Origin of the sequence: Pseudomonas sp. B6002, from assembly GCF_013385985.1 — a bacterium.
Taxonomy (GTDB): domain Bacteria; phylum Pseudomonadota; class Gammaproteobacteria; order Pseudomonadales; family Pseudomonadaceae; genus Aquipseudomonas.
In genome coordinates this window covers 1-172,208 of sequence record NZ_JACAOY010000023.1, presented here as the reverse complement: position 1 = coordinate 172,208, position 172,208 = coordinate 1, and the positions used below count along the sequence as shown (strand labels likewise).

Annotated in this window: 142 protein-coding genes, 2 tRNA genes and 1 other RNA gene; 89 read left to right on the top strand and 56 right to left on the bottom strand. The window is 60.3% G+C overall.

What is annotated here, in order from left to right:
* Positions 1-113 precede the first annotated feature (113 nt).
* Complete coding sequence (hrpB, locus tag HX792_RS24550) at positions 114-2,621, top strand: ATP-dependent helicase HrpB (RefSeq protein ID WP_176998506.1); 2,508 nt, start codon at positions 114-116, stop codon at positions 2,619-2,621.
* 123 nt (positions 2,622-2,744) lie between these two features.
* Here hrpB and HX792_RS24545 read toward each other — a convergent pair whose 3' ends face one another.
* Both HX792_RS24545 and HX792_RS24540 read right to left on the bottom strand, forming a co-directional pair.
* Entirely contained in the window at positions 2,745-3,833 is a 1,089-nt protein-coding gene (locus tag HX792_RS24545) for an endonuclease/exonuclease/phosphatase family protein (RefSeq protein WP_176998505.1), read from the bottom strand.
* A 40-nt stretch (positions 3,834-3,873) separates the two neighbouring features.
* Entirely contained in the window at positions 3,874-4,533 is a 660-nt protein-coding gene (locus HX792_RS24540; RefSeq protein WP_176998504.1) for a YciC family protein, read from the bottom strand.
* Positions 4,534-4,714: 181 nt separating this feature from the next.
* Here HX792_RS24540 and HX792_RS24535 point away from each other — a divergent pair, with 181 nt between their 5' ends.
* The 3 genes from HX792_RS24535 to HX792_RS24525 all read left to right on the top strand — a co-directional run bounded on the left by HX792_RS24535 (position 4,715) and on the right by HX792_RS24525 (position 6,724).
* On the top strand, positions 4,715-5,482 hold the full coding sequence (locus HX792_RS24535) for a DUF2076 domain-containing protein (protein ID WP_176998503.1): 768 nt from the start codon (positions 4,715-4,717) through the stop codon (positions 5,480-5,482).
* 128 nt (positions 5,483-5,610) lie between these two features.
* Positions 5,611-6,087, top strand: a complete 477-nt coding sequence (locus HX792_RS24530) for an NYN domain-containing protein (RefSeq protein ID WP_176998502.1) — start codon at positions 5,611-5,613, stop codon at positions 6,085-6,087.
* A 25-nt stretch (positions 6,088-6,112) separates the two neighbouring features.
* Entirely contained in the window at positions 6,113-6,724 is a 612-nt protein-coding gene (locus tag HX792_RS24525; protein WP_176998501.1) for a PolC-type DNA polymerase III, read from the top strand.
* Positions 6,725-6,839: 115 nt separating this feature from the next.
* Here HX792_RS24525 and HX792_RS24520 read toward each other — a convergent pair whose 3' ends face one another.
* Positions 6,840-7,532: a cyclase family protein gene (locus HX792_RS24520; RefSeq protein ID WP_176998500.1), complete on the bottom strand. Its 693-nt coding sequence runs from the start codon at positions 7,530-7,532 to the stop codon at positions 6,840-6,842.
* Positions 7,522-7,977 carry an Lrp/AsnC family transcriptional regulator gene (locus HX792_RS24515; RefSeq protein ID WP_176998499.1) on the bottom strand — a complete coding sequence of 152 codons (456 nt, stop codon included), beginning with the start codon at positions 7,975-7,977 and terminating at the stop codon, positions 7,522-7,524. Before HX792_RS24515 ends, HX792_RS24520 begins: the two co-directional genes overlap by 11 nt.
* Before the next feature lie 159 nt (positions 7,978-8,136).
* Here HX792_RS24515 and yedA point away from each other — a divergent pair, with 159 nt between their 5' ends.
* Together yedA and HX792_RS24505 are read left to right on the top strand one after the other, a co-directional pair.
* Positions 8,137-9,033 (top strand): drug/metabolite exporter YedA, encoded by an 897-nt coding sequence (gene yedA / locus HX792_RS24510; RefSeq protein ID WP_176998498.1) that lies wholly within the window; start codon positions 8,137-8,139, stop codon positions 9,031-9,033.
* Between the two features lie 47 nt (positions 9,034-9,080).
* A complete protein-coding gene (locus HX792_RS24505; protein WP_176998497.1) occupies positions 9,081-10,415 on the top strand; it encodes a DEAD/DEAH box helicase in 1,335 nt (444 codons plus the stop codon).
* Between the two features lie 136 nt (positions 10,416-10,551).
* Here the strand turns inward: HX792_RS24505 and HX792_RS24500 are convergent, their stop codons facing one another.
* The 3 genes from HX792_RS24500 to HX792_RS24490 form a co-directional block, all read right to left on the bottom strand.
* Positions 10,552-11,775: a TIGR03862 family flavoprotein gene (locus HX792_RS24500; RefSeq protein ID WP_176998496.1), complete on the bottom strand. Its 1,224-nt coding sequence runs from the start codon at positions 11,773-11,775 to the stop codon at positions 10,552-10,554.
* Positions 11,776-11,940: 165 nt separating this feature from the next.
* A complete protein-coding gene (locus HX792_RS24495; protein WP_176998495.1) occupies positions 11,941-15,270 on the bottom strand; it encodes a type III effector HrpK domain-containing protein in 3,330 nt (1,109 codons plus the stop codon).
* A gap of 228 nt (positions 15,271-15,498) precedes the next feature.
* Positions 15,499-16,419, bottom strand: a complete 921-nt coding sequence (locus tag HX792_RS24490; protein WP_176998494.1) for a histone deacetylase — start codon at positions 16,417-16,419, stop codon at positions 15,499-15,501.
* Between the two features lie 75 nt (positions 16,420-16,494).
* Between HX792_RS24490 and HX792_RS24485 the strand changes: the two genes are divergently transcribed.
* From HX792_RS24485 to HX792_RS24475, 3 genes are all read left to right on the top strand, one after another.
* Positions 16,495-17,064: a GNAT family N-acetyltransferase gene (locus HX792_RS24485; RefSeq protein ID WP_176998493.1), complete on the top strand. Its 570-nt coding sequence runs from the start codon at positions 16,495-16,497 to the stop codon at positions 17,062-17,064.
* 112 nt (positions 17,065-17,176) lie between these two features.
* Positions 17,177-18,046 (top strand): acyl-CoA thioesterase II, encoded by an 870-nt coding sequence (gene tesB / locus HX792_RS24480; RefSeq protein ID WP_176998492.1) that lies wholly within the window; start codon positions 17,177-17,179, stop codon positions 18,044-18,046.
* The gene (locus HX792_RS24475; protein ID WP_176998491.1) at positions 18,043-18,636 is read left to right on the top strand and encodes an HAD family hydrolase; all 594 of its coding nucleotides are present in this window, start codon (positions 18,043-18,045) and stop codon (positions 18,634-18,636) included. Before tesB ends, HX792_RS24475 begins: the two co-directional genes overlap by 4 nt.
* Before the next feature lie 127 nt (positions 18,637-18,763).
* On the opposite strand, the gene HX792_RS24470 is transcribed toward HX792_RS24475, so the two are convergent.
* The 3 genes from HX792_RS24470 to HX792_RS24460 form a co-directional block, all read right to left on the bottom strand.
* Positions 18,764-19,750 carry an alpha/beta hydrolase gene (locus tag HX792_RS24470; protein WP_176998490.1) on the bottom strand — a complete coding sequence of 329 codons (987 nt, stop codon included), beginning with the start codon at positions 19,748-19,750 and terminating at the stop codon, positions 18,764-18,766.
* The gene (locus HX792_RS24465) at positions 19,751-20,638 is read right to left on the bottom strand and encodes a neutral zinc metallopeptidase (RefSeq protein ID WP_176998489.1); all 888 of its coding nucleotides are present in this window, start codon (positions 20,636-20,638) and stop codon (positions 19,751-19,753) included. It lies immediately after the preceding gene.
* Positions 20,639-20,797: 159 nt separating this feature from the next.
* Positions 20,798-21,214 (bottom strand): membrane lipoprotein lipid attachment site-containing protein, encoded by a 417-nt coding sequence (locus HX792_RS24460; protein ID WP_176998488.1) that lies wholly within the window; start codon positions 21,212-21,214, stop codon positions 20,798-20,800.
* Between the two features lie 199 nt (positions 21,215-21,413).
* On the opposite strand from HX792_RS24460, the gene HX792_RS24455 reads away from it, so the two are divergent.
* A complete protein-coding gene (locus HX792_RS24455) occupies positions 21,414-22,292 on the top strand; it encodes a DMT family transporter (RefSeq protein WP_176998487.1) in 879 nt (292 codons plus the stop codon).
* Positions 22,293-22,305: 13 nt separating this feature from the next.
* On the opposite strand, the gene HX792_RS24450 is transcribed toward HX792_RS24455, so the two are convergent.
* Positions 22,306-23,640 (bottom strand): MFS transporter, encoded by a 1,335-nt coding sequence (locus HX792_RS24450; protein WP_176998486.1) that lies wholly within the window; start codon positions 23,638-23,640, stop codon positions 22,306-22,308.
* Between the two features lie 212 nt (positions 23,641-23,852).
* Here HX792_RS24450 and quiC point away from each other — a divergent pair, with 212 nt between their 5' ends.
* The gene (gene quiC / locus HX792_RS24445; RefSeq protein WP_176998485.1) at positions 23,853-25,754 is read left to right on the top strand and encodes a 3-dehydroshikimate dehydratase QuiC; all 1,902 of its coding nucleotides are present in this window, start codon (positions 23,853-23,855) and stop codon (positions 25,752-25,754) included.
* A 77-nt stretch (positions 25,755-25,831) separates the two neighbouring features.
* Positions 25,832-26,497: a TetR/AcrR family transcriptional regulator gene (locus HX792_RS24440; protein ID WP_176998484.1), complete on the top strand. Its 666-nt coding sequence runs from the start codon at positions 25,832-25,834 to the stop codon at positions 26,495-26,497.
* A 151-nt stretch (positions 26,498-26,648) separates the two neighbouring features.
* Here the strand turns inward: HX792_RS24440 and HX792_RS24435 are convergent, their stop codons facing one another.
* Both HX792_RS24435 and aroQ read right to left on the bottom strand, forming a co-directional pair.
* Positions 26,649-27,497 (bottom strand): shikimate dehydrogenase, encoded by an 849-nt coding sequence (locus HX792_RS24435; protein WP_176998483.1) that lies wholly within the window; start codon positions 27,495-27,497, stop codon positions 26,649-26,651.
* Positions 27,498-27,502: 5 nt separating this feature from the next.
* Complete coding sequence (gene aroQ / locus HX792_RS24430; RefSeq protein WP_145162258.1) at positions 27,503-27,943, bottom strand: type II 3-dehydroquinate dehydratase; 441 nt, start codon at positions 27,941-27,943, stop codon at positions 27,503-27,505.
* A 205-nt stretch (positions 27,944-28,148) separates the two neighbouring features.
* Here aroQ and HX792_RS24425 point away from each other — a divergent pair, with 205 nt between their 5' ends.
* From HX792_RS24425 to HX792_RS24395, 7 genes are all read left to right on the top strand, one after another.
* Entirely contained in the window at positions 28,149-28,670 is a 522-nt protein-coding gene (locus tag HX792_RS24425) for an RNA polymerase sigma factor (RefSeq protein WP_176998482.1), read from the top strand.
* 63 nt (positions 28,671-28,733) lie between these two features.
* A complete protein-coding gene (locus HX792_RS24420) occupies positions 28,734-29,732 on the top strand; it encodes a FecR family protein (RefSeq protein WP_176998481.1) in 999 nt (332 codons plus the stop codon).
* A gap of 194 nt (positions 29,733-29,926) precedes the next feature.
* Entirely contained in the window at positions 29,927-32,680 is a 2,754-nt protein-coding gene (locus HX792_RS24415) for a TonB-dependent receptor (RefSeq protein WP_176998480.1), read from the top strand.
* Between the two features lie 81 nt (positions 32,681-32,761).
* On the top strand, positions 32,762-33,391 hold the full coding sequence (locus HX792_RS24410) for a heme acquisition protein HasA (protein ID WP_176998479.1): 630 nt from the start codon (positions 32,762-32,764) through the stop codon (positions 33,389-33,391).
* Between the two features lie 173 nt (positions 33,392-33,564).
* Positions 33,565-35,307, top strand: coding sequence for a type I secretion system permease/ATPase (locus HX792_RS24405; protein WP_176998478.1), 1,743 nt, complete (start codon positions 33,565-33,567; stop codon positions 35,305-35,307).
* Entirely contained in the window at positions 35,304-36,629 is a 1,326-nt protein-coding gene (locus tag HX792_RS24400; protein ID WP_176998477.1) for an HlyD family type I secretion periplasmic adaptor subunit, read from the top strand. The genes HX792_RS24405 and HX792_RS24400 overlap by 4 nt, the downstream gene beginning before the upstream one ends.
* Positions 36,626-37,942: a TolC family outer membrane protein gene (locus HX792_RS24395; RefSeq protein WP_176998476.1), complete on the top strand. Its 1,317-nt coding sequence runs from the start codon at positions 36,626-36,628 to the stop codon at positions 37,940-37,942. The genes HX792_RS24400 and HX792_RS24395 overlap by 4 nt, the downstream gene beginning before the upstream one ends.
* A 116-nt stretch (positions 37,943-38,058) precedes the next feature.
* On the opposite strand, the gene trmA is transcribed toward HX792_RS24395, so the two are convergent.
* Together trmA and HX792_RS24385 are read right to left on the bottom strand one after the other, a co-directional pair.
* The gene (gene trmA / locus HX792_RS24390) at positions 38,059-39,138 is read right to left on the bottom strand and encodes a tRNA (uridine(54)-C5)-methyltransferase TrmA (RefSeq protein ID WP_176998475.1); all 1,080 of its coding nucleotides are present in this window, start codon (positions 39,136-39,138) and stop codon (positions 38,059-38,061) included.
* Positions 39,135-40,430: an NCS2 family permease gene (locus HX792_RS24385; protein ID WP_071485498.1), complete on the bottom strand. Its 1,296-nt coding sequence runs from the start codon at positions 40,428-40,430 to the stop codon at positions 39,135-39,137. Before HX792_RS24385 ends, trmA begins: the two co-directional genes overlap by 4 nt.
* Before the next feature lie 222 nt (positions 40,431-40,652).
* Here HX792_RS24385 and HX792_RS24380 point away from each other — a divergent pair, with 222 nt between their 5' ends.
* The 4 genes from HX792_RS24380 to HX792_RS24365 all read left to right on the top strand — a co-directional run bounded on the left by HX792_RS24380 (position 40,653) and on the right by HX792_RS24365 (position 44,871).
* Positions 40,653-41,099 (top strand): DUF4879 domain-containing protein, encoded by a 447-nt coding sequence (locus tag HX792_RS24380; RefSeq protein ID WP_176998474.1) that lies wholly within the window; start codon positions 40,653-40,655, stop codon positions 41,097-41,099.
* Positions 41,100-41,195: 96 nt separating this feature from the next.
* Positions 41,196-41,705, top strand: coding sequence for a (2Fe-2S)-binding protein (locus HX792_RS24375; RefSeq protein ID WP_176998473.1), 510 nt, complete (start codon positions 41,196-41,198; stop codon positions 41,703-41,705).
* Positions 41,702-42,691, top strand: coding sequence for a xanthine dehydrogenase family protein subunit M (locus HX792_RS24370; protein WP_176998472.1), 990 nt, complete (start codon positions 41,702-41,704; stop codon positions 42,689-42,691). Before HX792_RS24375 ends, HX792_RS24370 begins: the two co-directional genes overlap by 4 nt.
* Entirely contained in the window at positions 42,688-44,871 is a 2,184-nt protein-coding gene (locus HX792_RS24365; protein ID WP_176998471.1) for a xanthine dehydrogenase family protein molybdopterin-binding subunit, read from the top strand. Before HX792_RS24370 ends, HX792_RS24365 begins: the two co-directional genes overlap by 4 nt.
* 124 nt (positions 44,872-44,995) lie before the next feature.
* Here HX792_RS24365 and HX792_RS24360 read toward each other — a convergent pair whose 3' ends face one another.
* On the bottom strand, positions 44,996-46,234 hold the full coding sequence (locus HX792_RS24360) for an MFS transporter (RefSeq protein WP_176998470.1): 1,239 nt from the start codon (positions 46,232-46,234) through the stop codon (positions 44,996-44,998).
* A 318-nt stretch (positions 46,235-46,552) separates the two neighbouring features.
* Between HX792_RS24360 and HX792_RS24355 the strand changes: the two genes are divergently transcribed.
* The 3 genes from HX792_RS24355 to HX792_RS24345 are packed head-to-tail and all read left to right on the top strand — an operon-like array spanning position 46,553 to position 49,181.
* Positions 46,553-47,992: a cytochrome ubiquinol oxidase subunit I gene (locus HX792_RS24355; RefSeq protein ID WP_058427712.1), complete on the top strand. Its 1,440-nt coding sequence runs from the start codon at positions 46,553-46,555 to the stop codon at positions 47,990-47,992.
* A gap of 1 nt (position 47,993) precedes the next feature.
* A complete protein-coding gene (gene cydB, locus HX792_RS24350; protein ID WP_176998469.1) occupies positions 47,994-49,001 on the top strand; it encodes a cytochrome d ubiquinol oxidase subunit II in 1,008 nt (335 codons plus the stop codon).
* 12 nt (positions 49,002-49,013) lie between these two features.
* Positions 49,014-49,181 (top strand): DUF2474 domain-containing protein, encoded by a 168-nt coding sequence (locus tag HX792_RS24345; RefSeq protein WP_176998468.1) that lies wholly within the window; start codon positions 49,014-49,016, stop codon positions 49,179-49,181.
* Positions 49,182-49,247: 66 nt separating this feature from the next.
* Here the strand turns inward: HX792_RS24345 and HX792_RS24340 are convergent, their stop codons facing one another.
* Positions 49,248-50,372, bottom strand: coding sequence for a methyltransferase (locus HX792_RS24340; protein ID WP_176998467.1), 1,125 nt, complete (start codon positions 50,370-50,372; stop codon positions 49,248-49,250).
* Between the two features lie 171 nt (positions 50,373-50,543).
* Positions 50,544-51,254 carry a LuxR family transcriptional regulator gene (locus tag HX792_RS24335; protein ID WP_176998466.1) on the bottom strand — a complete coding sequence of 237 codons (711 nt, stop codon included), beginning with the start codon at positions 51,252-51,254 and terminating at the stop codon, positions 50,544-50,546.
* Between the two features lie 446 nt (positions 51,255-51,700).
* Between HX792_RS24335 and HX792_RS24330 the strand changes: the two genes are divergently transcribed.
* A complete protein-coding gene (locus tag HX792_RS24330; RefSeq protein WP_176998465.1) occupies positions 51,701-52,477 on the top strand; it encodes a ferredoxin--NADP reductase in 777 nt (258 codons plus the stop codon).
* Between the two features lie 37 nt (positions 52,478-52,514).
* On the opposite strand, the gene mscL is transcribed toward HX792_RS24330, so the two are convergent.
* On the bottom strand, positions 52,515-52,931 hold the full coding sequence (mscL, locus tag HX792_RS24325; RefSeq protein ID WP_176998464.1) for a large-conductance mechanosensitive channel protein MscL: 417 nt from the start codon (positions 52,929-52,931) through the stop codon (positions 52,515-52,517).
* 287 nt (positions 52,932-53,218) lie between these two features.
* On the opposite strand from mscL, the gene katB reads away from it, so the two are divergent.
* The 4 genes from katB (at position 53,219) to HX792_RS24305 (ending at position 57,565) form a co-directional block, all read left to right on the top strand.
* Positions 53,219-54,760, top strand: a complete 1,542-nt coding sequence (gene katB, locus HX792_RS24320) for a catalase KatB (RefSeq protein WP_176998463.1) — start codon at positions 53,219-53,221, stop codon at positions 54,758-54,760.
* 120 nt (positions 54,761-54,880) lie between these two features.
* Complete coding sequence (locus HX792_RS24315; protein WP_176998462.1) at positions 54,881-55,420, top strand: ankyrin repeat domain-containing protein; 540 nt, start codon at positions 54,881-54,883, stop codon at positions 55,418-55,420.
* A 35-nt stretch (positions 55,421-55,455) separates the two neighbouring features.
* The gene (gene radA, locus HX792_RS24310; protein WP_176998461.1) at positions 55,456-56,823 is read left to right on the top strand and encodes a DNA repair protein RadA; all 1,368 of its coding nucleotides are present in this window, start codon (positions 55,456-55,458) and stop codon (positions 56,821-56,823) included.
* 16 nt (positions 56,824-56,839) lie between these two features.
* Positions 56,840-57,565 carry a hypothetical protein gene (locus tag HX792_RS24305; protein ID WP_176998460.1) on the top strand — a complete coding sequence of 242 codons (726 nt, stop codon included), beginning with the start codon at positions 56,840-56,842 and terminating at the stop codon, positions 57,563-57,565.
* A gap of 3 nt (positions 57,566-57,568) precedes the next feature.
* Here the strand turns inward: HX792_RS24305 and HX792_RS24300 are convergent, their stop codons facing one another.
* Positions 57,569-57,937 (bottom strand): PilZ domain-containing protein, encoded by a 369-nt coding sequence (locus HX792_RS24300; RefSeq protein WP_176998459.1) that lies wholly within the window; start codon positions 57,935-57,937, stop codon positions 57,569-57,571.
* Between the two features lie 174 nt (positions 57,938-58,111).
* Between HX792_RS24300 and HX792_RS24295 the strand changes: the two genes are divergently transcribed.
* The 5 genes from HX792_RS24295 to HX792_RS24275 all read left to right on the top strand — a co-directional run bounded on the left by HX792_RS24295 (position 58,112) and on the right by HX792_RS24275 (position 63,087).
* Positions 58,112-60,178, top strand: coding sequence for a carbon starvation CstA family protein (locus HX792_RS24295; RefSeq protein ID WP_016973844.1), 2,067 nt, complete (start codon positions 58,112-58,114; stop codon positions 60,176-60,178).
* 15 nt (positions 60,179-60,193) lie between these two features.
* Positions 60,194-60,391, top strand: a complete 198-nt coding sequence (locus HX792_RS24290) for a YbdD/YjiX family protein (RefSeq protein WP_003194308.1) — start codon at positions 60,194-60,196, stop codon at positions 60,389-60,391.
* A 124-nt stretch (positions 60,392-60,515) separates the two neighbouring features.
* Positions 60,516-61,478 carry a GTPase gene (gene yjiA, locus HX792_RS24285; RefSeq protein WP_256349896.1) on the top strand — a complete coding sequence of 321 codons (963 nt, stop codon included), beginning with the start codon at positions 60,516-60,518 and terminating at the stop codon, positions 61,476-61,478.
* 101 nt (positions 61,479-61,579) lie between these two features.
* Complete coding sequence (locus HX792_RS24280) at positions 61,580-62,236, top strand: YopT-type cysteine protease domain-containing protein (RefSeq protein ID WP_256349895.1); 657 nt, start codon at positions 61,580-61,582, stop codon at positions 62,234-62,236.
* Between the two features lie 92 nt (positions 62,237-62,328).
* Complete coding sequence (locus tag HX792_RS24275; protein ID WP_256349894.1) at positions 62,329-63,087, top strand: hypothetical protein; 759 nt, start codon at positions 62,329-62,331, stop codon at positions 63,085-63,087.
* Between the two features lie 56 nt (positions 63,088-63,143).
* Here the strand turns inward: HX792_RS24275 and glyA are convergent, their stop codons facing one another.
* Both glyA and HX792_RS24265 read right to left on the bottom strand, forming a co-directional pair.
* A complete protein-coding gene (gene glyA, locus HX792_RS24270) occupies positions 63,144-64,397 on the bottom strand; it encodes a serine hydroxymethyltransferase (protein ID WP_010206677.1) in 1,254 nt (417 codons plus the stop codon).
* A 223-nt stretch (positions 64,398-64,620) separates the two neighbouring features.
* Complete coding sequence (locus HX792_RS24265; RefSeq protein WP_176998457.1) at positions 64,621-68,472, bottom strand: bifunctional diguanylate cyclase/phosphodiesterase; 3,852 nt, start codon at positions 68,470-68,472, stop codon at positions 64,621-64,623.
* A gap of 284 nt (positions 68,473-68,756) precedes the next feature.
* Here HX792_RS24265 and ettA point away from each other — a divergent pair, with 284 nt between their 5' ends.
* Both ettA and gdhA read left to right on the top strand, forming a co-directional pair.
* On the top strand, positions 68,757-70,421 hold the full coding sequence (gene ettA, locus HX792_RS24260) for an energy-dependent translational throttle protein EttA (RefSeq protein WP_176998456.1): 1,665 nt from the start codon (positions 68,757-68,759) through the stop codon (positions 70,419-70,421).
* A gap of 360 nt (positions 70,422-70,781) precedes the next feature.
* Entirely contained in the window at positions 70,782-72,119 is a 1,338-nt protein-coding gene (gene gdhA, locus HX792_RS24255; RefSeq protein ID WP_176998455.1) for an NADP-specific glutamate dehydrogenase, read from the top strand.
* On the opposite strand, the gene HX792_RS24250 is transcribed toward gdhA, so the two are convergent.
* The 4 genes from HX792_RS24250 to HX792_RS24235 all read right to left on the bottom strand — a co-directional run bounded on the left by HX792_RS24250 (position 72,116) and on the right by HX792_RS24235 (position 75,788).
* The gene (locus HX792_RS24250) at positions 72,116-72,604 is read right to left on the bottom strand and encodes a GreA/GreB family elongation factor (protein WP_176998454.1); all 489 of its coding nucleotides are present in this window, start codon (positions 72,602-72,604) and stop codon (positions 72,116-72,118) included. The genes gdhA and HX792_RS24250 overlap by 4 nt on opposite strands.
* A 70-nt stretch (positions 72,605-72,674) precedes the next feature.
* The gene (locus HX792_RS24245) at positions 72,675-73,031 is read right to left on the bottom strand and encodes a hypothetical protein (RefSeq protein ID WP_176998453.1); all 357 of its coding nucleotides are present in this window, start codon (positions 73,029-73,031) and stop codon (positions 72,675-72,677) included.
* A gap of 323 nt (positions 73,032-73,354) precedes the next feature.
* The gene (locus HX792_RS24240; RefSeq protein WP_176998452.1) at positions 73,355-75,208 is read right to left on the bottom strand and encodes a DUF4105 domain-containing protein; all 1,854 of its coding nucleotides are present in this window, start codon (positions 75,206-75,208) and stop codon (positions 73,355-73,357) included.
* 91 nt (positions 75,209-75,299) lie between these two features.
* Entirely contained in the window at positions 75,300-75,788 is a 489-nt protein-coding gene (locus tag HX792_RS24235; protein WP_176998451.1) for a DUF3015 domain-containing protein, read from the bottom strand.
* A 267-nt stretch (positions 75,789-76,055) separates the two neighbouring features.
* On the opposite strand from HX792_RS24235, the gene HX792_RS24230 reads away from it, so the two are divergent.
* Both HX792_RS24230 and HX792_RS24225 read left to right on the top strand, forming a co-directional pair.
* Positions 76,056-78,494 carry a Lon protease family protein gene (locus HX792_RS24230; RefSeq protein ID WP_176998450.1) on the top strand — a complete coding sequence of 813 codons (2,439 nt, stop codon included), beginning with the start codon at positions 76,056-76,058 and terminating at the stop codon, positions 78,492-78,494.
* A gap of 275 nt (positions 78,495-78,769) precedes the next feature.
* The gene (locus HX792_RS24225) at positions 78,770-79,099 is read left to right on the top strand and encodes a hypothetical protein (RefSeq protein ID WP_176998449.1); all 330 of its coding nucleotides are present in this window, start codon (positions 78,770-78,772) and stop codon (positions 79,097-79,099) included.
* Positions 79,100-79,102: 3 nt separating this feature from the next.
* Here the strand turns inward: HX792_RS24225 and HX792_RS24220 are convergent, their stop codons facing one another.
* The gene (locus tag HX792_RS24220; protein ID WP_176998448.1) at positions 79,103-80,926 is read right to left on the bottom strand and encodes a hypothetical protein; all 1,824 of its coding nucleotides are present in this window, start codon (positions 80,924-80,926) and stop codon (positions 79,103-79,105) included.
* Positions 80,927-81,088: 162 nt separating this feature from the next.
* Here HX792_RS24220 and HX792_RS24215 point away from each other — a divergent pair, with 162 nt between their 5' ends.
* On the top strand, positions 81,089-81,577 hold the full coding sequence (locus tag HX792_RS24215; RefSeq protein ID WP_016976786.1) for a TIGR00645 family protein: 489 nt from the start codon (positions 81,089-81,091) through the stop codon (positions 81,575-81,577).
* Between the two features lie 15 nt (positions 81,578-81,592).
* Here HX792_RS24215 and HX792_RS24210 read toward each other — a convergent pair whose 3' ends face one another.
* The 3 genes from HX792_RS24210 to HX792_RS24200 form a co-directional block, all read right to left on the bottom strand.
* Positions 81,593-83,026, bottom strand: a complete 1,434-nt coding sequence (locus HX792_RS24210) for a glycosyltransferase family 39 protein (RefSeq protein WP_176998447.1) — start codon at positions 83,024-83,026, stop codon at positions 81,593-81,595.
* Positions 83,027-83,162: 136 nt separating this feature from the next.
* The gene (locus HX792_RS24205; RefSeq protein WP_176998446.1) at positions 83,163-84,188 is read right to left on the bottom strand and encodes a hypothetical protein; all 1,026 of its coding nucleotides are present in this window, start codon (positions 84,186-84,188) and stop codon (positions 83,163-83,165) included.
* 465 nt (positions 84,189-84,653) lie between these two features.
* On the bottom strand, positions 84,654-85,115 hold the full coding sequence (locus HX792_RS24200) for a very short patch repair endonuclease (RefSeq protein WP_176998445.1): 462 nt from the start codon (positions 85,113-85,115) through the stop codon (positions 84,654-84,656).
* Between the two features lie 432 nt (positions 85,116-85,547).
* On the opposite strand from HX792_RS24200, the gene HX792_RS24195 reads away from it, so the two are divergent.
* From HX792_RS24195 to HX792_RS24170, 6 genes are all read left to right on the top strand, one after another.
* Positions 85,548-87,212, top strand: a complete 1,665-nt coding sequence (locus HX792_RS24195; RefSeq protein ID WP_176998444.1) for a DNA cytosine methyltransferase — start codon at positions 85,548-85,550, stop codon at positions 87,210-87,212.
* On the top strand, positions 87,209-89,227 hold the full coding sequence (locus tag HX792_RS24190; protein WP_371319379.1) for an ATP-binding protein: 2,019 nt from the start codon (positions 87,209-87,211) through the stop codon (positions 89,225-89,227). The genes HX792_RS24195 and HX792_RS24190 overlap by 4 nt, the downstream gene beginning before the upstream one ends.
* Complete coding sequence (locus HX792_RS24185; protein ID WP_176998443.1) at positions 89,227-91,545, top strand: Z1 domain-containing protein; 2,319 nt, start codon at positions 89,227-89,229, stop codon at positions 91,543-91,545. Before HX792_RS24190 ends, HX792_RS24185 begins: the two co-directional genes overlap by 1 nt.
* Positions 91,538-92,491 carry a PD-(D/E)XK motif protein gene (locus HX792_RS24180; RefSeq protein ID WP_176998442.1) on the top strand — a complete coding sequence of 318 codons (954 nt, stop codon included), beginning with the start codon at positions 91,538-91,540 and terminating at the stop codon, positions 92,489-92,491. The genes HX792_RS24185 and HX792_RS24180 overlap by 8 nt, the downstream gene beginning before the upstream one ends.
* Before the next feature lie 829 nt (positions 92,492-93,320).
* Positions 93,321-94,784, top strand: coding sequence for an AAA family ATPase (locus HX792_RS30700; RefSeq protein WP_176998441.1), 1,464 nt, complete (start codon positions 93,321-93,323; stop codon positions 94,782-94,784).
* The gene (locus tag HX792_RS24170; protein ID WP_176998440.1) at positions 94,777-95,619 is read left to right on the top strand and encodes an HNH endonuclease; all 843 of its coding nucleotides are present in this window, start codon (positions 94,777-94,779) and stop codon (positions 95,617-95,619) included. The genes HX792_RS30700 and HX792_RS24170 overlap by 8 nt, the downstream gene beginning before the upstream one ends.
* A gap of 336 nt (positions 95,620-95,955) precedes the next feature.
* Here the strand turns inward: HX792_RS24170 and ssrA are convergent.
* From ssrA to HX792_RS24150, 4 genes are all read right to left on the bottom strand, one after another.
* Positions 95,956-96,352, bottom strand: a transfer-messenger RNA (tmRNA) gene (gene ssrA / locus HX792_RS24165).
* Between the two features lie 101 nt (positions 96,353-96,453).
* The gene (locus HX792_RS24160) at positions 96,454-96,735 is read right to left on the bottom strand and encodes a hypothetical protein (protein WP_176998439.1); all 282 of its coding nucleotides are present in this window, start codon (positions 96,733-96,735) and stop codon (positions 96,454-96,456) included.
* A 136-nt stretch (positions 96,736-96,871) separates the two neighbouring features.
* Positions 96,872-99,682: an FAD-binding and (Fe-S)-binding domain-containing protein gene (locus HX792_RS24155; protein WP_176998438.1), complete on the bottom strand. Its 2,811-nt coding sequence runs from the start codon at positions 99,680-99,682 to the stop codon at positions 96,872-96,874.
* Positions 99,683-99,752: 70 nt separating this feature from the next.
* On the bottom strand, positions 99,753-101,447 hold the full coding sequence (locus tag HX792_RS24150; protein WP_176998437.1) for a lactate permease LctP family transporter: 1,695 nt from the start codon (positions 101,445-101,447) through the stop codon (positions 99,753-99,755).
* 250 nt (positions 101,448-101,697) lie between these two features.
* Here HX792_RS24150 and HX792_RS24145 point away from each other — a divergent pair, with 250 nt between their 5' ends.
* Positions 101,698-102,465 (top strand): GntR family transcriptional regulator, encoded by a 768-nt coding sequence (locus tag HX792_RS24145; protein WP_176998436.1) that lies wholly within the window; start codon positions 101,698-101,700, stop codon positions 102,463-102,465.
* Positions 102,466-102,502: 37 nt separating this feature from the next.
* Here HX792_RS24145 and smpB read toward each other — a convergent pair whose 3' ends face one another.
* Complete coding sequence (smpB, locus tag HX792_RS24140) at positions 102,503-102,985, bottom strand: SsrA-binding protein SmpB (protein ID WP_176998554.1); 483 nt, start codon at positions 102,983-102,985, stop codon at positions 102,503-102,505.
* Between the two features lie 166 nt (positions 102,986-103,151).
* Between smpB and HX792_RS24135 the strand changes: the two genes are divergently transcribed.
* Positions 103,152-103,586: a type II toxin-antitoxin system RatA family toxin gene (locus HX792_RS24135; protein ID WP_016973780.1), complete on the top strand. Its 435-nt coding sequence runs from the start codon at positions 103,152-103,154 to the stop codon at positions 103,584-103,586.
* The gene (locus HX792_RS24130; RefSeq protein WP_176998435.1) at positions 103,579-103,881 is read left to right on the top strand and encodes an RnfH family protein; all 303 of its coding nucleotides are present in this window, start codon (positions 103,579-103,581) and stop codon (positions 103,879-103,881) included. Before HX792_RS24135 ends, HX792_RS24130 begins: the two co-directional genes overlap by 8 nt.
* A 63-nt stretch (positions 103,882-103,944) precedes the next feature.
* On the opposite strand, the gene HX792_RS24125 is transcribed toward HX792_RS24130, so the two are convergent.
* Positions 103,945-104,472: an outer membrane protein assembly factor BamE gene (locus HX792_RS24125; RefSeq protein WP_176998434.1), complete on the bottom strand. Its 528-nt coding sequence runs from the start codon at positions 104,470-104,472 to the stop codon at positions 103,945-103,947.
* A gap of 98 nt (positions 104,473-104,570) precedes the next feature.
* Between HX792_RS24125 and fur the strand changes: the two genes are divergently transcribed.
* Complete coding sequence (gene fur / locus HX792_RS24120) at positions 104,571-104,975, top strand: ferric iron uptake transcriptional regulator (RefSeq protein WP_083360362.1); 405 nt, start codon at positions 104,571-104,573, stop codon at positions 104,973-104,975.
* Positions 104,976-105,062: 87 nt separating this feature from the next.
* Here the strand turns inward: fur and recN are convergent, their stop codons facing one another.
* Positions 105,063-106,736, bottom strand: a complete 1,674-nt coding sequence (gene recN, locus HX792_RS24115) for a DNA repair protein RecN (RefSeq protein ID WP_176998433.1) — start codon at positions 106,734-106,736, stop codon at positions 105,063-105,065.
* 254 nt (positions 106,737-106,990) lie between these two features.
* Here recN and grpE point away from each other — a divergent pair, with 254 nt between their 5' ends.
* The 8 genes from grpE (at position 106,991) to HX792_RS24075 (ending at position 117,459) form a co-directional block, all read left to right on the top strand.
* On the top strand, positions 106,991-107,551 hold the full coding sequence (gene grpE, locus HX792_RS24110) for a nucleotide exchange factor GrpE (protein WP_016976812.1): 561 nt from the start codon (positions 106,991-106,993) through the stop codon (positions 107,549-107,551).
* A gap of 102 nt (positions 107,552-107,653) precedes the next feature.
* Positions 107,654-109,570 carry a molecular chaperone DnaK gene (dnaK, locus tag HX792_RS24105; protein WP_176998432.1) on the top strand — a complete coding sequence of 639 codons (1,917 nt, stop codon included), beginning with the start codon at positions 107,654-107,656 and terminating at the stop codon, positions 109,568-109,570.
* A gap of 318 nt (positions 109,571-109,888) precedes the next feature.
* The gene (gene dnaJ, locus HX792_RS24100) at positions 109,889-111,013 is read left to right on the top strand and encodes a molecular chaperone DnaJ (protein WP_176998431.1); all 1,125 of its coding nucleotides are present in this window, start codon (positions 109,889-109,891) and stop codon (positions 111,011-111,013) included.
* Positions 111,014-111,023: 10 nt separating this feature from the next.
* Complete coding sequence (gene dapB / locus HX792_RS24095) at positions 111,024-111,830, top strand: 4-hydroxy-tetrahydrodipicolinate reductase (RefSeq protein WP_176998430.1); 807 nt, start codon at positions 111,024-111,026, stop codon at positions 111,828-111,830.
* Between the two features lie 259 nt (positions 111,831-112,089).
* Positions 112,090-113,226: a glutamine-hydrolyzing carbamoyl-phosphate synthase small subunit gene (carA, locus tag HX792_RS24090; protein WP_038843802.1), complete on the top strand. Its 1,137-nt coding sequence runs from the start codon at positions 112,090-112,092 to the stop codon at positions 113,224-113,226.
* 105 nt (positions 113,227-113,331) lie between these two features.
* A complete protein-coding gene (carB, locus tag HX792_RS24085; RefSeq protein ID WP_176998429.1) occupies positions 113,332-116,553 on the top strand; it encodes a carbamoyl-phosphate synthase large subunit in 3,222 nt (1,073 codons plus the stop codon).
* Positions 116,550-117,026 carry a transcription elongation factor GreA gene (greA, locus tag HX792_RS24080; protein WP_017139258.1) on the top strand — a complete coding sequence of 159 codons (477 nt, stop codon included), beginning with the start codon at positions 116,550-116,552 and terminating at the stop codon, positions 117,024-117,026. The genes carB and greA overlap by 4 nt, the downstream gene beginning before the upstream one ends.
* Positions 117,027-117,054: 28 nt before the next feature.
* On the top strand, positions 117,055-117,459 hold the full coding sequence (locus HX792_RS24075; RefSeq protein WP_176998428.1) for an MFS transporter: 405 nt from the start codon (positions 117,055-117,057) through the stop codon (positions 117,457-117,459).
* Between the two features lie 9 nt (positions 117,460-117,468).
* On the opposite strand, the gene HX792_RS24070 is transcribed toward HX792_RS24075, so the two are convergent.
* Positions 117,469-117,777: a YhbY family RNA-binding protein gene (locus HX792_RS24070; protein ID WP_010206607.1), complete on the bottom strand. Its 309-nt coding sequence runs from the start codon at positions 117,775-117,777 to the stop codon at positions 117,469-117,471.
* 105 nt (positions 117,778-117,882) lie between these two features.
* Here HX792_RS24070 and rlmE point away from each other — a divergent pair, with 105 nt between their 5' ends.
* From rlmE to HX792_RS23990, 16 genes are all read left to right on the top strand, one after another.
* Positions 117,883-118,533 carry a 23S rRNA (uridine(2552)-2'-O)-methyltransferase RlmE gene (gene rlmE, locus HX792_RS24065; protein ID WP_010206606.1) on the top strand — a complete coding sequence of 217 codons (651 nt, stop codon included), beginning with the start codon at positions 117,883-117,885 and terminating at the stop codon, positions 118,531-118,533.
* 200 nt (positions 118,534-118,733) lie between these two features.
* Entirely contained in the window at positions 118,734-120,644 is a 1,911-nt protein-coding gene (gene ftsH, locus HX792_RS24060; protein WP_176998427.1) for an ATP-dependent zinc metalloprotease FtsH, read from the top strand.
* An 8-nt stretch (positions 120,645-120,652) separates the two neighbouring features.
* Entirely contained in the window at positions 120,653-121,504 is an 852-nt protein-coding gene (folP, locus tag HX792_RS24055; RefSeq protein ID WP_176998426.1) for a dihydropteroate synthase, read from the top strand.
* 16 nt (positions 121,505-121,520) lie between these two features.
* Complete coding sequence (gene glmM / locus HX792_RS24050; RefSeq protein ID WP_176998425.1) at positions 121,521-122,858, top strand: phosphoglucosamine mutase; 1,338 nt, start codon at positions 121,521-121,523, stop codon at positions 122,856-122,858.
* A gap of 66 nt (positions 122,859-122,924) precedes the next feature.
* The gene (tpiA, locus tag HX792_RS24045) at positions 122,925-123,680 is read left to right on the top strand and encodes a triose-phosphate isomerase (RefSeq protein ID WP_016973764.1); all 756 of its coding nucleotides are present in this window, start codon (positions 122,925-122,927) and stop codon (positions 123,678-123,680) included.
* 4 nt (positions 123,681-123,684) lie between these two features.
* Complete coding sequence (secG, locus tag HX792_RS24040) at positions 123,685-124,068, top strand: preprotein translocase subunit SecG (protein WP_010206600.1); 384 nt, start codon at positions 123,685-123,687, stop codon at positions 124,066-124,068.
* A 22-nt stretch (positions 124,069-124,090) separates the two neighbouring features.
* Positions 124,091-124,176 (top strand) — tRNA-Leu (locus HX792_RS24035).
* Positions 124,177-124,272: 96 nt separating this feature from the next.
* Positions 124,273-124,349, top strand: a tRNA-Met gene (locus HX792_RS24030).
* A 140-nt stretch (positions 124,350-124,489) separates the two neighbouring features.
* Positions 124,490-124,948: a ribosome maturation factor RimP gene (rimP, locus tag HX792_RS24025; protein ID WP_176998424.1), complete on the top strand. Its 459-nt coding sequence runs from the start codon at positions 124,490-124,492 to the stop codon at positions 124,946-124,948.
* A 47-nt stretch (positions 124,949-124,995) separates the two neighbouring features.
* A complete protein-coding gene (gene nusA, locus HX792_RS24020) occupies positions 124,996-126,477 on the top strand; it encodes a transcription termination factor NusA (RefSeq protein WP_176998423.1) in 1,482 nt (493 codons plus the stop codon).
* Positions 126,478-126,504: 27 nt separating this feature from the next.
* The gene (gene infB, locus HX792_RS24015) at positions 126,505-129,030 is read left to right on the top strand and encodes a translation initiation factor IF-2 (RefSeq protein ID WP_176998422.1); all 2,526 of its coding nucleotides are present in this window, start codon (positions 126,505-126,507) and stop codon (positions 129,028-129,030) included.
* A 159-nt stretch (positions 129,031-129,189) separates the two neighbouring features.
* Entirely contained in the window at positions 129,190-129,585 is a 396-nt protein-coding gene (gene rbfA / locus HX792_RS24010) for a 30S ribosome-binding factor RbfA (RefSeq protein WP_016973761.1), read from the top strand.
* A gap of 3 nt (positions 129,586-129,588) precedes the next feature.
* The gene (gene truB / locus HX792_RS24005; RefSeq protein WP_176998421.1) at positions 129,589-130,506 is read left to right on the top strand and encodes a tRNA pseudouridine(55) synthase TruB; all 918 of its coding nucleotides are present in this window, start codon (positions 129,589-129,591) and stop codon (positions 130,504-130,506) included.
* A gap of 114 nt (positions 130,507-130,620) precedes the next feature.
* Complete coding sequence (gene rpsO / locus HX792_RS24000; RefSeq protein ID WP_003177875.1) at positions 130,621-130,890, top strand: 30S ribosomal protein S15; 270 nt, start codon at positions 130,621-130,623, stop codon at positions 130,888-130,890.
* A 196-nt stretch (positions 130,891-131,086) separates the two neighbouring features.
* The gene (pnp, locus tag HX792_RS23995; protein WP_016973759.1) at positions 131,087-133,192 is read left to right on the top strand and encodes a polyribonucleotide nucleotidyltransferase; all 2,106 of its coding nucleotides are present in this window, start codon (positions 131,087-131,089) and stop codon (positions 133,190-133,192) included.
* Positions 133,193-133,487: 295 nt separating this feature from the next.
* On the top strand, positions 133,488-134,108 hold the full coding sequence (locus HX792_RS23990; RefSeq protein WP_176998420.1) for a BON domain-containing protein: 621 nt from the start codon (positions 133,488-133,490) through the stop codon (positions 134,106-134,108).
* A gap of 294 nt (positions 134,109-134,402) precedes the next feature.
* On the opposite strand, the gene HX792_RS23985 is transcribed toward HX792_RS23990, so the two are convergent.
* From HX792_RS23985 to dksA, 14 genes are all read right to left on the bottom strand, one after another.
* The gene (locus HX792_RS23985; RefSeq protein WP_176998419.1) at positions 134,403-137,318 is read right to left on the bottom strand and encodes a DUF748 domain-containing protein; all 2,916 of its coding nucleotides are present in this window, start codon (positions 137,316-137,318) and stop codon (positions 134,403-134,405) included.
* 87 nt (positions 137,319-137,405) lie between these two features.
* Positions 137,406-138,422 (bottom strand): class I SAM-dependent rRNA methyltransferase, encoded by a 1,017-nt coding sequence (locus HX792_RS23980; RefSeq protein ID WP_176998418.1) that lies wholly within the window; start codon positions 138,420-138,422, stop codon positions 137,406-137,408.
* A gap of 56 nt (positions 138,423-138,478) precedes the next feature.
* Positions 138,479-139,348, bottom strand: coding sequence for an oxygenase MpaB family protein (locus tag HX792_RS23975; RefSeq protein WP_176998417.1), 870 nt, complete (start codon positions 139,346-139,348; stop codon positions 138,479-138,481).
* A 16-nt stretch (positions 139,349-139,364) separates the two neighbouring features.
* Positions 139,365-141,302, bottom strand: a complete 1,938-nt coding sequence (gene acs, locus HX792_RS23970; RefSeq protein ID WP_176998416.1) for an acetate--CoA ligase — start codon at positions 141,300-141,302, stop codon at positions 139,365-139,367.
* 178 nt (positions 141,303-141,480) lie between these two features.
* Positions 141,481-143,145, bottom strand: a complete 1,665-nt coding sequence (gene pgi, locus HX792_RS23965; protein ID WP_176998415.1) for a glucose-6-phosphate isomerase — start codon at positions 143,143-143,145, stop codon at positions 141,481-141,483.
* 241 nt (positions 143,146-143,386) lie between these two features.
* Positions 143,387-144,238 (bottom strand): pantoate--beta-alanine ligase, encoded by an 852-nt coding sequence (gene panC / locus HX792_RS23960; RefSeq protein WP_176998414.1) that lies wholly within the window; start codon positions 144,236-144,238, stop codon positions 143,387-143,389.
* Positions 144,235-145,035: a 3-methyl-2-oxobutanoate hydroxymethyltransferase gene (panB, locus tag HX792_RS23955; RefSeq protein WP_176998413.1), complete on the bottom strand. Its 801-nt coding sequence runs from the start codon at positions 145,033-145,035 to the stop codon at positions 144,235-144,237. The genes panC and panB overlap by 4 nt, the downstream gene beginning before the upstream one ends.
* Positions 145,036-145,400: 365 nt before the next feature.
* Positions 145,401-145,886: a 2-amino-4-hydroxy-6-hydroxymethyldihydropteridine diphosphokinase gene (folK, locus tag HX792_RS23950; RefSeq protein WP_176998412.1), complete on the bottom strand. Its 486-nt coding sequence runs from the start codon at positions 145,884-145,886 to the stop codon at positions 145,401-145,403.
* Positions 145,887-145,888: 2 nt separating this feature from the next.
* Positions 145,889-147,283: a polynucleotide adenylyltransferase PcnB gene (locus tag HX792_RS23945; protein WP_176998411.1), complete on the bottom strand. Its 1,395-nt coding sequence runs from the start codon at positions 147,281-147,283 to the stop codon at positions 145,889-145,891.
* Between the two features lie 697 nt (positions 147,284-147,980).
* Positions 147,981-149,411, bottom strand: a complete 1,431-nt coding sequence (locus HX792_RS23940; RefSeq protein WP_176998410.1) for a sigma-54 dependent transcriptional regulator — start codon at positions 149,409-149,411, stop codon at positions 147,981-147,983.
* A gap of 22 nt (positions 149,412-149,433) precedes the next feature.
* Positions 149,434-152,388 carry a sensor histidine kinase gene (locus HX792_RS23935; protein ID WP_176998409.1) on the bottom strand — a complete coding sequence of 985 codons (2,955 nt, stop codon included), beginning with the start codon at positions 152,386-152,388 and terminating at the stop codon, positions 149,434-149,436.
* Positions 152,372-152,548, bottom strand: coding sequence for a hypothetical protein (locus tag HX792_RS23930; protein WP_003176118.1), 177 nt, complete (start codon positions 152,546-152,548; stop codon positions 152,372-152,374). The genes HX792_RS23935 and HX792_RS23930 overlap by 17 nt, the downstream gene beginning before the upstream one ends.
* Positions 152,549-152,610: 62 nt before the next feature.
* Entirely contained in the window at positions 152,611-153,498 is an 888-nt protein-coding gene (gluQRS, locus tag HX792_RS23925) for a tRNA glutamyl-Q(34) synthetase GluQRS (protein WP_176998408.1), read from the bottom strand.
* Between the two features lie 84 nt (positions 153,499-153,582).
* The gene (dksA, locus tag HX792_RS23920; RefSeq protein WP_065910298.1) at positions 153,583-154,026 is read right to left on the bottom strand and encodes an RNA polymerase-binding protein DksA; all 444 of its coding nucleotides are present in this window, start codon (positions 154,024-154,026) and stop codon (positions 153,583-153,585) included.
* A gap of 321 nt (positions 154,027-154,347) precedes the next feature.
* Here dksA and HX792_RS23915 point away from each other — a divergent pair, with 321 nt between their 5' ends.
* Together HX792_RS23915 and sfsA are read left to right on the top strand one after the other, a co-directional pair.
* Positions 154,348-155,520 carry a pyridoxal phosphate-dependent aminotransferase gene (locus HX792_RS23915; RefSeq protein ID WP_176998407.1) on the top strand — a complete coding sequence of 391 codons (1,173 nt, stop codon included), beginning with the start codon at positions 154,348-154,350 and terminating at the stop codon, positions 155,518-155,520.
* Positions 155,520-156,233, top strand: a complete 714-nt coding sequence (gene sfsA / locus HX792_RS23910; RefSeq protein WP_176998406.1) for a DNA/RNA nuclease SfsA — start codon at positions 155,520-155,522, stop codon at positions 156,231-156,233. The genes HX792_RS23915 and sfsA overlap by 1 nt, the downstream gene beginning before the upstream one ends.
* Here the strand turns inward: sfsA and HX792_RS23905 are convergent.
* Positions 156,230-156,547 carry a Rieske 2Fe-2S domain-containing protein gene (locus tag HX792_RS23905; RefSeq protein WP_176998405.1) on the bottom strand — a complete coding sequence of 106 codons (318 nt, stop codon included), beginning with the start codon at positions 156,545-156,547 and terminating at the stop codon, positions 156,230-156,232. The two genes, sfsA and HX792_RS23905, sit on opposite strands and share 4 nt — an antisense overlap.
* Positions 156,548-156,703: 156 nt before the next feature.
* On the opposite strand from HX792_RS23905, the gene HX792_RS23900 reads away from it, so the two are divergent.
* Genes HX792_RS23900 through HX792_RS23890 form a run of 3 tightly spaced genes read left to right on the top strand, consistent with a single transcriptional unit; the run spans position 156,704 to position 159,383 of the window.
* Positions 156,704-157,582 carry a hemin ABC transporter substrate-binding protein gene (locus tag HX792_RS23900; protein WP_176998404.1) on the top strand — a complete coding sequence of 293 codons (879 nt, stop codon included), beginning with the start codon at positions 156,704-156,706 and terminating at the stop codon, positions 157,580-157,582.
* A gap of 50 nt (positions 157,583-157,632) precedes the next feature.
* On the top strand, positions 157,633-158,616 hold the full coding sequence (locus HX792_RS23895) for an iron ABC transporter permease (RefSeq protein WP_176998553.1): 984 nt from the start codon (positions 157,633-157,635) through the stop codon (positions 158,614-158,616).
* Positions 158,616-159,383 (top strand): heme ABC transporter ATP-binding protein, encoded by a 768-nt coding sequence (locus tag HX792_RS23890; protein WP_176998403.1) that lies wholly within the window; start codon positions 158,616-158,618, stop codon positions 159,381-159,383. Before HX792_RS23895 ends, HX792_RS23890 begins: the two co-directional genes overlap by 1 nt.
* Positions 159,384-159,625: 242 nt before the next feature.
* Here the strand turns inward: HX792_RS23890 and HX792_RS23885 are convergent, their stop codons facing one another.
* From HX792_RS23885 to HX792_RS23875, 3 genes are all read right to left on the bottom strand, one after another.
* Positions 159,626-159,898 carry a TfoX/Sxy family protein gene (locus HX792_RS23885; RefSeq protein ID WP_176998402.1) on the bottom strand — a complete coding sequence of 91 codons (273 nt, stop codon included), beginning with the start codon at positions 159,896-159,898 and terminating at the stop codon, positions 159,626-159,628.
* A gap of 203 nt (positions 159,899-160,101) precedes the next feature.
* Positions 160,102-160,446, bottom strand: coding sequence for a pentapeptide repeat-containing protein (locus tag HX792_RS23880; RefSeq protein ID WP_135310628.1), 345 nt, complete (start codon positions 160,444-160,446; stop codon positions 160,102-160,104).
* A 93-nt stretch (positions 160,447-160,539) separates the two neighbouring features.
* Positions 160,540-162,096 (bottom strand): bifunctional aminoglycoside phosphotransferase/ATP-binding protein, encoded by a 1,557-nt coding sequence (locus HX792_RS23875; protein WP_176998401.1) that lies wholly within the window; start codon positions 162,094-162,096, stop codon positions 160,540-160,542.
* A 118-nt stretch (positions 162,097-162,214) separates the two neighbouring features.
* Here HX792_RS23875 and mrcB point away from each other — a divergent pair, with 118 nt between their 5' ends.
* From mrcB to msrQ, 9 genes are all read left to right on the top strand, one after another.
* Complete coding sequence (mrcB, locus tag HX792_RS23870) at positions 162,215-164,539, top strand: penicillin-binding protein 1B (RefSeq protein WP_176998400.1); 2,325 nt, start codon at positions 162,215-162,217, stop codon at positions 164,537-164,539.
* A gap of 16 nt (positions 164,540-164,555) precedes the next feature.
* Complete coding sequence (locus tag HX792_RS23865; protein WP_176998399.1) at positions 164,556-165,290, top strand: tetratricopeptide repeat protein; 735 nt, start codon at positions 164,556-164,558, stop codon at positions 165,288-165,290.
* Positions 165,290-165,619, top strand: coding sequence for a YqcC family protein (locus HX792_RS23860; protein WP_176998398.1), 330 nt, complete (start codon positions 165,290-165,292; stop codon positions 165,617-165,619). The genes HX792_RS23865 and HX792_RS23860 overlap by 1 nt, the downstream gene beginning before the upstream one ends.
* A 431-nt stretch (positions 165,620-166,050) precedes the next feature.
* Positions 166,051-167,775 (top strand): acetolactate synthase 3 large subunit, encoded by a 1,725-nt coding sequence (locus tag HX792_RS23855; RefSeq protein WP_176998397.1) that lies wholly within the window; start codon positions 166,051-166,053, stop codon positions 167,773-167,775.
* Positions 167,776-167,777: 2 nt separating this feature from the next.
* Complete coding sequence (gene ilvN / locus HX792_RS23850; protein ID WP_003176102.1) at positions 167,778-168,269, top strand: acetolactate synthase small subunit; 492 nt, start codon at positions 167,778-167,780, stop codon at positions 168,267-168,269.
* A 47-nt stretch (positions 168,270-168,316) separates the two neighbouring features.
* Entirely contained in the window at positions 168,317-169,333 is a 1,017-nt protein-coding gene (gene ilvC, locus HX792_RS23845) for a ketol-acid reductoisomerase (RefSeq protein WP_003194132.1), read from the top strand.
* 144 nt (positions 169,334-169,477) lie between these two features.
* Positions 169,478-170,335, top strand: a complete 858-nt coding sequence (pssA, locus tag HX792_RS23840; protein WP_176998396.1) for a CDP-diacylglycerol--serine O-phosphatidyltransferase — start codon at positions 169,478-169,480, stop codon at positions 170,333-170,335.
* Between the two features lie 63 nt (positions 170,336-170,398).
* Positions 170,399-171,412, top strand: coding sequence for a protein-methionine-sulfoxide reductase catalytic subunit MsrP (gene msrP, locus HX792_RS23835; protein ID WP_176998395.1), 1,014 nt, complete (start codon positions 170,399-170,401; stop codon positions 171,410-171,412).
* The gene (gene msrQ / locus HX792_RS23830) at positions 171,412-172,032 is read left to right on the top strand and encodes a protein-methionine-sulfoxide reductase heme-binding subunit MsrQ (RefSeq protein ID WP_176998394.1); all 621 of its coding nucleotides are present in this window, start codon (positions 171,412-171,414) and stop codon (positions 172,030-172,032) included. Before msrP ends, msrQ begins: the two co-directional genes overlap by 1 nt.
* Positions 172,033-172,208 lie beyond the last annotated feature (176 nt).

Sequence of the window (172,208 nt, the reverse complement as noted above, 5' to 3'; positions counted from 1 at the left end):
AAGCCAGCTCCCACATTTAACCGTGTTGCCAAGCCAATCGGGCGGTGTTTTTGAGACCGCCACCGACCTCAGGCAGTTCGCCGTTATACTCGCCGCTCTGCTTTGGAGCCAGTATGAATTCGTTGCCGATCGATGATGTTTTACCCGCCCTGCGTGACGCCTTGGCGATTCGCCATGAGGCCGTGCTGGAAGCGCCCCCCGGCGCCGGTAAAACCACCCGTGTGCCCTTGGCGTTGTTGAATGAGCCCTGGCTGGCCGGGCAGACCATCCTGATGCTCGAACCCCGCCGTCTCGCTGCGCGCGCCGCTGCCGAACGCCTGGCCAGCGAACTGGGCGAAAAGGTCGGTGAAACCGTCGGCTATCGCATTCGCCTGGACAGCAAAGTCGGCCCCAACACCCGCATCGAAGTGGTCACCGAAGGCATCCTCACCCGCCGCCTGCAGGATGACCCGGCGCTGGAGGGCGTGGGGTTGCTGATCTTCGACGAATTCCACGAGCGCAGCCTCGACGCCGACCTGGCGCTGGCGTTGAGCCTCAACGGCCGCGACCTGTTTCGCGATGAGCAGCCGCTGAAAATCCTGTTGATGTCCGCCACCCTCGAAGGCGAGCGCCTGGCCGGGCTGCTGGACAACGCACCGATTCTGCGCAGCGAAGGGCGCATGTTCCCGGTGCAGATGCGCTGGGGGCGGCCGTACCAGGCCGGTGAATTTATCGAGCCGCGTGTGGTGCAGACCATTCTTGAAGCTGTGCACGACGAGACCGGCAGCGTTCTGGTGTTCCTGCCGGGCCAGGCCGAGATTCGCCGGGTCAATCAGCAACTGGCCGACGCCTTGGGTGATCGCCCGGATGTGCTCCTGTGCCCACTGCACGGTGAACTGGACCTCAACGCGCAGCGCGCCGCCATCGACCCGGCGCCTGCGGGCAAGCGCAAAGTGGTGCTGGCCACCAACATTGCCGAGACCAGCCTCACCATCAACGGCGTGCGCGTGGTGATCGATGCCGGGCTGGCGCGGGTGCCGCGCTTCGACCCGGGCAGCGGCATGACCCGCCTCGACACCCAGCGCATCTCCCGCGCCAGCGCCACCCAACGGGCCGGTCGGGCAGGGCGTTTGGAGCCGGGGGTGTGTTACCGGTTGTGGTCCGAGGACCAGCACGAAGGCCTGGCCGCCTACAGCAGCGCGGAAATCCTCGCCGCCGACCTGGCCGGCTTGGCCTTGCAGTTGGCGCGCTGGGGCGTCACGCCCACTCAACTGGTGTGGCTGGATGTGCCCCCGGCCGCTGCCTATGCCCAGGCCCAGGATCTGCTGGTGCGTCTCGGCGCATTGAATGAAGACAAGCTGACCGCCCACGGCCAGAAAATGGCCGAGCTGCCGGCCCATCCGCGCATCGCCCATCTGCTGCTGCGCGGGCAGGACCTGGGGCTGGCGGCGACGGCCTGTGATGTCGCGGCCTTGTTGGGTGAGCGCGATATCTTGCGCGGTGGCGGCGCGGACCTGCACAGCCGCCTGGCACTGTTATCTGGCGAGGAACGAGCGCGGGGCACAGGCGGTGGCGTGCAGCGGGCCAAGCAACTGGCGCGGCAATATCGCGGTTACCTGCGAGACCAGGCCACGCAGCCGGTGACCGACCCCGACCACCCACGTTGGCTCGGCGCCTTGCTGGCGCTGGCTTATCCGGACCGCGTCGCGCAGCAACGCCGCCCGGGTGGTGCCGAATACCGCCTGGCCAATGGCCGTGCGGCGCTGTTCGCCGAGGCCGACAGCTTGATGAAACAAGCCTGGCTGGTGATCGCCGACCTCGGCAGCCGTCAGGGCCAGCGCGAAGAACGCATCTACCTGGCGGCGGATTTTGATCCCGCGCTGTTCGACACCGTGCTCGCCGAGCAGGTGCGTAACGTCGACCAACTCGACTGGGACGAGCGCGAAGGCGTGCTACGTGCCGAGCGCCAGCGCAAAGTCGGCGAACTGGTGCTTAGCCGCGAGCCGCTCACAGGGCTCGATGAAGCCGCGCGCAGCCAGGCGCTGGTCAACCTGGTGCGCCGCAAAGGCCTGGAGCTGCTGCCGTGGACGCCCGAGCTGCGCCAATGGCAGGCCCGCGTCATGCTCCTGCGCCAACTGGACGCCGGAAAAACCAGCGAATGGCCCGACCTCAGCGACAACGCCTTGCTCGCCAGCCTGGAGCATTGGCTGATGCCCTACCTGGGCAAGGTCTCGCGCCTGAGCCATTTCGCCAACCTGGATATCTCCAGTTTCCTGCACAACCTGCTGCCCTGGCCGCTGCCTCAACGCCTGGATGAACTGGCGCCACAGCATGTGAAGGTGCCATCGGGGTCTTCGGTGCGCCTGGACTACAGCGAGCAGCCGCCGATTCTGGCGGTGCGCTTGCAAGAGTTGTTCGGGCTGGCCGACACCCCGCGCATTGCCGGTGGGCGCCAGGCGGTGAAGCTGCACCTGTTGTCACCGGCACGTCGGCCGGTGCAGGTGACCCAGGACCTGGCGAACTTCTGGCGCAGTACTTACGCCGAGGTGAAGAAGGACCTGAAGGGGCGGTACCCGAAGCACTACTGGCCGGATGACCCGTTGATTGCCGAGCCGACTGCGCGGATCAAACCCCGCAAGTAGGTCATGTGGAGATCAAATGTGGGAGCTGGCTCGCCTGCGATAGCGTTGGGCCAGTGAAATATTCTTCAACTGACCCACCGCTATCGCAGGCAAGCCAGCTCCCACAGGTTTTTGTGGGGGCTTTTACTGCGCAGCCGGCAGCAGGAAGCGGGCGATCACCGGCAGGTGGTTGGAGATGCGCAACGTATCGTCCTGGCGAACCTTCGCCTCCACCCGCTTGATGCGCGGGCTGTAGAACAGGTAGTCCAGCGTGCGATCCGGGCCTGTGGCGCGAGGGTCGTTGGGGAAGTACGTCAGCCATTTCTCACGGTCGATGCCGCTTGATTGGCTGTTGCTCGGGATCATCGGGTACTTTTCCCACAATAGATGCAGCTCGCTGTCTGGCGAATACTGCCCACGCTTGCCCGCGTCCAGGCGCAGGAACTGCCCCAGCGGCAGCAAGTTGAAATCCCCGCCAATCAGCCAGGGCGTGCCCCGGCCTTCGAATTTATCCAACAGTTTGACGGTGCTTTTCACCTGCTCTTGCACGGCGCTGCGGCCAGGGGCGTCACCGTCGAAGCGGGTATTGAGCACCGCCAGTTGGCCGCCGTCGCTCAACGGTAGATAGGTCAGCAGCAGCGCGGGTTTGGGGTGGAACTGACGGGCGATGAAGTTAGCCTCGGGCACTGGCAATTGCAGGCGTTCGGCGTGTTCGATCTGGTAGCGGCTCAAGGTCACGAGCTTGCGGCCGACGCTGCCAAAGATATGCAGGTCGGGCACAAAGTCGGCTTTCCAGTCAAAGGCCTGGGCGCTGCAAGGGTACAGATCGGCCACGCGCTCCTGGAGCAGTGTGACCTGATCCTGATAGTGGGAAGGCTTGGCGTTTTCGTCGAGCTCCTGCAACAGCAGGATGTCGGGTTGTTCTTCGCGGATCACCCGCGCCACTTCGTCTAGGCTGGCAGCCATGTCCTCGACGGTGGGACGTTCGTCCGGGCCGCTGCCATCGGCGGTGTCGTACCAGAACACGTAGTTCTTGCCGGCCAGGTATTGCACGTTCCAGGTCATGACCTTGAGCGCCTGCCCGGGCAGCAGGGTGGGCGCACGGGGCGCGACACAACTGACGGGCAAGGTTTGCTTGGGCTCGGGGCGCCAGGTCAGGCTGTAGACCATGGCGGCGAGCAGGCCGGCGATGATCACCAGGCTCAGCAAGGTTATGCGCAATAAACGGGTCATCGGCTCGGCTTATAGCGTTTGGGAAGTGCCACGGAGCATATCACCGCGCGTCGGCATCGCCAGCGATCAGCATGAATAAACGGAACAGCACCACGCTGGTAAACAGTTGCAGGAAGCTGTGGGCGCTGTCGATCAAAACTCCCAGCAGCGGAGATGGATCGGGATAGGCCGCCACGCTCGCGCCCTTGAGCAGCCACAGCGGCGTCATCACGCACAGCAGGCACACCAGGATTCGCCAGAAATGCCCACGGGTCAGCTGGAAGCTTTCCTTCATCGCCGCCAGCGCCGGCATGCCGCGCAGCACCAGCAGGTATTCGGCAAACGCCAGCACCACCATCAGCCACAGTCCCGGCAGGAAATACAACGACAGGCCCAGCAAGATCAGCAGGGTGCTCATGGCCGTGAGCAGGGCGAAACGCGGCCACAGCGTCAGGGCCATGGCCCATACGTCCTTTGTGCGCGGCGACTCGCCACGGGTGCGGGCGTCGAGAAACAGGATCAAGGCGCCGGTGTACAACGGGTAGACGAGCAACCCCACCACCACGCTGTAGCCGGGGAAGGCGTCCGGGCCCAGCGTGTGGTCGAGCACCTGTTGCAGCAGGGCTTCGAGGATCACCAGTGGCAGGCACAGCTGGACGATGGCGCCCAAATTGCCTCGGGTAAAACGAAGGGAGTCGCGCAATACGTCTAACGGATTCATCGGGTTCATCACAGGCCTGAAAGCAAGGCCCACACTTTAACCGATCAGGGCTGGCGGTAAGCAAACGTAAACCTTGCGTAAAGACCATTGAAACGCCTGGTAACAGCCCCATAACTAGAGGCGTAGCTTGCCTGATCACAGGCAGGCCCATGATTTCTACCGGCAATCTAACGAGGTCGCCATGAACAGCGAAGAGCAAACCCTGATCGATGGACTGTTTTCACGGTTGCAGCAAGCCGAAACGGACTCAGCCCCCCGCGACGCCCTGGCCGAAGCGCGGATCAAGGAGCACATGACTCGCCAACCGGCGGCCGGGTACTACATGACCCAGTCGATCCTGGTGCAAGAACACGCGATCAAGAGCCTCGACGCGCAGAACAAGCAGCAGGCGCAGCAGATCCAGCAATTGCAGGATGAGTTGCAACAGGCCCGTTCCCAGGCCGCACAGCCTGCGCCGAGCAGCGGTGGTTTCCTGTCGAGCATCTTTGGTGGCGGTTCCCGCGACCCGCAACCGGCCCAGAGTGCCCCGGCGTCTTCGGGTGGCGGCTGGCGCGAACCGGCACGGCCTTCGTTTGGCCAGCCCGCGCCGCAACAGAATTACGGTTCGCCGCAACAGAACTACCAACAGCCACAACAAGCCCCGGCCGCCCCGATCGGCAGCGGCTTCCTGGGTGGCGCATTGAAAACCGCCGCAGGCGTGGCCGGTGGTGTGATGTTGGCCGAAGGCATCAGCAGCCTGTTCAATCACAACTCGCAACAGCCACAAGTGGTGGAAGAAATCATCCGCGAAGAACCCGCGCCGGCCAGCGATCAGGGCGGCTGGGGTAACGATGACCAGCGCTTTGCCGGTGGCAATGACAGCTGGGGCGGCAACAACAGCGACAGCTTCGCCGACAACGATTACGCCGACGACTCTTCCTCCTTCGGCGACGACGACTCCTTCGTCTGACCCTCCCAGGCCCGGTGCGCTTCGTCGCCCCGGGCTGATTTTTCGCTGAAACTTTCCTGTGGCTGGCATACTGGCGCCTTTGCGGACCTTCGTCTTCGAGGTCCACGCGGCAGCCATGGGGAAGTGCGGTGAAGAAAATTGCAGTGTTCGCCGATGTACAAAACCTCTATTACACCGTGCGCCAAGCGTATGGCTGCCACTTCAACTATGCGGCGCTGTGGGCTGACATCAGCGCGCGCGGGCAGATCGTCGAGGCGTACGCGTATGCCATCGACCGTGGCGACAGCAAGCAGCAGCAATTCCAGCAGATCCTGCGCAACCTGGGCTTCACGGTAAAACTCAAGCCGTACATCCAGCGCAGCGACGGCTCGGCCAAGGGCGACTGGGACGTGGGCATCACCATCGACATCATGGACGCCACCGACCATGTCGACGAAATCGTGCTGGCCTCCGGTGATGGCGATTTCGACATGCTGCTCGACCGCATCATCCACAAGCATGGCGTCGAAGCCGTGGCCTATGGCGTGCCCGGGCTGACCGCCAATTCATTGATACGCGCCGCCAGCCGCTACGTGCCGATCGAAGGCGCGTTGTTGCTCAAATAAACAGTTAGACGGAGTTGGAACAGGTTTGGAACGTATAGCGGTCATCGACTTTGAAACCACCGGCATCACCCCCAGCAGCCACTGCCGGGCCACGGAAATCGCGGTGGTCATCCTCGAGCGTGGCCAGATCGTGGACCGCTACCAGAGCCTGATGAATGCCGGCGTGCGCGTGCCGGGTTTTATCGAGCAACTCACCGGCATCAGCAACGCCATGCTGCGCAGCGCGCCACCGGCCGAGCGGGTGATGAACGAGGTCAATGAATTCGTCGGCACCACGCCGCTGCTGGCCCACAACGCTGCGTTCGACCAGAAGTTCTGGGACTTTGAGCTGGGCCTGATCCGCCGCACCCGCCTGCAAAAGTTTGCCTGCTCCTTGCTGCTGGCCCGCCGCCTGATGCCGTCGGCGCCCAACCACAAACTCGGCACCCTGACCTCATTCGCCCAACTGCCCCACACCGGCAAGGCTCACCGGGCGATGGCGGATGCGGAGATGGCCGCCAACCTCACGGCGCACCTGGCCCAGGAACTGCGCGGGACGCACGGTTTGCGCGAACTGTCCCACGACCTGCTGTGCAGCTTGCAGAAAGTACCGGCCGCCAAGATCACCGAACACCTGAAGAAACATCGCGGGGTCTGAACCCGCCATCGCCGGCAAGCCGGGCTCCTACAGGAGATTGCATCCAGCCCTGGCGACTCGGTCAACTGTGGGAGCTGGCTTGCCTGCGATGGCGTCGGTCCGAGCGACGAAGTACTCAGGGAATCAACGCCATGACCGAAACCGGCGACCCCGACCCGCCTTCCAGCGCCAAAACGCCGATCACCACCGTCGTGCCCTTGGCCGGCAACCGATCAAGGTTTGTCAGGCACTCCAACACAATCCCGTTCCCCGCCAGCACCGCATGGTTTGTCGCGAAGGTGGTGCTTTGCCCCGGATCGACCCCATGGGTGTCGATGCCCACCCCGGCGACCTGTCGTTTTGAAAGCAGAAACACAATCGCGGCCTCGCCAATCCCGGGAAAATGAGAGCCTTCGGCGTCGTGCCCGAAGAACGCAGTGGGGTCATTCCACAGGTGCTGCCAGCCGGTGTACATCAGCACCACGCTGCCCGGTTCGATGGGGCCGTGCTGGCGCTCCCAGTCTTGAATGTCTTGCACGCTGATTTCGTAGTCCGCCGTGCAACGGGCGCGCACATCAATCACCACCGCAGGCCGCACCAGGTCTTGCGGGGCGTAGCCATCAATTCCCATTCCATCGGCATAGAAACTGTTCGGCGCATTCATGTGGGTGGCGCTGTGCTCCCCCATGCTGAAGCGCCGCAGGAAATAGCCGTCCTGTTCCAGCGAGGCAATGTCTGTGAATTGCACCGGTGGGTCCCCTGGCCACAGCGGGATACGCGGCGTGATCGGGTGGCTGAGGCTCACGACCTTGCTGTATTCAACCACCATTTTTGGCCTCCAGTTGCCCCAGCGGCACCCGCCGTTCTATCGCACTCGATAAGATGATCGAGGTCTTGCTGAACCCAAACTTCGCCACGCGGTTGATCAAGTTTTCCAGCTCGGGCATCGAGCCTACCGCCGCCTGCATGATCACGCACGGGTCGCCCGTCACTCGGTGGCATTCGGTCAGTTCGGGGATCTCTGCCAGGGCGTCGTACACCTTCTGGTTGCCGTGGTTGGTCAAGCGCAGTTCCATCACGCATTGAATCGGCAGGCCGACCTTGGACAGGTCTACCTTGGCCTGGTAGCCGGTGATCACGCCGCTGGCTTCCAGCTTGGCCACGCGTTCGGCGACGGCGGGGGCGGAGAGGTTCACCGTGCGGGCCAGTTGCGCGTAGGACGCGCGGCCGTCTTCAAGCAGGGCGCTGAGGAGCATGCGGTCGTATTTGTCCATGAGAAGGCTCCTGTTGCGCGTGGCTTTCGAAAGCGTGGTTTATAGCCCTCACAACCTTGTTTTGAAAAGTGTATGGCCGCTTTAAACAGGTTTTGTAACTTATGTTTATTGGCCGACCTTTCTAGAATAAGCCTCCCGTCCCTGCCGCAGAGCCGCCCAATGCCTGGCCCACGTCGCTTTCCGTTACCGTTGATCGCTGCCTTTTTTGCGTTGTATGTGATTTGGGGTTCCACCTACCTGGTGATCCGCATTGGCGTGGAGTACTGGCCGCCGCTGATGCTGGGCGGGATTCGCTTCCTGGTGGCCGGGATCGCGATGTATGGCTTTTTGCGCTGGCGCGGGGCGCCGGCGCCGACTTGGGTGCAATGGAAGGCTGCGGCCAAGATCGGCGTGTTGCTGCTGACCTTCGGCAATGGCGCGGTGACGGTGGCCGAGCACACGGGCGTTGCTTCCGGCGTGGCCGCGTTGGCGGTGGCGACGGTGCCGTTGTTCACCTTGTTGTGCGGCTATTTCTGGGGCGCACGCAACACACGCCTGGAATGGGCCGGTGTGGTGCTGGGGATTATCGGCATTGCCATGCTCAACATGGGCTCCAACCTGCAATCGAGCCCGACCGGCGCCCTGTTGCTGCTGTTTGCCGCCGCCTCCTGGGCCTTTGGTTCGGTGTGGAGCAAGCACCTGCCGTTGCCGGCGGGCGCCATGGCCAGCGCGGCCGAGATGATCATCGCCGGTGCCTTGCTGCTGGTGGGCAGTGCGCTGACCGGTGAGCGACTGCACGCCGTGCCACCGCTGGAAGGCTGGTTGGCCCTGGCTTACCTCGCGGTGTTCGGCTCGATCATCGCCTTCAATGCCTACATGTACCTGCTCAAACACGTGCGCCCTGCGGCGGCGACCAGTTATGCCTACGTGAACCCTGCGGTGGCGGTATTGCTCGGGATTGTGTTTGTCGGTGAAACCATCGGCAAGGAAGAAGCCCTGGCGATGTTGGTGATCATCAGCGCCGTGGTGCTGATCGGCTTGCCCCAGTGGCGCAAGCCGAAGCCGGAAATAAGGTAAACTCCGCGCCATTGCGACTTGCGCTGAATTTTTCCTACGGTAAACACATGACTTTCGCCACCCTTGGCCTGATCGAACCCTTGCTGCGCGCCCTTGAGACGCTTGGCTACCAGACCCCGACGCCGGTGCAGGCGCAAGCCATTCCGGCCGTGCTGGCCGGTCGCGACCTGATGGCTGCGGCCCAGACCGGCACCGGCAAGACCGCCGGTTTCGCCGTGCCGCTGCTGCAATTGCTGACCCTGGAAGGGCCGAAAGTCGCCGCCAACTCGGTGCGTGCGCTGATACTGTGCCCGACCCGCGAATTGGCCGAGCAGGTTCACGCCAGCGTCGCCGAGTACGCCCAGAACCTGCCGCTGACCACCTACGCGGTGTACGGCGGCGTGAGCATCAACCCGCAGATGATGAAGCTGCGCAAAGGTGTTGATGTGCTGGTGGCCACCCCCGGCCGCCTGATCGACCTGTTCCGCCAGAACGCGCTGAAACTCAACCAGCTGCAAACCCTGGTGCTGGATGAGGCCGACCGCATGCTCGACCTGGGCTTCTCCGAGGAGCTGGCGAACATCTACCGCATGCTGCCGAAAAAGCGCCAGACCCTGCTGTTCTCCGCGACCTTCTCCGATGACATTCGCCTGCTCGCCGGGCAGATGCTCAACGACCCGCTGAGCATCGAAGTCAGCCCGCGCAACGTTGCCGCCAACACGGTCAAGCAGTGGATCGTGCCGGTGGACAAGAAGCGCAAGCCGGAGCTGTTTGTGCACCTGATGCGCAAAGGCCGCTGGAAGCAGGTGCTGGTGTTCGCCAAGACCCGTAACGGCGTGGATGCGCTGGTGGACAAGTTGCAAGGCCTGGGCATCAATGCCGACGGCATCCATGGTGACAAACCGCAGGCCACTCGCCAGCGTGCGCTGGACCGATTCAAGACCAGTGATGTACAGATCCTGGTCGCCACTGACGTGGCGGCCCGTGGCCTCGATATCGAAGACCTGCCGCTGGTGGTCAACTTTGACCTGCCGATTGTGGCCGAGGACTACATTCACCGTATCGGCCGTACCGGCCGTGCGGGCAACACCGGTGAGGCGATCTCCCTGGTGTGTGCCGATGAAGTGAACATGCTGTCGGCCATCGAGATGCTGACCCGTCAGACCCTGACCCGCAAGATGGAGCCGGAGTTCGAGCCGGAGCACCGCGTGCCCGAGACCGATGCCAGTGGCCAGGTGGTGAAGAAGCCGAAGAAGCCGAAAAAGCCAAAGGCGTCCGGTGGTGGCGGCAAGCGTAACCTGGGCAAGTGGGTGGACAGCGGGGAAGTGGCGCCGGCTGAGCCGTCGATCAAGCCGGTGCGCAAGGTGCCGGTGTTTAATACTGGGCCGCGCAAGAAGAAGTGATTTTTGGGTGAGGCTGATGGCCTCATCGCAGGCAAGCCAGCTCCCACATTTTGAATGTATTCACAGATCAGAATGTGGGAGCTGGCTTGCCTGCGATGGCGATCTCGAGGCCGCCATCGCAGGCAAGATCGGTGTTTTAGCGGTTAAGCCATTCCAACACGCCGCGCCCCGCCGCTCGGCCGCTGGCAAAACACCCCGTCAGCAAATACCCGCCGGTTGGCGCTTCCCAATCCAGCATCTCCCCCGCACAAAACACCCCCGGCAGTTGCTTGAGCATCAACCGCTCATCCAGCGCCTCAAACGGCACGCCGCCGGCGGTGCTGATCGCCTCGTCCATCGGCCGGGTTTTCACCAGGGTCAGGGGCAGGGCCTTGATATCCACAGCCAGCTGCGCCGGGTCATTGAAGTGTTCAGCGGGTGCCAGCTCGCGCAGCAACGCGGCTTTCACCCCATCCAACCCCAACTGGCTGTGCAAATGCTTGCTCATCGAGCGTGAACCACGGGGCTTGGCCAGTGCGGCCTGTACCTTATCCAGCGGTTTGCTCGGCAACAGGTCGATGTGCACGGTCGCTGCGCCGTCACGGTTGATCGCTTCGCGAACCGGTGCCGACAGCGCGTAGATCAGGCTGCCTTCGATGCCGGTGGCGGTGACCACACACTCGCCAAGGCGCGGCTTGTCATCGCCCAACCCGATGGCGACGTTTTTCAACGGCGCCCCAGCGAATTTGCTGACCATCAACTCGCTCCAGCCCGACACCTCAAACCCGCAATTGCTCGGCTGCAGCGCGGCGTAAGGCACGCCTTTGTCTTCCAGCAGCTTGAGCCAGGCGCCGTCAGAGCCCAGCCGCGACCAGCTGCCACCGCCCAACGCCAGCAATACCGCATCGCTGTGGATAGCTTTTTCACCGTCCGGGCTGTGGATAAGTAAGTCGCCGCTGGCATTCCAGCCGACCCAGCGATGGCGGGTGTGGATAACCACGCCTTGTTCGCGCAGGCGTTTAAGCCACGCACGCAGCAGGGGAGCGGCTTTCATATCCGTAGGAAACACCCGGCCGGAGGTGCCGACAAAGGTCTCGATGCCCAAGCCATGAATCCACTCGCACAACGCCTCGGCGCCAAACGCGCGCAGCAGCGGTGCCATGTGCGGTGCACGCTCGGCGTAGCGCGACAGGAACGCCGGGTAGGCCTCGGAATGGGTGATGTTCATGCCGCCCACGCCCGCCAGCAGGAACTTGCGCCCCACCGACGGCATGCCGTCGTACAGGTCCACCCGCACACCCGCCTGGCTCAAGACTTCAGCGGCCATCAGCCCGGCAGGGCCGCCGCCGATAATGGCGACGTGGGAGGAGGAAGTGGACATCAGCAGGCCTGGGCAAAAGAAAAGGGCGCCCATTGTAAGCAATTGTGGTGCTTATGTAGTGAGCGGGCTTGCCCCGCGCCGCGGTGTACCAGGCTAACGTGAAGCGCCTGGTCAATCGCGACGCGGAGCAAGCCCGCCCACCACAGGAAACGGCGTGCCCGGGGATCACGCAAACCCGGTGTTGGTGTTTGGCGGGTACTCGTCCGAGCGGTCGGCATCGGTGATCGGGCCACCGGTGAGGCCATATTTGTCCAGCACGGGCACCAGCGCGCCGAAGAACGCGTCCTGTTGTTTCTCGCGCTTGACCACCTCGATGATCGGGAACACGAACGAGGTGATGATGCCCACGCCCGCCGCCGCCCAGCCCAGTACACCGGCGAAGGTGCCGGCGATGGCGGCCGCATCGGCCACGCCAAACAGGCCGGCGCCGCCTTCGATGATCGACGCCACCGCCGCGCCGGTGCCGAGGGCGCCGCTGGTGAGGGAGAAGCCGGCGTTGAGCTTGTCACCGGAGAACGCGCTGTTGACCCCGCTGATCAGGCCGAATACGCCGCCGATAAAGCTGCCGGCGCCGCCGACGATTTTGCCCAGGTTCCCCAGTTTGTTGAGCCCGTCGGTGTTCTGCACCATTTTTCCGGTGGGGAAGTCGCCGATGCCCTGGGGCTTGCTCGGGTCAACCGGCGTGGGTTTCCAGGCCATGCCGTAGCCGGCTTCCTTGGCGTATTTGGTGCCGCCTTCGGTGATCAGGCCGGCGAACTGCATGCCCGCCGCCACGCGCCCGGCGTTGTCGGCCGGGCTGTTGCCACCGGTGGCCGAGCGCGCCGCCAGTACGCCGCCCGCCAGCAGGGCGCTGCCGATGTGCAGCAGACCCTGTTTGTAGGCGTCGCTGGCGTTGAGGTTCAGGCCGTCCACGGCCTTGGGCAGCACGTCGCTGATCTTCTGGGTCTGGCGGTTGACGTCCCACATCGAGCGGATCAGCGAGATCACATCCTGCGGCTTGATCTGCGCACCCGTGGCGTCCTTGAACATGTCCGGGTTGTCGGCCATGGCCTGGTTGAGGATGGCAGTGGTCTTGGCTTCGTCGAAATTGCCGTTGGCGTCGCCGAAGGTGCTTTTGAGCACATCGTCGTTGGCGCCGTTGACCAGGCTGTCGGACACCGCCTGGTTGACGTATTGCTGCACGGTGGAGGAGTCCTGCGCCGAGACCTTGTCGCCGAGGAATTCCTTGAGCAACGAGGCGTTGGCCGCGTACTGGCCGATGACCGTCATCGGGTCGGCATTCGGCGCGGCCAGGCCGTTCTGCAGGTCTTGCCCGCTGACGATGTGGTCCTGGAAGTACTGCTGAATCTCGGCCGATTTACCGGACTTGTCGGCCATGGCCTCCAGGTCCACCGTGCCATTACCGCCCAGGGCCATGTCGGTGAGGGTGGCGTCGGTGCCGGCCAGGCTGAGCCCGTCGATCAGCGACACCGGGTTGCCATTACTGTCCTTGGTCGCCAGCGCGGTGTTGATCACGTTGCCGCTGTTGATCTGGCTGTCCTGGTAGTGCTGCATCTCGGTCTTGATCGCCGGGTCGCTGTTGACGATGTCGCGCATGCCGTCGGCCTGGTTCTGGGCCATGAAGGTCTTCACGTCCGGGTCGCCGGCCAACTGGTTGACGGCCGCGTCCAACTGGTCGGCGACCTTGGATTTGGTCGGGTTGAGGTGATATTCGCTGTCGGCGGTGATCCCGGCATACAGGTCACCGTCGCCGACCTTGTCGCTGGAAGCCAGGCGCGCACGGGCGTCGCTGAGTTCCAACATCACGGCGGCCTTGGTCTTGCCGTCGTAGTTCTGCGGGTTTTGCAGCACGTCCTGGGTCAGCTTCGAGGTGTCGACACCGGCCACCGAGCTGCGGATCGAGGCGTTGCTGAGCATCATCAACACGCCGTGATCGTCGGTGGGCGCCTGGTTTTCCAGCCAGGCACCGAGGTTTTTCTGCTGGGTGATGCCGTCGGCGGTGGCGGTGGCGGGCAGGTCGCCGGCCATGTCGAGGGTGCGCATCATGCCCGGGGTCGACCAGTAGCCGGCAGCGCCGGTCAGTTCAGGGCTCAGGCCGCTGTCGTTCTTGATGGCGTTGAGGTTGTCGGTGGTCAGGCTGCCGTTGTTGGCGCGTTGGTTGGGGCCTTCCATCGCGGGGCCGGCGCTGCTGACCAGCGAGATATTGGCCATGACCAGCGCGGCCGACTTGGCGTTCGCCTTGGCCAGGTCGCTGGCTCCCGGGTTTTTGCTGAGAAAGGTGCTGTAGGACTTGGAGGCGGCCGACAGATCCTTGTTCGACTGACTGACGAAACTGTCGACGTTGCTGTGGGTAATCACGCCGTCGCTGCCGCCCAGGCCGCCGCTGTCCAGGGCGTTCATCAGGCTCGGGCTGCCGGCCAGGTATTTGAGGCACGCCTGGGCTTCGGGCGGCAGGTCGGTCGGTGGGTTGGAGAAGTCGATGGGGCGGTCGTGCATGCCCCATTTGTCCCAGTTGTCGCTGAGCATTTTGGCCGCGGCGCGTGGGCGGTCCAGGTCGCGTTCTTCCTGGGTCGGCGTGCCGCTGGTGTTGCCGACGATCTTGTCCCAGTCCTTGGGGTTGGCGTATTGGGAGTTGTCGATCCAGTTGGTGTCGACGGCGCCGCCCACATTGAAGATGCCGTTGGATTCCTTGACCACCGAGGCATACAGGTCGGGGCTGATGGCCTGGGACACGATCACCTTGTCGCCGGACGCCGTTTCATAACGGATCAGGCCGTGGCCGAGTTCTTCCGGAGTACCTACCAGGCTGACACTCCCGGTTTCGCTGGCGTCGGCGAGGGTGTAACCGGCGTTCTTGCTGTCGTTGATCAGGCCCCAGGTTTGGCCGTCGCCCGCCACCTGGTTGTACAGGTCGGGGTTCACTTCGCGGCTGACCACCACCTTGTCGCCCGAGACGGTCTCGTAGCGGATAAAGCCCGGGCCGATTTCATCCACAGGGCCGATGCCCTTGTAGTCAGCCAACCCCGGCGCGGTATCGCCGGCCTGGGCGATGCGGTAGCCGTCGGCCTTGCTGGCATTGAGCGCGTTGACGGCGTCGACCTTGCCGGCCATGCCGTCGAACAGGTAGGGCGTCATCTGCTTGATGATGACAATGTCCTGGCCGTCGCGGGTCTTGAGGTCCAGCACGTTGTCGGAAATCTTGGTGATGCTGGCGATGTCCGCCAGGGGCACGCCGGTGTTGCTGATGTCGGCGAGGTTAGGATCGTTGAGGCGTTTGATCGCCTCTTGATCGCCGGTGGCCATGACGGCGGCGATTTTCTGGTCTTTGGTGTTGTCGGTCACGCCGCTGGCCAGCACCTTGAAATTGCCGGGCTTGGCCGTGTCCTTGAAACCCGCAACGGCGCGGGCCATGGCGGTTTCGAAGGTGGCGGCGACCTTTTTCAAGGCGTCGTCATTGCCGGGGTTTGTCACGGTGCCGATCTTGTAGGTAGCCATCGCCGGGTACTCTGAAAACGGGAAGGTGTTCAGGGTGACGGTGGCGTGCGGCAGTTTTGTTTCAAATCTGGAACAGGTCGAATGTTCCACAACGTTTCACGGCTGTGGAAAAGTGTGTGGTCAAAAAACGTACAGTTTCCTGCAGGCCATGCGTTGTCTTGCTCTCAGGTGCTTACGCTCAAGTTATCCACAGGTGGTTCCACAGGCATTGTGGGTAACGCCCACAGTTCAGTGACAGCCTGATGACGTCCACACCCGTTGTGCGCTGTGGTGCAGGATGCCATGGCGGCGGGCCAGGGCCGGGCGGTCCTTGCTGTAGCCGCCGCCGATCACGCCCATCACCGGGATGTCGCGGCCCAGGCAGTGGCGCATCACGCTTTCGTCGCGGGCGGCGACGCCTGCGTCGGTCAGCTTGAGGTAACCGAGGGCGTCATCCTTGTGCACGTCCACGCCCGCGTCATACAGCACCAGGTCGGGCTGGTAGAGCGGCAACAGGTAGTTGAGAGCGTCGTCGACCACCTTGAGGTAGTCGGCATCGCCCATGCCCATGGGCAGGGGAATGTCCCAATCGCTCTGGGCCTTGCGCGCCGGGAAGTTCTTTTCGCAGTGCAGCGACACGGTGATGGCGTCCGGCGTGTCGTGGAGGATGCGTGCGGTGCCGTCGCCCTGGTGCACGTCGCAATCGAAGATCAGCACGCGGTTGACCCGGCCGCTGGCCAGCAGGTAATGGCTGATCACCGCCAGGTCATTGAAGATGCAAAAGCCGGCCGGGTAGTCGTAGTGGGCATGGTGGGTGCCGCCCGCCAAGTGGCAGGCCAGGCCGTGTTCCAGGGCCTTTTCGGCTGCCAGGATGGAGCCGCCCACGGCGCGCACCGTGCGTCGGGCCAGCGCTTCGTTCCAGGGCAGGCCGAGGCGCCGTTGGTCTTCGCGGGACAACTCGCCGCCCATGTAGCGTTCGATATACCCAGGGTCATGAGCCAGGGCCAGAATCTCTGCTGGGCACAGCTGCGGGCGCAGCAATTGGCTGTCTTCGGTCAGGCCGCTGTCCACCAGGTGATCGCGCAGCAGGCGAAACTTGTCCATGGGGAACCGGTGGTCTGCCGGGAACTCGGGGCTGTAGTCGTCGTGGTAGATCAGGGGCAGGGGCATGGGATTTTCTGACAGGAACCTGCGACGCATCTTACCCGCGTTGTACACTCACGCACATGGCAAGGGAGGGGACCCATGGAGCCGATACTGGAATTGGAAAGTGCACGTCTGGTGCTGCGCCAATGGCGCGACAGCGACCTGCCGGAATTTGCGCGCATGTGCGCCGACCCGCAGGTGATGCGCTATTTCCCGGCCAAGCTGAGCCACCTCGAAAGCGCCGCATTGATCGGGCGCATACGTGGGCACTTCGCGGAATATGGCTTTGGTTTCTGGGCCTTGCAGCGCAAGGACACGGGCGAGTTTATCGGCCTGACCGGGCTGCAGAATGTCAGCTTCGAAGCGGGCTTCACCCCGGCAGTGGAGATCGGCTGGCGCCTGGCCCGTGAACACTGGGGCCTGGGGTACGCCAGCGAAGCGGCGTGGACGGCTTTGCGCTGTGGTTTCGACCGGTTGCAACTGGATGAAATCCTCGCGTTTACCACCGAGTCCAATCTGCCATCACAAAAAGTCATGCAGGCCATCGGTATGCATTACGATCCCCAGGCAGATTTTGAACACCCCAAGGTCGCAGCCGATGACCCGCTGCGCCATCATGTGTTGTACCGCATCACCCGCGCCCAATGGTTGGACACGCTGCACGGGTAGGAGCCGGCTTGCCGGCGATGTCAGTTTTGGAAGGTGTGTTGAGCTTGAGGGCGCTATCGCCAGCAAGCCGGCTCCTACACGGTAGAAAAGAATTGCTCTGAGGAGAGTGTGAATGAGCCAAGTATTGGAAGACCTAGTGGACTTGCTGACCCTGGAGCCGATCGAGGAAAACCTCTTTCGCGGCCGCAGCCAGGACCTGGGTTTTCGCCAACTGTTCGGCGGCCAGGTGCTTGGCCAGTCGCTGTCGGCTGCCAGCCAGACCGTAGAAGAGGCGCGGCACGTGCATTCCCTGCACGGCTATTTCCTGCGCCCCGGCGATGCCGCCTTGCCGGTGGTGTATTCGGTGGACCGTGTGCGTGATGGCGGCAGTTTCAGCACGCGGCGGGTCACGGCGATCCAGAAGGGCCACCCGATTTTCACCTGCACCACCTCGTTCCAATATGACGAAGAAGGCTTCGAGCACCAGACCACCATGCCCGTGGTGGTCGGCCCGGAGAACCTGCCGTCGGAGCTGGAGTTGACCCAGCAACGTGCGCACCTGATCCCCGAGCACATGCGCGACAAGCTGCTGTGCCCCAAGCCGATCGAAGTGCGCCCGGTGACCGAGAAAGACCCGTTCAACCCGCAGCCGTCCGACCCGGTGAAGTACGTGTGGTTTCGGGCCGATGGCGCGCTGGCCGATTCGCCGGCGCTGCACAAATACCTGCTGGCCTACGCCTCGGATTTCGGTCTGCTGACCACCTCGTTGCTGCCCCACGGCAAGACGGTGTGGCAGAAAGACATGCAGGTCGCCAGCCTCGACCATGCGCTGTGGTTCCACGCTGACCTGCGTGCCGATGATTGGTTGCTATACGCCATGGACAGCCCATGGGCCGGCAACTCCCGTGGGTTCTCCCGGGGCAGCGTGTACAACCGCGCCGGGCAGCTGGTGGCGTCGGTGACCCAGGAAGGCTTGATCCGCCATCGCAAGGATTGGGCATGAGCCTGGCGGACGTTAAGCACTGGGTTTTCGACATGGACGGCACCCTCACGGTGGCCGTGCATGATTTTGCGGCCATTCGCGTGGCGCTGGAGATTCCGCCCGAAGACGACATCCTCACCCATCTGGCGGCATTGCCTGCCGATGTGGCGGCGGCCAAGCATGCCTGGTTGCTGGAGCACGAACGTGAGCTGGCGCTGGGTTCCGTCGCCGCCGAAGGCGCGGTGGAGTTGGTGCGCGAGCTGGCGGGGCGCGGTTATCGCCTGGGCATCCTGACGCGCAATGCGCGGGAATTGGCCCACATCACCCTGCAAGCGATTGGCCTGGCGGACTGTTTTGCTGTCGAGGACGTGTTGGGGCGTGATGATGCGCAACCCAAGCCCGATCCGGATGGCTTGCTGAAACTGGCCGCGGCCTGGGACGTGGCGCCGAGCGAGATGGTGATGGTGGGTGACTACCGCTTTGACCTGGACTGCGGCCGGGCAGCGGGGACGCACACGGTGCTGGTCAACCTGCCGGAGAACCCGTGGCCGGAGCTGGTGGATTGGCATGCAGAAGACTGCTTGGCCTTGCGCCGAATGATCGAACACTGACCCTGTAGGAGCTGGCTTGTGTGGGAGCTGGCTTGCCTGCGATGCAGACACCTCGGTCTATCAGCCATACCGAGGTGATGCCATCGCAGGCAAGCCAGCTCCCACATTTTTGATCCGGTTGTGTCAGTTATTTCCCGAAGAGGACCTTCTGCCCTTCAGGCGAAGTAAACATCCCATCCCCGTTGTGCCCAACGCCTGGCACTTCCACCAGTTTGTGTGTCAGTTGCGGGTGGCGTTGCTTGAGGTAGTCGAAGTAGTTGTGCCCGCGAATCAGGCGGTACGCGCCCTGGGTTTCGGCCGCACAGCTCTTGTCCAGTGCCGGGTGGTTCGGGTCGGTGTCTTGCTGGCCCAGCAGGTAGGTGATGTTGCGTGACACGTAAGCCTGTTCCAGCTGCTCGGCGCTTTGGCCCTTGGCGTAGGCCGGCAGGTTTTGCAGGCCGTATTTCCAATCGTTGAAGCCTGGGCAACTGGCGACGTCAAACTTCACTGGGCGCTGCGGCGTGAAGTAGGCGTAGGACGACGGGTTGGCCACCACGTACCGCAGGCTGATGCCTTCGGTTTGCAGCATCGGGTGGTCGTGGCCGGTGAGGGCGAAACGCTGCACCACCTGGCCGCCGCCGGAGTGGCCTGCCACCACGATTTCTTTCAGGGCCGGGAACAGCTTGCGGTTGCCCAGGTGCTTGATGATCTGGTCGAGGGCGCCGTAGGAGCTGATCTGGCCCGGGCCGGTGGACGGCTCGCCAGCCATCCAGTCGTTGCCATTCCAGCGCAGTACCCCGTTGTCCAGGTGGTTGCGCTTGATATCCAGCTCATTCAGGAACTGCGGCGCGATCACCAGGGTATTGGCGGCCTGGCCTGCGTGTTCGGCTGCGTCTTCGCCGCTTTGCAGGTAGGTCTGTGCGTTGCGCAGGCGCCCGTGCACGATGATCAGGGCGCGGGTGACCTGCGGCAGCGGTTGGTTCCAGTCCTGGCTCAAGCCCAGGCTGAGGTCGCCGGCATCCAGGTGAAAACGATCGGGGCTGACCACCTTGACCCCATGCTCTTTCTCGGCGGCCCAGGTGGCGGTGGAGCAGGACAACATCAAACCCAGCAGCAATCCCAATCGTTTATTCATTTAAAGACTCTTCGCCGTAAAGGTGTCGCATTGAGTGATCTGGCCACCCGCAAAGCCGGTCTTGAACCAACGAACCCGCTGTGCCGAGGTGCCGTGGGTAAACGAGTCGGGCACCACGCGCCCTTGACCCTGTTGCTGCAGACGGTCATCGCCGATGGCGTTGGCCGCATTCAGTGCTTCTTCAATGTCGCCGGGCTCCAGCCAGTTCAGGCGTTTCTGCGCACGGTTGGCCCACACCCCGGCAAAACAGTCGGCTTGCAGCTCCTGGCGTACCAGCAGGCCGCCGTCGCCTTGCATCTGCCGACCCTGTTGGCGTGCGGCCTGGATCTTGGCCGAAATGCCCAGCAGCGTTTGCACGTGATGCCCCACTTCATGGGCGATCACATAAGCCTGGGCGAAGTCGCCCGCAGCCTTGAAGCGTTGTGACATCTCCCGGAAGAAATCCAGGTCCAGGTACACCTGTTGATCCGCCGGGCAATAAAACGGGCCGCTGGCCGAGGTGGCGCCACCGCAGGCGGAATTGACCCGGCCCCGGAACAGAATCAGTTTCGGGTTCTTGTAGGTCAGGCCGTTCTCCTTGAACACCTGGCCCCAGGTGTCTTCGGTGTCGCCCAGCACCGCGCGTACAAAGTCAGCCTGTTCATCGTTGGCCGGTGGCGCCTGGCGGGTCTGCGTGCTCACCGAGGGCGCCTGCTCCATCTGGCCGGTCAACTGGCCGAGGATCTGCAGCGGGTCCTGGCCGGTCAGCCAGCCAATGCCGACGATCAGTACGATGGCCGTAAGGCTCAGGCCCTTGCCGCCGCCAAAGCGCATGCCACCACCACCGCCGCCACTGTCGTCACGGGCATCCACCACGTTGTCGCTGCGTCGGCCTTTTTTCCATAGCATGGGGCAATCCTCTCGATGAACCTGAAAAACATTGTTGTTGGTGCGTGGGCATGGCGCCAGCCCGGCTGTCCGACAGGTACGAGAGCTGCGTAGTATCGCTGCTGTCAGTCCGTGCCGGCAGAGGGGCCAGATGAAAGTTGTGTCAGCTTTGCAGCCGGATCAGTCGCGGCAGTAACCTTCGCCGGTGTCGACCACCAGGCAATCCTTTTTATCCGCCAGCCATTTCAAACCGGTGGCTTCGCCGTCGCCAGCGGTCAATTGTTGCGGGCCGTCCGGGCGGGTGAAGGCGATGCCATCTTCATTGGCTTCGCCTTTGAAGGTGCCGGAGTCGTCGGCGTCGAGGCCGTACTGCATGGTCAGGATGTAATGACCCCGGCCGATGCTGTCGTCTTTGGCGATGGTCAGGTTCAGGCCTTCCACGCCCACCCATTTGCCCACCCATTTGTCGGTGGGCGGGTTGGCCGGCACCAGGGTGGCTTGCACTGACGCAGGGGCCGGTTTGGGGGCGGGTGCTTCCTCCTTGTTACAGGCGGTAAGCAGGGCAAGGGCTGAAAGAACGAAGAGTGTTTTTTTCATAGCGGCAAGGCCTTGGTTAAAAAGTGCACAATGCGGGGGCAAACGTGCAGCGTTGGACTCGAATCCCGTGATTTAGTGCGCTGTTCGCCCGGTGTTTGGTTATGCTCTTGGGGCGCACCCAGGCGCGGCTGCTAGATTACCGGGTTGAGTGCTGCCACGTTCAGTGCTCAGCATTCAGCCTGCCATGCAAGAGAATTCAATGACTGTCAGCACACCGCTTTCCGGCGTCAACCATCCGTTCAAAGGCATCTTGCTGATTGTGCTGGCGACGTTTCTGTTTTCCAGCCACGACGCCTTGTCCAAATACCTGGCCGGGTTCTACCCGATCGTGATGGTGGTGTGGGCGCGCTACCTGGTGCACACGCTGTTGATGGCCGGGATCTTCCTGCCGCAATCGGGCCTGCGTGTGTTGCGCAGCAAGCGGCCGGGGATGCAGGTGGTGCGGGCCTTGTGCCTGCTGGGCACCAGCCTGTTCTTCACGGCGGCGCTGCATTACATCCCGCTGGCAGAAGCCACGGCGGTGAACTTCCTGGCGCCGATCCTGGTGACGGCGCTTTCGGTGCCACTGCTCGGTGAGCACGTGACACGCGGCCAATGGCTGGCGGTGATCTGCGGCTTTGTCGGCGTGCTGATCATCATCCACCCCGGTGGCGAGCTGTTCACCCCGGCGGTGCTGCTGCCGCTGTGTTCGGCGCTGTTCTTCTGCTTCTACCAGTTGCTCACACGCATCCTCAGCCAATACGACACGCCCACCACCAGCAACTTCTTCGCCGGCCTGTGCAACACCTTGGTAATGAGTGCGATGGTGCCGTTCTTCTGGCAAATCCCGACCCTGTGGCACGCTGCATTGATGCTGGCGTTGGGCACCTGCGGGATGACCGCCCACTTGATGTTGACCCAGGCGTTCCGCTTCGCGGCGCCGGCCTTGCTGGCGCCGTTCGGCTATTGCCAGATCGTGTTTGCGGGGCTGTTGGGCTGGCTGGTGTTCAACCATACCCCCGACTTGACCACGGTGGTCGGCATCGGGGTGATCTGCATGAGCGGGTTGGCCGCTGCCTGGCAGCAGCGGCGCAAATAGCTCAGGGGGTAGCTCAGACGTCTACGGTAGGGATCTTGCGCGGCGCCATGAAGTACATCCAGGTCAGCGCAATGAAGTACATCGCCGGGATCAGGGTGAACAACACGGTGTAGTTGTTGTTCGTCACGGTGAGGATGTGGCCGACGATCTGGGTCATGAACATGCCGCCGATAGCCGCGCACATCCCGCCAAAGCCGAACACCGTGCTCATCATGTGCTTGGGCGTGTAGTCCATCACCAGGCTCCAGATGTTGGCGGTCCAGGCCTGGTGCGCACCGATGGCCAGGGAGATGGCGAACACCGCGACCCACAACTGGCTGGAACCGGCCGCCATGATCACGCCGACGATGCAGCAGGCGAACAGCAGCATCGACAACAGGCGCGCCTTGATCGAGTTCATGCCACGGCCGATCAGGAACGACGACAGAATCCCACCACCCACGCTGCCGAAGTCGGCCGTCAGGTAAATGATGATCAGCGGGATGCCCATCTGCGTCACGTTGATGCCCAGGTTGTATTGCTGGTTCAGGAACGGCGGCAGCCAGTACAGGTAGAACCAGAACACCGGCGCGGTCATCGAATAGGCGAGGGCGAAGGCCCAGGTGCCGCGCATGCGCAGGATGCGGCTGAACGGGACGCGGGGTTGTTCCGGTTCGACTTCCTGTTGCACGTAGTCCAGTTCGGATTGTTTAACGGTGGGGTGGTCTTCGGGGTTGTAGTACTTCAGGCCCCAGCACACCAGCCAGATCCCGCCCAGTGCCGACATGCACAGGAACGCCGCTTGCCAGCCCCACACGTGCAGGATCAACGGCAGCAACATGGGCGTCATCATGGCGCCGACGTTGGTGCCGGCGTTGAAGATGCCAGTAGCGACTGCACGCTCACCGGCCGGGAACCACAACCGCGTGGTCTTGACGCAGGCCGGGTAGTTGGCCGCCTCGGTGATCCCGAGGATAAAGCGGCAGACCATGAAGCCGACTGCCGAGGTGGCCAGGCCGTGGGCGCCGGTGGCCAGGCTCCACAGCAGCACCGCGCAGAAGAACACGCGTTTCACGCCGACCCGGTCGATCAACCGGCCTTGCAGCACAAAACCAATCGCGTAGCCCACCTGGAACCAGAAGTTGATGTTGGCGTAGTCCATCGCCGTCCAGCTCATTTCCTTGGCGAGGATCGGTTGCATCACGCCCAGGGCGGCGCGGTCGATGTAGTTCAGGGTGGTGGCGAAGAACACCAGGGCCAGCATGCCCCAGCGAGTTTTACCCACGGCCAGGGCGCCGCGGATCTTGTCGCCGATGCCGGCGTGCGGGTTGCCCGGGCGCGCGGCCAGGACGGAGTTTTGCGAAGGCATGAGGTCGTACCCGTTTTTTGAAATTTTTATGGTGTGTTCTGGGTCTTGTTGCTGAATCGATGGTGCGCAGCGGTTAAAAAATCGTCAATTCGCCAAAGGGGCATAGTGTTCGATAATCGCACCAAAAACTAACCGGTTCGTACATTTTAATTGCTGTGTGTAAAGCTGGGGCCAATAATTTGCCGCAAATAACAATTGCCGGGAGTCGCCCCATGCAACGTTCCATTGCCACCGTTTCCTTGAGCGGCACCCTGCCGGAAAAGCTCGAAGCCATTGCCGCCGCCGGGTTTGACGGCGTCGAGATCTTCGAAAATGACTTGTTGTATTACGACGGCAGCCCTCGGGAAGTTAGGCAGATGTGCGCTGACCTGGGCATTGCCATCACCCTGTTCCAACCCTTCCGTGACTTCGAAGGGTGCCGCCGCGACCGCCTGGCGCGCAACCTCGAGCGCGCTGAACGCAAGTTCGACCTGATGCAGGAACTGGGCACCGACCTGGTGCTGGTGTGCAGCAATGCCTCGGCGGATTCGCTGGGCGACGAACGCATTTTACTCGATGACCTCAGCCTGCTGGCCGAGCAAGCCGGGCGCCGAGGCTTGCGCATCGGCTATGAGGCGCTGGCCTGGGGCAAGCATGTGAACACCTGGCAGCAGGTGTGGAACCTGGTGCGCCAGGTCGATCACCCGAGCCTGGGCGTGTTGCTCGACAGCTTCCACACCTTGTCGCTTAAGGGCGACCCGAGTGGCATCGCCCAGATCCCCGGCGACAAGATCTTCTTTGTGCAAATGGCCGATGCGCCGATCCTGGCCATGGACGTGCTGGAGTGGAGCCGGCATTTCCGCTGCTTCCCCGGGCAGGGCGAATTCGACCTGGCGGGCTTCCTCGCGCCGATCATCCAGAGTGGCTACACCGGGCCGCTGTCTCTGGAAATTTTCAACGACGGCTTCCGCGCAGCACCGACGCGGGCGAATGCGGCGGATGGGTTGCGCTCGCTGCTGTACCTGGAAGAAAAGACCCGCGAATGCCTGGCCCAGGAGCAACCGGCCACGCCGGCGGACATCCTGTTTGAAACCCCAGCCGCCAGCGACTACGACGGCATCGAATTCCTTGAGTTCGCCGTGGATGAAAGCCTGGGCGCCAAGCTGACCCAATGGCTGGAGCGCCTGGGTTTCGTCAAGGCTGGGCAGCACCGTTCCAAGAGTGTGAGTTTGTTGCGCCAGGGCGATATCAACCTGATCCTCAACTGCGAGCCGTATTCCTTCGCCCACAATTTTTTCGAGGCTCACGGGCCGTCGTTGTGCGCCACGGCGATTCGGGTCAAGGACAGCGCCAAGGCGTTGGAGCGCGCGGTGGCCTACAAAGGCCAGCCGTATCGCGGGCTGGTCGGGCCCAACGAATTGGAACTGGCAGCGGTGCGTGCGCCGGATGGCAGCCTGATTTATCTGGTGGATTCGTCCGAAGGTTCGCTGTACGACACCGACTTCAACCTGCAACCGGCGACGGCCTCCAGTGGCGGCCTGCTGCGCATCGACCACATGGCCATGGCCCTGCCGGCCGACAGCCTCGACAGCTGGGTGCTGTTCTACAAGAGCCTGCTGGATTTCGAGGCCGATGATGAAGTGGTGCTGCCCGACCCGTACGGCCTGGTGAAAAGCCGTGCCCTGCGCAGCCGTTGCAGCTCGATCCGCCTGCCGCTGAATATTTCCGAGAACCGCAACACGGCGATTTCCCACGCGCTGTCGAGCTATCGCGGCTCGGGCGTGCACCACATTGCCTTCGATTGCGCGGACATTTTCGCCGAGGTGCGCCGGGCCAAAGAGGCGGGCGTGCCGCTGCTGGATATCCCGCTCAATTACTACGACGACCTCGCGGCGCGCTTTGATTTTGACGACGAGTTCCTCAGCGAGCTGGCGTACTACAACGTGTTGTACGACCGCGACGCCCAGGGCGGTGAGTTGTTTCATGTGTACACCGAGCCGTTCGAAGGGCGGTTTTTCTTCGAGATCATCCAGCGCAAGGGCGGCTATGCCGGCTATGGCGCGGCCAACGTGGCCGTGCGCCTGGCGGCCATGGCCAAGTCCCGCAGCGGCGCGGTGCGCCAGGCGCGTTTATAAGGGCTGGCCAGGTGCTTCCTTCTGGAAGCATCGCGGCCCATAATCAGCGCCTGCATAACAATGGCCGTGAGCGCACCATGACCTCGAGTCCCGAACTCCCCGCAGTGTCAGACGCACCGCGCAAGAGTCGTAAGAACAACCCGGAAAAGACCCGCGAAAACATTCTCCAGGAAGCCATTGTCGAGTTTGTCCAGCAGGGTTTGTCTGGCGCTCGCGTGGACGCGATCGCCGAGCGTATCCACACCTCCAAGCGCATGATCTATTACTACTTCGGCAGCAAGGAGCAGTTGTACGTCGAGGTGCTGGAGAAGCTTTACGGCGACATTCGCAACACCGAAACCCGCATGAACCTCACGGCGCTTGAGCCCCGCGAGGCGATTCGCCGGTTGGTGGAGTTCACCTTTGATCACCATGACCAGAATGTGGATTTCGTGCGCATCGTGAGCATCGAAAACATCCACAATGCCGAGTACGTGAAGCGCTCGGACGCGATCAAGGCGATGAACAGCAACATCCTTGAAGCGTTGGGCGCGACTTTGCAGCGTGGCGCCGAGATGGGGTTGTTTCGGGAGGGGCTGGAGCCGCTGGACGTGCACCTGCTGATCAACTCATTCAGCTTTTACCGGGTGTCCAACCGCCATACGTTCAGTGAGATCTTTCAGATTGAATTGTCGGACGAGGCGGTCAAGCAGCGGCATCGGGACATGATTTGTGAGTCGGTGATGCGGTACTTGCAGGCGTGAAGGTCTCGGCTTGAAATCCACTCAATGTGGGAGCTGGCTTGCCTGCGATAGCGGTGTGTCAGCTATCCATCAGCTGTCTGAAACACCGCCATCGCAGCGATGCGGCGACCCGACAAGCCAGCTCCCACAGTTTTTGAACCGGTTTCGTCAGTCAGGTGTTCAGGCTTTGAAAGTGCGCCAGCATCCTGTCGGCATCCGGCACTTCACCACTGAACAACTCAAACGCCTTCACCGCCTGAAACACCGCCATGTTGCCGCCGTCCAGTGTGCGACAACCCAGGGCGCGGGCATCACGCAGCAGCTCGGTTTCCAGCGGGAAATACACAATCTCCGCCACCCACACCTCGGCGCGTAGCAGATTCGACGGCACCGGCGTGCCCGGCAGCTTGGCCATGCCCATCGGCGTGGTGTTCACCAAACCATCGGCCTCGGCCATGGCGTTTTCCAGATGGCTACCCACCTGGGCACGCCCGGCACCGAAGCGCCGGGCGAGGTTATCCACAAGGTCGCGGGCACGGGTGGGGTCCACGTCGAAAATACTCAACTGTTCCACCCCCTCGGCCAGCAGCGCATGGGCCACCGCTGCGCCTGCACCGCCAGCGCCCATCTGCACCACGCGTTGGCGTGCCACATCGCTCAGGTTCCTGCGAAAACCCTCGGCGAACCCTAGGCAGTCGGTGTTGTGGCCGATGCGTTTGCCATCCCTGAACACCACCGTATTAACTGCGCCAATGCCGCGCGCCTCGTCAGACAGTTCATCCAGCAGCGGCAGGATGGCCTGCTTGCACGGGTAGGTAATGTTCAGCCCGGTGAAGTGCATCAGTTCAGCCGCGTCGAGCAGGTCGGGCAGGGCGTTGATGTTCAGGTGCAGGGGTTCCAGGTCGATCAGGCGATACAGGTAGCGCATGCCCTGGGCGTCACCTTCCTGTTCATGCAGCGCGGGTGTGCGGGACGCCTGGATGCCGGCGCCGATCAAGCCGGCGAGGATGCGCGGTTTCATCGGGCTCACCCTTTCAAGGTGTGGCTGAAATGTTCCAGGGCCAGGTGATAACCATGGCTGCCGAACCCGGCCAGTACGGCCTTGGCGATTGGCGAAACAAAGGAGTGGTGCCGGAACGCCTCACGCGCATGCACGTTGGATAAATGCACTTCGATCACCGGAACTTCACTGGCCACCAGCGCGTCGCGGATGGCCACTGAGGTGTGGGTCCAGGCGGCCGGGTTGATCACGATACCGGCGCAGCGGGCGCGGGCGCCGTGGATCCAGTCGAGCAATTCACCTTCGTGGTTGGTCTGGCGGAATTCGATTTTCAGCCCGAGTTTTTCCGCACTGCGCCCACACAAGGCGGCGATGTCGGCCAGGGTTTCATGGCCGTAGGTGGCGGGCTCGCGGGTGCCGAGCAGGTTGAGGTTGGGGCCGTTGAGCACCAGCACGATGGGCGGCATAAGGGGGTCTCCACATTCTTGTTAGTTGTGGAGATAAAATGTACTGGTTGGTTAATTTGGTCAATTGATCACGGCGGATGTGTTCGATTACCGAACCGATATTCAGACGGTTCCCACGGCAGGATCAGATTAGATATCAATTGAAAATCATTCTCGACAACGCTTACTATGCCGGCCTGTTTCCTTAACATTCCAGGGAGTCGGTTTGTCGGACGTGGATCTCAAAGGCCTGTTTCTCAAGCATGCCGATACCCTGCGCGGGTATCTGGCGCGCAAGGTACGGGACCCGCAGTTGGCCGCAGACCTGGTGCAGGAGAGCTTCCTGCGCCTGGCGGAAAAACCGGCCGGCGAGCGCATCGACAATTCCCAGGGCTATCTCTATCGAACGGCGAGCAATCTGCTGATCGACCATATTCGCCAGGAAGCGCGGCGCAAGACAGACTCCGTGCCCCATGAGGCGCTGGCCGAGATTGAAGATGAAGTGGCCGGGTTGGAGGCTCAGGCAATGGCGCAGCAACAGCGACAGGCATTGAAGCAGGCACTGGCAGAATTGCCGGAACGCACCCAGCAGATCTTCCGCCTGAACCGCATTGAAGGCATGACCCACGCCCAGGTGGCCCGGCACCTGGATATCTCCGACAGCTCCGTGCAGAAGCATCTGGCCAAGGCACTGGCCTATGTGATGCAGCGCTTGCAGGAAGGCGAGGGGGCGCCATCCGACGAATGAGTTACCGAAATGCACTGGGTCAGACGTCACAGCGTTACATAACGAAAAATTCGAGATGCACACGTGAATAGCCAGGGTCCGCAACAGCACAGCATTACCGAGGCGGCGGCCGAATGGGCGGTGCGCCTGCACGCCGGTGCCCTGACCGAACAGGAGCAGGCCGAGCTGCAACATTGGATCGCCTGCGACAGCCGCCATGAAGCGGCGTTGCGCTTTGCCGAACAGACCTGGGCGGCATTGGGCGACGTTTACAAGGACGAGCTCGTACACCGTCAGCGCCCGCAGGCTGCGTCCCAGCCTGTGCGCCGCTCAAAGCGACGACGACCCTGGCAGCGTGCGGCCGCGGTGGCGCTGGTCGTGGTGGTGGCGGGCATGGGCTGGGTGCGCGGGCCGGATGCGCTGCTGCGCCTGCAGGCAGACTACGTGACGCAAAAAGGTGAAGTGCGCACCGTGCACCTGGCCGATGGCAGCACGGTGGAGCTGGACTCCAACAGCGCCATCCGCCTGGATTACGACGGTGTGCAGCGGCGCGTGAGCCTGATCCAGGGCTCGGCGATTTTTGACGTGGCGCCGAGGGTGGGCCCGGAAACGCGGCCCTTCGTGGTGCAAAGCGCCGGCGCGCAAACCCGGGCGCTGGGCACGCGGTTTGTGGTGACGCGTGAGGATGACCGGCAAGCCTGGGTCGGGGTGTTGCAGCACAGCGTCGAAGTCTCGATGCAGGCGCCACCTCGCCAAGGCCCGGCCGAGCGCGTGCTCAAGGAGGGCCAGGCGGCGCGCTACAGCCCACAGGACGGTGTGGTGCCGTTGGATCAGTTCGACGTGGAACGTGCCACCAGTTGGCGGCGGGGTGTGCTGATTTTCGACCGGCTGCCGTTGGCCAAAGTGGTCGAGCAGCTCAATCGCTATCGTCCCGGGCGGGTGGTGTTGACCGACGCTGCGTTGGGTGAGCGGGAAGTCAGCGGAGTGTTCCGTCTCGACATGCTCGATACCGCCCTCGGTACCTTGACCCAGGAGCTTCAAGTGCAACGCTTGGACCTGGCGGGTTATAGCCTGATTTATTGATTTGTCTGCGGGCGGTGGTGATCTCTCGGACGCCATCGCCGGCAAGCCGGCTCCTACAGGGGGCTGCGTTCCTTGAAATTTCCCTCGATTAAAAAACTTTCAAAAAAACCTTACTGAGTTCCTGCGCCTCACACGTCTTGCTAGGTGAGAAGCATTCGCATAAACAAAAACGCTCAGTGCAGGGAAAACCAGAAATGTCAGCATTCACCAAGGGGCGCATTACCGGTAGCCGGTTGGCCCTGGCCATTCACTTGGGGTTGTTCGCCACAGCGGCCCCGGTGTATGCCGCGCAACCTCCGGCCGGTGCTGCACAGCCCGCCGTGCTGATGTTCGATATCCCTGCGCAATCCCTGGGCAGTGCCGTGCTGGCGTTCGCCGACCAGGCCGGCCTGCAAGTGTTGTTCGACAGCCAGCGCCTGCAAGGCCTGAGCAGCACCGCGCTCAAAGGCAGCTTCAGCGTGCAGGAAGGCCTTGGTCGCCTGCTCGGTGGCGCGCCCGTGGAGTACCGTTTCACCGGCGAACGCCAGGTCACGCTCAACCGCGTTGCCGCCGACCACGACAGTGCCGTCACCGTGGGCACCACCACCATCACCGGCAACACCAACGGCCAGGCCAGTGATTGGGTGTACCAGAGCCCAAAGTCCGTGGCGGTGATCAGCCGTGACATGATCGATAAACGCCCGCCTCGTCACGCCGCCGACATGCTCGAAGAAACCGCCGGCGTGTACACCGCCGTCGACCAACGCGACCCTGGCCTGTCGGTGAACATCCGTGGCATACAGGACTACGGCCGCGTGAACATGAACATCGACGGCATGCGCCAGAACTTCAACGTCAACGGCCACCAGCAACGCAACGGCACCATGCTGATCGACCCGGAGTTCATCTCCAGCATCGAGATCGACAAGGGCAGCCAGTCGGGCATGGGCGGCGCCGGAGTACTGGGCGGGATCGCCACGTTCAAGACCCTGGAGGCCAGCGAGTTCCTCAAGGACGGCAAGGAATACGGCGGACGTATCCGTGCCGGGCATGGCATCGGGGAGCTGGGCAACGGCACCTATTTCAACGGCAGTGGCGTGTTTGCCTTCGGCAACGAAGTGGGCGACGTGCTGCTGGGGTTCAGCGAGCGCCACTATGGCAACTACCGCGCCGGCACCGACAACGCTTCCAACCTGGGGTCACAGATCCGCGCCAAGGAAGACCGTCGCGAAGCCTGGAAGGGCTGGCTCAACGGCGAAGTGGGCGACAGCGGCAGCGTCACCCGCTCGCAGTTGATCAAGTTCGGGCTCAACCTGCCTGAAGACCAGCGTGTGCAACTGAGCTACATGCAAAGCGACGCCGACAGCAACGACGCCTGGACCTACAACAGCCCCGACCAGCAGAGCTATTACTACCGGCGTAACAGCAAGAACAACCTGAATGCGCAAAACATCGCGCTCGACTACAGCTACACGCCAGACAACACCCTGATCGATTTCAAGACCAAGCTGTATTACGTCTCCACGGTGCTGGACCGCGACAACGCCGAGAACACCGCCTCGGCCAGTTCAGGCAACAAGTTTGGCGGCTACCGCGATACGTTTCGCACCGACACCTACGGCGCGCAGGTCGAGAACACTTCGCGCTTTGATCTGGGCGCCGGTGGGCACCTGGCGTGGAACTATGGCCTGGAGCTGTATCAGGATCAGTTCAAGCCCAGCACCAACAAGGTGGAAGCCACCAACCAGTTGGGCCTGCTGCCCTACGCCGAAGGCTCGACCCCGGCGGGCAAGCGCACCGTCGCCAGCCTGTTCAACACCCTCAGTTATGAATATGACGACTGGCTGAGCGTGGACGGCGGCCTGCGTTATGACCGTTATCGGCTGGAGGGCAAGACCGGCATCACCCTGTACAAACGCAAGCCGATCAGCGCCAGCAGCAGCGGCGTGCGCACCTCGGAAGTATTTGATATTGACGAACAGCAGGGCCACTTTTCGCCGACCTTCGGGCTGGGCGTAAAGCCCGGGCTGGACTGGCTGCAGCTCTATACCCGTTGGGGCAAGGGCTGGCGCCCGCCGGCAGTGACCGAAGTGTTTATGACCGGCCGCCCCCACGGTGGCGACGCGTCTGAGCGGGTGTTCCCCAACCCGTTCCTCAAGCCTGAAGAATCTCGCGACTGGGAGTTTGGGGTGAACGTGTTCAAGGAATCGTTGTTCACCGGCAACGATCGCCTGGGCATCAAGGTGGCGTACTTCGATACCAAGATCGCCAACTTCTCCTTCCTTAACCACAGCGTGGCCTTGCCCGAACAAACCACCAACGGTGGGCAGTTGGGCACCATGGCGTACGTCAACAACCTCAACGACACGCGCTTTCGCGGCGTTGAATACCAGCTCAACTACGACATGGGGCGGGTGTACACCAACCTCAGCTACACCCACATGATCGGCAGCAACGAGTTCTGCTCCAAAAGCTTTTATATGGGCGGCGCAAAGAGACAGGGCCGACGCGTGGGCAGCGAAATGGTGACGATCAAGTTACCCAACGGCAACACGCTGACTCGCCCTGTGGCCACCTACGAATGGCTGGACAACGACGCGGCCAACAACCTGGAAAGTTGCCAGGCCATGTTCGGCAACGCCAGCTTTATGCCTGCCGACCGGGGCTCGCTCACCTTGGGCGCGCGCTTCCTGGAGCGTCGCCTGGATACCGGTGTGCGCGTGCGTTACAGCGAAGGCAATGGCGGCGATCTGGAGGAGCGGAACTACTCATTCCTCGATCAGGCCACCTGGCCCAAGTACACGGTCTATGACCTCTACGCCAGCTACTGGGCCACAGATAATTTCAACATTGCCCTGTCCCTGGAGAACGCGACCAACGAGGCGTACTTCGTGGCCATGGGCGACGCGAACAACTTGAGCCTGGCGCGTGGGCGCACGCTGAGCGGCATGCTCGAGTACCGGTTCTAATCAGAATTTGCTCAATGGTGAGCAAAAAGTGCGCAGTGTCTGCGCGCTGTCATTCAACGTTCCATAGGGACAGGTGTAGTTATGACTATTTCGGTTAATTACGATTCCGCAGCAGGTTCGACCACTATCGCCAACTACCTGAGCGGCTGGTCGCTGGGCTTCAACACGGCCGGTCACGGCACTGGCAACACCGGCGGTTTCAACACCGGTGCGCGGAACATGAGCGGTGAGCAGTACGCCACCCACGGCGCCAACGGCTCCGAGTACGCGTTCATCGCTGAGAGCGATGCCACCAACGGCCTGCACTACGTGTATGACCGCACCCTGCCGGCCAGCGACAACATGAACCACTACCTGTGGGGCCAACTGGACAACGTCCAACTGGGTGAAGTCCTGACAGGCGGCGCCGGCAGCGAATTCGCCCTGAGCGACTACAAAGTGTCCTTCAACGGCCTGGACCTGGAGTCCCTGGTGGGCGCGGGCCGTGCTGGCAACGCTGTTCAGGACGTGATCTACGGCCTGATGCAGGGCAACACCACCGCACTGGAAGCCGTGCTCAATAACCTGCTGGATGACTACGGCCTGTCCACCGCCGACACCTTCGACCACGTTGCTTCCACCTTGGCCAGCCACGCTGCCTCGGTGGCCACTACCGACGTCGCGCTGGTCGGCGTGCAGGACATCCCTCAGGACTTCGCCCTGGCGGCCTGACCCTCTGCTGCATGAAAAAAGCGAATGGAGGATCGCTCCCCCATTCGCCGCATGACACACCGCTGTCGCCAAGCCTTCTAATTCTTCGGCGGCGGCGGTGCCGAATTCTGCGCAGCGTCGTATCGCCTGTCAACGCGGCGACGCTGCCCGCTCAACCCTTCGAGACTCCCCAGATGCGCCACGCCGGCAACGAAACCCTGGCTGCCCTCACGGCCTATAAAAGTGGCTTCTTCAACATCGGCCTGTTCTCGGCGGTGATCAACCTGCTGATGCTCGCCCCGGCGCTGTACATGCTGCAGGTGTACGACCGGGTGCTGGCGTCGGGCAATCAGATGACCCTGTTGATGCTGACGCTGATGATCCTCGGCCTGTTCGGCCTGATGGGCGCGTTGGAATGGGTGCGCAGCCAGGTGGTGATCCGCCTGGGCACGCAAATGGACATGCGCTTGAACCAGCGGGTCTACGACGCCGCGTTCGAAGCGCAACTCAAGGGCAGCCCACAGGCGGCAGGCCAGGCGCTGAATGACCTGACCACGTTGCGCCAGTTTGCCACGGGCCAGGCGCTGTTCGCGTTTTTCGATGCGCCGTGGTTTCCCGTGTACCTGCTGGTGATTTTCCTGTTCCACCCCTGGCTGGGCGTGCTGGCCCTGGGCGGCGCGGTGATCCTGATCGCACTCGCCTGGATCAACCATCGCGTCAGCCAGGCGCCGATGGCCCTGGCCAGTCAGCTGTCCATCAGCGCCAGCCAGCAGGCCACAGCCAACCTGCGCAATGCCGACACCATCGAAGCCATGGGTATGCTCGCCACGTTGCGCGGTCGTTGGTTCGGCGAGCACCAGGCGTTCCTGGCCCAGCAGAACCTGGCCAGTGAAAAGACCGCCGCCGTCACCGCCTGGTCCAAGGGCGTGCGCCTGGCGTTGCAGTCGCTGGTGTTGGGGGTGGGCGCGCTGCTGGCGGTACAGGGCGATATCACCCCGGGGATGATGATTGCCGGGTCGATCCTGATGGGGCGGGTGCTCAGCCCGATCGACCAATTGATCGGCGTGTGGAAGCAATGGGGCTCGGCGCGTCTGGCCTATGAGCGCTTGTCGCAGATGCTCGCGGCTAACCCTGCACGCCCGGCGCGCATGCACTTGCCGGTGCCCAAGGGCCAACTGGCGGTGGAGCAGCTCAGTGCATCCGCCCCCGGCAGCCGCCGCCCCGCCTTGAACAACCTGGGGTTCAACCTGCCGGCGGGCGAAGTGCTCGGGGTGATCGGCCCATCGGGGTGTGGCAAGTCCACCCTGGCGCGGGTGCTGGTGGGCGCCTGGGCACCGCTGGCGGGCAAAGTGCGGCTGGACGGCGCCGACCTGACCTTGTGGGACAAACAGCAACTCGGGACGCACATCGGCTACCTGCCCCAGGACATCCAGTTGTTCGCTGGCAGCATCGCGCAGAACATCGCGCGGTTTACCGAGGTGGAAGCGGACAAAGTCCTCGCCGCCGCGCAGATGGCCGGGGTACACGAGCTGATCCTGCAACTGCCCCAAGGCTACGACACCGTGCTGGGGGAGGGCGGTGCCGGTTTGTCCGGTGGCCAGAAACAACGCGTGGCCCTGGCGCGTGCGCTGTACGGCCTGCCCGCGCTGATCGTGTTGGACGAGCCCAACGCCAACCTGGATGAAGTCGGCGAACAGGCGCTGCTCCAGGCCATCGCCCAGCTCAAGCAGCGGCGACGCACGTTGGTGCTGATCACGCACAAAGCCAACGTGCTGACCCTCACCGACCAACTGCTGATTCTTAAGGAGGGCCAGCTGCAAGCCTTCGGCCCGACAGCACGGGTACTGGAAGCACGTCAGAAACCCACTGCGCCGGTGACCAAACCGGTGTCGACCATGAGCATGAGTTACCGACTCGGTGAAGGAAAACAGGCATGAGCCAGGGCAAACCGATGCTGGTGAGCGACCAGCCCCACAACGTGCTGGCGCTGGATGACAAAAAGTACTCGCGCCTGGGCTGGTGGCTGGTGCTGGGCGGGTTCGTCGGGTTTCTCGGCTGGGCCGCGCTGGCGCCGTTGGACAAGGGCGTGGCGGTGTCCGGCAAGGTCATGGTCTCAGGCCATCGCAAGACCGTGCAGCACCCGGCCGGTGGGATCGTCGAGCGTATCGAGGTGCGCGACGGTGACGTCGTCAGCGCCGGCCAAGTGCTGTTGCGCTTGAAGGAAACACCGCTGCGCGGGCAGATGCAGTCGCTGCGTAGCCAATACCTGGCGTCCCTGGCCAGCGAGGCGCGATTGAGCGCCGAAAGCGAGGGGCTGCCAGCCATCGACTTCGGCCCGGAACTGCTTAACGACCCGGACGCCGCGGGCACGCTGAACCTGCAACGGCAGCTGTTCAACAGCCGCGCCCAGGCGTTGGCCACCGAGCAACAAGGCCTGCGCGAAACCATCGCCGGCGCCGAAGCACAGTTGCGCGGCACACGGGATTCCCAAGCCAGCAAAGTCCAGCAACGCGCCGCGCTGAACGAGCAACTGCAAGGCCTGCGCGAACTGGCCCGCGATGGCTATATCCCGCGCAATCGCCTGCTCGACAGCGAGCGCCTGTACGCGCAGATCGACGGCACCATCGCCGAGGACTATGGCCGCATCGGCCAATTGCAGCGCCAGGTGCTCGAACTGCGCCTGCGCATCCGCCAGCTCGGCGAAGACTTCCAGAAAGACCTGCGCAGCCAGTTGGCCGACACCCGCACCCGCAGCGATGACCTGCGCAATCGCCTGGCGTCGGCCGAGTTCGAGCTGGCCAACAGTTTGGTGCGGGCGCCTGCGTCCGGCGTGGTGGTGGGGCTGGACGTGTACACCGAGGGTGGCGTGATCAAGCCCGGCCAGGCGCTGATGGACATCGTGCCCCAAGGCGAGCCGTTGCTGGTGGAGGCGCGCGTGCCGGTGCAGATGATCGACAAGGTGCACCCGGGCTTGCCTGTGGAGCTACTGTTCTCGGCCTTCAACCAGGCCACCACGCCGCGAATCGCGGGCGAAGTGACGCTGGTGTCGGCTGACCGCCAAGTCGATGAACGCACCGATGAGCCTTACTACACGCTGCGCGCCCAGGTGAGCGCCGCCGGTATGCAACAGCTGGATGGCGTGCAGATCCGCCCCGGCATGCCGGTGGAAACCTTCGTCAAGACCGGTGAGCGCTCGATGCTCAACTACCTGTTCAAACCCCTGCTCGATCGCACCCATATGGCCCTGGTGGAAGAATGAAGGCGCTGTTGTTTACCTTGTGTTTCGGTTGCACCTCGGCGGCAAACGCCTTGGGTTTGTTGGACGCCTACGACTTGGCGCTGCGCAATGACCCGACCTTTCAGGCGGCCATTCAGGAGCGTGAAGCCGGTGAAGAGAACCGCGTGATCGGCCGTTCGGCGTTGCTGCCGAACCTGTCCTGGAGCTACAACAATTCGCGCAACGAATCTGAAGTGACGGCGGGCAACACTACCAGCGACCGCGATTACCGCAGCTATGCCTCGACCCTGACCTTGCAGCAACCACTGCTCGACTACGAAGCCTATGCGCGCTTTCGCCAGGGCACGGCCCAGGCACTGATGGCCGATGAGCGTTTTCGCGGCAAGAGCCAGGAACTGGCGGTGCGCGTGCTCAATGCCTACAGCCAGGCATTGCTGGCCCAGGAGCGCATCGAGTTGAGCCGTGCGCAGAAGCGCGCGTTTGCCGAGCGCCTGCAACTCAATGACCGTTTGCTCAAGGGCGGTGAAGGCACGCGCACCGACGTGCTGGAAACTCAGGCACGCTTGAGCCTGGCCCAGGCCGAAGAAATCGAATCGCTGGATGCCCAGGACAGCGCCTTGCGCGAACTGGAAGCCATCGTCGGCCAGCCGTTGCAGATCGAAGAGCTGGCGCCTTTGACTCGCCAGTTTGATATCCCGCCACTTGAGCCCAACCGCTTCGAAACCTGGCGTGAAATGGCCATGGCCAACAACCCGGAACTCAAATCCCAGCACCATGCGCTGGACGTGGCCGCCTATGAAGTGGAGCGCAAGCGCGCCGGTCATTTGCCCAAGGTCAGCCTGTACGCCAGCAGCCGCCAGACCCGCTCTGATTCAGAAAGCAGCTACAACCAGAAATACGACACCAACAGCGTGGGTATTCAGGTGAGTCTTCCGCTGTTTGCCGGTGGCTCGGTGTCAGCCTCTACGCGCCAGGCGGCGAACCAGTTGTCCCAGGCCCAATACGAGCTCGATGCGCACACCTCGGCCACGCTGGTGGAGTTGCGCAAGCAGTTCAACCTCAACACCAGCGGCGCGGCGAAAGTGCGGGCCTATGAGATGGCGGTAAGTTCGGCCACGGCGCTGGTCGCGGCGACCCAGAAAAGTGTTAGCGGGGGAGAGCGGGTCAACCTTGATGTGCTCGACGCCGAGCAACAACTATTCACTGCCCGCCGCGACCTGGCAGATGCGCGGCATGCGTACCTGCTGGCAAGGATTCAATTGAAGTATTACGCGGGGTTGCTCAGCGAGCAGGATTTGCGGGCGTTGGCGGGGTATTTCCAACCCTCTGCCTGACCTGAACACACATCCCCTGTAGGAGCTGGCTTGCCAGCGATTGCGGTGGATCAGTCAGCCTATGTGTTAACTGACATACCGTGATCGCCGGCAAGCCGGCTCCTACAAGGGGCGGTTTATCGGCGGGTCAGCAGCACGCCGGATTCCATGTGGTGCGTCCACGGGAACTGGTCAAACATCGCGCACTGGGTGATTTTGTGCGTGTCATGCAGTTGCGCAATGTTCGCCGCCAACGTCTCCGGGTTGCAGGAGATGTACAGGATGTTGTCGAAACGGCGGGTCAGTTCGCAGGTGTCCGGGTCCATGCCGGCGCGCGGCGGGTCGACGAAGACGCTGCCGAACTCGTAGCTCTTGAGGTCGATGCCGTGCAGGCGACGGAACGGACGCACTTCATTGAGCGCCTCGGTGAGTTCTTCGGCAGACAAACGCACCAGAGTGACGTTATCCACCGCGTTTTCATCAAGGTTGCTCAAGGCTGCGTTGACCGAGGTCTTGCTGATCTCGGTGGCCAGCACCTTGCGCACGCGGGTGGCCAGCGGCAGGGTGAAGTTACCGTTGCCGCAATACAGCTCGAGCAAGTCATCCGGGCGATCGCCCAGTGCTTCATACGCCCAGTTGAGCATCTTCTGGTTCACCGTGCCGTTGGGCTGGGTGAAGGCGCCTTCGGGTTGGCGATAGCTGAAGGTGCGACCGCCCACGTCGAGTTTTTCCACCACGTAGTCGTGGCCGATCACATCGCGCTTGCCCTTGGAGCGGCCGATGATGCTCACGTTCAAGTCAGCCGCCAGCTGGTTCGCGGCGGTGTGCCAATGCTCGTCCAGCGGGCGGTGATAGCACAGGGTGATCATCGCGTCACCCGCCAGGGTGGTGAGGAACTCCACCTGGAACAGCTTGTGGCTCAGGGCGGCACTGGCTTGCCAGGCGGCCTTGAGTTGCGGCATCAACTGGTTGATGCGCAGGCTGGCAATCGGGAATTCTTCGATCAGGATCGGCGTGCGCTTGTCGTCTTGCGAAAACATCGCGTAGTGGCGATCACCGCCTTCGCGCCACAGGCGGAACTCCGCACGCAGGCGAAAGTGCTGCACTGGCGAGTCGAAGACCTGCGGCTCGGGGGCGTCGAACGGTGCCAGCAGGTCACGCAAGCGCGTGACCTTGTCTTGCAGTTGAGCGGTGTAGCTTGCGGCGTCAAAAGTCATGCGTTGAACCAGCCCAGCTTGATCACGAACAGGATCGACAGGATCACCAGTGCCGGGTTCAGCTCACGGTAGCGGCCCGAAAGCAGCTTGATGGCGGTCCAGGCGATGAAACCGAAGGCGATGCCGTTGGCGATGGAGTAAGTGAATGGCATTGCCAGGGCGGTGATCACCACCGGCGCTGCAACGGTGATGTCGTCCCAGTCGATTTCCGCCAGGCCCGAGGTCATCAGCACGGCCACAAACAGCAGTGCCGGGGCAGTGGCGAAGGCCGGCACACTGGCGGCCAGTGGCGAGAAGAACAGCGCCAGCAGGAACAGAATCGCGACCACGATGGCAGTCAGACCGGTACGGCCACCGGCGCTCACGCCCGCAGCCGATTCGATGTAGCTGGTGGTGGTCGAGGTGCCCAGCAGGGAACCGGCCATGGCGGCGGTACTGTCGGCGATCAGCGCACGGCCCATTTTCGGCATGTGGCCATCTTTACCCATCAGGCCAGCGCGCTTGGCAACGCCGATCAGGGTGCCGGAGTTATCGAACAGGTCGACGAACAGGAAGGCGAAGATCACGCTGACCAGGCCGATATCCAGCGCGCCTTTGATATCCAGCTGCAGGAAGGTCGGGGCCAGGGACGGTGGCATCGAGGTCACGCCGCCGAACGGGGTGAAGCCCATGGCGATGGAGACGATGGTCACCGCCAGAATGCCGATCAACACCGCACCGCGCACGGCCAGGGCTTCCAGCGCAACGATCAGCGCGAAACCGAGGGTGGCCAGGATCGGCGCCGGTTGTTTCAGGTCGCCCAGGCCGACCATGGTGGCCGGGTTGCTCACCACGATGCCGGCGTTGTGCAGGGCGATCAGCGCCAGGAACAGGCCGATACCGGCGGCAATCGCTGAGCGCAGGGGCAGGGGGATGCTGTTGATGATCCACTCACGGATGCGGAAGATCGACAGCAGGAAGAACAGCACCGCCGAAATGAATACCGCGCCCAGCGCCACTTGCCAGGTATGGCCCATGTGCAGGACCACGGTGTAGGTAAAGAAGGCGTTGAGGCCCATGCCCGGCGCCAGGGCGATCGGGTAGTTGGCGATCAGGCCCATCACGGTCGAACCGATGGCGGCTGCCAGGCAGGTCGCGACGAACACGGCGCCTTTGTCCATGCCGGTTTCGCCGAGGATGCTCGGGTTCACGAACAGGATGTAGGCCATGGCCAGGAATGTCGTGATCCCCGCGAGAATCTCGGTGCGCACGTTGGTGTTGTGTGCTTTGAGTTGAAACAGCTTTTCCAGCATGCCGGCTCCCTGTGACGCTATTGTGCGTCGTTATTTGTTGACCTCTAAGTCAAAGCACAAACTGCGCCAAGCGCCTGTGGTTTCAGAGAGGATCGGAAAAAGCGGCGCATCATACCAGCAGCCGAGGCCATATGGTGTATGGGCTGGGCCTCTTGAACAATCGCTCCGGATCATGGCCTTGAGGCATACTGCGCCGACGTTTAATTCAAGGTCATTGCCAGCATGAAAAAAGCCAACGCGTGGAGTCTAGCTCTGATCGCCAGTATCAGCCTGTGGCTGGGCGCGGCACCGGCGTGGGGCGCGACTGCACCGGCCTTGAGCGAAGTGCGCGTGTTCAAGGTCGAGTCGGCGGCTTGCACTGAAACCATTCCGGAACGGGCGCAAAGCACCCAGATGTGCACGCACCGCGGGCCTACCCGGGTCTCGGTGATGGAAGTCGGCCTGGGCAAGAACCCCATGGGCCGTTTCGACGGTGCGGAGCTGGACGGCACCCGTACCCCCGTGTGCCAGGTGGGCAACATCAGCCAGGCGTGCAACGGCGCGGGCACCCTGATGGGCTACATCTATGTGTTCAGCCTGAATGTCGAAGCGCCAGGCTGGTTCGAGTACAGCAACTCGTCGATCAATGGTCCGCAGAACACCTTGAAGACGCTGCTCAATATCCGCTGATCAATCCCCTTGAACGCTCATTACCCCGGGAAGTCGTACCCCTGAGACGGCGACTTTCCTGAACGCCGCGGATGTACACCAACCCGTGAGGTGTTTATGAGCGCAACTCCCAAAGGCGCGGCGGCTCGACCGTTCGTCAGCCACCCGATACGCCTGACCCTCAACGGGCAGGATCGCCAACTGGACGTGTTGCCCTGGACCACTCTGCTGGACCTGCTACGCGAACAACTGGACCTGATCGGCAGTAAAAAGGGCTGTGACCACGGCCAATGCGGCGCCTGCACCGTGTTGCGCGATGGCAAGCGGGTGAATGCCTGCCTGACCCTGGCGGTGATGTGCGACGGCGCCGAGCTGACGACGGTCGAGGGTTTGGCCAGCGGCGACGTGCTGCATCCGATTCAGCAGGCTTTTATCAAGCACGACGCCTTTCAGTGTGGCTATTGCACCCCCGGGCAACTGTGTTCCGCCGTCGGCCTGGCCAATGAAGGCCGCGCTCACAGCCCCTTGCAGATCCAGGAAATGATGAGTGGCAACCTGTGCCGCTGCGGCGCCTACAGCAATATTCGCGATGCCATCGAAGAGGTTGTATTGGGAGGTGAGCAATGAACCCCTTTCATTACAGCAAGCCGGTGGACATACAGGAGGCCGTTCACCTGAGCAGCGCCGCCTCGCGCTTCATTGCCGGCGGCACTAACTTGTTGGACCTGATGAAAGAAAACATCAGCCGCCCCGAACACTTGATTGATATCACCGGCCTGCCGCTTCAAGGCGTGGAGGCGACCGCCGACGGTGGGGTGATGATCGGTGCATTGGTCAGCAACGCCGACCTGGCCTGGCACCCGCTGATCGAACAGCGTTACCCACTGTTGTCTCAAGCCATCCTCGCCGGGGCTTCGCCGCAATTGCGCAACATGGCCAGTACCGGTGGCAACCTGTTGCAGCGCACGCGTTGCTATTACTTCTATGACGCCGCTGTGCCGTGCAACAAGCGCGAGCCCGGCAGCGGTTGCCCGGCGCGCACCGGCTTGAATCGCATCCATGCCATCCTCGGCGCCAGCGCCCAGTGCGTGGCCACTCACCCTTCAGACATGTGCGTCGCCTTGGCGGCGCTGGAGGCGCGGGTGCATGTTGAAGGGCGTGGCGGCGCGCGGGTCATCGAGTTTGCTGACTTTCACCGCTTGCCCGGTGACGCGCCGCAACGCGATAACCAGTTGGCCGACGACGAACTGATCACGGCCATCGAACTGCCCGCTGATCAACTGGCCCACCATAGCCATTACTTGAAGATTCGCGACCGTGCCTCTTATGCATTTGCGTTGGTGTCGGTGGCCGCCGCCCTTGAGCTGGACGGCGAGACCATCGTTGATGCCCGCCTGGCGCTGGGCGGTGTGGCGCATAAACCCTGGCGTGACCGCGCGGTGGAGTCGGCGTTGATCGGCCAGGTTGTCAGCCGTGAGACCTTCAGCGCGGCCGCCGACGCCCTGCTGCAAGATGCTGAACCGTTGGCGCACAACGCGTTCAAGATCAAGCTGGCACGCCGCGGGATTATTCGCGCCCTGAGTGATGCCACTCTCGCTGGAGCACAACCATGACCGCTATCGGCAAACCGTTGGACCGGGTGGACGGTCTGCTCAAGGTCACTGGCCAGGCGCGTTATGCCGGTGAGTTCCCGGAACAAGGCTTGTTGTATGGCAGCGTAGTGTCCAGCACCGTCGCCAAAGGGCGAGTGACCCGCATCGATGCCGCCAAAGCCCTGGCTTTGCCGGGCGTGGTCATGGTGCTTGATCACCTCAACCGGCCGAAACTCGCGAGCTATGACGACGCTTTTGCTGACGCCGATGCGGCCGACGGTTCTGCGTTTCGTCCGTTGTACAACGACCGCGTGTTGTACAGCGGCCAGCCCTTGGCCCTGGTGATCGCTGACAACCTGGAACTGGCACGGCATGCAGGCTCCCTGGTGGAGATCGAATACGCCACCGAACCCTTCGAGACTGACTTGCTGGCCTTACAGGAACAGGCGCACCCGTCACCCCAAACGCCGCCTGCACCACGCGGAAACTTCCAGGCCGAATGGAGCACCGCTGCCGTCCACCTGGATCTGCACTACAGCACGCCCATCGAACACCACAACCCCATGGAGCCCCATGCCAGTACCGTGCTGTACCAGCCCGATGGCACCTTGCATATCCACGACAAAACCCAAGGCCCGCAAAACTGTCAGGCCTATGTGCAAAAAGTCTTCGGCCTGGATAACACCCAGGTGAGGGTTTTTGCCGCGTTTGTCGGCGGGGCATTTGGTTCAGGCTTGCGCCCGCAATATCAGTTGCCGTTGGCCGTGATGGCGGCCCTGGCGCTCAAGCGTTCGGTGCGCGTGACGCTAACCCGCCAACAGATGTTCACCTTCGGTTATCGCCCGCGCACCTTGCAGCGTTTGCAGATGGGCGCGGCGGCCAACGGTCGGTTGATGGCACTGGGGCACACCGCGATTGGCCAAACCTCACGTTTCGAGGATTTCAGCGAACACGTGGTGGAGTGGAGCGGCATGCTCTACCACTGCGACAACGTGCAGTTGACCTACAAGCTGGTGCCACTGGACGTGTACACCCCGCTGGACATGCGCGCGCCCGGCGCCGCCCTCGGTGTGATCGGCCTGGAGTGCGCGATGGATGAGCTGGCCTGCGCGCTGGGCATCGACCCCGTGCAACTGCGGCTGATCAACTATGCCGAACGCAATCAGAACGAAGACAAACCTTGGTCCAGTAAAGCCCTGCGCGAGTGTTACCGCGAAGGCGCCGAACGTTTCGGCTGGAGCCAGCGCAACCCGGAGCCACGCAGCATGCGCGACGGCCGCCAGTTGATCGGCTGGGGCATGGCCGGCGGCGTGTGGGAAGCGATGCAGATGAAGGCCAGTGCCAAGGCAAGGCTCGACGCTAACGGCAAACTGACGGTCAGCAGCGCCACCACTGATATCGGCACCGGCACCTACACCGTGATGACCCAAATCGCGGCGCAAACCAGCGGCGTGGCAATGGGCGATATCAGCTTTTTGCTCGGTGATTCATCGCTTCCCACAGCGCCTTTGCAGGGCGGCTCGTTTACCGTTTCGTCGGTGGGGACCGCCGTGCAGCAGGCGTGTGAAGCGCTTAACGTCAAGTTGCTGGAAATCGCCCGGCAGACTTATCCGGTGTTCAAGGAGGCCGAGACCGTCCGTTTTGAAGGCGGCCAGCTCCATACCCGCGACGTGAGTGTGTCGTTGGCACAGTTGGTCAAGGACGGGGGCAAAGGCGCTCTGGAAGTGCAGGTCGACAGTGAACCTGACAAGAAGCGCGAAGGTTATTCAACCGCCACTCACTCGGCGGTGTTTGTCGAAGTGCGTGTGGATGAAGACCTGGGCACCCTCAAGGTGAGCCGTGTGGTCAGCGCGATTGCGGCGGGGCGCGTGGTCAATCCGAAGATGGCGCGCAGCCAGATCCTCGGCGGGGTGGTGTGGGGCATCGGCATGGCGCTGCACGAAGAAACCCAGATCGACCATCAGCTGGGGCGCTATATGAACCACAGCCTGGCGGAGTACCACATCCCGGTGAATGCCGATATCGGCGACATTGATGTGGTGTTTGTCGAAGAACATGACGAAATCGTAAATGCCCTTGGGTCCAAGGGCGTAGGCGAAATTGGCATTGTCGGGGTGGCGGCGGCGGTGGCGAATGCGGTGTATCACGCCACTGGCAAGCGGGTGCGGGACTTTCCGATCACCCTGGATAAGGTGCTCTGATACATCTCACTGACTCCAATTGTAGGAGCTGGCTTGCCGGCGATAGCGGTGGGCCAGCGATCGATCAGGTGCTGACACTCCGCTATCGCCGGCAAGCCAGCTCCTACAGGGATTGTTGCTTGGTTCAGGCCTTGGTCTCTTCCACCGGCACATGCATGCGGTCCCGATTGGCCAGGGTCGGGAACAGCTTGATCCACACGCCCGTCACCAGCAGCGTGCCAATCCCGCCCATCACCACCGCCGGCACGGTGCCGAACCAGTGGGCGGTGATGCCCGACTCAAACTCGCCCAATTGGTTGGACGCGCCGATAAACAGGCCGTTGACCGCGCTGACGCGTCCGCGCATTTCATCCGGTGTTTCCAATTGCACGAACGATGCACGGATCACCATGCTGATCATGTCCGCCGCGCCCAGTACCACCAGCACGGCCAGGGAAAACCAGAACGAGGTCGACAGGCCGAAGGCGATGGTCGCCACGCCGAACACGCCCACTGCGGTGAACATCACCCGGCCGACATGGCGGTCGACTGAGAACCGTGCCAGCCACAGCGACATCAACAACGCTCCCACCGCAGGCGCCGAGCGCAACAGGCCCAGGCCCCAGGCGCCGGTCAGCAGGATGTCCTTGGCGAACACTGGCAGCAGCGCGGTGGCGCCGCCCAGCAGTACGGCGAACAGGTCCAGGGAGATGGCGCCGAGGATGTCCGGGCGGCTGCGGATAAAGCGAATCCCGGCGAGCAGCGAGTCCATGGTGGCCTTGGCTTTGTTCAACGGGGTCTGGCGCGCAGGCAGGTTCAGGGTCAGCACGCAGGCAATCAGGTACAGCGCCACGGTGGGGCCGTAGACCCACACGCTGCCGAACGCGTAGAGCAGACCGCCGAGGGCGGGTGCGACGATGGTCGCCAGTTGCTGGGCCGATTGCGACGACGCCACCGCACGCGGAAACAATGCGGTCGGCACGATGCTCGGCAGCAGCGCCTGGGTGGTGGGCATTTCAAAGGAGCGTGCGGCGCCCAGCAGGAAGGCGAGGATGAAGATCATCTCGCGGGTCACATTGCCGGTCAGGCCGCCGATGGCCAGGGACAGGGCAATCAACGCCTGCACGGTCTGGCAGATGGCTGCCACCTTGCGCCGTTCGTAGCGGTCGGCCACGTGCCCGGTGTGCAACATGAATAGCACGCGTGGCACGAATTCCACCAGGCCGACCAAGCCCAGGTCCAGCACGTTGCCGGTCAGTTGGTAGAGGTTCCAGCCGATGGCCACGGTGAGCATCTGGAACCCGCTGGCGGTGAAGATACGCGCCAGCCAGAACGCGATGAAAGGGCGGTGGTGACGCAACAGCAACGCGGGTTCACTAGGCATCGGGAGTTCAGGTCAGGGCCGGAGGGAGCGCCGAGATTATCATCAACTTGTAACAGATAGTTGCAACAACTGAGCTGAGGCAGTCTGTCACGCGGCAAAAGACCACGCCGTCCTACGTCAAAATTAGGACTACTCTTTCAGCAATGCTTGATCCAGATCAAAACCCGCCCCGGGATTGCTCTGGCGGCCGCGAGGCCAGATTCCCTACGTGGTTGGTTAAAAAAGAAACGAATTTGAATTCGCCACACTCCATATCCGTGGGGGCAGTGGGTGCAGGCTCCCAGCCAGCAGCCGGTATTACCTGACAGAGGAAGACTTATGTTCGGTTTGGAGGCGCTAGATCTCGCCCGAATTCAATTCGCGTTCACCATCTCTTTCCACATCCTGTTCCCGGCGATCACCATCGGCCTGGCCAGTTACCTCGCGGTACTGGAAGGCTTGTGGCTCAAGACCCACAACGACACCTACCGTGACCTCTACCATTTCTGGTCGAAGATCTTTGCCGTCAACTTCGGCATGGGCGTGGTCTCCGGTTTGGTCATGGCCTACCAGTTCGGCACCAACTGGAGCCGCTTCTCGGACTTCGCCGGCGCCGTCACCGGGCCGCTGCTGACGTACGAAGTGCTCACGGCCTTCTTCCTCGAGGCCGGTTTCCTGGGGGTGATGCTCTTCGGCTGGAACAAGGTGGGGCGCAACCTGCACTTCTTCTCCACCGTGATGGTGGCGGTCGGTACGCTTATTTCGACGTTCTGGATCCTGTCGTCCAACAGCTGGATGCAGACACCCCAGGGCTTCGAGATCATTGATGGCCGCGTGATCCCAACCGATTGGTTTGCGGTGGTCTTTAACCCGTCATTCCCTTATCGCCTGGCGCACATGGCCACGGCGGCCTTCGTGGCCACGGCGTTCTTTGTCGGCTCCTCGGCGGCCTGGCACTTGCTGCGCGGCAAGGACAACCCGGCGATTCGCAAGATGCTGTCGATGGCGATGTGGATGGCCCTGATCGTCGCGCCGATCCAGGCGGTGATCGGTGACTTCCACGGCCTCAACACCCTCAAGCATCAACCGGCGAAAATCGCTGCAATTGAAGGCCACTGGGAAAACATCGGTAACGAACCCACGCCGCTGATCCTGTTTGGCTGGCCTGACATGAAGGCCGAAAAAACCAAATACGCGGTGGAGATTCCCTACCTGGGCAGCCTGATCCTGACCCACTCCCTGGATAAACAGGTGCCGGCGCTCAAGGAGTTCCCGCCTGAGGATCGGCCTAATTCCACCATCGTGTTCTGGTCGTTCCGGGTCATGGTCGGCCTGGGCTTCCTGATGATCTTCACCGGTTTGTTCAGCCTGTGGCTGCGTCGGGGCGACAAGATGTACACGTCCAAGCCGTTCCTGTACCTGGCGTTGTGGATGGGCCCGTCCGGCTTGATCGCGATTCTCGCCGGCTGGTTCACCACCGAAATCGGCCGTCAGCCGTGGGTGGTCTACGGGCTGATGCGCACGGCGGATGCTTCATCGGGGCATAGCCTGGCGCAAATGACGATTACGTTGGTGTTGTTCGTGGTGGTGTATTTCGCGCTGTTTGGTGCGGGCCTTGGCTACATGATGCGCCTGGTGCGCAAAGGTCCGCAGACCCATGAGGGCAGTGAGCCAACCCACGGTGGTCCTGGCCAGAAACGCACGCCGGCCCGTCCGTTGTCGGCCGCCGATGATGGCAGCGATGACGACCACACCCACATCCAGCACAAGGGGCATTGAGATGGGCATTGATCTTCCGCTGATCTGGGCCGTGATCATCATCTTCGGCATCATGATGTACGTGGTCATGGACGGCTTCGACCTGGGCATCGGCATTCTCTTTCCGTTTATCCCGGGCAAGACTGACCGTGACGTGATGATGAACACGGTCGCCCCGGTATGGGACGGTAACGAAACCTGGCTGGTACTCGGTGGCGCCGCGCTGTTTGGTGCGTTCCCGTTGGCCTATTCGGTGGTGTTGTCGGCGCTGTACCTGCCGCTGATTTTGATGCTGATCGGGCTGATCTTTCGCGGTGTGGCCTTCGAGTTCCGCTTCAAGGCCAAGGACCACAAGCGTCACCTGTGGGACAAGGCGTTCATCGGCGGCTCGCTCGCGGCCACGTTCTTCCAGGGCGTGGCGCTGGGCGCCTTTATCGATGGCATACCGGTGGTTGACCGCCAGTTTGCCGGCGGCTCCCTGGACTGGCTCACGCCGTTCACGATGTTCTGCGGTGTGGCGTTGGTGGTTGCCTACGCCTTGCTCGGCTGCACCTGGCTGATCATGAAAACCGAAGGCAAGTTGCAGGAACAGATGCACAACCTGGCGCGGCCGCTGGCATTCGTGGTGTTGGCCGTGATCGGTATCGTCAGCCTGTGGACACCGCTGGCACACCCGGAAATCGCCTCGCGCTGGTTCACCCTGCCAAACCTGTTCTGGTTCCTGCCGGTGCCGATCCTGGTGCTGGTGACCATGTACGGGCTGATCCGCGCCGTGGCACGTAACGCTCACTACACGCCGTTCCTGCTGACACTGGTGCTGATCTTCCTCGGCTACAGCGGCCTGGGGATCAGCCTGTGGCCGAACATCATCCCGCCGTCGGTGTCGATCTGGGACGCCGCCGCGCCGCCGCAAAGCCAGGGCTTCATGCTGGTGGGCACGTTATTCATCATCCCGTTCATCCTGGGCTACACCTTCTGGAGCTACTACGTATTCCGCGGCAAGGTCACCCACGAAGACGGCTACCACTAGGAGGGTCGCGACATGGCGGGCAAACCTTCGTTGCACGAGATTGAACAGGCCGAGAAACAGCCGTTGTGGCGGCGCCTGGGGTGGTTGGCGATGATCTGGACCGGCAGCGTGCTGGCCCTGTTTGTCGTGGCCAGCCTGATGCGCATGTTCATGAATGCGGCCGGCCTGACCACCCACTGACATCCCGATCCGGGCCTCGCGGCCCGGCTTTTCAACCCTGCCCTTTGCGATAACGGCAGGGTTTTTTTATTTGCGCGCTTTGATGATCACGAACTTCGGCGTGGTGGCGACTTGCTCGACCCCACGGAACAACCGCGCCAGTTTGGTGTGATAACCCAAGTGACGGTTACCGACGATGTACAGGGCGCCACCGACCACCAAACTTTCCCGGGCTTGCTGGAACATGCGCCAGGCGAGGAAGTCGCCCACCACCTGTTGCTGGTGGAACGGCGGATTGCACAGCACCACGTCCAGCGAACCGGGCTCCTGGCCGGCCAGGCCATCACCGGCCCGCACGCTCACTTCACGCTCGCCCAGCGCGGCGCGCCAGTTCTCGGCAGCCGATTGCACGGCCATATAAGACTCGTCCACCAGGGTGTACTGCGCGTCGGGGTTGTGCAGGGCGCTGGCAATCGCCAATACGCCGTTGCCGCAACCCAGGTCGGCCACGCGGGCGCTGCCCAGGTTCTTTGGCAGGTGGGGCAGGAAGGCACGGGTGCCGATGTCCAGGCCTTCGCGGCAGAACACGTTGGCATGGTTGAGCAGCTCGATGGCCGGTGCTTCCAGGGTGTAACGCGTCGGGTAGGGCGATACGGCCGTAGGGCGATCCGCTTGGGTCGCGATCAGCAGGCGTGCCTTTTTCACGGCCAGGGAGGCGTGCATCGGGCCGATGTAGCGTTCCAGCAATTCGCCTGCTGCCCGTGGCAGGTGCTTGACCATGGCGGCGGCAATCACTTCGGCGCCAGGCGCCAATTGGCCTTGCAGGCGGATCAGTTGTTCCTCCAGCAGCGCCAGGGTCTTGGGCACGCGGATCAGCACGCGATCGAACGGCCCGCTCGGCACCTGGCTGGCTGGGACGAACGTGACCGCGTCAAAGGCCTTGCCGTTGCGCACCAGGTTCTTTTCCAGGCCCAGGGCGGCGAGGAATGAGTCGCCGCTGGAGGTGACCTGCACGTGCCCCTCAAGGCTGGCGGCCAGGGCGCCAAAACTGTCGTTGAGCACCAGCACGCGGGTTGTGGCTTCCGGCTGCTGTTCGGCCAGGTAGCTGAGCAAATACTCGTCGGCCGCATCGAAGGCCTGCAATGGATCGTTGTGTTGCTCTGGCTGGCGAATCAGATCGAGCTGGGCGAAGGGGCTGTCGAGCAGGGGCATGGCGGGGGAGGCTCTGGGTCATCGATGGGTGTTCGGCCGGCTGCGCAGGTGCTGGCGGAACCGTCTGAGTGAACTACGAAGCGGTGCTTGAAGCACTGCATCAACACTCAGAATTGGCTGCAAATGTTACTTTTTTTTCGATGTAATTACATGCGGCGATTGATACGTCACTCAAAACAAGCCTGCTTTCGAGGCCGTGAGCACCGCTGCTATTTTGTTATTGACCCCTAACTTGATGAAGGAATTTTTCAAATGAAAGCCTACCGTGCGTTCCGAGAGGCAAAGAATCGTCGCAATATCCCCGGCGGTCTTGCCCATGGCCGACCATTTGAGAATCTCTGTTTCTCTGGGGGATAGTTTGTTGGGCGGTTGAGGCGCGGGCTTGTCTGCGTATTTTTTGGCGACCACCGCGTGCATCGCGTGACACATCCACAACACCTGGCCGGCTTTTTCGTAAAGCTCTTGCGGGCTGACATCACCTTCGCCGCGCACCAGGGTCAACATACTGAAGACACCCTGGAAGTCGTGGACCGATTGGCTCCAGCCCAAGTGCACACCGAACGATTGCGCCAGGTCCCACAAGTTGGGCGTGGCATGGAAGGCTTTCTCCTCCCAGACAATCGGAAGCACGCAACGTTTACAGTGGCCAACAACGGGGTCTACATCATAGAAGTGCGCTTGCTTGTAAAGGGTGTTCCATTCATTGGGGTAATTGTTTATCTGGATCGGTTCAGTTTGATTTTTAGGTAATTGGGAACTCATCGTAAATGAGCAGAATTGGAAGCCGAGCTCGTAGGTGTGGTTGACAACCATTTCAAACACACTGGTGATCTCGTTCTCGCCTTCCAGTTTGGGGAGCCGTGTGTTCCGCCAGTTAAGCATGGGTAAATCTCCATAGGTTTCTCCGTGACTTGGGTACGTCCTAATCCCCCAAAGCAGCACGAAAATGAGTGTAGGACATAGCCTACTGACGCTGGTGAAAAAAAAGTTATGGATAACTTGGCTTTAGGTATTTATGCCTTGTACAACGCACTGCTTTTGGTAAGGATTATTCAGTCTGCGAGAAAAACCTTTTGGTTTTAATGGTTTATCACTAGTGCCAAAGTGATAGCTAATAAGCGTGCAGCGACATCTAGCGAATTATTCCGAGCTTCCTAATAGCGAAATGATTAGTTCGCACTATTTGCCTATTACTGTTTCAAAAACGTAACGCAATTCCACTCAAAGGGCCGGAGAAACCCTGAACGCAACAATGCCAGTACCAATCGTCGGTGTTTGCACGGGTTGTTTTGAGCGACACTAGGGGCCTGTGCAAAACGGAGTTCCCCATGACGGCCAGTGCTGAAAAATTCACCCGCCAGACCTTGCTCGATGTGCAATCGCTGACCCCTAGTCTGTTCACCTTGCGCACCACCCGCGACCCCGGCTTTCGGTTCACGGCGGGCCAGTTCGTACGCCTGGGCGTTACCAAAGCCGATGGCAGTACCGTGTGGCGCGCTTATTCCCTGGTGTCTTCACCGTTTGATGAGCATCTGGACTTCTTCTCCATCGTCGTTCCGGGCGGCGAATTCACCAGCGAGCTGAGTCGCTTGCAGGTGGGCGATACCTTGATGGTGGAGCGCCAGGCCACGGGTTTCCTGACTCTGAACCGCTTTGTCGATGGGCGTGATTTGTGGCTGCTGGGCACCGGCACCGGGGTGGCGCCCTTTCTGTCGATCCTGCAGGACTTTGAAGTGTGGGAAAAATTCGAACGCATCGTACTGGTTTACAGCGCCCGGGAAGCCAAGGAATTGGCGTACCAGTCACTGATCAAGGAACTGGGCGAGCGTGAGTACCTGGCCGAGTACGCGCACAAACTCACGTACATTCCGATTGTCACCCGTGAGCAGCATCCGGGCGCGTTGAATGGGCGCATTACCACGCTGATCGAGAATGGTGAGTTGGAGCGTGCCGCAGGTGTCGAGCTGACCCCCGAGCACTCCCGCGTATTGATTTGTGGCAACCCGCAGATGGTCGACGACACCCGCCAACTGCTCAAGCAGCGCGACATGCAACTGAGCCTGAGCCGACGCCCCGGCCAGGTGGCGGTGGAAAACTACTGGTAAAAAAAAGGCGCCTAGAAAGGCGCCTTTTTTCCGCCGATTAAAGCGGTTTATTGTTCTGGGCCTTGAGCAGGTCCCGAATCTCGGTCAGCAGCTCTTCCTCTTTGGTCGGAGTCGGCGGCAGGGTCGGTGCCACGGCTTCTTCGCGCTTGAGGCGGTTGATGGCTTTCACGCCCATGAAGATCGCAAACGCGATGATCACGAAATCGATGATGCTCTGGATGAACTTGCCGTAAGCCAGCACCACGGCAGGAGCCCCGCCTTGTGCCGCCTTGAGCTGGATGGCCAGATCGCCGAAGTCCACGCCGCCGATCAGCAGGCCGATAGGTGGCATCACCACGTCCCCTACAAACGAGGAAACAATTTTGCCGAAGGCGGCGCCGATGATAATACCGACGGCCATATCGACCACATTACCTTTGACCGCGAAGGCCTTGAACTCACTGATCACGCCCATAGGTTATTCCTTGTTACAGATGAGAAGGGTGGAAGTCAGTGTAATTCAGTCGTAGAGGGCTTGCGCGACACAACTGTTAACACTGTTAGTTTTTATCGACACATTAAATCGCAAATAGTTTGCAAAGTGCCACCAATCGCGCGCGAAATACCCGTGATTTCAGTGGGTTACCACCTTATTTTATTAATCGGGTTGGTACGGCTTTTCTATTTATCTTCCGGCGCTCGGATCACTAGCCTCTGGCAAGCACAACTGAATGTGCATTAAAAAAACCAGAGGAAACCTCGATGAAAACCCCTATGAGTCGCAGGCTTGTTTCAGCGCGAGTCGCGCTGGCATTGGCCACCGCCAGCCTGCTGTCCCTCTCCGTGCAGGCCGCCAACCTGACCCGCGATAACGGCGCGGCGGTCGGTGACAACCAGAACTCGCAGACGGCCGGCGCCAATGGCCCGGTGCTGCTGCAAGATGTGCAACTGATCCAGAAACTGCAGCGTTTTGACCGCGAGCGCATCCCGGAGCGTGTGGTGCATGCCCGTGGCACCGGCGCCCACGGCACCTTCACTGTCACCGACTCGCTCAGCGACCTGACCAAGGCCAAGGTGTTCGCCGCTGGCGAAGCCACCCCGGTGTTCGTGCGCTTCTCGGCGGTGGTCCACGGCAACCATTCGCCGGAAACCTTGCGTGACCCACGCGGCTTTGCCACCAAGTTCTATACCGCCGAAGGCAATTGGGACTTGGTAGGCAATAACTTCCCGACCTTCTTTATCCGCGACGCCATCAAGTTCCCGGACATGGTCCACGCCTTCAAGCCCGACCCGCGCACTAACCTGGATGACGACTCTCGCCGTTTTGACTTCTTCTCCCATGTTCCGGAAGCCACGCGCACCCTCACCGAGTTGTATTCCGACTCTGGCACGCCAGCGAGTTATCGGGAAATGGATGGCAATGGCGTACATGCCTACAAGTTGATCAACGCCAAGGGGGAAGTGCACTACGTCAAATTCCACTGGAAGAGCCTGCAAGGCATAAAGAACCTCGACCCCAAACAAGTTATCGACGTGCAGGGGCGTGACTACAGCCATATGACCCATGACTTGGTCACCCATATCAACAAGGGCGACTTCCCCAAGTGGGACTTGTATGTGCAAGTCCTCAAGCCTGAAGACCTGGCCAAGTTCGACTTCGACCCCTTGGACGCCACCAAGATCTGGCCGAATGTGCCCGAGCGTAAAGTGGGGCAAATGGTCCTGAACCGTAACCCGGCGAACGTCTTCCAGGAAACCGAGCAAGTCGCCATGGCCCCGGCGAACCTGGTGCCGGGTATCGAGCCGTCGGAAGACCGCCTGCTGCAAGGTCGGGTCTTTTCCTACGCCGACACCCAGATGTACCGCCTGGGCCCGAACGCCCTGCAACTGCCGATCAACGCTCCCCGGGTGACCGTCAACAACGGTAACCAGGATGGCGCGATGAACATTGGCAAGACCACCAGCGGCGTGAACTACCAGCCAAGTCGCCTGGAACCGCGGGAAGAACCGCAAACCGCACGCTACAGCCAGCTGGCACTGTCGGGCAGCACCCAGCAGGCGAAGATCCAGCGTGAGCAGAACTTCAAGCAGGCCGGTGATCTGTATCGCAGCTACAGCAAGAAAGAGCGTCAGGACTTGATCGACAACTTCGGCGGCTCGTTGGCCACCACCGATGACGAGAGCAAGCACATCATCCTGTCGTTCCTCTACAAGGCGGACCCGGAGTACGGCACCGGCGTGACCAAAGTGGCCAAGGGCGACCTGGCACGCGTGAAAGCGCTGGCCGAAAAACTCACCGACTAACCCCACACCCCTGTAGGAGCCGGCTTGCCGGCGATTAGGCCCTTGAAGTTTGCGTCGGCTCAAGGACGCCATCGCCGGCAAGCCGGCTCCTACAAAGGGCGCGTTTACGGAGGAAGTGTTATGCGAATTTTGATGGGCGCCGTGCTGGTTTGCCTGACGTTCGGCGCATGGGCCGAGCCCGCCGACCCTGCGAAGCTCAAGGCACAACTGCAGGATTATTACTTCGACGCCGCCCGCCGTGGCGACCTCGACATGCTCAACACCTTTATCGAGTCCGGCTACAGCCTAAATACCCAGGACGACAAGGGCTACACCGCGCTGATCCTCGCCGCCTACCACGGCCAGGGTCCGTTCGTGGAGCGCTTGCTCAGCGCCGGCGCCGACGCTTGTGTGCAGGACAAACGCGGCAACACTGCGCTGATGGGCGCGATCTTCAAGGGTGAGCTGAAAATCGCCCAGCGCCTGCTGGCCACCGACTGCAACCCCGACCAGCGTAATGGTGCCGGGCAGACCGCCGCCATGTACGCCGGGCTGTTCAAGCGGGTCGAGCTGCTCGATGCCCTCAAGGCCAAGGGCGCCGACCTGAATGCCGAAGACCCGATCGGTAACAGCGCTTCACGCTTGGCCAGTGGTGAAATCCGGACCTCGGCGCCGCGCTGAGCTATCATCGCGGTTTTTCGGTTGGAGGTTCTCAAATGGCAAAGGCCAAGCGCATGTACGGCTGCACGGAGTGCGGCGCGACCTTTCCCAAGTGGGCCGGCCAGTGCACCGAGTGCGGTGCGTGGAACACCCTGACTGAAACCATGATCGAAAGCGGCGGCGCCGCAGCTCCCACTGGCCGTGCCGGCTGGACCGGGCAGCAGGCGCAGATCAAGACCCTGGCCGAAGTCAGCGTCGAAGAAATCCCGCGTTTCTCCACCGCTTCCGGTGAGCTGGACCGGGTGCTCGGCGGCGGTCTGGTGGACGGCTCGGTGGTGCTGATCGGCGGCGACCCGGGCATCGGCAAGTCGACCATCCTGCTGCAAACCCTGTGCAGCATTGCCAGCCGTATGCCGGCGCTGTACGTCACCGGTGAAGAATCCCAGCAACAAGTGGCTATGCGTGCGCGGCGCCTGGGGCTGCCCCAGGATCAGTTGCGGGTCATGACCGAAACCTGCATCGAAAGCATCATCGCCACGGCGCGTATCGAAAAGCCCAAGGTGATGGTGATCGACTCGATCCAGACCATTTTTACCGAACAACTGCAATCGGCACCTGGCGGCGTGTCCCAGGTGCGCGAAAGTGCGGCGCTGCTGGTGCGCTATGCCAAGCAGAGCGGCACGGCGATCTTCCTGGTGGGCCATGTGACCAAAGAGGGCGCGCTGGCCGGGCCACGGGTGTTGGAGCATATGGTCGACACCGTTCTGTATTTCGAAGGCGAGTCCGATGGCCGCCTGCGTCTGTTGCGCGCGGTGAAGAACCGCTTTGGTGCCGTGAACGAGTTGGGCGTGTTTGCCATGACCGACCGGGGCTTGAAAGAAGTCTCCAATCCGTCCGCGATTTTTCTGACCCGTGCCCAGGAAGAAGTCCCAGGCAGCGTGGTGATGGCGACGTGGGAAGGCACCCGGCCGATGCTGGTCGAAGTGCAGGCCCTGGTGGATGACAGCCACCTCGCCAACCCGCGCCGAGTGACGCTTGGCCTGGATCAGAACCGCCTGGCCATGTTGCTCGCGGTGCTACACCGCCACGGCGGCATTCCGACCCACGATCAGGACGTGTTCCTCAACGTGGTCGGCGGGGTCAAGGTGCTGGAAACGGCATCCGACCTGGCGTTGATGGCAGCGGTGATGTCGAGCTTGCGCAATAAACCGCTGCCTCACGACCTGCTGGTGTTCGGCGAGGTCGGCCTGTCGGGTGAAGTGCGTCCCGTGCCGAGCGGTCAGGAACGGTTGAAAGAAGCGGCCAAGCACGGCTTTAAACGCGCAATCGTGCCCAAGGGTAATGCGCCGAAAGAGTCGCCGCCGGGCTTGCAGATCATTGCTGTCACACGCCTTGAGCAGGCGTTGGATGCACTTTTTGAATAAACCAGGGATGGATGCCATGCAACGTTCGAAATGCTGGGGCGCAGTCGCCCTGTTTGTCGCCTTGGCCGGGCTGCCTGCTTTGGCGTGGGCCGAGTTGCCGGCGGGTTACCGTCTGGCGCAAAAGCTGGCAACGGATGACGGCAGTGTCCTGCAGGTGCTCGAAGACCAGCGCATCAGCGCTCAGTTGCACAAGGACAGTTGGGGCAATGGCCTGGACGAGGACTCGTTTGACGAGCCTGGCGACCTGGTGGAAAACCCGCTGCTGGAAGCCCAGGTGCGGTTAGTGTCAGCCTCCGGTGACGTGATCGCCCACGAAGACCTCGGCTACCCGCTGGCCGAGGTTAAAAAGGCGCCGCTCAAAGGCCTGCCGGAGACGGTGTATTTCCTGGTCATCGACCAGACCGCACCGATGGGCAGCTACAGTGGCCCGGCCACCCAACTGTTGATGCCCGCCAAACACCACCTCAAGCCGATGGACTGCAAAGGCACCGATGGCAAGATCAAACCATTGACCCTGGCCCAGACCGGCAAGGCCGCCTGGCAGGCTGCCACGCCAGCCGTTGGCGGGGCGGATGAATTGCTGCAAGTGTCGTCCTTCATGGACGGTGACGGCGACGAAGACTTCGTCACCCGTTACACCACCTACCGTTTTGCCGACGGCCTGTGGCAGGCCGCGTCGACTCAGAAAGCCGGCTTCTGGGAGTCGGAAGGCGACTTCCCCGCACGTACGGCGTTTCCCTGACGGCTAAATTTCGAGCAATGCACCCAGTTCGCGGTGCAGCTCATCCTCATCGCCCAGGTTCAGCTCGATCAGCCGCTTCAGGTGGCTGATCGAATCCAGGTCAATGTGCTCGCACACAAAACCCAGTTGCCCGTGATCGTCATGGGCCAGCTTCACCTGCATCCTGATATGCGCCTGTGGGTCCAGGCGGATATCCACGTCAAACAGGCGCTTGCCATTGCCCCGCCAGTCGTCAGGGCGCTCCACCAGCAACCCGCGCAACGACAAATCCACCAATTTCACCGGCCAATTCCAGCTGTCCTGGGCAATGGTTGTCCTGGCATCAAAGGCGATTCGTCGAAAACGGCGGCGGTCAGACGGTTGCTCGGTCATGGTTAAACCCTCTGTGAATAGAAGGATTGTAGCCTTGCGCCATCACCCGGCTTTTATTTCTGCTTTTTTTGCCATGGCAAGGCTCTAGACCAACGTAGGGGGGTGGTCTTTGAAGCCAACAGCGCTAAACTCGGGATGGCTGTCCTTTCTGTCCACCCTGGCTGGAATATAAAAATGAAAAATAATAATAGCCTGCTACGCCACCTACCCTGGCTGGTGCTGGCAATCGTAGGAGCGTGCGCCCTGGGCGTAGTGGCCTTGCGCCGCGGCGAGGCGATCAACGCCTTGTGGATTGTGGTCGCAGCTGTGGCCATCTACCTGGTTGCATACCGCTACTACAGCCTGTTCATCGCGAATAACGTGATGCAACTCGATCCACGGCGGGCCACCCCCGCAGTGCTCAACAATGACGGTCTGGACTATGTGCCGACCAACAAACACATCCTTTTCGGTCACCACTTTGCGGCGATTGCCGGTGCAGGCCCGTTGGTCGGCCCGGTGCTGGCGGCGCAAATGGGCTACCTGCCCGGCACGCTCTGGCTGATTGCCGGCGTGGTGCTGGCCGGTGCGGTGCAGGACTTCATGGTCCTGTTCCTGTCCACCCGTCGCAACGGCCGTTCCCTGGGGGACATGGTCCGCGAAGAAATGGGGCGTATCCCGGGGACCATCGCGCTGTTCGGCTGCTTCCTGATCATGATCATCATCCTCGCGGTGCTGGCGCTGATCGTGGTCAAGGCCCTGGCGGAGAGCCCATGGGGCATCTTCACCGTGATGGCGACCATCCCGATCGCGATGTTCATGGGCGTGTACATGCGCTACATCCGCCCGGGCCGCATCGGCGAGATCTCGATCATCGGCGTGTTGTTGCTGCTGGGTTCGATCTGGCTGGGCGGGCAGATTGCAGCCGACCCGGTGTGGGCCAAGGCCTTCACCTTCAGCGGGATCCAGATCACCTGGATGTTGATCGGCTACGGTTTCGTCGCTGCGGTACTGCCGGTGTGGCTGATCCTGGCACCGCGTGACTACCTCTCCACCTTCCTCAAAATCGGCACCATCATCGCCCTGGCGATCGGCATCCTGGTCACCATGCCAGAGCTGAAAATGCCGGCCCTGACCCAATTCATCGATGGCACCGGCCCGGTGTGGAAAGGCGGCCTGTTCCCGTTCCTGTTCATCACCATCGCCTGTGGCGCGGTCTCGGGTTTCCACGCGCTGATCTCCTCGGGCACCACGCCCAAGCTGTTGGATAACGAAACCAACGCACGCTACATCGGTTACGGCGCGATGCTGATGGAATCGTTCGTGGCCATCATGGCCATGGTCGCTGCCTCGGTGATCGAGCCGGGCGTGTACTTCGCCATGAACAGCCCGGCCGCCGTGGTCGGTGGTGACGTGGTGGCCGTGGCGCAAACCGTCAGCAGCTGGGGCTTTGCGATTACGCCTGAGGCGCTGACCGCTGTGGCCCATGACATCGGCGAAACCACCATCCTGGCCCGTGCCGGTGGTGCACCGACGTTGGCGGTGGGGATCGCGCAGATCCTGCACAGTGTGCTGCCGGGTGAAAACACCATGGCGTTCTGGTACCACTTTGCGATCCTGTTCGAAGCGCTGTTCATCCTGACCGCGGTTGACGCCGGCACCCGTGCCGGGCGCTTCATGCTGCAGGACCTGCTCGGCTCCTTCGTGCCGTCGCTCAAGCGTACCGAGTCGTGGACGGCCAACCTGATCGCGACCGCAGGTTGCGTGGCGATGTGGGGTTACCTGCTGTACCAAGGCGTGATCGACCCACTGGGCGGTATCAACACCTTGTGGCCGCTGTTCGGTATCTCCAACCAGATGCTCGCCGGTATCGCGCTGATGCTCGCCACGGTTGTGCTGATCAAAATGAAACGCCAGCGCTACATCTGGGTGACCATGCTGCCGGCCGTGTGGCTGCTGATCTGCACCACCACCGCAGGCTTCATCAAGCTGTTCGACGCCAACCCGGCGATCGGCTTCCTGTCGCTGGCCAAGAAATACAGTGATGCCCTGGCCAACGGCCAGATCCTGGCCCCGGCCAAAAGTGTCGACCAGATGCAGCACGTGATCTGGAACGCCTACACCAACGCAACGCTGACGGCGCTGTTCCTGTTCGTGGTATTCAGCATCCTGTTCTATGCGCTCAAGGTCGGCGTCGCCGCCTGGGGCAACAAGGAACGCACGGATAAAGAAGCCCCGTTCCAGGCCGTACCGGACGCATGATCGAGGATTGCAACCATGTTCAATGACATCAGTCGCCTCGGTAAATACCTCGGTCAGGCCGCGCGCCTGATGGTCGGCATGCCCGACTACGACACGTACGTCGAGCATATGCAAACCAAACACCCGGACAAACCGGTGATGGACTACAAGGCGTTCTTTAGGGAACGCCAGGAAGCCCGTTACGGTGGCAAGGGTGGGCCCAAGTGCTGTTGAAACACCGCACTTGACCACAACACCTCACTGTAGGAGCCCGGCTTGCCGGCGATAGCGATCTTGAGACCGCCATCGCCGGCAAGCCGGGCTCCTACAGTTTTTTAGCGCATGGGAGATGTGTGTTTTGTTAACCCCCATTCCGGTAACAGTCCTCAGCGGCTTCCTCGGCGCCGGCAAGACCACCTTGCTGCGCCACCTGCTCAAGGCCGAGCACGGTTTGAAAATCGCCGTGATCGAAAACGAATTCAGTGACGCCGGTATCGACACCCAACTGTTGGGCGCCGAGCCGGTGCAAGTCATGACCCTGTCCAACGGCTGCGTGTGCTGCACCATCCACACCGACCTGACCAAAGCCCTGTACCTGCTGCTCGAACGCCTGGACAGCGGCGAGATCGCCTTCGACCGCCTGGTGATCGAATGCACCGGCCTGGCCGACCCGGCGCCCGTGGCCCAGACCTTTTTCATCGATGAAGAACTGCGCGAGCGCTACATCCTCGACGGCATCATCACCCTGGTGGACGCGGCCCACGCCGAGCACCACCTGACCCAGACCATTGCCCAGGCGCAGATCGGCTTTGCCGACCGCCTGCTGGTGAGCAAGCGCGACCTGGTGGACGCGGCGACCTTCGACGCCCTCAGCCAGCGCCTCACGCGCATCAACCGGCGTGCGCCGATCCGTGTGGTCGACCACGGCAACATCGACCTGGCCGAGCTGCTCGATGTGCGCGGCTTCAACCTCAACGCCGGCATGAGCCTGCGCCCGGTGAGTGCTGCGCCGTCCATCGATCGCATCTCCAGCCTGGTGCTGCGCACTGACCAGCCGCTGGATATCGACCGCCTCAGCGAGTTCATGAATGCGTTGCTGGAAGACCATGGCAAGCAGCTGCTGCGTTACAAAGGCGTGCTGAACATCGCCGGGGAAGACCGGCGACTGGTGTTTCAGGGCGTGCTCAAGCTCTACGGGTTCGATTGGGACACCGAGTGGGCCGAGGACGAAGCGCGTGAAAGCGTGATCGTGTTCATTGCCGATGAACTGCCCGAAGACAAGATCCGCCAAGGTTTCCAGCAGCTGTACCAGCCGGAATAAACTGCCCATGCGAGCTGTTATCTCATCAGGCAGGTGAGATCGCAGAGGCAGACCCATGGTGAAAGTGGCACGGACCAACGCCGGCATTGGGGGCAGCGCCAATGCCGGCTAATTATGTTTCCTGGAAAACCCCGATCGGCATGAAAGTGCATCGGGTCGCCAAGTTCAAACAGCGCTCGGCGTTGAGCAATAACGCTGCCATCAAAGAGATGCCCGGCGTGCAGAACGGCGCCTGCATCGGGCTGGCGTTTGCGTGGTTGCGGCGCAGGCTGCAGCAACCGTCGGAGACGCCGCAGCGGCGCATACAGTACCTGGGGCAGGAAGACACGCTGTACAAGGTCGATGTGGATTGCAGCTCCTTCAATCGCTGCTACTACAGGTCCGCCCGTGGCATCGAACGAATTGTCGCGGCAGCGCCCAATATCTGCGGCATGTCGAGCCGTTCGGCCATCGAAGCGAGCGGGCTGACGGGCTTGGAGGTATTGGCCAGTCATCTCGACGAGACCCAGCCGGGCTATTACCTGTGGGAATGCACCTTTACCGAGGGCGTCACGTCCCACGCTTTTGCCTTGTACGCCGACGGCAGCGGGATGAGTTTTTTCGACCCCAACTCGGGCGAGTACCGTATCGGGTCGAAGGGCAAGCTGGCCTACTTCAAGCAGCTGTACAACCACTACCGGCATTACGTTTCGATGAAAGGCGTCAAGGCCGACCTTCAATTCGACAAGCTGTACCTGATTCAGCTGGGACGCCTGTAGCCGGGCACCCTGTTGGCCTGGTCATCAAGCCGAAGCCCAGGCCCTCGGAATAAACCGCGATCACCGACTGTTATTTCAACAGGCACGTTCAGATGTCGGAGATCGACCCCATGGCCACGGCAGCACAGATCCAAGCGGGCAGAAAGAGTGACGGCAAGCTAGCCCAGACTTACCGGGCCAAGACCGGCATGATGACCTTCACCTACCAGGCCTATACCGGGCCTGGCGCGGCGATGATGAGCATCGGCAGCGAAAACGGTGACCCGCTCGCCCAGTTGAAACGCACCGCCATCGACAAGGCCCTGCAAGTGCTGGCGGCAAAGGGCTTCAGCCTGCCGCCGATCACCTTTCTCTGCTCGGCCACCGAGGGCGTGCCGTGCATTGCCTGCATGGGCAACCTGCGCGGCGGCGCCGAATACACCGTCTTCATGGGGCCCAAGACCGGGCAGCACAACCCGCAGATCCAGCTCAATGGCATTGAAGGCGGCTTGGGCAAGGACCCGGGAAGGGGCGTCGCCGACCAGGTGTACGACGGTACCCAGCGCTGGTTCGGCGACCCTAAGATGCATGGGCATGCCGCGACCGTGGTGATCCACGAAATCGGCCATATCCTTCATGAGATGAATCAGCCCGAGACGTTCTGGACCTTCAAGCTCGGCGCGCAAGACCCGTCGATCACGCTCAAGGCGGCCAACAACGGTACGGCGGTGAGCATGTACGCCATGACCAACCCCCTGGAGTTCGTGGCGGAAACCTTTGCCGCCCACCTGTCGGGCAAGTCTTTTGATACCGGTGTGAGCAACTTCTACCGTGAGATAGGCGGTGCGTTACCACCCTCGGGCAGCTTTTAGCAGGCAAAAAAAAGCGCCGACGTTGCCGTCAGCGCTTTTGGTTCAAGCTACTGCTATCAAGCGCCGTAAACCGGCAGCTTTTTGCAGATGGCCTTGACCTTCTCACGGACCGCGTCGATCACGGCTTCGTTGTTCAGGTCTGCCAGGATGTCGCAGATCCAGCCGGCCAGTTCCTTGCACTCTGCTTCCTTGAAGCCACGAGTGGTCACAGCCGGGGTGCCGAAGCGCAGGCCGGAGGTGACGAACGGGGAGCGTGGGTCGTTTGGCACGGAGTTTTTGTTCACGGTGATGAAGGCTTTGCCCAGGGCAGCGTCAGCATCTTTACCGGAAATGTCCTGCTTGATCAGCGACAGCAGGAACAGGTGGTTTTCAGTACCGCCAGACACCACGTCAAAGCCGCGCTCGATGAACACGCTGGCCATGGTCTGGGCGTTCTTGACCACTTGTTGCTGGTAGGTCTTGAACTCAGGCTGCAGCGCTTCCTTGAAGCAGATCGCTTTAGCGGCGATCACGTGCTCCAGCGGGCCGCCTTGGGCGCCTGGGAATACGGCGGAGTTCAGCTTCTTCTCGATGTCGGCGTTGGCGCGAGCCAGGATCAGGCCGCCACGTGGACCGCGCAGGGTCTTGTGGGTGGTGGTGGTCACGACGTCAGCGAAAGGCACCGGGTTCGGGTAGACGCCCGCAGCAACCAGGCCGGCTACGTGAGCCATGTCGACGAACAGGTAGGCACCGACTTTGTCAGCGATAGCGCGAAAGCGTGGGAAGTCCAGGATCTGCGAGTAGGCAGAGAAACCGGCCACGATCATTTTTGGCTTGTGTTCAACCGCCAGGCGCTCGACTTCGTCGTAGTCGATCAGGCCGTTGGCATCGATACCGTACTGGACGGCGTTGTACAGCTTGCCGGAGGAGGAAACGCTGGCGCCGTGGGTCAGGTGACCGCCGTGGGCCAGGCTCATGCCCAGGATGGTGTCGCCGCCTTGCAGCAGGGCCAGGTACACGGCGCTGTTGGCTTGGGAACCGGCGTGTGGCTGGACGTTGGCGTAATCGGCGCCGAACAGCTCCTTGGCGCGATCGATGGCCAGTTGCTCAACCACGTCGACGTACTCGCAACCGCCGTAGTAGCGCTTGCCTGGGTAACCTTCGGCGTACTTGTTGGTCAAGACCGAACCTTGAGCCTCCATCACCGCTGGGCTGGTGTAGTTTTCCGAAGCGATCAGCTCAATGTGCTCTTCCTGGCGCACGGCTTCTTGCTCCATGGCGGCAAAGAGATCGGCGTCGTACTTGGCAATAGTCAAATCACGGCTGAACATGGCGGTCCTCAAGGATCGGGGGCAGAAAAGGAGGGCATTCTAACCCAATGGGTTTTAGATGGCATATGAAAGGACATCATGTCGCGGACAAGTGGCGTTCATCTGGGAACAGGCGGTGATTGTAAGGCCGCCATCGCCGGCAAGCCGGCTCCTACAATTGGAATGCGGTCCCCTGTAGGAGCCGGCTTGCCGGCGATGGCGTCATCAGGCGCGCCGCACAACGTCAATCGAACATGAACAGCGCATCATTGCTGAACTGCGCCTCAAACCGATTCGCCGGCATCGGCCGCCCGAACAGGTAGCCCTGAACCTCATCGCACCCATGCTCACGCAGGAAGTCGAGCTGTTCATGGGTTTCCACACCCTCGGCGATCACCGCCAGGTTGAGGCTGTGGGCCATGGCGATAATGGCGCGGGCGATCTGCGCGTCCTGCTCGCCGGACGGCAGGCCGTCGACGAAGGTGCGGTCGATCTTCAGCACGTCGATGGGGAATTGCTTGAGGTAGTTGAGCGACGAATAACCGGTGCCGAAGTCGTCGACCGCGATGCTCAGGCCCAGGTTTTTCAGGCTGTCGAGGATCTGCATCGCCTCGTTGACCTCACGCATCAGGATACTTTCGGTCAGCTCCAGCTCCAGGCACGCCGGTGGCAGGCCGGTGTCCTTGAGGATGGTGGCAATGCGCTCACCCAACTGGCCGTCCGAAAACTGCCGCGCGGAGATGTTCACCGACACCTTCGGCACGCGCACCTTGTTCTGGTGCCAGGTCTTGAGCTGGCGACAGGCTTCGCTGAGCACCCAGTCGCCCACGTCTACTACCAGCCCCAACTCTTCCAGCACCGGGATGAAATCCCCCGGTGGCACCAGACCGCGGCGAGGATGACGCCAGCGCAGCAAGGCTTCGGCGCCGGTCAGGCGTTTGCCGTCGCCGCTGAACTGCGGCTGGTAATAGAGCACGAATTCGTTCTGGTCCAGGGCGTGGCGCAGGTCGCTTTCCAGCTCCAGGCGTTCCAGGGCACTGGCGTTCATGTCGGCCTGGTAGAACTGGAAGTTGTTCTTGCCGCGCTCCTTGGCGTGATACATCGCCGTGTCGGCGTTTTTCATCAACTGGCTAAGCTCGTTGCCGTCCTGGGGGCTCAGCGCGATGCCGATACTGGCCGTCACAAAGAACTCGCGGCCTTCGAGCACGAAGGGCTTCACCAGGCTGGCGAGGATCTGCTCGGCCACGTGGATCGCCCGGTTCAGCGCCATTTCGCGGCTGACCCGCGGTTGCAGAAGCAGGGTGAACTCATCGCCGCCCATGCGCGCCACGGTGTCGTCTTCGGCCACGCAGCCCAGCAGGCGGGTGGCCATTTCCTTGAGCATGCGGTCGCCGGCGGCGTGGCCCAGGGAGTCGTTGATCGGCTTGAAGCGGTCGAGGTCGAGGAACATCAGCACCACCCACGACTTCTGCCGCTCGGCCGATTGCAGCGCGGTGTGCAGGCGGTCCTGAAACAGCGTGCGGTTGGGCAGGTGAGTCAGGGCGTCGTAGTAGGCCAGGCGGTGGATGCGCTGTTCGCTGGCCTTGCGCTCGCTGATATCGCTGAAGAAGCACACGTAGCTGGCCAGGTCGCCTTCATCGTCGAACACGGCGGTAATGCCGACCCAGGCCGGGTAGTGCTCGCCGTTGCGGCGCTTGAGCCACACTTCGCCTTCCCAGGTGCTGTGCTGGTGCAACTGCTTGAGCACATAGCGCAGGTGGGCTTCCTGTTGTTCGTCGACGGTGAGCATGTTGGGCAATTGATCGAGTACATCGCTCACCGCATACCCGCTGACCCGGCTGAACGCTTCGTTGGCCTGCACGATGTAGCCGGCCGGGTCGGTGATCAGGATCGCCGACGTGGAGTGCTCGAATACCGTGGCCGCCATGCGCAGGTCTTTCTCGGCGCGGCGCTGCTGGCTGATGTCCCGGCCAACGCCCAGGATGCCTTCAAACGCACCGTGCTCGTCCCACACCAACACCAGGCGCAGTTCGATCGGCACCTTGCGGCCATCGGCGCGCAGGCAGTCGAACAGGAACAGCTGGGTTTGCACTTCGTCGCGCAGCTGGTTCAGCGCTGCGGTATCGCCCAAAGCGCGGCTGACCCGCTCCACCAGGCTATAGATGCCGCTCAATTGCTGCGGGTTGGCGATGATCGACTGCCAACCGTTCTTGAACACCCAGTCCACGTCATAACCCAGTACGGCACTGACCGACGGGCTGATGTAGTTAAGGGCCAACTGGCTGTCGGTGGAACAGATCACGTCGCTGATGCTTTCGGCCAGCATGCGGTAGCGCTGCTCGCTGTCACGCAGGGATTCGCTGGCTTCGATCTGGTCTGTCACGTCCTTGGCCACGCCGATGATCCGCGTGACCACGGCGGTCTTGTCCCGGGCCAGGGCCTGTTCGCGGATCTCGAAGCGACGCCACTGGTTGTTGCGGTGGCGAAAGCGCAATTGGCACTGCAACTGGGTGCTATAGCCGGCCTGGCGCTGTTGCTGGCGCAGGTCGTGGTAATGCTCGGCGTCTTCGGGGTGCAGCAGGATTTCCCAGAAGTACTCGCCCATTTGCTGCAGTTCGGCCTTGTTGTAGCCGAGGGTGTGGCCCAGGTGATGGTTGCTGAAGATCATGCGCTGGCTGATCACGTCCTGCACATACAGGTGGTCGGGCACGGTGCGCACCACGTCCGACCAGAAGCTTTCGCGCTCCACCAGCGACAGTTCGATGAGCTTGCGGCTGGTGATGTCGCTGATGCTGAGGATCACCGCCTTGAAATCGTCCTGCTGCTCCGGCAGGCGCATCACCAGCCACAGGTACTGCTCGTTGCCGGCGACATCGTTGAGCTGGATTTCCAGTTCCAGCTGCTTTTGCTGGGTCAGCACCGCCTCAAGCACCTGATAGCCGATGGCCGTGGCGTTGCGTGGGCAATCGTCGATCAGGCGCTCCCACGCCTCTTCGCACGAGGCCACATTGAGCAGACGCACCGCCACCTGGTTGACCTCGGTGATGCGCAGTTCCTTGAGCAGTTGCTGGCGTTCTGCGGGGTTGTCCTGCAGCCAGTCGTGCAATTGCTCGCGGCTGTGCAGTTGCGCCTTGTCGAAGAATGCATTGAGCCCGGACAGGTCGAGCACGCACAGGGCCACGCCGGTGCCCTCGAAAATATCCTGGTAGCGCCGCCGACCTTCATGCACCTGGCGCTGGCGACGGCGCATGTTCAGCAGCACGATCACCGGGATCAGCGAGAACGCCAGGCCCAGCAGGCATTTGCCGATAAATGCGGGCAGCAGTTGCTCCAGTACCGCCGTGCGGTCGAACAGCCCGCGCAGTTGCCAGTCGCTCTTGCTCAGGGGGGTGACCAGTACGCTTCTGTTCAATTCATCCGGGGTGAGGGCGGTGGCCCATTGCGCCGGCATGCCGCTGTCACGGCTGACCACGCGGTGGTTCAGGCGGTTCTCGATGGCCCACATCGGGCGCTGGCCCTGGCCGTCCTGGCGGGTGAGGTTGGTCAGGTAGCTGGGCGCCAGGCGCAGTGCCCAGTACATCCGCGAGCCGCCGCTGGGCTGGTGCAGCAGCAGGTAGATGATGGTGCCGTCGTTACTGTTGCTCAGGTAATAAGGCTGGGAGTGGCTGCGCTGCACCAGTTCTTCAAGCCAGGCGCTGTCCTGGCTGTCTTTGGCGCTGTCACTGATCATCGCGCCACTGGGGGCCAGCAGGGCGATACTGCGCAACTCCGGCAACGAGCGTTGCAGGGTGCGCATCAGGGCTTGCTGCTGTTCGTCGTTGCGCGGCGGCTCGACCATCGGGAGCAGGTTCAGCGCGATTTTTGCGCTCAGGGCCATGTTCAGGCTGATCTGTTCAGCCAGGTCGGCGCTGTAGTCGATGGTGTATTGCTGCTGGTTTTTCTGGTTTTGCTGCAGCTGGTCCAGCAGTTGCCAGAACAATAGTGCGAGCAGCATGAGGACAAGCGTCGCCAATGCGCCTTTAAGGGTGCCGTGCAGGGGCGCTCCCGGCGCTATATGAGCGGCGCGCAGGGGAGTTGGCGGCGTGACTTTGGACAAGCTGTGATCCTGCGGTTTGGCTGGACTGGCGCGCGACGTGCACTATAAGCCGGACGCCCGGAGGGCGGCTAGCATGCCTTGAGTTGTGGCAAAGTGCCAGTCCTTGCCTGGCTGGACTGACCAAGCGCATTCAGGTAGCTTTGCCGGTTACGCGGGGCGTTCCAGCCCCAGACATTCAGGCTTTTCCCGCACGCAGGCATTGATCACCGTCAACGGCCCGCGCGGCGCATGGCCTGCACGGGCTCCGCCCGCTCAATTCATCAGTCACTGACGCTAGGTTCACCATGGCTCAATACGTCTTCACCATGCATCGGCTGGGAAAAGTTGTTCCGCCGAAGCGGGAAATCCTGAAAAACATTTCGCTGTCCTTCTTCCCTGGCGCCAAGATCGGCGTGCTCGGCCTCAACGGTTCGGGGAAGTCCACGCTGCTGAAAATCATGGCCGGCGTCGACACCGAGTTCGAAGGTGAAGCCCGCCCGATGCCGGAACTGAACATCGGTTACCTGCCACAGGAACCGATCCTGGACCCGACCAAGACCGTTCGTGAAGTGGTTGAAGAAGCCGTCAGCGCGATCAAGAACGCCCAGGCGCGCCTGGACGAGGTCTACGCCGCCTACGCCGAGCCGGATGCCGACTTCGACAAGCTGGCCGCCGAACAGGCCAAGCTGGAAGCGATCCTGCAGGCCGGCGACGGCCACAACCTGGAGCGCCAGCTGGAAGTTGCCGCCGACGCACTGCGCCTGCCGGCGTGGGATGCCAAGGTCGAACACCTGTCCGGTGGTGAGAAGCGCCGTGTGGCCCTGTGCCGCCTGCTGCTGTCGGCCCCCGACATGCTGCTGCTCGATGAGCCGACCAACCACCTGGACGCCGATTCCGTCGCCTGGCTGGAACACTTCCTCCACGATTTCCCGGGCACCGTGGTTGCGATCACGCACGACCGTTACTTCCTGGACAACGTCGCTGGCTGGATCCTCGAGCTCGACCGCGGCGCCGGTATCCCTTACGAGGGCAACTACTCCGGTTGGCTGGAAGCCAAGTCCGACCGTCTGGCTGCCGAATCCAAGCAGCAGTCGGCCCACGAAAAAGCCATGAAGGAAGAACTGGAGTGGGTGCGCAAAGGCGCCAAGGCCCGCCAGTCCAAATCCAAGGCGCGTCTGCAGCGCTTTGAAGAAATGCAGTCCCAGGAATTCCAGAAGCGTTCGGAAACCAACGAGATCTACATCCCGGCCGGTCCGCGCCTGGGTGACAAGGTCATCGAATTCAAGAACGTCACCAAGGGTTATGGCGACCGCGTGCTGATCGACAACCTGTCGTTCTCCATGCCAAAAGGCGCGATCGTCGGCGTTATCGGTGGTAACGGTGCGGGTAAATCCACACTGTTCCGCATGCTGATGGGCAAGGAAACCCCGGACTCCGGCACCATCGAAGTGGGCGAAACCGTGCAGCTTGCTTGCGTTGATCAGAGCCGTGAGGACCTGGACGGCAGCAAGACGGTGTTCCAGCAGATTTCCGATGGCTCCGACCAGATCCGCATCGGCAACTATGAAATCCCGTCGCGCACCTACGTGGGTCGCTTCAACTTCAAGGGCGGCGACCAACAGAAGTTCGTCAAGGACCTGTCCGGTGGTGAGCGCGGCCGCTTGCACCTGGCCCTGACCCTGAAAGAAGGCGGCAACGTGTTGCTGCTCGACGAACCGTCCAACGACCTCGACGTTGAAACCCTGCGTTCCCTGGAAGAAGCCCTGTTGGACTTCCCGGGCGCCGCCATTGTGATCTCTCACGATCGGTGGTTCCTTGACCGCGTCGCGACTCACATCCTGGCGTACGAAGACGACTCGCAAGCGGTGTTCTTCGAGGGCAACTACACCGAGTACGAAGCCGATCGCAAGAAGCGCCTGGGTGAAGCCGCTGCCCAGCCGCACCGCGTGCGTCACAAGAAACTGGCCTGATTCGGGTCAGTGGTTTGAAAAAACGGAGCCTTCGGGCTCCGTTTTTTTTTGCGTCTTTTCAGGTGGACCGAGGTGGGTTCATCGCAGGCAAGCCAGCTCCCACATTCGGCCGCATTCCAACAGTAGAAACCGATCAAATGTGGGAGCTGGCTTGCCTGCGAAGACCATTTACAGGCTGGTGCATGCCTGGGGTTGATAATCCCTTTTCAGGTGCACAAAAGTCCTGTTTTTCTGATTTATTTATATCTAATGCACCATTTAAATTCACAAAGGCGACATTTTGCACTTTTCAGGTGCGGCATGAGTTGCTAAGGTCCGGCTCAATCTCATTTAAAAACAATCAATTTGCCGAGACTTCCCATGATCGAATCTGTCGAATCTTTCCTTTCCCGCCTCAAGAAACGCGACCCCGACCAGCCAGAATTCCACCAGGCCGTAGAAGAAGTCCTACGCAGCCTCTGGCCTTTTCTTGAAGCCAACCCCCACTACCTGACGTCGGGCATCCTGGAGCGCATCTGCGAGCCGGAACGTGCGATTACCTTCCGGGTGTCGTGGGTGGATGATCACGGCAAGGTTCAGGTCAATCGTGGGTTCCGCATCCAGATGAACAGCGCCATCGGCCCGTACAAGGGCGGCCTGCGGTTCCACCCGTCGGTGAACCTGGGCGTGCTGAAATTCCTCGCTTTCGAACAGACCTTCAAGAACTCCCTGACCTCGTTGCCCATGGGCGGCGGCAAGGGCGGCTCGGACTTCGACCCCAAGGGCAAGAGCGACGCCGAAGTGATGCGCTTCTGCCAGGCCTTCATGAGCGAGCTGTACCGGCATATCGGCGCAGACGTGGATGTGCCGGCCGGTGATATCGGCGTGGGCGCCCGTGAGATCGGCTTCCTGTTCGGCCAGTACAAGCGTCTGAGCAACCAGTTCACCTCCGTGCTGACCGGCAAGGGCATGACCTATGGCGGCAGCCTGATCCGCCCGGAAGCCACTGGTTTCGGCTGTGTGTACTTCGCTGAAGAAATGCTCAAGCGCAACAGCCAGCGGGTGGAAGGCAAGCGCGTGGCCGTGTCGGGTTCGGGCAACGTGGCGCAATACGCGGCGCGCAAGGTCATGGACCTGGGCGGCAAGGTGATTTCCCTGTCCGACTCCGAAGGCACCCTCTACGCCGAGAGCGGTTTGACCGAGGAGCAATGGTCGGCGCTGCTGGAATTGAAAAACGTACAGCGCGGGCGCATCAGCGAACTGGCCGAGCGCTTCGGCCTGGAGTTCCGTAAAGGCCAGACCCCATGGCAGTTGGCCTGCGACATCGCGCTGCCCTGCGCCACCCAGAACGAACTCGACGCCGAGGCGGCGCGCACCCTTCTGCGCAACGGCTGCATCTGCGTGGCCGAAGGTGCCAACATGCCGACCACGCTGGAGGCGGTGGATATCTTTATCGACGCGGGCATTCTGTTTGCCCCGGGCAAAGCCTCCAACGCCGGCGGCGTGGCCGTAAGCGGGCTGGAAATGTCGCAGAACGCCATGCGCCTGCTGTGGACGGCTGGCGAAGTGGACAGCAAGCTGCACAACATCATGCAGTCGATCCACCATGCGTGTGTGCACTACGGCGAAGAAAACGGTCGGGTCAACTACGTGAAAGGCGCGAACATCGCCGGCTTCGTGAAAGTTGCCGACGCGATGCTGGCCCAGGGCATCGTCTAAGCCTCGGGCTCGATCCGCAGCACTTCGATCAACTGATCGCCGACGGGGCGTTTCCACAGCACTTCGTCGCCGAGCTGGGCCCCCAGTAAGGCGCGGCCCAGGGGCGAGCCCCAGTTGATCAAGTGTGCAGTGGCGTCGGCCTGGTCTTCGCCGACCAGCTGGATGCGCTGCTGTTCGTCCTGTTCATTGGCGAAGGTGACCCAGCTGCCGATCTGCACTTTGTCGGTGGAAGTCGCCGGCGCGACGACTTGAGCACTTTGCACCCGTTGATTGAAGTAGCGCAGGTCGCGCTCAAGGTCAGCCAGGCGCTGTTTGTCGTCTTTGGCAGATTCGACGCTATATGCCTGCTGTAACTGCGCCACCTTGGCCTGCAACTGCGCCAACCCTTGGGCCGTCACTCGGTTGGGCTGCTCGCTGACCTGGCGCTCCACCGGCTGGTCGGCCTGGGCGGCGGCGTTGTCTTCATTCACAAAAGCTCGGCTCATGACGTTCTCCCTCAATGGAGTTTGGGCCATAGTCGCCGCGCTTTAGTTTCGATGGATGTCTGAAAGCGACCTATTGCGAGCGATAGGCCCTGGCGGCGTCGCGGTCTTTCTCTTGCTGCCAGGCACGCTCGCGGTCATCCCAGTGATTGTCCTTGTAGTCGCGCAGCTCTTCGTTTTCACGCATGGCCTTGCATTGGCGGAAGCCATCTTCCCAGCCTTCGGCGTATTCGCGGTCCTTGAGATAGCGCGGCACGTTCTTGCGAAACTCCCCGCTGATCACCCCGGCCGCCTGGCGACCGCTGCTGCAACCGTCGTCAAAACCATCGGCAAAGGCCGGTGGGTAACCCTTGGCCAACAGGTCTTGATGAGTGGACTGACAACCGGCCAACCACACCATCGCACACAGCATTACCGCATACCGCCACATTGCCTGCTCCCTCGCCGTTTCACGGCTGATAGGGGAAGTCTAGAAGGGGATTCGTCGGAGAGATGTGAAAGGAAGGTGAGAACGGTGTGGTCCGTAGGCGCTGGCTTGCCGGCGATGCAGACACCTCGGTGGTCAGGTAACCAGCGGTGATGCGATCGCCGGCAAGCCGGCTCCTACAGGTTGCGTGGATCAAATGTGGGAGCGGGCTTGCCCGCGAAGGCGGTGGTTCAGCTTAAATATCTTTGACTGACACACCGCATTCGCGAGCAAGCCCGCTCCCACACAAGCCCGCTCCCACATTTTTGATCGTTGTGTGCCTTTGGTCAGTAGTGATACCACTTCACTTCCAGCAGCACTTCGTTCACCGGGGTGGACAGGTGGCTGTATTCGCGTTGGGCGCTCAGGCGCAGGCCCAGGTTGCGGGACAATTCCCACTGCTGGTTCAGGCTCAGGCTGCGGCGCACTTCGCCGTTGGTGAAGAAGTCGCCCTTGGCTTCCAGGCTCAGGTTGCCCAGCGGGTTTTTCCACAGCACGCCGGTGTTGAAGCCGGCTGCGGGGGAGATGGCTTCGCTGAAGTCGTTGTTGTGTTCCACGCGCACGGTGCCGAGGGCGAAGCCGAGCATGTCGTCGCTCAGTTGCCAGGTACCACCGGCGCCGCCGTTGACGTGGGCCACCAGGGTTTCGTCGTCGTGTTTGCCGGGCACCCGCTCCAGGCCGCCGGTGACTTGCCAGGACCACGGCTGCAACAGCGCGTTGCGCGGGGTCAGGGAGCGGATGGTGGCCAGGTCCAGTTGCTGCAGTTGCCAGTGGTTGCCTTCGTACTGGCGCAGTTTCATCTGCAGGATTTCGATCTGCGCGCCGAGGGGGAAGCCTTCGGCGTTGTCGTTGAGGTCGTGGTAGGCCATGCGCAGGCCGTACTCACCGAAGGCTTTGTCGCCACGGGTGCCGATACCGGCTTGCCACGTGCGCGACTCATGGCCGTCTTCCGGCAGGCCGGGGCGTTCGACGTTCAGGTCGGGCGCCGGGTTCTGGTTGATTGCGCGCAGCAGTTCAAAGCTGCGTTGGGAACGTTCGGTGTCACGCTCCAAACCGTTGGCGCGGTAGCGGCCCAGGCGGTAGGCGGCGTCGATGATCAGGGCCTGGCGCTCGCGGGGCAGGGCCTTGAAGGCCGGCTCTTGCAGTTGCTTCTGGTCGTCGCTGACCTTGAGTACCCACTGTTGTTCTTCACTGCTCAGCGGCTTGGCACGCTCCAGTAGCTCGCGCTCGCGGGAAGGGCGGTAGTCGATCTTCTCCACCAGCCCTGCATCCTTCACCGCCTTGACGGTGTCGGTAGGGATGGCGGTCAGCGGGAATTGCTCGGTCAGGCGCAGCCCGGGACGTGCGACTTGCAGCAGTTCCAGCAGGCGATAGGAGCAGTTTTCGTCAAAGAAGAAATAGTCGAACTGGATCTGCTTGAGCTCCCACACGTGCTCGACCATGCGCTCGGTCTCGACCTGGGTCAGGTTCAGGCGGTATTCCCACAGGTCGCGGTTTTCGAGGCTACGGTACTCGGAAAGTTTTTCCTGGTAGGGCACCAGGGCGAACAGGCCGGGGTAGCCGCCCATCAGGCCTTTCCAGGCGTAGAGGATGCTGTTGTCCGAGCCTTCGATGTAGGCGCCAAAGTTGATCGCGTAGCTGAGCAAGGCGGTCTTGTCGCGCTGCACATCGGCCTGGTCGATACGCAGCAGGGTGTGGCCGAACATGGACGACGGGCTGTTGAGGTAGGCCGCCGGGAAGATCATCACCGCGCTGTGCGGGGCGACGTCCTTGAACCATTGCTTGAATTCTTTGCAGTCCACGGCGGGCAGATCGGTCAGTTGTAACTGATCCTTGAGCCAGCGGGTGCGTGCGGGGTAAACGCATTGAACATGTTTTTCGCCCAGGCTGGCCGGCGCATAGAGTGCGTCAACGGTGGCCTTGAGTTCGGCGTCCGGGTGGTGGGCGCCGTCGGGGGCGAGGAAGAATTTCTTGTCGCTGACATAGCTGCGCCAGCCCTTGAGCTTGCCGGCTTCGTAATGGCCCAGGGACAACCAGAACGGATCATTGGCCAATTGCTGCAAACGTTGATCATCAATATGCGGGGCCGCGTACAGCGGGGCGCAGGCGAAGAGTGCCAGCCAGGCAAAGCGTTTGAGCATAGGGGCAACTTAAGTCGGATAAAGAGAGACCCAAAGGGGAGGCGGGTCCAAAAATAAAGCCCGTGCCTCGAAAGGCACGGGCGGGTCGAGCTTAAGCCTGGGTAGCGTATTTCGCCAGGCGGGCGTCGCCCTTGAGGACGGCGAGGGTGTTGGTGTGCACATCGTCAGCCGTCACGTCGGCTTTGCTGAAGATCTGTTGGAAGTGCTCGTGGGTCACGGCAGCGAAGTGCTCGCGATCTTCTGGAGCAACGCCCAGTACCACCGCGTAGGTGGTCAGTGCTTCGCCATTGCCTTTGGCCATGTCTTCGGACAGCTCGTTCATCATGCCATTCATGGCAATCCAGGACTTGCCGCCGTAGGTCAGGGCGCTGTTGGTGCTGCAACCGTTGGTGCCTGAGGTCATGCCGAAGGTGGCGTTACCCGAGGTGCCGTTGGTGGTGGACGCCAGGAAGTGAGCTGGAGTACCGCGTTGGCCTTCAAACAACATGTTGCCCCAACCGCAGTTCGGGCCGCCTGGTGCTTCTGCCATTGCATTGAGGGAGACGACGGTGAAGAGAGTACCAAGAAGGATCCGTTTCATAGCTTTGTTCTCTTTGTGTGCAAACCAATGGACAAGGGTTCAGGCGCGTTGCAGCGCCCTAGGGATCGGTTATTAGTCCAACCCGCGCAGTTTGGAGTTTAGGCACGTTCCCGGGGTTCCGTGTTTTTTTATAAAACAATCAGCGATGTCGCGAATTATTTGTAGGACGCCTCCCGTGTCTATGCTTTCCCACAGGCTCGCCTTGCCAGAGCGCGCAAGCGGGAGCCAGAATGCCGTTATCTGCCCCGCCTGATGTAAGGAAGCCCGATGCCTGATCCTGTTGCTGCCAGCTTGCGTCTAGCGCCCGAAGCGCTGACTCGTCCTTTTTCCGCTGAACAGTTCAGCTTCTCGACCACCAATGATTTGGAGCCCTTTCGCGGTGTGCTTGGCCAGGAACGTGCGGTTGAAGCCTTGCAGTTCGGTGTGGCCATGCCACGCCCCGGTTACAACGTGTTTGTCATGGGCGAGCCCGGTACCGGCCGCTTTTCGTTCGTCAAACGCTACCTGAAGGCAGAAGGTAAACGCCTGCAGACCCCATCGGACTGGGTCTATGTGAACAATTTCGATGAGCCTCGCGAACCCCGTGCGCTGGAACTGCCAGCGGGCGGCGCGGCGGCGTTCATCAGTGACATCAGCGGGTTGATCGACAACCTGGTGGCCACCTTCCCGGCCGTGTTCGAACACCCGACCTACCAACAGCGCAAAAGCGCCATCGACCGCGCTTTCAACCAGCGCTACGACAAGGCGCTGGACGTGATTGAGCGTCTGGCATTGGAAAAGGACGTGGCGCTTTACCGCGACAGCTCCAACATCGCCTTTACCCCGATGCTCGACGGCAAGGCCCTGGACGAAGCCGAGTTTTCGCAGCTGCCGGAAGCCGACCGCGAGCGTTTCCACACGGATATTTCCGAGCTGGAAGAACGCCTCAACGAAGAGTTGGCCAGCCTTCCACAGTGGAAGCGCGAGTCGAACAACCAGCTGCGCCAGTTCAACGAAGAAACCATCACCCTGGCCCTGCAGCCATTGCTCTCGCCGCTGTCGGAAAAGTACGCGGAAAACGCGGCAGTCTGCGGCTACCTGCAAGCCATGCAGGTGTACCTGCTGAAAACCGTGGTCGAGCAATTGGTCGACGACGCCAAGACCGACGCCCAGGCGCGCAAGCTGCTCGAAGAGCAGTACTGCCCGAGCCTGGTGGTGGGCCACCCGATCAACGGCGGCGCGCCGGTGGTGTTTGAACCGCACCCGACCTACGACAACCTGTTCGGCCGTATCGAATACAGCACCGACCAGGGCGCGCTCTACACCACCTACCGGCAATTGCGCCCGGGTGCTTTGCACCGCGCCAATGGCGGCTTTTTGATCCTCGAAGCCGAGAAAATGCTCGGCGAGCCGTTTGTGTGGGACGCGCTCAAGCGTTCCCTGCAGTCGCGCAAGCTGAAGATGGAATCGCCGTTGGGCGAGCTGGGGCGCTTGGCCACCGTCACCCTGAACCCGCAGATGATTCCGTTGCAGGTCAAGGTGATCATCATCGGTTCGCGCCAGCTGTATTACGCGTTGCAAGACGCCGACCCGGACTTCCAGGAGATGTTCCGGGTGCTGGTGGACTTCGACGAAGACATCCCGATGGTGGACGAGAGCCTGGAGCAGTTCGCCCAGTTGCTCAAAACCCGCACCTCGGAAGAAGGCATGGCGCCGCTGACGTCGGACGCCGTGGCGCGCCTGGCCACCTACAGCGCACGCTTGGCCGAGCACCAGGGCCGTTTGTCGGCGCGCATTGGTGACCTGTTCCAGCTGGTCAGCGAGGCGGATTTCATTCGTCACCTGGCGGGCGACGAGATGACCGATTCCGGGCATATCGAGCGGGCGCTCAAGGCCAAGGCCACGCGCACCGGGCGCGTGTCGGCGCGGATTCTCGACGACATGCTCGCCGGGGTGATCCTGATCGACACCGCAGGTGCGGCCGTGGGCAAGTGCAACGGGCTGACGGTGTTGGAAGTCGGCGATTCGGCCTTCGGTGTGCCGGCGCGGATTTCCGCTACGGTTTACCCGGGCGGCAGCGGCATTGTCGACATTGAGCGTGAGGTTAACCTCGGCCAGCCGATTCACTCCAAGGGCGTGATGATCCTCACCGGTTACCTGGGCAGTCGTTATGCCCAGGAATTCCCGCTGGCCATCTCGGCGAGCATCGCGCTGGAGCAGTCCTACGGTTATGTGGACGGCGACAGTGCGTCCCTCGGCGAGGCATGCACCTTGATTTCGGCCCTGTCGAAGACGCCGCTCAAGCAGTGCTTTGCCATCACCGGCTCGATCAACCAGTTCGGCGAAGTGCAGGCCGTGGGCGGGGTCAACGAGAAGATCGAAGGCTTCTTCCGCCTGTGCGAAGCGCGCGGCCTGACCGGTGAGCAGGGGGCGATCATTCCCCAGGCCAACGTGGCCACGCTGATGCTCGATGAGAAGGTGCTGCAGGCCGTGCGTGCCGGGCAGTTCCATATCTATGCGGTGCGCCAGGCGGACGAGGCGTTGAGCCTGTTGGTGGGCGAGGATGCCGGTGAGCCGGATGCCGAGGGGCAATTCCCGGAGGGCACCGTCAATGCCCGCGTAGTCGAACGCTTGCGTGCGATTGCCGAGATGATCAGCGAGGAAGACCTGAAAGAGGCGGAAAAGGAGCTGGCGCAGCAAGCGCTGGCCGAAGCCAAGCCCACCTGACACACCTTTGTAGGAGCCGGCTTGCCGGCGATGGCGGCCTGTCAGGCACAAGTGATTACCCTGACACGCCGCGATCGCCGGTAAGCCGGCTCCTACAGGGTGAGGTGTCAGTAAATTGGCTGTTTTTGTGGGGCCAACGCCCGTTGGTCCCTACAACCTTGGTTTGTCGTGGTTTTCTTCTATTCTCTGCTCAAGGGATATCCACAGGAGTCGCTGGATAGAGACAGCCTCGCCGTGCGCTGAGGTTGAACACCGATCTACCGAGGGTCGCCGCCATGCCGCGCAACCTTTGCCTTACCCGTCAATGCCTGGGCCTGGTCACCCGTATCGAATGCTCCATTCGCCCGCTCGCCGGGGATAACGGGATGTGGACCTTGCTGTTTGCGGCCGGGATGACCGGCGAACAGCCGTCCACCATCAAGTCCCAAGGCCCGTTTCATGGGCCCTTCGTGGCAGAAACCATACTGGAATCGATTGTCGACAGCCTCACGCTGCACGGCTACGAGCAAGCGGGCGACCCGCAGATCTGGAGCCTGCACATGCAGGCCCATTTGCGACAGCTCAACGGCGGGCGCTCACAGACGGTCAGTGATACCCATCACTGATCGCTATTGCGCCTGCGGCTTGTCCAGCTTGACCTCGAAGCCGTATTGCACGGTGTTCAGGTCGGTGCGCTGGTAGCTTTCCAGCACGGTCGGCTGGCCGTAGAAGTAATGCACGTCAAACATCGCCGTGCCGTATTCCTCGGCGCGGTGGCTGACGCCGAGGATCTCCTTGAGGTAATTGCCGCTGGCGTCCTTGGCGTAGAAGCGCCAGCTGTCGGACGGGAATGCCTTCTGGTCGACGATCAGCGCGTTGTCCTTGAGCGTCAGACCTTTGGGCAGCTTGGCGACGTCAATCGTGGCCTTTTCGATGTTGGCCAGGAACAGCGGGATCGAACCCACCACAAACGCCGGGTTTTCCGGGAACAGGTTGAGGTCGTAGGTCAGCGTGCCACGGGCTGCATCCAGCTCAAACGCCTCGGCCGGCAGCTCGATGGGTTCGCCGCGCTCGCCCTTGTCGTCGGCCGTGAAGAAGGTGATGGGCGCCTCGCTGCTGTTGCGTTCGCTGCCGACCAGGTCGTCGTTGAAGGTGAACGGGTGGTCGAACACGATGTGCGCGGCGCTGGCGTCTTCGGTCGACTGGGTGATGGTGACGCTTTTTTTCAACTGCTCTTCGGTCAGCGTCGCGTCTTTGAGCCAGCTGGCGGCGCTGTCGTCATACACCGTGACGGGCATCGGCAAGGCTTGCACGGTTTTTTGCAGGCTGTTCTTGTCGAAGCGCATCACCGGCAGGTCGAGGTCCTTGTGTGTGACCGTCGCCTTGGAGAAGTCCAGCACGTTGACCTGCAGGCTATCGATCACGCCGTTGAAGTACACCTTGGCGTAGTGGCTGCTCTGTTTGTGCTCGAACGCCTTTTGTTCGTCGCTCAGTTGCTTTTCAAATGCGTCGGACCAGGCCTTCTGCTTTTGCATCTCGGCCAGTTGTTTCTCGTAGAACGCCACCTGGGCGCTGCTCTCGTTGATCGAGCCCGCGCGGGTGAGGAATTGCCCGGTGGTGTCGCGTGCCTGCACCAGCAACGGGTTAGGCGATTCGTCGCCCACTTCCGGGGCGAGGGGCGCGCTGGTGGTCAGTTCGATCTCGGCGTAGTTCTTTTCAAGCAGCAGCAGGTTGAGGGTGATATCGCCCTCGGTGCGCTTGCGGCCCACGTCTTTTTTCGACAGGTCGAAGGTCAGCACCTTGCCGGGGGCAACCACTTCCACCGCACCTTTGAGGCTGACCGGTTGCGGCTGGCTCTTGTTCTCGGTCTCTACGCCATCGATGAACGGGTAGGTCACCGTCAGGTCATCGGGGTTGGTCAGGTTGGAACTGCTGGGGCTTAGTTGGATACCCGGGTCGGTTTCCGACCATTCAGGCTGGAAGGGGATGACCTTGTTGTTGCTCAGGGTCACCGACTGCCATTCCAGGCCATGGGGAAAGGGAAACTGGTCGGGGCTGTTGAAGTTGAACGGGAAGACCGGCTGCAGATCGGTCAGGTAGTCGGAGTGCGAGGCTTTGCGCAGCACAAACAGGCCGTTTATGTAGGTGTCCACCAAGGCTTGGGGCGTGGGGTAGTGTTTGATCAGGGCCAGGGTGTCTTCGCCGTATTCGGCCTCGATAGGCTTTTCGGCGAGCTTTACGCGCGCCCGCTCCAGCAAGAGCAGCGAGCCGCCGAGATCAGCGATGGCGTCGCGCAGCTTGGGGTCCTGGATGCTGTCCAGGGACTGCTCGAACTTGGCGGTTCTCTCTTCGAGGGTGGCTTGCTTCTGCTCTTCTTTGGGGGAGCAGCCGCCGCTCATCAACAGCATCGCACCCAGGCCGATAGTGGCCAAATGGGATCGCACATCCATCATCTGAGTTTTTCCTATTCGACGTCAGTGAGCCGATTTATTGGCTCGACACTAGCAGAAAAATTCTCTTACAGATGCCGCTCAGGTCAGTTTTCTCGCGGTTACAGGTGTTCTGTAGCGGCTGGTATACTCGCGGCCATTTTTAGCCAAGCTGTGTGAGATCCAATGGAACGCTTTATCGAAAATGCTATGTACGCCTCGCGCTGGCTGCTGGCGCCAATCTATTTCGGCTTGTCCCTGGGGTTGCTGGCGCTGGCGCTGAAATTCTTCCAGGAAGTGATTCACCTGCTGCCGAGCGTGTTCTCGATGGCCGAGTCCGAGCTGATCCTGGTGCTGCTGTCGTTGATCGACATGGCCCTGGTCGGCGGCTTGCTGGTGATGGTGATGATCTCCGGCTACGAGAACTTCGTCTCGCAGCTGGATATCGATGAGAGCAAGGAAAAGCTCAACTGGCTGGGCACCATGGACTCTTCGTCGCTGAAGATGAAGGTGGCGGCGTCCATCGTGGCGATTTCCTCCATCCACCTGCTGCGTATCTTCATGGACGCCAAGAACGTCGATCCGCAGCATCTGATGTGGTACGTCATCATCCACATGACCTTCGTGATCTCGGCGTTTGCCATGGGTTACCTGGACAAGGTCACCAAACACTGATGCCCTGCGCCGGCCTTACTGCTCGACGAAGTAGTAAGGCTGGCGATTGATCGCCATCTCCTTGATGACGGTGACCTTCTCGGTCAGTTGTTCGGTACGGTCCATCAGCGCCACGTTGCCCGGCTTGGCCGTGAGGAACGTGCGCAGCTCAGCCTCGGTCTGCAGGATCGGCAAGTAAGCCTGCAGATAGAACACGCTGGCCCCGGCAATCCGCTCGTTGGGCTGGAATAACACCACTTCCTTACCTTGCGCTTGCAGCGCCTGCACCTGGCTGATCACTGGGATGAACGACTGACGCACGTCCGCTTTGGGCGCAAACCAGAAGGCAGCAATCAGGTAGCAAGCGACCGCGAGGGTGAACACGCTGCCGATCACGGCCTTGTGGTGTTTGTACAGCGACGGCTTGTGCTGCTTGGCCCACTCCAACAATACGCGCGCGTATTCGGCAGCCAGCACGGCGGCGGCTGGCGTCAGCGCCATGAGGTACACCGTGCGCTTGCTGGAAGCCAGGGTCAGCAGGGTGAATTGCGCCACCAGCCAGATGCTGAAAAACAGGTAGTAGCGGTTGCGCACCAGGCTCTTACGGAAGTGCCACAGCCCCAGGTACACCAGGATGTTCCATGGCAGGAACGCTTCGGGCAGTTTGGCGATGTAGTAGTAGAACGGTTCGTAGTGTCCGGCTTCGACGAATGAACCGCTGAACCGGCCGACGCTGTTGGTCCACAACACTTCGCCCACGGCCTGCATCCCGCCGCGCTGGAACAGGAAGCCCAGCCAGATCATCAGCGGCACCAGCGCCAGCAAGGTGAACAGCCCCGGCTTGAGCCAGTCACCGATACGCAGGCGCTTGTCCAGCACTGTGGTCGCGACCAGGTACACGAAGATCACAATGCCCGGCATTGCCAGGCCCAATACGCCTTTACTCAGCGTGGCGATCACCATCCCGGCAGTAAACAACGCCCACGCCCAGGCAGCGGCGCCTTGGCGGTCGGGTCGTACCGCCTGGTAGAACCCAAGCAATGCAGTGGTCACGCCCAGGCTGAGCAAGGAGTCCTCGCCAACACCCCGCACGTTGCCCCAGTAACTGGCCATGGTCGCAAGGATCAGGGCGGCGCAGAACGCCAATGTTTTCGGGCGGCCAAAGGTGCGCAGCATCCCGTAGAACAGCATCACGCTGAACAGCCCGGCGAACGCCGAGGCCAGGCGCACCGCGCCGGTGCTGGCGCCAAACAGGCGAATGGCGCCGGCGTCCAGCCACAGGCTCAGAGGCGGTTTTTCAAGGAAGGGTTCACGAAACAGCTGGGGCACCACCCAGTTGTTATCCAGGTGCATGGCCATGGCGATCCCGGCGACGCGGGCTTCGGTGGAGCCCTGCAGTTCATGATTACCCAGGGCAAAGAAGAACAACAAACCAGCGAGCAGGAGCAGCAGAGGAGCAGGACGCGTCATAGTACTGGCAACCGAGGCAAGGGACCGTTCGGGGGGAACGGCCGTGGCAATCGGCTAGTATCTGTCAGCATTTCTGAATATTTCGTGAATGAGTGTCAGTTTTTTGTAAGGCGCCCTTGTGTGCCTGCTCTGGCAGTCAGGGCGCCTTCAAGCTGGGCAGTGCGGCTTTGCCTTCTGCTGTCAGCACCGGCTCCAACTGTTCCCAGGTAAAACTCAATTCGTTGTCACAGCCATCGCCCTGGGCGGGCGTCGAAAGCTGCACCCCTTCGGTATTGAAGCTCAAGTCGAAGGTGGAGTAACTGGTCACCGCCGGGCAGCCTTCGTCAGTGGTGGTCTGTTTGGCGAGCCATGCGCTGAAGGGCGCAGGCAACTTGATCTGGCCGGAGTAGGGGTTGTCCCACGCTTCACGGCCACCCAGCCAGGTCCACGGGTCGACGCTGTCGCCGGTTTGCAGGTTCCAGGTGTGCAGGCCCCAACTGATGCCACCGCGACCGTAGCCGGCCATCCATCGGTAGAACCGCACGGTGATCCAGTGCGAGGACCAGTAGCGGGGCTCTACGCTGATCTCGCTGGTCGACGTGCCGCCGCCCTGGTCCAGCGAATTGCGCCGCTCCCGGTAGAAATCGGCCTGGCCATCCGGGCTGATGGCCATGCGCGCCAGGTCCCGGTTGATCTTGTCGATGGCCGCGCCGTCACCTTCGAGCTTGAGGATGACCTGGCCGCCTTGGGTCTTCACCTGATAGGCGTGTTCATGAAAGGTGTTTTTCTCCACCTTCACCGGCGGCGGCAGCGCTTCGATCGCGTTGTTGTAGGCGTCGCTGGCACAGCTGTCGACGTCTATGCGTTTCAGCGACAACGCCAAGCCCTTGCCGCCCGGGGTCTTGCTCCAGGTGCCGGTCAGCGTATCGCCTTGGGGTTCGTCCAGTTGCCAGAAACCGCTGTTGCCTTCTTCGGCCCACGGCTCACTTGCATTGGCTTGGGTCAGCTGGATCGGCGTGAGGATACGTTGGTAGTAATAACTGCCATTGGCGCCATGTGCGCCGTTAAAGCACGCGGTGATGGCGGATTTGCCCAAGGTGCCTTGCCACACACCGGCGAGGTCGGCAGCGGTGGTGATTAGCGGGGTGCAGGCGAGTGCGAGGACGGCGAGGGGCTTGAGCACGGGTATCGGACTTCCGATTGTCTGATAGAGGGGGTCAGGGTAAAGGGAAGTGGGGGGGGATTCCAGAGGGGGAGGGTGGTGGTTTCTAAACGTCAGAAACAACAAAACCCGCACTTGGCGGGTTTTGTTGATGCTTTGAATTGGTGGGCCGGGGTAATCTGAAACTAGCCGGCATCTATCTGTTTTGGTTGGTAAATAATTGTTTGGGCAACTCGTTTGGAATACCAGTTGAAAGGCTGCGTGATCTGGATTTCGATGGACGGTGCAATTTGAGCTCTGCTCCCTTAAGCCGTCGAGATTGAATCCATCAGGCAATGGTTGTGAAAACGTTAGCCATGGCTGGTGAATAGTTGCTTTTGATCGTTGCGCGCCACGCGCCACGCGCCCCAGACTGAATTGAAGAATCTTTTGGAGTGCTTGGAAGTCGAGTGCGGGAAGCCGATAGGCTCAGATTACTGTGAGCTGTTAGCTGGCGACGAGCAAGTCGGAGAAATTGGGCCAAGAGACGTATTTGTGGGTACAGTCCGGGATCGTTTCCAGAAGCCAGTTCATCCCCGCTTCCGGTCCGCGTATTCCGCACTCCCAGAGCTCGATCACTCGCCAGCCTGATCTGAGCAGTTCATCTCGGTTTCTGGTGTCACGCTTCACGTTTTGATCGAATTTCGTCTGCCAAAAGTCCTCACGGGTCTTTGGGATCGTGGCGTACCTGCAGCCCGGATGCCTGTGCCAGAAACAACCATGAACTAAGATGCAGACACGATAACGAGGGAGCACGACATCGGGTTTGCCGGGAAGATTTCGCTGATGTAAGCGATACCTGAAGCCTTGCCGATGAAGCAGCTTCCTGACCTTCATCTCTGGCAATGTATCGCTGCCGCGGATGCCCGCCATCATTCGAGACCTGACCTCTCTGCTGACTATGTCCATGAACAACCCCCCAGATGAGCTTGCCTCTGTCGCAGGATACCTCCCTGGAAAAAACTTTTCCGCTTCGTGAGCCAATTTAAATCGTGGATTTCTTCGCCGGTCCCGGGGGGCTGGGCGAAGGCTTTGCCTCATCAGGCAATGGTAAGCATTAGATATCGTCGTTTAGGTCGAGACGGACCCCTTTGCCCGTAAGCCTTGAGGCTCAGGGCATTCTTTCGCCGGTTGAGGCTGGCTAACTGTGAATGTTCATGCAACCTGCGCAGGCGACACCTCGCGGCATTTTCAGTACACTCTGACACGATGTAGCATTTGGCGTCCGGTTGACGATTCGTCAATCCGGGCTGCGCCGTGTGGTATGAGCAGGCCTGATCTGCCGTCCTACTGCGCTCCGTGCAGCTGGTCTTGGCGCATGTTCCCTATGAGAGATACCGGATGTCCATCCAAACCGAGCTGCACAAATCGCAGCCCAGCAACACCTACGAAAAGCCCATTACCCTGGCTGCAGACCTGCCCACCTCGACTGGCAAGAATTCCCGCGAATCTACCCCAGACGACGAACTGATCCGCAGCAAGCTGCAGCGTATTCAGGAAGGCGGCGAAATCCGCTACATGGACATGTTCGCAGGCTGTGGCGGCATCTCCCTTGGTTTCCTGACCGCCGGATTTACACCGGTCGCATCGATCGAAATGGACCCGTGGGCTGCGAAGTCGCACGGAGCCAACTTCGGCTCGCGCTCGGTCGGGGGGGATAAGGAAGCGCACCACGCCCCGCGCGATGCGGTAGCCGAAACCGCAGAAACCGTCTTCGACGATCTCGGACTGCAGGGCGCCACGGACCATCAGATCGATGTCCTCGTCGGCGGGCCACCCTGTCAGGCGTTCGCCCGTGTAGGCCGGGCTAAGCTCCGCGAGCAGGCCCGCCTGCGCGAAGAGGTGACCGCAGACGAAGCCTTCCTGGTGGATGGACGGGTCAGCCTGTGGGAGCGCTACGTCGCATTCATCCGGGCGACAAAGCCTGTTGCGCTTCTGATGGAGAACGTGCCAGACATCCTCAACCATGGCGGCACCAATGTTGCCGAGCTAGTTTCCAAAAGCCTTGCCGAAGAAGGCTACGACGTAGCCTACACACTGCTGAATTCCGTCTGGTATGGCGTTCCGCAGATGCGGGAACGCATGATTCTGGTCGGCTTCCATCGTTCGACCGGCATCAAGCCAAAATTTCCGGTTCCAACGCACCACTTGGTTCTGCCATCCGGCTACACCAGTTCCAAGAATGCTGCGAGGCGAGTTATCAAAGCCGAAGGCTCAGCGCACCACCGCTGGATTCCCGATCCAGCACCCGAGTCTCCCGCGGCCACATCGGCCTCTGATGCGCTGGCAGATCTGCCGCACCTGTACGCCGAAGAAATGCTTCGCTCGGGTGCCATTCGTCGCGGGGCGAAAGACCCGTCAGAACCTGTCGAGTACACAACAAAAAAGCCGTCGACTGCCTATTCGCGCCTGATGCGGGAGTGGCACGGATTTACGACCAAGTCTACGACGGGCCATGTTTTTCGGTATCTGCCGCGCGACTACAAGATCTTCGCCGAGATTCAGCCCGGCTGGGAGTACCCGCAGGTGCATGCCTATGTAGAGCAGAAAATTGCGAACTGGCTTGCCGATCGCAGCAGACTCGGTTTGCCCACCGACCCGAGAAACGCAGACGTCAGCACATACATTACGTCCTGGCGCATTCCGTATGACCCGGGAAAGTTTCCGAACAAGTGGTGGAAGCTCCGCCCCGATGCGCCGGTACGTACGCTGATGGCGCACCTCGGCAAGGACTCTTATTCCCACATCCACTTCGACTCGAAACAGGCACGCACCATTACCGTCCGTGAGGCTGCGCGGCTCCAGTCATTCCCTGACGGTTTCGTTTTCAAAGGATCGATGAACCCGGCATTCAAGCAGATCGGCAACGCCGTACCACCGCTCTTTGCATATGCCATCGCTCGTGGAATGCGGGAGTGCTTGGGAGCACCGGAGACACTGGACATGCGTGTAGCACTGTTCGATTTAGAGCAATCACAAATCAAGACTACTGAGGGCAGTAAGTGAAGTTCACCATTCTCCGACTGCTGACTCATTCCGAACTCGGCATGTTTCATGAGTACCGCCGTCAGGGGAAGGAACGCGCCAAGCAGCGTTCCATCAACTTCGATTTGGACGTCGTCAACAGGGTTTTTCCTTCAGCAGAGAGCTCTGACACCATCGCAATCACCTGCCGGCGTCTCGAAGACGAAGTTACCGTGGTTGAGATTGCTTCATGGCTCAAGCGGCAGCACAAAAATTGGAGATTCGAAGGCGATTGTCCGAAAAGCTCCTTCTACAGTTTCGTTGACCCAGGCGTTCTGTTCGCAATGGTGGTTGACGCCTCAACCACTCCGGCCAATGCATCCTGGGTTGTCATCCCAGCAGACCACCCAGCCCACTCTTCGATCCTCGGCCATGGAGAGAGCACCCGTCTCGGCAAATCCGCAATGATCGCGTTGTACGGTGATGAAGGCCAGCACTGCCAGGTAGTGCTCTCGGATCACTTCCCGCAGCTATTCCAGGAGGCAGAAACCGTGTCCATGACGTCACAAAAAGAAAACGACAACAACCGCGACGACGATGACGCAGCACCTGACCCGCTCGGTCTCTTCAAGATCCTGGCACGTGCGGGGCACAGCCTGCCCAGCGCCGTGGCCGATCTGGTGGACAACAGCCTATCGCATGGCGCTCGGGAGATCGACATCACCTTCCCGAATCCCAATGCGGGCGGCCGGTGGATGTGTATTCGCGACGACGGCACGGGCATGACTCCATCGGGTCTGCGCGACGCCATGAAGATCGGGCACCAGCGTGAATATGACGACGGCGACCTGGGCAAGTTCGGCTATGGGCTGAAGGGGGCGGCCTGGTCCCAGGCCGATCGACTGACGGTCGTATCGAAAGCTGCCGGAAACGAGAGCACGACACTCACCTGGGACAAGTACCATCTTGCCAAGACGCGCCGCTGGGCGCTTCTGAGCGACCCGGTAGCTCCCGAGCATGCCTCGGCAGTGGATATCGGCGACTCGGGCACGGCCGTGCTGCTCACACAGATGCGCCCCTCGATGGAGCCTGCGAGAGGCAGGGCAGATTCTCCCTACGCGCAGGAACTCGCTGCCATCAAGTCGCACCTTGAACTGGTCTTCCACCGATACCTTGAAGGCAAGGCGCGCGGGTGCGAGAAGGTAGTCATCCGGGTGAACGATGACGTTCTGCGAGCCAATAACCCTATGGGGCACCCGCTGACGAAAGAGTACGATCAGCATCGCATCGAGCTCCCCGGCGCTTCTCCGGACAAGACGCCTGCCCTCTATGTTCGTGCGTACGTCACGCCAAACGAGGCAGAGTTCGACGAATACATCAAGGTTCTGTCACCGCTGGAACAACGCGTCGAACGTGACCGCCACTCCCTGAATGGCCGCGCAAACGATGCTCAGGGCCTGTACTTCTATCGACTTGACCGCCTCATCAAATGGGGCGGCTGGGAAGATCTCTTCGCCAAGGATGAGCACACCAAGCTGATTCGTGTCGCAGTCGACTTCGACAGGCTGGCAGATGAGCAGTTGCAGGTAGATATCAGCAAGCAGCTCATTCGTCTGCCCTTTGCGATCACCAAGCCCCTCGGAGACCTGATCAAGGCCCCTCGCGCAGCAGCCCGCCTCCGTTACAACAAGAAGGAAAAACCTGCGCCGGCTCAGAAAGGAGGCGGCAAGACTGTGTCGCCGGCCGGCACGCCAGAGCCAGGCGGCTTCTTGCCTCCAACGACAGCAGCGGGAGGTACTCCCGTGGCGGCACCTGCTCCAGCCCCGGCTGCAAAGAAGGACAAAACTTCAATTCGCCTTGTCAGCAGCGGCGACAAGCCATGGCAACGCAAAACTGGGTTTAAGGGGGAGGAAGTCGAGGTCACCCCGCTGATGCCGACGCTGGTGACGCTCGTGCAGCTCATCGACAAGGATGCCGAGGCCAAGACGGCTCTGTCTGAGTTCCTTCGCGCTCTGGAGACGGCCGGTGTCCCGGACCAGTTGACGGACAACGCCTGATGCAGGTCCGGCTTCCGCTTCCCCTTACACTGAAGCCAGGGCTGACCCTGTGGACGGATGCAACCGCCTGGACCAACTGGTCCCTGCATGAAGCCTATCTGCGGGGCCAGCCCAAATGGAAGCCGCACCAGATTGCGTCGGTCGCGGAAGAGTCCCTGCGGATCATCTCGAAGACCACACCGGTAGGTCGCCCGGAATTCCAGTGCCGCGGTCTGGTCGTCGGCTACGTTCAGTCCGGCAAGACCGCCAACTTCACGGCTGTGGCAGCGCGCGCAGCCGATGTCGGCTATCGCCTGATCATCGTTCTTTCAGGCATTCACGATTCACTGCGGAACCAGACGCAGAGGCGCCTGGATCTAGAGTTGGCCGGGACCGGCGTCGACTGGATCAAGCTGACCGATGAGGCTTCAGACTTTCGTGAGCCGGAGGTGGCCGACGGGTTCGCTTCGACCGGTACCGTTCTGATCGTCGCGAAGAAGATCACGCCGATCCTGAAACGGCTCAACCAGTGGTTTGGCAAGCTCGAAGGCCGGCTCGCTGATGTACCGGTCCTTCTCATCGATGACGAAGCCGATCAGGCCTCCATCAATACACGCGGAAATAGGCGCGACCCCAGTATCGACACCGACACCGAACCGGATGACGACACGGCCCCATCACTGACCAATGCCCTGATTCGCGACATTCTCAGAAAGATTCCTCGGGCCACATACATCGCCTACACGGCTACGCCATTCGCCAACATCCTCATCGACCCTGACGCCAATGACAGCCGGGTGGGCGAAGACCTATTCCCCAAGGACTTCGTCGTGCAGCTTCCGCGGCCGGACGGCTACACAGGAACCGAAGAGCTTTTCGGCGTCAGCTCGCAGGGCCGCGATGTACTGCGCCCTGTAGACGCGGCGGATGTGAAGGCTATGAAGCCGAAGCAGCGCAAAAGGAGCGAGGTGATAGTTGCCCGAGGACCGCTGGATCTTCCCCAGTCGCTCGCCGATGCCCTCCTGACTTTTGCACTTGCTGGCGCCATCAGACTGCAGCGCGGCCAGATGGATAAGCCGAACACGATGCTGGTGCACGTATCCAGGCTCCAGCAGGACCAGTTGCGCATTGGAGAGGCGATCAAGGAACAGATCCGCAGCTGGTTCCATCATGAGAACGCCGAACCCGGCGTGCTCAAACAGATGTTCCGGTCAACGCTCGCAGGGCTGGGACCGGTGCATCTACCTTGCAGCGAAGAGGTTCTACTGGAAGAGGCAGTGACAAATCTAGCCCGTCTAGTGGTTGTTGTGCTCAATAGCACGACGGGCGACGAGCTGGAATACGACACCAAGCCTGGACGGCAGCTTGTTGCAGTGGGTGGCAATCGGCTGTCGCGCGGATTGACGCTTGAGGGGCTGACGATTGCCTACTTCCTACGCACCACAACGCTGGCGGACGCTCTGCTGCAGATGGCCCGCTGGTATGGTTTCAGGACAGGCTATGAAGACCTGATCCGCATCTGGACAACCGAAGGCATTGCTCAGTGGTTCGTGGAGTTGGCGCTGGTTGAAGAATCCCTGCGTGACTCCATCACGGCACTAAACAAGGCCGGCCGCAGGCCTGACCAGATGGCCATTCGGATGCGTGCCCATTCAAAGCTTCTGCTCACCAGCAAGAACAAGAGCAGGATGCAGACGGATGATTCACGATCATGGTCTGGCGAAAACCCGCAGACGATTCTGTTTCCCATGCACGACCGGGAACTGCTGGAACGGAACTTGGACTTGGCGTCCGCCCTGCTCCGACAGCACCCCCCGACACAGGATGCACACGGGGGCGCCATAGCACACGATGTGCCGGCCGAGGACATCGCATTGTTCCTGAGGCGTTATGAAGGGCACTCGAATAGCATTGCATTTCAGGGGGCGGAGATTGCCGACTGGATCCTGGAGCGAGCCGAAGCGGGAGAGATGACGAACTGGACCGTGTTCGTAGCTAACCCGCAGCGGGAACGGCAGGTGCTCTTAGGGGGAAGGCCTTTCGGCCTCGTTCGACGTTCGTTGCAGGCCAGCGAGTCGATCGGCATACTGATCGATCCACGCCATGAAGGTGTCGATCTGTATGGCGGACCGGAGAACTACCGCACTGGCTCCGGCTTCAATGCACGGGCAATGCGTGAGGACCGGCCCGCGCAGCAGGGCCTGCTCCTGCTCTACCCCCTGGATCCCGAACCGCTTCGCGCGCCAACACAGGCAGTGCTGGGCCTCGCGCTTTCGCTGCCCCGCACTGCGGACGGCGAACAACGGCTTGTCGTGAACCGTGGGGTACGCAATGGTTGATATCACGCAAGACCGCTGGGCAAGTCTGCGTGAGCAGCGACTTTCGCACGAGGATATCTACGAGCAAGTGGCCGAAGACATGGACGCAGCGCTGATCGGAGTGTCAAACGACGGACGCCTGCACCTGCTACTGGCTATCGAGGTCGCCCCGCAAAACCTGCCGCCGGACCTGCAGAGCCTTCAGGTCCGCATCTTGGAAGGCGGAAAGATTTGGCTGGACGTTTCCGCGCGCAGCCACCACGAAGAACTGCTTACACTGATAGTCAACAAGGTCCTCCACGCTATCCACATTGAAGGCCGCGATCCTGCTATCTCGGTTGAGCGCATCATTAACGACATGCGTGCGGCATTGCGCCCGCTCTCGGCTGACCTGAGCGCTGCCGAGCAGATTGGTCTTTTCGGCGAGCTCTGGGTGCTGTCCAACGTACTGCTCCCGACTATCGGCCCGCGCGTCAGCCACCTTTGGAGCGGTCCTGAAAGTGAACGTCATGATTTCGTCGGACAGGGGGTCCACATCGAAGTGAAGACCACCACGCGATTGGAACCGAAGCACGAAATATCCCGTTTCGATCAGCTGAAGGCGCCTGCTAGCAAGCGCCTCCTGTTTGTCAGCGTCATGCTGGAGCGTAGTCTGGGCGGCGACGAAACGCTGGCAGACCGCGTCGATGAAATTCGGGAGAAACTGGTGTCCGATGGGCGCGCGCTAGATGTTTTCGATTCACGCTTAGCACAACTCGGCTGGCACGAGGGCCTACGGCAGACAGGCGCCCTTCTCCGGTTCACATTCCGCAATGTCCATGTTTTTGAAGTTGTCGGCAACTTCCCCAGGCTCCCCGATAACTACGTGCCACCACTCGGTGTGACGGGCATTAGGTACAGCATCAATGTAGGCAGCCTGCCGTCGCTTGACGTATCGGAAGTTGAGGAGGTTCTTTTAACCGTCTAGCGCGTTGCCCACAATCTACGCTTCCCAACGCCGCGTTAGATTGCGCAGGGTTGTTTGGAGGTCTTCCCTAGCTCTCCCATAGTCGCCGGTAGGCAATCTCATCATCGGCATGTTTGCGGTTGGGTGTTCTGGTCAAGTTTCTTCGGACACCGATTACGGTGATCAAGCCGCCTGCTGCTCCATGGCTATTGGCGACAAGTAATTGTTATTGCTGTGGAGTCTGATTCGGTTGTATCGCATGAAGAAGCTGGTCACATCCTTCCTGGCTTCTTCAATAGTCATATAGCCCTTGATGGGCACCTACTCTGATTTGAATGTCCCGAAGAAACGCTCTGTTGGCGCGTTGTCCCAGCATTGCCCCTGCGGCTCATGCTTTGTTATCCCATGCTCCAGCAGCGCGGACTGAAAGAGCTGACTGGTGTATTGGGCGGATTCAACCGGTCGTCGCCATCAAAGGCTATTTTCAGCAAGTCAGTGCCTCGGTGGCTTCGGGTTCGAATCTTAATGTTTTTCAACGGCTCCGGTGACACTCTGCTCGATTACATTGTGGATAGCCTATCTGGGGAACTCATTCTATTTAGCGGAGGCTGCATACAACAACGCTGACTTTCAGCTAGACCAAGTAAACCGGGAAATCGCCACGATCAATCAGATTTTTGGGGTTATGGATGGTGCCGCGTTGTTGAGCAGATTTGAAATTGAGGCCAAAGTCATTCTGGATAGCGCTCAACCTAGATGACCACTTCTGGATATCAACAGCATTAGCAGCCTGACGTCCCGACGGGCACAACTGACCAGCTCCAGCAGCACCTGCATAAAAGGATTTGTCGTGAATTTTTATCAAAGCACCAAAAAATCATCACCCCAGCCCCCATCTGGGGCCGAGTACCCCTGCATCGTTTTTGTAAAAATTGATTGGGATGACTTCAACTATAAGACTCAGTTCCGTCTTTTCTTTTTTGAGGATCCCGCCTGCGATCCCACGAGGTGGGGCGATACCAAGATTCTTCATCAAGGTAACCCGGTGACAAAGGTGCCCGCCCATTTTACTGAACTGGACGAAACCTACGTTTCCTTGGGCCAAAATCTGGATTTCTACGAGAACGCCCGCAGAAACATTGGAGCAAAGCTTGGACGAGCGGCACTTGAAGCTATCAACGACGTGGTCCTGACGCCGAAGCTTCAGGATGCTGTAGAAACTACTACTGGGTTCAGGAATTCTCTCGTCCGCTACAACGAAGCCAAGATGGCGTTGCGTTATGGTTTGGGCTCATTTCAAGGGACGGCACGCTCTAAGAAGTATGAATATGCCTTTAAGTATGACGCGCGAATTCCAGGGGCCGATGTTCCCGTCACCGTATCCTTTCCACTAGACAGTAAAGATCCGATACCCGGAAGACTGGTTGCTATTATTGGCCGTAACGGAGTCGGCAAGACCCAGTTTCTTGCTCGTTTAGCCATTGATCTTGCAACGCCTGTAAGGCTCTCGCGCGCGAGTGCTCGCCAGATTGAAGATGCCTTTCGGCCTCAGAGGCCTCTGTTTTCACGAGTGATCGCGTTATCGTTTTCGGCCTTCGATAAATTCATCAGACCCCAGAAAAAGAACATCAGCTACATCTATTGTGGCGTTCTTGATGATGGTGGAAAGCTCTCGCGCACCGCTTTGGAAGCCAGACATATTGAATTCTTGAAGCGCATCCAAGAACTGGACAGGGAAGATATGTGGGAAAAACAGATCGCGCTCATTTCTAATGTCAGCAAAAGAGAGGTTTCCATCGGACGCTATATCAAATCAATCGACGACGGGTCGATCCCTGCGATGAGTTCGGGACAATCGATACTGATCTACTTCGTATCAGCAGCGCTCGCGTATATGAAAGAGGATTCGCTGATTCTATTCGATGAGCCTGAGATCCATCTTCATCCCGCAGCAGTATCAATGCTGATGCGTATTCTTCATTTTCTACTTGAAGAATATGATTCATATGCCATCGTCGCGACCCATTCACCGGTTGTGATTCAAGAGGTCCCGGGGAGTCGCGTCGTGCGATTCGAACGATCCGAATATGTCACCTCTGCCTATCCTCTGGAACAGGAGTCGTTTGGAGAAAATCTGTCTGAGCTCACCAAAATGGTGTTCGAGACTGTTGAAACCCCAAGCTTTTACAAACAGACATTTCGAGAACTCATTGACGAATTTACCGTGGGTGAAATCGCCGAAATGTTCGACGGGCAATTGAGCCTGCACGCTAGTGCGTATCTGGCGTCCTTGGCAGGGCGTGGCGATGCATAATCTTGAATTCCCGGCTTGCCAGCCTGAAGAGCAATTGCGAAGCATCATCGATCGTAAGCGAGGTAATACCAAGATTGCCTTGGATGAGGCGTTGACGAGAGTTCTGCAACGGTATGACCTTCTTCAGGAACATTTCGACAATCAGACGCTGACGACGTTGGGGGCTGAGGCTTGGGAGGACGAACACACTGCAGCGCTTCTGCACTGCTATGCAGTTGAGGTGGATGCTCTATCTGAACTCAAGCGGCTTATACGTGGGAATCAGCCACTACCGCTTAGGAAAATATGCCCATATTGTGGTATTGGATCTCCTGGCCAGTTTGATCACTATCTGCCCAAGGCTCGTTTTCCGGAGTTTTCAGTTCACGCTTACAACCTCGTCCCGTGTTGCGGACAATGCAACGCGATTAAAGGCGAGACGTGGCTGGTCAACGGTGCACGGGCATTTATAAACTTCTACGCCGATGCTTTGCCAACCTCAGCCATCGTATGTCCTGAGGTTGACTGGCTAGATGTTGCGGGAACTGCAGTTCCAAATATGACCTTTAGCTTGGTGTGCCCTGACGACTTTGACGCACATCGTTTTGCGCTCATTGAGCAACATTTCGATCGTCTCAACCTTCTTGAACGCTATCGCGAAGAAGCACCCTCCGAGTTTTACGACCTCAGGATCAGTGCGAGAGCCCGCAAGGCAACGACGACATACGACCTCAGGGTTTTTTTGCAGGGCTGGATCGACCAGCATACCGAGGGCAGGGGCCCGGTGAACTGGAAGCTTGCTTTGTACCAGGAGCTCGTCAATCAAGATCGATTTCTACATGATTGCCTGACGTGAGGCCGAATCGAAATCCCGTTGCATCACCAAGTCAGTGATGAAACTGCTCAGCATCTTCCTCGATACGATAGAGCGAGCTTCTGAGGTGAGCCTGATTCGGACTATTGCCTACAAGGCAAATGATCGCCTCTGGCCGAGAGCTGCCCCTTGGTCGATCGCTGTCTGCCGCTAACGGGCCAACGCGAGTACCTTTTCGGTCAGCGGGATACCAGCTGGAATACCAGTGCGCCGGGAACTCAGAAAAACTATTGTGAACCTCACAATTGCAGGAATCCCCTGATTCCGCCGGATTTCAGGCACAAAAAAGACGTCCGTGGACGTCTTTAGATGATGAAGTGGTGGAGCCGGGGGGATTTGAACCCCCGTCCGCCAGTACTCCGCTGTCGGTACTACATGCGTAGCCGTTTCTATTAAGTTAACCCTCAGCGACCCGAAGGGCAGGGTGCTTTGGGCGAGTTGTGTAAGTTTTAGCCGCTTCGTCCACAACGTACTGCACGGCGATTCTGTTCTATATGACAATCACTTTGGGTTTACAGACATCCCCTGGTGATTGCTGGACCCGAAGGTACCAGAAGCTCAGGGCTAAGGCTGCTTACGCAGCGAGAGCGAATTCCTGGCCGTAGTTTTCGTCATTGGCAACTATAAGAAGTTGCAACAGTGGATTTACGAGTTCTGTTACCAACTCGGCATGCACCTAAAGTTTCGCAACCGGCGTCGAATCCTAAACGGCCCCGTGCTTGTAACTCGTTGTTTCTTAGTGAGTGACAAGCTCGTGCAGTGTACGCCAAACGGTCACAGAAGGCCAACCCGAAGGTTGGCCTTGAGTATCCGTGGTTACTGATTGCCGCCTTTGTCGCTGTTTTGCAGGTCTTGCAGGGCCTTGGAGGTGATCTCGATGCACTTCTTGTCATCGCCGGCCGCGTGGGCCGCCTTGGCCTGGGAGACGGCGGTGTCGATTTCTCCCTTTTTGCCGCTGGTATCGGTGGCGAGCAGCGCTTGGCCGTTATTGATTTTGTCCAGGTTGATTTTGCACAGGTCGGGTTCACCGGCCGCGAAAACAGGGGAGGCCAGCATCGCAGCGGTAATGAACAAGCCAGCAAGAGCGGAACGCTTCATAGGGTATCTCCTTGCGCAAAAGGGCTCGACGCTGCTGGCGTTCAACGGCTGCCAGCGACATCACGGATGGGCCTCGTTCGTCGAGGCCTATGCAGATGACTGCGCCGGCGCGCAAGGGTTCTGTTTTTTTGCAGGATCAGTGGGCGCGGGCCTGGGTGACCCGGTCCACGAGGTACACCAGCCCGTGGTAATCGATGCCGCCGTGCTGGCTCAGGCCGATCTCGCAGGTGCGGCTGGTGGAGATGCCTTCAGTGCAATATTGCACGGCGTCCTTGAGCGAGCGCAGCGAGTGGGCGTTGAGCTCCGGCGTGGTAAAGCCTTTGTCGCCGGCGAAGCCGCAGCAGTGGATACCTTCCGGAACCACCACGGTTTTGGCGCAGCGCCGCGCCAGGTCAATCAAGGCCTGGCTCTCGCCCAGGTGCTGGGTGCTGCAGGTGACGTGTACGGCGATGGGGGCTTCCTGTGGGGTGAAGTCCAGGCGATTCATCAAATGGGTGCGGATGAAACGCACCGGGTCGTACAGGTCCAGGCGCGTTTCGCCGAGGTCCTGCACCAGCCGCAGGGTGCAGGGGCTGGTGTCGCAGTAGATCGGGTCAAGACCGCCACGGCTGGCATGGAGCAGGGCGGCGATCAGTTCCTGGCGTTTGTGCTCGGCCTGTTCGGCGTAGCCTTTGGATGCAAAGGGCTGACCGCAGCAGAGGCTGTCCTGATTGTCAGGAAATACGACTTGGTAACCGGCTTTTTCCAGCAGGCCTCGGGTTTTGTCGTACAGCGACGTCTGTTCCTTGTCGTCGGCTGAAGGGCCCATCGCCCGTGAGACGCAGGCCGCCAGGTACACCACGCGCGGTCGTTCGTCGACGACGGCCGGGCTGAAGCGGATGGCTTTTTCCGGTTGCGGCATGGCATTGGTCCACTGCGGGATCTGCCCTTTGAACAACTGGGTGATTTTTGCCGACAGCTTCGCCAGGCGCGGGGCCCCCAGCAGCATGCGGGCGCCATTGGCGACGTGCAGGGTAAAGCGCGCGCCTTGCAGGGCCGTCGAGAAATGGCTGGCGAGCCATTCGGCGGTTTTCGGACGATCAGCCTCTTGGGCGCGCAGCTTTTTCACCAGGTCGCCGGTATTGATGCCCACAGGGCAGCGCTGGGCGCACAGGCCGGTGGCGGCGCAAGTGTCGATGCCTTGATAGTGGTAGGCCGCTTCCAGCTCGGTGGTGTCGATGCCCGCACGTTTTTTAGCTTGGATGTCGCGCCAGATCACGATGCGTTGGCGTGGGCTCAGCGTCAGACCCTTGGACGGGCACACCGGCTCGCAAAAACCACACTCGATGCACTTATCCACAAGCTCATCAGCGGCAGGCAAGGGTTTGAGGTGCTTGAGGTGGATCTGCGGGTCTTCGCTGAGCACCACGTCGGGGTTGAGGATGCCGTTGGGATCGAGCAGGCGTTTGAGTTGCCACATCAGTTGATAGGCTTCGCTGCCCCATTCCAGTTCGACAAAGGGCGCCATGTTGCGGCCGGTGCCGTGCTCGGCTTTCAGCGAGCCGCCAAACTCCACGGCTACCAACTGTGCAACGTCGTCCATGAACGCTTGATAGCGTGCGACTTCTTCGCTGCTGTTGAAGCCTTGGGTGAACACAAAGTGCAGATTGCCTTCCAGGGCGTGTCCGAAAAGGATGGCTTCGTCGTAGTGGTGTTTGTCGAATAGCTCGATCAAACGGTTTACGCCAATGGCCAGTTGTTCGACCGGAAAGGTCACGTCCTCGATGATCACCGTTGTGCCGGTTTTGCGCACGGCGCCGACGGCGGGGAAGGTGTCTTTGCGGATGGCCCACAAGCGGGCGTTTTCCACGGGGTCTTCGGTGAAGTCGACCTGTTTTTCCACAGGGAAAGCGGCCAGGGACGCCATGATCAGGCCGAGTTGTTCCTGCAGTAATGAAGACGATGCGGCGCGGGATTCAATCAATAGCGCGCAGGCATGTTCCGACAGGTGCTGTACGAAGTCGGGCATGCCCGGTTTGTTCTGCACCGAGCGCAGGCTGCGTCGGTCCAGCAGTTCGACGGCCGAGACCGGCTGGGTCTTCAGCGCGGTCACAGCGTTGCAGCACGTTTCGACATCCGGGAACACAATCAGCGCCGAGGCTTTATTCGGGTGGTCGATCACGGTGTCGTAGGTCACCGCGCTGATAAAGCCCAGGGTGCCCTCGGAACCCACCAGCAGGTGGCTCAGGATATCCAGCGGTTCATCGAAATCCACCAGGGCGTTGAGTGACAAGCCGGTGGTGTTTTTCAGACGGTATTTGTGGCGGATTCTTGCCGCCAGCTCAGTGTTGGCCCGCGTCTCACGACCGAGTGCAGCCAGGCGTTCCAGCAATGGGCCGTGTTGCTTTCTAAACGCGGTAACGCTGGCGGCATCTTCGGTATCCAGGCGGCTGCCGTCGGCCAATACCAGGCGAATACCTGCGAGTGTGTGGTAGGTATTCTGTGCGGTACCGCAACACATGCCGCTGGCATTGTTGGCAACGATGCCGCCGATCTTACAGGCGTTAATCGAGGCAGGATCGGGCCCGATCTTGCGGCCGAACGGCGCCAGCCAGGCGTTGGCCTGGGCGCCGATCACACCGGGTTGCAGGCGGATCTGCGTGCCTTGCCCGCGAATCTCGCGGCCGTTCCAGTTGTCGCCGAGCACCAGCAGGACCGAGTCGCTGATGGCCTGCCCGGACAAGCTGGTGCCGGCGGCACGGAAGGTCACGGGTACACGATCGCGCTGGGCCAGTTGCAACAGCGCTACCACTTCGTCTTCCGACTCCACGCGGATAACCAGCTGTGGGATCAGTCGGTAAAAGCTCGCGTCGGTGCCGAAGGCGAGGGTGGAAAGGGGATCGTCGAAGCGTCGATCTTTCGGGATCAGTTGTGCGACGTCGCTCAGAAAAGCAGCAGGCAGGCTCATCGGTCCTCCAGAAATAGCAGACGCCGGACGCAGTGTCCGGCGTCGATTCTTACCCTGTGACGTGCAGGTCTCAGTGCACCAGCATACCGGTGAACCAGTAGGCCTGGGCCAGGGTGATCAGCCCGACGATGGTGGCGAAAAACAGACTGTGCTTGAGGGTGAAGCGGAACAGGTCGGATTCCTTGCCCACCAGCCCGGTTGCCGCACAGGCCACGGCGATCGATTGCGGCGAGATCATCTTGCCGGTCACGCCACCGCTGGTGTTCGCCGCGACCAGCAAGGTGTCGTTGACACCGATCTGATGTGCGGTGGTGGCTTGCAGCGAACTGAACAGGGCGTTGGATGATGTATCAGAGCCTGTCAGGAATACCCCCAACCAACCGAGGAACGGCGAGAAGAACGGGAAGGCTGCGCCGGTAGCGGCCAAGACCAATGCCATGGTCGACGACATGCCGGAGTAGTTGGTGACGAACGCGAACGCCAGCACCATACCGATGGACAGGATTGGCCAGCGCAGTTCGTAGAAGGTTTCTTTTAAAGTGGTAAGACCAGTTTTGATGTCGATCTTGAGCACTAGCATCGAGACCAGAGCGGAGAAGAAAATCGCAGTGCCGGTCGCAGAAATCGGGTCCAGCTTGAACACTGCAGGAATGGCGGTCGGGTTGGTCACGATGGGCGCGACTTTGATCACCAGCTGATCAAGGTGCGGGATTGCGAAGTTGAACACCCAGCTGTACATCGAGCCGCCAGCAGCGAACATCGCCTTGAAGGGCTTGAGGGTCCAGATAGTGACGAGCACCGTGAGGATCAGGAACGGCGACCAGGCCTTGAAAATCTGCCCCAGGCTGTAGGGCGATGCGATTGTGCTGCGCGGCTGGCCGAAGCCTCCGACGCTGGCGGTAATCGCGGCGCTGGAGGTGGCGCCTGCGATCTGCGCGCCGGCCGTGCGCTTGGGTTGCCAGACTTTCAGGAACAGGGTCAGGGCGATCAGGCTGGCGAGGGCGGATGTGATGTCCGGCAGTTCCGGGCCGATGAAATTGGACGTGAAGTATTGGGTGACGGCAAAGCTCAAGCCCGCAACCAGTGCGGCCGGCCAGGTTTCGCGAACGCCGCGCAAGCCGTCCATCATGAACACCAGCCAGAACGGCACGAACAGGGACAGCAGGGGCAGTTGGCGGCCGGTCATGGCGCCGATCTTGAACGCGTCAATGCCAGTGACTTGGCCGGCCACGATAATTGGAATGCCCAGGGCGCCGAAGGCTACCGGCGCGGTGTTGGCGATCAGGCACAGGCCTGCGGCGTACAGCGGGTTGAAACCCAGGCCCACCAATAATGCGGCAGTGATCGCCACCGGCGCGCCGAAACCGGCAGCCCCTTCCAGAAAGGCGCCGAAGCAGAAACCGATCAGCAGAACCTGCAGGCGTTGGTCGTCGGTGATCGACAGGACCGAGCTGCGGATGATCTCAAACTGGCCGCTCTTGACGGTGAGTTTGTACAAGAAGACTGCTGCGACGATGATCCACGCAATCGGCCAAAGGCCGTAGGCAAAGCCGTAGCCCGCGGCGGCCAGCGCCATGTCCACGGGCATCTGGAAGGCGAAGATCGCCACCAGGATCGATAACGCCAACGTGATGCTGCCAGCCACATGGCCTTTGAGGCGAAATACGGCCAGCGCCAGGAAGAAGAACACGATCGGAATAACGGCGGCCAATGCGGACAGGCCGAGGCTGCCGAGTGGGCTGTAGAGCTGTTGCCAGGTTTGCATAGGGGATGGCCCTGATTGTTGTTGTTTGGTCAGCTTGGATAATTGGTAATACCAGTTTACAGTCGCTGTTGGCTAGAGTAAAAGCCTTGCCAGGGGTGTGTCAATTTGCCGCCCGCGAAACTTTGGTCGTAGGCGCGTGGAGATAGGGTTCTGATCGGGTCAATCGAAGGCGTTCTGATAGGTGCTGCGAGCGCGGCGATAGGCCAGAATAGAGGCCCTGGCGAGTGGTCGGGGTTGTGGAGAGTGAGTTATGGGGTTTGATCAGGTGCGTTCGCGCCGTTTGTCTGACGATATTGTCGAGCAGCTTGAGGGCATGATCCTTGAGGGCACGCTGAAGTCGGGCGAGCGCTTGCCGGCTGAACGCGCGTTGGCGGAGCAGTTTGGCGTGTCGCGCCCATCGCTGCGGGAGGCGATTCAGAAACTGGCGGCCAAGGGGTTGTTGGTGAGTCGGCAGGGTGGCGGCAACTATGTGGCTGAGTCCTTGGGCTCAACCTTCAGCGACCCGCTGTTGCACCTGCTGGAAAACAACCCCGAGGCGCAGCGTGATCTGCTGGAATTTCGTCAGACGCTTGAGGCGTCCTGTGCCTACTACGCCGCGCTGCGTGCCACTGAAGTTGACCGTGAGCGGCTGACCACTGCATTCGAAGCCTTGCAGGATTGCTACACGCGCGCCGATGAGGTGAGTCGGGCGGAAGAGGGCGCGGCCGACGCAAGGTTCCACCTGGCGATTGCCGAGGCCAGCCACAACGCGGTGTTGTTGCACACCATTCGCGGCTTGTTCGATCTGCTCAAGCGAAACGTGGTGACCAACATCGGCGGCATGTACCAGCAGCGTACGGAAACCCGCGATATGCTGATCAATCAGCATCGGGATTTGTACCTGGCGATTATCGAAGGACGGGCCGAGCAGGCGCGGGAGGTCTCAACACGTCACCTGCTGTATGTGCAGGAAGTGTTGGAAGAAGTGCGTCAGGAAGTGCAGCGAGTAGCACGAGCGGAGCGTCGCAAGGGCCTGTAGCCTGGGACGCTTCCCCAAGGCTACAGCGTTGCAGGAATTACTCTTCCTTGCCCTTGTTGCGCACGGCGCGATGCAATTCACGGTTGGAATCGCGTTCGCGCTCGGTGTCGCGCTTGTCGTACTCTTTCTTGCCCTTGCCCAGAGCGATCTCGCATTTGACGAGATGCTTGCTCCAGTACCAGGACAGGCAGACGCACGCGTAGCCTTTTTGCTGCACTGACGCTGCGAGCTTTTCCAGTTCGCGGGCGTTGAGCAGCAGCTTGCGTGTGCGCACCGGGTCGGCAATCACGTGAGTGCTCGCGGTGGTCAGCGGGGTGATATGACTGCCGAGCAGCCATGCCTCGCCATCCTTGAGCAGCACATAGCTGTCGACCAGCTGCAGCTTGTTGGCACGCAGACTCTTTACTTCCCAGCCGGCCAGGACCAGACCAGCCTCGAAACGATGTTCGATGAAGTAATCGTGTCGCGCTTTTTTATTTTGCGCGATGGTCCCTGTGGGGTGTTTCTTTTGTTTAGCCATAGGGGCGGCATTATAGGGAGTTGCGAGCGTGTCGGCTACGGTCAACCTGCGTGCTTGAGCGTGTTGGACGAATCCCGGACAATGCGGGCAATTCTTTGGTTTTTTTCTCTCGCGGATCGGGCTGTTTTTTCGCGATGTTTGCCTCAGCAGTGGAAATAACGCTCACATGACGACGCACATTCAACGCTCGGCCTTGCTGCCTTATCCGGCACAAGCGCTCTATGACCTGGTCAACGACGTGGCGCGTTACCCGGAATTCTTGCCGTGGTGCTCTGCCGCCGAGGTGCTGGAAAGCAGCGATGAGCATATGGTTGCCAGTGTCGGGGTGGCGAAGGGCGGCCTTAGCCAGCATTTTGTTACGCGCAATGTGCTGGTGCCGGGCAAGTCCATCGAAATGAACCTGCAGGAAGGGCCATTCACCCAGCTGCATGGGGTGTGGGTGTTCAAGGCATTGACGGACAAGGCCTGCAAGATCAGTCTGGACCTGTCCTTTGATTACGCGGGCCCCATTGTGCGTGCGACGTTGGGGCCATTGTTCAATCAAGCGGCCAATACGTTGGTGGATGCATTCTGCCAGCGGGCCAAGCAACTGCATGGTTGAGATTGAAGTGGTGTATGCCGCCGAAGACCGTCAGGTGCTGGTCGCGGTTGCGGTTGCATCGGGTACCAGCTTGAGAGCGGCAGTATTGGCGTCGGGTATCGCCCGGGAGTTTCCTGGCGTGGAACTGGCGGATTGTCCGCTTGGGATTTTCGGCAAGGTGGTAGCCGACCCGGATGCGCAAACGGTGATGGCGGGCGACCGCATCGAGATTTATCGGCCTTTGCTGGCTGATCCTAAAGAAGTGCGACGGCTGCGCGCGGCCAAGGCGGCATTGGCCAAGCGGCAGAATACTTAGTTGAACCAAACGACAGACAACAAAAAGCCCGGCATGCCGGGCTTTTTGTTGAGCGCCGCTTTATTACTGCGGGCTGGCGTCCAGAGGTTCTGGCGTCGGGACTGGAACGGTTTTCACGCCGTCGACGTCCTTTTGGATCTGGTCGAGCAAGGAGCCCGGCTTGGCCGGCACTTCGGATTTCGGTTTTTCCGCTTCCTGTGCAGGGGCGGTCACGTTCGTACCGTTGTCCTTGCCAAGCAAGGCTTCATCGCGGCTCACGCCGGGCATGAAGTCGCCGGACAGGCTGACAAGCTGGTCATTGCCATTAAAAATGACACTGACACGCTCCTGTTGGCGTTCACCGCCACCTGGTTGAATGCTGTAGAGATAATCCCAGCGATCGGCATGGAAAGTGTCGGTCAGCAGGGGGTTACCCATGATAAACCGTACTTGCCGTCGGGTCATTCCCGGGCGTAACTGGTCTATCATATCCTGCGTGACGACATTGCCCTGCTGGATGTCGATTTTGTAAACCCCGGGGAATGAACAACCGGCGAGTGCGAGCAGTCCCACAAAGGTGAAACTGGTTAGCAAGAGCTTGGTGTTTTGCATCGGTGGGCGACTTCCACTATCTTGGCTGGGACAACGTAAACGCCGATCATACCCGTATTAAGAGAAGCTGCGAAGCAGCATCCGCGAGAAAGCTAACCATGGTTGAAAATAGCGAACTACGCAAAGCCGGTCTCAAAGTGACTCTGCCGCGAGTCAAGATTCTACAAATGCTCGATTCTGCTGAGCAGCGCCACATGAGTGCCGAAGATGTTTACAAGGCACTGATGGAGTCTAACGAGGACGTTGGCCTGGCCACGGTTTACCGTGTGCTGACCCAGTTTGAAGCCGCAGGACTGGTGGTTCGTCATAATTTCGACGGCGGTCATGCAGTGTTCGAACTGGCTGACGGTGGTCATCACGACCACATGGTTGACCTGGATACCAACGAGGTTATCGAGTTCACCAGCCCGGAAATCGAGAAGCTCCAGCACCAAATTGCTGAGGAGCATGGATTCGATTTGGTGGACCACAACCTGGTGCTGTACATCCGTAAGAAAAAGTAAAAAAGATGCAGATTTGCTCTGCGCAATGATCGAAGGCGACCCAGAGGTCGCCTTCGTGCTTTCTATAGAAGAGAGGAAAATGCCAGTTTAAGCCTTGGCGGCCACGACCATTTTCTTCGCGTGGGCCAGGGACTCCTTGGTCAGGTCGATACCCCCAAGCATTCGTGCCACTTCTTCCACGCGTTCCGACTTGTTCAGCTTCGACACGGCGGTGTGCGTCGCGTCGCTTCCCCGTAATTTATGCACAAACAGATGTTGATGCCCTTGGGCGGCCACTTGCGGCAAGTGCGTTACCGTGAGCACCTGGCCGCGATCACCCAGGCGACGCAACAACTGGCCAACAATCTCTGCCGTCGGCCCACCGATACCCACGTCCACTTCATCGAACACCAGTGTGGGGACGCGTGAGGTCTGGGCGGTAATCACCTGAATCGCCAGGCTGATACGCGACAGCTCACCGCCAGAGGCGACTTTTGCCAATGCCTTGAGCGGTTGCCCAGGGTTGGCGCTGACCAGCAGCTCAACTTGCTCCAGGCCATGAGGTTGCAGTTCGCTGCTGGCGTTGGCGCGCAGTTCAATGGTGAACCGCCCGCCCGGCATGCCCAGTCGCTGGATCTCCGCTTCCACTGCGCTGGCCAGGCTGTTAGCCGCCTGCTGGCGCAGGTCGCTCAGTTCGCGGGCTTTTTCTTGATAGTGGCGTGCAAAGGAGGCGAGCTCTTCGCCCAGTCGTTCGATGGACTCATCGTTAGCGTTGAGGGTCTCGATTTCATCCAGCAGTTTCTGCTGCATGGCTGCGACTTCGGTGGGCTGGATTCGATGTTTGCGCGCCAGGGTATAGATGGTGTCCAGGCGCTCTTCGATTTCCTGCAATCGCGCAGGGTCAGCGTCGAAGTGGTCCAGGAAGCGGTTGAGTTCGCCCACGGCTTCCTCGACCTGGATCTGTGCGCTGGTCAGCAACGTGGTGGCTTCGCTCAGGGAGCCGGACGCGCTGTTGACGCTGGACAGGCGGTTGAGGCTGGCGGTCAGCGCATTGAGCACGTTGCCGGAATCACTCTCGCTGCACTGTTCCACGACCTGGCGGCAAATACCTAGCAGGGTTTCAGCGTTGGTCAGGTTTTTGTGTTCCTGTTCCAGCTGTTCAAGTTCGGTCTCGCCAAGCCCCAGGCTTTCGAGCTCTTCAAGCTGATAACTCAGTAGTTGGTGCCGGGCGCGTTGCTCGTCTCCGGAATTGGAAAGGCGCTCCAGTTCCTGGCGAGTCTGGCGCCAACGTTGTGCAGCAAGTTGCACTTGCCGGGCAAGGTCGGTGGCGCCCGCGTACTCGTCGAGTAGTCGGCGATGCGTATCGGTCTTTAGTAGGGATTGGTGTTCGTGCTGGCTGTGAATATCGATCAGCAGCTCACCCAGGGATTTCAAGTCGCCCAGGGGGCAGGGCGTGCCATTGATGTAGCCGCGAGAGCGCCCTTCAGCGGTGATGACCCGGCGCAGGATGCAAGGGCCTTCGATATTCAGGTCGCGTTCTGCCAGCCAGGCTTCTGCCTCGGGAATGTCCGCCAGGTCAAACGTGGCCAGGATATCGGCTTTGTCGGCGCCAGGGCGCACAACGCCGCTGTCGGCGCGGTCGCCGAGGGTAAGGCCCAGGGCATCGAGCATGATCGACTTGCCGGCGCCGGTCTCGCCTGTGATTACGCTCATCCCGCGATCCAGTTCGAGATCCAGGTGTTCAACGATGGCGTAGTTATGTACAGACAGGTGCACGAGCATGAAGACCGCTCCCAGGTGTTAGGTCTGGTTATTTATACAGTGTTTTGTTCGGGGCTGACAATCCTGATGCTTAGCTCGATTTGCTTGAGTGGCCTGGTTTTTTAGTGCGACGAGGAATGACAGCGCGGGAATTGATCCAGAGCACCTGAAAGACTTTTGGTAACGCCTGCACCCTTGAACCTGGAAATTGTGGCCCCATATACCGGAACAGAAGCGCGAGTCGAGTTCGCGCATGATTTTGAAAGGAGAAAACTATGGCTGACGAACAGACGCAGGATACGCAAACTCCAGACGCCAATTCGGCTGTCGGCGATGAGCTGGCAACCCGCGTGCAAGTGCTTGAAGAGCAATTGGCCGCTGCGCAGGATCAGTCTTTGCGTGTTGCCGCTGATCTGCAGAACGTCCGCCGCCGTGCCGAGCAGGATGTAGAAAAGGCTCACAAGTTCGCGCTGGAAAAATTCGCCAATGACTTGCTGCCGATCATCGACAGCCTGGAGCGTGGCCTTGAATTGTCCAACCCTGACGACGAAAACATCCGTCCGATGCGCGAAGGGATCGAACTGACCCTGAAAATGTTCCAGGACACCCTGAAGCGTTATCAGCTGGAAGCGATCGATCCACAAGGCGGCGAGCCGTTCAACGCTGAGCATCACCAGGCCATGGCCATGCAGGAAAGCCATGACCTGGAGCCGAACAGCGTGCTCAAAACGTTCCAGAAGGGTTACCTGCTCAATGGTCGCTTGCTGCGCCCGGCGATGGTTGTAGTGAGCAAGGCTCCTGCACCGGTTTCGCCTTCTATTGATGAGCAGGCTTGAAATACGCCGCAAGGCCCCCATCTATAAGTCAAGCGTTTAAGTGCTACCGCAGTTAGCCACCACTGCTGCGGCAACCAAATTCAAGTTTCGGGAGAGTAAATAATGGGCAAAATTATCGGTATCGACCTGGGGACCACCAACTCCTGCGTCTCCGTCATGGAAAACGGCAAAGCCAAAGTTATCGAAAACGCCGAAGGCGCGCGTACTACGCCGTCGATCATTGCTTACGCAAATGACGGCGAGATCCTGGTTGGTCAGTCGGCCAAGCGCCAGGCTGTGACCAACCCGCACAACACCCTGTACGCGGTAAAACGTCTGATCGGCCGTAAGTTCGACGAAGAAGTCGTACAGAAAGACATCAAGATGGTGCCTTACAAAATCGCCAAGGCTGACAACGGTGACGCTTGGGTTGAAGTCAATGGCAACAAGATGTCTGCTCCGCAGATCTCGGCTGAAGTCTTGAAAAAGATGAAGAAGACGGCTGAAGACTACCTCGGTGAAACAGTGACCGAAGCGGTGATCACCGTTCCGGCCTACTTCAACGACAGCCAGCGCCAGGCGACCAAAGACGCCGGCCGCATCGCGGGCCTGGACGTAAAACGTATCATCAACGAACCCACCGCAGCTGCTCTGGCTTACGGTATGGACAAGGCCAAAGGCGACCACACTGTGATCGTTTATGACCTGGGTGGCGGTACGTTCGACGTGTCGGTCATCGAGATCGCTGAAGTTGACGGCGAGCACCAGTTCGAAGTGTTGGCCACCAACGGTGACACCTTCCTGGGTGGTGAAGACTTTGACATTCGTCTGATCGACTACCTCGTTGACGAATTCAAGAAAGAAAGCGGCATGAACCTCAAGGGTGATCCGCTGGCCATGCAGCGTCTGAAAGAAGCTGCCGAGAAGGCCAAGATCGAGCTGTCCTCGAGCATGTCGACCGACGTGAACCTGCCGTACATCACTGCAGATGCCACCGGTCCTAAGCACTTGAACGTGAAGATCTCTCGCGCCAAGTTGGAAGCACTGGTTGAAGACCTGGTTCAGCGCACCATCGAACCTTGCCGCATCGCGCTGAAAGACGCCGGTATCGACGTTGGTTCCATCAACGACGTGATTCTGGTGGGCGGTCAGACCCGTATGCCACTGGTACAGCAGAAAGTGACCGAGTTCTTCGGCAAGGAAGCACGTAAAGACGTGAACCCGGACGAAGCGGTTGCCATGGGTGCTGCCATCCAGGGCGCGGTATTGGCCGGTGACGTAAAAGACGTGCTGCTGCTGGACGTGAGCCCGCTGACCCTGGGTATCGAAACCATGGGTGGCGTAATGACTGCGCTGATCGAGAAAAACACCACGATTCCTACCAAGAAATCGCAAGTGTTCTCGACTGCCGACGACAACCAGGGCGCTGTGACCATTCACGTGCTGCAAGGTGAGCGTAAGCAGGCTGCTCAGAACAAGTCCCTGGGCAAGTTCGACCTGGCCGAGATTCCACCAGCGCCACGTGGTGTGCCACAGATCGAAGTGACCTTCGACATCGACGCCAACGGCATCCTGCACGTAGGTGCCAAGGACAAGGCCACTGGCAAAGAGCAGAAGATCACCATCAAGGCCAACTCCGGTCTGTCTGATGAAGAAATTCAACAGATGATTCGTGATGCTGAAGCCAACGCCGATGCAGACGCCAAGTTCGCAGAGCTGGCCGGTGCACGTAACCAAGGTGATGCCCTGGTTCACTCGACGCGCAAAATGGTCGCTGATGCTGGCGACAAAGTGACTGCCGAAGAGAAGACCGCGATCGAAGCTGCCGTGGTTGCCCTGGAAGCCGCTATCAAAGGCGACGACAAGGCTGCCATCGAAGCCAAGGTTGAGGAACTGTCGAAAGTCTCCGCGCCAGTCGCTCAGAAGATGTACGCCGAGCAAGGCCAGCCGGCAGAAGGCGCTGCACAGCACGCAGAACCTGAAGCCAAGCACGACGACGTTGTCGATGCCGAGTTCGAAGAAGTCAAAGACCAGAAGTAAGTTGGTCGCCCGGTTGACCGCTATCAAGCGGTGACTGGTAGGATGTCGCCGCGCGGGAGCTTGCTCCCGCGTTGGCGTGTCTGGGGTATGCGAATTTTTACAGCATGCGACAACGTGCGGATGCTGGCGGTGTGATCGGGAATGCTCCTGCTTTCCGAGCAGTAAATACCGCACTTTTGGCCGGGTCCCTGGCTAAAAAGTAGTAATGACCAGGATCGTTGAATTGACGTGAGTTGGGTCCGGGCCTGTATTGGGGCTCAACGAGTTTGGCAAGGCTCAGGAGGGTCTGGCTGAACGTCCTTAAGAGTGCAAAGACTTATGGCAAAGCGTGACTATTACGAAGTGTTGGGTGTGGAGCGCGGCTCCAGCGAGGCGGACCTGAAGAAGGCTTACCGTCGCCTGGCGATGAAGCACCACCCGGACCGTAATCCGGACAGCAAAGAATCCGAAGAAATGTTCAAAGAGGCCAATGAGGCCTACGAATGCCTGTCTGATCCCAACAAGCGTGCGGCCTACGATCAGTATGGCCACGCCGGTGTCGACCCGAGCATGGGTGGCGGCGGTGCCGGTTTTGGTGGTCAGAACTTCTCCGATATTTTCGGCGACGTATTCAGCGACTTTTTCGGTGGTGGCCGGGGTGGTCAGCGTGGCGGTGCCCAGCGTGGCAGCGACTTGCGCTACACTCTGGAACTCAACCTGGAAGAAGCCGTGCGCGGCACCAGCGTCAATATCCGTGTGCCGACACTGATCAACTGCAAGCCGTGTGATGGCTCGGGTGCCAAGAAGGGCTCGTCGCCGATCACCTGCCCTACGTGTGGCGGTATCGGCCAGGTGCGCATGCAGCAGGGCTTCTTCTCGGTGCAGCAGACCTGCCCGCGTTGCCATGGCCAAGGCAAGATCATTTCCGATCCGTGCGATTCCTGCCACGGCGAAGGCCGCGTAGAAGAGTACAAGACGCTGTCGGTGAAAGTGCCTGCGGGCGTGGATACCGGTGACCGCATTCGCCTGTCGGGTGAAGGCGAGGCGGGCACCCAGGGTGGCCCGACGGGCGACCTGTATGTGGTGATCAATGTGCGCGAGCACTCGATCTTCCAGCGCGATGGCAAGCACCTGTTCTGCGAAGTGCCGATCAGCTTTGTCGATGCGGCCCTGGGTGGCGAGCTGGAGATTCCGACGCTGGATGGTCGGGTCAAGCTCAAGATTCCGGAAGGCACCCAGACCGGCAAGCAGTTCCGCATTCGTGGTAAAGGCGTTGCGCCGGTGCGGGGTGGCGGTGCTGGTGACCTGATGTGCCGCGTGGCGGTAGAAACGCCGGTCAACCTGAATCGTCGTCAGCGCGAACTGCTTGAAGAGTTCCGTGGTTCGATGGAGGGTGATGACTCCCACTCGCCGAAAACCGCGGGCTTTTTCGATGGCGTGAAGCGCTTCTTCGGCGACCTGTAAGGAATTGAGTATGCGACGTATAGCCGTGATGGGCGCTGCAGGGCGCATGGGCAAGACGCTGGTCGAGGCAGTGCAGCAGCGCTCGCCGGCCTCCGGGCTGACGGCGGCGATCGTTCGCCCTGGCAGCACGTTGATCGGCGCGGACGCGGGTGAGCTGGCTTCGCTGGGGCGCATCGGTGTTTCGCTGTCGGGCAACCTGGAGCAGGTGGCTGATGAGTTCGACGTGCTGATCGACTTCACTTTGCCGGAGGTGATGCTGAAAAACCTGGCGTTCTGCCGCAAGGCGGGCAAGGCCATGGTGATCGGTACTACCGGATTGACGGTTGAGCAGAAGCAGTTGCTGGTGGAGGCGGGCAAGGATATTCCTGTCGTCTTTGCGGCCAACTTCAGCGTGGGTGTGAACCTGTCGCTCAAGTTGCTGGATCTGGCAGCTCGCGTGCTGGGTGATGAGGCGGATATCGAGATCATCGAGACTCATCACCGTCACAAGATCGATGCGCCGTCGGGCACTGCGCTGCGCATGGGTGAGGCGATTGCCGATGCGTTGGGTCGCGACCTGTCAAAGGTGGCGGTGTATGGTCGTGAAGGTCATACCGGTGCGCGTGCGCGTGACACTATTGGCTTTGCGACCGTGCGCGGTGGCGATGTGGTGGGTGATCACACCGTGTTGTTCGCCACAGAAGGTGAGCGACTGGAGATCACGCACAAGGCTTCCAGTCGTATGACCTTTGCCAAGGGGGCGGTCCGTGCCGCGCTTTGGCTGGAGGGTCGCGAGCCTGGCCTGTACGACATGCGCGATGTGCTGGATCTGCACTAATCAGTAGCTAAAACGGGGCCTCAAGCTTATGCTTAGGCCCCGTTTTTACCCGCTAAGCGACGTCCTGTCGCATTCCCCTGCCTTTAAGGCTCATTAGCGGTGGACCAAAAAAGCCTTTTTCTGTAAGCTACAGCTTTAGTGTGTCCACTAAAAGCGCGCAGAATAATTCAGTGAACAAGCGGGGTGACGTGTCCATACGTCACTCCGCTTTTTTACAACCTGCGATCGCCCTTTCAGGCTTTATTTACGGGAGGTCTTCTTGACTAAGCCAGCCATACTCGCCCTTGCTGATGGCAGCATTTTTCGCGGCGAAGCCATTGGAGCCGACGGTCAAACCGTTGGAGAGGTAGTGTTTAACACTGCCATGACCGGCTATCAGGAAATCCTTACCGATCCTTCCTACGCCCAGCAGATCGTTACCCTGACCTATCCGCACATCGGCAACACCGGTACTACACCGGAAGACGTCGAGTCTGATCGTGTCTGGTCGGCCGGTCTGGTGATTCGTGACCTGCCACTGGTTGCGAGCAACTGGCGTAACACGATGTCGCTGTCCGATTACCTGAAAGCCAACAACGTTGTGGCGATCGCTGGTATCGATACGCGCCGCCTCACGCGCATCCTGCGTGAAAAAGGTTCGCAGAACGGCTGCATCATGGTCGGTGACAATATCTCCGAAGAGGCGGCGATCGCCGCAGCGCAAGGTTTCCCTGGCCTGAAAGGCATGGACCTGGCGAAAGTTGTCAGCGTTAAAGAGAAGTATGAGTGGCGCTCCACTGTCTGGGACTTGAAAACCGACAGCCACGCGACCATCGAAGCCGCAGACCTGCCTTACCACGTGGTGGCCTACGACTACGGCGTCAAGTACAACATCCTGCGCATGCTGGTCGAGCGCGGTTGCCGCGTGACCGTAGTGCCAGCGCAGACCCCAGCCAGCGACGTACTCGCTCTGCAGCCAGACGGCGTGTTCCTGTCTAACGGCCCAGGCGATCCTGAGCCATGCGACTACGCCATCCAGGCCATCAAGGACGTACTGGAAACCGAGATTCCGGTATTCGGCATCTGCCTTGGTCACCAACTGCTGGCCCTGGCTTCCGGCGCCAAGACCCTGAAAATGGGCCACGGCCACCACGGTGCCAACCACCCTGTGCAGGACCTGGATACCGGCGTTGTGATGATCACCAGCCAGAACCACGGTTTTGCGGTAGATGAAGCGACCTTGCCGAGCAACGTTCGTGCGATTCACAAGTCGCTGTTCGACGGCTCCCTGCAAGGCATCGAGCGCACCGACAAGAGCGCGTTCAGCTTCCAGGGCCACCCTGAAGCAAGCCCGGGCCCGAACGACGTAGCGCCGCTGTTCGACCGTTTCATCAATGAGATGGCCAAGCGACGCTGAGTAAGTGGTCTGCGGGCGGCCCCGAGCATCGGTGGCCCCCGCAGGCTCTTCAAAGATTGTTCAAGACGGCTTGCCGACTGACCTGCGGATTTGAGTGACAAACCCATGCCAAAACGTACAGACATAAAAAGCATCCTGATTCTCGGCGCTGGCCCGATCGTGATCGGCCAGGCCTGCGAATTCGACTACTCCGGCGCCCAGGCCTGTAAAGCCCTGCGCGAAGAGGGCTACCGCGTCATCCTGGTGAACTCCAACCCGGCCACCATCATGACCGACCCGGCCATGGCCGACGCCACCTACATCGAGCCGATCAAGTGGCAGACCGTTGCCAAGATCATCGAGAAAGAGCGTCCGGACGCATTGCTGCCAACCATGGGCGGCCAGACTGCTCTGAACTGCGCCCTGGACCTGGAGCGCGAAGGCGTCCTGGAAAAGTTCGGCGTAGAGATGATCGGTGCCAACGCCGACACCATCGACAAGGCTGAAGACCGTTCGCGTTTCGACAAGGCCATGAAGTCCATCGGCCTGGCGTGCCCGCGTTCCGGTATCGCCCACAGCATGGAAGAAGCCAACGCGGTCCTCGAGACCCTGGGCTTCCCGTGCATTATCCGTCCGTCCTTCACCATGGGCGGCACCGGTGGCGGTATCGCTTACAACCGTGAAGAGTTCGAAGAAATCTGCGCCCGTGGCCTGGACCTGTCGCCGACCAAAGAGCTGCTGATCGACGAATCCCTGATCGGCTGGAAAGAGTACGAGATGGAGGTTGTCCGCGATAAGAAGGACAACTGCATCATCGTCTGCTCCATCGAAAACTTCGACCCGATGGGTGTGCACACTGGTGACTCCATCACCGTGGCTCCAGCGCAGACCCTGACTGACAAGGAATACCAGATCCTGCGTAACGCCTCCCTGGCGGTGCTGCGCGAGATCGGCGTGGAAACCGGCGGTTCCAACGTCCAGTTCGGTATTTGCCCGAACACCGGCCGTATGGTCGTGATCGAGATGAACCCACGGGTTTCCCGTTCGTCGGCCCTGGCTTCGAAAGCCACTGGCTTCCCGATCGCCAAGGTCGCAGCCAAGCTGGCGGTGGGTTACACCCTGGACGAGCTGTCGAACGACATCACCGGTGGCAAGACCCCGGCGTCCTTCGAGCCGTCCATCGACTACGTCGTCACCAAGCTGCCACGTTTTGCCTTCGAGAAATTCGCCAAGGCTGACGCCCGCCTGACCACTCAAATGAAGTCGGTGGGTGAAGTCATGGCCATCGGCCGTACCTTCCAGGAATCCCTGCAGAAAGCCCTGCGTGGCCTGGAAGTGGGCGTTTGCGGCCTGGACGAGAAACTCGACCTGGCCAACCCGGAAAGCATGAGCGTGCTCAAGCGCGAGCTGACCGTGCCGGGCGCCGAGCGTATCTGGTATGTCGCTGACGCCTTCCGTGCGGGCATGACCGTCGAAGACATCTTCGGCATGAACATGATCGATCCGTGGTTCCTGGTGCAGATCGAAGATCTGATCAAGGAAGAAGAGAAGGTCAAGACCCTGGGTCTGGCCAGCATCGACCGCGACATGATGTTCCGCCTCAAGCGCAAAGGCTTCTCCGACCAGCGTCTGGCCAAGTTGCTGGGTGTGACCGAGAAGAACCTGCGTACCCATCGCCACAAGCTGGAGATCTTCCCGGTCTACAAGCGCGTTGACACTTGCGCCGCCGAGTTCTCCACCGACACCGCCTACCTGTACTCCACCTACGAGGAAGAGTGCGAAGCAGCGCCGTCGGGTCGCGACAAGATCATGATCCTGGGTGGCGGTCCTAACCGTATCGGCCAAGGTATCGAGTTTGACTACTGCTGCGTACACGCCGCCCTCGCACTGCGCGAAGACGGGTACGAGACCATCATGGTCAACTGCAACCCGGAAACCGTTTCCACCGACTACGACACCTCCGATCGCCTGTACTTCGAGCCAGTGACCCTGGAAGACGTACTGGAAATCGTGCGCGTCGAGAAGCCAAAAGGCGTAATCGTCCAGTACGGCGGCCAAACTCCGCTGAAATTGGCTCGCGCCCTGGAAGCCGCTGGCGTGCCGATCATCGGCACCAGCCCTGACGCCATCGACCGTGCCGAAGACCGTGAGCGCTTCCAGCAGATGGTTGAGCGCCTGAACCTGCGTCAGCCGCCAAACGCCACCGTGCGCAGCGAAGACGAAGCCATCCGTGCAGCCAGCAAGATCGGCTACCCGCTGGTGGTGCGTCCGTCCTACGTACTGGGCGGTCGTGCGATGGAAATCGTCTACGAAGAAGAAGAGCTCAAGCGTTACCTGCGCGACGCGGTGAAAGTGTCCAACGACAGCCCGGTGCTGCTGGACCACTTCCTCAACTGCGCCATCGAGATGGACGTGGACGCAGTTTGTGACGGCACCGACGTGGTGATCGGCGCGATCATGCAGCATATCGAACAGGCGGGTGTTCACTCCGGTGACTCCGCGTGCTCGCTGCCACCGTACTCGCTGCCGGCGCACATCCAGGACGTGATGCGCGACCAGGTCAAGAAAATGGCCCTGGAATTGGGCGTGGTCGGCCTGATGAATGTACAGTTGGCGCTGCAAGGCGAAGACATCTACGTCATCGAAGTCAACCCACGTGCTTCGCGTACCGTGCCGTTTGTTTCCAAGTGCATCGGTGTGTCCCTGGCCATGATCGCTGCTCGCGTGATGGCCGGTAAGACCCTGAAGGAAATCGGCTTCACCAAGGAAATCATTCCTAACTTCTACAGCGTGAAAGAGGCGGTATTCCCATTCGCCAAATTCCCGGGTGTGGACCCGATCCTGGGCCCAGAGATGAAGTCCACCGGTGAAGTGATGGGGGTGGGTGATACCTTCGGTGAAGCGTTCGCCAAGGCCCAGATGGGCGCCAGCGAAGTGCTGCCGACTGGCGGCACGGCCTTCATCAGCGTGCGTGACGATGACAAGCCGCTGGTTGCAGGTGTGGCCCGTGATCTGATCAACTTGGGCTTCGAAGTCGTGGCCACCGCCGGGACCGCCAAGCTGATCGAAGCTGCCGGCCTGAAAGTGCGTCGCGTGAACAAGGTGACGGAAGGCCGTCCGCACGTGGTCGACATGATCAAGAATGACGAAGTCACTCTGATCATCAACACCACCGAAGGTCGCCAGTCGATCGCGGACTCGTACTCCATCCGTCGTAACGCCTTGCAGCACAAGATCTACTGCACCACCACCATTGCTGCTGGCGAAGCCATCTGCGAAGCGCTCAAGTTCGGTCCGGAAAAGACCGTGCGTCGCTTGCAGGATCTACACGCAGGATTGAAGGCATGACCAAATACCCAATGACCGTCCAGGGCTTCAAGGCCCTGGAAGAGGAGCACGCCCATCTGACCAAGGTCGTACGTCCAAAGCTGAGCCAGGACATCGGTACGGCCCGCGAGCTGGGTGACCTCAAGGAAAACGCCGAATACCACGCTGCTCGCGAGCAGCAAGGTATGGTCGAAGCGCGTATCCGTGACATCGAAGGCCGTCTGCAGAACTCGGTGGTCATCGACGTGACGACGATTCCGAAGACCGGTAAGGTGATTTTCGGTACGACCGTGGAAATCGCCAACGTTGAAACTGACGAAAGCGTGGTTTACCACATCGTGGGCGAAGACGAAGCTGACTTTAAACTCGGCAAAATCTCCGTCGGTTCGCCACTGGCCCGCGCCTTGATTGCCAAGGAAGAGGGTGATGTGGTGACCGTCAAGACGCCTGGCGGCGTGACCGAGTACGAGATTGTTGAAGTTCGTCACGTCTGAAAGGCGGCGCCCGCTTCGTGCGGGCGCCATGCTGTGGCAACTCACCCAGATGCTTTGGGTGGGTGGCCTATGGCTGCTGCATATTGGTGTTTTACCAGCGTTGGGCCTGATTGGCCTGGCGCCATTGCTGATCGATGAGATCGACGGACTACTGAGTGCGCTGCTGGTGGGTTTTGCGGCGGCGTGCGTGATTCTCCAGGCGCTGGTGCTGATCAAGGCTGAAGGCCTGGGGAGTTTGTGGCGGGATATTCGCGGCCAACTGCTGTTGATGGCGCTGTATGCATGTGCAATGTTTTGCGCGGTGCATGTATGGTTGCCGGAAGCGTTGCGCTGGCAGCTATTCAGCTATCTTGTGCTAGGGTTTTCCGGCCTGGTGCTGGTTATACAGCCGGCGCCCGGGTGGAGTGGCGGGGCACGCGAAGCGCGCCCGTGACCCTTTGAATCATTTGAAGCGATGAACGTTCGACAGTTGCTTGTTGACGCTGAAGTTCTTGCGATACAGCAGCGCCATCTTGCCGATGACCTGGACCAGGTCCGCTTTGCCAACCTTGCACAGTTCTGCAATGGCAGCCAGGCGCGCCTCGCGGTCGAGGATGTTGACCTTGATCTTGATCAGTTCGTGATCGTTCAGCGCGCGTTCGAATTCGGCTAACACACCTTCAGTCAAACCGTTGTCTGCCACAATCAGAACTGGTTTCAGATGGTGGCCAATGGATTTGTACTGTTTCTTCTGCTCTTGAGTGAGCGGCATAATCTGACCCCTGCGTCTGATCTTGTAAAAAGCGGCGGCCAGTTTACCCGAGGGAGTCCGGGACCGCCCAGTTAATCACGACCCGTTTTATTTTCGAGGTGGCCCGTGGCCCGTTCCAAAACTAGCCTTAAGTGGCTGCAAGAGCATTTCAACGATCCTTACGTCAAAAAGGCGCAGAAGGACGGTTACCGTTCCCGGGCCAGCTACAAGCTGCTGGAGCTCCAGGACAAGGACAAATTGTTTCGCCCCGGCATGAGCGTGATCGACCTGGGCGCCGCCCCGGGTGGCTGGTCCCAGGTGGCCAGTCGTCTGATTGGTGGGCAAGGCCGGTTGATTGCGTCCGACATCCTTGAGATGGACAGCATCCCTGACGTGACCTTCGTGCATGGCGACTTTACCCAGGACGCCGTATTGGCCGAGATCCTGGAAGCTGTGGGAAATTCGCAGGTAGACCTTGTGATTTCCGACATGGCCCCCAATATGAGTGGATTACCGGCTGTTGATATGCCGCGAGCCATGTTCCTGTGCGAGTTGGCACTGGATCTGGCCGGGCGGGTATTGCGCCCGGGTGGTGATTTTCTGGTCAAGGTCTTCCAGGGTGAAGGCTTCGACGAGTACCACAAGAACATCCGCAAGCTGTTTGACAAGGTACAGATGCGCAAGCCGGACTCTTCCCGGGACCGGTCTCGCGAGCAATACCTATTGGCGCGGGGGTTCCGTGGCATTGAAGGCGCCGCCAGCGATGAGCGTCTTTAAAGGTTTGAAGGGAGTCGATAGGTTTTTTTATATCGCTTTCGTCACGAAGCTTTACGAATATTGTGTAGTCAAAGTTTCACAAAGGGTTACAGACGGCGCCTGCCAGAGTTGTAGGTAATGTAGTAAGTTAGGCCGGTGAATATCATGCGAAGCGCGCGCCAGTAGCGGAGCTTGCTTCAGAGGGTAGTTAATTGAACGATATGGCAAAGAATCTGATCCTGTGGTTGATCATCGCGGCTGTCCTGGTGACGGTGATGAACAACTTCTCCAGCCCTAACGAGCCGCAGACCCTCAACTATTCCGACTTCATCCAGCAAGTTAAGGATGGCAAGGTCGAGCGCGTAGCGGTTGATGGCTACGTGATCACCGGCAAGCGCAACGATGGCGACAGCTTCAAGACCATTCGTCCGGCCATTCAGGACAACGGTCTGATCGGCGACCTGGTGGATAACCACGTGGTTGTCGAAGGCAAGCAGCCTGAGCAGCAAAGCATCTGGACCCAATTGCTGGTAGCCAGCTTCCCGATCCTGGTGATCATCGCCGTGTTCATGTTCTTCATGCGCCAGATGCAAGGTGGCGCGGGGGGCAAGGGCGGGCCGATGAGCTTCGGCAAGAGCAAGGCGCGCCTGCTGTCCGAAGACCAGGTGAAGACCACTCTGGCTGACGTCGCAGGTTGCGATGAAGCCAAGGAAGAAGTCGGCGAACTGGTTGAGTTCCTGCGTGATCCGGGCAAATTCCAGCGTCTGGGCGGCCGCATTCCTCGCGGTGTGCTGATGGTGGGCCCGCCAGGTACCGGTAAGACCCTGCTGGCCAAGGCCATTGCGGGCGAGGCCAAGGTGCCTTTCTTCACCATTTCCGGTTCTGACTTCGTCGAGATGTTCGTGGGTGTCGGTGCAAGCCGCGTTCGCGACATGTTCGAGCAGGCCAAGAAACACGCGCCGTGCATCATCTTCATCGATGAAATCGACGCCGTTGGTCGCCATCGTGGCGCCGGCATGGGCGGCGGTCATGACGAGCGTGAGCAAACCCTTAACCAGTTGCTGGTTGAGATGGACGGCTTTGAAATGAATGACGGCATCATCGTCATCGCTGCAACCAACCGTCCGGACGTATTGGACCCTGCGTTGCTGCGTCCAGGCCGCTTCGACCGTCAGGTTGTGGTGGGCTTGCCGGACATCCGTGGTCGTGAGCAGATCCTGAAAGTACACATGCGCAAAGTGCCGATGGGTGATGACGTGGCTCCGGCCGTGATCGCACGGGGTACTCCGGGCTTCTCCGGTGCCGACCTGGCCAACCTGGTCAACGAGGCTTCGTTGTTCGCTGCCCGTACCGGCAAGCGTATCGTCGAGATGAAAGAGTTCGAACTGGCGAAAGACAAGATCATGATGGGCGCCGAGCGCAAGTCCATGGTCATGTCCGAGAAAGAAAAGCAGAACACGGCTTACCACGAAGCCGGTCACGCCATTGTCGGTCGCGTCGTGCCTGAGCATGACCCGGTCTACAAAGTGTCGATCATTCCTCGTGGTCGGGCACTGGGTGTCACCATGTTCCTGCCGGAAGAGGATCGCTACAGCCTCTCCAAGCGGGCGCTGATCAGCCAGATCTGCTCGCTGTACGGTGGTCGTATTGCAGAAGAGATGACCTTGGGCTTCGACGGTGTCACTACCGGCGCTTCCAACGACATCATGCGTGCCAGCCAGATTGCCCGGAACATGGTCACCAAGTGGGGCCTGTCGGAAAAACTAGGCCCATTGATGTACGCCGAAGAAGAAGGCGAAGTGTTCCTGGGCCGTGGTGGTGGCGGTCAAAACGCCAGTTTCTCCGGCGAGACAGCCAAGCTGATTGACTCCGAAGTACGCAGCATCATTGACCAGTGCTACGGCACGGCCAAGCAGATCCTGACTGACAACCGCGACAAGCTGGATGCCATGGCGGATGCGCTGATGAAGTACGAGACCATTGATGCCGATCAGATCGACGACATCATGGCGGGGCGCGCACCTCGTGAGCCTCGCGATTGGGAAGGCGGTTCGGGCACTTCTGGCACCCCGCCAGTGGTTCAGAACGAACGCCCTGAAAACCCGATCGGCGGCCCGGCAGCTGACCACTAAGGCTTGAAATGACTTCTGTGTTGTCCTCCACCCGGTTGCCTTGCGGCAATCGGGTTCTTGATTTGGCCCATACGCATGTCATGGGCATTCTTAATGTAACCCCCGATTCCTTTTCCGATGGCGGCCGTTTCAGCCAGCTTGATGCAGCGTTGCGTCATGCCGAGGCGATGGTGGCGGCTGGCGCGACATTGATCGATGTCGGTGGTGAGTCGACTCGTCCCGGCGCCCGCGTGGTCTCTCCTTTGGAGGAGCTGGAGCGGGTGGCGCCTATCGTCGAGCGCATTGCTCGCGAGCTGGACGTGATCATTTCGGTTGATACTTCAACACCAGCCGTAATGCGCGAGGCTGCGCGCCTGGGTGCCGGGTTGATCAATGATGTGCGTTCCCTCCAGCGCGAGGGTGCCTTGGATGCAGCTGCGGCGACCGGGTTGCCGGTATGCCTGATGCACATGCTGGGCGAGCCCGGAAATATGCAAGACAGCCCGCACTATGATGACCTTGTGGGTGAGGTGAGTGGCTTTCTCGCGGAGCGGGTCGAGCAGTGCGCTGCGGTCGGAATTCCTGCGGAAAAGATCATCCTTGATCCGGGATTTGGTTTCGCCAAGACCCTGCAACACAATTTAAGCCTGTTCAAGCATATGGATTCCTTGCATGCCCTTGGTCGGCCCTTGTTGGTCGGTGTTTCGCGCAAGAGCATGATAGGGCTGGCCTTGAACCGTCCGGTGGGTGAGCGACTGTATGGCGGCCTTGCGCTGGCGGCGCTGGCGGTGACCAAGGGCGCGCGTATCTTGCGTGTGCATGATGTCGCGGAGACTGTGGACGTGGTGCGTATGATTGCCGCTGTAGAATCAGCCGAATAAGAATGATGGAGCACTTATGACTAAAAAATACTTTGGCACCGACGGTATCCGTGGTCGGGTCGGCGAGTTTCCTATTACTCCAGATTTCATGCTCAAGCTGGGTTGGGCGGCAGGCATGGCGTTCCGAAGCATGGGTGCATGCCGTATCCTGGTGGGCAAGGACACCCGTATTTCGGGGTACATGTTTGAATCTGCGCTGGAGGCCGGTTTGTCCGCTGCCGGTGCTGATGTAATGCTGCTTGGCCCAATGCCAACGCCGGCGATCGCTTACCTGACGCGTACCTTTCATGCTGAAGCCGGTATCGTAATCAGTGCCTCGCACAACCCTCATGATGACAATGGCATCAAGTTCTTCTCGGGCCAGGGCACCAAGCTGCCGGACGAGATCGAGTTGATGATCGAAGAGTTGCTGGATGCGCCAATGACGGTGGTGGACTCCAGCAAGCTGGGCAAGGTGTCGCGCATCAATGACGCTTCCGGCCGCTACATCGAGTTCTGCAAGAGCAGCGTGCCGACCAGCACCAATTTTGCCGGTCTGAAAATTGTTGTCGATTGCGCTCACGGCGCCACCTACAAGGTTGCGCCGAGTGTGTTCAAGGAGCTGGGCGCCGATGTGACGGTGCTGTCGGCTCAGCCGAATGGTTTGAACATCAACGAAAACTGTGGCTCCACCCATACAGAGCAACTGCAGGCGGCCGTGCTGGCTGAGCATGCGGACCTTGGTATTGCCTTCGATGGTGATGGCGATCGCGTGCTGATGGTTGATCACACCGGTGCTGTGGTCGATGGTGATGAGCTGTTGTTCATCATTGCCCGCGACCTGCATGAGCGTGGCAAGCTGCAAGGCGGTGTCGTGGGTACGCTGATGAGCAATCTTGGGCTGGAACTGGCCCTGGCGGATTTAGGTATTCCTTTCGTTCGCGCGAATGTGGGCGACCGTTATGTGATCGCAGAACTGTTGGAGCGCAACTGGCAGGTGGGGGGTGAAAACTCCGGGCACGTCGTGTGCTTCCATCACACCACAACGGGCGATGCCATTATTGCCGCGCTGCAGGTGCTGTTGTCCTTGCGTCGTCGTGAAGAAAGCCTTGCCCAGGCCCGTCAGGCGCTGCGCAAGTGTCCTCAAGTGCTGCTCAATGTGCGCTTTGCGGGCGGTGAAAATCCGATCGAGCATCCGGCTGTCAAAGAGGCCTGCGAGCGCGTGACCCTGGCAATGGCGGGGCGTGGGCGGGTGCTGTTGCGCAAGTCCGGCACAGAGCCTTTGGTGCGTGTCATGGTCGAAGGTGATGACGAAATACAGGTTCGCGGCCATGCCGAAGACCTGGCAAAACTGGTAACTGAAGTTTGCGCCTGAATTCGGCTTGCCAGTGATGATGTGGTTGGGTAACATCTGCGCCCACTTTGACCGACGAGGTACAGCATGCGTCGCACTATGGTAGCTGGTAACTGGAAGATGCACGGTACCCGCGCCAGTGTCGCTGAGCTGATCAACGGCCTTCGTCACTTGGCCTTGCCAAGCGGTGTTGATGTCGCGGTTTTTCCACCTTGCTTGCATATCAACCAAGTGGTTGATGGCTTGAAAGGCAAGTCGATCCAGGTCGGCGCGCAGAACTCTGCGGTGGAGCCGATGCAAGGTGCGTTGACTGGTGAAATTTCGCCGAGTCAGCTGGTTGATGCGGGTTGTTCCTATGTGCTCGTTGGGCACTCCGAGCGCCGTCAGATGATGGGCGAGCGTGATGGGACACTCAATCGCAAGTTCGCAGCGGCACAGGCTTGTGGCTTGATTCCAGTGTTGTGCGTAGGGGAGACCCTTGCAGAGCGCGAATCGGGCAAGACTCTTGAAGTTGTCTCGCGTCAGCTGGGCAGCATCATCGAGGAGCTGGGTGTTGGTGCGTTTGCAAAGGCAGTAATCGCTTACGAGCCGGTCTGGGCCATTGGTACCGGGCTGACTGCTACACCGCAACAGGCGCAGGATGTGCATGCAGCCATCCGCGCACAGTTGGCGGCAGAGAATTCTGAGGTCGCGCAAGGTGTGCGGCTTCTATACGGCGGCAGCGTGAAGGCGGCCAATGCGGTCGAACTGTTCGGCATGCCGGATATCGATGGGGGGCTCATTGGTGGAGCTTCCCTGAATGCAGATGAGTTCGGTGCGATCTGTCGCGCCGCGGGAAACTGAAAAAATGCTGGAAACAGTCGTAGTCGTTTTTCATCTGTTGGCTGCCCTGGGCGTAGTTGCCCTGGTTTTGTTGCAACAGGGTAAAGGTGCGGATGCTGGTGCGTCTTTCGGTGCAGGTGCTTCAAATACTGTGTTCGGAAGCCAAGGTTCCTCTACCTTTCTTAGTAAGTTTACTGCTATACTTGCCGCAGGTTTCTTCATAACCAGCTTAGGGTTAGGTTACTTTGCTAAAGAGAAAGCTCATGTGCTGACTCAAGTAGGTTTGCCAAACCCAGCAGTGTTGGAAGTGCCAAAAGCAAAACCGGCTTCTGATGATGTCCCGGTGCTTCAAGAGCAAAAGTCGGCTACTCCAGCGACTGACGTACCTCCAGCTCAAGAGCAAAAGTAAGAAGGGTTGTAAACGCTGTATTGCCGAGGTGGTGGAATTGGTAGACACGCAACCTTGAGGTGGTTGTGCCCATAGGGTGTAGGGGTTCGAGTCCCCTTCTCGGTACCAATTATCAGGAGAGCCCGCAGTTGCGGGCTTTCTTGTAGGTGGAAGGTTACATTGACCCTGTAAGGGATCGGTCGTATACTTCCGCCCCAGCTTTGTCGCGGGGTGGAGCAGTCTGGTAGCTCGTCGGGCTCATAACCCGAAGGTCGTCGGTTCAAATCCGGCCCCCGCAACCAGTTTTAGCGGAGCCCCTTTTAAGGGGCTTTTTGTTAGCTGGACACTTTCAACGCCGTTGTTCGACGGCGTTTCAAGGATGGGCGTTTCGCCCATTTTTTTATTTTGCACAGCATGCACATACATGCACGAGGGGGTTCAGGTGTCGAGCAAGCTAGAAGAGTTGCAGGCCTTGTTGGCCCCGGTGGTCGTGGCCCTAGGCTATGAATGCTGGGGTATTGAGTTTTCGGCTCAAGGTCGCCACTCAATGTTGCGCGTTTATATCGATAAAGAGGGCGGCGTGCTGGTGGACGATTGTGCCATTGTCAGCCGTCAGATCAGCGGTGTCCTGGATGTTGAAGATCCAATTTCCGTTGAATACACCCTCGAAGTTTCCTCGCCAGGCATGGAACGCCCACTGTTCACTATTGATCAGTTTGCAAAATTTGCCGGTGAACAAGTGAAGATCAGGCTGCGATCTCCCTTTGAAGGGCGACGCAACTTTCAGGGCCTTCTGCGCGGTGTAGAAGAACAGGATGTCGTGGTGCAGGTAGACGACCATGAGTTCCTGTTGCCGATCGATATGATCGACAAGGCCAACATTATTCCCAGTTTTGACTGAGACGCGGATCCCGCGGATCCAATGGCTTGCGAAAGGCGAGGCGTACGATGAGCAAAGAAGTACTGCTGGTTGTTGAGTCGGTATCCAATGAAAAGGGCGTACCGGCAAACGTGATTTTTGAAGCGCTGGAGCTGGCTCTGGCCACTGCTACCAAAAAGCGTTTTGAAGACGAAGTTGATCTGCGTGTGGAAATCAACCGCCACACCGGTGCCTATGAGACTTTCCGTCGCTGGACGGTCGTCGAAGAAGCCGATCTTGATGATCCGGCCATCGAAACCTGGCCGAGCAAGGTTGCGCAAACGCACCCTGGCGCCAAGGTCGGTGATGTCGTTGAAGAAAAGATCGAATCGATCGAATTCGGCCGTATTGCTGCACAGACCGCCAAGCAGGTCATTGTGCAGAAGGTTCGCGAAGCCGAGCGCGCTCAAGTCGTTGACGCCTATCGCGAGCGCCTGGGTGAAATCATCTCCGGCACCGTGAAAAAAGTCACCCGCGACAACGTGATCGTCGACCTGGGCAACAACGCCGAAGCGTTGCTGGCCCGCGAGGACATCATCTCCCGCGAAACCTTCCGTGTCGGCGTGCGTCTGCGTGCGCTGCTCAAGGAAATCCGCACCGAAAACCGTGGCCCTCAGTTGATCCTGTCGCGTACCGCGCCGGAAATGCTGATCGAGCTGTTCCGTATCGAAGTGCCGGAAATCGCCGAAGGCCTGATCGAAGTCATGGCTGCGTCCCGCGACCCGGGTTCGCGCGCCAAGATCGCGGTCCGCTCCAAGGACAAACGCATCGACCCGCAAGGCGCCTGCATCGGTATGCGCGGTTCGCGCGTCCAGGCAGTGTCGGGCGAATTGGGCGGTGAGCGTGTGGACATCGTCCTGTGGGACGACAACCCGGCGCAGTTCGTGATCAACGCCATGTCGCCCGCTGAAGTGGCGGCAATTATCGTTGACGAAGATGCCCATGCCATGGACATCGCCGTTGGCGCAGACAATCTGGCTCAGGCCATTGGTCGTGGTGGTCAGAACGTGCGTCTGGCCAGCCAACTGACCGGCTGGACCCTGAACGTGATGACCGAATCGGACATCCAGGCTAAGCAGCAAGCTGAAACCGGTGACATCCTGCGCAACTTCATCGACGAGCTGGAAGTCGACGAAGAGCTGGCACAGGTGCTGGTAGATGAAGGCTTCACCAGCCTGGAAGAGATTGCCTACGTACCGTTGGAAGAAATGCTCAACATCGACGGCTTTGACGAAGACATCGTCAACGAGCTTCGCGCTCGGGCCAAGGATCGTTTGTTGACTAAAGCCATCGCTACTGAGGAAAAGCTGGCAGACGCCCATCCGGCCGAAGACCTGCTCTCGCTTGAGGGTATGGACAAGGATTTGGCGATGGAACTGGCGGTGCGCGGCGTAATTACCCGCGAAGACCTGGCCGAGCAGTCTATTGACGATCTGCTCGACATCGACGGCATTGACGATGATCGTGCCGGCAAGTTGATCATGGCCGCCCGAGCCCATTGGTTCGAGTAACTAGGCGCGGCCTGAGGAGAGAAGTGCATGACGCAAGTCACGGTGAAACAACTGGCCGATGAGGTCAAAACACCGGTAGAGCGCCTGTTGCAGCAGATGCGTGAGGCAGGTCTGCCGCACACCGCCGCCGATGAAGGTGTGAGCGACAGTGAGAAGCAGTCTTTGCTGACTCACTTGAAGAGCAGCCACAAGGCGAAAGTGGAAGAACCGCGCAAGATTACATTGCAGCGCAAAACCACCAGCACCCTGCGTGTCGCTGGTAGCAAGAGCATCAGTGTTGAAGTACGCAAGAAGAAAGTCTTCGTACAACGCAGCCCGGAAGAAATCGAAGCCGAGCGCAAACGCGAACTGGAAGAACGTCGCGCAGTAGAAAATGCTGCTCGTCAGAAGGCTGAAGAAGAAGCCAAGCGTCGCGCCGAAGAAGAAGCGCGTCGCCAGCCTGCTGCTGCGCAACCTGCTGCCACTGAAGCGGTCGCCGCGCCTAGCGCGCCAGTAGAAGCTGTACGTGAGGCCGCTCCGGTTGCCCCTGCGCCAGCCCCTGCTGCCGACGCTCGCAAACGCGACGAACCTCGTCGTCCGGACAAGCCACGTGCTGACGATAACAATCGTCGCGGTGGTGGTGGCGATGGCGAGCGCAAAAACGCTCCGCATCGTGCTTCGGTCAAAGAGAAAGCGCCTGCTCCACGCGTTGCCCCACGTACTACCGACGAAGAAAGCGATGGCTTCCGTCGTGGTGGTCGCGGCAAGGCCAAGCTGAAAAAACGCAACGCCCACGGTTTCCAGAGCCCAACCGGTCCTGTCGTGCGTGAAGTGAAGATCGGCGAGACCATCACTGTTGGCGACCTCGCTCAGCAGATGTCGGTCAAGGCTGCTGAAATCATCAAGTTCATGTTCAAGCTGGGCACCCCGGCCACCATCAACCAGGTACTGGATCAGGAAACTGCTCAACTGGTTGCTGAAGAGCTGGGCCACAAAGTGACCCTGGTCAGCGACACCGCCCTGGAAGATTCCCTGGCCGAGTCCCTGAAGTTTGAAGGTGAAGCAGTATCTCGTGCGCCAGTCGTGACCGTAATGGGCCACGTTGACCACGGTAAGACTTCCCTGCTCGACTACATCCGTCGTGCCAAGGTTGCTGCTGGCGAAGCCGGTGGTATCACCCAGCACATCGGCGCATACCACGTTGAAACCGACCGTGGCATGGTGACGTTCCTCGATACCCCAGGCCACGCCGCGTTTACCGCAATGCGTGCCCGTGGTGCCAAGGCGACCGACATCGTGATCCTGGTGGTTGCGGCGGACGACGGCGTAATGCCACAAACCATCGAGGCTGTTCAGCACGCTCAGGCGGCTGGCGTTCCTCTGGTGGTTGCAGTGAACAAAATCGACAAGCCGGGCGCCGATCTCGATCGCATCCGTAGCGAACTGTCGGTTCACGGCGTGACTTCCGAAGAGTGGGGTGGCGACACTCCATTCGTACCGGTCTCTGCGAAGATGGGTACCGGCGTTGACGAACTGCTCGAAGCCGTTCTGTTGCAAGCCGAAGTGCTGGAACTGACCGCTACGCCATCGGCTCCTGGCCGTGGTGTCGTGGTTGAATCGCGCCTCGACAAGGGCCGTGGCCCGGTTGCAACCGTCCTGGTTCAAGACGGTACCCTGCGCCAAGGCGACATGGTCCTGGTCGGTTCGAACTACGGCCGTGTACGTGCCATGCTCGACGAGAACGGCAAGCCAATCAAGGAAGCAGGTCCTGCTATCCCAGTCGAGATCCTCGGCCTGGACGGTACTCCGGACGCTGGTGACGAGATGAGCGTGGTAGCCGACGAGAAGAAAGCCCGTGAAGTGGCTCTGTTCCGTCAAGGCAAGTTCCGCGAAGTCAAGCTGGCCCGTGCTCACGCCGGCAAGCTGGAAAACATCTTTGAGAACATGGGCCAGGAAGAGAAGAAGACGCTTAACATCGTCCTCAAATCTGACGTACGTGGTTCCCTCGAAGCGTTGAACGGCGCCCTGAACGGCCTGGGTAACGACGAAGTGCAAGTGCGCGTTGTCGGTGGCGGTGTCGGTGGTATCACCGAGTCCGACGCCAACCTGGCACTGGCTTCCAACGCTGTACTGTTCGGCTTCAACGTGCGTGCCGATGCCGGCGCTCGCAAGATCGTCGAGCAGGAAGGCCTGGACATGCGTTACTACAACGTCATCTACGACATCATCGAAGACGTCAAGAAAGCCCTCACCGGCATGCTTGGCAGCGACGTCCGGGAGAACATCCTGGGTATCGCCGAAGTTCGTGACGTGTTCCGCTCGCCGAAATTCGGCGCGATCGCCGGTTGCATGGTGGTTGAAGGCACCGTGTACCGTAACCGTCCAATCCGTGTACTGCGTGAAGACATCGTTATCTTCGAAGGCGAGCTGGAATCCCTGCGCCGCTTCAAGGATGACGCTTCCGAAGTACGTGCCGGCATGGAATGCGGTATCGGCGTCAAGAGCTACAACGACGTCAAGGTTGGCGACAAGATCGAAGTCTTCGAGAAGGTTCAGGTTGCTCGCAGCCTCTAACTCGCGCACTTCCGGAGCCACGCGGCGTGTGGGCATGCAAATGCCCCGCGCAGCGTACGGACTCTAAACGCAACGCCCGGTCTGGCTTTTGTCAGGCCGGGCGTTTGCCGCTTTCAGACCCCACGGGTTTCACCGTGTGGCAGTAACAGGTAACAAGACATGGCAAAAGAATACAGCCGTACCCAGCGTATCGGCGATCAGATGCAGCGTGAGCTGGCCCAACTGATCCGTCGCGAAGTCAAAGACCCCCGTGTTGGCCTGGTCACCATCACCGCCGTTGAAGTGAGCCGTGACGTGGGTCACGCCAAGATCTTCATCACCGTGATGGGCCAGGACAGCAGCGAAGAAATCGCGCAAAGCATCAAGGTGCTCAACTCTGCCGCAGGTTTCCTGCGTATGCAGTTGGCCCGCGAAATGAAGCTGCGCAGTGTTCCCCAGTTGCACTTCCACTACGACGAAAGCGTCGTGCGTGGCGCGCACCTGTCGGCACTGATCGAGCGCGCCGTGGCTGAAGACAGCCAGCACCCGTCCACACCTGAAGACGCCAAGGAGTAAGCGGTGGCTCAGGTCAAACGTATCCGTCGCAACGTCAGCGGCATCATTCTGCTCGACAAGCCCATTGGCTTCACCTCCAATGCCGCGTTGCAGAAGGTTCGCTGGCTGCTCAATGCCGAAAAGGCCGGGCACACCGGCAGCCTCGACCCGCTGGCCACCGGCGTGTTGCCGTTGTGCTTTGGCGAGGCCACCAAGTTCTCGCAATACCTGCTCGATTCCGACAAGGGTTACGAAACCCTGATGCAACTGGGCAAGACCACCACCACGGCCGATGCCGAGGGTGATGTGCTGCAGGTTCGCGACGTGACCGTTGGTCGCTCTGATATCGAGGCTGCGTTACCCGGTTTTCGTGGGCAAATCAGTCAGATACCGCCGATGTACTCGGCTCTCAAGCGTGATGGGCAACCCCTTTACAAGCTGGCACGTGCGGGCGAAGTAGTGGAGCGCGAAGCGCGTTCTGTTACTATTGCGCGCTTGGAATTGCTCGCCTGTGAAGGCGATACCGCGCGCCTGGCCGTGGACTGCAGCAAAGGCACTTATATCCGTACCCTGGTGGAAGATATTGGTGAACATCTTGGTTGCGGTGCGTACGTTGCAGAGCTGCGACGCACACAAGCTGGCCCTTTCACCCTGGCCCAGACGGTCACGCTGGAAGAGTTGGAAGCGGTACACGCCGAAGGCGGCAACGAAGCGGTTGATCGCTTCCTGATGCCATCGGACAGCGGTTTGCTGGATTGGCCATTGCTGCACTTCTCGGAGCACAGCGCGTTCTACTGGCTCAACGGCCAGCCGGTACGTGCCCCGGATGCTCCGAAGTTCGGCATGGTGCGGGTACAGGATCATAACGGTCGCTTCATCGGTATCGGTGAAGTGAGCGAAGACGGGCGCATCGCGCCACGTCGACTGATTCGGTCAGAATGACCGAACGAGTGTGGCTGTTAACAGGCACGGTCAACACTCATTTTTAGATACAGGGATTTGTCCCTGGCCTGTTGAAACTGCCCTTTGGGTGGTTTCCTGAAAAAGGATTGCCTCATGGCTCTCGACGTTCAAGAAAAAGCACAAATCGTTGCTGACTATCAGCAAGCTGTTGGTGACACTGGTTCGCCAGAAGTGCAAGTTGCACTGCTGACCCACAACATCAACAAGCTGCAAGGTCACTTCAAGGCCAACGGTAAAGATCACCACTCCCGTCGTGGTCTGATCCGCATGGTAAACCAGCGCCGTAAGCTGCTGGACTACCTGAAAGGCAAGGATCTGGGTCGTTATCAGACTCTGATCGGTCGCCTGGGTCTGCGTCGCTAATAAGCGATTGCGCTAGAGGTTGGTTGTCTACCGTGTGTCAGTGGGATTCCCGCTGGCTCATGGTAGGCTCCCAGCCTCAAGTTTTATCTGGATACACGTTTTACCCCTGGACCTGGTTCGGGCCGATTCCCGACATTGCCCAAGAATTTCGCAAGAAGACAAGTTCCCCCAAGAGCCACAAAGAAGGTAGGACACCGTGAACCCGGTTATCAAAAAATTCCAGTTCGGTCAGTCGACCGTTACCCTCGAGACAGGCCGTATCGCCCGTCAAGCCTCCGGCGCAGTGCTGGTTACCGTTGACGACGACGTTACCGTTCTGGTGACCGTGGTTGGCGCCAAGACCGCTGACCCGAGCAAAGGCTTCTTCCCTCTGTCCGTTCACTACCAGGAAAAGACTTACGCTGCTGGTAAGATCCCTGGCGGTTTCTTCAAGCGCGAAGGCCGTCCTTCCGAGAAAGAAACCCTGACTTCCCGACTGATCGACCGTCCGATCCGTCCGCTGTTCCCAGAAGGCTTCATGAACGAAGTGCAGGTTGTCTGCACCGTCGTTTCCACCAGCAAGAAGACCGATCCGGACATCGCTGCGATGATCGGTACCTCGGCTGCCCTGGCTATCTCCGGCATTCCTTTCGATGGCCCGATCGGCGCTGCCCGCGTTGCGTTCCACGAAAGCACCGGCTACCTGCTGAACCCGACTTACGAGCAACTGAAAGCTTCGAGCCTGGACATGGTCGTTGCCGGTACCTCGGAAGCCGTATTGATGGTTGAATCGGAAGCCAAAGAGCTGACCGAAGACCAGATGCTGGGCGCCGTGCTGTTCGCCCACGACGAGTTCCAGGCTGTTATCAAGGCCGTCACCGAGCTGGCTGCCGAAGCGGCCAAGCCGACCTGGACCTGGGCGCCACAAGCTGAAGCCACTGAACTGCTGGGCGCTATTCGCTCCGAGTTCGGCGCTGCCATCTCCGATGCCTACACCATCACCGTCAAGGCCGACCGTTACGCGCGCCTGGGCGAGCTGAAGGATCAGGTTGTGGCCAAGCTGTCCGGTGAAGAAGGCCAGCCTTCCTCCAGCGACGTCAAAGCGGCTTTCGGCGAGATCGAATACCGCACCGTTCGCGAAAACATCGTAAACGGCAAGCCACGTATCGACGGCCGCGACACCCGCACCGTACGTCCGCTGAACATCGAAGTCGGCGTTCTGCCGAAGACTCACGGTTCGGCGCTGTTCACCCGTGGTGAAACCCAGGCCCTGGTAGTCGCGACCCTGGGTACTGCCCGTGACGCGCAGCTGCTGGACACCCTGGAAGGCGAGAAAAAAGACCCGTTCATGCTGCACTACAACTTCCCTCCGTTCTCGGTGGGCGAGTGTGGTCGCATGGGTGGCGCTGGTCGTCGCGAAATCGGCCACGGCCGTCTGGCGCGCCGTTCGGTACAGGCCATGCTGCCTGCTGCTGACGTGTTCCCTTACACCATCCGTGTTGTGTCGGAAATCACCGAGTCCAACGGTTCCAGCTCCATGGCTTCCGTTTGCGGTGCTTCCCTGGCGCTGATGGACGCTGGTGTGCCGATGAAGGCGCCGGTTGCCGGTATCGCCATGGGCCTGGTTAAAGAAGGCGAGAAGTTCGCCATCCTGACCGACATCCTGGGTGACGAAGACCACCTGGGCGACATGGACTTCAAGGTAGCCGGTACCGCCAAGGGTGTGACCGCGCTGCAGATGGACATCAAGATCAAAGGCATCACCGAAGAAATCATGGAAATCGCCCTGGGCCAAGCCCTGGAAGCGCGCCTGAACATCCTCGGCCAGATGAACCAGATCATTGGTCAGTCCCGTACCGAGCTGTCGGAAAATGCTCCGACCATGATCGCGATGAAAATCGACACCGACAAAATCCGTGATGTCATCGGTAAAGGCGGCGCGACCATCCGTGCGATCTGCGAAGAAACCAAAGCTTCGATCGACATCGAAGACGACGGTTCGATCAAGATCTTCGGCGAAACCAAGGAAGCGGCTGAGGCAGCACGCCAGCGCGTCCTGGGTATCACCGCTGAGGCTGAGATCGGCAAGATCTACGTCGGTAAGGTTGAGCGCATCGTCGACTTCGGCGCATTCGTGAATATCCTGCCGGGCAAAGACGGTCTGGTTCACATCTCCATGCTGAGCGACGCTCGCGTTGAGAAAGTGACCGACATCCTGAAAGAAGGCCAGGAAGTGGAAGTGCTGGTACTGGACGTGGACAACCGCGGCCGTATCAAGCTGTCCATCAAGGACGTAGCAGCAGCCAAGGCTTCGGGCGTTTAATCACCCCAGGCTTTACGCTGAAAAAAAGGACCCTTCGGGGTCCTTTTTTTATGGGCGCGGGAAAGTGAAGGGAAATCAGCCATTTACCCCGAGCCAAAAGCCGCAACTTGCATGCAGGCACGATGGGCTTCATGCAAGTTGCACGATTTCGAAAATCGCCAGTTTTTATAAGTCATTGTTTTATAAGAACTTAATAATCAGTCACGACTTGGCACACTGCCTGCAATATCCCTGTTAACGCTGCAGCATCAAGGTTCATGTGCTGCGGACTTTTAATAAAACAGGAGTTACTCGTATGAAGAAGTTCGCTCTCGCTACTGCTACCGCTCTGACTCTGGCCATGGGTGCTAACGTAGCCTTTGCTCAGACTTCCCAAGCCCCTATGACTTTGGCGGCGGGTGAAGCGACCAAGGCCAAAGAAAGCGTTTCGGATACTTGGATCACTACCAAAGTTAAATCCGATCTGCTGACCGAGAAAGGCATTCCTGGCTCGGACATCAAGGTTGAAACCAACAAAGGCGTGGTTTCCCTGTCGTCCACAGTCGCTATCTCTGATTCGCAAAAAGCCACTGCTGTAGCGATCACCAAGAAAATCAAAGGTGTAACCGCCGTTTCCGCTGATGGCCTGTTGGCTGGCGGCGCGACCAAGGCTGACGGCATCGACAAGACCAAAGGCGCGGCTGCCAGCGCTAAAGAGTCGACCTCTGATACCTGGATCACCACCAAAGTGAAAGCTGATCTGGTAACCGAGAAAGGCATTCCTGGCACCGACATCAAAGTCGAAACCAACAAAGGTGTTGTTTCCCTGTCTTCGGCCGTAGCGGTCACTGAAGCCCAGAAAACCACCGCGGTGAACATCACCAAGAAAATCAAAGGCGTTAAGGCTGTATCGGCCGATGGCCTGAAAGCAGAGTAAATACTGAAGGATTCGTCTTGAACTAGACGGCGGCGGCTAAGGGTGAGTTAGATATCCACCCGATGCACCTCTTGAGTTCATGCGACCGACCACAGGGATGTGGTCATTACAGGCCCCGACACTCGTGTCGGGGCCTGTTCTATTTGAGGCTGGATAAAAACCTCACCACAACATAGACCCAATGTGGGAGCGGGCTTGCCCGCGAAGGCGTCGTGTCAGCTAACCGATGGGTCGACTGATTCACCGCATTCGCGGGCAAGCCCGCTCCCACAGTTGGATGAGGTGCTTAGGAGGTTATTCAGCATCCAGATGCATCGGGGTCACCACCCGACCATCTTTCTCCGCCTGCCCCAGGTTCGCATCAATGAAGTACACCCGTTCATCTTCAAGCTGCCCCTTGTCCACCAAGTAGTCCTTGATCGTGCTGGCGCGGTCCTGGCCCAGCTGACGCAGCAAGACGTCACTGGTGCTCCAGAACTTGATCACGCCCTCACGCAGCTTCGCAGAGCGGTCGTCGTTGCTCAGGTCTTTCCACTCCGCTGGCGGTTGTTGCTTCAGGCGTGTGCGATAAATGCCTTCCAGCAGCGGCGCTTTCTCTTTCTCCGGTACGACCAACAGCGAGGCCTGCGCCGGGACCTTGTCGCCACGGCGTTGCAGGATCTTGTAGTAGTTGTATTGGTATTCACGCTCCAGGCGCTGTGCGGCCAGGAATGGGCCGTCGCTGCTGGCGGCTGCAGTGCCTTCGATTTCCAGGCGTAGGGCTGGACGTTCTTTCAATGCTTTGGCCAGGCTGTTCAAGGCGCCTTCGGCATCCTTGCTCAAATCGCTGGAACCCGCGGCGAAGGACACGTTGCCCAAATCCTCAGCACCGCCGCCTGAGATCAGCCCACCAATGAACTTGAACGGCGCCGTCGCCGCACGTACCACCAAGTTGCGCAGGGTCTGCCACACAATCGGCATTACGCTGAATTGCGGGTTGTTCAAGTCGCCGGTCACCGGCAGCTCGATGGAGATTTTGCCATCGCTGTCCTTGAGCAAGGCAATTGCCAGGCGGATCGGCAGGTCCACGGCGTCCGCACTGTCGACTTTCTCCCCCAATTGCAGTTGCTCGACCACCACTTTGTTTTCGGCTTTCAACTGGCCCTTTGTAATCACATAGTGCAGGTCGAGGTTCAGCCGGCCTTTGCGGATACGGAAGCCAGCGAACTTGCCGGAGTAGGGGGTCAGAGTCGTCAGTTCGACACGCTTGAAGCTGGTGGCGATATCCAGCGCCGCCATCGGGTCGAAAGGGTTCACGCTGCCCTTGATGGTCACAGGTGCATAGCGGTCCACCTTGCCGTTGATATTGACGCTGGCGGGCTTGGCCTGGCGACTGTCAATGGTGCCGATCTGGCCGTTGAGCTGTTGGATCGCCGTGGCGAAGTTGGGTGTCAGGCTGAAGTCGGCAAAGTTGGCCGACCCGTCATTGATCGCAATTTGCCCGATACGAATGCCCAACGGCTTTTCCTTGCTGGCGGGCTTGGATGTTTTGTCGGCGGGTTGCGGGATCAACAGGTCATCAACGTTGGTGGTGCGGTCATCGTTGATCATGAAGCGCGCATACGGCTGCAGCAGGTTGACCTTGTCGATCGACAGGCTGTCGCCATGCTGGTAGTTCACGCCCTCCAGTACCAGGCGCTGCCATTTGACGAAGTCGCGGGTCTTGAGGGTATCCAGGGTATGCAGTTGATCGACCTGCGCCCGGCCAGTGACCTGCAGCTTCAGCGGGTCCGCGCTTTTGAGGTTCACGTCCAGGTTGCTGCCCAACATGCCGCTGCGCAGTTCCAGGCGAATGAACGGGCTGATGTAGGACTGGGCGACCCGCAGGTCGATGTCCTGGGTGTTCACTTTAAGCTTGGCGCTGATCGGGTTGAGGTTCACTTCGCCGGTCGCGAGGATCTTGCCTTGCTTGCCCAGCCCCGTGTCGACCTTCAAGGTGAAGGGGCTCTGGTTGAGGCTGTCGAAGTTCTGTACATCGACATTCAGCGGGCCCAGTTCCAGCGCGACGGCAGGTTTGACCTGGCGGTCGGCCAGGTGCACCTGATAATTGCGCAGTTGCACGTCCTTGAGCAGCACCTGCCAGGGTTTGCTCGGCGCGGCAGGTTCAGGTTTGGGCGAGTCAGCGGTGGCCGGTGCGGTGGCGGGTTCCGCCTTGGCCGGTTTACTCGGTTGACTGGCAAACAGCTTCTGCCAGTCCAGTTGACCATCGGCTTCGCGGGCGGCCCAGGTTTCAAGCTTGTTGCTGCGGATCTTGCCAACTACTACTTGCTGCTTGGCCAGGTCCACCGTGGTTTCGCTGACGTCCAGGCGCTCCAGACGTGCCAGCGGGCGGCCATCGGGGGCCTTGATCGCAAACGGCGCGATGCTCGCAGCGGTGTTGGTCAGGTTGAGTTCGGTCTCTTTGGCCAGGCTGAATTTATAGTCGGTGCTGAAATTCAACACACCGTCTTCAAGTACCAATGGCAAGGCATCGCGTACGTACGGCCACCAAGCTTTCATCTTGCCGTCGGTGACTTTCAGGGTGCCCTCGGAGGTGATCGGCACCAGGCTGAAATTGCCTTTCCAGTCGATTTGCCCGCCTTCGGGGCCTGCGGCCACCAACGTCATGTCGGCGTTGTCTTCAGGCAGGGTGCTGAGGTTTTTCAGCTCGAAGTCGAGTTTGTCGTAAAGGAATTCGATCGGCTCGCTGGGGCGCAGATCCTGGAAATGCACATAGCCGCTCGCTAGCTTGATGCGCTCGATGCGCAGCGGGAACGGTTTGGCGTTGGGATCGGCCGGGGTCGGCTCGCTCGGCGGCAGCTTGAACAGTTGCGCCAGGTTCAGTTGGCCGGACTTGTCGAACAGCAGCTCGGTCTTGGGCTTGTCCAGCTCGACGTCCGCCAGGTGCAGGGCGCGGGTCCAGAGGCTGTCGATCTGCAGGTTGGCGTAAAGGCGCTCGAAGCCGACTTGTTCCTTGCCGGGTTCACCGATTTGCAGGCCCCACACGGTCAGCTCCAGGCTGAACGGGTTGAGCTCGATACGCTCGATGCGCGCCGGCACCGTGGCGTAATGGGCCAACTGTTGGTTGGCGATGCGAAGCGCAATGCCGGGCAAAATCAAAAAGCCCAGCAAGCTGTACAGAGCCAGAGCAGTCAACAAGGCGCCGACGGCGCGAATCAATCCTTTGGGCATGGGTGACGCCATCTGTGTCGAACGAGAGTGCCTTGGAGTATGGCACGGGTTTTCGGTTCCGAAGAACAGGCTCCGTTGGGATAAGTCTTACAGTTGCAGGATCAGGGTTTTCAACGGAGGCTGCTGGTCCCGGGACGGGAAGTCAGCCCCAGGCGTCATGACGGTCCACTCGCGGACCGGGCGACCGGCTTTTTCGGCGCAGCGCAGTACCTGTTCACGCCAGTCATCCATGCTGACCTTCGCCAGGTTGTTGCAGCAGATCAGCACGCCGTTGTCGGCGGTGGCCAGCAGTGCCGGCTTGAGCAGGCTCTGGTAGTCGCGCAACAGGTCGACGGTGCCGAAGGCGCTCTTGGCCCAGGCCGGAGGGTCGAGCAGTACCAGGTCGTATTGACGCTGCTCCAGACGCGGGTAGCTGGGCAACTTCTGGCCGCGCCGCTGGGTGATCGGCAGCCCCGCCAATTGGCGAATCGCCGGGAAGTAGTCGGACTGCACGAACTCCATGGTCGGCAATTGCGGGTTCAACAGGCCGTTTTCGCGCCCGACCGCCAGGTTGCCCTCGGCAAAGTCCAGGTTGCACACCTCACGCGCGCCTCCGGCTGCCGCGCTCAAGCCCACGCCGCAGGTGTAGGCAAACAGGTTCAGCACGCTTTTGCCGGCGCTGTGCGCCTTGACCCAGCCGCGCGTGTTGCGCAAATCGAGGAACAGCAACGGGTCTTGCCCGGCATGACGACCGCGCACACGGTAGTTGAGGCCCCACTCCTGGCCGACCAGGTCTTCCAATGCCGCGGGGTCGGCGCGGTACACCGTGTCTTCACGGTCGATCCGCGAATTGCCACGGGAGCGGTCGTTATAGACCAGCAACAATTCCAGCCCCATGTACTGATTGATCAGTTGATGCAGGTCCAGCAGGTCGGCGGTTTCCAGCGATTGGTGGAAGCTCTGCACCAGCAGTTGCGGACCATAGCGGTCGATGGTCAGGCCGCCAGCGCCCTCCTGGCTGCCATGGAACAGCCGGTAGCAGTCGGTGCCTTGGGCGTGCAGCTCGTTGATCAGGTCTTGGCGATAGTCGAGGGCGGCGCGCAGCGCCTGATTCAGGGGAGACATGGAGCGCGCCTTGCTGGGAAAAGAGGGCGCGAAGTTTAACAGTTATGCGGCGTTGCCTACATCAACCCCATCCGCCGATGGGCGCGTTGCACCGAACCATTGCGCATGGCCCAGCGCAGCAAGGGTGCACTGCGTCTGACCCCGGCGCGGATCATCTGGCGCTGCAACGGGCTTTGGTGCTGTTCGAGCAGGGTGCTCGCCCATTCCGGCAGCAGGTCGATCCCGGCCTGCATCATCAAGCTGCCAAAGGGCTTGGCCAGGGTGCTGGGGGCGGGCGCATTGACCAGCAGGCGCAACACTTCGCGACTGCGTTCGTCGCACAACAGTTGAGGGCGGATACGCTCCAGATAATCCGAAACGTCCTGCCGTGAACGGGGAACATGCCGCGCGCCCAGGCGTTCAGCCACCAAGGCGATTTCGCTGTAGTAGCGGTCCTGATCCCGCCCCGAGAGATGAGGGTTGCGATAGCGCAGGTGCGCCGCCAGAAAATTGCTGACTTCCGCCACGTGCACCCAGGTCAGCAACTCTGGGTCGCTGGCCGCGTAAGGCCGCCCGTCCGGCGCGTGGCCGACCACTTGCAGGTGAATGGTGCGTACTTTCTCGATCAGCCATTCGGCGTCTTGGCGTGAGCCGAAGGTGGTGCCGGAGATGAACTGCGAGGTGCGCCGCAAACGCCCGAGCATGTCCTGGCGGAAATTCGAATGGTCCCACACACCCGCCAGGGCCAGTGGGTGCAAGGCTTGCAACATCAAGGCGCTGATGCCGCCGATCAACATGCTGCTGAAGTCGCCATGCACTTGCCAGCTCACCGAGTCGGGCCCGAACAGGCCAGGATCGCCCTTGGGGTTTTCCAGGTCCAGTTGGCCCAGTGACAAGCCGGTGAGGCTCATCAACTGGGTTTCGATACGGCTGCGGATAAATTCCATGGCGACTCAAGGGTTCCTATCGGTTCAGGCGTTTGTCGATCAGGCCGTCCACCACGCTCGGGTCGGCCAGGGTCGAGGTGTCGCCCAGGCTGTCGAGTTCGTTGCAGGCGATCTTGCGCAAGATACGCCGCATGATCTTGCCGGAGCGGGTTTTTGGCAGGGCTGGCGCCCATTGGATCAGTTCCGGCTTGGCAAAGCTGCCGATTTCCTTGCTGACCAGTTCCAGCAGGTGTTTTTTCAGTGTGTCGCTGGGTTCTACGCCATTCATGGGGGTGACGAAGGCATAGATGCCCTGGCCCTTGACGTCGTGGGGGTAACCCACCACTGCGGCTTCGGCGACCTGGTCGTGCAGCACCAGCGCGCTCTCTACTTCGGCGGTGCCAATACGGTGGCCGGACACGTTGATCACATCATCGATGCGCCCGGTGATCCAGTAGTCGCCGTCCTCATCGCGGCGAGCGCCATCGCCGGTGAAGTAGTAGCCGGGGTAGGGCTTGAAGTAGGTGTCGATCATGCGCTGCGGGTCGCCGTAGACACTGCGGATCTGCCCGGGCCAACTGGCCTTGATCGCCAATACGCCGCTGCCGGCGCCGTGCAGCACCTTGCCGTGTTCATCCAACAGCACCGGCTGCACGCCGAACATCGGCTGGGTGGCGCAACCGGGCTTGATGCGCTGTGCGCTGACCAAGGGGCTGAGCATGATGCCGCCCGTTTCGGTCTGCCACCAGGTGTCGACGATGGGGCAGCGCTGCTCGCCCACGGCATTGAAATACCAGTCCCAGGCTTCCGGGTTGATCGGTTCGCCGACGCTGCCCAGCAGCCGCAGGCTCGCCCGGGAGGTGTTTTCCAGCGGGCCGTGGCCCTCACGCATCAAGGCGCGCAAGGCGGTGGGCGCGGTGTAGAAGATATTCACCTGGTGTTTATCGATCACTTGCCAGAAGCGCGAGCTGTCCGGGTAGCTGGGCACCCCTTCGAACATCAGTGAGGTGGCGCCATTGGCCAGCGGGCCGTACACGATATAGCTGTGGCCGGTGACCCAGCCCACGTCGGCGGTGCACCAGAACACTTCGTCGTCGCGGTAGTCGATCACGTACTTGAAGGTCATCGCCGCCTGCAGCAGATAGCCACCGGTGGTGTGCAGCACGCCCTTGGGTTTGCCGGTGCTGCCGGAGGTGTAGAGGATGAACAGCGGGTCTTCGGCGTCCATTGGCTCGGGCGGGCAGTCGTCGCTGGCGGCCTCCAGGGCGAACTGATAGTTGAGGTCGCGGCCTTCGCTCCAGTTAATGGTTGCTCCGGTGCGTTCCACCACCAGCACCGTGCTCACATTCGGGCAACTGGCCAGTGCCTTGTCAACGTTCTGTTTCAGCGCCACCGGCTTGCCACCGCGTACGCCTTCGTCAGCGGTGATCACGGTGCGACAGTCGGCGTCGAGAATGCGGTCGCGCAGCGCGTCGGGCGAGAACCCGCCAAACACGACGGAGTGCACGGCACCAATACGCGTACAGGCCAGCATCGCGTAGGCTGCTTCCGGGATCATTGGCATGTAGATGCACACGCGGTCGCCTTTCTTCACGCCACGGCTTTTCAGCACATTGGCCAGGCGGCATACGTTTTGGTGCAGTTGGCGGTAGGTGATTGTGGATGATGTTGTCGGGTCATCGCCTTCCCAGATGAAGGCCGGTTGATCGGCACGTTGTGCCAGGTGACGGTCGATGCAGTTGTAGCTGACGTTCAGCTGAGCACCGGCAAACCATTGCGCTGCGCCGGTCTTGATGTCTGAGATTTGAACGGTGTGCCAGGGTTTGATCCAGTCAAGGAAGCCCTTGGCCTGTTCGGCCCAGAAGGTGTCGGGCTGTTCGATGGACTGGCGATAGAGACGCTTGTAGTCCTCTTGGCTGAGCTGCGCAGCTCGGCGGACGGCATCGGCGGTGGGAAATGAGCTGATATCGAACATGAGCGGTCCTTATTCTTGTTTTAGGGACAAGAGGGGAGCGCCCTGTGTGTAGGAGCCGGCTTGTCGAATCGTCGCACCGCGGCGATGGCGATCTTTCGGACGCCATCGCCGGCAAGCCGGCTCCTACACAGGAAGGTGTGCTCCCGCCATTTCAGACCATCAGTGTAGTGCCGATCCCTTAGCCGCGGTGACGACCACGGAAGTAGTTGATCAGGCCCTGGGTCGAAGCGTCCTCGGCCGAGGTTTCTTCGGCGCCGGTCAGGCGGTTGTACACGCCTTTGCCCAGCTCTTTGCCCAGCTCCACACCCCATTGGTCGAAGGCGTTGATGCCCCAGATCACGCTCTGCACGAACACTTTGTGTTCATACATGGCGACCAGCGCGCCCAAGCGGCGCGGGCTGATGCGCTCTACCACCAGGGTGTTGCTCGGACGGTTGCCCGGGATCACCTTGTGCGGGGCCAGCTTCTGAACTTCGGCTTCCGGGATGCCCTTGTCGCGCAGCTCGGCTTCGGCTTCGGCGCGGGTCTTGCCGAGCATCAGTGCCTGGCTCTGGGACAGGCAGTTGGCGTACAGCCACTGGTGGTGGTCAGACACCGGGTTGAAGCTGACGATCGGCACAATGAAGTCGGCCGGGATCAGTTGGGTCCCTTGGTGCAGCAACTGGTGGTACGCGTGCTGGCCGTTGCAGCCGACACCGCCCCAGATCACCGGGCCGGTATCGGTGGACACGGGCGTGCCGTCCTGGCGCACGCTTTTGCCGTTGGATTCCATGTCCAGCTGTTGCAGGTGCTTGGTGATGTTACGCAGGTAGTGGTCGTACGGCAGGATCGCGTGGCTCTGCGCGCCCCAGAAGTTGCCGTACCACACGCCCAGCAGGCCCAGCAGCACGGGCATGTTCTGTTCGAACGGCGCGTTCTGGAAATGCTGGTCCATGGTGTAGGCACCGGACAGCAATTCCTTGAAGTTGGACATGCCGATGGCCAGCGCGATAGGCAAACCGATGGCCGACCACAGCGAGTAACGGCCGCCAACCCAGTCCCACATCGGGAAGATATTCTCTTCGCGGATACCGAAGGCCACGGCCGCGGCGTTGTTGCTCGATACGGCGATGAAGTGGCGGTACAGCTCGGCTTCCGAGCCCCCCTGGGCCAGGTACCAGGCACGGGCGGCCTGGGCGTTCTTCAGGGTTTCCAGGGTGTTGAAGGATTTCGACGAAACGATGAACAGCGTGGTCTCGGCGCGCAGCTTCATGGTCAGCTCGTGGAACTCGCTGCCGTCGATGTTCGCCAGGTAGTGGCAGCGCACGCCTTTATGGGCGTAGGACAACAACGCCTCGGACACCAGCTCAGGGCCGAGGAACGAGCCACCGATACCGATGTTCACCACGTCGGTGATCGGCTTCTCGGTGTAGCCACGCCACAGGCCGTCGTGGATGCGGCCGACCAGGTCAGTGATCTGGTTCAGCACCTTGTGCACGTCCGGCATGATGTTCACGCCGTTGACCGACAGCTTGTCGCCCACTGGGCGGCGCAGGGCGGTGTGCAGGGCAGGGCGCCCTTCGGAGGAGTTGACCGGCTCGCCTGCATACAGCGAGTTGATCGCGTCTTTGAGACCGACTTCCTTGGCCAAACCCACGAGCAAGTCGCGGGTTTCGCTGGTGATCAGGTTTTTCGAGTAATCGAGGAAAAGTCCGCAGCTGCTCAAGGTGAACTGGGAGAAACGCTGAGGATCGGCATTGAACGCTTCGCGCATGCTGAAATCCTGCATGGCTTGGCGATGTTGATTGAGCGCTTGCCAGGCGGGCAGAGCGGTAACGTCATGAGGAGTGCGGTAGTACGCCATCGCTGCGGGTTTCCTTTTATTACGGGGACTGCCTTTAGGACACTTCAAAGTCCGGAACGTCCTGCTTTGTTCAAGCGGCCGACCCCGGACAGCGCTAACCAAGAGCGCAGGGCGATTACATTAAACCTAGCGTGTGAATATGTCTTGGCTTTGTCTGCGCTGTAGCCGGTACTTTTTTATACCGGCACAGCGGGCAGGGCAACAGGCGTGCTGTTTTTGACGTGGGAAAAGGCGGGGAGTGTCAGGCCAGGTTCAGGTGCAGGTTATCGATCAGCCGCGTGGCGCCCAGGTAGGCGGCCACCAGTATCACGATGTCGCGGTCCTCGGCCGTGGCGGGGCGCAGGTGCACGCCTTGGCGAACTTCGAGGTAGTCGATGCGCAAGCCGGCGGCTTCGATCTGCTGGACCTGCTCGGCGCGCAGCTTGGCGAAATCATGCTCACCGGCTTTGATCGCCTCGGCAATCTGGCTAAGGCTGCGGTACAGCACCGGGGCAATGGCACGTTGCTCTTCGGTGAGGTAACCATTGCGCGACGACAGCGCAAGGCCGTCGTCGGCGCGTACGGTAGGCTCGCCGATGATCTGGATCGGCATGTTCAGGTCGTGGACCATGGCGCGGATCACGGCTAGTTGCTGGTAGTCCTTCTGGCCAAACACGGCCATGTCCGGCTGGACCATGTTGAACAGCTTGCTCACCACCGTGGCCACGCCCTCGAAATGCCCGGGGCGACTGGCGCCGCACAGGCCTTCGGAGAGTTGCGGCACACTGACGCGCGTCTGGCTGGTCATGCCGCCCGGGTACATTTCTTCGACGGTGGGTGCGAACAGCAGGTTGCAGCCGGCTTGCAGCAGCTTTTCCTGGTCGGCCGCCAAGGTGCGCGGGTACTTGTCCAGGTCTTCGCCGGCGCCGAACTGCAGCGGGTTGACGAAGATGCTCGCCACCACGAAGTCCGCCTGTTGCGCAGCCTTGGTCACCAGGGTGGCATGGCCGCTGTGCAGGTTGCCCATGGTGGGCACAAAGCCAATGCGTTTGCCGGCGCTGCGGGCGTGGGCCACGGCAGCCCGCAGTTCACGTACGGTTTTTACGGTGTTCATGCAGAGAATCCGTGTTCGACGCCAGGGAAGGTAACGGCTTTGACTTCAGCGACGTAGGCGCTCAAGGCGGCATGGATGCTGTCCTGGCCGGCCATGAAGTTCTTCACGAACTTGGGCACGCGGCCGCTGATCGACAGGCCGAGCATGTCATGCACCACCAGCACTTGGCCGTCGGTGGCCGAACCCGCGCCAATGCCGATGACCGGCACTTTGACGGCCTGGGTGATTTCGGCGGCGAGTTCGCTGGGCACGCACTCCAGCAGGATCATTGCGGCGCCGGCTTGTTCCAGGGCAATCGCGTCGGCACGCATCTGGCGTGCCTGAGCCTCATTACGGCCTTGAACCTTGTAGCCGCCAAGGATGTTCACCGACTGCGGCGTCAGGCCCATATGCGCACACACCGGCACGCCACGTTCCGCCAGCAGGCGGATGGACTCGGCCAGCCACACGGCGCCTTCCACTTTGATCATGTGCGCACCGGCTTGCATCAGCTTGCCGGCGTTCTGGAAGGTCTGTTCGAGTGTTGCGTAACCCATGAACGGCAGGTCAGCAATGATGAACGCACCGTCGTTGCCGCGTTTGACGCTGGCGGTGTGGTAAGCGAGGTCATCGGTCGTCACAGGCAGGGTGCTGTCATTCCCTTGAAGAACCATGCCCAGGGAGTCACCCACCAGCAACACCTCCACGCCCGCCTGGCAACTGGCGTGGGCGAAGGTGGCGTCGTAGCAGGTCAGCATGGTGATTTTTTCACCTTTGAGCTTGAGGCTCTGCAAGGTGGTCAGGGTAATGTCTGGCATGAAAAGGGTCCTCGTTCAGGCGCTTGGAAACAGCGAGTAACGCGCGTGAGTCTTCGTTTATACAGGCGCACTGTCTTGAGAGCAGTGCTTATAAGGCCTGGATTGCGCCCTTAAGCGCCGTGTTGACGGCAGCGGGACGCCTATAGTCGTGATGGGGACACGGGAAGTCAATTGGATGTGTTACCGCATTGTTACGACGGCGGTGTTACCGCTGTTACTGACGCGATTCAGCAACTTCAGCGGCGTTTTCAGGCTACATGGGATCAAAATGTGGGAGCTGGCTTGCCTGCGATGCAGGCGCCTCGGTCTTTCAGTGAGGCCGAGGTGATGCTATCGCAGGCAAGCCAGCTCCCACATTGACCGAGTCAGTCTTGGGGCAGGCGCTCCAGGCCGACGAATGGGCACGCGGCCAACAGGTCACTGAGTCGTTGGCCGTCGGGTAATTGCAACGCGGCCGGTGCCAGCTCAGCCAGCGGATACAGCACAAACGCCCGCAGGTGCATCTGGTAGTGCGGCACCTTCAGGCGCGGTTCGTCGATCAGGCGATCGCCAAACAGCAGGATGTCCAGGTCCAGGGTGCGCGGGCCCCAACGTTCAAGGCGCTCACGGCCCTGATCGTTCTCGATAGCCTGCAAGGCATCGAGCAGTTCCAGCGGCGCGAGGCTGCTGTCCAGGGCGGCCACCGCGTTGGTGTAGCGCGGTTGGCCCGGGAGCAGGGAGTCACTTTGATAAAAGGCCGACACGCCAGCGACGGTTGTGCCGGGCAATTGCGTCAGTGCTTCGATGGCGCTGCGCAATTGCTGGTCCGGGGCAGCCAGGTTGCTGCCCATGCCGATGTAGATGCGCTCCACCTTTATTCGCCCGAAGCGTCAGCCGCACTGCGTTTACGCTTGGTGCCACTGCGACGACGCTTTTTCGGGCCTGCGCCTTCACCGTCACCCTTGCTGCCGAGATCACGGATCATGTCGCGGCGCTCGCTGTCGTTGGCGTCCTGGTAGTCGGTCCACCAGTCGCCCAGGCCGTCGGTCTGCTCGCCAGCGCTTTCACGCAGCAGCAGGAAGTCGTAGCCCGCACGGAAGCGCGGGTTGTCCAGGAGCAGGTCGGCGCGTTTGCCGCTGCGGCGTGGCAGGCGTTCCTGCATGTCCCAGATCTCGCGGATCGGCATCGTGAAACGCTTCGGAATAGCGATGCGTTGGCACTGCTCGGCGATCAGCTCGTGCGCAGCTTCCTGCATGGCCGGAATCGGCGGCATGCCACGGTCTTGCAGGCGCAACACGCGTTTTGGCAGGGCCGGCCACAACAGGGCGGCAAACAGAAACGCCGGGGTGACCGGTTTGTTCTGCTTGATGCGCAGGTCGGTGTTGATCAGGGCTTCGCTGATCAGGGTGTGGGTGTACGTCGGGTTGTATTCCAGTGCTTCGGCGCTGGCCGGGAACAATGGATCGAACAGCTGCAGGTCCACCAGCATTTCGAAGGTGTCGGCGGCGTATCCCGAGAGGAACAGCTTGAGCACTTCTTCAAACAGGCGTGCCGAAGGAATCTCGCGCAGCATCGGCGCCAGGTCGCGAATCGGTGCGGCGGTGTGCTTCTCGATGCCGAAGTTCAGTTTGGCGGCAAACCGCACTGCCCGCAGCATGCGCACCGGGTCCTCCTGGTAGCGCTGGACCGGGTCGCCGATCAGACGGATCAGGTTGTTGCGGATGTCGTGTACGCCATTGGCGTAATCGAGAATGCGCTCGCTGACCGGGTCGTAATACAAGGCGTTGATGGTGAAGTCGCGGCGCTGCGCATCTTCTTCCAGGGTGCCATAGACGTTGTCACGCAGGATGCGGCCGCTTTCGTTGCGCGAAGACTGGTTGGTGTCTTCTTCTTCATCGCTTTGCGGATGACCGGCGCGGAAGGTGGCGACCTCAATGATTTCGCGACCAAAGTGGATGTGCACCAGCTTGAAGCGACGACCGATGATTCGCGCATTGCGGAATTCGGCACGCACTTGCTCGGGCGTGGCACTGGTGGCGACGTCGAAGTCCTTGGGCGTGATATTGAGCAGCATGTCGCGCACACAACCACCGACCAGGTAAGCCTGGTAGCCGGCGTTCTGCAGGCGTTCGACGATGTTCACCGCATAACGGCTGAATTGAGCGCGTTGCAGCGAATGTTGGCTGCTGTTGAGCACTTCAGGCGTGCTGCGTTTGTGTTGCGTACGACGCAAGGGAGAACGGAATGACTGGAACAACTTCTTCAGCATGGGATGCACTGTTTGAAGGAATGTTCGGCCATAACGAAGAATGACCGCATGATGGGCGGGGATTCTAGCATTTAGTCGGGGGATGGTGTAGGAACAAGCTGCAGGCCTTGCGCCATAAGCCTTGGAAGGTCAAATCGCAGAAACTACAAGGGGAGCCGAAGCTCCCCCAGAAGTAGTTGCGTGCTCTATTTTTATTATTGATTTCGGGCTTCTTGTTTTTGTTGATCGCCCTCGCCATGAAGCTTCACCTTCATGACACTCCCAATCGGGAGTCAAGAGCAAACGGATTGCTTTGGTCGCTGTGTTGCTGATCTACGATCCAACCAGTTCAGGCTCTGCCTTAGGGCAGTTTTTGTTGTTCTCGGCCTGGTTGCGGGGCAAGCCCCAAATGCAACGCCTCTCCAAAAGAATCAGTTAGCTGCGCCTCCGCCGTGTTGTTTTTGTTATGCGTGAGTCGATTCGTCTTATTTTTATTGTCTTGTACAAAGCTTGTTATTGTTTTTGTACTAAGCATATAGCAGGGTGCGTGCCAACTTTTGCACCGGCCAATGATTCCGGGGGTTTAAGGTGTTTTTTGGTTTTTGACAGGCCAAAAAAAGCCGGGGCTTCGTTACCGTAAGCCCCGGCTTTTGTTACGTGAAAAATCAGCGGTAACAGTTTTTTCACATCTGAGGGTGTTACCTGTGGGGGCGCACCCTCAACTCTCGCTGGCCACCCCGGTCTTGCGCCGTGGAATACCCAGGCGCTGGCGGCGTTCCCACAGGCACTTACGGCTTACGCCCAGCTTGCGGGCCAGTTCAGTCTCGGTCATGTGGTCCTGATGCTCGAGAACGAAATGCTGGAAGTAGTCCTCCAGTGACAAATCTTCCGTCGGCTCATGGCTGGTATTGCTACCGCTGCCCTGTTGCGGGGCCAGGCCGATGAAATCGTCGTCTTCCAAGTCGCTCAGCTCGATGTCGATACCCAGCAGCTCGGCAGAGATTTCCGGGCTCTCCGACAGGATTACCGCACGCTCGACCGCGTTTTCCAGTTCCCGCACGTTACCCGGCCACGAGTAATGCCGGATGGCCTGTTCGGCGTCCGGAGCAAACTTGAGGTCGGTACGGTTGATGCGCGCGCTCTGGCGCAGCAGGAATGCATTGGCGATCTCGTTGACGTCAGCGCCACGCTCACGCAGGGCCGGCAGCTTGAGGGCGATCACGTGCAGGCGGTAATACAAGTCTTCACGGAACTGGCCGATCTTGGCCAGGCTCTTGAGGTCACGGTGGGTCGCCGCGATCAGGCGCACATCGACCTTCTGCGATTGCACCGAGCCGACACGGCGAATCTCGCCTTCCTGCAACACGCGCAGCAAACGGGCCTGGGCTTCCAGGGGCAGCTCGCCGATTTCGTCGAGGAACAGCGTGCCGCCGTCCGCCGCTTCGACCAGCCCCGCACGCCCGGCGCTGGCGCCGGTGAACGCACCTTTTTCGTGGCCGAACAATTCGGATTCGATCAGCGATTCAGGGATGGCTGCGCAGTTCACCGAGATCATCGGCGCCTTGGCGCGCTTGGACAGGTTGTGCAGGGCGCGAGCCACCAGCTCTTTACCGGTGCCTGACTCGCCCTGGATCAACACATTGGAGTCAGTAGGCGCGACCTTGCGGATCTTGCCGTACAGGTCCTGCATCGGCGGGCAGGAGCCGATGATGCCGATTTCGCCGTTGCTGTTATCCACCCCTGGCTTGTCGGCAGCCTTGCCGGAAGGACGCTGTTCGGCCGGTGCGCTGCTGGCCGACTGACGGTCACGCAGGATGCGGGCCACGGCCTGGAGCATTTCGTCATGGTCGAAAGGCTTGGCGATGTAGTCCACCGCGCCCATCTTCATGGAGTCCACCGCCGAGCGCAGGCTGGCGTAGCTGGTCATGATCAGCACCGGGGTGCCCTGGCCAAGCTTGATCAGCTCGGTGCCCGGAGCGCCCGGCAGGCGCAGGTCACTCACAATCAGGTTGAACGTGGGAATGCTGAACCGCTCCTGGGCTTCCTGCACCGAGCCGGCTTCGCTGACCTGGTACTGATTACGTTCAAGCAGGCGACGCAAGGCAGAGCGGATAATGGTTTCGTCTTCGACGATCAAAATGTGCGGCATTGATTCAATTCTCTCGACGGTCTCAGTTCACAGCGGACGTCGCTTCGACATGACGCGGCAAGGTCACCCGAATACGGGTGCCGCGTTGGCTTTCGGTGTCAGCCGGGCTGTCGATGGTGATTTGTCCATAATGCTCTTCAACGATGGAATAGACCAGTGCAAGGCCCAGACCGGTACCTTCACCGGGGTCCTTGGTGGTGAAGAAGGGTTCGAACAATCGGTCCATGATGTTCTGTGGAATGCCGCTGCCTTCGTCCTCGACGATCAGGTCGACCGTGTGCTCGAAAGCCTCGGTCTTGACCCTTACCGCGCCACCCGCCGGGGTTGCGTCGCGGGCGTTGGACAGCAGGTTGATCAGCACTTGGGCCAGGCGTTGTGAGTCGCCATCGACCCAATGGTCCGGATCACACAAGTTGAAGAACTGTACTTCGAAATTGCGCCGGTTCAAGGCCAGCAGCCCAATGGCATCCTGCGCCACTTCAGCCAGGCAGACGGCTTCGTCCTGATTCTGATGGGCGCCTGCGTGGGCAAAGCTCATGAGCGACTGCACGATGCGCGAAACACGCTTGGTTTGTTCGAGGATCTGCCCGCTGATTTCGGTGATTTCGCCGTCTTCTTCGCGCTCTTCCCGCAGGTTCTGCGCAAGGCAGGCGATACCGGTGATCGGATTGCCGATTTCATGGGCAACGCCTGCTGCCAGGCGGCCAATACTGGCCAGTCGCTCGGAGTGCACCAGCTTGTCTTCGAGCATCTGGGTTTCGGTCAAGTCTTCCACCAACAACACCAGGCCACTGTTACCCGGTGCCAGCGGCTCGTCGATCGCAGCCTTGTGCAGGTTGAGCCAACGGGTCTGGCCGTCGAGGGCCAGGTGCTGCTTGTGCAAGTGTTCGTCGGGCAGGTTGATGAAACCTTGCAGCAACTCCTTCCACGGTTCGCCCAGGGTATTCAGGCGCGAGCCCACGACGCGCTGGGCGGCGATACCGGTGAGTTCCTCCATGGCCTTGTTCCACATGAGGATCTCCTGGTCCTTGGCCAGGGAACACACGCCCATCGGCAGCTCTTGCAGCGTCTGACGGTGGTAGCGGCGCAGGGCATCGAGTTCGGCGGCCAGGCCGGTGAGGCGCGAGTGGTAGTCCTCAAGGCGGCTTTCGATGAAGTGGATATCTTCGGTGACGTAGTTTTCGCCGCCCGCCTTGTAGGGCAGGAAGGTTTCCACCATGTCCTGGGACACGCTCGGGCCCATCAGGCCCGAGAGATTGGCTTCGATACGGTCACGCAAACGACGCAGTGCATACGGGCGCCGCTCGTCGAACGGCAGGTACAGATCGCGCAGCGCTTGCTCGACTTCTTTTTGTGCGGCCTTGGCACCGAGGGGCTTGGCCAGTTGTGTGGCGAACTCCTGGGGCGACGCCGCATGCAACTCGCGGCGTTGCGGCCGGCGTACGTTATCGACCGCGCAGGCTTCGGCGGCGCTGGTTTCTTCCGGGCTGGCGTTGGTGAACAGCGAAATCAGGGTGAACATCAGGACGTTGGCGGCCAGCGAAGCGATGGCCGCCATGTGCCAGCTGGTGTCGTCCAGCACGTAAATCATGTTCAGCAGCGGGATGTAGAAACCCTGCAGGTTGCCGACCAACGGCAAGAGCATGGTGACGATCCACACCAGGATGCCCGCCAGCAAGCCGGCGATAAACCCACGACGGTTGGCCGTCGGCCAATACAGCACCGACAGCACCCCCGGCAGGAACTGCAAGGTGGCGACGAACGCGACGATACCCAGGTTGGCCAGGTCTTGCCCGGCGCCCAGCAGCAAGTAGAAGCCGTAGCCAGCCATGATGATCGCGACGATCAGCGCACGGCGTGTCCATTTCAGCCAGCGGTAGATATTGCCCTCGGCCGGCGGCTGGTACAGCGGCAGCACCAGGTGGTTGAGCGCCATGCCCGACAGCGCCAGGGTGGTGACGATGATCAACCCGCTGGCGGCGGAAAGCCCGCCAACGTAAGCCAGCAGCGCCAGGGCCGGGTTGTTGGCGGCAATGCCGATGCCGAGCGTGAAGTATTCGGGGTTGGTGGTCGCGCCCAGCTTCAGGCCGGCCCACAGGATCAGCGGCACTGCCAGGCTCATCAGCAGCAGGAACAGCGGCAAGCCCCAACTGGCACTGACCAGCGAGCGCGGGTTGAGGTTTTCGGTAAAGGTCATGTGATACATGTGCGGCATCACGATCGCCGAGGCGAAGAACACCAGCAACAGCGTGCGCCACGGGCCTTCTTGCAGCGGCGTGTGCAAGGCGGCGAGAGCGGTCTGGTTCTGCAGCAGCCACAGTTCAAGCTGTTGCGGGCCGTCGAACACGCCGTAGAGCGCGTAGAGACCGACGCCGCCGATGGCGATCAACTTGATCACCGACTCGAAGGCGATCGCAAAGACCAGACCTTCGTGTTTCTCGCGAGTGGCGATATGGCGCGAGCCGAAGAAAATCGTGAACAGCGTGATCAGCGCACAGAAGGCCAGCGCCACGCGATGTTGCACAGGCTCGCGGGTCAGGATGCTGATGGAGTCCGCCACGGCCTGGATCTGCAGGGCCAGCAACGGCAGCACGCCGATCAACATGAACACCGTGGTCAGTGCGCCCGCCCAGGTGCTGCGAAAGCGGAAGGCGAACAGGTCGGCCAGGGAGGACAGCTGGTAGGTGCGGGTGATCTTCAGGATCGGGTACAGCAGCACCGGCGCCAGCAGGAACGCACCGGACACGCCAAGGTAGCTGGAGAGAAACCCATAGCCGTATTGGTAGGCCAGGCCCACGGTGCCATAAAACGCCCAGGCGCTGGCGTAGACGCCCAGGGACAAGGTGTAGGTCAACGGATGGCGAATGATCGCCCGCGGAATCATTCCGCGCTCACTGATCCAGGCCACCCCGAACAACGCGGCCAGGTAGGCGGCGCTGATCAGCAGCATCTGGGTGAGGCTAAAGCTCATCGGCATCTTTTTGGCTCTGCAGGATGAAGGTCACGACGATCAGGATCAGCCACAGCAGATAGGGGCGATACCAGGCGCCCGTGGCGTCGATCCACCAATCCATGATGGCGGGAGAAAACAGGTAGATCCCGACGACCAGCAGCAGGACCAATCGATAGATGTACATGTTGGCCTCTGTGTAAAAACGTGCGGCGATGGTAACGGATGCTTGGCAAGCTGCAAGCGCCTTCAGTTCAATTGCGCTTCGGCCAGCGTGAGTGTGCGCGGGATCTCTGCCGCGTCCCAGTGGGCAATGCCCCAATCCAGCAGCTCCCGTGGGCTGGCGTGCAGCAACTCGGCGCCCGGTTGCTGGCCCAGGGCGCGCAGTGCTCTCAATAACAAAGGCGTGGCCTGGTCGGGTGTCAACGGTGGCGATCGGTAGGATTTGCCCAGCTTGTTGCCGTCCGGTTGGATGATCAGCGGCACGTGCAGGTAGCGCGGTTGGCGCAGGCCCAACAACTCTTGCAGGTAGAGTTGGCGTGGTGTGGAGTCCAATAGGTCGGCGCCGCGCACGATATCGGTGACACCCTGCCAGGCATCGTCGAGCACCACGGCCAATTGGTAGGCATAGAGGCCGTCACGACGGCGGATGATGAAATCACCGACATCGCGGCCGAGGTGTTGTCGGAATTCGCCCTGAACACGGTCGGTAAAGTGATACGCAAGCTCAGGTACGCGCAAACGAATGGCGGCGTCCTGCTGGTCGTGCCCGGCATTGCGGCACAGCCCCGGGTAAATCCCGTTGTAGGCTTCCAGTTGTTTGCGTGAACAGGTGCAGGCGTAGGCCAGGCCATGGTTGAACAGGTCGTTCAGTACTTTGGCGTAGGCTTCGTGCCGCTCGCTTTGTCGGACCAGTTCCCCGTCCCACTCGAAGCCATAGCTTTCCAGGGCGTGCAGGATCGCGGCCTGGGCGCCCGGCTCTTCGCGGGGTGGGTCGAGGTCCTCAATACGCATCAACCAGCGGCCATGGTTGGCACGGGCATCAAGGTAGGAGGCGAGGGCGGCGACCAGGGAGCCAAAGTGCAAGTGGCCGCTGGGCGTGGGGGCAAATCGCCCGATATAGGTAGAGGCAGTCATGGGCCGGATACTACTGGAAAATCGGTAAACGCCAGAAACAAAAATGGGGCGTTTGCACGCCCCATTCGTTCAGCCCGGCAGGGATTACTTGCCGACCTGTTTTTCCTTGATTTCAGCCAAGGTCTTGCAGTCTACGCAGAGGTCCGCGGTGGGGCGGGCTTCCAGGCGACGGATACCGATCTCGACGCCGCAGGATTCGCACCAGCCGTATTCCTCGTCTTCGATCAGTTGCAGTGTCTTATCGATTTTCTTGATCAGCTTGCGCTCGCGATCGCGGGCGCGCAGTTCGAGGGCGAATTCCTCTTCCTGGCTGGCACGGTCTGCCGGGTCCGGAAAGTTGGCTGCTTCGTCCTTCATGTGGTCAACCGTGCGGTCGACTTCCTGCATCAAGTCCTGCTTCCACTTCTTCAGAATATTGGAGAAGTGCTTGCGCATGGGCTCGCTCATGTACTCCTCACCCTTTGCCTCGACATAGGGTGTGAAGCCGCTGAGGCCTGAGGATTGTTGTTGCTTTGCTTGGGTGGACATGAATAGACCGCCTCTCACTCTTCTAATCCATTGCGCAGGATTGCAACGTCACCGACACCTGCCGGCCCTGCGGCTGCAAGCGGGCGAACTTACCAGATAGATTCGGGGTGCGCCACTCCCGGTTGTCGAGGCCCATCACGCGGGGGTTGCAAACGGTAGCAGCCCGCCGTGGCTGGTTATGTATCGTCTCGAATGTTGATTTTAGTCGTTTTGCAAGCGCCTGCCCGGTTCATCCTGGACGACCGGGCAGGCAATAGAACATGTTTTACGGCGCGGGTTCGGTAGAATCCGGATTTTGTCCTCACCGTCTAAGGAAGGCTAATGGCTCAGCCCTACAGTGCGCGCAGTCGCGCCATCGAACCTTTTCATGTCATGGCGTTGCTGGCGCGCGCCAATGAGCTGCAGGCTGCGGGTCATGACGTGATCCACCTGGAGATCGGCGAGCCGGATTTCACCACGGCCGAACCGATCATCCAGGCCGGCCAGGCTGCGCTGGCGAACGGCAGGACTCGCTACACAGCAGCCCGCGGCCTGCCGGAATTGCGCGAGGCCATCAGCGGTTTCTACGAGCAACGCTACGGTTTGAACGTGGATCCTGAACGCATCCTGATCACCCCCGGAGGTTCGGGCGCGCTGTTGCTAGCGAGCAGCCTGTTGGTCGACCCGGGCAAGCATTGGCTGCTGGCGGACCCGGGCTACCCGTGCAACCGGCATTTCCTGCGGCTGGTGGAGGGCGCGGCCCAACTGGTGCCGGTGGGCCCGGAGGTGCGCTATCAGTTGACGGCCGACCTGGTGGCCAGGCATTGGGACCAAGACAGCGTTGGTGCGCTGGTGGCGTCGCCCGCCAACCCTACCGGGACCATCCTTACGCGAGATGAGTTGGCCAGCCTGTCGAGCGCGATCAAGGCGCGCAATGGCCACCTGGTGGTCGACGAGATTTACCACGGTCTCACCTACGGCACAGACGCCGCCAGCGTGCTGGAAGTCGACGATGATGCCTTTGTCCTGAATAGTTTTTCGAAGTATTTCGGCATGACCGGCTGGCGCCTGGGTTGGTTGGTGGCGCCACCGGCGGCGGTGGGCGAGCTGGAGAAGCTGGCGCAAAACCTCTACATCAGTGCACCGAGCATGGCCCAATACGCGGCGCTGGCCTGTTTTACCCCGCAAACCCTGAGCATCCTTGAGGAGCGTCGCGCCGAGTTTGGCCGTCGTCGCGACTTCCTGCTGCCCGCGCTGCGTGAGCTGGGCTTCGGCATCGCCGTCGAGCCAGAGGGGGCGTTCTATTTGTACGCTGATATCAGCGCGTTTGGCGGTGATGCCTTCGCGTTCTGCCGTCATTTCCTCGAAACCGAGCACGTCGCGTTTACCCCCGGGTTGGACTTTGGTCGCCATCAGGCGGGGCATCATGTGCGCTTTGCCTACACACAAAACCTCGATCGACTCCAGGAGGCGGTGGAGCGTATCGCCCGTGGCCTGCGGAGCTGGCAAGGCTGATGCGCTTTCATCCTCCCCTCGAAGAAGGGCGGCTGATTCGCCGCTACAAGCGTTTTCTCACCGATATCGAAACCGTTACCGGCGAGTTGCTGACCATTCACTGCCCGAACACCGGCTCGATGCTCAATTGCATGGTGGAGGGCGGGCAGGTCTGGTTCAGCCGGTCCACAGACCCCAAGCGCAAGTTGCCGGGTACCTGGGAAATCGCCGAAACCCCTCAAGGGCGCCTCGCGTGCGTCAACACGGCGCGAGCCAATCAGTTGGTTGAGGAGGCGTTGCGTGCAGGTGTCATCAGTGAACTCAACGGCTTTACCGCCCTGAAGCGGGAAGTGCCCTACGGCCAGGAAAAAAGCCGCATCGACTTTTGGCTGGATTACCCGCAGGGCCAGGCTTATGTGGAGGTCAAGAGCGTCACACTAGGCTTTGACGGTTCGACAGTCGCCGCCTTCCCCGACGCCGTCACCCAGCGCGGCGCCAAGCATTTGCGGGAACTGGCGCACCTGGCGCGCGAAGGCGTGCGGGCCGTGCAGTTGTATTGCGTCAACCTGTCGGGGGTGGATGCGGTGCGCCCGGCCGTGGAAATCGATGCCGGTTACGCCGCGGCATTGCGTGAGGCCAAGGCTGCCGGGGTGGAGGTGTTGGCCTATGGCGTGCGGGTGACGCCTGAAGAAATGTACGTCGACCGGCGCCTGGACGTCGTCATGGGCGACTAGAGTTCCACCCACAATCCCTGCTCGTCCTCGCGGCCGGGCAGGGCGGTCAGGCTTTGGCCCGCGCAGGGGCCGGCGATGCATTCGCCGCTTTCGATCAGGAACAGCGCACCATGGGTGGCGCACTGGATCAGGCTGGCGCTGGTGTCGAGGAATTGATCGGGCTGCCATTCCAGCGGGATACCGCGATGGGGGCAACGGTTGATATAGAAGTAGGCGACGCCGCCCCGGCGCACGGCCAACAATTTGCAACCATCGATTTCAAAACCGAGGCTGCTATCGGGCGCGAGGGTGTCGGAGGGGCAGACAAACTTCATTTCAATCCTTAAGTGCCTTGACGTTCAAATGCAAACAATTATCAAATGCCGGCTTCGCCCGTCGGCTGACTGGGCGCTCAATACGATGCCTGGCAGACGCTGTCTGTCACATCGATGAGTGCTTGAGTGGCCCTGCCCCTGGAAGGAAACCCTGTTATGCGCCTGAGTACCAGCGCTATTGCGCTTGTTGCCTCACTGCTGGTCAACCACGGGGCGCAAGCCTCTGAACTGCCACAACGCTGGGTGAGTGCCGGTGGCGCACTGTCGGAATGGGTGACGGCCCTGGGCGGGGAGTCGAAGTTGGTGGGGGTGGATACCACCAGTCAGCATCCCGAGTCGCTTAAAGCGCTGCCGAGCATTGGCTACCAGCGGCAATTGTCGGCTGAAGGCATTCTGAGCTTGCGTCCGCAGATCCTGGTAGGCACCGAGGAAATCGGGCCGCCGCCTGTGTTGGCGCAGATACGCGGTGCCGGTGTGCAGGTGGAGTTGTTCTCGGCCCAACCGGACCTGCCGACATTGAAAGGCAATCTGCAGCACTTGGGCAAACTGTTGGGCAGCGAGGCGAAAGCCAACGAATTGTTTACCGGATATGAGCAGGCGCTTGAGCAGCAGAAAAGCTGGGTCGCCAAGGCTCAGGCTACGCACAAGTCTCCGGGTGTGCTGCTGTTGCTCGGTCACGCGGGTGGCAAGCCGCTGATCGCGGGTAAAGACACGGCTGCCGATTGGATGCTGCAACAGGCTGGCGGACATAACCTGGCAACCCACAGTGGTTACAAGCCGTTTTCGGTGGAGTCGCTGGCCGGTTTGAGTCCGGATGTTCTGGTGTTTGCTGATCGTGCCCTCACGGGTGATGCAGCGCGTGCAGCCTTGTTCAAGGAGAACCCGATTCTGGCGTCCACCCCGGCCGCCAAGCAGGGCCGAGTGTTTGAAGTGGATCCGACGCTGCTGGTGGGCGGGCTCGGGCCGCGTCTACCGCAAATCCTGGTGAAGCTGTCTGCTGGGTTTTACCCGTCCCAGGCCAAGCCTGCCCCATGACGACGCTGGTTAAACCCAAAACGCTGTTTATCGGGCTGGCGTTGCTGTGTGTGTTGGCGACCTGGCTCTCATTGGCCTTGGGGCCGGTCAGCCTGCCGTTGATGGATACGCTTAAGGCGGCTCTGCGCTTGATGGGCATACCGATTGAGGCGCAAGGGTTGGAGCAGGCCGAGTTGATCCTGGGGCAGATTCGCCTGCCGCGAACGTTGCTCGGACTGGCGGTAGGGGGCGTGTTGGCACTGTCTGGTGTGGCAATGCAGGGATTGTTTCGCAACCCGCTGGCCGATCCGGGTCTGGTGGGGGTGTCCAGCGGTGCTGCGCTGGGGGCGGCGATTGCGATAGTCGGTGGTTCGTTCTTTGGCGGCCTGCCGGATGTGTTTGGGCCGTATTTATTGTCGCTGTGTGCGTTCCTCGGTGGGCTTGGGGTGACGGCACTGGTCTACCGCCTGGGGCGCCGTAATGGCCAGACCAACGTGGCAACGATGCTGCTCGCCGGTATTGCCCTTACTGCCCTCGCCAGTTCGGCGGTTGGGCTGTTTACCTACCTGGCGGATGACGCCACCTTGCGCACGCTGACCTTCTGGAACCTGGGCAGCCTCAACGGCGCGAGCTATTCGCGGTTGTGGCCATTGCTGTTGGTGAGTGCGGGTGTGGCGCTGTGGCTGCCGCGTCGGGCCAAGGCGTTGAATGCGCTGTTGCTGGGAGAGTCCGAGGCCAATCACCTGGGTGTTGATGTCGAGAGGCTCAAGCGTGAACTGGTCTTCTGTACCGCCCTGGGCGTGGGAGCTGCCGTGGCGGCAGCCGGCATGATTGGTTTTGTCGGGCTGGTGGTTCCACATCTGGTGCGGTTGCTGGCCGGGCCGGATCACCGGGTGTTGTTGCCCGCGTCGGTACTGGCAGGGGCGAGCCTGTTGCTGTTCGCCGATTTGGTGGCTCGCCTGGCGCTGGCGCCGGCTGAGTTGCCGATTGGTATCGTGACTGCGTTTATTGGCGCGCCATTTTTTCTCTACCTGTTGTTGCGGGGGCGTGCCTGATGCTGCGCGTGGAAGAGCTGCAGATCCGGCGCGGTCACAAGACGGTGCTGGCTGATGTCACCCTGGACCTGTTGCCGGGGGAAGTGTTGGGTGTGCTGGGCCCCAACGGGGCAGGCAAAAGTACGTTGCTTGGTGCGTTGTGTGGAGAGTTGCTGCCGGATAAGGGCAATGTCTGGCTTGACCAGCAGGCGTTGGCTGACTGGAGTGGTTCGCAACGTGCGCAGCGGTTGGCAGTGCTGCCGCAGGTATCGACGCTGGACTTTGCCTTCCGTGTCGAAGAGGTAGTCGGCATGGGGCGTTTGCCTCATCAAACGGGCCGAGTGCGTGATGATGAAATCATCGAGGCTGCCCTGCAGGCGGCGGATGTGGGGCACTTGAGTGGTCGCAGCTACCTGGCGTTGTCGGGTGGGGAGCGTCAGCGTGTGCATCTGGCGCGGGTGCTGGCTCAGTTATGGCCGGGTGAAGCAGGTCAGACGCTGCTATTGGATGAGCCCACATCGATGCTCGACCCCTTGCACCAGCACACCACCTTGCAGGCTATCCGCCACTTTGCGGACCGGGGGGCGGCGGTGCTGGTAATCCTTCATGACCTGAATCTGGCAGCGCGTTACTGCGATCGCATCCTGTTGCTGGAGCAGGGGCGCCCTCATGCGCTGGATATACCTTCGAAGGTCTTGCTGCCTGAACCGCTCAAGGCTGTCTTTGGCCTGGAGGTGTTGGTACAGCCGCACCCCGAGCGCGGCCACCCGTTGATTATTGCGCGCTGAAACAGGTTTTTACGGGCAAAAAAAGACCCGGCAAGAGCCGGGTCAAATAACCGTGATTAGCCTGATGAGGAGATAATCTGAGAGTCCGAACCAATGGTCTTTCAGTTATCGGCTGATCTCGCGATCAGTTGTGATAATCATAACGATTCTCATTTGAGAGTCAACCTTTGTTTTTGCCTGCTCCTCAGGTTTTCTCAAACAGGTGTTTGTCACGCCTGTAAATGCTGGGTCTGATCGTGAGTCTAGTTCTTTTGCCGTGCTGAAATAGCATCCAACTGACGGTTCAACGCTTCCTTGCGCTCCGAGGGAATGTCGTTCCAGTGCACATCCATCAGCGCGCCTTCGATGGCATACAGCAGCACTTTGGACGCCCGGAATCCACGCGTCCGAACGGCTCGGTAGGCGTCGACCGCTCCCAGGCGGCGCAGGTCGGACGCGCTGTGGATGCCCACCGCATGCAGCCACTGCGCCGACGTCTTGCCAAGATTTTTCAGGTGTTGCAGCTCATCGTTCATCAAGCCTCCTTGCGACGGCCGAATGGTGCGGTGGGTATCGTGACCAGGCAAGCCTGAAAAAGAGTGTAGCGCTCAGTAGGAAAAGCGTAGTTCTTTGGTCAGGAACGGCTCAAATGCTTATAAGAATGACGCGAGGATTTTGACGGCGGGCAGGCATAAAACCCCGGTGTGCCTGGGCGTAACCGGGGTTTTGAACAATGGCTTTACTTGGTGCGGTAACGCAGGCGGGTGCCGAAATTGACCGACATGAGGATCTCATCGGCGGTCAGCTCAGGCGGGAAGTAAGCGCCCGAGATCTGCGCGTGGGCCAGGCTGGCGCCTTCCAGTGAGCAGTCGCGTAAATCCAGGCCGCGCAGGTCGGCGGAGCGGAAGTACGCGTCGGTGAAGTCCACGCCGGTAGCGTTCAGCTCACGCAGGTCGAGCCCGCGAAAGTCGCCGCCGCGCATATCGATGGCACCGTCCTTGGGGCGCTCCTGGTTGAAACCTCGGATGTCATCTTTATGCAGGAGCGAGTAGAGCGGGGTATCAAGAAGCTTGGGCTGACTCATGATGGCGACTCCTGTTGGATTTATGACGCCATTATAGTGCCACTATTGCTGGGTCGTGCGCCCTAAGTCGGTGACACGACCAAGAAATATTTCTTACAGACCCGGCAGGCGCTGGCGAATGTGCTCCACCAGGGCATCGAGCGTCCCGCTTTCATTGGTCTCGACACGATGGCTGAGCAGCAGTTCCTCGGCGGTCAGCGGCTCACGGTTGGCGTGTTGCTCCTCAATAACCGCCAGTGTTGCGTCGGAAGGATCGTTCTTTTCCGCCTGACGTTGTGCCAGCCAGCTGGCGATAACGGCCTGTGGTGCGTTGCAGTCCAGAATCAGGAAAGGTGCGCCAGTCGCTTCAGCCACTTTGGCGGCGGCACTGCGCTGTTCGTGCTTGAGGAAGGTGGCATCGAGCACCACAGGGAAGCCTGCACGCAGCACGGTATCGGCGATTTCATTCAGGCGGGCGTAGGTCGCTGCACTGGCGTCGGCCGCATAAATGCCGGCTTGTGGCGTGTTTTCCACGTGTTGTTCACCAAATAGACGCTTGCGTTCAACGTCCGAGCGCAGGCGCACAGCGCCCAAGGCTTCCACCAGTCGCATCGAGACCTGGCTTTTGCCGACAGCCGAAACGCCGTGGGTAATGGCCAGGAAGCGCGACGGAATGGTGCTGTAGCTTTCCGCGAGGTTCGCGTAGTTACGGTACTGGCGCAGAGTGGTGGCGCGTTGCACCGGGCTGGCCTCGCTCGGCATGCTGAACAGCGCGATCTTGGCGCGGACCAGGGCGCGGTAGGCTTTGTAGAAGTTCAGCACTTCAAGGCCCTTGTAGTCGCCCGTCAATTCCAGGTATTGGCTGATGAAGCGACGTGCCAGGGACTTGAGGCCTCGGTCTTCCAGGTCCATTGCCAGGAAGCCGGTGTCGGCGTAGACGTCGGTGAAGCGGAACGGTTCGTTGAACTCGATGCAGTCGAAGATCACGACTTGGCCATCGATCAGTGTGGCGTTGCCCAGGTGGATGTCACCGTGACATTCGCGAGTAAAACCGTCGAGTTTGCGCTGTGCGAGCAGAGGCTTGAGACGCTCGAAACTGCTTTCGGCCCAGGCTTGCAGGGCTTCCAGTTGTACCAGGTCCGCCTTGTCGCTGAGGAACGGGCGGATCTGTTCGAAGTTCTGTCGCACCGGTGCCATCACTTCGTCCGGTGTACCGGCCGGGTGATCCTGCGGCACTTTCGGGGCGGTCAGGTGAAAGTGCGCGATCTGTTTGGCCATCTCATCAATGTGCGCGCTGGTCAGTTCGCCGTTGGCTTGCAAGGTGCTGAGCAGCTGGCTTTGCGGGAACTGGCGCATTTTCAGCGCGTACTCGATCACCGGGCCTTCGCCGCCCAATTGCGGGGCTTCGGCGGTGCCGGTAATCGGCAACACTTCAAGATACAAATCTTCGGTCAGGCGCCCGTTGAGGCGCAGCTCTTCGTTGCAGAAGTGGCCTCGATCTTCAAGGGCCGTGAAGTTGAGAAAACCGAAATTCATCGGCTTCTTCAATTTATAGGCATAGGGGCCGGTCAGGATTACCCAGGAAATATGGGTTTCGATGACTTGAAACGCTTCAACCGGGTGAGGGTACAAAGCCGGGTTTTGCAGGGCAGCGATCAGGGACTGGCTCACGGGCGATCCTTCAAAGTCGGGGGGAAATCATGGCGGGCATTATGGCCGCTACGAGCGGTCGTGCAAACCGCTGTCCGGCTCATGTTGATCATCAATAAAGTGCGTATAATCCGCCGCCATGACTCGAACCCGATCTCCCCGTTCCCGTAAAAAACCTCCTTCCCGCGGCCTGCGCCCTTGGCTGGGCTGGGCGCTCAAGCTCGGCCTGGTTGGCCTTGTGGTGCTCGCCGGCTTTGCGGTGTACCTCGATGCCGTGGTGCAGGAGAAGTTCTCCGGCAAGCGCTGGACCATTCCGGCAAAGGTGTACGCGCGCCCGCTGGAGCTGTTTACCGGCCAGAAGCTGAGCAAGGATGACTTTCTCACTGAGTTGGATGCACTGGGCTACCGCCGCGAACCCGTGAGCAATGGCCCGGGCGCCGCAGCCGTCAGCGGTAACACCGTCGACCTGAATACCCGTGGCTTCCAGTTCTATGAAGGCCTGGAGAAAGCCCAGCCTGTGCGTGTGCGCTTCTCTGGCGATTATGTTGCCGAACTGTCATCCCTCAACGGTTCGAAGCTACCGGTGGTCCGCCTTGAACCGCTGCTGATCGGCGGCATTTATCCCAAGAATCTTGAAGACCGCATCCTGATCAAACTTGATCAGGTGCCGCCGTATTTGCTGGAAACGCTGGTTGCGGTGGAAGACCGCGATTTCTACAGCCACTGGGGCGTTTCGCCCAAGTCGATTGCCCGTGCCATCTGGGTGAACACCTCCGGCGGCAAGATGACCCAGGGCGGCAGTACGCTGACCCAACAGTTGGTCAAGAACTTCTACCTGACCAACGAGCGCAGCCTGACCCGCAAGCTGACCGAAGCGATGATGGCGATGCTGCTTGAGTTGCACTACAGCAAGCAGGAAATCCTGGAGGCGTACCTCAATGAGGTGTTCGTCGGCCAGGACGGCCAGCGTGCCGTGCATGGTTTTGGCCTGGCCAGTCAGTTCTTCTTTGGGCAGCCGCTGTCTGAGCTGAAGCTGCACCAAGTGGCGTTGCTGGTCGGTATGGTCAAGGGCCCGTCCTATTACAACCCGCGCCGCAACCCGGAGCGTGCACTGGAGCGTCGCAACCTGGTGCTCGATGTGCTCGAGCAGCAGGGCGTGGCCACGGCTGAGCAAGTGGCGGCGGCGAAGAAGATGCCGTTGGGTGTCACCACGCGCGGCAAGCTGGCGGACAGTTCCTTCCCGGGCTTCATCGACCTGGTCAAGCGCCAGTTGCGTGAAGACTATCGCGACGAAGACTTGACCGAAGAAGGCCTGCGGATCTTCACCAGTTTCGACCCGATCCTGCAGATGAAAGCGGAGGCGTCGGTCAACGACACCTTCAAACGCATGACCGGCCGTAAGGGCATCGATGACGTCGAAGCGGCCATGGTCGTGACCAACCCGGAAACCGGTGAAGTCCAGGCCATGATCGGCAGTCGCCAGGCCAGTTTTGCCGGGTTCAACCGTGCGCTGGACGCCGTGCGGCCGATCGGCTCGCTGGTTAAGCCGGCGGTTTACCTTACTGCGTTGGAAAAACCGAGCAAATACACCCTTACCAGTTGGCTGTCGGATGACCCGTTGTCGGTCAAATTGGCAGATGGCCAGGTGTGGACGCCGAAAAACTTCGAGCGTCGCTCCAACGGTACGATTTTCCTTTATCAGGGATTGGCGCATTCCTACAACATTTCCACGTCGCGCCTCGGGCTTGAAGTCGGGGTGCCGAATGTGTTGAAAACCCTCGGACGCCTAGGCATCAACCGCGAGTTCCCGGCGTTCCCATCAATGCTGCTGGGCGCCGGCGCCATGACGCCGATGGAAGTCACTACGATGTACCAGACGATCGCCAACGGTGGGTTCAATACACCGATGCGCGGCATTCGCAGTGTGCTGACCGCTGAGGGCGAGCCGCTCAAGCGTTACCCGTTCCAGATTCAGCAGCGCTTTGATGCAGGCTCTATCTACCTGATCCAGAATGCGATGCAGCGCGTGATGCGTGAAGGCACCGGGCGTTCGGTCTATAGCGTGCTGCCGGCGAACCTGACGTTGGCGGGCAAGACCGGCACCAGTAACGACTCGCGTGACAGCTGGTTCGCCGGTTTCGGCCAGGATGTGCTGGCGGTGGTCTGGATGGGGCGTGACGACAACGGCAAGACGCCGTTCACGGGTGCGACGGGCGCGTTGCAGGTGTGGACAAGTTTCATGCGCAAAGCCGACCCGCTGCCGCTTAATATGCCGCAGCCGGATAACATCGTGCAGGCGTGGATCGATCCGCACACAGGGCAGGGCTCTGATGCCAACTGCCCGGGTGCGGTGCAGATGCCGTATATTCGCGGTAGCGAGCCACCTGCCGGCCCCGCTTGCGGTAGCGGTGCCCCTGCCAGTGCGGAGTCGGTGATGGATTGGGTCAAGGGCTGGATGAATTAAGCAAAGAGGGTTTCAAGTGAACAAGTGGTGGATTCCAGCTATTACAGCTCTGGCTTTGCTCAACGGTTGCGCCAGCGTGCAGCGCGGTTCGATTCCGGTGGTGGACTCAAGCACGACCGTCTCCAACAACGACCGCATCTCGGCCAACGGCGGTTTCCGCCAGACCGTGACGAATCGTCCTGCCCAAGCCCGGCCTCAAGCCGTGCCACAAGATTCCGGTGTAGTGGTGATGGTGCCGGGTGGTGGTGCTGCCACATCCGCGCCGATCAGTGCCGAGCCGTGGACCCCGGGGCCAAGTACTTCAGGGCCGATCGATTCCACGCCGATTCAAACGGCGCCGATCAACCAGGGTACCTACACCATGCCGTCGACGCCAAGCGGTATTCCGTCTTCGTCCAACGCAGGCGGCTTGTCGGCTGACGAGCAGCTGGACGGCCCGGTGCTGGCCTTGCTCACCACCGCCCAGCAGCAGCAGGCGGGTGGTGATCTGAACGGCGCATCGTCAAGCCTTGAACGTGCCCAGCGTGTGGCGCCGCGTGAGCCGCAAGTGCTGTATCGCCTGGCCCAAGTGCGTATGGCCCAGGGCGATGCGCCGCAAGCCGAGCAATTTGCCCGCCGCGGCCTGAGCCTGGCGAACGGTCGTCCCGATCTGCAAGCCAACCTGTGGGCCTTGATCGGTGATGCGCGTGCCGCGCAAGGCGATGCTGCCGGTGCCGCCCAGGCTCGGCAAAAAGCCAAGGTCAGCCTCTGATGGATGCACGGTTTCCGGCAATTGCCGAACAGTTGTTGCTGATAGAACGCGAGTTGCGCGTACAAGGCTGGTGGGACGAAGTGTCCCCCAGCGCCGAGGCGCTCAGCAGTGTCGAGCCGTTTTCGGTCGATACCCTGGACTTTCACCAGTGGCTGCAATGGATCTTCCTGGTGCGTATGAAGCAGATCCTCGAGCAGGATCTGCCATTGCCCAACGCGTCGGGGATCCTGGAGATGGCCGAGATGGTCTACGCCGATCGCCCGACAGAGAGCCTTGGCCTGCGTAACGCGCTGAAAAAGTTCGACCAACTGATCGTCGACGCTCGTTAATTGCCTGACTGCCGGTTTTTCCGGCAGTCTTGCGCACATTTCTACCGCTTGACGACATTCAGGCGAGTTTTATCCCTCCTCAAAGCCCTTTCTTCTACGTTCTCATGCGCTTAGTTGGAAAAAAGCGCAATTATTGCTTGACTTGAAGGGCCTGAAACAGAAGAATCCAAAGTCCGCTGTATCGGGACTGCCAGAAGCAGGCCCGCTCAGCAGATCATGAGGCGCATATCCGCGCCGACCTGTAACACCCGCAACGCGTTACCTCGCGCTGGGTGGGAAAAGCCCGCAACACTTGGGACGATCCCAATACTTGCTCAGTCAGTGCTGACGTAGTCGGCGACCACCGTCGCTCATGCTCTGTTGAGAAGTAAACCTATTAAGACCCGTCGGTTTTCAACGGACGGTATTCTGGCGTTTTAGAGGTGAACAACGTGGAGCTTTTATCTGGTGGTGAGATGCTCGTCCGCTTTTTGCGTGACGAAGGCGTCGACTATATCTACGGGTACCCAGGTGGTGCTCTGCTGCATGTTTACGACGCACTGTTCAAGGAACCGGCTGTTACCCACATCCTGGTTCGCCACGAACAAGCTGCAACCCATATGGCTGACGGTTACGCCCGTGCCACCGGTAAAGCCGGCGTGGTACTGGTAACGTCCGGCCCGGGCGCAACGAATGCCATCACCGGCATCGCGACTGCGTATATGGACTCCATCCCGATGGTGATCATCTCCGGCCAGGTGCCTAGCACCATGGTGGGCACCGATGCATTCCAGGAAACCGACATGATCGGTATCTCCCGGCCGATCGTGAAACACAGCTTCATGATCAAGCATCCATCGGAAATCCCGGAAGTCATGAAAAAGGCCTTCTACCTCGCACAGTCCGGTCGCCCGGGCCCTGTCGTGGTCGATGTGCCGAAAGACATGACCAACCCGGCCGAGAAATTCGAATACGTCTTCCCGAAAAAAGCCAAGCTGCGTTCCTACAGCCCGGCCGTTCGTGGGCACTCGGGGCAAATCCGCAAGGCGGCAGAAATGCTCCTGGCGGCCAAGCGCCCTGTGCTGTACTCGGGCGGTGGCGTGATTCTGGGCGGCGGTTCCGCACCGCTGACCGAACTGGCCAAGATGCTCAACCTGCCAGTGACGAACACCCTGATGGGTCTTGGCGCATTCCCGGGTTCGGACCGTCAGTTCGTCGGCATGCTCGGCATGCACGGCAGCTACACGGCCAACCTGGCCATGCACCACGCCGATGTGATCCTGGCCGTGGGCGCACGCTTCGATGACCGTGTGATCAATGGCGCGAGCAAGTTCTGCCCGAATGCCAAGATCATCCACATCGATATCGACCCGGCGTCCATCTCCAAGACCATCAAGGCCGACGTGCCGATCGTAGGTCCTGTGGAAAGCGTGCTGACCGAAATGGTTGCCGCGCTCAAGGACATCGGCGAGACGCCGAACAAGGAATCCGTTGCCAGCTGGTGGAAGCAGATCGACGAATGGCGTGGCGATCGCGGCCTGTTCCCTTACGACAAGGGCGACGGCAGCATCATCAAGCCACAAACCGTGATCGAAACCCTGTGCGAAGTGACCAAGGGCGACGCCTTTGTGACCTCCGACGTGGGCCAGCACCAGATGTTCGCCGCGCAGTACTACAAGTTCGACAAGCCTAACCGCTGGATCAACTCCGGTGGCCTGGGCACGATGGGCTTTGGTTTCCCTGCGGCCATGGGTGTGAAACTGAGCTTCCCGGATACCGACGTCGCGTGCGTCACCGGCGAGGGCAGCATCCAGATGAACATCCAGGAACTGTCGACCTGCTTGCAGTACGGCCTTCCGGTGAAGATCGTCTGCCTGAACAACGGCGTGCTGGGCATGGTTCGCCAGTGGCAGGACATGAGCTACAACAGCCGTCACTCCCATTCCTACATGGAGTCGCTGCCAGATTTCGTCAAGTTGGTTGAAGCCTATGGTCACGTCGGCATTCGCATCACCGATTTGAAAGATCTGAAGCCGAAGATGGAAGAGGCGTTCGCCATGAAGGACCGCCTGGTGTTCATCGATATTCAGGTGGATACCAGCGAGCACGTCTACCCGATGCAGATCAAAGACGGCTCTATGCGCGACATGTGGCTGAACAAGACGGAGCGTACTTAATCATGCGGCACATTATCTCCCTGCTTCTGGAGAACGAACCCGGCGCTCTGTCTCGTGTTGTCGGCCTGTTTTCGCAACGCAACTACAACATCGAAAGCCTGACCGTGGCCCCGACCGAAGACCCGACCCTGTCGCGCCTGACGTTGACCACCGTGGGTCACGATGAGGTGATCGAGCAGATCACCAAGAACCTCAACAAGCTGATCGAAGTGGTCAAGCTGGTCGACCTGTCGGAGAGTGCCCACATCGAGCGCGAGCTGATGCTGGTCAAGGTCAAGGCCACGGGTGCCCAACGTGCCGAGATCAAACGGACTACCGACATTTATCGCGGGCAGATCGTCGATGTAAGCGCCAGCGTTTATACCGTTCAACTGACCGGTACGAGCGACAAGCTGGACAGCTTCATCCAGTCGATCGGGACGGCCTCGATTCTGGAAACGGTACGCAGTGGTGTCACCGGGATTGCCCGTGGCGACAAAGTACTCAGCATCTAACCCAAATTAGCGAATGGCCTTACGGCCTGGATATATAGAGGAACCTCATGAAAGTTTATTACGATAAAGATTGTGACCTGTCGATCATCCAGGGCAAGAAAGTCGCCATCATCGGCTACGGCTCCCAGGGTCACGCACAGGCGTGCAACCTGAAAGACTCCGGCGTTGACGTAACCGTTGGCCTGCGCAAAGGCTCGGCTACTGTTGCCAAGGCTGAAGCCCACGGCCTGAAAGTGACTGACGTTGCTTCCGCTGTTGCGGCTGCCGACCTGGTCATGATCCTGACCCCGGACGAGTTCCAGTCCTCGCTGTACAAGAACGAAATCGAGCCGAACATCAAGAAGGGCGCCACCCTGGCCTTCTCCCACGGTTTCGCGATCCACTACAACCAGGTTGTGCCGCGCGCTGACCTCGACGTGATCATGATCGCGCCGAAAGCACCGGGCCACACTGTGCGTTCCGAGTTCGTCAAAGGCGGCGGTATCCCTGACCTGATCGCGATCTACCAGGACGCTTCGGGCAACGCCAAGAACGTCGCCCTGTCCTACGCTGCTGGCGTGGGTGGCGGTCGTACCGGCATCATCGAAACTACCTTCAAGGACGAGACCGAAACTGACCTTTTCGGCGAACAAGCCGTTCTGTGCGGCGGTACCGTTGAGCTGGTTAAAGCCGGTTTCGAAACCCTGGTTGAAGCGGGCTACGCGCCAGAAATGGCCTACTTCGAGTGCCTGCACGAACTGAAGCTGATCGTTGACCTCATGTACGAAGGCGGTATCGCCAACATGAACTACTCGATCTCCAACAACGCCGAATACGGCGAGTACGTGACTGGCCCGGAAGTGATCAACGCCGAGTCCCGTCAGGCTATGCGCAACGCCCTGAAACGTATTCAGGACGGCGAATACGCCAAAATGTTCATCAGCGAAGGCGCAACCGGCTACCCTTCGATGACCGCCAAGCGTCGTAACAACGCCGCTCACGGCATCGAAGTCATCGGCGAGCAACTGCGCTCCATGATGCCGTGGATCGGTGCCAACAAGATCGTCGACAAAGCCAAGAACTAAGTCGTACGCATCAAGGGAAAACGCGGCTTAGGCCGCGTTTTTTCGTTTGGGGGCGTGTTCTGGTATAAAGCTGCATCGTTTGCGGGCGAACACGCTCCGCAAGTATTTGTCGAATTCTTTTCACACCGTTGCAAGGTAAAGTCCATGACCGAACGTCCCGAAGAGCCGGGCCAGGCCGCTGACGCCGATAGCCTGCTACCGATCGATGAGCATGTCGAAGAAGGGCATGATGCGGAAGGTCGCAAGGTCCGGCATCGTGGCATCTATCTTCTGCCCAATCTGTTCACCACGGCGAACCTGTTCGCCGGGTTCTATTCCATCATCAACTCCATGAGCGCCCAGAGCGCCCTGGCTGCGGGTGATGCAGCGAGCGCCAGCAAGTACTTCGGTTTTGCGGCTATCGCCATTTTTGTAGCCATGGTGCTCGATGGCCTTGATGGCCGTGTGGCACGCATGACCAACACCCAAAGTGCCTTCGGTGCCGAGTACGACTCGTTGTCGGACATGGTTGCCTTCGGTGTTGCGCCTGCATTGCTGGCGTTTGCCTGGGCGCTGGGAGACATGGGCAAGGTGGGCTGGATGGTTGCCTTCATCTATGTCGCCGGCGCGGCCTTACGCCTGGCGCGTTTCAATACCCAGGTAGGGACTGCCGACAAACGCTACTTCATCGGCCTGGCCAGCCCTGCAGCTGCCGGAGTGGTGGCGGGTATTGTCTGGGCGTTCAGTGACTATGGCATCCAGGGTTCGAAGATGTCGTTCCTGGTGGCCTTGATGGTTGCGGCGGCCGGCATGCTGATGGTCAGTAACATCAAGTACAACAGCTTCAAGGAGTTCGACCTCAAGGGGCGCGTGCCTTTCGTGGCGATTCTGGTAGTGGTGCTCGTCTTTGCCGTCGTGTTCAGCGACCCACCGCGCATTCTGCTGCTGGCGTTCCTGGTCTACGCGGCTTCGGGGCCAGTTCAGTACTTGCTGCATCTGCGTCGGGACAAAACATTGCCTTAATGTAATTTCCCCCATACTCCGCAGTCTATTGGTACATCAGTTCTCCAATACTGCGGAGTTGCCATGCTAATCAAATTGCCCAAAGCGTCCGATTGCCACGAATCTGACGTCACACCTGAATCCTTCTATCTCTTTCGCCGTAGCTTGCTCGGTGGTGCGCTGGCCGGCATTGCTGCCAGTAGCTTGCCGCGTTGGGCAAGTGCCAACGATGCTTCCCGATATGCCGATGTCGAGGCAGGCAAGGCACCAAGCTGGTTTACCGGCAAGCTTCCCGATACCAAGTGGCAGGCTGTGACTGTGACGGGGGAGGCGATAACCCCGTTCAAGGACGCGACCCACTACAACAACTTCTATGAATTCGGCACTGGCAAGGGCGACCCGGCAACCAATGCGGGGTCACTGCAAACCGAACCCTGGAGTGTTGTGATTGACGGCGAGGTTGCGAAGCCAGGGCGCTATGCCTTGGAAGACTTCATGAAACCCTACCAGTTGGAGGAGCGAATCTATCGTTTGCGCTGCGTCGAAGCCTGGTCGATGGTCATTCCGTGGATCGGCTTTCCCATCTCGTCTCTGCTCAAGCAGGTAGAGCCTACGTCTAAAGCAAAATACATCCGCTTTGAAACCCTGCAGGACCCCAAGAGCATGCCTGGCCAGCGTTCAAGCTTCGGTTTGATCGATTGGCCTTATGTCGAGGGATTGCGTTTGGATGAAGCGATGAATCCTTTGGCGATTCTTGCTGTTGGCATGTATGGGCGGGAGCTGCCTAATCAGAACGGGGCCCCGTTGCGTCTGGTGGTGCCGTGGAAGTATGGCTTCAAGAGTGTGAAGTCCATCGTGCGAATCAGCTTGGTGAGTGAGCAGCCGAAAACCACTTGGCAAAGTATTGCGGCGGATGAGTATGGGTTCTATGCGAATGTGAACCCTACAGTGGACCATCCTCGATGGACGCAGGCACGTGAGCGCCGGTTGCCGAGTGGTCTCTTCAGCCCCAATGTGCGCGAGACGCAAATGTTCAATGGGTACTCCGACGAAGTTGCCTCTCTTTATACCAACCTGGATTTGCGGAAGAACTACTGATGCGCTATCCCATCTGGCGCATTGGCGTCTTCATGGCTACGGCGGTGTGGCCGTTGTTCTGGCTCTACGAAGCGTGGAGTTCTGTCCTGGGGCCGGACCCGGGCAAAGTGCTGGTCGATCGCCTGGGGTTGGGCACCTTGATTCTGCTACTGATCACCTTGGGAATGACGCCGCTGCAGAAATTGAGCGGTTGGGCAGGGTGGATAGCGGTGCGTCGGCAATTAGGGCTGTGGTGCTTTGCGTATGTCGTGCTGCACTTGGCGGCTTACTGTGTGTTTGTGCTGGGGCTCGATTGGTCGCAGCTTGGGGTGGAGTTGCGTAAGCGGCCTTACATTATTGTGGGCGCCTTGGGTTTTCTGTCTTTATTAGTGCTGGCGGTGACTTCGAACCGCTATAGCCAGCGTCGGCTTGGGAGTCGTTGGAAGAAGCTGCACCGTCTCGTCTATGTGATTCTAGGCCTTGGCTTGCTGCACATGCTGTGGATTGTGCGAGCGGACCTGAAGGAGTGGGCTATCTATGCCTCTATAGGTGCGTTGCTTCTGGTACTGCGGATACCACCGGTGATGCGCAGAATCCCACGCCTTATTGCGAAAAAACCACTTTCTGCAACAAAAGCGTAATTAAGGGTTGACGGGCGATTCTAGACGTCTATAATTCGCCCCACTTCCGGCGCTGTCGAAACGAAAAACTCTTTGGTAAACAATGAGTTATGTAGGTTTTGACGGTAAGTTGCTTCAGTTCATCGAAGCCAAAAGGAAGTTGAAAAAGAGGTGTTGACAGCAGCGTGTAACGCTGT

Coding starts and splice junctions, on each gene's coding strand:
- hrpB (WP_176998506.1), top strand. CDS start 114: ATGAATTCGTTGCCGATCGATGATGTTTTACCCGCCCTGCGTGACGCC.
- HX792_RS24545 (WP_176998505.1), bottom strand. CDS start 3,833: ATGACCCGTTTATTGCGCATAACCTTGCTGAGCCTGGTGATCATCGCC.
- HX792_RS24540 (WP_176998504.1), bottom strand. CDS start 4,533: ATGAATCCGTTAGACGTATTGCGCGACTCCCTTCGTTTTACCCGAGGC.
- HX792_RS24535 (WP_176998503.1), top strand. CDS start 4,715: ATGAACAGCGAAGAGCAAACCCTGATCGATGGACTGTTTTCACGGTTG.
- HX792_RS24520 (WP_176998500.1), bottom strand. CDS start 7,532: ATGGTGGTTGAATACAGCAAGGTCGTGAGCCTCAGCCACCCGATCACG.
- HX792_RS24515 (WP_176998499.1), bottom strand. CDS start 7,977: ATGGACAAATACGACCGCATGCTCCTCAGCGCCCTGCTTGAAGACGGC.
- yedA (WP_176998498.1), top strand. CDS start 8,137: ATGCCTGGCCCACGTCGCTTTCCGTTACCGTTGATCGCTGCCTTTTTT.
- HX792_RS24505 (WP_176998497.1), top strand. CDS start 9,081: ATGACTTTCGCCACCCTTGGCCTGATCGAACCCTTGCTGCGCGCCCTT.
- HX792_RS24500 (WP_176998496.1), bottom strand. CDS start 11,775: ATGTCCACTTCCTCCTCCCACGTCGCCATTATCGGCGGCGGCCCTGCC.
- HX792_RS24495 (WP_176998495.1), bottom strand. CDS start 15,270: ATGGCTACCTACAAGATCGGCACCGTGACAAACCCCGGCAATGACGAC.
- HX792_RS24490 (WP_176998494.1), bottom strand. CDS start 16,419: ATGCCCCTGCCCCTGATCTACCACGACGACTACAGCCCCGAGTTCCCG.
- HX792_RS24485 (WP_176998493.1), top strand. CDS start 16,495: ATGGAGCCGATACTGGAATTGGAAAGTGCACGTCTGGTGCTGCGCCAA.
- tesB (WP_176998492.1), top strand. CDS start 17,177: ATGAGCCAAGTATTGGAAGACCTAGTGGACTTGCTGACCCTGGAGCCG.
- HX792_RS24475 (WP_176998491.1), top strand. CDS start 18,043: ATGAGCCTGGCGGACGTTAAGCACTGGGTTTTCGACATGGACGGCACC.
- HX792_RS24470 (WP_176998490.1), bottom strand. CDS start 19,750: ATGAATAAACGATTGGGATTGCTGCTGGGTTTGATGTTGTCCTGCTCC.
- HX792_RS24465 (WP_176998489.1), bottom strand. CDS start 20,638: ATGCTATGGAAAAAAGGCCGACGCAGCGACAACGTGGTGGATGCCCGT.
- HX792_RS24460 (WP_176998488.1), bottom strand. CDS start 21,214: ATGAAAAAAACACTCTTCGTTCTTTCAGCCCTTGCCCTGCTTACCGCC.
- HX792_RS24455 (WP_176998487.1), top strand. CDS start 21,414: ATGACTGTCAGCACACCGCTTTCCGGCGTCAACCATCCGTTCAAAGGC.
- HX792_RS24450 (WP_176998486.1), bottom strand. CDS start 23,640: ATGCCTTCGCAAAACTCCGTCCTGGCCGCGCGCCCGGGCAACCCGCAC.
- quiC (WP_176998485.1), top strand. CDS start 23,853: ATGCAACGTTCCATTGCCACCGTTTCCTTGAGCGGCACCCTGCCGGAA.
- HX792_RS24440 (WP_176998484.1), top strand. CDS start 25,832: ATGACCTCGAGTCCCGAACTCCCCGCAGTGTCAGACGCACCGCGCAAG.
- HX792_RS24435 (WP_176998483.1), bottom strand. CDS start 27,497: ATGAAACCGCGCATCCTCGCCGGCTTGATCGGCGCCGGCATCCAGGCG.
- aroQ (WP_145162258.1), bottom strand. CDS start 27,943: ATGCCGCCCATCGTGCTGGTGCTCAACGGCCCCAACCTCAACCTGCTC.
- HX792_RS24415 (WP_176998480.1), top strand. CDS start 29,927: ATGTCAGCATTCACCAAGGGGCGCATTACCGGTAGCCGGTTGGCCCTG.
- HX792_RS24410 (WP_176998479.1), top strand. CDS start 32,762: ATGACTATTTCGGTTAATTACGATTCCGCAGCAGGTTCGACCACTATC.
- HX792_RS24405 (WP_176998478.1), top strand. CDS start 33,565: ATGCGCCACGCCGGCAACGAAACCCTGGCTGCCCTCACGGCCTATAAA.
- HX792_RS24400 (WP_176998477.1), top strand. CDS start 35,304: ATGAGCCAGGGCAAACCGATGCTGGTGAGCGACCAGCCCCACAACGTG.
- HX792_RS24395 (WP_176998476.1), top strand. CDS start 36,626: ATGAAGGCGCTGTTGTTTACCTTGTGTTTCGGTTGCACCTCGGCGGCA.
- trmA (WP_176998475.1), bottom strand. CDS start 39,138: ATGACTTTTGACGCCGCAAGCTACACCGCTCAACTGCAAGACAAGGTC.
- HX792_RS24385 (WP_071485498.1), bottom strand. CDS start 40,430: ATGCTGGAAAAGCTGTTTCAACTCAAAGCACACAACACCAACGTGCGC.
- HX792_RS24380 (WP_176998474.1), top strand. CDS start 40,653: ATGAAAAAAGCCAACGCGTGGAGTCTAGCTCTGATCGCCAGTATCAGC.
- HX792_RS24375 (WP_176998473.1), top strand. CDS start 41,196: ATGAGCGCAACTCCCAAAGGCGCGGCGGCTCGACCGTTCGTCAGCCAC.
- HX792_RS24370 (WP_176998472.1), top strand. CDS start 41,702: ATGAACCCCTTTCATTACAGCAAGCCGGTGGACATACAGGAGGCCGTT.
- HX792_RS24365 (WP_176998471.1), top strand. CDS start 42,688: ATGACCGCTATCGGCAAACCGTTGGACCGGGTGGACGGTCTGCTCAAG.
- HX792_RS24360 (WP_176998470.1), bottom strand. CDS start 46,234: ATGCCTAGTGAACCCGCGTTGCTGTTGCGTCACCACCGCCCTTTCATC.
- HX792_RS24355 (WP_058427712.1), top strand. CDS start 46,553: ATGTTCGGTTTGGAGGCGCTAGATCTCGCCCGAATTCAATTCGCGTTC.
- cydB (WP_176998469.1), top strand. CDS start 47,994: ATGGGCATTGATCTTCCGCTGATCTGGGCCGTGATCATCATCTTCGGC.
- HX792_RS24345 (WP_176998468.1), top strand. CDS start 49,014: ATGGCGGGCAAACCTTCGTTGCACGAGATTGAACAGGCCGAGAAACAG.
- HX792_RS24340 (WP_176998467.1), bottom strand. CDS start 50,372: ATGCCCCTGCTCGACAGCCCCTTCGCCCAGCTCGATCTGATTCGCCAG.
- HX792_RS24335 (WP_176998466.1), bottom strand. CDS start 51,254: ATGCTTAACTGGCGGAACACACGGCTCCCCAAACTGGAAGGCGAGAAC.
- HX792_RS24330 (WP_176998465.1), top strand. CDS start 51,701: ATGACGGCCAGTGCTGAAAAATTCACCCGCCAGACCTTGCTCGATGTG.
- mscL (WP_176998464.1), bottom strand. CDS start 52,931: ATGGGCGTGATCAGTGAGTTCAAGGCCTTCGCGGTCAAAGGTAATGTG.
- katB (WP_176998463.1), top strand. CDS start 53,219: ATGAAAACCCCTATGAGTCGCAGGCTTGTTTCAGCGCGAGTCGCGCTG.
- HX792_RS24315 (WP_176998462.1), top strand. CDS start 54,881: ATGCGAATTTTGATGGGCGCCGTGCTGGTTTGCCTGACGTTCGGCGCA.
- radA (WP_176998461.1), top strand. CDS start 55,456: ATGGCAAAGGCCAAGCGCATGTACGGCTGCACGGAGTGCGGCGCGACC.
- HX792_RS24305 (WP_176998460.1), top strand. CDS start 56,840: ATGCAACGTTCGAAATGCTGGGGCGCAGTCGCCCTGTTTGTCGCCTTG.
- HX792_RS24300 (WP_176998459.1), bottom strand. CDS start 57,937: ATGACCGAGCAACCGTCTGACCGCCGCCGTTTTCGACGAATCGCCTTT.
- HX792_RS24295 (WP_016973844.1), top strand. CDS start 58,112: ATGAAAAATAATAATAGCCTGCTACGCCACCTACCCTGGCTGGTGCTG.
- HX792_RS24290 (WP_003194308.1), top strand. CDS start 60,194: ATGTTCAATGACATCAGTCGCCTCGGTAAATACCTCGGTCAGGCCGCG.
- HX792_RS24280 (WP_256349895.1), top strand. CDS start 61,580: ATGCCGGCTAATTATGTTTCCTGGAAAACCCCGATCGGCATGAAAGTG.
- HX792_RS24275 (WP_256349894.1), top strand. CDS start 62,329: ATGTCGGAGATCGACCCCATGGCCACGGCAGCACAGATCCAAGCGGGC.
- glyA (WP_010206677.1), bottom strand. CDS start 64,397: ATGTTCAGCCGTGATTTGACTATTGCCAAGTACGACGCCGATCTCTTT.
- ettA (WP_176998456.1), top strand. CDS start 68,757: ATGGCTCAATACGTCTTCACCATGCATCGGCTGGGAAAAGTTGTTCCG.
- gdhA (WP_176998455.1), top strand. CDS start 70,782: ATGATCGAATCTGTCGAATCTTTCCTTTCCCGCCTCAAGAAACGCGAC.
- HX792_RS24250 (WP_176998454.1), bottom strand. CDS start 72,604: ATGAGCCGAGCTTTTGTGAATGAAGACAACGCCGCCGCCCAGGCCGAC.
- HX792_RS24245 (WP_176998453.1), bottom strand. CDS start 73,031: ATGTGGCGGTATGCGGTAATGCTGTGTGCGATGGTGTGGTTGGCCGGT.
- HX792_RS24240 (WP_176998452.1), bottom strand. CDS start 75,208: ATGCTCAAACGCTTTGCCTGGCTGGCACTCTTCGCCTGCGCCCCGCTG.
- HX792_RS24235 (WP_176998451.1), bottom strand. CDS start 75,788: ATGAAACGGATCCTTCTTGGTACTCTCTTCACCGTCGTCTCCCTCAAT.
- HX792_RS24230 (WP_176998450.1), top strand. CDS start 76,056: ATGCCTGATCCTGTTGCTGCCAGCTTGCGTCTAGCGCCCGAAGCGCTG.
- HX792_RS24225 (WP_176998449.1), top strand. CDS start 78,770: ATGCCGCGCAACCTTTGCCTTACCCGTCAATGCCTGGGCCTGGTCACC.
- HX792_RS24220 (WP_176998448.1), bottom strand. CDS start 80,926: ATGATGGATGTGCGATCCCATTTGGCCACTATCGGCCTGGGTGCGATG.
- HX792_RS24215 (WP_016976786.1), top strand. CDS start 81,089: ATGGAACGCTTTATCGAAAATGCTATGTACGCCTCGCGCTGGCTGCTG.
- HX792_RS24210 (WP_176998447.1), bottom strand. CDS start 83,026: ATGACGCGTCCTGCTCCTCTGCTGCTCCTGCTCGCTGGTTTGTTGTTC.
- HX792_RS24200 (WP_176998445.1), bottom strand. CDS start 85,115: ATGGACATAGTCAGCAGAGAGGTCAGGTCTCGAATGATGGCGGGCATC.
- HX792_RS24195 (WP_176998444.1), top strand. CDS start 85,548: ATGTCCATCCAAACCGAGCTGCACAAATCGCAGCCCAGCAACACCTAC.
- HX792_RS24185 (WP_176998443.1), top strand. CDS start 89,227: ATGCAGGTCCGGCTTCCGCTTCCCCTTACACTGAAGCCAGGGCTGACC.
- HX792_RS24180 (WP_176998442.1), top strand. CDS start 91,538: ATGGTTGATATCACGCAAGACCGCTGGGCAAGTCTGCGTGAGCAGCGA.
- HX792_RS24170 (WP_176998440.1), top strand. CDS start 94,777: ATGCATAATCTTGAATTCCCGGCTTGCCAGCCTGAAGAGCAATTGCGA.
- HX792_RS24160 (WP_176998439.1), bottom strand. CDS start 96,735: ATGAAGCGTTCCGCTCTTGCTGGCTTGTTCATTACCGCTGCGATGCTG.
- HX792_RS24155 (WP_176998438.1), bottom strand. CDS start 99,682: ATGAGCCTGCCTGCTGCTTTTCTGAGCGACGTCGCACAACTGATCCCG.
- HX792_RS24150 (WP_176998437.1), bottom strand. CDS start 101,447: ATGCAAACCTGGCAACAGCTCTACAGCCCACTCGGCAGCCTCGGCCTG.
- HX792_RS24145 (WP_176998436.1), top strand. CDS start 101,698: ATGGGGTTTGATCAGGTGCGTTCGCGCCGTTTGTCTGACGATATTGTC.
- smpB (WP_176998554.1), bottom strand. CDS start 102,985: ATGGCTAAACAAAAGAAACACCCCACAGGGACCATCGCGCAAAATAAA.
- HX792_RS24135 (WP_016973780.1), top strand. CDS start 103,152: ATGACGACGCACATTCAACGCTCGGCCTTGCTGCCTTATCCGGCACAA.
- HX792_RS24130 (WP_176998435.1), top strand. CDS start 103,579: ATGGTTGAGATTGAAGTGGTGTATGCCGCCGAAGACCGTCAGGTGCTG.
- HX792_RS24125 (WP_176998434.1), bottom strand. CDS start 104,472: ATGCAAAACACCAAGCTCTTGCTAACCAGTTTCACCTTTGTGGGACTG.
- fur (WP_083360362.1), top strand. CDS start 104,571: ATGGTTGAAAATAGCGAACTACGCAAAGCCGGTCTCAAAGTGACTCTG.
- recN (WP_176998433.1), bottom strand. CDS start 106,736: ATGCTCGTGCACCTGTCTGTACATAACTACGCCATCGTTGAACACCTG.
- grpE (WP_016976812.1), top strand. CDS start 106,991: ATGGCTGACGAACAGACGCAGGATACGCAAACTCCAGACGCCAATTCG.
- dnaK (WP_176998432.1), top strand. CDS start 107,654: ATGGGCAAAATTATCGGTATCGACCTGGGGACCACCAACTCCTGCGTC.
- dnaJ (WP_176998431.1), top strand. CDS start 109,889: ATGGCAAAGCGTGACTATTACGAAGTGTTGGGTGTGGAGCGCGGCTCC.
- dapB (WP_176998430.1), top strand. CDS start 111,024: ATGCGACGTATAGCCGTGATGGGCGCTGCAGGGCGCATGGGCAAGACG.
- carB (WP_176998429.1), top strand. CDS start 113,332: ATGCCAAAACGTACAGACATAAAAAGCATCCTGATTCTCGGCGCTGGC.
- greA (WP_017139258.1), top strand. CDS start 116,550: ATGACCAAATACCCAATGACCGTCCAGGGCTTCAAGGCCCTGGAAGAG.
- HX792_RS24075 (WP_176998428.1), top strand. CDS start 117,055: ATGCTGTGGCAACTCACCCAGATGCTTTGGGTGGGTGGCCTATGGCTG.
- HX792_RS24070 (WP_010206607.1), bottom strand. CDS start 117,777: ATGCCGCTCACTCAAGAGCAGAAGAAACAGTACAAATCCATTGGCCAC.
- ftsH (WP_176998427.1), top strand. CDS start 118,734: ATGGCAAAGAATCTGATCCTGTGGTTGATCATCGCGGCTGTCCTGGTG.
- folP (WP_176998426.1), top strand. CDS start 120,653: ATGACTTCTGTGTTGTCCTCCACCCGGTTGCCTTGCGGCAATCGGGTT.
- glmM (WP_176998425.1), top strand. CDS start 121,521: ATGACTAAAAAATACTTTGGCACCGACGGTATCCGTGGTCGGGTCGGC.
- tpiA (WP_016973764.1), top strand. CDS start 122,925: ATGCGTCGCACTATGGTAGCTGGTAACTGGAAGATGCACGGTACCCGC.
- secG (WP_010206600.1), top strand. CDS start 123,685: ATGCTGGAAACAGTCGTAGTCGTTTTTCATCTGTTGGCTGCCCTGGGC.
- nusA (WP_176998423.1), top strand. CDS start 124,996: ATGAGCAAAGAAGTACTGCTGGTTGTTGAGTCGGTATCCAATGAAAAG.
- infB (WP_176998422.1), top strand. CDS start 126,505: ATGACGCAAGTCACGGTGAAACAACTGGCCGATGAGGTCAAAACACCG.
- rbfA (WP_016973761.1), top strand. CDS start 129,190: ATGGCAAAAGAATACAGCCGTACCCAGCGTATCGGCGATCAGATGCAG.
- rpsO (WP_003177875.1), top strand. CDS start 130,621: ATGGCTCTCGACGTTCAAGAAAAAGCACAAATCGTTGCTGACTATCAG.
- HX792_RS23990 (WP_176998420.1), top strand. CDS start 133,488: ATGAAGAAGTTCGCTCTCGCTACTGCTACCGCTCTGACTCTGGCCATG.
- HX792_RS23985 (WP_176998419.1), bottom strand. CDS start 137,318: ATGCCCAAAGGATTGATTCGCGCCGTCGGCGCCTTGTTGACTGCTCTG.
- HX792_RS23980 (WP_176998418.1), bottom strand. CDS start 138,422: ATGTCTCCCCTGAATCAGGCGCTGCGCGCCGCCCTCGACTATCGCCAA.
- HX792_RS23975 (WP_176998417.1), bottom strand. CDS start 139,348: ATGGAATTTATCCGCAGCCGTATCGAAACCCAGTTGATGAGCCTCACC.
- acs (WP_176998416.1), bottom strand. CDS start 141,302: ATGTTCGATATCAGCTCATTTCCCACCGCCGATGCCGTCCGCCGAGCT.
- pgi (WP_176998415.1), bottom strand. CDS start 143,145: ATGGCGTACTACCGCACTCCTCATGACGTTACCGCTCTGCCCGCCTGG.
- panC (WP_176998414.1), bottom strand. CDS start 144,238: ATGAACACCGTAAAAACCGTACGTGAACTGCGGGCTGCCGTGGCCCAC.
- panB (WP_176998413.1), bottom strand. CDS start 145,035: ATGCCAGACATTACCCTGACCACCTTGCAGAGCCTCAAGCTCAAAGGT.
- HX792_RS23945 (WP_176998411.1), bottom strand. CDS start 147,283: ATGCTGAAGAAGTTGTTCCAGTCATTCCGTTCTCCCTTGCGTCGTACG.
- HX792_RS23940 (WP_176998410.1), bottom strand. CDS start 149,411: ATGCCGCACATTTTGATCGTCGAAGACGAAACCATTATCCGCTCTGCC.
- HX792_RS23935 (WP_176998409.1), bottom strand. CDS start 152,388: ATGCCGATGAGCTTTAGCCTCACCCAGATGCTGCTGATCAGCGCCGCC.
- HX792_RS23930 (WP_003176118.1), bottom strand. CDS start 152,548: ATGTACATCTATCGATTGGTCCTGCTGCTGGTCGTCGGGATCTACCTG.
- gluQRS (WP_176998408.1), bottom strand. CDS start 153,498: ATGACTGCCTCTACCTATATCGGGCGATTTGCCCCCACGCCCAGCGGC.
- dksA (WP_065910298.1), bottom strand. CDS start 154,026: ATGTCCACCCAAGCAAAGCAACAACAATCCTCAGGCCTCAGCGGCTTC.
- HX792_RS23915 (WP_176998407.1), top strand. CDS start 154,348: ATGGCTCAGCCCTACAGTGCGCGCAGTCGCGCCATCGAACCTTTTCAT.
- sfsA (WP_176998406.1), top strand. CDS start 155,520: ATGCGCTTTCATCCTCCCCTCGAAGAAGGGCGGCTGATTCGCCGCTAC.
- HX792_RS23905 (WP_176998405.1), bottom strand. CDS start 156,547: ATGAAGTTTGTCTGCCCCTCCGACACCCTCGCGCCCGATAGCAGCCTC.
- HX792_RS23900 (WP_176998404.1), top strand. CDS start 156,704: ATGCGCCTGAGTACCAGCGCTATTGCGCTTGTTGCCTCACTGCTGGTC.
- HX792_RS23890 (WP_176998403.1), top strand. CDS start 158,616: ATGCTGCGCGTGGAAGAGCTGCAGATCCGGCGCGGTCACAAGACGGTG.
- HX792_RS23885 (WP_176998402.1), bottom strand. CDS start 159,898: ATGAACGATGAGCTGCAACACCTGAAAAATCTTGGCAAGACGTCGGCG.
- HX792_RS23880 (WP_135310628.1), bottom strand. CDS start 160,446: ATGAGTCAGCCCAAGCTTCTTGATACCCCGCTCTACTCGCTCCTGCAT.
- mrcB (WP_176998400.1), top strand. CDS start 162,215: ATGACTCGAACCCGATCTCCCCGTTCCCGTAAAAAACCTCCTTCCCGC.
- HX792_RS23860 (WP_176998398.1), top strand. CDS start 165,290: ATGGATGCACGGTTTCCGGCAATTGCCGAACAGTTGTTGCTGATAGAA.
- ilvN (WP_003176102.1), top strand. CDS start 167,778: ATGCGGCACATTATCTCCCTGCTTCTGGAGAACGAACCCGGCGCTCTG.
- ilvC (WP_003194132.1), top strand. CDS start 168,317: ATGAAAGTTTATTACGATAAAGATTGTGACCTGTCGATCATCCAGGGC.
- pssA (WP_176998396.1), top strand. CDS start 169,478: ATGACCGAACGTCCCGAAGAGCCGGGCCAGGCCGCTGACGCCGATAGC.
- msrP (WP_176998395.1), top strand. CDS start 170,399: ATGCTAATCAAATTGCCCAAAGCGTCCGATTGCCACGAATCTGACGTC.
- msrQ (WP_176998394.1), top strand. CDS start 171,412: ATGCGCTATCCCATCTGGCGCATTGGCGTCTTCATGGCTACGGCGGTG.